This window comes from Pseudomonas sp. HK3 (assembly GCF_052920985.1).
Genome location: NZ_JBREXD010000003.1, coordinates 574,285 through 804,970, shown reverse-complemented (window position 1 = coordinate 804,970; position 230,686 = coordinate 574,285). Strand labels below are relative to the sequence as shown.

General features: G+C 41.5%; 199 protein-coding genes, 6 tRNA genes and 6 pseudogenes (2 of these 211 running past the window's edge). 128 read left to right on the top strand and 83 right to left on the bottom strand.

Annotation, left to right across the window (positions count from 1 at the left end; genetic code table 11):
* The 5 genes in view from ACU6U9_RS19205 to ACU6U9_RS19185 are tightly spaced (at most 10 nt apart) and all read right to left on the bottom strand, a layout consistent with a single transcriptional unit that may run on beyond the window.
* Positions 1-80: the beginning of a VWA domain-containing protein gene (locus ACU6U9_RS19205; RefSeq protein WP_446736595.1), read on the bottom strand. Its footprint begins 1,819 nt before the window's first position; the window shows 80 of its 1,899 coding nt (coding positions 1-80); it begins with the start codon at positions 78-80; the stop codon falls past the left edge of the window.
* Positions 73-1,098, bottom strand: a complete 1,026-nt coding sequence (locus tag ACU6U9_RS19200) for a vWA domain-containing protein (protein ID WP_446736594.1) — start codon at positions 1,096-1,098, stop codon at positions 73-75. The genes ACU6U9_RS19205 and ACU6U9_RS19200 overlap by 8 nt, the downstream gene beginning before the upstream one ends.
* The gene (locus ACU6U9_RS19195; protein ID WP_446736593.1) at positions 1,092-1,526 is read right to left on the bottom strand and encodes a DUF4381 domain-containing protein; all 435 of its coding nucleotides are present in this window, start codon (positions 1,524-1,526) and stop codon (positions 1,092-1,094) included. Before ACU6U9_RS19195 ends, ACU6U9_RS19200 begins: the two co-directional genes overlap by 7 nt.
* The gene (locus tag ACU6U9_RS19190) at positions 1,523-2,482 is read right to left on the bottom strand and encodes a DUF58 domain-containing protein (RefSeq protein WP_446736592.1); all 960 of its coding nucleotides are present in this window, start codon (positions 2,480-2,482) and stop codon (positions 1,523-1,525) included. The genes ACU6U9_RS19195 and ACU6U9_RS19190 overlap by 4 nt, the downstream gene beginning before the upstream one ends.
* A 10-nt stretch (positions 2,483-2,492) precedes the next feature.
* Positions 2,493-3,455 carry an AAA family ATPase gene (locus ACU6U9_RS19185; RefSeq protein ID WP_446736591.1) on the bottom strand — a complete coding sequence of 321 codons (963 nt, stop codon included), beginning with the start codon at positions 3,453-3,455 and terminating at the stop codon, positions 2,493-2,495.
* 184 nt (positions 3,456-3,639) lie between these two features.
* Between ACU6U9_RS19185 and ACU6U9_RS19180 the strand changes: the two genes are divergently transcribed.
* From ACU6U9_RS19180 to ACU6U9_RS19165, 4 genes are all read left to right on the top strand, one after another.
* Positions 3,640-6,483, top strand: coding sequence for an NAD-glutamate dehydrogenase domain-containing protein (locus ACU6U9_RS19180; protein WP_446736590.1), 2,844 nt, complete (start codon positions 3,640-3,642; stop codon positions 6,481-6,483).
* Positions 6,455-8,497, top strand: a complete 2,043-nt coding sequence (locus ACU6U9_RS19175) for an NAD-glutamate dehydrogenase domain-containing protein (RefSeq protein WP_446737201.1) — start codon at positions 6,455-6,457, stop codon at positions 8,495-8,497. The genes ACU6U9_RS19180 and ACU6U9_RS19175 overlap by 29 nt, the downstream gene beginning before the upstream one ends.
* Positions 8,498-8,591: 94 nt before the next feature.
* A complete protein-coding gene (locus ACU6U9_RS19170; RefSeq protein ID WP_446736589.1) occupies positions 8,592-8,810 on the top strand; it encodes a DUF2835 family protein in 219 nt (72 codons plus the stop codon).
* 88 nt (positions 8,811-8,898) lie between these two features.
* Positions 8,899-9,924: a quinone-dependent dihydroorotate dehydrogenase gene (locus ACU6U9_RS19165; RefSeq protein ID WP_446737200.1), complete on the top strand. Its 1,026-nt coding sequence runs from the start codon at positions 8,899-8,901 to the stop codon at positions 9,922-9,924.
* Positions 9,925-10,012: 88 nt separating this feature from the next.
* Here the strand turns inward: ACU6U9_RS19165 and rmf are convergent, their stop codons facing one another.
* Positions 10,013-10,207 (bottom strand): ribosome modulation factor, encoded by a 195-nt coding sequence (rmf, locus tag ACU6U9_RS19160; RefSeq protein WP_446736588.1) that lies wholly within the window; start codon positions 10,205-10,207, stop codon positions 10,013-10,015.
* A gap of 260 nt (positions 10,208-10,467) precedes the next feature.
* On the opposite strand from rmf, the gene rlmKL reads away from it, so the two are divergent.
* Together rlmKL and ACU6U9_RS19150 are read left to right on the top strand one after the other, a co-directional pair.
* A complete protein-coding gene (gene rlmKL / locus ACU6U9_RS19155; RefSeq protein WP_446736587.1) occupies positions 10,468-12,675 on the top strand; it encodes a bifunctional 23S rRNA (guanine(2069)-N(7))-methyltransferase RlmK/23S rRNA (guanine(2445)-N(2))-methyltransferase RlmL in 2,208 nt (735 codons plus the stop codon).
* Positions 12,676-12,897: 222 nt separating this feature from the next.
* Positions 12,898-14,109, top strand: coding sequence for an ammonium transporter (locus ACU6U9_RS19150; protein WP_446736586.1), 1,212 nt, complete (start codon positions 12,898-12,900; stop codon positions 14,107-14,109).
* A gap of 221 nt (positions 14,110-14,330) precedes the next feature.
* On the opposite strand, the gene ACU6U9_RS19145 is transcribed toward ACU6U9_RS19150, so the two are convergent.
* The 6 genes from ACU6U9_RS19145 to ACU6U9_RS19120 all read right to left on the bottom strand — a co-directional run bounded on the left by ACU6U9_RS19145 (position 14,331) and on the right by ACU6U9_RS19120 (position 18,221).
* Positions 14,331-14,957, bottom strand: coding sequence for an outer membrane protein (locus ACU6U9_RS19145; RefSeq protein ID WP_446736585.1), 627 nt, complete (start codon positions 14,955-14,957; stop codon positions 14,331-14,333).
* A 190-nt stretch (positions 14,958-15,147) separates the two neighbouring features.
* The gene (locus tag ACU6U9_RS19140; RefSeq protein WP_446736584.1) at positions 15,148-15,684 is read right to left on the bottom strand and encodes a porin family protein; all 537 of its coding nucleotides are present in this window, start codon (positions 15,682-15,684) and stop codon (positions 15,148-15,150) included.
* A gap of 125 nt (positions 15,685-15,809) precedes the next feature.
* On the bottom strand, positions 15,810-16,499 hold the full coding sequence (locus ACU6U9_RS19135; protein ID WP_446736583.1) for an ATP-binding protein: 690 nt from the start codon (positions 16,497-16,499) through the stop codon (positions 15,810-15,812).
* Complete coding sequence (locus ACU6U9_RS19130; RefSeq protein ID WP_446736582.1) at positions 16,468-17,229, bottom strand: hypothetical protein; 762 nt, start codon at positions 17,227-17,229, stop codon at positions 16,468-16,470. The genes ACU6U9_RS19135 and ACU6U9_RS19130 overlap by 32 nt, the downstream gene beginning before the upstream one ends.
* 18 nt (positions 17,230-17,247) lie before the next feature.
* Positions 17,248-17,922 (bottom strand): response regulator transcription factor, encoded by a 675-nt coding sequence (locus tag ACU6U9_RS19125; protein ID WP_446736581.1) that lies wholly within the window; start codon positions 17,920-17,922, stop codon positions 17,248-17,250.
* A 2-nt stretch (positions 17,923-17,924) separates the two neighbouring features.
* Positions 17,925-18,221: a PepSY domain-containing protein gene (locus tag ACU6U9_RS19120; protein ID WP_446736580.1), complete on the bottom strand. Its 297-nt coding sequence runs from the start codon at positions 18,219-18,221 to the stop codon at positions 17,925-17,927.
* A gap of 933 nt (positions 18,222-19,154) precedes the next feature.
* Between ACU6U9_RS19120 and ACU6U9_RS19115 the strand changes: the two genes are divergently transcribed.
* Positions 19,155-19,430, top strand: coding sequence for a hypothetical protein (locus ACU6U9_RS19115; RefSeq protein ID WP_446736579.1), 276 nt, complete (start codon positions 19,155-19,157; stop codon positions 19,428-19,430).
* Between the two features lie 15 nt (positions 19,431-19,445).
* Here the strand turns inward: ACU6U9_RS19115 and ACU6U9_RS19110 are convergent.
* A protein-coding gene (locus tag ACU6U9_RS19110; RefSeq protein ID WP_446736578.1) for an IS3 family transposase occupies positions 19,446-20,596 on the bottom strand; the annotation gives its coding sequence in 2 pieces (ribosomal slippage) (positions 19,446-20,362 and positions 20,362-20,596; 1,152 coding nt in all).
* Between the two features lie 1,086 nt (positions 20,597-21,682).
* On the opposite strand from ACU6U9_RS19110, the gene ACU6U9_RS19105 reads away from it, so the two are divergent.
* The 7 genes from ACU6U9_RS19105 to ACU6U9_RS19075 all read left to right on the top strand — a co-directional run bounded on the left by ACU6U9_RS19105 (position 21,683) and on the right by ACU6U9_RS19075 (position 26,473).
* On the top strand, positions 21,683-21,805 hold the full coding sequence (locus tag ACU6U9_RS19105; protein WP_446736577.1) for a hypothetical protein: 123 nt from the start codon (positions 21,683-21,685) through the stop codon (positions 21,803-21,805).
* A gap of 308 nt (positions 21,806-22,113) precedes the next feature.
* Entirely contained in the window at positions 22,114-22,932 is an 819-nt protein-coding gene (gene lepB, locus ACU6U9_RS19100; RefSeq protein ID WP_446736576.1) for a signal peptidase I, read from the top strand.
* Between the two features lie 726 nt (positions 22,933-23,658).
* Positions 23,659-24,036 (top strand): hypothetical protein, encoded by a 378-nt coding sequence (locus ACU6U9_RS19095; RefSeq protein WP_446736575.1) that lies wholly within the window; start codon positions 23,659-23,661, stop codon positions 24,034-24,036.
* Positions 24,037-24,153: 117 nt separating this feature from the next.
* Positions 24,154-24,486 (top strand): DUF4336 domain-containing protein, encoded by a 333-nt coding sequence (locus ACU6U9_RS19090; protein WP_446736574.1) that lies wholly within the window; start codon positions 24,154-24,156, stop codon positions 24,484-24,486.
* 56 nt (positions 24,487-24,542) lie between these two features.
* Positions 24,543-25,699, top strand: a protein-coding gene (locus tag ACU6U9_RS19085) for an IS3 family transposase (RefSeq protein ID WP_446736237.1) whose coding sequence is annotated in 2 segments (ribosomal slippage) — positions 24,543-24,801 and positions 24,801-25,699 — 1,158 coding nt in all. Because the reading frame shifts where the segments join, the coding sequence is not laid out codon by codon here.
* A 93-nt stretch (positions 25,700-25,792) separates the two neighbouring features.
* Entirely contained in the window at positions 25,793-26,104 is a 312-nt protein-coding gene (locus ACU6U9_RS19080; RefSeq protein ID WP_446736573.1) for a hypothetical protein, read from the top strand.
* 81 nt (positions 26,105-26,185) lie between these two features.
* Entirely contained in the window at positions 26,186-26,473 is a 288-nt protein-coding gene (locus tag ACU6U9_RS19075) for a YciI family protein (RefSeq protein WP_446736572.1), read from the top strand.
* Positions 26,474-26,698: 225 nt separating this feature from the next.
* Here ACU6U9_RS19075 and ACU6U9_RS19070 read toward each other — a convergent pair whose 3' ends face one another.
* Genes ACU6U9_RS19070 through ACU6U9_RS19060 form a run of 3 tightly spaced genes read right to left on the bottom strand, consistent with a single transcriptional unit; the run spans position 26,699 to position 30,241 of the window.
* A complete protein-coding gene (locus tag ACU6U9_RS19070) occupies positions 26,699-28,045 on the bottom strand; it encodes a tetratricopeptide repeat protein (protein ID WP_446736571.1) in 1,347 nt (448 codons plus the stop codon).
* Entirely contained in the window at positions 28,042-28,914 is an 873-nt protein-coding gene (locus ACU6U9_RS19065) for a tetratricopeptide repeat protein (RefSeq protein ID WP_446736570.1), read from the bottom strand. The genes ACU6U9_RS19070 and ACU6U9_RS19065 overlap by 4 nt, the downstream gene beginning before the upstream one ends.
* A gap of 55 nt (positions 28,915-28,969) precedes the next feature.
* On the bottom strand, positions 28,970-30,241 hold the full coding sequence (locus tag ACU6U9_RS19060; RefSeq protein WP_446736569.1) for a DUF3857 domain-containing transglutaminase family protein: 1,272 nt from the start codon (positions 30,239-30,241) through the stop codon (positions 28,970-28,972).
* Positions 30,242-30,623: 382 nt separating this feature from the next.
* On the opposite strand from ACU6U9_RS19060, the gene ACU6U9_RS19055 reads away from it, so the two are divergent.
* Positions 30,624-31,412 carry a hypothetical protein gene (locus tag ACU6U9_RS19055; protein WP_446736568.1) on the top strand — a complete coding sequence of 263 codons (789 nt, stop codon included), beginning with the start codon at positions 30,624-30,626 and terminating at the stop codon, positions 31,410-31,412.
* 52 nt (positions 31,413-31,464) lie between these two features.
* Here the strand turns inward: ACU6U9_RS19055 and ACU6U9_RS19050 are convergent, their stop codons facing one another.
* Entirely contained in the window at positions 31,465-32,418 is a 954-nt protein-coding gene (locus ACU6U9_RS19050; protein WP_446736567.1) for a DMT family transporter, read from the bottom strand.
* 135 nt (positions 32,419-32,553) lie between these two features.
* Here ACU6U9_RS19050 and ACU6U9_RS19045 point away from each other — a divergent pair, with 135 nt between their 5' ends.
* Both ACU6U9_RS19045 and miaE read left to right on the top strand, forming a co-directional pair.
* Entirely contained in the window at positions 32,554-32,955 is a 402-nt protein-coding gene (locus ACU6U9_RS19045; protein ID WP_446736566.1) for an acyl-CoA thioesterase, read from the top strand.
* A gap of 47 nt (positions 32,956-33,002) precedes the next feature.
* Positions 33,003-33,641: a tRNA isopentenyl-2-thiomethyl-A-37 hydroxylase MiaE gene (gene miaE / locus ACU6U9_RS19040; protein WP_446736565.1), complete on the top strand. Its 639-nt coding sequence runs from the start codon at positions 33,003-33,005 to the stop codon at positions 33,639-33,641.
* Between the two features lie 17 nt (positions 33,642-33,658).
* Here miaE and ACU6U9_RS19035 read toward each other — a convergent pair whose 3' ends face one another.
* Positions 33,659-34,360, bottom strand: a complete 702-nt coding sequence (locus ACU6U9_RS19035; protein WP_446736564.1) for a cell envelope integrity protein TolA — start codon at positions 34,358-34,360, stop codon at positions 33,659-33,661.
* Positions 34,361-34,540: 180 nt separating this feature from the next.
* Here ACU6U9_RS19035 and ACU6U9_RS19030 point away from each other — a divergent pair, with 180 nt between their 5' ends.
* Complete coding sequence (locus ACU6U9_RS19030) at positions 34,541-35,143, top strand: redoxin domain-containing protein (RefSeq protein WP_446736563.1); 603 nt, start codon at positions 34,541-34,543, stop codon at positions 35,141-35,143.
* Between the two features lie 251 nt (positions 35,144-35,394).
* Entirely contained in the window at positions 35,395-35,895 is a 501-nt protein-coding gene (locus ACU6U9_RS19025; RefSeq protein WP_446736562.1) for a hypothetical protein, read from the top strand.
* Positions 35,896-36,142: 247 nt separating this feature from the next.
* Here the strand turns inward: ACU6U9_RS19025 and ACU6U9_RS19020 are convergent, their stop codons facing one another.
* Entirely contained in the window at positions 36,143-36,295 is a 153-nt protein-coding gene (locus ACU6U9_RS19020; protein WP_446736561.1) for a hypothetical protein, read from the bottom strand.
* A gap of 266 nt (positions 36,296-36,561) precedes the next feature.
* Between ACU6U9_RS19020 and ACU6U9_RS19015 the strand changes: the two genes are divergently transcribed.
* The 9 genes from ACU6U9_RS19015 (at position 36,562) to ACU6U9_RS18975 (ending at position 45,243) form a co-directional block, all read left to right on the top strand.
* Positions 36,562-38,046 carry an Lcl domain-containing protein gene (locus ACU6U9_RS19015; protein WP_446736560.1) on the top strand — a complete coding sequence of 495 codons (1,485 nt, stop codon included), beginning with the start codon at positions 36,562-36,564 and terminating at the stop codon, positions 38,044-38,046.
* A gap of 15 nt (positions 38,047-38,061) precedes the next feature.
* Positions 38,062-40,725, top strand: a complete 2,664-nt coding sequence (locus ACU6U9_RS19010; RefSeq protein ID WP_446736559.1) for a cytochrome c peroxidase — start codon at positions 38,062-38,064, stop codon at positions 40,723-40,725.
* Positions 40,726-41,251: 526 nt separating this feature from the next.
* Positions 41,252-41,473: a DUF4177 domain-containing protein gene (locus tag ACU6U9_RS19005; protein WP_446736558.1), complete on the top strand. Its 222-nt coding sequence runs from the start codon at positions 41,252-41,254 to the stop codon at positions 41,471-41,473.
* 1 nt (position 41,474) lies between these two features.
* Positions 41,475-41,708, top strand: coding sequence for a membrane protein insertion efficiency factor YidD (yidD, locus tag ACU6U9_RS19000; protein WP_446736557.1), 234 nt, complete (start codon positions 41,475-41,477; stop codon positions 41,706-41,708).
* Complete coding sequence (locus ACU6U9_RS18995; protein WP_446736556.1) at positions 41,709-42,113, top strand: TM2 domain-containing protein; 405 nt, start codon at positions 41,709-41,711, stop codon at positions 42,111-42,113.
* A 108-nt stretch (positions 42,114-42,221) separates the two neighbouring features.
* Entirely contained in the window at positions 42,222-43,010 is a 789-nt protein-coding gene (locus ACU6U9_RS18990; RefSeq protein ID WP_446736555.1) for a M90 family metallopeptidase, read from the top strand.
* 87 nt (positions 43,011-43,097) lie between these two features.
* The gene (locus tag ACU6U9_RS18985) at positions 43,098-43,388 is read left to right on the top strand and encodes a hypothetical protein (RefSeq protein ID WP_446736554.1); all 291 of its coding nucleotides are present in this window, start codon (positions 43,098-43,100) and stop codon (positions 43,386-43,388) included.
* The gene (locus ACU6U9_RS18980; RefSeq protein ID WP_446736553.1) at positions 43,385-43,807 is read left to right on the top strand and encodes a hypothetical protein; all 423 of its coding nucleotides are present in this window, start codon (positions 43,385-43,387) and stop codon (positions 43,805-43,807) included. Before ACU6U9_RS18985 ends, ACU6U9_RS18980 begins: the two co-directional genes overlap by 4 nt.
* Positions 43,808-44,055: 248 nt before the next feature.
* Positions 44,056-45,243 (top strand): AI-2E family transporter, encoded by a 1,188-nt coding sequence (locus ACU6U9_RS18975; protein ID WP_446736552.1) that lies wholly within the window; start codon positions 44,056-44,058, stop codon positions 45,241-45,243.
* 24 nt (positions 45,244-45,267) lie between these two features.
* On the opposite strand, the gene ACU6U9_RS18970 is transcribed toward ACU6U9_RS18975, so the two are convergent.
* Both ACU6U9_RS18970 and ACU6U9_RS18965 read right to left on the bottom strand, forming a co-directional pair.
* Positions 45,268-45,915, bottom strand: coding sequence for a tRNA (adenine(22)-N(1))-methyltransferase TrmK (locus ACU6U9_RS18970; protein WP_446736551.1), 648 nt, complete (start codon positions 45,913-45,915; stop codon positions 45,268-45,270).
* 19 nt (positions 45,916-45,934) lie between these two features.
* Positions 45,935-46,309: a helix-turn-helix domain-containing protein gene (locus ACU6U9_RS18965; RefSeq protein ID WP_446736550.1), complete on the bottom strand. Its 375-nt coding sequence runs from the start codon at positions 46,307-46,309 to the stop codon at positions 45,935-45,937.
* 246 nt (positions 46,310-46,555) lie between these two features.
* Between ACU6U9_RS18965 and ACU6U9_RS18960 the strand changes: the two genes are divergently transcribed.
* A complete protein-coding gene (locus tag ACU6U9_RS18960) occupies positions 46,556-47,344 on the top strand; it encodes a PhzF family phenazine biosynthesis protein (RefSeq protein ID WP_446736549.1) in 789 nt (262 codons plus the stop codon).
* 163 nt (positions 47,345-47,507) lie between these two features.
* Here ACU6U9_RS18960 and ACU6U9_RS18955 read toward each other — a convergent pair whose 3' ends face one another.
* The 5 genes from ACU6U9_RS18955 to rnt form a co-directional block, all read right to left on the bottom strand.
* On the bottom strand, positions 47,508-48,302 hold the full coding sequence (locus ACU6U9_RS18955) for a hypothetical protein (RefSeq protein ID WP_446736548.1): 795 nt from the start codon (positions 48,300-48,302) through the stop codon (positions 47,508-47,510).
* A gap of 169 nt (positions 48,303-48,471) precedes the next feature.
* On the bottom strand, positions 48,472-50,115 hold the full coding sequence (locus ACU6U9_RS18950; protein ID WP_446736547.1) for a type VI secretion system Vgr family protein: 1,644 nt from the start codon (positions 50,113-50,115) through the stop codon (positions 48,472-48,474).
* Between the two features lie 205 nt (positions 50,116-50,320).
* The gene (locus ACU6U9_RS18945; RefSeq protein ID WP_446736546.1) at positions 50,321-50,728 is read right to left on the bottom strand and encodes a DUF6691 family protein; all 408 of its coding nucleotides are present in this window, start codon (positions 50,726-50,728) and stop codon (positions 50,321-50,323) included.
* Between the two features lies 1 nt (position 50,729).
* The gene (locus ACU6U9_RS18940) at positions 50,730-51,164 is read right to left on the bottom strand and encodes a YeeE/YedE family protein (protein ID WP_446736545.1); all 435 of its coding nucleotides are present in this window, start codon (positions 51,162-51,164) and stop codon (positions 50,730-50,732) included.
* A gap of 117 nt (positions 51,165-51,281) precedes the next feature.
* Positions 51,282-51,920: a ribonuclease T gene (gene rnt / locus ACU6U9_RS18935; RefSeq protein ID WP_446737199.1), complete on the bottom strand. Its 639-nt coding sequence runs from the start codon at positions 51,918-51,920 to the stop codon at positions 51,282-51,284.
* A gap of 227 nt (positions 51,921-52,147) precedes the next feature.
* Between rnt and ACU6U9_RS18930 the strand changes: the two genes are divergently transcribed.
* The 9 genes from ACU6U9_RS18930 (at position 52,148) to ACU6U9_RS18890 (ending at position 60,693) form a co-directional block, all read left to right on the top strand.
* Positions 52,148-53,023: a flagellar protein MotY gene (locus ACU6U9_RS18930; RefSeq protein ID WP_446736544.1), complete on the top strand. Its 876-nt coding sequence runs from the start codon at positions 52,148-52,150 to the stop codon at positions 53,021-53,023.
* A 301-nt stretch (positions 53,024-53,324) separates the two neighbouring features.
* Positions 53,325-54,320, top strand: coding sequence for a type I glyceraldehyde-3-phosphate dehydrogenase (gene gap, locus ACU6U9_RS18925; protein ID WP_446736543.1), 996 nt, complete (start codon positions 53,325-53,327; stop codon positions 54,318-54,320).
* 1 nt (position 54,321) lies between these two features.
* Positions 54,322-55,779 carry a pyruvate kinase gene (pyk, locus tag ACU6U9_RS18920; protein WP_446736542.1) on the top strand — a complete coding sequence of 486 codons (1,458 nt, stop codon included), beginning with the start codon at positions 54,322-54,324 and terminating at the stop codon, positions 55,777-55,779.
* Between the two features lie 11 nt (positions 55,780-55,790).
* Positions 55,791-57,278 (top strand): glucose-6-phosphate dehydrogenase, encoded by a 1,488-nt coding sequence (gene zwf, locus ACU6U9_RS18915; RefSeq protein ID WP_446736541.1) that lies wholly within the window; start codon positions 55,791-55,793, stop codon positions 57,276-57,278.
* Positions 57,271-57,966: a 6-phosphogluconolactonase gene (pgl, locus tag ACU6U9_RS18910; protein WP_446736540.1), complete on the top strand. Its 696-nt coding sequence runs from the start codon at positions 57,271-57,273 to the stop codon at positions 57,964-57,966. Before zwf ends, pgl begins: the two co-directional genes overlap by 8 nt.
* A complete protein-coding gene (locus ACU6U9_RS18905) occupies positions 57,953-58,501 on the top strand; it encodes a glucokinase (protein WP_446736539.1) in 549 nt (182 codons plus the stop codon). The genes pgl and ACU6U9_RS18905 overlap by 14 nt, the downstream gene beginning before the upstream one ends.
* 16 nt (positions 58,502-58,517) lie before the next feature.
* Positions 58,518-58,994, top strand: a complete 477-nt coding sequence (locus ACU6U9_RS18900) for a glucokinase (protein WP_446736538.1) — start codon at positions 58,518-58,520, stop codon at positions 58,992-58,994.
* Positions 58,991-59,626 carry a bifunctional 4-hydroxy-2-oxoglutarate aldolase/2-dehydro-3-deoxy-phosphogluconate aldolase gene (gene eda, locus ACU6U9_RS18895; RefSeq protein ID WP_446736537.1) on the top strand — a complete coding sequence of 212 codons (636 nt, stop codon included), beginning with the start codon at positions 58,991-58,993 and terminating at the stop codon, positions 59,624-59,626. Before ACU6U9_RS18900 ends, eda begins: the two co-directional genes overlap by 4 nt.
* A 74-nt stretch (positions 59,627-59,700) precedes the next feature.
* On the top strand, positions 59,701-60,693 hold the full coding sequence (locus tag ACU6U9_RS18890; RefSeq protein ID WP_446736536.1) for a LacI family DNA-binding transcriptional regulator: 993 nt from the start codon (positions 59,701-59,703) through the stop codon (positions 60,691-60,693).
* Between the two features lie 13 nt (positions 60,694-60,706).
* On the opposite strand, the pseudogene ACU6U9_RS18885 reads toward ACU6U9_RS18890, so the two are convergent.
* A pseudogene (locus ACU6U9_RS18885) lies at positions 60,707-61,420 on the bottom strand (SDR family NAD(P)-dependent oxidoreductase).
* Between the two features lie 185 nt (positions 61,421-61,605).
* Between ACU6U9_RS18885 and edd the strand changes: the two are divergent.
* From edd to ACU6U9_RS18780, 21 genes and pseudogenes are all read left to right on the top strand, one after another.
* Positions 61,606-63,414, top strand: coding sequence for a phosphogluconate dehydratase (gene edd / locus ACU6U9_RS18880; RefSeq protein ID WP_446736535.1), 1,809 nt, complete (start codon positions 61,606-61,608; stop codon positions 63,412-63,414).
* A gap of 54 nt (positions 63,415-63,468) precedes the next feature.
* Entirely contained in the window at positions 63,469-65,991 is a 2,523-nt protein-coding gene (locus ACU6U9_RS18875) for a glycoside hydrolase family 15 protein (protein WP_446736534.1), read from the top strand.
* Complete coding sequence (locus ACU6U9_RS18870) at positions 65,966-66,649, top strand: hypothetical protein (protein WP_446736533.1); 684 nt, start codon at positions 65,966-65,968, stop codon at positions 66,647-66,649. The genes ACU6U9_RS18875 and ACU6U9_RS18870 overlap by 26 nt, the downstream gene beginning before the upstream one ends.
* A 198-nt stretch (positions 66,650-66,847) precedes the next feature.
* Positions 66,848-68,443 carry an alpha-amylase family glycosyl hydrolase gene (locus ACU6U9_RS18865; protein WP_446736532.1) on the top strand — a complete coding sequence of 532 codons (1,596 nt, stop codon included), beginning with the start codon at positions 66,848-66,850 and terminating at the stop codon, positions 68,441-68,443.
* Positions 68,444-68,450: 7 nt separating this feature from the next.
* Positions 68,451-69,542: an ABC transporter ATP-binding protein gene (locus ACU6U9_RS18860; protein ID WP_446736531.1), complete on the top strand. Its 1,092-nt coding sequence runs from the start codon at positions 68,451-68,453 to the stop codon at positions 69,540-69,542.
* 54 nt (positions 69,543-69,596) lie between these two features.
* The gene (locus tag ACU6U9_RS18855; protein ID WP_446736530.1) at positions 69,597-70,838 is read left to right on the top strand and encodes a sugar ABC transporter substrate-binding protein; all 1,242 of its coding nucleotides are present in this window, start codon (positions 69,597-69,599) and stop codon (positions 70,836-70,838) included.
* Positions 70,839-70,852: 14 nt separating this feature from the next.
* Positions 70,853-72,775: a carbohydrate ABC transporter permease gene (locus ACU6U9_RS18850; RefSeq protein WP_446736529.1), complete on the top strand. Its 1,923-nt coding sequence runs from the start codon at positions 70,853-70,855 to the stop codon at positions 72,773-72,775.
* Between the two features lie 12 nt (positions 72,776-72,787).
* Positions 72,788-73,672 carry a sugar ABC transporter permease gene (locus tag ACU6U9_RS18845; protein WP_446736528.1) on the top strand — a complete coding sequence of 295 codons (885 nt, stop codon included), beginning with the start codon at positions 72,788-72,790 and terminating at the stop codon, positions 73,670-73,672.
* Between the two features lie 66 nt (positions 73,673-73,738).
* A complete protein-coding gene (locus ACU6U9_RS18840; RefSeq protein WP_446736527.1) occupies positions 73,739-74,551 on the top strand; it encodes a glucodextranase DOMON-like domain-containing protein in 813 nt (270 codons plus the stop codon).
* 147 nt (positions 74,552-74,698) lie between these two features.
* The gene (locus tag ACU6U9_RS18835; protein ID WP_446736526.1) at positions 74,699-76,750 is read left to right on the top strand and encodes a hypothetical protein; all 2,052 of its coding nucleotides are present in this window, start codon (positions 74,699-74,701) and stop codon (positions 76,748-76,750) included.
* A 111-nt stretch (positions 76,751-76,861) separates the two neighbouring features.
* On the top strand, positions 76,862-77,971 hold the full coding sequence (locus ACU6U9_RS18830) for a glucodextranase DOMON-like domain-containing protein (RefSeq protein WP_446736525.1): 1,110 nt from the start codon (positions 76,862-76,864) through the stop codon (positions 77,969-77,971).
* Between the two features lie 9 nt (positions 77,972-77,980).
* The gene (gene malQ, locus ACU6U9_RS18825) at positions 77,981-80,038 is read left to right on the top strand and encodes a 4-alpha-glucanotransferase (protein ID WP_446736524.1); all 2,058 of its coding nucleotides are present in this window, start codon (positions 77,981-77,983) and stop codon (positions 80,036-80,038) included.
* Between the two features lie 71 nt (positions 80,039-80,109).
* On the top strand, positions 80,110-80,811 hold the full coding sequence (locus tag ACU6U9_RS18820) for a phytanoyl-CoA dioxygenase family protein (protein WP_446736523.1): 702 nt from the start codon (positions 80,110-80,112) through the stop codon (positions 80,809-80,811).
* Positions 80,804-82,129 carry a class-III pyridoxal-phosphate-dependent aminotransferase gene (locus ACU6U9_RS18815; protein ID WP_446736522.1) on the top strand — a complete coding sequence of 442 codons (1,326 nt, stop codon included), beginning with the start codon at positions 80,804-80,806 and terminating at the stop codon, positions 82,127-82,129. Before ACU6U9_RS18820 ends, ACU6U9_RS18815 begins: the two co-directional genes overlap by 8 nt.
* A 15-nt stretch (positions 82,130-82,144) precedes the next feature.
* Positions 82,145-84,157 (top strand): alpha-amylase family glycosyl hydrolase, encoded by a 2,013-nt coding sequence (locus ACU6U9_RS18810; protein ID WP_446736521.1) that lies wholly within the window; start codon positions 82,145-82,147, stop codon positions 84,155-84,157.
* A gap of 31 nt (positions 84,158-84,188) precedes the next feature.
* Entirely contained in the window at positions 84,189-85,601 is a 1,413-nt protein-coding gene (locus tag ACU6U9_RS18805; RefSeq protein ID WP_446736520.1) for an MATE family efflux transporter, read from the top strand.
* Between the two features lie 55 nt (positions 85,602-85,656).
* Positions 85,657-85,992, top strand: coding sequence for a hypothetical protein (locus ACU6U9_RS18800; protein ID WP_446736519.1), 336 nt, complete (start codon positions 85,657-85,659; stop codon positions 85,990-85,992).
* A 118-nt stretch (positions 85,993-86,110) separates the two neighbouring features.
* A pseudogene (gene aceE, locus ACU6U9_RS18795) lies at positions 86,111-88,793 on the top strand (pyruvate dehydrogenase (acetyl-transferring), homodimeric type).
* Between the two features lie 9 nt (positions 88,794-88,802).
* Positions 88,803-90,488 (top strand): 2-oxo acid dehydrogenase subunit E2, encoded by a 1,686-nt coding sequence (locus ACU6U9_RS18790; RefSeq protein WP_446736518.1) that lies wholly within the window; start codon positions 88,803-88,805, stop codon positions 90,486-90,488.
* Between the two features lie 210 nt (positions 90,489-90,698).
* Complete coding sequence (locus ACU6U9_RS18785) at positions 90,699-91,478, top strand: hypothetical protein (protein WP_446736517.1); 780 nt, start codon at positions 90,699-90,701, stop codon at positions 91,476-91,478.
* Between the two features lie 606 nt (positions 91,479-92,084).
* Positions 92,085-95,720 (top strand): alpha-amylase family glycosyl hydrolase, encoded by a 3,636-nt coding sequence (locus ACU6U9_RS18780; protein ID WP_446736516.1) that lies wholly within the window; start codon positions 92,085-92,087, stop codon positions 95,718-95,720.
* A gap of 511 nt (positions 95,721-96,231) precedes the next feature.
* Here the strand turns inward: ACU6U9_RS18780 and pulA are convergent.
* Complete coding sequence (gene pulA / locus ACU6U9_RS18775) at positions 96,232-100,197, bottom strand: pullulanase-type alpha-1,6-glucosidase (protein WP_446736515.1); 3,966 nt, start codon at positions 100,195-100,197, stop codon at positions 96,232-96,234.
* Between the two features lie 538 nt (positions 100,198-100,735).
* Here pulA and ACU6U9_RS18770 point away from each other — a divergent pair.
* The 3 genes from ACU6U9_RS18770 (at position 100,736) to dinB (ending at position 102,712) form a co-directional block, all read left to right on the top strand.
* Complete coding sequence (locus ACU6U9_RS18770; RefSeq protein ID WP_446736514.1) at positions 100,736-101,170, top strand: hypothetical protein; 435 nt, start codon at positions 100,736-100,738, stop codon at positions 101,168-101,170.
* Positions 101,146-101,526 carry a sialate O-acetylesterase gene (locus ACU6U9_RS18765; protein WP_446736513.1) on the top strand — a complete coding sequence of 127 codons (381 nt, stop codon included), beginning with the start codon at positions 101,146-101,148 and terminating at the stop codon, positions 101,524-101,526. The genes ACU6U9_RS18770 and ACU6U9_RS18765 overlap by 25 nt, the downstream gene beginning before the upstream one ends.
* 154 nt (positions 101,527-101,680) lie before the next feature.
* Positions 101,681-102,712 carry a DNA polymerase IV gene (dinB, locus tag ACU6U9_RS18760; RefSeq protein WP_446736512.1) on the top strand — a complete coding sequence of 344 codons (1,032 nt, stop codon included), beginning with the start codon at positions 101,681-101,683 and terminating at the stop codon, positions 102,710-102,712.
* A 9-nt stretch (positions 102,713-102,721) separates the two neighbouring features.
* Here the strand turns inward: dinB and ACU6U9_RS18755 are convergent, their stop codons facing one another.
* Positions 102,722-103,555: an HDOD domain-containing protein gene (locus tag ACU6U9_RS18755; RefSeq protein WP_446736511.1), complete on the bottom strand. Its 834-nt coding sequence runs from the start codon at positions 103,553-103,555 to the stop codon at positions 102,722-102,724.
* Positions 103,556-103,718: 163 nt separating this feature from the next.
* Here ACU6U9_RS18755 and ACU6U9_RS18750 point away from each other — a divergent pair, with 163 nt between their 5' ends.
* From ACU6U9_RS18750 to ACU6U9_RS18690, 13 genes are all read left to right on the top strand, one after another.
* Complete coding sequence (locus ACU6U9_RS18750) at positions 103,719-104,483, top strand: ABC transporter transmembrane domain-containing protein (protein ID WP_446736510.1); 765 nt, start codon at positions 103,719-103,721, stop codon at positions 104,481-104,483.
* Between the two features lie 13 nt (positions 104,484-104,496).
* Complete coding sequence (locus tag ACU6U9_RS18745) at positions 104,497-105,510, top strand: ATP-binding cassette domain-containing protein (protein ID WP_446736509.1); 1,014 nt, start codon at positions 104,497-104,499, stop codon at positions 105,508-105,510.
* Positions 105,477-106,277 carry a flap endonuclease Xni gene (xni, locus tag ACU6U9_RS18740; protein WP_446736508.1) on the top strand — a complete coding sequence of 267 codons (801 nt, stop codon included), beginning with the start codon at positions 105,477-105,479 and terminating at the stop codon, positions 106,275-106,277. The genes ACU6U9_RS18745 and xni overlap by 34 nt, the downstream gene beginning before the upstream one ends.
* 63 nt (positions 106,278-106,340) lie before the next feature.
* Entirely contained in the window at positions 106,341-106,622 is a 282-nt protein-coding gene (locus ACU6U9_RS18735) for a LapA family protein (RefSeq protein WP_446736507.1), read from the top strand.
* A gap of 5 nt (positions 106,623-106,627) precedes the next feature.
* On the top strand, positions 106,628-107,809 hold the full coding sequence (locus ACU6U9_RS18730) for a tetratricopeptide repeat protein (protein WP_446736506.1): 1,182 nt from the start codon (positions 106,628-106,630) through the stop codon (positions 107,807-107,809).
* A complete protein-coding gene (pyrF, locus tag ACU6U9_RS18725; RefSeq protein WP_446736505.1) occupies positions 107,799-108,494 on the top strand; it encodes an orotidine-5'-phosphate decarboxylase in 696 nt (231 codons plus the stop codon). The genes ACU6U9_RS18730 and pyrF overlap by 11 nt, the downstream gene beginning before the upstream one ends.
* A 119-nt stretch (positions 108,495-108,613) precedes the next feature.
* Positions 108,614-108,940, top strand: a complete 327-nt coding sequence (locus ACU6U9_RS18720; protein WP_446736504.1) for a ComEA family DNA-binding protein — start codon at positions 108,614-108,616, stop codon at positions 108,938-108,940.
* A 235-nt stretch (positions 108,941-109,175) separates the two neighbouring features.
* Positions 109,176-109,251, top strand: a tRNA-Val gene (locus ACU6U9_RS18715).
* 59 nt (positions 109,252-109,310) lie between these two features.
* Positions 109,311-109,387: transfer RNA gene (locus ACU6U9_RS18710), tRNA-Asp, on the top strand.
* A 61-nt stretch (positions 109,388-109,448) separates the two neighbouring features.
* Positions 109,449-109,524: transfer RNA gene (locus ACU6U9_RS18705), tRNA-Val, on the top strand.
* A 46-nt stretch (positions 109,525-109,570) separates the two neighbouring features.
* A tRNA-Asp gene (locus tag ACU6U9_RS18700) sits at positions 109,571-109,647 on the top strand.
* A gap of 38 nt (positions 109,648-109,685) precedes the next feature.
* Positions 109,686-109,761 (top strand) — tRNA-Val (locus tag ACU6U9_RS18695).
* A gap of 29 nt (positions 109,762-109,790) precedes the next feature.
* A tRNA-Asp gene (locus ACU6U9_RS18690) sits at positions 109,791-109,867 on the top strand.
* Positions 109,868-110,037: 170 nt separating this feature from the next.
* On the opposite strand, the gene ACU6U9_RS18685 is transcribed toward ACU6U9_RS18690, so the two are convergent.
* Positions 110,038-111,141 carry an integron integrase gene (locus ACU6U9_RS18685; protein ID WP_446736503.1) on the bottom strand — a complete coding sequence of 368 codons (1,104 nt, stop codon included), beginning with the start codon at positions 111,139-111,141 and terminating at the stop codon, positions 110,038-110,040.
* A gap of 967 nt (positions 111,142-112,108) precedes the next feature.
* Here ACU6U9_RS18685 and ACU6U9_RS18680 point away from each other — a divergent pair.
* A pseudogene (locus ACU6U9_RS18680) lies at positions 112,109-113,140 on the top strand (ISL3 family transposase); the annotation flags it as partial.
* Positions 113,141-113,677: 537 nt separating this feature from the next.
* On the opposite strand, the gene ACU6U9_RS18675 reads toward ACU6U9_RS18680, so the two are convergent.
* A protein-coding gene (locus ACU6U9_RS18675; protein ID WP_446736237.1) for an IS3 family transposase occupies positions 113,678-114,834 on the bottom strand; the annotation gives its coding sequence in 2 pieces (ribosomal slippage) (positions 113,678-114,576 and positions 114,576-114,834; 1,158 coding nt in all).
* 162 nt (positions 114,835-114,996) lie between these two features.
* Between ACU6U9_RS18675 and ACU6U9_RS18670 the strand changes: the two genes are divergently transcribed.
* The 5 genes from ACU6U9_RS18670 to ACU6U9_RS18650 all read left to right on the top strand — a co-directional run bounded on the left by ACU6U9_RS18670 (position 114,997) and on the right by ACU6U9_RS18650 (position 119,383).
* Positions 114,997-115,278, top strand: a complete 282-nt coding sequence (locus ACU6U9_RS18670) for a hypothetical protein (protein ID WP_446736502.1) — start codon at positions 114,997-114,999, stop codon at positions 115,276-115,278.
* Between the two features lie 286 nt (positions 115,279-115,564).
* Entirely contained in the window at positions 115,565-116,329 is a 765-nt protein-coding gene (locus tag ACU6U9_RS18665) for a DUF4344 domain-containing metallopeptidase (RefSeq protein ID WP_446736501.1), read from the top strand.
* 645 nt (positions 116,330-116,974) lie between these two features.
* Positions 116,975-117,433 carry a CesT family type III secretion system chaperone gene (locus ACU6U9_RS18660; RefSeq protein WP_446736500.1) on the top strand — a complete coding sequence of 153 codons (459 nt, stop codon included), beginning with the start codon at positions 116,975-116,977 and terminating at the stop codon, positions 117,431-117,433.
* 30 nt (positions 117,434-117,463) lie between these two features.
* Complete coding sequence (locus ACU6U9_RS18655; protein WP_446736499.1) at positions 117,464-118,879, top strand: hypothetical protein; 1,416 nt, start codon at positions 117,464-117,466, stop codon at positions 118,877-118,879.
* 270 nt (positions 118,880-119,149) lie between these two features.
* Positions 119,150-119,383, top strand: coding sequence for a GNAT family N-acetyltransferase (locus tag ACU6U9_RS18650; RefSeq protein ID WP_446736498.1), 234 nt, complete (start codon positions 119,150-119,152; stop codon positions 119,381-119,383).
* Positions 119,384-119,767: 384 nt separating this feature from the next.
* On the opposite strand, the gene ACU6U9_RS18645 is transcribed toward ACU6U9_RS18650, so the two are convergent.
* A complete protein-coding gene (locus ACU6U9_RS18645) occupies positions 119,768-120,886 on the bottom strand; it encodes an AraC family transcriptional regulator (protein ID WP_446736497.1) in 1,119 nt (372 codons plus the stop codon).
* A 28-nt stretch (positions 120,887-120,914) separates the two neighbouring features.
* On the opposite strand from ACU6U9_RS18645, the gene ACU6U9_RS18640 reads away from it, so the two are divergent.
* The 3 genes from ACU6U9_RS18640 (at position 120,915) to ACU6U9_RS18630 (ending at position 125,116) form a co-directional block, all read left to right on the top strand.
* Positions 120,915-122,948, top strand: a complete 2,034-nt coding sequence (locus ACU6U9_RS18640) for an oxidoreductase (protein WP_446736496.1) — start codon at positions 120,915-120,917, stop codon at positions 122,946-122,948.
* A gap of 178 nt (positions 122,949-123,126) precedes the next feature.
* Positions 123,127-124,173, top strand: a complete 1,047-nt coding sequence (locus ACU6U9_RS18635) for a hypothetical protein (RefSeq protein WP_446736495.1) — start codon at positions 123,127-123,129, stop codon at positions 124,171-124,173.
* 46 nt (positions 124,174-124,219) lie between these two features.
* Entirely contained in the window at positions 124,220-125,116 is an 897-nt protein-coding gene (locus ACU6U9_RS18630) for a 1-aminocyclopropane-1-carboxylate deaminase/D-cysteine desulfhydrase (RefSeq protein ID WP_446736494.1), read from the top strand.
* Between the two features lie 54 nt (positions 125,117-125,170).
* Here ACU6U9_RS18630 and ACU6U9_RS18625 read toward each other — a convergent pair whose 3' ends face one another.
* From ACU6U9_RS18625 to ACU6U9_RS18585, 9 genes are all read right to left on the bottom strand, one after another.
* Positions 125,171-126,214, bottom strand: a complete 1,044-nt coding sequence (locus tag ACU6U9_RS18625; RefSeq protein WP_446736493.1) for an AraC family transcriptional regulator — start codon at positions 126,212-126,214, stop codon at positions 125,171-125,173.
* Positions 126,215-126,436: 222 nt separating this feature from the next.
* Positions 126,437-127,192: a hypothetical protein gene (locus ACU6U9_RS18620; protein WP_446736492.1), complete on the bottom strand. Its 756-nt coding sequence runs from the start codon at positions 127,190-127,192 to the stop codon at positions 126,437-126,439.
* Positions 127,193-127,376: 184 nt separating this feature from the next.
* The gene (locus tag ACU6U9_RS18615; RefSeq protein WP_446736491.1) at positions 127,377-128,285 is read right to left on the bottom strand and encodes a DMT family transporter; all 909 of its coding nucleotides are present in this window, start codon (positions 128,283-128,285) and stop codon (positions 127,377-127,379) included.
* Positions 128,286-128,484: 199 nt separating this feature from the next.
* Positions 128,485-129,075 (bottom strand): DUF924 family protein, encoded by a 591-nt coding sequence (locus ACU6U9_RS18610; protein ID WP_446736490.1) that lies wholly within the window; start codon positions 129,073-129,075, stop codon positions 128,485-128,487.
* 42 nt (positions 129,076-129,117) lie between these two features.
* Complete coding sequence (gene murI, locus ACU6U9_RS18605) at positions 129,118-129,906, bottom strand: glutamate racemase (RefSeq protein WP_446736489.1); 789 nt, start codon at positions 129,904-129,906, stop codon at positions 129,118-129,120.
* A gap of 111 nt (positions 129,907-130,017) precedes the next feature.
* A complete protein-coding gene (locus ACU6U9_RS18600; RefSeq protein WP_446736488.1) occupies positions 130,018-131,442 on the bottom strand; it encodes a hypothetical protein in 1,425 nt (474 codons plus the stop codon).
* Between the two features lie 62 nt (positions 131,443-131,504).
* Entirely contained in the window at positions 131,505-131,975 is a 471-nt protein-coding gene (locus ACU6U9_RS18595) for a DUF2489 domain-containing protein (RefSeq protein WP_446736487.1), read from the bottom strand.
* 22 nt (positions 131,976-131,997) lie between these two features.
* Positions 131,998-133,617, bottom strand: coding sequence for a SulP family inorganic anion transporter (locus ACU6U9_RS18590; RefSeq protein WP_446736486.1), 1,620 nt, complete (start codon positions 133,615-133,617; stop codon positions 131,998-132,000).
* A gap of 2 nt (positions 133,618-133,619) precedes the next feature.
* On the bottom strand, positions 133,620-133,937 hold the full coding sequence (locus ACU6U9_RS18585; RefSeq protein ID WP_446736485.1) for an ArsR/SmtB family transcription factor: 318 nt from the start codon (positions 133,935-133,937) through the stop codon (positions 133,620-133,622).
* A 50-nt stretch (positions 133,938-133,987) separates the two neighbouring features.
* Between ACU6U9_RS18585 and ACU6U9_RS18580 the strand changes: the two genes are divergently transcribed.
* Together ACU6U9_RS18580 and ACU6U9_RS18575 are read left to right on the top strand one after the other, a co-directional pair.
* On the top strand, positions 133,988-134,902 hold the full coding sequence (locus tag ACU6U9_RS18580) for an MBL fold metallo-hydrolase (protein WP_446736484.1): 915 nt from the start codon (positions 133,988-133,990) through the stop codon (positions 134,900-134,902).
* A 101-nt stretch (positions 134,903-135,003) separates the two neighbouring features.
* Positions 135,004-135,438, top strand: a complete 435-nt coding sequence (locus tag ACU6U9_RS18575) for a DUF695 domain-containing protein (RefSeq protein ID WP_446736483.1) — start codon at positions 135,004-135,006, stop codon at positions 135,436-135,438.
* A gap of 82 nt (positions 135,439-135,520) precedes the next feature.
* Here ACU6U9_RS18575 and ylqF read toward each other — a convergent pair whose 3' ends face one another.
* The gene (ylqF, locus tag ACU6U9_RS18570) at positions 135,521-136,471 is read right to left on the bottom strand and encodes a ribosome biogenesis GTPase YlqF (protein WP_446736482.1); all 951 of its coding nucleotides are present in this window, start codon (positions 136,469-136,471) and stop codon (positions 135,521-135,523) included.
* Positions 136,472-136,597: 126 nt separating this feature from the next.
* Entirely contained in the window at positions 136,598-137,197 is a 600-nt protein-coding gene (locus ACU6U9_RS18565) for a hypothetical protein (protein ID WP_446736481.1), read from the bottom strand.
* A 136-nt stretch (positions 137,198-137,333) separates the two neighbouring features.
* Here ACU6U9_RS18565 and ACU6U9_RS18560 point away from each other — a divergent pair, with 136 nt between their 5' ends.
* From ACU6U9_RS18560 to ACU6U9_RS18550, 3 genes are all read left to right on the top strand, one after another.
* Positions 137,334-137,645 (top strand): BolA/IbaG family iron-sulfur metabolism protein, encoded by a 312-nt coding sequence (locus ACU6U9_RS18560; RefSeq protein WP_446736480.1) that lies wholly within the window; start codon positions 137,334-137,336, stop codon positions 137,643-137,645.
* Positions 137,646-137,757: 112 nt separating this feature from the next.
* The gene (locus ACU6U9_RS18555) at positions 137,758-138,441 is read left to right on the top strand and encodes an START domain-containing protein (protein ID WP_446736479.1); all 684 of its coding nucleotides are present in this window, start codon (positions 137,758-137,760) and stop codon (positions 138,439-138,441) included.
* Positions 138,442-138,830: 389 nt separating this feature from the next.
* Positions 138,831-140,501: a hypothetical protein gene (locus ACU6U9_RS18550; RefSeq protein ID WP_446736478.1), complete on the top strand. Its 1,671-nt coding sequence runs from the start codon at positions 138,831-138,833 to the stop codon at positions 140,499-140,501.
* Positions 140,502-140,588: 87 nt separating this feature from the next.
* Here ACU6U9_RS18550 and ACU6U9_RS18545 read toward each other — a convergent pair whose 3' ends face one another.
* The 6 genes from ACU6U9_RS18545 to ACU6U9_RS18520 all read right to left on the bottom strand — a co-directional run bounded on the left by ACU6U9_RS18545 (position 140,589) and on the right by ACU6U9_RS18520 (position 147,722).
* The gene (locus tag ACU6U9_RS18545) at positions 140,589-141,941 is read right to left on the bottom strand and encodes an L-glutamate gamma-semialdehyde dehydrogenase (protein WP_446737198.1); all 1,353 of its coding nucleotides are present in this window, start codon (positions 141,939-141,941) and stop codon (positions 140,589-140,591) included.
* Between the two features lie 10 nt (positions 141,942-141,951).
* Entirely contained in the window at positions 141,952-143,703 is a 1,752-nt protein-coding gene (locus ACU6U9_RS18540) for a proline dehydrogenase family protein (protein ID WP_446736477.1), read from the bottom strand.
* A 103-nt stretch (positions 143,704-143,806) separates the two neighbouring features.
* A complete protein-coding gene (locus tag ACU6U9_RS18535; RefSeq protein WP_446736476.1) occupies positions 143,807-144,814 on the bottom strand; it encodes a hypothetical protein in 1,008 nt (335 codons plus the stop codon).
* Entirely contained in the window at positions 144,807-146,123 is a 1,317-nt protein-coding gene (locus ACU6U9_RS18530; RefSeq protein ID WP_446736475.1) for an adenylate/guanylate cyclase domain-containing protein, read from the bottom strand. Before ACU6U9_RS18530 ends, ACU6U9_RS18535 begins: the two co-directional genes overlap by 8 nt.
* A 263-nt stretch (positions 146,124-146,386) precedes the next feature.
* Positions 146,387-146,701, bottom strand: a complete 315-nt coding sequence (locus tag ACU6U9_RS18525; protein WP_446736474.1) for an SET domain-containing protein — start codon at positions 146,699-146,701, stop codon at positions 146,387-146,389.
* Between the two features lie 4 nt (positions 146,702-146,705).
* Positions 146,706-147,722, bottom strand: coding sequence for an AraC family transcriptional regulator (locus ACU6U9_RS18520; protein ID WP_446737197.1), 1,017 nt, complete (start codon positions 147,720-147,722; stop codon positions 146,706-146,708).
* A gap of 167 nt (positions 147,723-147,889) precedes the next feature.
* Between ACU6U9_RS18520 and ACU6U9_RS18515 the strand changes: the two genes are divergently transcribed.
* Positions 147,890-149,557 (top strand): AMP-binding protein, encoded by a 1,668-nt coding sequence (locus tag ACU6U9_RS18515; RefSeq protein ID WP_446736473.1) that lies wholly within the window; start codon positions 147,890-147,892, stop codon positions 149,555-149,557.
* A gap of 152 nt (positions 149,558-149,709) precedes the next feature.
* Here ACU6U9_RS18515 and ACU6U9_RS18510 read toward each other — a convergent pair whose 3' ends face one another.
* Positions 149,710-149,994 carry a hypothetical protein gene (locus ACU6U9_RS18510; protein WP_446736472.1) on the bottom strand — a complete coding sequence of 95 codons (285 nt, stop codon included), beginning with the start codon at positions 149,992-149,994 and terminating at the stop codon, positions 149,710-149,712.
* 147 nt (positions 149,995-150,141) lie between these two features.
* Between ACU6U9_RS18510 and ACU6U9_RS18505 the strand changes: the two genes are divergently transcribed.
* Positions 150,142-150,951 (top strand): MBL fold metallo-hydrolase, encoded by an 810-nt coding sequence (locus ACU6U9_RS18505; protein ID WP_446736471.1) that lies wholly within the window; start codon positions 150,142-150,144, stop codon positions 150,949-150,951.
* Here ACU6U9_RS18505 and ACU6U9_RS18500 read toward each other — a convergent pair whose 3' ends face one another.
* From ACU6U9_RS18500 to ACU6U9_RS18490, 3 genes are read right to left on the bottom strand one after another with little or no spacing between them, the layout of a single operon-like run.
* Positions 150,952-151,707 carry a class I SAM-dependent methyltransferase gene (locus tag ACU6U9_RS18500; protein WP_446736470.1) on the bottom strand — a complete coding sequence of 252 codons (756 nt, stop codon included), beginning with the start codon at positions 151,705-151,707 and terminating at the stop codon, positions 150,952-150,954.
* A 22-nt stretch (positions 151,708-151,729) separates the two neighbouring features.
* Positions 151,730-151,957: a hypothetical protein gene (locus ACU6U9_RS18495; protein WP_446736469.1), complete on the bottom strand. Its 228-nt coding sequence runs from the start codon at positions 151,955-151,957 to the stop codon at positions 151,730-151,732.
* A complete protein-coding gene (locus ACU6U9_RS18490) occupies positions 151,923-152,621 on the bottom strand; it encodes an FAS1-like dehydratase domain-containing protein (protein ID WP_446736468.1) in 699 nt (232 codons plus the stop codon). Before ACU6U9_RS18490 ends, ACU6U9_RS18495 begins: the two co-directional genes overlap by 35 nt.
* Before the next feature lie 196 nt (positions 152,622-152,817).
* Between ACU6U9_RS18490 and ACU6U9_RS18485 the strand changes: the two genes are divergently transcribed.
* The 4 genes from ACU6U9_RS18485 (at position 152,818) to ACU6U9_RS18470 (ending at position 161,481) form a co-directional block, all read left to right on the top strand.
* Positions 152,818-153,825, top strand: coding sequence for an AraC family transcriptional regulator (locus ACU6U9_RS18485; RefSeq protein WP_446736467.1), 1,008 nt, complete (start codon positions 152,818-152,820; stop codon positions 153,823-153,825).
* A gap of 174 nt (positions 153,826-153,999) precedes the next feature.
* Positions 154,000-155,349 (top strand): OmpP1/FadL family transporter, encoded by a 1,350-nt coding sequence (locus ACU6U9_RS18480; protein WP_446736466.1) that lies wholly within the window; start codon positions 154,000-154,002, stop codon positions 155,347-155,349.
* A gap of 12 nt (positions 155,350-155,361) precedes the next feature.
* Positions 155,362-158,337 (top strand): Ig-like domain-containing protein, encoded by a 2,976-nt coding sequence (locus tag ACU6U9_RS18475; protein ID WP_446736465.1) that lies wholly within the window; start codon positions 155,362-155,364, stop codon positions 158,335-158,337.
* 39 nt (positions 158,338-158,376) lie between these two features.
* Positions 158,377-161,481, top strand: a complete 3,105-nt coding sequence (locus ACU6U9_RS18470) for an Ig-like domain-containing protein (protein ID WP_446736464.1) — start codon at positions 158,377-158,379, stop codon at positions 161,479-161,481.
* 76 nt (positions 161,482-161,557) lie between these two features.
* Here ACU6U9_RS18470 and cysZ read toward each other — a convergent pair whose 3' ends face one another.
* Positions 161,558-162,298, bottom strand: a complete 741-nt coding sequence (gene cysZ / locus ACU6U9_RS18465) for a sulfate transporter CysZ (protein ID WP_446736463.1) — start codon at positions 162,296-162,298, stop codon at positions 161,558-161,560.
* Positions 162,299-162,408: 110 nt separating this feature from the next.
* Here cysZ and ACU6U9_RS18460 point away from each other — a divergent pair, with 110 nt between their 5' ends.
* Entirely contained in the window at positions 162,409-163,464 is a 1,056-nt protein-coding gene (locus tag ACU6U9_RS18460) for a nucleoid-associated protein (RefSeq protein WP_446736462.1), read from the top strand.
* A gap of 27 nt (positions 163,465-163,491) precedes the next feature.
* Here the strand turns inward: ACU6U9_RS18460 and ACU6U9_RS18455 are convergent, their stop codons facing one another.
* A complete protein-coding gene (locus ACU6U9_RS18455) occupies positions 163,492-164,436 on the bottom strand; it encodes an MBL fold metallo-hydrolase (RefSeq protein ID WP_446736461.1) in 945 nt (314 codons plus the stop codon).
* A gap of 94 nt (positions 164,437-164,530) precedes the next feature.
* On the bottom strand, positions 164,531-165,679 hold the full coding sequence (chrA, locus tag ACU6U9_RS18450; protein WP_446736460.1) for a chromate efflux transporter: 1,149 nt from the start codon (positions 165,677-165,679) through the stop codon (positions 164,531-164,533).
* A 232-nt stretch (positions 165,680-165,911) separates the two neighbouring features.
* On the opposite strand from chrA, the gene ACU6U9_RS18445 reads away from it, so the two are divergent.
* Positions 165,912-166,529 (top strand): 3'-5' exonuclease, encoded by a 618-nt coding sequence (locus tag ACU6U9_RS18445; protein WP_446736459.1) that lies wholly within the window; start codon positions 165,912-165,914, stop codon positions 166,527-166,529.
* A gap of 103 nt (positions 166,530-166,632) precedes the next feature.
* On the opposite strand, the gene ACU6U9_RS18440 is transcribed toward ACU6U9_RS18445, so the two are convergent.
* Positions 166,633-167,298, bottom strand: a complete 666-nt coding sequence (locus ACU6U9_RS18440) for an OmpW/AlkL family protein (protein WP_446736458.1) — start codon at positions 167,296-167,298, stop codon at positions 166,633-166,635.
* Between the two features lie 236 nt (positions 167,299-167,534).
* Positions 167,535-168,137 (bottom strand): TetR/AcrR family transcriptional regulator, encoded by a 603-nt coding sequence (locus ACU6U9_RS18435; RefSeq protein ID WP_446736457.1) that lies wholly within the window; start codon positions 168,135-168,137, stop codon positions 167,535-167,537.
* 155 nt (positions 168,138-168,292) lie between these two features.
* On the opposite strand from ACU6U9_RS18435, the gene ACU6U9_RS18430 reads away from it, so the two are divergent.
* From ACU6U9_RS18430 to ACU6U9_RS18405, 6 genes are all read left to right on the top strand, one after another.
* Positions 168,293-169,180, top strand: a complete 888-nt coding sequence (locus ACU6U9_RS18430; protein WP_446736456.1) for an SDR family oxidoreductase — start codon at positions 168,293-168,295, stop codon at positions 169,178-169,180.
* Positions 169,181-169,182: 2 nt separating this feature from the next.
* Positions 169,183-170,805: an acyl-CoA carboxylase subunit beta gene (locus tag ACU6U9_RS18425; RefSeq protein ID WP_446736455.1), complete on the top strand. Its 1,623-nt coding sequence runs from the start codon at positions 169,183-169,185 to the stop codon at positions 170,803-170,805.
* Between the two features lie 36 nt (positions 170,806-170,841).
* Positions 170,842-171,999 carry an acyl-CoA dehydrogenase family protein gene (locus tag ACU6U9_RS18420; protein WP_446736454.1) on the top strand — a complete coding sequence of 386 codons (1,158 nt, stop codon included), beginning with the start codon at positions 170,842-170,844 and terminating at the stop codon, positions 171,997-171,999.
* A 120-nt stretch (positions 172,000-172,119) separates the two neighbouring features.
* Positions 172,120-172,935 carry an enoyl-CoA hydratase/isomerase family protein gene (locus ACU6U9_RS18415; protein ID WP_446736453.1) on the top strand — a complete coding sequence of 272 codons (816 nt, stop codon included), beginning with the start codon at positions 172,120-172,122 and terminating at the stop codon, positions 172,933-172,935.
* Between the two features lie 177 nt (positions 172,936-173,112).
* Positions 173,113-175,119, top strand: a complete 2,007-nt coding sequence (locus ACU6U9_RS18410) for an acetyl/propionyl/methylcrotonyl-CoA carboxylase subunit alpha (protein ID WP_446736452.1) — start codon at positions 173,113-173,115, stop codon at positions 175,117-175,119.
* A gap of 117 nt (positions 175,120-175,236) precedes the next feature.
* On the top strand, positions 175,237-176,403 hold the full coding sequence (locus ACU6U9_RS18405) for an acyl-CoA dehydrogenase family protein (protein ID WP_446736451.1): 1,167 nt from the start codon (positions 175,237-175,239) through the stop codon (positions 176,401-176,403).
* A gap of 18 nt (positions 176,404-176,421) precedes the next feature.
* On the opposite strand, the gene ACU6U9_RS18400 is transcribed toward ACU6U9_RS18405, so the two are convergent.
* The 4 genes from ACU6U9_RS18400 to ACU6U9_RS18385 form a co-directional block, all read right to left on the bottom strand.
* The gene (locus ACU6U9_RS18400) at positions 176,422-176,664 is read right to left on the bottom strand and encodes a DUF6868 family protein (protein WP_446736450.1); all 243 of its coding nucleotides are present in this window, start codon (positions 176,662-176,664) and stop codon (positions 176,422-176,424) included.
* 99 nt (positions 176,665-176,763) lie between these two features.
* A complete protein-coding gene (locus ACU6U9_RS18395; protein ID WP_446736449.1) occupies positions 176,764-176,952 on the bottom strand; it encodes a hypothetical protein in 189 nt (62 codons plus the stop codon).
* Between the two features lie 33 nt (positions 176,953-176,985).
* On the bottom strand, positions 176,986-177,714 hold the full coding sequence (locus tag ACU6U9_RS18390) for a UDP-2,3-diacylglucosamine diphosphatase (RefSeq protein ID WP_446736448.1): 729 nt from the start codon (positions 177,712-177,714) through the stop codon (positions 176,986-176,988).
* Positions 177,715-177,722: 8 nt separating this feature from the next.
* The gene (locus tag ACU6U9_RS18385) at positions 177,723-178,226 is read right to left on the bottom strand and encodes a peptidylprolyl isomerase (protein ID WP_446736447.1); all 504 of its coding nucleotides are present in this window, start codon (positions 178,224-178,226) and stop codon (positions 177,723-177,725) included.
* A gap of 139 nt (positions 178,227-178,365) precedes the next feature.
* Between ACU6U9_RS18385 and ACU6U9_RS18380 the strand changes: the two genes are divergently transcribed.
* The 3 genes from ACU6U9_RS18380 (at position 178,366) to ACU6U9_RS18370 (ending at position 182,350) form a co-directional block, all read left to right on the top strand.
* The gene (locus ACU6U9_RS18380; RefSeq protein WP_446736446.1) at positions 178,366-180,036 is read left to right on the top strand and encodes a glutamine--tRNA ligase/YqeY domain fusion protein; all 1,671 of its coding nucleotides are present in this window, start codon (positions 178,366-178,368) and stop codon (positions 180,034-180,036) included.
* A 266-nt stretch (positions 180,037-180,302) separates the two neighbouring features.
* Complete coding sequence (gene cysS, locus ACU6U9_RS18375) at positions 180,303-181,685, top strand: cysteine--tRNA ligase (RefSeq protein ID WP_446736445.1); 1,383 nt, start codon at positions 180,303-180,305, stop codon at positions 181,683-181,685.
* An 83-nt stretch (positions 181,686-181,768) separates the two neighbouring features.
* Positions 181,769-182,350, top strand: a complete 582-nt coding sequence (locus tag ACU6U9_RS18370) for a hypothetical protein (protein ID WP_446736444.1) — start codon at positions 181,769-181,771, stop codon at positions 182,348-182,350.
* A gap of 76 nt (positions 182,351-182,426) precedes the next feature.
* Here the strand turns inward: ACU6U9_RS18370 and ACU6U9_RS18365 are convergent, their stop codons facing one another.
* From ACU6U9_RS18365 to ACU6U9_RS18350, 4 genes are all read right to left on the bottom strand, one after another.
* Positions 182,427-183,266, bottom strand: coding sequence for a substrate-binding periplasmic protein (locus ACU6U9_RS18365; protein WP_446736443.1), 840 nt, complete (start codon positions 183,264-183,266; stop codon positions 182,427-182,429).
* Positions 183,253-184,437, bottom strand: coding sequence for a GGDEF domain-containing protein (locus ACU6U9_RS18360; protein WP_446736442.1), 1,185 nt, complete (start codon positions 184,435-184,437; stop codon positions 183,253-183,255). Before ACU6U9_RS18360 ends, ACU6U9_RS18365 begins: the two co-directional genes overlap by 14 nt.
* Positions 184,438-185,125: 688 nt before the next feature.
* The gene (locus ACU6U9_RS18355; RefSeq protein WP_446736441.1) at positions 185,126-186,055 is read right to left on the bottom strand and encodes a hypothetical protein; all 930 of its coding nucleotides are present in this window, start codon (positions 186,053-186,055) and stop codon (positions 185,126-185,128) included.
* A gap of 273 nt (positions 186,056-186,328) precedes the next feature.
* Positions 186,329-187,291, bottom strand: coding sequence for a helix-turn-helix domain-containing protein (locus ACU6U9_RS18350; protein ID WP_446736440.1), 963 nt, complete (start codon positions 187,289-187,291; stop codon positions 186,329-186,331).
* 253 nt (positions 187,292-187,544) lie between these two features.
* On the opposite strand from ACU6U9_RS18350, the gene ACU6U9_RS18345 reads away from it, so the two are divergent.
* From ACU6U9_RS18345 to ACU6U9_RS18330, 4 genes are all read left to right on the top strand, one after another.
* A complete protein-coding gene (locus ACU6U9_RS18345) occupies positions 187,545-188,939 on the top strand; it encodes an ethanolamine ammonia-lyase subunit EutB (protein ID WP_446736439.1) in 1,395 nt (464 codons plus the stop codon).
* 1 nt (position 188,940) lies between these two features.
* Positions 188,941-189,780, top strand: coding sequence for an ethanolamine ammonia-lyase subunit EutC (gene eutC / locus ACU6U9_RS18340; RefSeq protein WP_446736438.1), 840 nt, complete (start codon positions 188,941-188,943; stop codon positions 189,778-189,780).
* Positions 189,781-189,897: 117 nt separating this feature from the next.
* Positions 189,898-191,268 (top strand): ammonium transporter, encoded by a 1,371-nt coding sequence (locus ACU6U9_RS18335; protein WP_446736437.1) that lies wholly within the window; start codon positions 189,898-189,900, stop codon positions 191,266-191,268.
* Positions 191,269-191,270: 2 nt separating this feature from the next.
* Positions 191,271-191,435 (top strand): hypothetical protein, encoded by a 165-nt coding sequence (locus ACU6U9_RS18330; protein WP_446736436.1) that lies wholly within the window; start codon positions 191,271-191,273, stop codon positions 191,433-191,435.
* Positions 191,436-191,568: 133 nt separating this feature from the next.
* On the opposite strand, the gene ACU6U9_RS18325 is transcribed toward ACU6U9_RS18330, so the two are convergent.
* From ACU6U9_RS18325 to ACU6U9_RS18315, 3 genes are all read right to left on the bottom strand, one after another.
* Positions 191,569-191,988: a glycosyl hydrolase family 18 protein gene (locus tag ACU6U9_RS18325; RefSeq protein ID WP_446736435.1), complete on the bottom strand. Its 420-nt coding sequence runs from the start codon at positions 191,986-191,988 to the stop codon at positions 191,569-191,571.
* On the bottom strand, positions 191,945-194,332 hold the full coding sequence (locus ACU6U9_RS18320) for a PKD domain-containing protein (RefSeq protein ID WP_446736434.1): 2,388 nt from the start codon (positions 194,330-194,332) through the stop codon (positions 191,945-191,947). The genes ACU6U9_RS18325 and ACU6U9_RS18320 overlap by 44 nt, the downstream gene beginning before the upstream one ends.
* A gap of 990 nt (positions 194,333-195,322) precedes the next feature.
* A complete protein-coding gene (locus ACU6U9_RS18315) occupies positions 195,323-195,802 on the bottom strand; it encodes a hypothetical protein (RefSeq protein ID WP_446736433.1) in 480 nt (159 codons plus the stop codon).
* 517 nt (positions 195,803-196,319) lie between these two features.
* Between ACU6U9_RS18315 and ACU6U9_RS18310 the strand changes: the two genes are divergently transcribed.
* On the top strand, positions 196,320-197,423 hold the full coding sequence (locus tag ACU6U9_RS18310) for a phosphoribosylaminoimidazolesuccinocarboxamide synthase (protein ID WP_446736432.1): 1,104 nt from the start codon (positions 196,320-196,322) through the stop codon (positions 197,421-197,423).
* A 200-nt stretch (positions 197,424-197,623) separates the two neighbouring features.
* Here ACU6U9_RS18310 and ACU6U9_RS18305 read toward each other — a convergent pair whose 3' ends face one another.
* The 6 genes from ACU6U9_RS18305 to ACU6U9_RS18280 all read right to left on the bottom strand — a co-directional run bounded on the left by ACU6U9_RS18305 (position 197,624) and on the right by ACU6U9_RS18280 (position 203,366).
* Positions 197,624-198,190, bottom strand: a complete 567-nt coding sequence (locus ACU6U9_RS18305) for an orotate phosphoribosyltransferase (RefSeq protein ID WP_446736431.1) — start codon at positions 198,188-198,190, stop codon at positions 197,624-197,626.
* Complete coding sequence (locus ACU6U9_RS18300) at positions 198,187-198,867, bottom strand: HAD family hydrolase (RefSeq protein ID WP_446736430.1); 681 nt, start codon at positions 198,865-198,867, stop codon at positions 198,187-198,189. The genes ACU6U9_RS18305 and ACU6U9_RS18300 overlap by 4 nt, the downstream gene beginning before the upstream one ends.
* The gene (gene purB, locus ACU6U9_RS18295) at positions 198,861-200,210 is read right to left on the bottom strand and encodes an adenylosuccinate lyase (RefSeq protein WP_446736429.1); all 1,350 of its coding nucleotides are present in this window, start codon (positions 200,208-200,210) and stop codon (positions 198,861-198,863) included. The genes ACU6U9_RS18300 and purB overlap by 7 nt, the downstream gene beginning before the upstream one ends.
* Entirely contained in the window at positions 200,207-201,295 is a 1,089-nt protein-coding gene (locus ACU6U9_RS18290; protein WP_446736428.1) for a pyridoxal phosphate-dependent aminotransferase, read from the bottom strand. Before ACU6U9_RS18290 ends, purB begins: the two co-directional genes overlap by 4 nt.
* 29 nt (positions 201,296-201,324) lie before the next feature.
* On the bottom strand, positions 201,325-202,011 hold the full coding sequence (locus ACU6U9_RS18285; protein WP_446736427.1) for a class II aldolase/adducin family protein: 687 nt from the start codon (positions 202,009-202,011) through the stop codon (positions 201,325-201,327).
* Between the two features lie 107 nt (positions 202,012-202,118).
* Positions 202,119-203,366 (bottom strand): multidrug effflux MFS transporter, encoded by a 1,248-nt coding sequence (locus ACU6U9_RS18280; RefSeq protein ID WP_446736426.1) that lies wholly within the window; start codon positions 203,364-203,366, stop codon positions 202,119-202,121.
* Between the two features lie 574 nt (positions 203,367-203,940).
* On the opposite strand from ACU6U9_RS18280, the pseudogene ACU6U9_RS18275 reads away from it, so the two are divergent.
* Positions 203,941-204,400, top strand: a pseudogene (locus ACU6U9_RS18275) (transposase); the annotation flags it as partial.
* A gap of 178 nt (positions 204,401-204,578) precedes the next feature.
* On the opposite strand, the gene ACU6U9_RS18270 reads toward ACU6U9_RS18275, so the two are convergent.
* Positions 204,579-205,628 (bottom strand): CNNM domain-containing protein, encoded by a 1,050-nt coding sequence (locus tag ACU6U9_RS18270; RefSeq protein ID WP_446736425.1) that lies wholly within the window; start codon positions 205,626-205,628, stop codon positions 204,579-204,581.
* A gap of 412 nt (positions 205,629-206,040) precedes the next feature.
* Here ACU6U9_RS18270 and ACU6U9_RS18265 point away from each other — a divergent pair, with 412 nt between their 5' ends.
* The 7 genes and pseudogenes from ACU6U9_RS18265 to ACU6U9_RS18235 all read left to right on the top strand — a co-directional run.
* Complete coding sequence (locus ACU6U9_RS18265; protein WP_446736424.1) at positions 206,041-206,688, top strand: glutathione S-transferase family protein; 648 nt, start codon at positions 206,041-206,043, stop codon at positions 206,686-206,688.
* Positions 206,689-207,033: 345 nt separating this feature from the next.
* Positions 207,034-208,190, top strand: a protein-coding gene (locus ACU6U9_RS18260) for an IS3 family transposase (protein ID WP_446736237.1) whose coding sequence is annotated in 2 segments (ribosomal slippage) — positions 207,034-207,292 and positions 207,292-208,190 — 1,158 coding nt in all. Because the reading frame shifts where the segments join, the coding sequence is not laid out codon by codon here.
* Between the two features lie 173 nt (positions 208,191-208,363).
* Positions 208,364-208,843 carry a GNAT family N-acetyltransferase gene (locus ACU6U9_RS18255; RefSeq protein WP_446736423.1) on the top strand — a complete coding sequence of 160 codons (480 nt, stop codon included), beginning with the start codon at positions 208,364-208,366 and terminating at the stop codon, positions 208,841-208,843.
* A gap of 619 nt (positions 208,844-209,462) precedes the next feature.
* The gene (locus ACU6U9_RS18250) at positions 209,463-210,224 is read left to right on the top strand and encodes a hypothetical protein (protein WP_446736422.1); all 762 of its coding nucleotides are present in this window, start codon (positions 209,463-209,465) and stop codon (positions 210,222-210,224) included.
* 295 nt (positions 210,225-210,519) lie between these two features.
* On the top strand, positions 210,520-211,110 hold the full coding sequence (locus ACU6U9_RS18245; RefSeq protein ID WP_446736421.1) for a hypothetical protein: 591 nt from the start codon (positions 210,520-210,522) through the stop codon (positions 211,108-211,110).
* An 88-nt stretch (positions 211,111-211,198) separates the two neighbouring features.
* Positions 211,199-211,468, top strand: coding sequence for a hypothetical protein (locus ACU6U9_RS18240; protein WP_446736420.1), 270 nt, complete (start codon positions 211,199-211,201; stop codon positions 211,466-211,468).
* Between the two features lie 160 nt (positions 211,469-211,628).
* Positions 211,629-211,775: pseudogene (locus tag ACU6U9_RS18235) on the top strand (antibiotic biosynthesis monooxygenase family protein); the annotation flags it as partial.
* A 28-nt stretch (positions 211,776-211,803) separates the two neighbouring features.
* Here ACU6U9_RS18235 and ACU6U9_RS18230 read toward each other — a convergent pair.
* Positions 211,804-212,960, bottom strand: a protein-coding gene (locus ACU6U9_RS18230; RefSeq protein ID WP_446736419.1) for an IS3 family transposase whose coding sequence is annotated in 2 segments (ribosomal slippage) — positions 211,804-212,702 and positions 212,702-212,960 — 1,158 coding nt in all. Because the reading frame shifts where the segments join, the coding sequence is not laid out codon by codon here.
* A gap of 728 nt (positions 212,961-213,688) precedes the next feature.
* Between ACU6U9_RS18230 and ACU6U9_RS18225 the strand changes: the two genes are divergently transcribed.
* The 3 genes from ACU6U9_RS18225 (at position 213,689) to ACU6U9_RS18215 (ending at position 215,603) form a co-directional block, all read left to right on the top strand.
* Entirely contained in the window at positions 213,689-214,294 is a 606-nt protein-coding gene (locus ACU6U9_RS18225) for a hypothetical protein (protein ID WP_446736418.1), read from the top strand.
* A gap of 100 nt (positions 214,295-214,394) precedes the next feature.
* A complete protein-coding gene (locus ACU6U9_RS18220) occupies positions 214,395-215,090 on the top strand; it encodes a hypothetical protein (RefSeq protein ID WP_446736417.1) in 696 nt (231 codons plus the stop codon).
* 111 nt (positions 215,091-215,201) lie between these two features.
* A complete protein-coding gene (locus ACU6U9_RS18215) occupies positions 215,202-215,603 on the top strand; it encodes a hypothetical protein (protein ID WP_446736416.1) in 402 nt (133 codons plus the stop codon).
* A gap of 43 nt (positions 215,604-215,646) precedes the next feature.
* On the opposite strand, the gene ACU6U9_RS18210 is transcribed toward ACU6U9_RS18215, so the two are convergent.
* The gene (locus tag ACU6U9_RS18210; protein ID WP_446733082.1) at positions 215,647-216,855 is read right to left on the bottom strand and encodes an IS256 family transposase; all 1,209 of its coding nucleotides are present in this window, start codon (positions 216,853-216,855) and stop codon (positions 215,647-215,649) included.
* A 211-nt stretch (positions 216,856-217,066) separates the two neighbouring features.
* Here ACU6U9_RS18210 and ACU6U9_RS18205 point away from each other — a divergent pair, with 211 nt between their 5' ends.
* Positions 217,067-217,399 carry a zinc ribbon domain-containing protein YjdM gene (locus ACU6U9_RS18205; protein WP_446736415.1) on the top strand — a complete coding sequence of 111 codons (333 nt, stop codon included), beginning with the start codon at positions 217,067-217,069 and terminating at the stop codon, positions 217,397-217,399.
* 32 nt (positions 217,400-217,431) lie between these two features.
* Positions 217,432-217,977: a hypothetical protein gene (locus tag ACU6U9_RS18200; RefSeq protein WP_446736414.1), complete on the top strand. Its 546-nt coding sequence runs from the start codon at positions 217,432-217,434 to the stop codon at positions 217,975-217,977.
* A 119-nt stretch (positions 217,978-218,096) separates the two neighbouring features.
* On the opposite strand, the gene ACU6U9_RS18195 is transcribed toward ACU6U9_RS18200, so the two are convergent.
* The 3 genes and pseudogenes from ACU6U9_RS18195 to ACU6U9_RS18185 form a co-directional block, all read right to left on the bottom strand.
* The gene (locus tag ACU6U9_RS18195; RefSeq protein ID WP_446736413.1) at positions 218,097-218,615 is read right to left on the bottom strand and encodes a CAP domain-containing protein; all 519 of its coding nucleotides are present in this window, start codon (positions 218,613-218,615) and stop codon (positions 218,097-218,099) included.
* 355 nt (positions 218,616-218,970) lie between these two features.
* Positions 218,971-219,909, bottom strand: a complete 939-nt coding sequence (gene choX / locus ACU6U9_RS18190) for a choline ABC transporter substrate-binding protein (RefSeq protein WP_446736412.1) — start codon at positions 219,907-219,909, stop codon at positions 218,971-218,973.
* Between the two features lie 162 nt (positions 219,910-220,071).
* Positions 220,072-220,958, bottom strand: a pseudogene (locus ACU6U9_RS18185) (LysR family transcriptional regulator).
* Positions 220,959-221,136: 178 nt separating this feature from the next.
* On the opposite strand from ACU6U9_RS18185, the gene metE reads away from it, so the two are divergent.
* The 3 genes from metE to ACU6U9_RS18170 all read left to right on the top strand — a co-directional run bounded on the left by metE (position 221,137) and on the right by ACU6U9_RS18170 (position 226,074).
* A complete protein-coding gene (gene metE / locus ACU6U9_RS18180; RefSeq protein ID WP_446736411.1) occupies positions 221,137-223,452 on the top strand; it encodes a 5-methyltetrahydropteroyltriglutamate--homocysteine S-methyltransferase in 2,316 nt (771 codons plus the stop codon).
* A gap of 169 nt (positions 223,453-223,621) precedes the next feature.
* Positions 223,622-225,469, top strand: coding sequence for an ABC transporter ATP-binding protein (locus ACU6U9_RS18175; RefSeq protein ID WP_446736410.1), 1,848 nt, complete (start codon positions 223,622-223,624; stop codon positions 225,467-225,469).
* A 5-nt stretch (positions 225,470-225,474) separates the two neighbouring features.
* On the top strand, positions 225,475-226,074 hold the full coding sequence (locus tag ACU6U9_RS18170; RefSeq protein WP_446736409.1) for a Crp/Fnr family transcriptional regulator: 600 nt from the start codon (positions 225,475-225,477) through the stop codon (positions 226,072-226,074).
* A gap of 87 nt (positions 226,075-226,161) precedes the next feature.
* On the opposite strand, the gene ACU6U9_RS18165 is transcribed toward ACU6U9_RS18170, so the two are convergent.
* On the bottom strand, positions 226,162-228,195 hold the full coding sequence (locus ACU6U9_RS18165) for an oxidoreductase (RefSeq protein WP_446736408.1): 2,034 nt from the start codon (positions 228,193-228,195) through the stop codon (positions 226,162-226,164).
* A gap of 131 nt (positions 228,196-228,326) precedes the next feature.
* On the opposite strand from ACU6U9_RS18165, the gene ACU6U9_RS18160 reads away from it, so the two are divergent.
* Positions 228,327-230,102: an acyl-CoA dehydrogenase C-terminal domain-containing protein gene (locus tag ACU6U9_RS18160; RefSeq protein WP_446736407.1), complete on the top strand. Its 1,776-nt coding sequence runs from the start codon at positions 228,327-228,329 to the stop codon at positions 230,100-230,102.
* A gap of 153 nt (positions 230,103-230,255) precedes the next feature.
* On the opposite strand, the gene ACU6U9_RS18155 is transcribed toward ACU6U9_RS18160, so the two are convergent.
* Positions 230,256-230,686, bottom strand: partial view of a methyl-accepting chemotaxis protein gene (locus ACU6U9_RS18155; RefSeq protein WP_446737196.1) — the 3' portion only. The gene runs 415 nt beyond the window's last position; the window shows 431 of its 846 coding nt (coding positions 416-846); its start codon lies off the right edge, out of view; its stop codon occupies positions 230,256-230,258.

Here is a 230,686-nt window from a genome sequence, read left to right as displayed (position 1 = left end):
ATTTGCTTAAAGAAAAACAATAGCGCCAAGGGTAAGATTAATAGAACCCACTCGGGGCGTAATAAATGAAAATCAGACATGAGTGCTCGCCTTATTATCAGAGAGACGTGCGGCTAATGTATGAAACCATGCTTGTTGCTGCGCATAAATTAACAATGTCAAAAGCAGTGCCAAGGCAAGAGGGTAATGAAAGAGGGATTTCTCCGGCCGAATCATTTGTTGCTGCACTTCAATTTCTTCGAGGTCATCAAGTAAGGCGTAGATTTTATCAAGCTCTTCTAGGTTACGTGCGCGAAAGTATTGCCCACCAGTGCTTTTTGCGATTTCAATTAAGGTGGGTTCATCTAAATCACGACTTGGATTAACCCGTCGTGGGCCAAAAAAACCTTGTTTGATTAACTCGTCAGCGCCGATGCCGACGGTATAAATTTTCACGCCTGCCTGTGCGGCAAGCTTGGCGGCTTGCAGGGGCTCGATCTCACCGGCGGTATTTTGCCCGTCGGTTAATAAGATTAATACGCGATTTGATTCAGGTAACGATTGTAAACGCTTTACCCCTAAACCAATAGCATCGCCGATGGCGGTTTGTTTGCCTGCTAACCCTAATTGAGCTTCATTTAAAAGTTGCTCAAGGGTGGTTAGATCAAACGTCAGAGGTGTTTGAATATAGGCTTTAGAGCCAAACAAAATAAGCCCTAAGCGATCGCCTTTGCGTTGTTCGATAAAATCAGTGAGCACGACTTTTACGGCTTGTAAGCGGTTAATGAGTCGACCGTTTACCGCCATATCTTCTTCGGCCATGCTGCCTGAAATATCAACAGCCAGCATCATATTACGGTCGGTTTCGGTAATGGCTTGTGGCTCGCCTACAAAAATAGGGCGGGCGCTGGCCAATACTAAACAGATCCATGCGGCGGCTACTAATAAGTAGGTTAGTAAGGGCGTTTTTTGTGTGCCCAGTTTTTTTTGCTCGGCGAGCATCATTAAGCTTGGTGCAAAGACTTGGCTATGGCTTTGCTGATGTGGCGGTACACAATAATAAACCAAAAGAGGCAGTGGCAGGGCGAGTAGCAACCAAGGCCAGTGTAGACTCAGCATTTTACTTTCCTTATCCAACGTTTAATGGCGTCGCGTAACGTGTTGGGGTCCATTTGAATGTTGGGTTCATCGAGTATGTAAGCAAAAGGGCGAAGATCCGGTAAAAAAATGGGTTGCTTGACGTGTGAGTCTAAAAAGCTCAGCCATGATTCGCCACTTAAATTAGCGCACTTGTTATCGACCTTTTGTATGCAAATTTGCTTAAGCAGTTTATTGCTGTCGCGGTAGGCTTGTTGTGGTGTTTGCCAATCGAATGTCTGCAATTGTTGTAATGCTTGTTTACGCCATGCTTGGCGTTTCTTATACCAAAGCCCTAAAACAATCAGTGCAACGATACAAACTAATAACAGCCACCAAGGCCATGCCGGTGGCCAATAAGACACCGCCTGCGGTAAGTGAATATCGTTTAGTTGATCTAATGGGTTCATCTTGCACCTCGTTGCTCGAGTGCAATTTTTAGTGCCATGTAAGGAATCTCTGAAGCATCCACTTGATGATGATTAATGGCCAGCTGTTTAAATGTTTGTTCAATACCCTGCTGGAAGACATCAACCGCTTCTTTGTAGGCACTTTGTGACTGCTTGCTTTGCGTATCTAGAAACCCTTCGTTTAGGCCATCCGTGACGCCATACATTCCTGGCGGCGGCATTTTTCGCTCTAATGCATCGTACACTTGCAATGCCACCACATGATTGTGGCGCTTTAAGTTAAACAGGGCGGCTTTGTCGTCTGGGCTTAAGTCAAAAAAATCACTAATAAGATAAATAGAGGTGCCGGGTTTTACCCCTTTGTGTAATTTTTTCAAACACTCACTTAAACTATTCTGCACTTGTTTATGCTGCTTTAAGCGATGATTAAAATCATTTATTGAGCGTAAAATTTGCAGTACGTGCTGAGCTCTTTGTTTAGGGCGAAAGTCTTTTTCGTCATCGTCACCTAAAATGAATGCGCCCACGCGATCACCGTGATCAAGTGCAGCCCACGCAATAATAGAGGCACATTGTGCGGCTACTACTGACTTAAAGCTGCGCTGCGAGCCAAACGCCATTGGTGTACGTTGATCGCACATGATCACAACAGGGCGTTCACGTTCTTCTTTGTAAACTCGAGTGTGGGGTGTTTGGGTGCGGGCAGTCACACGCCAGTCAATGGTGCGAATATCATCGCCGGGTAAATATTGGCGCAGTTGATCAAGATCTAACCCTCGACCTTTTTGTTTACTGGCGTGACCGCCTGCTAACATGCCATGAATTTGTGGCAGGCTCGCTAGGCGTAAACGTTTTGCCAGCATACGCAATTGGGTTAATTGATGCTCATCGGTAAACGCACTGCCCGGGAAAAACCCTTCGAGGTAGTCTAAGTCGCTATTAGCTAGGTTTGTCATGGCGATTCCGTTATGGCACTGCCACGCGCATGATTAATTCGTTGATCACTTTATCTGTGTTCATGCCAGTGGCTTCAGCATCGAAACTAATGATCAAACGGTGGCGCAATACGTTATGCAATACGGCTTGAACATCATCAGGGCTAACGAAGTCTTTACCGGCTAGCCAAGCATGGGCGCGAGCGCAGCGATCAAGTGCAATGGTGGCACGAGGGCTGGCGCCAAACTCAATCCAACTGGCCATGTCATCACCGTAAGCTAGTGGTTGACGAGTGGCCATTATTAATTGCACGATGTACTCCTCAACACGTTCACTTAAGTGCATAGAGAGCACTTCTTGGCGAGCTGAAAAAATATTTGCCGAGCTTAATTTTTCAGAAGGTAAAGGGGTCGCATTTTCTTGTGCTTCGCCTCTGGCCAGACGCAAAATTTTGGTTTCAGATTCAGCGCTTGGATAATTAATACGCACCAGCATTAAGAAGCGATCAAGCTGTGCTTCGGGTAGAGGATAGGTGCCTTCTTGTTCGATTGGGTTTTGCGTGGCCATAACCAGAAACAGTTTATCTAAGTCATAGGTTGTACCGGCCACACTTACTTGTCGCTCAGCCATGGCTTCTAATAACGCTGATTGTACTTTGGCAGGTGCCCGGTTTATTTCGTCAGCTAATACTAAATTATTAAATAGTGGGCCTTTTTGAAAGGTAAATTCGCCAGTTTGAGCACGATAGATTTCACTACCTGTAATGTCGGCTGGCAGTAAGTCCGGCGTGAACTGAATACGCTGATAGTTACCTTCGATGCAGTCAGCGAGGGTTTTGATGGCTTTGGTCTTAGCTAGACCTGGTGCGCCTTCAACCAGTAAGTGACCATCGGCTAAAAGGGCGATTAAGAGGGCATTTACTAAGTCCGGTTGCCCAATTATGTGTTCTTGTAAGCTGGTTTGTAACGCTGTGATGTGCTCACGATTTGTCATATGACCATTTCCAAGTTTTTGTTTTTGCAAGCATTTTAGAAAATTTTCCTTGCGGGTCAAGGATAAGATGACATCTTATTAAAAGAGTTCCAATGTGTTCAAAAAATTGCTTTGCATCATGTGTGCGCGTTTTTGGATGATTAAACTATCATTTATTTATAGATAAATCCCCATAGGATCTAAGATGAACAACTTGTTGAATAAGGACGTCCACCCTCAAGTCGGTCTTTTAATCGAAAGACTCATGGCTGAGGTGCCAAAAAGCCATGCTGAGGCCATCAAGCAGTTTACCAAAACCTACTATGCTGCGACCCCAGCGCAAGAGCTGGAAAATCGCAAAATTGATGATTTATATGGGGCCACTTTAGCGTGTTGGAACTTCATGCAGAAGTGCGCAGGTGACAGCAAAATTCGAGTGTTTAATCCTGATTTCGAAGAACATGGTTGGCAGTCAACACATACGATTGTCGAGGTGCTGCATAAAGATGTTCCATTCTTAGTTGACTCTATTCGCATGGAATTGAATCGCCGTGAGATGTCGATTCACTTTATTAACCATGCCGTCATGCACGTAGACCGGAGTGAAAAAGGCGAGCTAGACCTAAAATCCCCTCTTGATCATACCGAAAATCCAAGAGAGGCCATTGTTTATGTGGAGGTTGACCGCCATACCGACGAGAAAGTACTGAAAGACCTTGGGGCGTCTTTAAGAGAAATTTTGGACGAAACTCGTTTGGTGGTCGATGATTTTGCAGAAACCAAAGGTAAGTGCCAAGAGGCGCTAGAATGGATAAAAAATAGCAAAGGCCCATTTAATAAAAAGGACATAAGCGAATCAGTGGCGTTTATGGAGTGGTTGGCAAACGACCATTTTACCTTTTTAGGTTGTGAAGATATCTCGATAGAGAAGCAAGGCGACAAAACAGTGGCCATTCGCGATAAAAGTAGCGTGACAGGGTTGTTCAAAAAAGAGGTGCATGGCCCTAATAAAGTCATTGTTGATGACTTATCAGAAAGCATGAAGGCATTAATATTGGCACCGCAATTAATTGCGTTAACTAAGTCGGGTCGCCGTTCTCGTATTCATCGTCCAGCCTATCCTGATTACATCACAATTAAACAAGTCGATGAGCAAGGTCAAGTGACAGGTGGTCGTCGATTCTTGGGCATGTTCACCTCGAATGTGTATACCGAAAGCTCATTTAATATTCCCATTGTGCGCAATAAAACCAAACAAGTTATTAAACGCTCTGGTTTGAATTCGGGTAGTCATCACAGTAAAGAATTACAGCATATTTTAGAGGTGTACCCGCGTGATGAGTTGTTTCATACAGATATTGATCACCTAGCGCGATCAGCCATTGGCATTTTAAATATCCAAGAGCGCCGTCGGACCCATATTTTTGTTCGACAAGATCAGCTGAATAAATTTTTATCGTGTTTAATTTATGTACCACGTGATTTATACAACACTGAACTGCGTCATAAAATGCAGAATATTTTGATCGAAGCGTTTAACCCAGTTGATATTGAATTCACAACGTATTTTTCTGAGTCTATTTTAGCGCGTACGCTATTTACACTTAAATTGAACCCGTCAGAAAAAATTGAATTTGATGAGAGGCGCATTGAAAAAGATATTCAAGCGGTTGCACGCTCTTGGCAGGACGACTTAATGTCCTCTTTAATTGAAGGTGTGGGTGAAGAAAAGGGGAATCAATACTTCCAACAGTATCGTCATAGTTTTGGTTCAAGCTATCGCGAAGAATTTTTACCACGTACCGCGGTCGTTGATATACAGCACATAATGACCATGGCATCCAGTGACGATATTTCTATGAGTCTCTATCGTAATGTAGCGGATACTGGCGGCAATTTTAAATTTAAATTATTTAATGCAGACAAATTATTACCACTTTCTGATGTGATTCCTATCTTAGAAAATTTAGGGTTGCGAGTCATCGGCGAGCACCCATATGGTATACACAGGAGTGATGGTAAACAATTTTGGATGCATGATTTTAGTCTTGTATATACCTTCAGCGATAATATTGACTTGCATGAAAGCAAAGAAAATTTTCAAGATGCGTACCGAGCTATTTGGTTTGGTAAAGCCGAAAACGACAGTTTTAATCGCTTGTTGCTTGGTGCCAAGTTAGGTTGGCGAGAAGTGGCGTTATTACGTGCCTATGCGCGTTACATGAAACAAATACGCTTTGGTATTTCTGAGTCGTTTATTGCAGATACACTATGTAAGTATCCGGAAATAACTTCATTTGTTGTTAATTATTTTTTCACTCGATTCAAATTAACCAACGCAAATATCGAGGCTCGCAATAAACAGTTAGAAGCATTAGATGCCAAATTTACTGAAATGCTGGATCAAGTTGAAAGCCTCAATGAAGATCGTATTTTTAGACGCTATATTGAATTGTTAAGTGCCACTTTACGTACTAACTTTTTCCAACAAGACAAAGATGGTGAGTTAAAACGCTACTTATCATTTAAGTTTAGCCCACGTGAAATTAGTGATATACCGCTACCAAAACCCTTGTATGAGATTTTTGTCTACAGCCCTCGCGTTGAAGGTGTGCACTTACGTGGCGGTAAAGTGGCCCGTGGTGGTTTACGTTGGTCAGATCGTTTTGAAGATTTTCGCACCGAAGTGCTGGGTCTTGTAAAAGCACAGCAAGTTAAAAACTCTGTGATTGTGCCTGTGGGTGCTAAAGGTGGTTTTATTGCTAAACAACCGCCAGAAGGGGATCGTGATGCGTTTTTAGCTGAAGGCATTGAATGCTATAAAACCTTTATTTCAGGTCTGCTGGATGTAACGGATAACCTACTTGAAGGTAAAGTGATTCCACCTGAACAAGTCTTTCGATTTGATGATGACGATCCATACTTGGTTGTGGCTGCTGATAAAGGGACCGCAACTTTTAGTGATATTTCTAACGGTATCGCGCAAGAGCGTGGCTTTTGGTTAGGGGATGCATTTGCCAGTGGCGGCAGTGTTGGCTATGACCCATAAAAAAATGGGCATTACCGCCAAAGGCGCTTGGGTTTCTGTACAGCGCCATTTTCGTGAATTGGGCTTAAATGTTCAAAAGGAATCTATTTCTGTTATTGGTATTGGCGATATGGCCGGTGATGTATTTGGTAACGGTATGTTGCGCAGTGAATACCTTAAATTGGTAGCGGCTTTTAATCACTTGCATATTTTTATTGATCCCAATCCAGAGGATGTAAAAGCGACATTTAAAGAGCGTGAGCGCCTATTTAATTTACCACGCAGTTCGTGGAGTGATTACGAAAGAAAACTGATTTCAAAAGGGGGCGGTATTTTTAATCGTTCTGCAAAATCTATTGAAATCTCAGCTGAGATGAAAAGTTGTTTCGGTATTAAAGTTGACAGGTTGTCGCCTAACGATTTAATTCATGCGTTGTTACAAGCGCCCGTGGATTTAATTTGGAATGGCGGCATTGGTACTTACGTGAAATCAAGTGCCGAATCCCATGCTGCTGCTGGTGACAAGGCCAACGATAGCTTGCGTATCAATGGTAAACAATTACAGGCAAAAGTGATTGGTGAAGGGGGCAACTTAGGTATTACACAGCGTGCCCGTATCGAATACGCTTTAAAAGGCAAAGGCGCCTCATTTACAGATTTTATTGATAATGCCGCTGGGGTTGATTGCTCAGACCATGAGGTAAATATCAAAATTCTGTTGAATGCATTGGTACTGGCTGGGGATTTAACCACAAAACAGCGCAATGAATTCTTAGAAAGCATGACTGAGCAAGTATCTGATTTGGTATTGATTAATAATTATCGTCAAACCCAAGCCATTGCACTTGCTTATCGTGAAGCTAAAACGCGTATGGATGAATATAAGCGCTTAATGAACGATTTAGAACGCCAAAAGAAACTGAATCGTGATTTAGAATTCTTACCAAGTGATGACGATCTTGAAGAGCGTAAAAATCAGAAGAAAGGTTTAACGCGCCCAGAGCTGTCTGTATTGATCAGTTATACAAAAGGGGATTTAAAAGAACTGCTCAATACACAAGAAATTTCACAAGATGAGTATTTAGCAAAAGCCCTTGAAGACGCCTTCCCGGAAATGCTAACAAAGCGTTTTCCTGAAGCGGTATATGATCACCAGTTGCGCAGTGGAATTGTCGCCACACAATTGGCCAATGAAATGGTTAATCGCATGGGGATTACTTATGTGAACCGCATGCGTGATAGTACCGGAGCCGACATAAATGCCATTGTGAAAGCGTATGTTGCTGCACGAGATGTGTTTCGCATGAATGAACTGTGGCAGCGAATAGAAGCATTGGATTATACCGTCAGCTCTGATATTCAAGAATTTATGATGGCGGCCTTGATGCGATTAATTCGAAGAGCGTCTCGTTGGTTTTTACGAAATCGTCGTCGCGAATTATGCATTGCGGATGAAGTAACTCGCTTTAGGGATCGGGCCGCCAATATTAGTTCGCGTCTGTCAGATCTTTTAGCCGGTGAAGGCAAGCAAGCTTGGCAGAATTTCTATGATAAATTAATTGAAGGTGGCGTGCCTGAAGAGCTAGCGGCAACGGTTGCCGGTGCGAATAATATGTTCTCAGCCTTGAGTATTATTGAAGGCGCTGAACAAACCAATCGTAATATCGAAGACGTGGCAGCAACGTATTACCAAGTCGGTTGTAACTTAGATCTTGAATGGTTCTTAGAGCAACTTAATAAAGTATCGGTTCAAAGCCACTGGCAGGCACTTGCTCGTGAAACGTACCGCGATGATCTTGATTGGCAGCAGCGAACCTTAACGGCCAGTATCATTAATACCTTGCCAGAAGGGGACATTGAAACCCGTATGTCCACTTGGCTTGAGCAAAGTGAGCCAATGATTGGGCGGTGGCGTAAGACAGTGGCAGAGCTTAGGGAGAGTGATATTAATGACTTTGCCGTGTTCTCGGTTGCATTGCGTGAACTGCTTGATCTTGCTCAGGCCAGCCGCTTAGCCTCTGAGGGTAATGCCTGATCTCCGTTGTTAACACACACCTAACCAAGTCTAGAGACTTGGTTAGGTGTGTGTTAAAACAAGCTATTACAAAATAACAAAGCGTAATTTTTAGATGGACATCATTGATGTTGATATTCATTTGACGCCGGATGAAGTGCAGCGCGCTTATGAAGGGGTTGATCAGGTATTTGCCAAGGCGCTTGATGGTCGCAGTATTCGTTTTCCAGTGAAAATTCTTTGGCAATTCATTGGTCACAGCGGAATTCATGGTCGATTTCGCATTCAGTACACCAAGGATAAGCAGTTTGAGTCAGTTACTCGGTTGCTTTAGTTAATAAATAGCCCCTTTTTTGTGAATCCATAAGCAAATAGGCATGGCTTTCTATATAATATGCCGCAAATTTCTTGAGGGTTTGCCTGTGTACAAACTGCTGCGTAATTGTCTGTTCAAATTCAATGCTGAAACGTCCCATGAGTTAACATTGGATTTGCTAGGTGCTGCGAAGCGCTTAGGATTATTGGGCCTATTTGCACCTAAAGTGCCGAATCAGCCAGTAGAAGTATTGGGTTTGACCTTTGCAAACCCGGTTGGCCTTGCAGCAGGTCTTGATAAAAATGGCGATTACATTGATGCACTCGGTGGTTTGGGCTTTGGTTTTATCGAAATTGGCACCATTACACCCCGCCCTCAACCGGGTAATCCGCAACCTAGATTGTTTCGTTTACCTGAACACCAAGCGATCATTAACCGCATGGGCTTTAATAATAAAGGGGTTGACCACCTTGTTGAACAAGTCAAAAAGGCAAAATACAACGGTATTTTGGGCATTAACATCGGTAAAAACTTTGATACCTCAGTTGAAGACGCCAATAGCGACTACCTTATCTGCTTAGAAAAAACTTACGAATACGCGGATTACATCACCGTTAATATCTCAAGCCCCAATACCCCAGGGCTGCGCTCTTTACAGTTTGGCGAGTCACTCACCTCACTGCTGTCAGTACTTAAAGAAGCTCAACTGAAACTTGAGAAACAGCATGAAAAATACACGCCAATCTTGGTGAAAATCGCACCAGATATGAGCGAAGAAGAAACACAGCTGGTGGCTAAGACTCTAATCGAGACTCAAATGGATGGCGTTATTGCCACCAATACCACGCTTGAGCGCAATGCAGTGCAAGGCCATAAGTTTGCCAGCGAAGCGGGTGGTCTAAGTGGCTTACCCGTACAAGAAGGCTCATTACAGGTACTTAAATGGTTAAGTGCTGCCTTAGATGGCAAAATGCCGATTATTGGTGTGGGCGGTATTGTTGATGGTGCGTCTGCGGCCGATAAGATGAAAGCGGGTGCCGATTTAGTGCAAATTTATTCGGGCTTTATTTACGAAGGGCCAAAGCTTATTGCCCAAGCCAACGATGCAATTGCAGCCATAAAGAGCCGCTAGTTTAATAAATAAATTGATGTGCTTTAGAATTGAAAAGGGCCCCTTTAGGGCCCTGATGATTTAAGCGAGAATTTGTTGTAAGTGTGAGTTAAACCGGAAGTCGATGTACACCAGCTACGCCTGAGTAGCCGTCCCAGTGATCAGCTCGACCTTCACGCCAGCCACTCATCCAATTAAAGTGGGCAGTGCCATCTGGGCATAGGTCTTTAGATCGACCTTGAACGCCTGCCATGTAACCTTTTTGGAATGCTCGGCGATCCATATCACGCTTCTGTCTTCTCATACGTCGTTGCCTCTGTTTGAAAATGTTGAACATGTATTAGGCATTAAAAATTGCCTAACACAGATTTCAGTATGGATAGGTTACAGCCCCATGTTAATGATTTATTTGTTCTTTAACGGATTTTTATTAGATCCAAAAGTTATTAAATTCTAAGTGATTGATCTGTAAACGGATTTAAATTACACAAACATCGCCAGTGTAGAGCGCATGCTCTTAACTTAAATGGCAAAGCCAAAATTAGATAAAAAGTTGATGCGTGCATGAATGAAATAGAACAACAATCAATGGTCGTCACTTGCCCTAAAGGTTTGGAGTCTTTGCTGGCCAAAGAAGTAACCGATTTGGGCGCGCAAGCCGTAAAAATAGGGGTGGCATTTGTCAGTTGCGAGCCTGACCACATCATAGGCTATAAAATTTGCTTGTGGTCGCGCTTGGCCAGCCGAGTACTGTATCCATTGGCGCATTTTCCGGTGGCCAATGCCGATGATATGTACAAGCAATTACTTGAGATCCCATGGACTGAGCATTTAAGCGATGGCCAAACGTTTCGTGTGTATTTTTCGGGCACCAATGACGATATTCGCAATACCCATTTTGGTGCATTAAAAGTTAAAGATGCGGTATGTGATTACTTTCGTGATAAAACCGGCACGCGCCCAGATATTTCGGATCAGCCTGATATTAGTATTCACGTGCGCTTAAGTCGCGATGCAGTTTCTGTGTCGTTAGATATGGCAGGTGAATCACTGCACCGTCGTGGCTATCGTCAAAGCCAAGGTTTAGCGCCACTGCGTGAAAATTTAGCGGCTGCATTATTGTTGCGTGCAGGCTGGCCTGATGTGATGAAGCAAGAAGATGGCGCACTGCTTGACCCTATGTGTGGTTCGGGCACGTTGCTGATTGAGGCGGCGTTAATGGCGGCTGATATTGCACCGGGTTTATTGCGTGCAGGTTTTGCGTTTGAGAAATGGCAAAATTTTCAGCCGCAACCATGGCAAGCCATTAAAGACGATGCACAAGCACGTAAATTAGCGGCGCAAGAATCAGAAGCTGAATTAACCTTGATCGGTTACGACATGGATGAATCGGTTTTAAATAAAGCGCGTGATAACGCACGCCGTGCTGGTGTGATGCATTTTATTCATTTTAAAACGCAAACACTAAATGAACTGCACAAAGAAAAAGGGCTACCTGAAGCTGGCCTAGTATTGTGTAACCCGCCTTACGGTGAACGCTTAAGTGACGAAGTGGCCATTGGCTCTTTGTATTCGGCATTTGGTCGCTTAGTTAAGCAGCATTTTGCCAATTGGACGCTGGGTATTTTTACCGGTAACCCAGGTCAAGCCTACCAATTTAAAATGCGCGCTCATAAACAATATCAGTTTTATAATGGTGCGATTTCATCAAAATTATTTTTGTATACCATCTCGCAGGGTTCAAGTGAAAAGGCTCAAGCCCAAGCTCAACTAGAAGAAAGCGAGCCTGCGAACACAGCAGTATATGAAGCTGCGACGCTTGGCGAGGGCGCGCAAATGGTGTGTAACCGTTTGCAAAAAAATCTGAAAAAAATAAAACCTTGGGTGAAAAAACAAAACACCAATTGCTACCGTTTGTATGACGCCGATATGCCTGAGTACTCGGTTGCTATCGATGTGTACGATAAGTGGGTACATGTTCAAGAATACGCACCACCTAAATCGGTTGACCCAGAAAAAGCAGAAAACCGTTTGCGTGACGTGTTGGATGCTGTACCCGTTGCGTTAAAAATCGACCGTGGGCAAGTTGTGTTAAAGCAGCGCATGATGCAAAAGGGCAAGCGCCAGTATGAAAAACAAGACAAGCAAGAGCAGTTCTTTGAAGTGCAAGAGGGCGATTGCCGTTTTTATATTAACCTTAAAGACTATTTAGACAGCGGTTTGTTTTTAGATCACAGACCTATTCGTGCTGATATTGGTGCGTGGTCAAAAAACAAAGACTTCTTAAATCTATTTAGCTACACCTGTGCGGGCAGTGTGCATGCTGCGGTGGGTGGTGCGCGTTCAACTACCAGCGTTGATATGTCTCACACATACCTTAACTGGGGGCGCAAAAACCTTGCATTGAATGGCTTGGCCGATACCAACCATGAATTTGTACAGGCTGATTGTGTAACGTGGCTAGAACTGGCGCAGCAAAATAAAGAGCGCTATGACTTAATCTTTATGGACCCGCCAAGCTTTTCTAACTCCAAGCGTATGTCGGACATTTTTGATGTTCAGCGCGACCACGTGAAGTTGATTACTTTGGCCATGGGGATTTTGCGCCCTGGTGGGACATTAATTTTCTCGAATAACTTTAGGCGCTTCAAAATGGAGCATGACGCACTAAATCAGTTCGTAATTGAGGATATAAGTGCGCAAAGTATTCCCCAAGACTTTGCTCGTAATCAAAAAATTCATCAGTGCTTTTTAATCAAAGCCTCTTCTTAGTGCCTATAAAAACTGGGTGAATGCTATTTTCGCCCAGTTTTTGTCACCCCTTCTTTTAATGTGGTGCTTTAAAATGACGCACTTGGCATGCTGCATGCATTAAGTTGAGTCATTATTAAGCGGTGAACTAAGCAGAGACGCTTTAATCACTATTAACTATAAGACGACACCTTAGCAGCAATGGCTCTTGCTGATTTAAGGTGCATATAAGAGGGGATTGTTGTGGAAAACATCAACAGTGCTGTAGAAACCCTAGTTAGCAGCTCAAACACATTCTTTATTTTATTGGGCGCCATCATGGTGTTCTTTATGCACGCAGGCTTTGCTTTTTTAGAAGTGGGTACTGTACGTCATAAAAACCAAGTTAATGCCTTGGTTAAAATTATTACCGATTTTGCAGTATCCACCATTGCTTACTTCTTTGTGGGTTACACCGTGGCGTATGGTGCTGACTTCTTTGCGAATGCAAATGAGCTTTCACAAACAAACGGTTATGAATTAGTTAAGTTCTTTTTCTTATTAACCTTTGCTGCTGCCATCCCTGCGATTGTGTCGGGCGGCATTGCTGAGCGTGCGAAATTTTACCCGTTCTTAATTGCGTCAGCATTGATTGTTGGTTTGGTTTACCCGTTTTTCGAGGGTTTAATTTGGAACGGTAACTTTGGCTATCAAGCATGGTTAGAAGCCACGTTTGGTGCGCAATTTCATGACTTTGCTGGCTCTATTGTTGTGCACGGCATGGGTGGTTGGATTGCACTGGCCGCGATTATCTTATTAGGTGCGCGTACGGGTCGTTACCGTGAAGGTCGTCCGGTTGCGTTTGCGCCATCAAGTATTCCTTTCTTGGCGTTAGGTGCTTGGATTCTAACGGTTGGTTGGTTTGGCTTTAATGTCATGTCAGCGCAAACAATGGACGGCATCAGCGGCCTTGTGGCAGTAAACTCATTAATGGCCATGGTTGGCGGTACATTGGTGGCGATGTTAATGGGCAAAAATGACCCTGGTTTCATTCACAATGGCCCACTTGCTGGTTTAGTGGCTGTGTGTGCCGGTTCTGATTTATTTCACCCAATGGGCGCGTTAGTTGTGGGCGGTGTAGCAGGTGCGCTATTCGTTTACACTTTTACGTTGTTTCAAAATAAATTCCCACGCATTGACGATGTGTTAGGTGTTTGGCCTTTACACGGCTTGTGTGGTCTTTGGGGTGGGATTGCAGCGGGCATCTTTGGCTTGGAATCTTTAGGTGGTATGGGTGGCGTAACCTTTATGTCACAGCTTGTGGGTTCATTAAGTGGTGTGGCGGTTGCTCTAATCGGTGGCTTTGCGGTTTACGGTTTGGTTGGCGCCATTGCTGGCTTACGCTTAACTCAAGAAGAAGAATACAACGGTGCGGATTTATCGATCCATAAAATTGCATCCACTTCAGAAGATTAATGGCTAATTATTAGTTCATAATCTTTTTGAGTTAAAACAAAAAGCGCTTACTTAGGTAAGCGCTTTTTTTATGGGTTTGAACTGCCGCTGTCTTAAAATTATAATGTTTTTAATATTGTGTCAGTCAGTAGTCTGAGGCAGAATTTGATATTTTGCAGTATGTGGTGCTTATTTGGATGTGATAAAAAGGGCTGCATCAATACAACCATTAGTAATAATAATTAAAATTTAAAACCAAGGCCAATGCTAAGTGAATTTTGAGCGTAAGCTGTATCAATAGACTCTGAGTAATAGCTGTAGCTATAACCATAGTTATCAATATTTAATATGTGGATTGACTGCCATGCATACGCTTTTCTTTGAATAGAAATATCTAATTCAACTTGTTCGTTAATTGCGGCTTTAATGCCAGCTGACATTTGAAAGGATGCACCATTCAAAGAATCACCATCTTTGTTGCTACCAGAAAGAATTGCAGCATCTTTAATTGAGTGGAAGCCAAATCCGATTCCCCAATAAGGCTGAATTTGATCTTGGCCATAAACAAACTGCCAATCTAAATCAAAACCAGTGATATCTTCTGAGGCAGGGGAGCGATCAAAATCAACATCTGCTTTTGAATAAGATACTAAAAACCGATTATTTTTTTCATTGACGTAGCCTAAATATACGCCGAATGCTTTAGTGCTAATATCTTCTGTGTATTCACGGTCAGGTCTATCATAGGTTTTTTTTGCTTCTGCAGAAAGGCTTTTTGTGTAGTTGAAGCCTGTAATCATAGCGTTGCCTTCTTGTGCGAACGCGCTTGAAGAGGCAAGTAAGCACGCTGCGGCTAGTGTATATTTCATTATGTTATATGTATCCGATATATGTGCATTATAAAAATCGCGGCAAAGATATCACAAAAATACATTTAATCAATGCGTTACTAGTGATCAGTATTTATTGATATAACGGAGTGGTTAAATAGGGTGTAAAAAAGGGATTTAAAATTAATTAAATCCCTTTTTATTTGTTCAAAAATGTGATCTTAAGGTATTAAAATTGATAGCCCACAGAAACACTTACATTGCTTAGGTCTATGTCGTTGTCTAATTGAGCGAATTTATATTGGGTGCCAACGGTTAGCTGCTCCGCCACTTCATAAGATGCACCGACACCATATGTAAATTCATCTGATGTTAGACTTGCAGTCGCACCTTGCAATTTAACTTCTTGCTCTATTGCTTCATAAGCAAGGCGCCCAAATACTTGTAGTTTAGGGGCTACTTCGTACCCCACTTTACCTCCAAGTGACAAGCTGCTGATTGTGTTACTTGCTTTACCAAATGGTGTGTCAGAGTCTATCGATAGATAACGATTATAACCCACTTCAGTACTGACTGATAACGGCCCGTTAGCAAAGACTTTGTAGCCACCTAATAGGCTCATACTGGTATCGGTTTCGCTGTTATAGCCATTGTCTATTTTGGCTTTACCTGCAGCGCCTTCAACGTAGAAATTATTTAAATCAGCGTGCGCAGATAAAGTAAAAAGAGACGCGGTAAGTGTTGAGATCAGCGTTAGGTTTTTCATAATATTGTTATCCTGTGTCATTCCATTTAAGTGAAACAAATCGTTGTTTGCTTCGACTGGAATAAGATTAACAACAGGCAATGTACTGAAAATGAACGTAAAATGAACTGAAAATGAATGGCTAATTAAATTAAAATTTCGACCTTTAAGCCGCCTAAGCTTGACTGGCTTAGGTGCAGCTTGCCTTGATATTGGTCAACGATATCCACCACCATGGCTAAGCCAATCCCTTGCCCTTGTTGTTTTTGATCCGCCCGTACGCCACGGCGTAAAATATCGGCTATGTCATGCTCGGCAATACCGTTGCCATTATCTTCAACTAAAATACGACAGCGCAGGCGATCTGTTTCGTTATTCTGCTGGCTTTCTAGTTCGTTAGTTAAAGCTACAAGAATTAAACCCCCACCGTATTTGGCGGCGTTATCTAATAAGTTACCGATGATCTCCATTAAATCGCCTTTTGCACCTTTGAATATCACATCGGCTTCAGTGTCGATATCAATGCATTGCAGGGTCTCTTGGTAGACTTTCTCAACCACATTGGCAAGGCTCTCTAATAAAGGTAAAACCTCAATCGTATGTTGTACCGATTGTGGCCCAACATGAGAGGCGCGGTGTAATTGATGCTGCACAATTTCATCCATGCGTGTGACTTGCTGTGCCAAGGTGTTGATGTGTGATGTTTCGATTTGTGCTGGCGTTTTTACAAAATTTTGCCGATCAACCAACCCGCGTAAAACGGCCAATGGTGTTTTTAAACTATGAGCAAGATTCGAAAGAGTATTACGGTAGCAGGGTATGTTGACGCTTTTCATGCAGTAATAATTGATTCAGGTTTTGTGCAACAGCCGTTAGTTCTTTTGGATAGTGGCCACTTAATTGTGTCGATTTTCCGGTTTCAATCAAATTTAAATCAAGTGCCAATTGCTTTAAGGGTGATAGCCCCCAGTTTAAGGTGATGGTAAAAACAACCAGCAGCACAATGGCCAATACACTTAAGCCTAACCATAAAATCATTCGGTACTGACGAATACTTTGCTCAAAGCGGGTAGAGTGTTCGGCAATGGCAAGCGTATAATTTTTTAGCTGCCCAGATGGTAACTCCCACGCGACACCTAAGCTTGTGTAGAAAAAAGGCTGACCATCAATCGCCATGCGCCCGTGTTCTTGTTGCCCAGGGGCTTGCAGTGTTGCATGAGACATTAAACTGTTCGTTACCAACCCTTTTACATAACCTTGGGTCGAGCCTGAGCGCCAAACAAATTCACCGTGATCATCCAGAATCAGCGCAATACTGCCCGAATCCCACTGATTTAATTTTGGGAAGTTTAATGATTTAGGTAAAAAGAGTTGCGCTTCTTCAAATTCAGCGGCACCTAGTACTAAGTACAACTGTGTTTGCAGCCGATCTTGTAAATCTAATTGCAAGCCACGCTTAAATGCCTGGTCAAGAATCAATGCGGTTAACGAAATAAATAACACTAAGATAAAGCTGGCACTGAATAACATGCGCCGACGTAACGAATAGGAATGTTTAGTGACCATGAGCTAAGTCACCTTAGGCTAAACTGCGAGATCAAAGCGATAACCCTGACCACGAATATTGGTGATGGGTTTGATGGTGGATTCTGGGTCGAGTTTTTTACGTAGCCTGCGCACAAAAACCTCAATCACATTACTGTCGTGTTCGGTGTCGTCATCGTAAATGTGATCGGTTAATTCGCTTTTGGATAATATTTTACCTGGGTTGAGCATCAGATACTCAACTAAGCGGTATTCATAAGCGGTTAAATCAATGGCTTTGTCGTGTAAAAAAACACGCTTTAGTGTGGTGTCTAATGATAGCGGCCCAAAAATCACTTTAGGGTGTGACATTCCGGATACTCGGCGCTGCAAGGCATTAAGTCGCGCCAGCAGTTCAGCGAGATGATAGGGTTTTACCAAATAGTCATCGGCTCCGGCTTCTAAGCCTTCGACCTTATCTTCCCAGTTATCACGGGCCGTTAAGATTAAAATAGGGAAGTTTTTATTCTGTAAGCGCAACTGGCTGACGAGCTCAATACCGTTAAGCTTGGGCAAGCCCACATCAACAATGGCCATATCAACGGGGAACTGAGTGCCCATATACAGGCCTTCTTCGCCATCGGGCGCCCAATCGACGGCATAGCCTGAGTGTTCAAGTGCTTGGATTAACTGCTCGGCGATATTGCGGTCATCTTCAACTACCAATACCCGCATGGCTACTCAACAACCTTACCGGTTTGGCGGTGCACAAACAGTGTTTTCATCACACCTTGTTTGCTGAGAATCTTCACACGGTAGACAGGCTCAATGGTTTTAGCGCCGTTTTGACCTACTTGTTCGTCGGCTTTCTCATGCGCCACAACCTTGCCCGGTGTGTGGGCTTGAGCGGTTGCTAAGGCTACATTAACCGCGATTTCTGCGTCGGCGGCACTGGCCGTCAACACGGCACCTAATGACATCACACAAAACAACAAAAATGGCTTAATAGCTAAAGTAGGCATCAGCTTGATCATGCAGCGCTCTCAAAACAAATAAAACGAATAGGTGCAATGATACCCGTGAATAAGGGTCGAGTTAAAGCTTTACATCAATGAAACCAGTAAATAAACACATATTTGAGCATGGGATATAGGCCGCTAATACAAGTAGAGTCGCCCTCTATTTTGCTGCTTTAAACGGGTACTAGGGCATTTGTTGCTTGCAGTAAAACGACTGTTTATACAGTGTAAATGGCAGGCTGAATTTTTGAAGTTAAATAAAACAAAATTATACTTTTGTACTGGGTATTGGCCACAAAAAGCGTCACGTGATCGCATATTATATTATGCAGTCACGTGACGCTTTTTGTGGAAATGGGAGCTTTGTCTTGGTAAAACGACGAAACGCATCGAAAAAGAAACCTGAAGAAAAAGAAGGGCTTACATAGGCACAAATATTTCGTGAAGACGTAAAAAAAGGGGAGGCATATTTGCCAAAACAGGCTGCATACCCCATGATGACTCGGCTTCATTGAAATGAAGGGCGAAGGTGCCCCATAAAACACGTCACGTGACGGCATATTATATTATTTGATCACGTGCCATAGAATAAACTGTTAAGAGTACTACATGAACCTGTTATGGATTGCTTACATAATATGTATCTCAGTATTTTCACTGGATGTTGTGATATATAAGAAGATACATTCCAACAAAATATTGGTCGTTGTTCTTACAATAGTGGAGCTTGGCCTTCTTGGTATGGCCGGAGCTGCCACGCAAATTGAGCTGGGCAGAGTTTGTTTTCTATCTTCCAATATATATGGCCATAGTTTTATATGTGTTTTTTTGGCCACAATTTATTCGAGTTCGGCTTTTACCTAAAGGGCCGTACTCTTAACAAGTTTAGGCATGTGACGCAAAAAGCCGCGCACATGCTAAAAGCGTTAGAAGTAAAAAGGAGTAGTAATGAAAAAGGTGTTCGTATTTAGTTTATTAGCTTTTTGTGTGGGTTGTTCTTCCGGAGATGGAGAACCACTACAAAGCGAAATATCTACTAACAATATTAAAATTATTTCTATATCACCAGATACTGCGGAGGATGGCGTAAATACAAAATTCACAGTATCCATAGATTATGAATTAGTAGATTTTGACCAAGGTGAGGTCAATATTGGTTTTAATGTAGATGAGCAGGATGCGAATATCATTCTTTATGACCAAGTTGTTTCTAAAGGTATGTGAATCGCCCCGACTTTTCTAGACACCCAATTTCTTCACAAAATAGTTCCTTTCAAACTCCATCGGTGACACATCATTATTATTACCATGACGTCGAGTTGAATTATAGAACAACTCAATATAATTAAATATATCAGCTTTACCTTCTTCTCGAGTGAGATAAATTTTACGACGAATACGTTCACGTTTTAACAACGCAAAAAAGCTTTCAGCGCAGGCATTGTCGTGACAATTCCCTTGTCGACTCATGCTTACTGTTAAGTTATTGCTTTCCAACATACTTTTCCAATCGTAACTGGTGTACTGGCAGCCTTGATCAGAATGCACGATTACATTGCCTTTTGGCTTTCGTCGCCAGATGGCCATCGTAATGGCATTGAGTACTAAATCGGTATTAATGCGATCACTCATCGACCAGCCAACTACCTGCCTTGAGAATAAATCAATGACAACACCAAGATACAGCCAGCCTTCATAAGTACGAATATAAGTTATATCGGTTACCCAAGCAGTATTTGGTTCGGCTACATAGAATTCACGATTTAAAAGATTTGGAGCAACTGTCGATAGTTCGCCTCCACTGTAATTAGCTTTACGCTTATAGCCTCGTTGAGACTGTATGCCTGCGGATTTCATCAGTCGATATACGCGATTTTTACCGCACGCTTCGCCAAATGAAAGCATGTCTTTATAGATCTTTCGATAACCATAAACACAGCCGCTTTCTAACCAAAATTGCTTAATAAACCCTAATAAATATTCATCGTCTTTTTCACGCTGACTTTTAGAGTTTTCATGCCAGGCGTAAAATCCACTTGGGTGAACATTTAGTACACGGCACATGGATCGCACTGAGAAACGGTGGGTTCGAGAGCTTATGAACGTGTATTTTTCTTTGACTCCCCGGCAAAGAACACGGCGGCCTCCTTTAAGATGTCTCGCTCTTCGGTCACACGCTTTAGTTCGGCTTTAAGCTTGCGAAGCTCTTCGTTTATGGATTGTTTTTCTTGGTAGCCTTGGGCGTTCTCACCGTATTTATCTCGCCAGTGATAGAGGCTTTTAGTTGTAATGCCTAATCGATTGGCCACATCGGCAATGGAATGACCATTTTCAGTCACTTGCTTGACCGCTGCTATCTTGAATTCTTCGTTGTATCGTTCACCAGCCATAATGGCCTCCTCTTTAAGTACATTATATAGTTAAAGGATGTCTAGTGAACTCGGGGCGATTCAACTGGCTCTTTCACTGCAACTATTTCAGCTGTCCCCGTTGACTATGCCCCAAACGGAAGTTTTGGGGTTTATGCAAATATAAGTGAATATCCTCACCCTAATACATGGACGCCACTTGCTTCAGATTTCAAAAATGTTGTAGTTACCCAAAACGTCGGGACCAAATTTTTTCAATCCATGTCTATAGATGAGTATAATTTAATTTGTTATACAAACTATGAAGAACAGTGCATCAATTTCTAACAAAGCAATCTTGCGGAACTCTGTGGGCTGTCACCTTGTTTGCAAAAAAAAACACGCAAACAAGTCGCCATCCCACTCCGCCCGTAAATTACGGCGTTATAAGGTGAATGAGTAATAAATTATTTTCTTATCATATTCGGTGGGTCAATCATTCTTTATACCTTAGTTGCGTATTATTTTGGTTCCCCTCAGCTTTACGACTTTCTTCCCCTTGGATTTTTCGATGAGAAGTCAGATGAAGAATTTTATAAAGTTGTGCCTTCGGATAAACCAGATAAGGGGCCATGGATTGCAATTGGCTTAGGAACAGCTCTTATATTATTAGGGCTGTATATCAAATATGTACTGCGTCGATAGTGAAACGCCTATAACAAGTAGCAATAGTTCGGCCAATAAATTGGCCCTGAGAGCTCTCCTCCCTGACTCGCTCCGCTCACGGTTGTGCTAGGTGATATATTTAAAGTATATGAGTGAATCAAAAAAGAAAAATAGTAGAAGACCTAAGGGATTCATTGGAAACTATAGAGGCAAGAGTATCTTTGATAGGATTTCATATTTTTTATTAACTCTATCAGGTCTAGTGCTAATGAAAGGACTTATTCGAACTGAGTTTGACCAGCTGTTCATAGTCGCAACTCTATCCTTTCTATTGTTGTTGTCTGGTTTGTTTTTAAAAAAATCAGTCATAAGAAAAATATAATAAGTGGCTGAAAAGCGACGAAAAAATATACGTGCTTTAGCGAGGCGTTATAACCGAATGAAATGAGGAGATACAACAGTATGGAAGCGATAGGAGTTATCGGTATGATATTTGGCTTGACTGCATTTTATCGAGTTTATAAGCTTGAAAAAGTATTAAAATATTCAGGGTTACTTGATAAAAGTTTTGATATAGATAAATAACACTCAAGTGATTCTGCCACTACAAGATATCGAAGCTGTAAAAAAAACAGGTTTTCTTATTGCAGAATAGTAGAATTTTAAGACGTTATTTGTGGCGCTTATAAGTCGAATGTTTATGTGCGGTTGTCAATGTTAAAATTATCAGCCAATATTTTCTTTCTACGTTAGTAAGTTTAAAAACTAAAGCTGGTAAGGTGTATATGACCTTAATAATGTCGTTTCATAAGTTGATTGCGTATGCAGCATGAAACAAGTGCGATATTTAGCCTGTTATTTATGGCGTCAAATACATCAAGTAAGGAGTACTAATGTCTAATAAATGGTTTGCTGCAATGTTAGGTTTTTTAATGCCACCTTTAGCATTACTCTATTTGGCTAAATTGCGGATAGCTGCATTATACCTTGTGTTGTTCGTGTTCTCTTGGGTTGCAGATTATTATCTTATCTCTGTGATTGGGTTTTCTTTTGTTGGGTTGTTATTGGGAGTGCTAGCAGCAATTCATGGGTTTATTTTAGCGAAAACAGTCGATTTTAAAGAAAAGAGAAAGTGGTACAGTCACTGGTGGGGTGCATTATCGATTCCCATTTCTATATTTGTATTAATATTTTTAACAAGGTCTTTTGTCGTAGAGCCGTATTTAATCCCTTCAGATGCTATGTCGCCGTCGCTTGAAGCTGGCGATTATGTATTGGTTAAAAAGTGGGGTTATGGTTTGTATGGCTCATATGGAATTAGGCTGTTTAGTCAAGATATAGAAAATCGAATACCTATAAATAGAGGTGAAATGGTCGTTTTTATTCCACCTCACGATTCTCGTCCTTTTGTAAAAAGGGTTGTTGGTGTTTCTGGTGATGTGGTTGAGTTTCGTGATAAGCAGTTAATCATTAACGGTAATCTCATTGATACAACAAAATCGAATAATGTTGTGGTGAGTGAGATCTTTGGTGACAATGTAGCTAATGTAAAATATATAAATGATAATAACCCGTTTAGGTCAGGCGTGTGGGCAGTGCCGGATAATCACTATTTTGTGATGGGTGATAATCGTGATAACTCAGCAGATAGTAGAGTGTGGGGTATGGTCCCAGCTGAAAATATTATTGGCCGCATTCTAATAAAGTGGTGAAAGTATTTAAAACCCCTTCCTGTATGACACCGAATATTTCACTGGTCCTTGCTTTCCCGTCACTTAATTGCAACTAATCATTTTGCATCTGAATAAGGTGCAAATTTTTCTAAGTGCAGTGAATGATTACAACACTTCAGTTGTGTATGCTGGCCCGCGCAGAAGCTGTACGCCTTTTTAGGGTGATTACTATGAAAACTAGAATAGTTAATTCTGGTATTAGGGTGTTCTATAACGTCGATACAATTACTATATTGACAGCTATGTTGTTATCTTCGCTATTGTTTTTGTAGATTCTTTCGAATGACAACGGTTTTGTCATTGAGTTTATTATGATTATTCCGCTACCTATAATAGTCAGTTGTAATGATTGTATTAATGTCGTGACGAAACAGACAGGTTCTCTAGTGCTTGCCACGGTTAATATGTTAGATGTTTAAGGAAAACTATGAGATGCCTAAAAATAATCGCATTCGCAATCATCGTTAGGTGTTTGGTTGGCGCTGTAAATGCAGAGCAAATTTATGATGTATCGAGAGATCGAGCCATGCTGATTTTGGGCCTCTATGGCTAAAAGAAAATATTAGATCACTCATTAAGGATTATTTAAATCAACGGCCTTGCTCTGAGTTGATGAATGTTAGTCAAAAAATTAAGCGTGATTAAACATCTCGATAGTGATATTTCGATACTTTATTGGGATTTTATGTTTATAAGGAGAATAAAGTGAATATTTGGATTTTTTCCGCAGGCATAATAGGCGTGTTTACAGCCTGCGTTCATCTTTTTGCAGGGCAGGTCGATCCTGTTAGGCCTTTTCTTAAATCTGATTTACCGGATATACCTAAGGCAACCCTGTTAGGATGTTGGCACATTGTTACTGTCATACTATTTATGTCAGGGTGTGTTTTAACGTATGTTGGTTGGTTTGAATTGAATTCCTTTCAAAATATTGTTACAGGCATTTCAATGAGTTTTATCGTTTTCTCTTTGGTCTTTATTGCTGTTGGCTGGTATTTCTTTAAATTTCAAGCATTGATAAAGCTACCGCAATGGATTTTATTGTTACCTATAGGTGTATTAGGGCTTATTGGTGTGATGTAAATATATTCAGAACATTAAATGAAAAGTACTGGTGTGCTATTTTACTCTGTTTAGTATTCAGTTAACTGTATTTTTTGATGGTAAGCATATTATGTGGTTTTAAGGGAGGCACTTGAAATGAAGGCAATGTCTGAGAATATATGGATATTTGATGGTGAGGCAGTCAACTTTTATTCTTTTTCATTTACGACCCGTATGACAATTGTTCTATTAAAAAATGGTGATCTCTGGGTGCATAGCCCAATAAGGCTTGAATCTGATCTTAAGGCTCAAGTGGAGTCTCTAGGGCGAGTGAAGTATCTTATTGCGCCTAATCATCTTCATCATATATTTATTGAAGATTGGCAAAAAGCGTATCCAGATGCCTTATCTTACGGGACAGAAGAGGTCATTAAAAAACGAAATGATATTTCTTTTAATGGAAGCTTAGAGGCTGTAGTGGTACAGTGATTTTGGCCACCTAAATAGAGGTGATATCATCACCTCATAAGTATCTTAGGTGACATATGAGTAAGCAAGGTAGAAAGCATTTTACACCCGAATTTCGTTTAGAAGTTGCACAACTAATCGTTGATAAAAATTATTCTGTACGCGAAGCTGCTGAGTTAATGAATGTCGGTAAATCCACCGTCGATAAGTGGGCAAGACAGCTCAAACTTGAACGTGATGGTGGCATACCAGCAGCATCCCCAATGACCCCTGATCAAATCAAAATTCGTGAGCTGGAAAAGAGAATTAAAGACATTGAAGAAGAGAAAGAAATCCTAAAAAAGGCTACCGCTCTCTTGATGTCGGACTCGATGAGAGGTTCTCGTTAGTCCAGAAGCTGAAAGAGAGCTACGCCGTTACGAAGCTATGCAATGTATTTGAAGTGTATCGCAGTAGTTTTAAATATTGGTTAAGTCACCCAGAAAAACTTACCTCTAAAACGATTGAGTTGCATAGTAGAATTCGGGAAATGTTCAGGCTAAGTAACGGCTCTGCGGGCGCTAGAACAATCAGTACGATGGTGACTCAATCAGGTATTAAATTAAGCCGCTACAGGGCAAGAAAAGCCATGCAGTACTTGGATTTAATTAGCAAACAACCTTTTGCGCCGAAGTACAAGAAAGCAAATAACGAGCACCTTGCAGTGCCCAATTTACTTAATCGCCAGTTTAATGTGGCCGCACCTAATCAAGTTTGGTGTGGTGATGTCACTTATGTTTGGATCGGGAAAAGATGGGCTTATTTAGCTGTGGTAATGGATTTATACGCCCGCAAGCTAATTGGCTGGGCGCTCTCATTATCGCCAGATAGTCAGTTAACCAGTAAAGCTTTACAACATGCCTATGAAAGCCGAGGGCAACCTAAAGGAGTGATGTTCCATTCCGATCAAGGTATGCATTACACCAGTAGAAAGTTTAGGCAAACACTATGGCGCTGCCAGATAAAACAAAGCATGAGTCGTCGAGGTAATTGCTGGGATAATGCACCAATGGAGCGATTTTTTAGAAGCTTAAAAACAGAATGGATGCCGAAATATGGGTATAGCAATTTTGCTGAGGCTGAATATTCGATAACAAATTATATCGCAGGTTATTATTCTCAGTTGAGACCACACCAGCATAATAATGGGAAGACTCCAAATGAGGCAGAAGGATTATTCTTTCAAGCCTCTTAAACTGTGGCCAGATTTACTTGACCACTACAGGCGGTCGCTAATCCTGCCTGGAGTGATGAACTTGACCAGTTGCTTTTTACAGGCTCACCAGCCATGCAGGAGGCCGTTTTTTTTCATAAGGCGTCCAGAGTATTAATACTAACAGACCTTATCGAAAACTTTTCACCTGATGCATTTCCATTTTTTACTAGGTTGATTGCTAAAGTCGCTGGTGTTTTAGCACCTAATGGAAAAACGCCTATAGATTGGCGTTACAGTTTCTACCCTAAAAAAGCTGAAGCTAGGCGCCACATTAAGCACATACTAAACTGGAAGCCTAACGCAATTATTTTAGCCCATGGGCTTGTTATTGAGGATAACGCAGAGGACTTTATTAAAAAATCATTTAAGTGGGTAAAATTGTAGAGTCTGTTTGATAAAATTATGGCAGTATTTAGCCCTTGCTTTAATTTGTCAAAAATATGTTATTAGAAATGGAGGGTTTAGGTGTTTATTATTGCACTTACATATAAAGTCGATTTATCAGAAGTTGATAAACATATTGAAAACCATGTCGCTTTTTTAGAAAAATACTATGCTAAAGGAAGTTTTATAGCGTCAGGGCGTAAAGTGCCGAGAACAGGCGGTGTGATTTTAGCTAAAGCCTCAAGTTTGAATGAGGTAGAAAAGATAATTAAAGAAGATCCATTTTATGTTGAAGACTTAGCTGATTATGAAATTACGGAGTTCATCCCAACGATGACGTCACAAGCATTTGATGCACTTAAAAGCTAAGTATAGATAATATATTTAAATGCACATTGTAGGTGTACGGTTGATTATGTAATCCTGTTTGAGTGTCTACTTGTATAGGTGTCTTAGTGTCAATAAAAATTTATTAATTTCTATCAATCTTAGATACACTGAATTAATAAGATTTTTGAGTTGTTGATTAAGTTTTTATATGTGAGTTAAACTCGAAAGTGGGCGATTGCTTCCCACTTTAATCGAGTGAAGTGCTCATTTCATTTTGTTTAATATGCCTTTAGCCATTAGGTATTCAGAATACGAATAAACTTTTTGTTCTGCTACCTTTTCTAGATACATTTTAAATTCTTCTTGGTTTTTTTGTTGCTTAGCAATAATAGCTTGAAGGAAGTAGGCTTCAGTCAGTTCGCATGCATCTTTGGCATAGCCTATGAGTTCTTCATTTTTCAGCTTTCTATTATAATAATCGTATAGAGTTTTCTCCCAATCTGTCATATTTTTTATATAAGTAAGGGGTGTGCTCGATTTATTTTGAGATAAGTCTGCTGAGATTTGATGTTTTAAATTAATGTAAACATCGTTGGTGAATGCTAACTTGGCCTTTTTATAAACTTGTTTGGCCTTTATGTAGTCGCCATTAATAAACTCCAAGTCTCCAATGTCTTGATTGGTGGTGTTATCTAATTTTAATGCTTCTGTAAACATTTTCCCTGCTTTCTCTAGATTTCCCAGTAGAATGTATGTGTATCCTGCTCCCCATAGTGCGTCTTCATTCGGTACAAGTTTTATAGATGCCTTGTAGTGAACAAGAGCAAGACGATTTTTCCCTATTGCGCTATATGCATCGGCTAAATTAAGTCTATATATTCCATTTTTTGGGGCGTTTTTAACTAGTTCGTTGTAAATGTCTATGGACTTTTGAATCGGACTTGCTTGTTTGCCAGTACATATTTTAGTTTCCCCTAATCTTAAATATCTATAGGCCAACATAGATTTTAGATAAGTATTTAAAGGGTTTAAGTCGACACCTTGTTTTAATACAGAAAGTGCTAGTGTGTCGTGGCCCTTACTCGCATACATGCCATATAAATAAACGTAAGGATGAGTCGCATTGGGTTGTTCTTGTATGGCTCGTTTTAGGAGTGATGTTTTTGTGTTGAAGTCCTTATTGGCAGTAGAGCGTGACAGGAACTCAGCTAAAGCAGGTGGATTGGTTCGCTGTTTAGTGAGAGGTGTCATCCCGTTAAATAGCTTGCTTAGTTTTGAATGATCTTCTTTTTTTCCCGATTCCAGTGTTTGGCTATAAAGCGAATAGTACAAGCTTAGTTGTACTTCTGGATTGTGAGTGTCGGTTATCATATAGCGCTTTAAGTAGTCGATACTATGCTTTCTATAGTGAGATTTATGCGTGATTTCAAATAGCTGTCTATAACGTTGGCCTATTTCAATTAAAAGGCTAGGGTTGTTTGGCTGTTCCTTTAGTTGTGCTTCGTACCCATTAATCTGCAGTAGTAATGTAGATTCTTGACTTGTATTAGGAATACAACCTACGAGAAATGCTGTGCATACCATAGCAGCTATAATAATTATTTTTTTCATAGCTCGTACCCTAAATCAACTGCCTTTTCAAATGCTTTGTCTGATTCGTCATATTTATTTTGATGCCCCAGTATTAAGCCTTTTAAATAATAACCTTCGGGCAATTCATTTTCTTCTAATAAGACGAGTAGCGTTGTTAGTGCTTCATCGTAGCGTCCATTATCAATGAAGGCTTTTACACTAGGGATAGATTGACCTTCTTGATCTGAAATTATTGGGCTTTCATCTGAAGACGACTTAACATGTGTTAGCCAGAATCCTTTTTCATTGGCTGTTTTTATCGTTCTTATAAACTCATCTCTTTTTTCAGGCAGTAGTGAAAACGGTGTAATTCTTATGTTAATTGATGCACCAATTTCTTCGTTTTCGAATGCCTTATATGTGGCTTGAATATATGGCGTATTAATTATCGAAGGTGAAGAAATAGTACTGGCTGATTTTACTCGTTCGTCACTGACGATCGTTTTAATATTGAGTGTTATGTCTGTGTGATTGAATAACCTATGTTGACGTTGAGTGTTACCTAATGGGCTTAAAAAAGAAGTGAACCCTTGCAATAGCTGCTGGTAAGATGCCCCTAGTGTAATACCTTCTGAAAGATCGGTTTCTGTTTCGTATCGGATATCAAAGGTTAGTGTTACCGGAGAGAATAGGTCGTCAATATTTAGTACTTTTATATTATCTATTTGTGCGGTATTAAAAATTGGGCTAAATATTTTACGTAATTCTTTATCTTTTTCTTGAGCTTGACTCCAGATATGTCTAATTAATTCATCGTAGTAGCCAATAGCCTTCACTGTTATTGAGCCTAGTACAGCATCAGAGTTGATAGTGTGGTAATTCGTTTCAATATTTAGTTCAATGGCCACGTCATTTGCTTTAACATTTACAAATTTTCCGCTATTAGGGCCAAGCACTAAGGCTTTAGTTGAGGTTGTTTATTGGGAATAGCCCAGGGTATTGGTGGCGATTATTACTTGTATCTATAAATTGTGCATTAATACCAGGCTGAGCGGGTACATAGGTGATCATATGGTCAAAAATAAGGCGGGGTACATGCTCAGCAACGCTGATACCATTTGAGTCATAGAGAGCAGGAAATGCTTTAACGTTTATGGCTCGAAGTAATGCAATTGTTAGGGCTGTTTGATCTTTACAGTCTCCAAAACCATTTTTTAGAGTCCAACTAGGTGCGTGAGGTGTAAACCCCCCTCTGCCTAAGTGAGCATAAACGTATCGGGTTTGGTTTTGAATATAAGCGTAAATGGCTTTTATTTTATCCGCTTTAGTCAGTGCTTTTTCAGTTATCGAGTCTGCAAGTTCAGATATTGAATCTAATTCACTTTTAGTCAGTGCTGTTTGAAACATTTTGTAAGACCAATCACCGAGTTCATCCCAGCTGTCTAATGTCGTAAAAGTGAGTCTAGGTGCATGTAACCAACTAGGAGGCATTAATTCTTCAATTGATAGTTTCGAAATATTTGAAAAAGAAAATGTATGTGTGGTCGTATTATCCTTTGAAGATGTTGAATGTTTAATTTTATCTAGTTTTGGGGCGTCAATTTTTATCGGAAGATTATTTGGGTATGCCACAACGACGGTGCTTAGGTTTACAAAGTCTTGGATGTATTCACCAGTTGATGCGTTACGTTGATAGACAGCGAATAATTCATTGTGAAACCAATGGTTGTCAATATATGGCTTAGCTGTCTTTCTTGTGTATTGATATTCAATAACAGAGCCTTTTAAAAGCTTTGGAACAGAAAATGTAAGCGATTTTCTGTTGTTGTAGAATAATGCATTATTTGCTGTTCTAACTTGAACTGTAGAAGGGTGTACCTCATGGGTTTCGCCCGATTCAGTTTTCACTCTTGCGAAATCTAAAGAGAGAGTTTCGTAGTAGTCATCAAACTCCAGTTCAAATTGGCTATAAAAAGGAGCGGCTTGGCTATCATTAATGCGAATCGCAGTATAAGTTGTAGTGGTGTCTAAATAATTAGCATCTACATTTACTGTACGATATCTATATAAAACCTCTGCTGAATGAGGTGATAGTTTCCCCCCGTATTCCGAAATTACATCATCTAAACTTTGCTCAATAATTCTAGGAGTTTTAGATTCAGTGGTTGAATGGGCTTGACTGGCCGATAGAAGTGAGAGGAATAACAATAGATGTACAGTGAAGAGCCCTTTCATGGATATGTCCGCTAAAAAATGAGGCCGCATTGTACTTAAAAAGGCGTTTGATGTCCAAATATTAACCAGCGAAGTTGGAAGGGTGATGGGGTTGCTGTAATGACTAAAAATACTAGTATAAACAATAAGTTATATTCGGGTCTTCCAAGTTTGGTCGTAGGTTGGGTGGGCCTAAGGTGGAAATTATTCGATAAATATGGCGGTTTTCCGTATTTACTGGAGTTCCATATCTAGTCCTCTAAAACGAAAAAGGATAGGAGACTTATATTGCTCGATATTTCTATAGTCACTTGTGTAGTGATACAGTTATTTTGACCACTATATTTATGCTATAAGCTTTTAATAAGTGATGGCTAATTCAAATATGGACGAGGAGATACCGATGGAACGTAATCGCATTACTCAAAAAATGTATTTATTACTTACCACCCTTTGCTTTTTACCAATAATCACACAAGCTGAATCGATTTGTGATTATAAAAAGTGGGATAGTTTTAGTGATGTTAATCTTTTTAAAGGTGAAGACAGTTATTTTTTTATGACTTCGCATAAGGCTGTAGATGCCGACGGCGCACCTAACGCTTACCATCCTGATAATATTGGTCTCGATTACTTAGAAAATGCAGGCTACCCCAAAAAAAGTTGGTGGCGCTCAGTATTAGTACCTGACCCAGTTAACCCTAATGTGGCATATCGTCAAAAAGAGGGTGAATACAAAGGTTTTTTTATATCAAAAACATCCTTATATGATTCGGCTAAAGATATATATGATACGACGCGGTATGTAGACGCTACCCGTTATCCGTATTTAGTCTTCCCTCGAACGTTTTTCCATAAAAAAGGTACTGGGCTTCTGGGTGATTTGGGGTACGCTTTGAATCTTGAAAGTGGGAAAGTGAGCCCATTTGTTGTGGCCGATATAGGGCCGTCCCGTGCAGCTTTAGGCGAAATTTCCATGAACTTAGCACAGAGGTTAGGTGGTAAGGATGTGAATCCTAGAAACGGTGCAGGCATTCCAAGCGGCGATGTTTTGTATGTGATTTACCCTTATTCATCAAAGCAGTATAAATGGCCAATTGAGATAGAAAGCCTTGAAGGTATAGCAAATGCGAAAATAGCGGCCCAAGGTGGGGTTGAAGCAATTACAAAATGCGCTAAAAAACGAGAATAAAGTTATTACTGGTGCGCAGAAAGCGTGATAACTGTCCGCTTAAAAATAGGCTTTATACACTGCTATTTTGATCCAGCACATTTACTTTTGGTGTGTGCTGTTTATCTCCTAGCTCCGATACTACCATGCCTAAAATGATACAGGTGGCGCCGACAAAGCCCAGCAAGCCTAACTTTTCATCTAAAAAGAGGGCGGCTGATATATGGGCAAAGATGGGTTCGCTGGCAAAAATCAATGCAACTTTATGCGGCGCTAATAACGTTTGTGACACCGATTGTGCCCAGTACGCATAGGCTGTCCCAAGTATGCCTGCGATTAAAATACCGGCATACACGATGGGAGTGGTGAGTTGTTCATGCCAAGTAATGGCTGGTTCGCCGGTAATGTGAAAACTTGGGTCAGGGTCTAGATAGCCTGCGATAGCGCTATAGAGTGCGACGGCACTTAATTGAATAATACTCAATAAAATCACAGGCATGGTGCTGACAAATTTACCTGTGAGTAAAATATGAAACGCAAAACTGAATGCACAAACTAATACCAGTGCATCCCCTTTATTAAATACAAATTTGTCACCAACGGTTAAGCAATACAAACCAATTGTCGCCAGGGTAATACCAACCCATACCGCGATCGCTGCTTTTTGCGTAAAGAAAATAAAACCTAAAAACGAAACCAGCGATACGGCTAAGCCTGTAATGAAGCCAGCGTTCGATACCGATGTATAGCGCATGCCTTCGGTTTGAGTAAAAAACCCAATAAACAATAATAGGCCTAAGAATAAACCGGCTAATACGATGGATTTGATATGGGCTTTGTTGATGATCTCTTTACTAAAATAGAACAAAGGCATTAATGAGAGTGCCGCGACACCAAAGCGTAATGCGTTAAAGGTATGAGTGGGCAGTACCTCAATGGCAAGGTCTACAAGTACAAATTCGGCGCCCCAAATAAAGCTGGTGAGTAGCAGTAAAAAAAATGCAATGCGGGGTGAAAGTAGAGTCATGGTCTGGTCATTATAATCGTTAGCCATTCACCATAGATTTCAAACGATGTTATGGCTATACCCAGTAGGGTATAGGGGCATACAGGTCAGGCTGAAAAGCTGTATAATGGCGCGATTTTTCTAGTTGGTCAGATTATGCATATTAATCACATTAAAGTTCGTGGCTATCATTTGGATGTTTATCAGCATGTCAATAACGCCCGCTACCTTGAGTTTTTAGAAGAGTCTCGCTGGTCGTTCTTTGAGCAGTACCCGCTAGTTGAGAAAATTCATGGGCATAATTTAGCGTTTGTATTGGTGAATATTAATATCAATTACCGCCGCCCAGCGTTTGTTCAAGAAGTGTTGGAGATTCGTACCAAGGTGGCCAAAATTGGCACTAAAAGCTGCACAATTGAACAAACAATGTATTTAGAAGGGACCGAGACAGTAGTGGCCGATGCGTTAGTGACCTTTTGTGTGCTGGATCAAGTTAAGCACCAGTCTGTGGTGATCGACGGTGAAGTACGCGAGCTATTAGAGCAAATGTCGTTATAATAGCGCCCGCAAATGGCTAGGTTAAAATGAGTTAGTGGTAATAAAGAATGGCTAAAACGGATATAGACGAGATGATTGCCCCTGTTGTGGCGTACTTGCCCAATCGCACACCGGATGAATGGGTGGCTGCGGCACTAGAGCATCAAGAAACCATCTTGATTGATCACGCCACTAACGAGCTGAAAGCGGCTCAGCAAGCCATGACGTTAATGGCGCGTAACCCATTAAATATGGACATTCAAAATAAGATGTCTCGCCTTGCCCGTGAAGAGTTGGTGCATTACGAGCAAGTGCTTAAAATCATAAAAAAGCGCGGTATTAAGTTTCGTACCATGAAGGCAAGTGGTTATGCCTTTAATATGGCCAAGCACATTCGCTCTGATAACAAGGGTAAGCTCACTGACAGTTTAATCATTGGCAGTATTATTGAAGCGCGCTCGTGCGAACGTTTCCATAAAATTGCTCCAAGCTTAGACGATGAGTTGCAGAAATTTTACATTTCATTGCTTAAGTCTGAGTCTCGTCACTTTCAAGATTACCTTACCCTTGCACAAAAATACTCAGAAGATGATATTCAGCCCCGCGTTGATTTCTTTTTGCAGTGCGAAGACGACAGTATTATGCAGCCCGATCGTTTAATGCGTTTGCATTCGGGTATGCCGACAGATGACTTAATCGTTACCTGATACTCAGTGGTTTATATTTATCGCGTTTGTAGTTTCGTTTGTCGTCGTGACGAAGGCTCGTTTGAATGCTCAATAGGAATGGTGGTTTTAAATTCTGACACGCCTAATTCTTTTGGTATAGCCGGGAAGGGGTTAGCATTGAGTACCTTGCTTTGCAGCCATTGTTGATAGTGTGGCGAGCCCTCTAATACGTCGATTTTTACTTGAATTGCAACCCCAGCAGGCATCAAGGTTATTCCTATATTCGCTTTACCAGTCACAGGGGCGCTGCCCATTTTATTGAGCAAGTGTTTAAGCAATTGTTGCTGATACTGCTCTTGTGGGGTTTGGGCCTTGCCAGATTGATCCACCAGATCCCCTTGATTACTTGAGCTGGCTTTTGATTGTAATTGTTTAGCTTGTTGCGGCTTACTGGCACTGGATTGTGGTTTTACAGCTTGCTGTTGACCGCTCAATGCTATTTTTTTAGAGGGCGTATTTGTTTGTGCAGATTGCGCGCTGGTTTGGCGGGCCTGAGTGTTAGGTTGTTCTTGAGTTTGCTCGTGTACCGCTTCGAGCAGCATCACTTGGCCTTGCCCTTTAGATGATGCACTTGGCCAAACCCAAATTGCTCCTATCATCACCAACCCATGCACAGCAATAGACAGCAACAAGGCTGTCGGCCAGCTGTGTTTGTTTATTGTACGATTTGAAGGGCTCGAAGCGTTATTGTGATTCACAATCCTGTCACTTTTAATGGTCTATGATTTAAAACGGCGATAACCATCGGATTAACCTACTCAAGAGGTAGGATTTAACGAACGGGCATTGTATTATATTCCACCTTTCAGCGCCGCCTGAAGATTTCTTAATATCTGTTGTGCTCAGCATAACAGCTACAACAACAAATGGAGTAAGTGATGAGCGTACTTGTAGGTAAAAAAGCACCTGATTTTACAGTAGCAGCAGTACTAGGTGACGGCAGCATCGTTGACGAATTCACACTGTCAGAAGCCATCAAAGGCAAATACGGTTTAGTATTCTTCTACCCGTTGGATTTCACATTTGTATGTCCTTCAGAGTTGATCGCACTTGATCACCGTATGGATAAATTCAAAGACCTAGGCGTTGAAGTAATCGGTGTTTCTATCGATTCTCACTTCACTCACAACGCATGGCGCAACACCCCAATTAACGACGGCGGCATTGGCCAAGTTAAATACACCCTTGCTGCTGATATCTCTCATGATATCTGTAAAGCATACGACGTTGAATCTGACGGTGGCGTTGCTTTCCGTGGTGCATTCATCATCGACACTAACGGTGTTGTACGTTCTCAAATCGTTAACGATCTACCACTTGGTCGTAACATGGAAGAACTAATCCGTTTGTTCGAAGCACTTCAGTTCACTGAAGAGCACGGCGAAGTTTGCCCTGCTGGTTGGAATAAAGGCGATAAAGGTATGGACGCGTCGCCTGAAGGTGTAGCGAAATACCTAGCTACAGAATCTGATAAGCTTTAATTTTTTAAAGTTTTAAGATTTCAAAAAACCGCTGCAATTTTCATTGCAGCGGTTTTTTTATGGCCAGTATTTTGTGTAGTCCAATAAATATCCAGTAGTGAATGTGCTGTCTGTGTCGAGTAGTATTTGTATTGGACGTAGTTCAGGATTTTAATTGTTATTTAAGGTGGGCGTTAAAGTGACGTTCAATTTTTAAGGGCTTCTCATTGGGTTAAGCTTTAATACTAATAATAAGATTTAAGGAATGAATAGTGAAAAATATTTTTATAATTGTGCTGCTAGTGGGTGGTTTGATTTTTTATGTATCAAATAAAGATTCAACCCCAGATACGCTCTATTTTTCTGGGGAGCAGTATAAATTAGGCGATGCTTCCGGTAAGCAGGGCATGGCAAAAACATACCAGTATACAAAGTCTGGGCGAATTAATGGTATAAATGACTTTGTGCATGTTTTTGTTGTGGATAAGACCACTGATTATATTGATCCTATCAGAGGATTTTTAGAAGAATCTTATAGTTTAAACCTGCTGGATGAATTAGATGGGAAATTTGGTGTTTTTAATACGTCAGGTGAACAGAGGGATTATTATGCATATTCTGTTGAGCAGGAAACAGCCACGTCATATTGGATACTTACCTTTGTGAACCAGTCTAACTTTGATAATAATAAGGTGTCTTTAGGCGAAGCTCGAAATAAGGCACCTGATTACTTTCGTTCTTTAGTGGCTACATTTAATGAAATCTCTCATTGATATTTTTGTTACTGAATCCTCAGTATAAACGTATAGATTAAATGGTCGTGGCCAATTAGATTTGGTCATAACTTAGAAAGGCAATTCCCCCTTGTTCTGTTTACAGTGTGTTAATTCGCCGTTACAAATGTGCCGCCTTAACGACTGTCATAACCCATCATGCAACGTGACACTTTAAATCTTGCATTAAAAATACCGATACCCATCGATTGCATTAACTCAAATATCAATATTTTTTACACCTGAGTTAATGATTAAAACTACGCTTATGAATACCGAACGCTAGGCGCAGTTCTGCGGCCTTGCGAGTTGTCCCTTTATTGAATTCATTTGATTGAGCGCTAATTGATCCGCGGCTAGTTTGAGTTTGTGGCCAAAAGATGCCCAGTTTTTTGGTCATATTGTCACCGTAAATATATGAGGGTTTTTATCGGCACTCATTACCGGTGGCTATATGTCTCATTTTGCGGGTTTTACCTGTTGTGCTGGCGTATAAAATGATGGGCAGTGATAAACCTGAAACGAGCATTTAACCATATACGTTGATGGGATCAGGGCCCGATAAAGACCTTAATGCAAATGATAATAATTATTATTGATGATAATGATTTATACTGATATTCTCGCCGCCCAAATTTTTAGGTTTACTCAATTTAGAGGGCGAAGATGTTTAATTCCGTGTCAAAATCACTAGCTGTACTGATGTGCTGCTCATTATTATTAACCGCGTGTAAGTTGCCCGGAGAAAAAGACAGCTCTAATTCGGATGTAAAAAGTGATGATCAGCAGCCTGTCGCGCCAATAGATGTAACGCCTCCAGTTGAGCCTATAGTGCCAGTTGAACCTATAGCACCAGTTGAGCCTGTTACTCCGACAGAGCCTGAGATTAATCCGTTAGTGGATACTGAGCGTTTCAATAAAATAAATGAAAAAGGTGCATCATTAAGCCTTGAACAGCAGTTGTTCGATATGAACATTGAGCCTTGGGCCTGCGTGCAGGATAAAAACGCTGACTTGACGTGGCAAGTCCCCCAGGCTAATGGTGATTTCGCCTTTAATCATACTTATTATTGGGCAGAGCGTACGATTAATCATCGAGACTATGGTCGTGCACAATGTGGCTTACTCACTCACGATGGCGAGCCTATCGATTGTAATACTGATGCATTCATTCAACGTGCAAACGACCTAAAACTCTGTGGTAAAACCGATTGGCGTCTAGCCAGCCGTAAAGAATTCAATTCACTATTAAACAAAGAATATGCTAACGAAGCAGAAAATCTGGCGCCGATTAATGCGTTTTATTTCCCTTTTGTTAGTGCGAATGGGGGTGAACTTTATTGGGGAGATGAAGCTGCTAATTATCCTAATGGTCATGACTCTGTCGTAGTCAAAGATGACTGGCAAGGCTCTAATGCACAAGTAGGCTCGGCTTACGGTGTATGGATGGATAGTGATTTTGCTAATGTTAAGGTGCCGCCACGTTCTGCGAATGAGCCGCATTTTGCCATGCTTGTGAGTGGCGAAAAAGTATTGCCCGTGACTCCTGAACCGACAGACGAACGTGTTGACGCAATCACCCAGCTGATGCCGCTAGAAAAGATAGATGACGGTGAAGATGAAAATAATAATTGGAAAAATCGGTTTTCTAAACTGGATGACTTAGCCGTTGAATTAGTCGATCAAGATGCCGATAGTTGGAGCTGCACAGAAGATAAACTGTATAAGACGGCAACGAATGGTTTACAAGACATAAAAATTGTTTGGCAACGTATTACTGATACTGAAAAACAGATGAATTATGCTGCGATTGACACTTACATTGATAACGTCAATACAAATAAGCTATGCGGTAAAACCAATTGGCGTTTGCCTACAGAGAAAGAGTTAAAATCTTTATTAGTTGAATACAACTTCGCTCCTAATTTTCTTGATAAGCGTGCAGGTTATGAAACCAGTGTATTTAATGATCTGGTTGTCGGTAAAAACCATGAAGAGAGCTACTATTGGACCAGTACGGATGATGAATATAGTGATGCCAAAAAATCAGCCGTATCTTTTCAGGATGCGTTTGCCGAGAGTAGTAGTAAAGATAAGCTTACATCATATTATCGTGTACGTTTGATTTCGACATTTTCTTTAAGCAAGTAACAAGTAAATTAATTTATGAAACCATTATTCAAACTCATATCTAATCGCTTGTACGTAATCCTGTTAATATTATGTGTGAGTTTGGTGGGGTGCAGCGAATCCTCAAGTCCCTCCAATGTTGATAAACCACCTTCAGTTATTGATGACGACATAGCGGATAAGACACCTTCGACTATTGATGACGACATAACTGATAAGGAATTAGTCGACGTGATTGATCAGGAGCTGCTTAGTAAGGCCGTGCTTAAAAAAAGTGATGTATTTACTTATCAATTTAAACTGGGTGCACTGCAACAATTACGTTTTATCAACGAAGATCATTTAGGCAAGGTTGTTTTTGTCGATAATAAATTACACTATACAGCGGGCACCTCATTAGGTACTGATATCATACGTTTTGAATTACAATCGTTGGGTGAGGCTGATTTAAATAGTCAGCCTAAAATCATACGTTGGATGTTTTCTATTACCGATGATGAGCCTCGATTTGAGGTTTTATCACATAATACTCTTGATGATGCGGCTTCTGCTTGGTCATGTGTTCAGGATAATGATACTAATGAGGGTGTTACTTGGTTAGTTGCTAATGAAACCAATGCCGCTAACTATGCATGGGGCGGATGGCGCGCTATCCTACCGGGTTTTGATGCACAGTGCGCAGCGACCTTAGGGGGGAGAGAAAATAGTGAGTGCAATACAGAGCATTTAATCTCTACGCTCAATAATAGCAATGTATGTGGTAAAAATGATTGGCGCTTGCCAGAAGCGTATGAAGTAAATAACATTTTTGATGTTAATTACTTATCTGTCGCGGATAACCAGCCGGGTGTTGACCCATTCTATTTTCCGGGTATTGATTTTTCAATGTATTGGCTATCTAAAGATAACGCTGCATTAGGCTTTGATAATCAAGCGTATGGTATGCGCTTTTCTCGTGATTATGCCATTGCAAAAATTGTAAATAAGCGTTTGCCGCAAAAAGTTATATTGGTTTCTGGTGAGGTTAGAGACACCTCTATCCCCACAGAGACGACCGAACCATTAGCGGAAAAAGACAGTTTTATTCGATTGCATGATAATGGTCATCCACTACCTCGATCCCAACAGCAAGACGATTATGCTCAAACGCCATGGCAGTGCTTAGAAGATTTAAGGCCTTTAGTGCGCGATAATATATTTCTTCGTGATGGTAAGTTTGCCAGTAGTTATTGGTTTATTGAAAAAGATAATACCCAGCAGTTTTTAATGTCTGAGCTGGCAGAAATAATAAAAAAGACTAATCAAGATGGCCGCTGCCAACGAAAAGATTGGCGCTTGCCAACGCAAGAAGAGCTAACGTGGTTACTGCATAAAGATATCCATGGCGAGTATGACACGCCTTATGCTGTTTCTCTTAAACACCCCGCTCAAGGGCGCTACTGGGTGAGTAATGGAGATGAGCATTGGTTGCAATCATTTCCACAAACCTCTGATATCGCGCCGACGGCTATTGATGAAAATCATGCTGAGATCACAAAAGGGCATATCTTTTTAGTGGCGCTTGAGCATGAGTATCGTCCAAAAGAAGATGCTCGTTCGGTCAATAATCACCAACAGCCTAGTGCTAACTGGTTGAGGGCGTCTTATGAAGTGCGACCAGAACTATGGCCAGTGCCTTTTATTGATGACGATGTAAAAGATCGTTATCTTGAATTAGGGCCCTTGCCGACAGCGGATTTGTTTGAGGGGATTCCTTACAATGCGGCTAAAATTAGTCTAGGAAAAAAACTATTTTTTGATCCCATGCTCTCACAAAATAATGATGTGTCTTGTGCCTCTTGCCACTCAGCAGAGAAAGGTTGGGCAGATGGTTTAGAAACGTCTATCGGTCATAATCAGTTGCGCGGAAAACGCAATGCGCCGAGTATCGTCAACAGTGCCTTTTTGCCAACGGCATTTTGGGACGGTCGAGCCGATACATTAGAGCAACAAGCGTTAATGCCGATACAAGACCCTGTAGAAATGGCGCAAGATTTGGATGCGCTATTAGTCGAGCTTAATAATACGCCCAGTTACCGTGAACAATTTAAGCAAGTGTTCGCGAGTTCGCCTATCGATCGTCAGCAGTTATCGAGCGCACTTGCTAGCTTTCAGCGCACCATTGTGTCTAATGAGAATAAGTTAGATAAATTCATTCTCCAAGTTGATAAAGAGGGCAGCAGTAACGCTTTAAATGATCAAGAGCTATGGGGCTTGGATGTTTTTCGTCGTAATGGTCGTTGCGTCAATTGCCACATGGGGCCAGAAATGACGGATCATAAATTTGAAAATGTTGGTTTAACATATTACAAGCGATTCTACCAAGATCTAGGTCGATACAATGTGACTAAAAACAGCGCAGATGTCGGTAAGTTTAAAACCCCAAGTTTGCGTGATGTGATGAATACAGGCCCTTGGTTCCACAATGGGCTCGTTGATACTATAGAAGGTCTCATTTCAATGTACTCAGAAGGTATGGCCACGAACGATGCATTTGGCTGGGAAAACTATGATGAAACATTTCCACAATTATCGCCAAAAATCAGACCTTTGAATTTATCATTCAAAGAGGGGCAAGCGTTGCAAGCCTTCTTACAAGCCATTACGGCGGAGACAAGAACCGAACCTGCAACGAAAAAAGACCTGGCAGGCAGTCATTAATATAATAACCATGTAAGAGGGTAGTGATCGTAAGTGCTAACATGCCTGCATGGCTCTTTTTATATACGGTCAGCCCCTGAATAATGGTTCTCAGGGGTATTATTTTAGCGCTAGCAATTTAGGCTGTTAAAATAAATAGGGATATTAAATTTTTACAGCACATTTTCGACCGTTATCTTGCGTAATACGACTGTAGCCACACGTTCACTGGTGTGGTTCTTTTGCCCCGCGTGCTAGCTCAAAAACACCACCCAATAATAGCGCTTTAAATATAGCCAGCATATCTATTCACTGCCTATCGTGTTTAAACGCCATTGTAATCTCTCATTATGAGTTGTGTGGCTCGTTTTGTACTGCATTGTAAATGCAAAACTTAATCGTTACAGATAATCTATGTGTTGAGAGGCAGCGTGGCGGGTATTTAAAATATAATTATCTTGTTTTTTGTTTATAATCAAACGCTCAGGTTTTTAATGCAGTAAGCTTGGGCATTTTATAATGACGTTTAAGAATCTAGGGGAATACCATGAATAACGCTAAATACACGGAATACAAAGTCGTACACATAGTTGAAGGCGGTTGCGGCACAATTTTATTAGGTGCATCAGGCTTGCCATTAAAAAAGATTGAAGCCGAGTTGAATTTATTGGCCGCTGAAGGCTGGCAAATGGTGTTTCAGGTTATTGAAAGAAAAAGGTTCTTGTTGTTCTGGAGCAGAGAAGCCACCATTATTACTTTGGGGCGCTAATGTGTTGAAGCGATTTGTATTGTTTCTAATACAAGGCTATCGAAATTCGGGTGGCAGTAAGCGGTGGTTCGGAATAGAGTGCAATTTCGAGCCAACTTGTTCAGCGTATACTTATAAAGCGATTAACTCGTTGGGAATTGTTGAAGGGATTCGGTTGGGATTTAATCGAATTCGGCGCTGTAATAGGCGGGATTGCATTTGTAAGTGTATCGACCCATTTATGGAGGAGCGTTAATTGTTGAATCAAGATGCGGTAAACGAACACGAAGAGCAGTTGCGCGTACAAATTTCAAGTTTAACGGCAGAGAATCGAAAGACGTTTTACGCTCAAGCTAAACGCCAAATTAAAGACCCTGATACCTATGCTGCGTTGAATTGGTTTTTTATAACGGGTATTCATCACTTTTATTTAGGAAAGTGGGTGCATGGAATCATCGATCTTTTTCTATTTATAGTCGGCCTGGTTTTTATTTTTACTGGTTATATTGAATTAGGTTTTGCGGTGATTATTATCACCTCTATTGTTGAGTCATGGGCACTGTTTAGATCGCAGATAATTATTCAAGATTGGAATAACCAGGTATATAGCGATATTTTGAATTCTATTGGCGCTCGAAGGTCAGATAATACTAAAGATTAATTATTTTAGGTGGAGTATGTAAGAAAATCACCACATGAGTAAATTTAAAAGCTTAGGTGTTAGAATTTAGCACTGTAAAACATTCACCTGTGACAAAACGAGCTAATCATGTTTAAACGATTTCGTAATTGGCGTGAAAATAAACGCATCAAAAAAATGGGATTAACCGCACAGGAATGGGAGTCAGCGGTAGCAGACTGGCCTGTGATGGAACATTATCAAGGTGCTGAGCGTGATGCGCTACGAGACATGACGTTTCGTTTTCTTGTGCGTAAAAGTTTTGTGTCTGGTGCGCAGTTCCAATTTACCACTGAGATGTGTCTAACAATCGCGACAATGGCATGTGTGCCTGTCTTGAAGCTTGGATTGGATTGGTATGATCACTTTCAGACTGTTATTATTTATGAAGGCGATTTTGTGCCGAATCGTCCATACCGTAGTGATGACGGGGTTGTTCACAGTAAAAGTCCGGGTTTAAGTGGCGAAGCATGGCATCGGGGGCCGTTGATCTTATCTTGGAAATCGGTTTGTGAAAGTGGGGCCACTGCTCGCGGTGGTAAAGCGAGTAATGTGGTGATTCATGAGTTTGCACATAAGCTTGATATGCTCCGTGACGGCGCCAATGGCGCACCACCGATGCACCCTGATATGCGCGCCGGTGAGTGGCATGATATCTTTACCGCTGCATGGGACCGGTTGCAGCATGATTTTAAAACGCGTCGTCCTTTGCCACTTGATGATTATGCGTTAACCAATCCTGCTGAATTTTTTGCTGTGTGCAGCGAGACGTTTTTTGAAGACCCAGAAAATATGAAAGAGCACATGCCTGAGGTATACCGGTTATTGTGTCAGTTTTATCGCCAACAGCCTGTTCTTATTGCAATTTCAGCGATGTAATCCCAGTATTTTTATTTAGGCGTGAGTCCTGCTATTGTTTCTAAGGCGAATGGTAGCAAAATAAACTAATTGCACTGGAGAGTAAAAATGGCAGCAAGCAAAAATACAACCAAAAGCGATGAATTAGCGGCCAGCAAAGAAGCGGTGTTGAGCGCTTATGAAAAATTAACCGAAGCCAAAGAGCATTTTAAATCCGCTGCTGAAGCGGCAGGTGTCGATGTTAAAGATGAGGCAATTGAGCAATTACTCAAAGGGCGCGCTAAGGCAGAAGAGCTTGGTAAGCAAACCAGTGAATTTGTTCGCGAAAAGCCACTAGCAAGTTTAGGCATTGCTTTTGTGACGGGCCTTGTTCTTTCTCACTTCTTTTCACGCAAATGATTGAAGCTAAAGATACAAATAATTCAAGTGAGAGTCTTAAAAAACCTGAAATAACGGAAGAGGTGACGCTGCTTATAAACTGGCTACAACAGGCAGTGTCAACAGGTTCTGATATTTTAGAGCTGTTTCAGCTTGAAATGAAACTGGCCATTACAGATGCTAAGCGCTTAATGGTATTAGCAAGGTTATTTGTTCCTATATTGATGCTCACTTGGGTTAGTTTTAGTGCGGCGCTTTCATGGCATATTTATTTACTAGACGAATCTGTATCGCAAGGGTTGATATCTTTTTGTGCCTTTCAGATGCTTGGTCTATTTGGTATTGCTGTGGGGTGGAAGCACTACAGTAAAAGCCTGAAGTTACCATTAACTCGACAGCATATTCGTCAGTTTATTAAAGGTCAAAGCAGTGAGTCGTAACACTTTGTGCCGTAAAATTCGATCGCAGAATAATCGTTTACATGTACGTCAGGTGCAATTCTCTTTGATTAACGAGCAGTCAATGCAAGCATTAAAAAAATACAGTCCCTACTTAGTGGTTGGTGCTGGCCTGCTAGCTGGGGTTGTTGCAAGAGGCGTTGGTTTACGCAGGGTTTACAGTCTTTTACGTACCGGGGGCCGTCTTTATTCTTTCATGATTAGCAGACATGGGTCGCATAATGAGAGTAATGAAAATGGATAAAGAGTCAGAATCACTTGCTTTAAGTGAATCAGCAGCGCCTGCTGTTGCGCCTAAACGTATCGTTTTTAGTTTACCTGTTTATGGTTTGCTGACGCTGTCACTTCTTTATACTTTGTATTTTGCCAAATCATTATTGATGCCGATTATTGTGGCACTTTTGTTTTCGTTGTTGCTGAGCCCTTTAGTGTCGTTGCTTAAACGGCTTTATATTCCTCGCTCTTTATCGGCTATCTTTTTACTTACCTTGATTGGTGGGCCTTTGACGATGCTGAGTATTGAATTGGCAGGTCCTGCACAAAAATGGGTAGAGCAATTACCTAAGCTTTCAGCTCAGCTCACTGAGGAGCTTGATAATATAAGCAAAATTATCAGTATTGACCCCGTGGCTGAAACCAATGAAGTTGTATTGCCTGTAAAGGAAAAAAGCGCTGGTTTTTTTGGATGGTTTAGCAGTGACGAAGATGAAGAGCCAATCATTGTAGAAGAAACAAGTAATAATAGTGTGCTCTTAACACGAGTGACGCAGGGCGGAATGGACATCATTATTTCTATTTTGGTTGCAACACCGTTAGTCCTTGCACAGTTCATGACCTTTCTTATTTTAGTGATATTTTTATTGATCTTTGGCCCTGGTCTGTATGAAAGTTATCTGAAAATGTTACCTCGAGAATCAAGTAACCGTCGTTCGATTGCGCTAATAGGTAAACTGCAAAAAGAATTATCCCGTTACATTATTACGGTAACAATTATTAATGCTGGGCTGGGAATGATTATCGCAGGTGTATTTTGGATGATGGGCGTCAATGATGCGTTACTCTGGGGGGCGCTGGTTGGCTTACTTAATTTTGCGCCCTATCTTGGCTCCATAATGGCTTTAGTGATACTGAGCCTTGCCGGTGTTACTCAGTATGGCATGGAGGCGGTTGCCTTGGTGCCTGCTGCCGTTTACTTTGGAATTAATATGCTAGAGGCTCAGTTTATTACGCCTGCCGTATTAGGTCGGCACATGCAGCTAAATCCATTAATATTAATTTTATGGTTATTGATTTGGGGTTGGCTTTGGGGCGCTGTGGGTGTTTTGGTGGCGGTGCCGTTACTGGTGTGTATCAAACTTGCTGCTGAGCAGTTAAATGTATTTAGCAGGTGGGTGGCCTTAGTAGAAACAAGCTCTTAATGTTTTATAAGGTAAGCTAAGTAGTTAACAAATGTCTTGATACAGTCTTAGTAATTTTTTTGCGTGATGACTGGGCTGTTTTTGATAGTGAGTAATCATGGCATTGCGATACGCTTGATGTTCTTCATTCGCGGTATTCCACATTATGTCACCCACTAAGCTTAGTGGTATTCTAGATTGGTTGCTTACCTGTATTACCTCATAGAACTGGTTGTTGTCTTTTACTATTTGTTCACTGACTAAGCCCAGTTGCAATCTATTTAAGCCTTCACGGACCTTATGTAATTGGCGGACAGGGCATAATATAAAATCTAAGCGCCTGTCTTCAATTAACGTTGAATGGTTACTTATAATGGCGTCCACCATATCGATTAATAAGTCACCCCCGACACCTGCAATAATGACCAAGTGACTGCTTGAGTGCTCTAATTTAATGGCTGCCGCATCTAAGCAGTGGGTGGTCCAATTCTTTTGAAGTTGTGTGATTAAGCGTTTTTCTACTTCGTTAATTAAATGAGGCAATACATCGACAAAATGAATATGGCTATCGGGGTGCTCAGCCATTATGTGCTGTCCTAGGTAGCCATGATCACAGCAGCAATCCCATATATGATCGAAATCATGTGTATGAATCGTGCTGCAAAGAATTGAGAGTCGAGTGCTGAGCTTCATCGTGCTTTATAAATAACGGTTAGATATATTCAATCGAAACAGGTATGCCTGCATCAATGAATTTTTGTCTTAAGCGAAAAAGTGATACACCGTAAGTGTTAATCGGCAGGCCTTCGAATTCAGGGTGTGCGGTTAAATAATCTTCTTCTTCGATATAGCGTTGCAGTACAACAGGTGTTTGTGGTGTTTTTTGTAATTCATCAAAGGCTTTATTTGCCGTGTCTGTCAGTAATTGGTCAATAGCGACTACAGCGTTAATAACGTCGACGGGCAGTTTCTTTTTACCCGATTCCCATTTCCTGATAGAGCGTTCATCCACATCAATCACTTTAACGAGGGTCGAAATAGAAAGGCCAACCGCTTCGCGCAAGGTTTTAAATTCAGCAGGGTGCATGGTGGTAAGCTCTTAATTGATGATAAAGTGAATCGTAATTGTATCAAATACTTATGGTTAGGTATGTTTTTACTGGATGCATGTTGTTTTTTTATGCAAAATTAGCCCACCTAGTCGCGCATTTTTATCGATACGATATTGGTAATTAAGGGGGCTCAGGTATAGTGGTTGTGTCTGGTGTTAATTAAAGTCATAGATGTTCTTGCTCACTAAGTGATCGGGTTGTAATAAAAAGGTTATGAATATATGAATTTACCTATTTATCAGGTAGACGCATTTACTGATAGGGTGTTTGGTGGGAACCCTGCGGTGGTTTGTCCTTTGGCGCATTGGCTGTCAGATGATCTCATGCAAAAAATTGCTGAAGAGAATGCCGTGGCCGAAACGGCGTTTATAGTTTCGTGTTTAGACGGCTCATATGGTATTCGTTGGTTTACGCCTGATATCGAAATGGACTTATGTGGGCATGCAACATTAGCGTCAGCACATGTTGTATTTAGTTACCTAAATAAAGACACAAACGTGGTTAAATTTAGCTCTAAGAGTGGTGAGTTGATCGTTACCAAAGAAAGGGGTTTGTTAACACTGAATTTCCCTTCAAGAAAGCCAATTCATGCCGTGGCGCCGAAGATTATTTTAGACGCTTTTCCAATAGAGCCTGTTGAAGTGTTGAAATCGAGGGATTATATATTGGTCTTTGATTCAGAAGAGGTGATCAAAGATATGCAGCCAAATCAAAAAATACTTGATCAAATTAACTTAGATCCTGGTGGTGTCATTATCACGGCGCCGGGTGATCAGGTTGACTTCGTATCACGATTTTTTACGCCTCAATCCACTATTTTTGAAGACCCAGTGACCGGTTCTGCGCATTGTTCCTTGATCCCCTATTGGTCTGATAAACTAAGTAAAAATAAAATGTCAGCATTACAATTGTCAAAAAGAGTCGGAAAGTTGGAGTGTCTGAATAAACAAGATCGAGTCCTCATATCAGGCCGTGCCGTTACATATATGAAAGGTGAGATTACGCTTTAAATTCTGGTTTATAGGTGGTCGCTATGCGGTTTGATTTAGGTTGTTTTGCCCTAAGCTATGACGCGTCTGAATATGCTATTTGGTTTGTAAACCTAATCTATATTCAACGTGTTTTTTAGTCTTAATTTTTCTGCTTAGCTCTATGCTCACTCCAAGCAAGACTTTAACCAAGCATCAATACAGCGCCACACGTAATTGTGACCAGTGTTGTTTTGATTATTTTGGCTTTTGCTTTCTCTACCATGGCATCACCATCTTTAAAGTTATAAGCTTTCTTCGAAAATTTTAATGGAGATACATCTATTTCGGGCAATAATGCACATTTTATTGTCAGGCCCGCCACCATTTCTGTTTTGAGGCCACCAATAAATTTATTTGAACTGCCTAATTCAGCGGCCGCTTTCCCACCCATCACGACAGATGTTTTGTTGCCAAAAATTGCAGAGTGTTTGTTGCCATTCACAGTGGATGTGTCTGATCCAGTGGTTGTGCTTTTTTTCTCACCATTTACGGTTTTAGATATTGTGGATGCGTTTAACGTAGACTTAATTTTTGAAGCCGTAATTTCCTTTATAGATTCGCCGCTAATGTTAATGTCTTTACTGCGTGTGCTGCCTGTAATCGTGACCTTGCTGCTACCACCTGTTTGAACTCGTTCAGTGTTGCCCTCACGTTCAACGTAAGAATCGCCTTTTTGAATGGTAATAGTATCATTGTGGTTTATTTTAAATTGCTTGTGGTGATTTCTAATGATGTAGTCTATTTCTTTAGGCTGCCAATTTGGGGGAAAGCCATCGGTTAGTGAATTAGTTGGGTTATCGCTATCGTTAATAATGTGTTCCACATAACGAGCGCCGTAATTAAAGGTTTTATGAGGTTCATTATTATCACCTTTTCTAACGGATACTATATTGCCGTCGTGATAGTTGTAACGATTGCCAAATAACTTTCTTACCATGCCTATCTGCTTGTCTATAGTTGGGCTGCTGTTAACTATATTATTCTCATCCATTTCTAATATGTGGTTCAGATCAAAGGAGAATTTGTCACTAGGTTGAACACTTTTTTGATTGGGGAATTTGGCGTGAACTTCTCTATATTGCTGACCAAAAAAATAGGTTGGGTTATCACCCTAAAACAAAGCTAACAGTATCTTGCACCTTATATGTTTGGCCTTGAAGGGCGTCAACATTGTATTCGATGTTGTCGCCATTAAGGCGTTCATCATTTGGAAATTTAATGCCGTTGTTATTCAGTCGATTGTATTTACCCACTGTTGCTGTAGATGAAAATTGCGTCACAATATTACTAGGGGTTGCAGGATTAACAGTGCTTTGTTTATCCATAGGGGCCACAATGCTGAGGTTGAATGATCTTCCTGCTTCAAGACTGAGTTTTCCGCTTGTATGTAAACATGTTGCATAGGGTCGTTCGTTGTTGCTAGGAATAATGGTAGATTGTGAGTTTTCTAGAGCACAGCTAATGTAGGGTAAGTCAGGGTTACCCCCTAAATAGGCTATTTGCACCTCTGTATTAGGAAGTAATGGTATATCTAAGTGATTGTCTTTACCTGCGGTTTGACTTTTTCGCATCCAATGAGAGGCTTGCTGATTATCCATGTAATCAAAGATAACTTTGTAACGACCAAGGTTGTCTCTATGTGCTATTGATGCATTCTCGAAGCTAGAAAAGATTCTGGCCGTTGAAGAAATTGCAGTGGGTATTGGTTTTAAAAGCGCAGGTCTAAAAACGATATTCGCTGGGATGGCAGAAAAGGTTAAATTGAACTCTATCGCATCTTCATTGCGGATTAAGTTCAAGTTAGAGGCTGTGTAATCCACAGAGATAATAAGCAGTTCTAGCGGCTCTTGATTATTACCCATGTCTATTTTTATTGTAAAACCAGCCCTAATATCTTGCGCTGTAGATGATCCGGTATAGATGATATTTTGACATTGCTGCAACTCATATCGTCTTTGGGCAATCAGTAGCCCTTCATCCTCGTTATCAATACCTATTCCGTTAAATTTTATTGATGAATGATCATCATTTGGTTTACCAAATTCTGTCGTAATAATGATGCTATCTTGTTCAGGGTTACGACCTTCTACAGTGACATGGTTGATAGCAGGGGTTTGCTGCATGTTTAACGCCGTGATGGCGTGTTCGACTTGTGAGGTATTTGGGTTCTCGATAAAGTGAAATATTTTTTCAGATGCCTGATAATTACGGTCATCTGCAAAAGTGAGGGTATTCTCTTCGTCGTTATCGAAATAATAATGGATGCCCCAGTGTTCACATAAGCGCCCAATGAAATTGCAATCGCTTTCTTTATATTGATGTATAAAGGATTTTTTAGGTAAGGCGTTCGCGCAACTTATAAAATAGTTTATATGATTGTATTTATTTAAAACCTCCGAAATGACTTCGATCGGCGTTTTCTCAGTATATATATTGGATCGAGTGATGGATTTTAGCTCCCCTAGGGAAGACTGGCACGCTAGCCTGAACTGTAAATTGTGTGGGTCGCTTGAGAAAACCAATTGAAGTGATGTGATAATGCCGAATTTTTTATATGTACTATTGGCTTCATTGTAAAAAATGGTTAGGGGTTGTTTTAAGCAATCTTCTGGTTTGAGTGGCTCATTAATCGGTGTGCTTAACAGTAAGTTAAACGAGAATTCATCAGATATAGATTCATGTCCTGTCACGCTAACTATACTTATACTAGCGTTAATTCCTTCGATTTTAATATCAATGAAATTTTTCATGACCCACTCCAATTTATCTTTTGTTGAAGTAAGGCATTTATTAATGACAGTTTAATTTTGACGGGTATTTACTGCTAAAAATACCAATAAAGCATGAGATATAAAGGAGTGGTAGCGTAACGTGCGGTCCACTCTATTCTCTGTTGGTCTCTACTGACGTGTATTAAAACAATGTTTTTAGGTGAATTAGGTGTCTAGGCGTTATTCATTTGATGAACACTTGTTGTGCCTTAGCCCCTGCAAACATCGCTATCACAAAAATAAAGACTTCATGATACCCATAGCCAATGGCCGCAATAGCGGGCCCAGGGCAGTAACCAACAATGGCCCAGCCAATACCAAATAGAGCAGAACCGATGAGTAAATTTTTATCAATGCTGAGTTTGCTTGGTAAAGAAAATTTAGCAGCGAATACGGGTTTGTTCTGTTTTTCCATTAACCATTGAAAACATGGTGCCGCCACTATCAATGCGCCAACCATGACGAACATTAAACTTGGGTCCCAGTTCATTAGGTCTAAAAAGCGTTGTACTCGTTCTGGATTGTTCATATCAGATGCGGCTAGTCCTGCACCAAATAAAATACCGGCCAGTAGTGCGATAATTTTTTGCATGTTAAATACTCCAACCCAGTATATGACGAAACACATACATGCTCATGATGGCGCTGGCCATAAAGATTAGCGTGGCTACGATGGATCGAATTGAAAAGCGGGATATACCACAAATGCCATGTCCGCTGGTGCAGCCATTACCCATGGCGGTACCAAAGCCCACTAGCAGGCCACCAATAATTAATAATGGTAATGAGTTGTTAGGGGCAGGCGGATAGGCTTGACCTGATAATGCGTGAAACAGCAGTGAGCCAATCACAAGCCCGCCTAAAAATAACAAACGCCAAATATGTGTGGAGGTAGGGGTGGTTAATAACGAAAACGCAATGCCGCAAATTCCAGCAATACGGCCGATGCCTGCAAATAAAATAACAGCGGCTAAGCCAATTAATGCACCGCCACATAACGTATGAATAAATGAAACAGATTCAAACATGATGATCTTTCAAGAGAGAGTGTGCAGGTAGTTTAGCGAAAGGTAATATAAAGACCAAATATCATAACGCCTAATATTAGACGTTAATGATATAAGTGTAGCAATGACTGGGCAGGTTTAGTCCTGGTCTTGTTCTTTTTGATGTTTACGTACAGCCCAATCCCAGCCACCCATGTGGTGCCATTGGTTTACAATCAGAGCAAATAACTCGGCTGTTTTTTGCGTATCATAAAGTGCGCTATGTGCTGCTTTGTTATCAAAGTCGATACCTGCAAGCATACAAGAGCGCGCTAATACCGTGTGGCCTAATGCAAGGCCAGCTAGCGTAGCCGTATCGAATCCCGAAAACGGGTGGAAAGGGTTGCGTTTTAAGTCATTACGTTCAACGGCCGCATTAATAAAGCCCAAATCAAAGTGAGCGTTGTGGCCGACTAATATGGCGCGTTTACAACCTTTGATTTTGATGGCTTTGCGAATCGTTTTGAACATAGCGTCTAGCGCATCGGCTTCGTGTTCATCATCGCGATCTGGGTCAAATGGGTCGATACCCGTAAAATCAAGCGCACTCTGTTCGATGTTTGCACCATCGAATGGCTTAATTTTAGCGGACATCTCTGGGCCAGGCGTCATGAGGCCTTTTTCGTCCATGTCCATGATGACCATGCCCACTTCTAAAAGGGCGTCAGTTTTGGCGTTGAATCCTGAGGTTTCCACATCTACCACTACAGGTAGATAACCACGAAAGCGGTTTGCCATTGGGTTGCTATGAAAATCTGACACGAATTCCCTTAATGTTGCCGTTAAAAAAAGGGAATTGTACCCCAAGGCGCAGTGTAAACCTACTTTATCGCTTTTACATGTGCTGACGGTTTGTAACGTATCCTATATGGTGTTTCAAATTCGAGCTGTTACGGTGATTAGTGGTCAAGAAAGGTCGGGTTTGGCCGATAACTTATGCAGATAACTTAGATTGGGTTTGATTTGTGCGTATCTTTTGTTGTGTTGGCTTGCTGTTGTGGGGCATTTATACCCAAGCGTTAACATTTCAGGCCTCGGTTGAGGAAACTGAATGGCGTTTATCGCCCTCTATTTTTGAGTGTGAATTTGTCCAGCCCATTCCGGATTATGGTGAGGCCGTGTTTTATCATGAGGCGGGTGAAGACTTGATGTTTCACATTAAAACCAAAAAAAATCTAATGGGCCAAGGTGATGCGGCGTTACATATTGAGCCGCCAATTTGGGGCCCTAGCCGATTTGCTAAAGACCTTGGTTTGGTGGCTATTAATCAAACGAATGTCCCATTGAGGGTTGATCCTGGCCGCGCTAATCACATGATGCAGGCGTTAATCAAAGGCATGCAGCCAACGTTTACCCGTAAGGCCCGCTATGATGAAAGCGAGCCCATTAGGGTGTCGGTTTCGGCGGCTAATTTTAATAGCTTTTATAAAGACTACTTAGGGTGTGTTGCGGGCTTGCTGCCGGTTAATTTTCGGCAAGTGGCTAAGAGTAAAGTGCTGTTTAGAGGCGGCGGTGATCGCATAGATGCTGAGTCTAAAAAGAAGCTGGATTTGATTATCCTATATGTCAAAGCGGACCCAAAAGTAAAAGCATTATATATAGATGGCCATAGTGACTCTTCAGGTCGCCGCTATAATAACCGCCGATTGTCTGAATCGCGCGCAATAAAGGTCACAGAATACATGGTTAAAAAAGGTCTAGACGATGAAATGTTTACGACGCGTTATCATGGTGAGCGTTACCCTGTGGCGAGTAATAAAACCGCCTCAGGCCGTGAATTGAATCGCCGCGTGACGATTCGCCTTGAAAAACAAGACGAAGAAGTGGATGTCGAGTTTTAGTTATCCTCTGTTTTTTATGGGGTATCGAGGTTCTATTTCTTAGTGACCTTAGTCCTAATCAGTACGCTGTGAATATCAATATTATCTCCGTTGGCTTTTTTACGACTGTTTAAATTCTGCAACCTTTCCCCCCTAACGCTACAACCTTGATTATCACGGTTATTTAATACGCAAATGGCATTGACCCCATTTGAAATTGAGAATAAGCTTATTCATGTAATCGATTACATTCGATTCTGAACATTAAAAATAACAACTAACGATAGTTCTCCATAAGTCTCAATTCAGAGCAGGTATTTAAATGATTAAAGTGGCAATCAATGGTTTTGGCCGAATTGGCCGTAATGTAGTTAGAGCGCTCTATGAAAAGGGTTATCGTGAACATATCCAAATAGTGGCTGTTAATGATTTAGGGGATGCCGACAAGCTGGCGCACTTATTAAAATATGACAGTGTTCATGGCACTTTCAATTATCCCGTAAGCCATAGCGCTGATAGCATCACGATTAATCATGATGAAATACCATGCTTTAAAGAGCGTGACCCAAAGGCGTTGCCATGGGCCTCTCTAGATATAGATGTTGTATTTGAATGCACTGGATTTTTTACAGAAAAAGAAACAGCCCAATACCATATTAAAGCGGGCGCGAAGAACGTCATGATTTCTGCGCCAGCGAACGGGGCAGATAAAACCATTGTTTACGGCATTAATCATCATACTTTGACTCGTCATGATCGCATTATTTCAAATGCTTCTTGTACCACCAATTGCCTTGCGCCGGTTGCCAAAGCATTGCATGACAGTGTCGGCATTGAATCCGGTTTAATGACAACGGTACATGCTTTTACTAATGATCAACAATTAACAGATGGTTACCACAGTGATTTACGTCGTGCTCGCAGTGCAACGTCATCAGTGATTCCCACGAAAACAGGTGCGGCGTCTGCAATTGGTTTAGTGATGCCTGAGCTTATGGGTAAATTAGATGGTTTGGCGGTCAGGGTGCCGACTAATAATGTGTCACTGGTTGATTTAACGTTTATGGCCTCGCGTGACACGACGGTAGATGAAATTAATCAAGCATTGGTCAACGCAGCGAAAGACTCTGCTGTTATGAGTATTAATGAGCTGCCGCTAGTGTCGATCGACTTTTTACATAATGACTCATCGTCTATAGCGGACATAACACAAACAAAAGTGAATGGTAAATTAGTAAAAGTATTGGCTTGGTACGATAACGAATGGGCATTCTCAATGCGTATGCTAGACAATACCTTAGCATGGTTGGAGCAATAAAATGACTAAACTAGATTCTGTAAAGCCACGCACAAAAATAGTTGCCACCATTGGTCCTGCAACCGATACATTAGAAAGCATCGAGTCATTATTATTAAGCGGCGTTAATGTTGCGCGCATTAATTTCTCCCATGGCAGCCATGGTGATCATCGTCGTCGTGTGGGTTATATTCGTGAAGTAGCGAAAAAGCATCAACTGGCTGTTGCGATACTAGGTGACTTACAAGGCCCAAAAATTCGCATTGCGCGCTTTAAAGATGACAAGGTGAAACTGTCATTAGGTCAAACATTTATTTTGGATATGAATCTGCCAACTCATGAGGGCGATGTATACCGTGTGGGTGTGGACTTTCCTTCGCTGATTGACTCCATAAAGCGTGACGATATTTTACTGCTAGATGACGGGCGTATTCGTTTAAACGTTACGTCAATTAAAGGATCCGAAATACACACGACTGTCATCATGCATGGTACGTTACAAAACAATAAAGGCATCAACAAGATGGGTGGCGGATTGTCGGCACCTGCGTTAACGGACAAAGATAAAAAAGATATTCCGGTAATTAGTGAATTGAAAATGGAATACGCAGCGGTGTCTTTTCCGTGTTCAGCGCAAGATATGATCGAAGCCAAAGCGTTACTAAAAGAAGCTGGTAGCTCAGCACTGGTCATGGCAAAAATTGAGCGTGCAGAAGTGGTTGAAGATGAATCATTAATGGATGAAATCATTGAAGCATCCGATGCCATCATGGTTGCTCGTGGCGATTTAGGCGTTGAAATTGGTGAGGCGGGCCTAATTGGTGTGCAGAAAAAACTGATTAAACGCAGCCTGCAATTGAATCGCCCTGTGATTACAGCGACTCAAATGATGGAATCCATGATTGAAAAGTCGATGCCGACACGCGCTGAAGTATTTGACGTGGCCAATGCTGTTTTAGATGGCACAGATGCCGTCATGTTGTCTGCAGAAACCGCGAGTGGCCTTTATCCGGATGAAGTGGTTTCTACCGTTAGAGAAATTTGTTTAGGCGCAGAAAAGCACGATTCGAAAAGCCATGTTATCCCTTTAGACGAAATGGCCGATCATGCCTCCAGTTTGGATAATGCAATTGCAAAAGCGGCTGTAAAAACCGCTCGAATTATGCCGGATATTAAAGCCATTATTTGCTTAACCGAGTCAGGTAATACGCCATTATGGGCGTCACGTTTAAATACACATATTCGAATTTTTGCACTTACACCACATGTGGCCACGTTTAATAGCGTGAGCTTGTTTAAGGGTGTGCAGCCAATTATGTTTGATCCCGTTGATTTTAAAGTAGGCAGTGTGAGTCGTCATGCACTTGAATTATTGAAAGAGTTAAAGTTAATCTCTAAAGGTGAAAGAGTGATTTTAACCATGGGAGATAATATGTCGATTCAAGGCAGTACCAATACACTTAAAATTCTACAGGCTTAGGAGTAGGATCTGTGTCTGATATTAGCCCGCATTTAGATGAAAAATCGAAGCATGTTTTTCTTATTTTTGGAGGTAATGGTGATCTTGCCATGCGCAAGTTATTACCGGCGCTTTATTATCTAGAAAAAGAAAATTTGCTTAATCATGTTGACCGCATAATTGGATTATCCAAAACGTTTATTAGCGACGACGAATACCGTGAAAAAGTATTAGAAAATTTACAAATTTTTATTAAAGAAAATGAAGTGGATGCAAACGTATGGGAGCGCTTTAAAGTTAAGTTGAGCTATATTCCTATTGATTTAAGTTCAGATGATGCGTTTCATAGTTTGGTTGAAAAAAAGCCCGTATTTGAAAGACGTCATGTTTTATCCTATTTGGCATTGGATCCTATTTTTTTTGGGGCAGCTTGCCAATCATTGCATCTGGCTAGTTTGATTAATGCACACGCACGGGTTGTATTAGAAAAACCCATTGGCACTGATTTAGCATCATCTATCGCAGTGAATGAAAAAGTGGCTCATTATTTTAGTGAATCACAAGTGTTCCGCATTGATCATTATTTAGGTAAAGAAAGCGTACAAAATTTATTGGCGTTACGTTTTGGTAATTTCATCTTAGAACCGCTATGGAAAAACAGCGGTATTGATAATGTTCAAATAACCGCATCCGAAACAGTCGGTGTTGGTAATCGTTGGGATTTTTATCATAATGCCGGCGCCATGCGAGATATGGTACAAAATCATTTGCTGCAACTTTTGTGTTTGGTTGCCATGGAAGTCCCTCTTAACTTTCACCCAAAAGATGTACGTGATGAAAAACTCAAGGTGCTCAAGTCATTACGAAAGATTACTTCGAATGATGTGTCAGAGCATACTGTACGCGGCCAATATGAAAGTGGCTCTGTTAATGGCGAGGCGGTGAGTGGTTATGACGAAGAGGGCTCATATACTAGTCAAACAGAAACATTTGTTGCAATACGCGCCCATATTGATAATTGGCGTTGGCGTGGTGTGCCGTTTTATTTACGCACCGGTAAACGGTTAGCTAAACGTTACAGTGAAATTGTGATTCAATTTAAATCGGTACCTCATTCTATTTTTTATCAAGAAAATGAACAGCAAAACTTGCAGCCCAATAAATTAGTGATTCGTTTGCAACCGGATGATGGTATCGAATTGACACTGATGAATAAAGTGCCTAGCTTGAGTGGCGGGCCTATGGTACTAGGGCAGAAGTCATTAAAGCTAGACTTTTCAAATGTAGAAAAAAGTCAACCTATTGATGCATACGAACGATTGTTGTTGGATTTCATTAATGATAATCAAACGTTATTTGTAAGGCGTGATGAAGTAGAAGCGGCCTGGAATTGGGTGGATCCAATTATAAATGCTTGGAAGCAGTCTGCTGCTCCAGCGAAAAAATACGCGGCAGGCAGTTTTGGCCCAGCCAGTTCGTTGGCTCTGCCCTTAAAAGATGGATTTGAATGGCATGAATGAGTTTTCTGGTTTTGATTCGCTAATATCAAGTCTTAGTGAGAAAATTGCAGTGCAGTTGAATGCTGCAATTAAAACAAATGGTCATGCTTTGTTGGTAGTATCAGGTGGTAATTCACCAAAACCATTATTTGAGGCATTATCAAATATTGATATTCAGTGGCACAATGTCATAGTGACATTAGTGGATGAGCGCTGGTTAGACAGTACGCATATAGACAGCAACGAGTTATTGATACGACGATCGTTGTTAACGAATAAGGCGAAGAGAGCTCGGTTTGTTCCACTTAAAAGCGCAGTTGTTAGTGCTAAGCAAGCTCAAGAAAGTTGTAATCTGGTATTGCAGTGTTTGCCGGATACAATTGATGTTTTGTTATTAGGCATGGGGGATGATGGTCATATGGCATCCATTTTCCCGTGTGCGGATCAGCAATCTTTAATGACAATATTAGATGAGCGCAATCCATTAAGAGTCATGGCTATTCAGCCAAGAGAAGCACCTTATGAACGAATGTCATTAACGGCGTCTTATTTACGTAAAAGCCGCAGTACCTATTTGCTTCTTAAAGGCGAAAGTAAATTGCAGACTTATCACAAGGCTTTGAGCGGTGCCAATGTTATGGAAATGCCGATACGCATATTTATGAATCATGTTGGCGGCAAAATGGAGGTGTTTTATGCCGCTAACTAATACGGGTAATACATTAATGACGCTTAAGCACTATTATTTAGTGGCCGATATTGGGGGAACCAACGCGCGCTTTGCATTATCAGATGCACAGACTCACCAAGTGGTTGTTCAAGAAAATTTTAACTGCGAAGACTATGACAACATAGACGCCGCAGTTGGCTCTTTTTTGTCAAAATATGTAAACGATTACGTCATTAAATGTGCTTGTTTTGCTGTGGCGGCACCTATTATGGGTAATCGGGTGACGTTTACTAATAACCATTGGTATTTTGATGTTGATAAATTAGAAAAAAAATTAAAGTTAAACAAACTTCTTGTTATCAATGATTTTAAAGCACAAGCATGCTCAATCCCTTTTTTGCAAGACACAGACACACAGGTTTTAATAAAGCCCACTAAAACATTATCAAAAGACTTACCGATTGCCATTATTGGTGCGGGCACCGGGTTGGGTGTGGCCAGTTTGCATTATATTGATGCATCATACATAGCGATGACAAGTGAGGGAGGGCCATGCAGGGTTTACACCGAGTAACGATATAGAAAAAGAAGTGCTTTCATACTTAATGTCTCGTTTTGGCTACGTGACCCGTGAGCACATATTATCAGGTCCTGGTCTCGTCAATTTGTACCAAGCATTGGCTTATATTTATAAAGAAGATGCACCATTAAGCGAGCCTAATTTAATTACGCAAGCGGCACTTGAGCATAATGATCCTTTGTCTTTAAAAGTATTAACCATGTTTTGTCAGATAATGGGTGCGGTTTGTGCGGATGTTATTTTGACACAAGGCAGTAATGGCGGGTTATATATTGCAGGAGGCATTGCGCCAAAAATTCAGAAAATTTTTGAGCAAGGTGCGTTCGCAGAACGATTTTTACGAAAGGGCAGTGCGTATGAGTTTTTGCGTTATACGCCTGTTTATCTTATCACCCAGCCATCAACGGGTTTAATCGGCGCGTCCGCTGCGTTACAACAATATAATCAGGGTTTGCCCGTCAGTGATCTTGTAGGTAATTTAATATGAAAGCAAATAGTGTTGATCAAATACTCACAGCAACGCCTGTCATGCCTGTTATTGTCATTGATGATTTGGCCGATGCCGTGCCACTTGCGAGAGCGTTAGTAGCTGGTGGTATCAAGGTGTTAGAAATTACGTTGCGCAGTTCCGTCGCGCTTGAAGCCATTGCAGATATTATTGCCAATGTACCGGATGCGATTGTGGGAGCTGGGACTATCACCTCGGTTGAGCAACTTGAACAGGTCGAGGCGTTAGGTGTTCAGTTTGCTTTAAGTCCTGGTATAACAGAAAGCTTATTGATCGCGGCAAAAAAAATGCAATTGCAGTATGTTCCAGCCGTCGCAACCCCCAGTGAATTAATGCTGGGGTTAGAGCATGGGTTTGACCGCTTTAAGTTATTCCCTGCCTCGGTAGTGGGAGGGCGCGAAATGTTGAAGGCATTAAATGGTCCTTTTCCTGAGATTGGGTTTTGCCCAACAGGCGGTTTAACACTTGATAACTTTGCTCAAGTATTAGCCCTTCCCAATGTGAAATGTGTTGGTGGCTCTTGGCTTGCACCTAAAGACCTTGTTAAGAAAAAAGACTGGAAGGCGATTACTGAGCTGGCATTAACCACTGTTGCGAAAAGCAACGGTTGAATTAATGCCAAATGTGTATTGAATAGATTACAATCTAACAAAATGAAATCTGTGAACAGCAGTGGAAGGATTGTATGGCAACAATGAAGGATATTGCTAGGGTTGCGGGCGTTTCAACGGCGACAGTGTCGCGTGCGTTGATGAATCCTGAAGTCGTCAAAGGGCCGACCCGAACAAAAATACAAGCCGCCATAGACAAACTGGGTTATAGCCCTAATTTTATGGCGCGGCATTTACGAACGCAAAAATCGCAAGCCATTGTGGTGCTTGTGCCCGACATAAGTAACCCTTTTTTTGCAACCGTTATACGGGGTATTGAGCAAGTCGCCCATAGTACTGGCTACAGCGTGCTGTTGGGTGATACTCAAAATGACCTTAAACGTGAAGCCAGTTATGCCAACATGGTGCAAACCAAGCAAGCAGACGGCATGATTTTATTGGGTGACAGAGTGCCCGCTGATATAGACCCTCGTAATGAATTGCGCTCGATTCATTCGCCTCTTGTTATGACGTGTGCTTATACACCGGAAGATTCAATTTATAATGTGTTTATTGATAACACCGCTGCTGCAAATAAAGTGGTGAGTCACTTGCTGTCTAAAGGCCATAAAAAAATTGGCTGTATCGTCGGTTATAAAAATACCATTACACAGCAACGCTACGAAGGGTTTTGTCAGGCTATGAAAGCACATGGTCTTGATGTGAATGCTTCGTGGGTCGTAGAAGGTGAGTTTTCTTCTGAGTCTGGTTTTACAGCGGCCCAAAAAATATTGGAGCAAGATGATCGGCCAACGGCTATTTTTTCGATTAATGATGAAATGGCGATGGGTGCTTTACAGGCGATTAAAGCGCAAGGTTTAAAAGTGCCAGAAGACATTGCACTTGTTGGGTTTGATGATATTCGCTTTTCTGAATACACCGATCCACCATTAACCACTGTTTCGCAAAATGGCATTGATATGGGTTGCCATGCCATGAGAATGCTCATTGAATTAATGAGCGGCAAGCAACCTAGAAAAGTGAAGCAAGAATTGGATTATGAATTGGTAATTCGACAGTCTTGCTAATGGTTAGTTGTGTTTAGAAGTCTTGCTCTAAGGCGTGAATATTCAGTTCATCAATCAGCTGGTAATGCGGCTGATTGATCATCCACATAATAGTTTCACTGATATGCTTGGCATTCAGTGCCCAGTTTATCTCTTTGCTGCCTTCTTCTCCTTGATTAAAGTGGGTATCAATAATCCCTGGGTTTATCTGCATAATTTTAATGCCTCTGTTTTTATATTCACGTAATAAGCTTTGCGTAAATCCTCGCACGCCATATTTACTGGCAACATAGGGAGCCATATTCGCTAATGGTTTTTGGCTGACATCAGAGCCTACGTTAATGATCACACCTTTTTTGTTTTTCACCATGTTAGGCAGCAGTCAATAGCTTAACAATATGGTCGCCGTTACGTTTATTTGGTGAATATTAATCAGCTCCTCAATGCTGTGTTCCAAGAAAGGCTTATAATGACCAATTCCTGCATTGTTGATTAAAATATCAACCGGCCCCAGAGCTTGTTCACTTTGCTTTAAAAACGTTTTAATAGAATCGTGTTCGGATAAATCACAATGAGCAAAAAAACAATTTTGCCCTAAAGCCCTTATTTCAGCCGCGGTGCTGGCCAACTGTGCATCATCTCGGGCTAATATTGCGATATCGCATCCTGCTTTTGCAAGGGTCAATGCACACTGCTTACCTAAGCCACGACTGGCGCCTGTGATGAGGGCTACTTGTCCTTTTAGCATGTGATTTTCTCCTGTTTGTAATACAAGGTTCATTGTTTATATGCTTTGTAATGACAATATAAACTATAAAATGTAATCGTTTGCATTTTTTTTAAAGGAAGCCTAATATTGGGCTAATAAAAATAATATAAAGACGCTTTCTTTCCAAAAAGACCAGAGCAGCGTTCACCGCAGGTAATGAAAATATGAACCACATTGTGTCACAGGTTACTCAGGCGATTATTGAGCGCAGCCAGCAAAGTCGCGCAGATTATCTACTGCAAATTCAAACTATGAAAAACTTTGGCGTGGCGCGTAAATCACTTAGTTGCGGCAATTTAGCCCATGGGTTTGCGGCTAACACACAAGAAGAAAAAAAATCGTTAAGCCAATATGAAAAACCTAATATTGGCATTCTTTCCTCGTATAACGATATGCTTTCAGCGCATCAACCTTATCAAGACTATCCGGCACAAATAAAAGCGGCGGCCATGAAAAAAGGCATCACAGTGCAATTTGCAGGTGGTGTACCGGCTATGTGTGATGGCGTCACGCAGGGCCAACCAGGAATGGAATTAAGTTTGTTTAGTCGCGATAGTATTGCTATGAGCAGTGCCATTGCCTTGTCTCATAATATGTTTGATGCGGTGGTGTGTTTAGGTATTTGCGACAAAATTGTACCGGGCATGTTGATAGGGGCATTGCGCTTTGGGCACTTACCTACGGTATTTATTCCTGCAGGCCCTATGGCGTCGGGTATGAGTAATGGTGAAAAGTCACGGATTCGTAAAGCGTTTCAATTAGGCGAAGTCGATCGCGATGAGCTGTTACGCGCCGAATCAGAATCCTATCATTCTGCAGGTACTTGTACATTTTATGGCACTGCAAATTCAAATCAAATGTTAATGGAAATGATGGGCTTACAGTTACCAAGTTCATCGTTTGTTAACCCTGGTACGCCGTTGCGATCCGCACTAACGGAAGGGGCGACTAATATTTTGTGCGATACATTAAATGGCATTGAGTCTATGGGCATAGGCGAGATGATTAATGAAAAATCAATTGTAAATGCCATGATTGGCTTAATGGCAACTGGCGGTTCTACCAATCACACCATTCACTTAATCGCCATTGCGAGAGCAGCTGGGATTATTATTAACTGGGATGATTTTTCATTGTTGTCCAGTACGATTCCTTTACTGGCTAGGGTGTATCCAAACGGTGACGCAGACGTGAATCACTTTCATGCCGCGGGGGGTATGAATTTAATTATATGGCGTTTATTGAATGATGGTTTATTACATGATGATGTTAATACGATTGTTGGCCCAGGTATGCGTCGCTATTGTAAAGAAGCCTACCTAAATGAAGAGCAGTTAGATTGGCGTGATGGTATTCAGGTAAGTTTAGACAGCAATGTAATTGCCGCACCGGACTGTGTGTTTTCTAAAGAAGGGGGCATTCGTGTCTTAAAAGGTAACTTGGGCAGCAGTGTTATAAAAACATCGGCCGTTGATGTGAGTCGTCAAGTGATCATGGCACCTGCCAAAGTATTTGAAGAGCAATCGCAATTACAAGCAGCATTCGATGCGGGTGAGCTGACGGATAACTTTATAGCGGTGGTGCGTTATCAAGGCCCTAAATCGAACGGCATGCCTGAGTTGCATAAGTTAACGCCGATATTATCGGTGCTGCAAGATAAAGGACTGAGCGTAGCATTGGTTACCGATGGTCGTATGTCAGGTGCATCAGGCAGTGTGCCTGCGGCAATACACTTAACACCAGAAGCGCTAGATGGTGGTTTAATTGCAAAAGTGAAAGACGGCGACATATTGAGTTTAGATTGCCATAAGGGAGAATTAAGTTTGTTGGTTTCAGATGATGAGCTATTACAGCGAAACATAATGCCACCGGATTTATCACCTCATCACGTGGGAATGGGCCGTGAATTGTTCAGCATGATGCGAGAGAAGGTTGGCTCTGCTGAAATAGGTGCGTCTGTTTTTGATTTCTAAATGATAAACTTTTGGTTTTGCTGTTGATTGGTAAATTTAAATAATGGAATAAATATGTCAGAAAATAAAAAAAGCACATTGTCTGCCACGCTGGATGCGTTTTATAGCAATATTTCAGCGACGATATTAGCCAAGCAAGATCCTATTACGGGTTTGTTTCCAGCCAGTACTGCCATTAATGAACACGGCAATTATCAAGATGCGTGGGTGCGAGATAATGTTTACTCGATTCAGGCGGTGTGGGGTTTGGCATTAGCTTACGAAAGCGCTGACATCGACAGTCAGCGTACGTATTTATTAAATCATTCTGTCGTACGACTCATGCGAGGGCTGTTGGTTTCCATGATGCGCCAAGCAGAAAAAGTTGAGACGTTTAAGCATAATCAAGATCCTCTTTTTGCATTACATGCTAAGTACGATACGCCAACAGGCGCCACCGTAGTTGATGATGACAAATGGGGGCATTTACAGTTTGATGCCACCGCTATTTATTTGATTATGTTGGTTCGCATGATCAGCGCAGGCTTGGATATTATTTTGTCAGTGGATGAAGTGAACTTTATTCAAAACCTGATTCATTATATTGGTCCTGCGTATCGTACAGGTGATTATGGTATCTGGGAGCGTGGTAATAAAATCAACAATGGTCGTCGTGAAATCAATGCCAGCTCTGTTGGCATGGTTAAATCGGCACTTGAGCTGCTAAATGGCTTTAATTTGTTTGGCAAAGATGGTGCTGAGCTTGGTGTTGTGCATGTGATTGATGACGAAATTGCCCGCGCCCGTACTACCTTACAAAATTTATTGCCTAGGGAATCTGTCTCTAAAGAAGTAGATGCGGCACTGCTTAGTATTATTGGCTACCCCGCGTTTTCAGTGGAAGAACCAGAAATCGCTGCGCTGACGAATCAAAAGGTATTGGATAAGCTAGCCGGTGAGTACGGGTGTAAGCGCTTTCTGTTAGATGGCCATCAATCTGTACTAGAAGATCACTCTCGCTTTTACTATAAAGATGATGAGCTTAAAAACTTTAAAGACATTGAGTCGGAATGGCCATTATTTTACACATATTTGTATTTGAACAGTTTGTTTAACCAAAACCTTATTTTAGCCGATGAGTACTATAAAAAGTTAGAATCTCTAGCGGTAGAGCAAAACGGCCAAATGCTGTTGCCAGAGCTGTATTATGTGCCACTTGAAAACGTAGAGGCGGAAAAACAAACTCCGCACAGCCAAAAACGCACAGCCAATAACAATTTACCACTTGTCTGGGCGCAATCATTATTTTATTTAGCGCGTTTACTGCATGAAAAATTAATATCACCTGAACAATTAGACCCTCAAAACTTATCAAAACGAACTCGTTCAGTGCAAGCTCGATCGGTTCATGTTTGCTTGATTGCCAGTGATGCCTCGGTGCAAAATATATTAAATAAACAAGGCATCACCAGTAATCTTGAAAGCGAATTAACCGATATAACGCTATGCGCGACTGAGCAGCTCTTAAATGTGTACTCAAGATTAGGCAGTAATAAACGTTTAGGTTTAACAGGTCGCCCAATGCGAGTACTCCGCAGTATGGCAACATCAAGACTGTATGAAATTAATGATCAGAAATATTTATTCTTACCTAATTTCCAATATCAAAAATCTCGGTTTTATATGTCGCTGGATAATAATTTATTCGCACAGCGCATTCTGTCAGAGGCCAATTATTTAAGCCGCCATTGGCAAAGTGAAAAAGACCCTGTAATGACCATGTATGTGGATCAGTCAATGCTTAACGCCAACACTAAAGAAAATGTATTGACGTTGTTTAAAGATTTATCTACATCACAGGGGCATGTTCGGTTAGGTAATCTAGTTGAGTTTTTACCAAAAATAAATACAGAAGTCATAAACGGTTTAGAGTCATTTGATTTGATTCAATATCATCCTGGTTATGACGCTCTTGATAATGGTTTATTAACCTTCAAACATGAAAAAACAGTAAGCATAGATGTAAGTGCGCTCACAATATGGTCACAAGATGTTTCATTAGCACAGATGATGGTGAAATTATCACAAAGTGAAAATTTATATGAACAAGTATTATTGTTGTCATTGCTCGAAAGGCGGTTCACATCGCAACAAGTCATGACGATCAATAATCAAGATGTGTCGTTAAAAGACTTAATAAAAGAAGTGTATGCAAAATCTTGCCAGTTGCGCTTATGGTCATTGGTGCGTCAGTGCGCGGGCTTGCTTGATATTTATCATCAAGAATTAAGCAGTGCGCTCAGTGAAATTCTGGCTCGTCAAAAGCATTTAGTGCTCGGACGTGGTTACAGTGGCTACAAAGTCATTGCCGACTCAATGGAAAGCGATGCGTTGTACCACGAAATTGCAGCATGTTGTGGTCAAGACCCTAAAGAGAAATCGCTTATCCAGGAGATTTTAATCCATCTGGCTACGATTATTAGAAGCGAGCCCTTATTGTTTAAAAATGTTGCTGCGCTTCGTACCACAGATTTACTGTTGATGCTCACCAGTGAGATGAGTGATGAGCAGCATGAAACACAGGACCTTAGCCTTTGATGAATTGAGTGATATGGCACCCAGCGATATCGCTACTAAACTAAAAAACATGCTAAAAAATTATGACCAAAGTGTTCATCATATTGTTGAGGTGGAGAGTATTCATCTCATTGGTGAGGCATCTGAAAAGACGGTTCATTTTATTGACTCGAATTTGCCGCAAGGTTTTAGTAATTGGCAACATTGGCGTAAGCAGTTAGGGACATTAACGCACATGCCTGAGACGTTTTATTTAGATATTTGGATTTTATTACAGCGCAGTAAAGGGGTCGTGATTGGCGATAAATTTGAGCGTCGTAATCGTATTGACTCGCAATGGGTTATGGGGCAAATGACCGCAGGCGAAAAAACCTTTGAATTGTATGTTGATGGCTTAATTAGTGAAATTAAAATACCTGAGTATCGACATTTGTGCATTGAGTCGTTGCTGGCGTTAGCGGCGTACTTCAAACAAAACCCAGAAATAAATGTGGATGATTATTTGGTGGTGGATGTACTGCTTAGCCACTGTGTAAAAGGTCATTGGTTGGTTGAGCATCCTGCTCATGCATCGGTATATCATCGCCATAGTATTGATGCACAAAAAGCGATATTTCAGGCGCCGCCCCATATTGTGGCGCAAAAGGTTGTAGAGGCATTCCTAAGTCTGACGGTATAAAGCAATTAAGGCATAAAGTAGAACTTTTTATGCCTTAATTGATTAAAAAGAGAGACTTAGTACTCGCAATTTTGATTCATAGCACGTAATATTTATTTTATGTAATCGATTGCATTTATTGAGTAAGGTAAACTAGCCATCAAAAGAATGGTGAGTCATCAAGCGTTTTAAAATAAAAATAATAATGGACACAATCATATGTGCAGAAGTAAAGGACACCTTGGCCAGAATTTTAATTTTAAACTGAATTCAATGGTTTGTTCGGTATTAATAACGATAGCGGTTACTGCATTGGTCAGTGGTTGTGTCAATTTTGAGCCAGCTGAAAACGTTAGTTCCCCAATTGTGCTTAAGCCAATGGAAAGTTGGAATGATGCGATTATTTATTTTGTGATGCTAGATCGCTTTGCTGATGGTGATGCAACTAATAATGCAAGGGTAGAGCGTTCAAATCCTGGTGGTTATCATGGCGGTGATTTAAAAGGACTCACCGCACAAATAGATGAGATTGCCAGCTTAGGTGCTAATGTCATTTGGTTAACACCGATTAATAAACAAATTGATTTTGGTTTGTATGCCGCTGACCCAAGTGGTAAGACCAAAGATGGTTTTCAACACTGGGGTTTTCATGGCTATTGGATTGACGACTTCTATCAAATAGAACCGCAATTTGGTACAGAGGCCGATTTAAAAGCACTGGTTAATGCCGCACATCAACGTAATATGAAAGTGCTGTTAGATGTGGTCTATAACCATACTGGTTATTCTGCGCAGCATTTCTATGGCGACAGTGAACGCAAAAAATGGCTCCGCACTCGAAACACGTCATGTGACGTTGATGTCATCACCTGTCAAGTGGGTGGACTGCCTGATCTGAAAACCGAGCTTCCGCCTGTACAAGACTATTTGATTGAACATTCCATCGCGCTGGCGAAACGATCTGGCATAGATGGTTTTCGCCTAGACACGTTCAAACACATAGACCACCTATTTTGGAAAGAACATCGTGCACGTACTCGTAAAGAGTTGGGTGATGATTTTTTCTTGTTGTCTGAAGTTTGGGGTGCAACACACACGCAAATGGATGAATGGTTCAAAGAAGATGAAACGGACTCAGGGTTTGATTTTTCGTTCACAGGTTCATGCCAAGCCTTTGTTAACGGCCGCGGTCGTGCGATTGCATTTTCTAAGTATTTACAGAATCGTCATGACGTTCGTGATGGTTATTTTATGGCTCACTATTTATCGACACATGATGTCAATATGGCTCTGGCAGATCTTGGTAGTGATAAAGATAAATTTAAAATTTGCGTTGCCATGCAAATGAGCAGTTTAGGAATGCCCGTGATTTATTATGGCGAAGAAGTGGGGCGTGAAGGCAAAGCATGGCCTCATAATCGAATGGATATGCCTTGGGGAGAGCACGATGTTAAGCCTGGTTCTGGCATAACCCGTGACGAAGCTCTTAGATCATATTACCAAGCCCTTATAAAATTAAGACGCCAGCACCCTGCGATGCACGAAGGTGCGTATACGCTACTGTACGCCAAAGGTGATCAGATGGCATTCATGCGTAATCATAAAGAAAAAGATGATCACATTATTGTGGTTGTTAATCGAAGCGAAAAAGAGGCCGTATTGTCGCTTGATCTTCCAGATTCTGTGAAAAATAAATCATGGTATAAGTTTAATCTAGACACACTTAACGCAGGTCAAAACGCTGATTTTGAATCTGATCTAAAAATAAAAAATATGTCTGTGCAATTTTATATTGCAAAGCCTAAAAATAGTTGAGAACCCAATGGCCAATATTATTTTTGAAAATATAGCAAAGAAGTATGGCGATACATCGATTATAAAAGAACTAAACTTCGAGATCAAAGCGCATGAGTTAATGGTTCTCGTGGGGCCTTCTGGTTGCGGTAAATCAACAACGCTACGCATGATTGCAGGTCTAGAAGAAATAACCCATGGCGAGCTTCGAATTAAAGATAAGGTGGTTAATAAGGTCGAACCTAAAGATCGTGATGTGGCTATGGTGTTCCAAAGCTATGCGTTATATCCACATATGACCGTACGTGAAAACATTTCATTTGGTTTGAGAATCCGAAAATTAGACGCCGCCAAAATTGATGAATTAGTGAGTGAAGCGGCAGAGGTGCTAGGTTTAACCGATCTCTTAGATCGCAAACCCAAAGCGTTGTCAGGTGGCCAGCGCCAACGAGTGGCATTAGGTCGAGCATTGGTTAGAAAACCATCGGTGTTTTTATTTGATGAACCACTATCAAATTTAGATGCTGAGCTACGTGTGCAAATGAGAGCAGAGATTGCTCATTTACAAAAGCGCTTAAATACCACCGCGGTATACGTTACCCATGACCAAGTAGAAGCAATGACCTTGGGTGATCGAATCGCAGTGATGAATAAAGGTGAAATTATGCAGGTAGGAGCGCCATTAGACCTGTATGAAAAACCAAAAAATGTCTTTGTTGCTGGTTTTTTAGGCACACCGCCTATGAATTTATTAAATGTTAGGGTGGAAGGCAATCAGATTAAAAATGGTGTTTTCTCAATGGATATTCCGGCTGTTTGGCAGGATTCTTTACGAGGTTTTGAAGACAAGAAATTAATACTGGGTATCCGACCTGAGCATATTACGGGTGCAAATCATGGTGATAGTAGTGGTATTTACTGCAAAGGTGTCATAGAAATCGTAGAGACACTGGGTCATGAAGTATTGATTCATGTCTTAATGAATGAGGGGAAAGAAAAACTTGTTGCCAAACTTCCTGCCCATGATATTCCAAAAATGGGCGATAACATTAAATTAGAACTAGATATAAACGCCATTCATCTTTTTGATGCGCAGACTGAAGAGCGCATCATTAACTAACAATACATAATTGGTCATTGACAAAAAATAAAAATAATAGAGGCGATTATTAAAATGAAAAAACAGTTTGGAATTCTCGTAACAGGCTTATTAACGTTGGTTAGCTTATTGCCAATAAACCTTGTGCACGCTCAGTCAGAAATGAAGCGTATGCTGGTATGGCACGCGTATCGTGGTGAAGAAAAAAGTGCGTTTGAAAATGTGGTGAAGCGTTACAATAAAAAAATCGAAGATAAAAAAATATACTTTAAGCCTCTAGCCGTTCCTTATGATGCATATGCAGATAAAATCAGCGCAGCTATTCCTCGTGGGAAAGGGCCGGATGTCTTTATTTTTGCCCAAGATCGTTTAGGGGGATGGATTGAAGCTGGCAATACACTAGAATCGATAGATTTTTATGCGGAAGATGAAGAGCTTGAACGCTTCCCTGATTCATTGATCAGTACCATGACGTATAACGATACGCTTTATGGGTTACCGTTTAATTTTAAAATGCCAGCTATGATCTACAATAAAAAATTAGTTAAGAATGCCCCTAAAACAACAGATGAATTAACGGCGCTTGCGGAAAAAATTACAGATAAAAAAATAGGCCGATTTGGTTTGGCTTATGAGTATTCAAATTTCTTTTTTCATTCGGCCATATTGAATGCATTTGGCGGCAAGGTGTTTCAAGAAGGTGGCCTTGTTTCTACGATGGTTTCCAAAGAAAACATTGCATCGGTTGAGTTTATGCTTAAGTGGTTTGAGCAGCATGAAATCTTACCAGCTGAGCCATCATCGTCTTTAATTACATCGTTGTTTAATGATGGTAAAGCCGCCATCGTATTTTCAGGCCCATGGATGTTGGGTGAGATTTCACCTGATATTGATTATGCCATTGCGCCCATGCCGATCATCAATCAATTGGGCAAAGCCATGGCGCCTTGGATGTCTGTTGAAGGGCTATACATATCTAAAAGCTCAAAAGACAAAGAGCAGTCCTATGATTTTATTAAATATTTAACATCGTATGAAACCGCACTGGTTATGGGCGAGAAAGGTCAGCAGCTACCTTCTAATATTAAGGTGTGGGAACATGAAGTAATGCAACAAAATGCAGTGGCAATGGCCTTTAAAGAACAAATGAAAACAGCTGTGCCTATGCCTAATTATGCTCAAATGACCCTGATGTGGTCACCAGCTACGACGGCAATGAACAAAATAGTTAAAGGTACTGCTTCTCCTAAGGCGGCATTGTTAGAGGCCCAAAATAGTATCAGTAAAGATATTATGGCCTTGTCTAAAAGCCACTAGGGGATGTGATAGATATGAATACTCAAGTGGTTAATAACCGTATTTTTAGTTTTATTGTGATATTCACAATCGCTTACTTTGCTTTCTTGCATGGTTTGAACGACAGCTTCTCTCGTTTATATCATCAAAGTGAAGTGGATAAAGCCGTAATATTATCTGGTTTTACGGCGCATAAAATGGCGGCCAGTGATTCAGCTTCACTGCAAGGTGCCGCATTAGATTTGAAAGCATCAAACGAGCGTATTGCAAATATTAAGGTATTAAAATTACGCGGCGCTAAGGTGATAGCCTCAACGCAAGATGAAGATAAGCACCAGAGTTTTCCGTTTTCATTACCTAAAGATCAAAAGTCATTTTTTGATGAAGCTAAAAAAATAAAATCGGCATATGGAAAAACTAAAGGCGGTCAATTTTTAAATCCACTTGTTAGCTATGAATGGCTTGATACAGCATCAAACAGTATTTTGAGAGTCGTTTATCCATATGTGGTTAATGATCGATTTAAGGGAGTGTTGCAGGTTGATGTTCTGGCAGAATCTGAAGCGATGTCACCTTACTATGTGATTTATTGGTTTATATTGCTGGTTCTCGCATTAGCCTGCTTAGTTTTTTTTAATAAAAAGACATTGAGTAATGTGAATTTTAAATACATATCTGTTAGTAAAAACACACTAAATACGAGTGTTTACCTGTTTCTATTCTTATGTATGGCTGTGCTTTTGTGCGTTAGGTTAGTTCACAATTTTCAAATTGAACAATCTGACGCTATCAATAATATTACCGAATTATTAAAGAGTATTGAGCTGGTATTGGCTAATACGGATATGTTATGGATTAATCGCTACGGTCTTGATATGCAGCGATTAGATGAGGTCTCGCAGCCGTTTTATTTACAATGGATGGCATCGAACACGCAGGCGCTCATGGCTAAGCTCTTTGTTTATATTTTACTTTCTTCATTATTATTAATCTTTTTTGTATCCGGTTCCGCAGCCAAAACCCGTGATGCATTTAGAGAGAGTCGTCAGGCGTATATGTACGTATTGCCAGCCATGTTGGGTATGTTGGTATTGGTGTTTTTTCCGTTTAGCTATGGTTTTATACTGTCTTTTACAGATACCACGATGTTTAACGAAAGCCTTTCGTTCTCTGAGCGCTTTGTGGGTTTTGATAATTATTTGGCTATTTTAGGCGATTTTAATTTATTTAAAGAATTAGATGGTCAAACAATTATTAACTATGAAAACTTTTATTGGACGCTATTCATAACCATTTGTTGGACCGTATCAAACGTGGTGTTTGCAGTGGGTTTGGGCTTGTTATTAGCTCTGGCATTGAATGATTCGCGTATAAAGTTCCGTTGGTTTTTCAGGGTTGCGCTTATTTTACCTTGGGCCATTCCTAATTATATTACCGCGCTTGTCTGGAAGGGCATGTTTCATCAACAATTTGGTGTGATTAATCAGGTAATTCAAATTTTTGGATTTGAACCTATTGATTGGTTTGGCAGTGTTTTTACATCATTTTTAACCGGTTTAACCACCAATGTGTGGTTAGGTTTTCCTTTTATGATGGTGGTTATTTTGGGCGGATTGCAGTCAATCTCTACTGATATGTACGAAGCGGCTAAAATTGATGGCGCTAATCGTTGGCAGCAATTTAAATACATAACCTTGCCGTCGTTAAAGCCGACACTTATTCCAGCCGTCATCCTATCGGTAGTGTGGACATTTAATATGTTTAACGTGATCTATTTGGTTTCAGCAGGTGAGCCTGCCGGTGCAAATGAAATATTGATTACACAGGCTTATAAAATTGGTTTTGAAAAAATGCAATATGCTTACGCAGCGGCTTATTCAGTGGTGATTTTCATGATCTTACTGGTTTACGGTGTGTTTCAAAATAAGGTGAGCAAAGTGACGGATGCGAATTCGTAACGGAGAGTGATTATGAATAAATTATTTGAAACAGAAAACATACTGCTCATCATGAGATACGTGTTTGTTATTAGCATGACTATATTGTCGTTGTATCCTATTTTTTGGGTGCTCTCTTTGGCATTTTCTGGTAGTCAGTCTTTATCTATTACAGAACTGCCGGCTGATCCGAGTAGCTGGGATCGAATTCGCGCTATTATCCCATGGCCTGAAAACTTCTCTATTCAAAATTTTGTAGATGTACTAACCGAACAGCAATTTGGCCGTTGGTTGTTTAATAGTGCGGTTGTCGCGGGAGCAACAACGGTGTTTGGTGTGTTTTTGGCCAGTACATCTGCTTATGCGTTCTCGCGCTTTCGCTTTCCTGGTCGTGGTGTTGGGATGATGACATTTTTAGTGTCACAGATGTTTCCAGGCACACTAATGCTGATTCCATTGTATGTGATTATTGTAGGGTGGTTGAATTTAGAGAACTCTTATATTGGTTTGGTATTGGTTTACTCTGTTACGGCTATTCCTTTTTGTGTTTGGATGCTAAAAGGCTATTTCGATACGATCCCAAAAGAAATTGAAGAGTCCGCTATTATGGATGGTGCATCACAAGCGGTTATCTTTTGGAAGATTATTGTGCCTTTAGCCAAGCCTGCTATTGCAGTAACTGCATTGTTTTCATTTATGGCTGGTTGGAATGAATTTATCTTAGCCTCAATTTTCATGAGTGAAGAGCAACTGTACACTGCGCCAGTAGGGTTGAAATTTTTTGTCGGGGAGCATTCTTCCATGTGGGGTTATTTTGCTGCGGGCTCTGTTATCGTATCGGCCCCCGTTGTTTTTCTATTTTTGTACTTACAAAAATACTTAATATCAGGACTGACTTCAGGAGGTGTAAAAGGGTAAATCTAATTTAACTTATTACACCATTTGAATAACATGTAACTATAAACGCACGATGGGAATTGCAATATGAAAATTAAAATAAAAACAATGCTTAAAGCCTTAACCGCTGTGAGTACGCTTGCTTTAAGTGTAACAGCTGCTGCTGGCTCCATTGAATTTAATGATCCTAAGGGAGATGACATTGGTGCAGGCCATGTGGTATATCCAACGGATGGCATTTATAAACCCGGGTCCTTTGATTTAAAAAAATTGAAAATAAAAAGTGATTCAAAAAAAGCCACATTCACAACTGAATTTAATACCACATTGGAAGATGGATGGGGAATGGGGAGCGGTTTTTCTATCCAGATGATTTTTGTCTATATTGATACGAAAGCAGGCGGACATACCGCAGGTGTGCCCGGCACAAATGTGACATTTGCCCCAGGCCACGAATGGGACAAAGTTGTGATTCTGTCACCACAAAAACAATCACGTGTTATCTCTGAAGCGCAAGTGAAGGCCGCGGATATATTAAACGACATTGTTGTACCTAGCCGTACTAAAGGCAAAGGCAATAAAATTACGGGTAAGGTGAATCTTGTAGACCTAGGTGAAGGGGATCCAGCGAAATGGGGCTATCAAGTGGTTGTTCAATCAAACGAAGGTTTCCCGGCTAAAACTGATTTATTAACTCGTAAGGTTAATGAATACGAAGGTCAGCATCGCTTTGGTGGTCAAGCGGATACAGACTGCGATCCCCATGTTTTAGATGTACTTGCGGGTAGTGGTAAAGGCGATAAGTCTGAAATCGCAGCGCAAATCGAAATGTTGAAATTTGAATGCTCAGAAGATGGTGACGTTGTAAAACTATCTGAATTAAGCATGTTAAGGAATTAATATTAAATTCATAGGGGACAAAAGCTGCCAATGTTGCAGCCTTTTGTTGCTTAAAAATGTAAACGATTGCATTGTGTATTTAATCTAGCTTTAAGCAGAATAATTAGACATAAAAATAAGAAAATTAAATTGCAAAAGGTCTTTATTATGGAATTTAAAAAAAAGGTACTGGCGTCCGCTGTGCTGTTGGGACTTGCTTCCCAAATGGCAGTGGCAGGTGATATACGTTGGTATGGTTCTGTCTATAACAAATTTTTAGATGGTAACCAAAATTCTCAAACTGGTTTATATAATAATTCAGAATTCGGTAGCGGTGACATTGGTCAGGGCACTGAATTCGAATTGATGTTTGAAGCAAAGGTATCTGAAAAAGTGGAGGTTGGTGGGCGCTTAAAATCTCGCTTTGACTCAAATTACTGGTCTAACTTTGGTGGCTTTGGCGGTGATTGCCAAGCACCTGCTGGCGGTGGTCAAGTTACGTGTACTGGTGAAAGTAATCCCAAAGAAGCGCAATACGTGAAACTGCGAGGTATTTATACTCGTATAACCCCTGGGTACGAGTGGATTGATTCTGTCACGATTGGTTCAAATGATTGGGGTGTGTTCGACGCCATGACCATCGGTAAAATGCGTTACATTGACCGCGACAATGGGTCCGGTATTTTAGCGCAAGGTGCATTATTTAATAGTGCGTTGCGCTATGATTTTGCGCGTATTTCTTTGCCTAGTTTGTGGGCAGGCCCTCAATTTAATACTGGCGACTTACAAGCCCAAGATGCAGCTTATGGTTTGCAGTTAAAAAGCCATATATCAGACGACTTAAATGTAACCTTGATTCATGAATATGTTCAAGACCAAGAGCTTGATACCAATGATACAGATGCAACCAATGGTCGAAGATTAGAAACGCGTTTTGCTAATTCAGTGACAGGATTAAAACTGGCTTGGGATGGACTGGATTATCTAAGTACAAACATTGCAGTATACAACTCAACATTTGATATTGATGAAAATGTAACAGAGCCACGTTGGACACCTACACCAAGTAAAAGCGTGAACGATACCGCCTTACTATTAAATGTTGAACTAAGCGACTTTGGTGTTGATGAGTTAGCCATCTCGGCTCAGTACTTTGATATCGGTAAAGACTATTTCTCAATGATGGCATCTCGTCGTGAAGCCGATGTATTGCTGACAGAAGGTTATGACGGTGCATGGGGCTGGTCGAGGCCGAACTATAATAGCAAGGCAGCGGGTACGGCGAATGTTGGTTATGGCGGTTGGCGTGGAACACAACAACAAGTTGTTGCGGTTAATGCGGATAACGAATTCACTGACTTCGATGAATCGCAAGCTTACAGTGTTATCGGTTGGAAAGGTTTAACGGTTATTCCTCGCTATACCATAGCAGATGTGGACTTATCATTAGAGCTAACCTTGCTTGATTATAATGATAATGAACAGGCCTGTGGCGGTGATGTGAAAGCGGATTGTGCAATGCCTGGGCTTGATGGTGTTTCTGGTTGGGGTGTAGGTGGTGATTATCGCTCTGTGTTATCGCCTTACCAAGATAAGTCAACAACGATTGTGGCCTTGCGTGCTGAGCATCAATTGGATGTATTGGGCGGCATAGACCTTTCTGGTTTTGTGAAATTTGTGGGCGATGAAGATAAGCGAGTAAAGTCGAACAGTTCGTTGGCGGATGCTTATAGCAATGCCTCAACCATTATTAGCCACCACAAACATGACGATCGTGAAGCGGATTATACTTCTTTTGGTATGACCATTGGCGCTCAGTTACATCAAGACTTGTACGTGAAAGCCTATTACGATGTTTATCAAGTTGACTTAATGGATGGCACCATCGACAACGTTCCCACTGTGTTTGACGGTTGGGAGCAAGGCGGTGGTTGGGTTGAATACCAAACGGGTCAACACAGTAAAAATATCTTTGGCTTGCAAGCTGACTATATTATCTCCGGTGTAGAAATGGGGGCAAAAGTTGAGTTTATACACGGTACTTTTGATCCTGAGTTTTACCAAGGTAATGCAGACGGTAGTGTAACAGAGGTCACCAATGCAGCCGCAATTGATGCACTGGTTGCAGGCAGTGGTTGGAATGGCAATATCGATAGCCCTAATGAAGACTTTGATTATTCACAATATCGAATGAAAGTATTTGTTAAAACACAATTCTAAATACTGAGCGATTTTGCGAAAAAATTAGAGTGCTCATGGTATGTTGGGCACTCTAATTGATTTAAATGTGAGAAGATAACCGCAGTAACTCTCAATTTATGGCAAATAAATATGTTAAAACCCAAAAAAATAACGCTCATATCCCTTCTTTTTCTGTCTGTAAGTAGTTATGCCGATTTTTCGGTACTTGATGAGTCGAACGATGATAATGGCGCGGGAGATATCTTATACCCTGCCAATAATAGTATTGTTGAGGGCGAATTAGACTTAATAAAATTTGAAGTAAAAAAACAAGCGGATAATCATCAGCTTATATTTGAATTTCGTAAACCTTTATCATCCCCCAAAGATAAATTATCTCGATTTGGTGGTACGGCATTAAATGAAATTGTAAAAAACGATTTTTATACTCTTAATATTGATGTTTACATAGATACAGACCGTAAGCCAAATAGTGGTTTTGTACAAACATTGCCAGGCCGCCAAGCATTGTTAGCAAATGAATTTGCTTGGGAAAAGGCCATTATAGTGACGCCGCGCCCTTATGCTGCGCAATCAATGCACCATGACTATCTTGTTAAAACGAAGATAGAAACATTATCTAATTCCGATCAAACCCTCGATAGTGACGTCAGTGCCAAGATAGAAAAAGATGTGGCAACGTCTATAAAAGAGCATTATTTATTCGCAACAAAGATTAAAATTAAGAAAAATAAGGTCATCGTAACCATTCCAAATGCCTTTATAAGCACACTATCAACAGACTGGGCTTATAGTGTACTCATTAGTGCTGCCGATATTGAAACGCGTTTTCAAATGAATATTGCAGCGCCTAATTTTATTTTATTAACACAACCGGGTAAAAACACAGACAGCCTAGGACTAAAATTGGGTGCAAGAGTTGATGCGTCACCTATTGTTGATGTCTTAGATAGCCATGGTTATCAAAGGAAATGGCTTAATAACTTATTATTAGATAGCGATACTAATCGCTATTTTTCTGTGCTGGGTGCTGTTGTGCCATCAAAAATAAATGAGGTTTACACAGGTGAATTAACCAAACCAAATGTGTTTGATGTGTCAGGTCATGATCAACCTAAAGAAGAAAATAACTTGAGCATAAAAGATCGACTTAAAAGATTACAGGTCTTACGAGAAGAAAATCTAGTGAGTGATGATGAATATAATCAGATTAGAAAAAAAATAATAGAATCATTGTAGTGGTAAGTTATGAATATAGACGAAAAAATAAAAAAAATGGGTCTAGCTAGAAGCTATCTAAATAAGAACGATGAAATAGAAGAGATTCAAATAAACAAGCTACACGCATTGGTTGACTTGCTTGATCCTACGGATAATAACGAGCCACAAACCTTATTTGAAGACTGTTATGTGATAATTGAAGGCGATATATTATTAGTGACGCCGAATATAGAGCATCCGGATTTAAGTCAGGTTGTATTAACGTTAGAAAATGAAAAAAAGATACCATTGACCTTTACTAGCGGCGGCATCCATTTGCCCAGTGAATTGCCATTTGGTTATCATCAAATTAATGTGCAATGGCATAACCAAGCTTACGCTTGTCGAGTTATTTACGCGCCTAAAAAGTGCTACACGCCAGATGATTTTTACACAAATAAAATATGGGGCTTTGCGGTGCAGCTTTATACTGTGCGCTCGGAGTCAAACTGGGGCTTGGGTAATTTAACAGACTTGCAAATGTTTGCCGAGAAAGGCGCAGCGTTAGGTGCGAATGTACTTGGGCTGAACCCGTTACATCTTTTATATAATGATGATGGGCGAATCTGTAGCCCGTACAGCCCAAGTAGCCGCCTTTTATTAGACCCTAAGTACATTGATTGGCAAAAACTGCCTGAAGCCGAAAAGGCTATGACCACGTTTTATGCTGAGAATGAAACGCTCATTCACGAATTACGGGCAGTCGATTTAGTCGATTACCAACAATACAGTCAATTGATTTTCTTGGCCGCTAAAGTCGCCTATAAAGAATTTGTTACGCATGCAGACCAGAAACGAATAGCTCAGTTTAATGCTTATGTTAAAAATAGTAGCGAGTCGCATCATTTAATTTGTTTATTCCAAGCGTTATATCATTATTTTTATCAAAAAAATAATGCCATCAATAGCTGGCAGCAATGGCCAGCTGAATATCAAAATTATCAAAGCCAAGCGGTCCAGAAATTTTTGATTGAGTATCATGAAGAGGTACGCTTTTATCAATTTATGCAATGGGTAGCGGACGAACAATTAGCGGCGACACAAGCGGCGGCCACAGGCGGTGGTATGTCGTTAGGTTTGTATCGTGATTTGGCTGTGGGTGTTGATAATCATGGTGCGGAAACGTGGATGTACGGTGATGTTTACAACTGTGATGTGAGCGTGGGGGCGCCACCGGATGAATTAGCGCTGCATGGTCAGAATTGGCAGTTACCTGTGATGAATCCTCGTGCACTGAAAGCGAGAGGTTATGAGCCATTCACGCAAATGATACGAGCCAATATGGCCCATGCCGGTGCCTTACGTATTGACCATATTATGGGCTTGTTTCGCATTTGGTGTATGCCCGCAGGTCAAGATGCAAGTAATGGTACTTATATTCATTATCCACTTCGAGAATTAATGGGGATACTCGCGCTGGAGAGTCAAAGGCAACAATGCATGGTGATCGGTGAAGATTTGGGCATGGTGCCACAAGAGATATCTAAGGCCATGAACGATGCGGATATTTATTCGTATAAAGTTTTCTTATTTGAGCGTGAAAATAATGAACAAGATTTGAAGTCCCCTCAAAACTATGAAAAGCGAGCATTAGCGACGCTTTCAACTCATGATTTGCCTACAATGGCGGGTTATTGGCAATCCGTTGACTTAGATATTCTTAAGCGTTTAAAGCTGTTCCCAAGTGAATCGGACTATCAACGCTTGAGTAAAAATAGAGCGTCTTTTCAGCAGGCGTTTGTTCGGGCGATCAATAATAAAACGACGCGATTAAATGAAAAAGAAACAAGTATATCTGATTTAAATAGTAAGAGTGTGGTGGCGTTAGCGCATGAATATTTAGCGTCCTCGCAGGCGAATATTACGGTTTTTCAACCGGACGATTTTTTAGCCATATTAAATCCTATTAACTTACCAGGTACGACAGATCAGTACCCAAACTGGCGGCGCAAGCTGAGTCATACAGTTGAAGATTTTTTTGATTGTGATGAGCGTGTATCACAAATGAAACGCATAAATAATAAACGAAAAAACGTAATACGCTAAATCATACGTTCAAGCGTCAAAGAAGAATTAAGGTGTGAATTACTTACGATAAATAAGATAAGGATATCATAATGGACTTTACGGATGATAAGTTGAAATTTCTTCGCAATGAAGGGTATTTAGTGATCCACAATTATAAAAATCAAGCAACGACACTCGCGTTATTTGATGCAATTAAATACGTGGTATTACAAGAGTCACAAGCTTACAACACACCTGAGTTTTATGCGTCTCATGGTGCTGTTAATCATACATTTGATAATCCGCATCTTGTTAACGCTACTTTAGATAAGTTTTCAGTAGACCTTAATTATATTGCTCAGCGTATGATGCCGGACGCGTACTTTCACATGAGTTTAATTCAGCATAATAAATGTGCATTAAGCCATAGTATACCGTGGCATCAAGATATTTCTTATAAAGTGGGGGCGGGTAAATTTTATAATTTTTTATTTTACCCGCAAACCTCGAACGAAGCGATGGGAGGGCTAAGGCTTGTACCTAAAAGCCACTTGTCAGGTAAGTTGGGTTTAGGTGGTAGCCATGATGCACTTAACGGTGAGATTGTACTTTATCCTAAAGCAGGTGATTTAGTTGTAGTTGATGGGTTAACGTTTCACGCCGTGCCAGTTAATCAATCACAGCAAGATCGCTACTCGTATTGCACTCGCTATATTGATAAGAATCTTGTGGGTTCTAAAGCGCTTGATATTGGCCACTATAGAACAGGCAGTTACGACTACGCCAAAAAGGAGTCAATCACTCATGTCTAATCAGCAGCGAACCCTGACAAGTGACGCAGAGCTTAATCTAATGGCAAGTGGTATTACGCCTGGGTATGCCAGTGCGCCTTATCAGTTTAGTTACGGAAATGGGGTGTATTTATATGATAAAAATGACAATGATTATATTGATTTTTGTGCAGGTACCTTTACTAATTCAATTGGTCATGCGCATCCAGTGGCCGTGAAATTCATGCAAGCCCGTTTAGCTGAATTATGGAATGTACATGATTATTCAACACCGCTACGTTTGACACTACTGCGTCAACTTGATGCACTTACGCCGGTGGATATCAATACTTTTCAATTTTACACTGGTGGCAGTGAAACAATCGAGGCGGGATTGCGTGCTTTAAAATCGTTTTTGCCGGAATCAAAAAAAAGCATCGTCTCATTTTCACAAGCTTATCATGGTAAAACATTAGCAGCTCGACAACTATGGCACTGTCAGTTTCCCGGTGAGACGCCTGCGGATATTAAGCAATTACCTTTCCCAGATAAATTTGGGTTGAGTGATGAGCAAAAACCGGCATATGAACAACGGTGTCTTGATGAAATTGAAGTGTGTTTTGCAAATGATTCATCCATTGGTGCGGTCATATTTGAGCCAATATTAGGTGCGGGAGGTAACCTTCAAGGCTCCCAATGGTTTTGGCAGGCATTTAGTGGGCTGTGTGACACATATTCAATTTTAAAATTCATTGATGAAATTTGTGTGGGTTTTGGTCGTACAGGATATGACTTTGCATTTCAACGATATGCAATTGAACCTGATTTGATAGCCTTTGCTAAAGGACTGGGCGGCGGTTTTCCGGCCATGTGCTTAGCGGGAAAAAAAGAAATTATGAATGCAACTCCATTTGGTGAAAGAGGCGGTGCATCAACAACCTTTGGAGGAAACCCATTATCGATTGCGGCAATGCACATCACGATTAAAATTTACAATGATGAAAAACTGGCTGCGAATGCTTTGGGGATGGAGCCGTTATTACGGCAAAAAATATCAGAATTAGCGTCTCGCTTTAATACGATAGCTGATTTTAGAGTGTCTGGTTTAATGGCGACATTGCAACTTAACAAAGGCACACCAGAAGATACGAAAGCATTTTCTATGAAGTTACATCAATGTTGCTTGGCTCAAGGGGTTAAAGTGATGACCTTTGATCATCTCTTTAGAATTGCACCCCCGTTAAATATCACTGCTCATCAGTTAGAGCAAGGTATCGAGCGAATGTCAAAAGCCTTTGACCAAGCAATACATGAATCAGCCACAGAAAATCCCCATCAACTTTCGAGCCTAGATGCTTAATAAAAAGGAGATAAAATGAATACAGCGGATGTGACTCAAGAGCGATTGAGTGTAAAGCCAGATAACCAAGTATTTTCATTTATCGATCGTGCTTTATCAAAGTTAGATGTCGATATTAGTTGTGAAAACATACAGACCACGCAAAGAGATTTAAATAAATTTAAGCAAACAGTAACGGATAATATTGAGCAAATAGCGTTTGATTATCTAGCGCTATACTCAGACCGAGATGAAGCCTTTAATGTATTTTATGAAACCATCATGATGGCATCACAATACTGGTTATCACGGCCTAAAAATTTGATAGAAAGAGACGCAGAAAAACACGCTATTCATGATTTTTACAATAGCCATAAGATGATCGGTGCAAGTTGTTATATCGATCTGTTTGCGGGCAATATTAGTGGGATGATGTCAAAAATTGATTATCTGAGTTCGCTGGGCATTACGTATCTTTATATATTACCGCCCTTTAAAGTACCAATGGGTAATAGTGATGGTGGCTTTGCCATTTCAGATTATAAATCGATTCGTGAAGACTTAGGCACCATGGAGGAAATGGGCTATTTCATTGATGCATGCCACGAGAAAGGAATAAATGTAGTACTTGATTTTGTACTCAATCACACAGCAGATGATCATGACTGGGCAAGAAAGGCTCAACTTGGCATCAAAGAGTTCGAAGACTTTTATTTATTTTTTGATGATGAAAGCGAAGTAAATGACATTATCCAGCATGTCGAAGCGACGTTTCCTGATAAAGGGGAAAACATTATTTACAATTCAAAAGTTAATCGCTGGGTTTGGACGACATTTAACGTTAATCAATGGGATTTAAATTACCATAATCCGAATGTACTTAAAGGTATGTTAGATAACGTGTTGTATTTGGCAAATGTAGGTGTGGATGTTTTACGTTTAGATGCTGTGTCGCTAGTTTGGAAAGAAAAAGGCACCAATTGTAAAAGTTTACCGCAAATACAAACCTTGGTTCGTTTGTTTAAAATTTTAACCAAACTGGTCACATCAGGGCTAGAATTCAAATCAGAAGCCATCGTCAAACCTCAAGAGGTCATTGATTATGTCAGTGTGGATTCAGCAACGTTGTCTTATCGACCGTTATTATCTTCAACGCTGTGGCATGCGTTAGCGTGCGGCAATGTCGACTTATTAGCGACTAGTTTACAGCGCTGGCATGCCTTGCCAGAAGGATGTACTTGGATCAATTATATTCGTAGTCACGATGATATACCTTGGGTTTTTTGTGACTTAGATATTCAATTCACTGGCGCAGATGCGTTGACCACTCGTCGATTTTTAGATCAGTTTTACAGTGGTGAGCACGAAGAAAGCTTTGCAAAAGGTTTACCTTTCATGCGTGATAATGATACTCAGCTTGCTCGTATCTCTGGCACCACTGCATCATTATCCGGTCTTGAGCAAGGTATCAATAACAATAAATCACTCGATATTGATTTGTCGATTCAGCGAATTTTGCTGCTGCACAGTTTGGCTTTGTCAGTAGGGGGTTTACCACTCATTTATCTAGGTGATGAAGTGGGCGCATTAAATGATTATACCTTTATTAATGACATCGCTAAGTGCAAAGACAGCCGTTGGGTAAACCGAACAAAAAAAGATTGGGTAAAAGACGCACATAGTATTAGTCAGCTCGACACGCCAACATCGCGTATTTTTTATGGCCTTAAAGCGATGATCGAAGCGAGAAAAAGCGAAGTGCTTTTTTCTGGATCTCAATTAACCACCATCAATCTCAATGATCGTTCAATATTGGCGTTTCAACGGGGCAGCGGTACAGACACTGTTTTGATACTGGCTAATTTTAGCGCCTATCAAGTACAGATTAATGAGTCTGTTTTGGCACTTAATAATTTGTGTGGTGCTTTTACGCACGTATTGAGTAAGTCCCGTGAACACGCGGTGATTAATTTTAATGATGGTATCGAATTTGCGCCTTATGAATGCTTATGGCTTAAGCCTTTGCATGTTTCAAGCATTAAAAAATAACAATTAGTGTAATCGATTACAGGGAATAACGATGTATCTAAGTCTCCGCCACGCTGTATCAAATACGCCCCGTAGCTTTTACAAAAACCTACTGGCACTCGCGATTCCTATTTCGCTCCAATTAATTTTAGCGTCTTCGTTATCATTAATTGATGTGCTTATGGTGAGCTCATTAGGCAGCGCTGAAGTGGCGGCAGTGGGCTTGGCTAATAAATTATTTTTTGTGGTGATTTTGATGATCTCTGGTCTTGCCACAGGCTCTAGTATTTTAGCGGCGCAATATATTGGAAAAGGAGATATGGAAGGGGTTAAGCGCACGTTGTCACTGGGTTTAGCGTTCTCGCTCGTATTAGTCATTCCTATCTCTATTGGCGCTGTTTTTTTTCCTGACAATATTATGTCGTTATTTAGCAATGACGAAAATGTGATTCGTATCGGCGCTCAATTTTTGAGTATTACCGCGCCGTTTCATTTACTTATGGCGATTGTGTCAATTTTTTCTGCGGTATTGCGAGCAAATAGCCAAACATTATTACCCATGATGGTGGGGTTTGTTGCTGTGATTGTTAACACCTTTATGAACTATGTGCTTATCTTTGGTCATTTTTCAGCCCCTGCACTAGGTGTCGAAGGCGCAGCCTATGCCACATCAATAGCGAAGTGCATTGAATGTGGTTTATTGATTACATGCGTGTATGTAGGGCGTTCGGCTATTCGAATTAATTTCAAAGAATTTATTAATAGCTTTCAAATAGAAGAAATTCAGCGCTTTGTTAAGCAAAGCTTGCCGCTATTGTTAAATGAATTTATCTGGGGATTAGGAGTGTTTTCTTTCACGGTGGTTTACGCATTAATGGGAACAGAAGCATTAGCCGCGATTACATTATTAGGACCAATTGAAGGGATCAGTATTGATATTTTTATCGGCTTTACCAGTGCCGCTTCCATTATTATTTCTGGTCGTCTTGGGGCAAATGAATTTTCCGATGCAAAGCGAGAAGCCTTCATGTTAACAAGCTTAATAACGTTTAGTTGCATTGTTTATGGGTTGGTTTTGTTAAGTTTAAGTGACTTAGTATTTTACATATACAGAGGTGTGGATGGGGATGTGTTGAACATAGCCGTTGATATGTTTTTTGTAATCTCTGTGACCCTTTGGTTGCGCCTATTTAATGTTGTTACGTGTGTGTCTATTTTGCGAAGCGGCGGAGACGTTAAATTTACGTTATATGTGGATATGGTCGTGATTTGGTTAATTGTTTTACCACTAACGGCGATATCAGGATTGATCTATCAAATACCGGTGCAGTGGGTATTTGCTATTGCTCTTGGTGGTGAAGCATTGATTAAAGCGCCTATTTATTCGCTTAGAATTAACACATTGGTGTGGTTGAAAAACCTAGTTGAAAAAAGTACATCACCTAATTTTAAGGAAGCCCAGTAAAGTTAAATTTTTAACATCTCAGTATTAAAATAAAAATAGTAGGGTTATAAATATAATGTCAAAAATAATTAATATTAGCGCGCGAGAAATACTCGACAGTCGAGGAAACCCCACTGTTCAGGCGGATGTGTATTTAACGAGAGGTTTTTTTGGTTCGGCATGTTCGCCTTCTGATGCGTCTACTGGTTCTCGTGAAACATTAGAGCTTAGAGATAACGACATGGATCGTTATTTTGGCAAAGGTGTATTGACGGCAGTTAGTGATTTAGCGGTCGCGACCTGTGAAGATCACATTAAAATGGACTCATTATGCCCATCAGGTCGGGTGTCTAAATACAATCGTTTACTGCGAATAAAGGAGCAGTTAAAACAACGTGGTGAACTTGGCTAATACAGCGTACTAGCGTCATCAATATAAGTTAAGCACCGTTCATATTAGCCCGTGGCTAATTCTTTATCGGCACGATTTTCATGTGTTGTGTTATGCCGTTATTATTTAGGATTTCATTATGAGTACATCAGTTGTAGCAGAAGACCAAGAATTTTTAGAAGATCAAGAGTGGCTAGAGGCCATAAGCAATATTATTCAATATCAAGGTCCAGAGCGTGCGCGCAGTATTATTGAGCAGCTAGCCGCACGTGCAAGTAACAATGCTTCGCCTCTGCCTTATGCGTATGTCACTGCATTTCGTAATACTATTCCAGTTAATGAAGAAAAATCCATGCCGGGTAACTTATTTATGGAGCGTCGCATTCGCTCACTGATTCGTTGGAATGCACTGGTTATGGTGATGCGAGCGAATGCTAAAGAGGGCGACTTAGGTGGTCATATTTCAAGTTTTTCATCCAGTGCCACATTGTATGACGTGGGTTTTAATTATTTTTTCAGGGCTCCAAATGAGACGAAACTAGATAACCCATTGGGAGACCTTATTTATTACCAAGGTCATATCTCCCCTGGTATTTATGCGCGCTCATATTTAGAAGGTCGTTTAGATGAAACCCAGTTAGAAAATTTTCGTCAAGAAGTCGATGGCAAGGGTTTATCGTCTTATCCGCACCCATGGCTGATGCCTAATTATTGGCAATTCCCTACTGTATCTATGGGGCTAGGGCCGATTCAAGCTATTTATCAAGCGCACATCATGAACTATCTTGATAAGCGTGAGTTAGTTGAAAGAAAAAATAGAAAAGTTTGGGCGTTTATTGGCGATGGTGAAACCGATGAACCAGAAACATTAGGCGCTATATCACTTGCGGGCAGAGAGCAGTTGGATAATTTGTTGTTTGTCGTCAATTGTAATTTACAACGATTAGATGGCCCTGTGCGTGGTAATGGTAAAATCATTCAAGATTTAGAAGGGCAGTTTCGAGGTGCAGGTTGGAATGTAATTAAAGTTGTGTGGGGTCGACATTGGGACCCTATTTTGGCAAGAGACACAAAAGGCTTGCTACAAAAACGCATGAACGAAGTGGTCGATGGTGAGGTACAAAACTATAAAGTAAAAGGTGGTGCTTACACCCGTGAACACTTTTTTGGTACAAGCCCTGAGCTATTAAGCTTGGTTGAAGATTTATCAGATGATGATATTTATCGATTAAACCGAGGTGGCCATGATCCGTATAAAGTATACGCAGCATACGCGGCGGCGGCTGCACATAAAGGACAACCAACAGTTATCCTTGCACATACCGTTAAAGGTTATGGAATTGGCAGCGCAGGGGAAGCACAAAACGCGACTCACAGTGTTAAAAAATTAGATGTCGAGGCATTAAGATCCTTTAGAGACCGTTTTGACATCCCACTCAATGACGAGCAAATAGAAAAAGTATCTTTTTATCGGCCATCACCCGATAGCCCTGAAATTAAATACATGACAGAGCGACGTGAAGAGCTAGGAGGCTTTTTACCTCAGCGGCGTGCCGTCGGTGAAACGCTGAAGGTACCGCCATTGTCGCTGTTTGATCCCATTTTAAAAGGTTCTGATAATCGTGAAATCTCAACTACTATGGTGTTTGTTCGCTTATTAGGCTTGATGACGAAGAACAAAGATATTGGTGAGCGAGTCGTGCCGATTGTACCCGATGAGGCCCGTACATTTGGTATGGAAGGCATGTTTCGTCAATTGGGTATTTATTCTTCGCAAGGTCAAAAATACAATCCGGTTGATTCAGCCCAAGTGATGTATTACCGCGAAGATAAAAAAGGAAAAATGTTAGAAGAAGGCATTAACGAAGCGGGTGCTTTTTCAGCATGGTTGGCCGCGGCGACTTCCTATAGCACGAATAACTGCACACTTATTCCGTTTTATACGTTTTATTCTATGTTTGGCTTTCAACGTGTGGGTGATTTGTCATGGGCGGCAGGAGATGCGCAAGCTCGCGGGTTTTTAATTGGTGCAACATCTGGGCGTACCACATTAAATGGTGAAGGCTTACAACACCAAGATGGCCATAGTCATATTTTAGCCAGCACGATTCCCAACTGCATTTGTTACGATCCTACATTTGGGTATGAGATGGCGGTCATTATTCAAGATGGGCTCAAACGTATGTTAGAGCAACAACATAATGTCTTTTATTATATTACCGCAATGAACGAAAACTACGCACAACCAGCCATGCCTGCGAATGTCGAAGAAGACATTATTCGTGGTCTGTATCAATTTAAAACAGCTGAAAAAAAATCAGATCTGCATGTTCAATTATTAGGCTCGGGTGCAATTTTACGCGAAGTGATTGAAGCTGAAAAAATATTACTAAATGATTTTAATATAAGCGCTGATATTTGGAGTGTTACCAGTTTTAACGAACTCAGAAAAGAAGGCCTGAGTACTCAACGTTGGAATATGCTGCACCCTAGCGAGACTAAAAAAAATAAGTTTTGTTGAACAACGTTTTAGCCAAACCGAAGGGCCAATTGTCGCTGCCACCGATTACATGAAAATTTACGCAGATCAAATACGTGAATTTGTTGGTGCTAAAACATATCGAGTATTAGGAACAGATGGCTACGGCCGCAGTGATACGCGCAGTAAATTACGCCGCTTCTTTGAAGTCGATAGGCACTATATTTGTGTAGCTGCGCTAACGTCTTTAGCGGATGAAGGTAAGATCAAGCAGGCTATGGTTGCACAAGCTATAAAACGCTTTGGTATTAATCCTGATCAAATTGATCCAACACTACGCTAGGAGTTAACCATGAGTTCTGAAACGATTTATATTCCAGATATTGGTGCCTCTGAAGAGGTTGAAGTAATTGAGGTGAGTGTAGAAGTAGGTGAAGAGGTCACACAAGATCAAACGATGATTGTTCTTGAGTCGGATAAAACCACCATGGATATCCCTTCACCTAGAGCAGGGCAGATCAAAGAACTGCTTTTAAATGTAGGCGATAAAGTAGCGACGGGCTCACCAATGATGAAACTGTTACAAGACAGTTTAAGCACAGACCAATCACATAGTATGCTTGAGGTAAGCCAAGATAGCGGTGCGGCGAATCGTGTAGAGGGCGAAAACTTTGCACAGCAAGCGTTATTAGTCGCTGAAAAAGCATGTGCCCAGTTATCAGAACAACAAGATCAAACTGTTTTGATGCCTGACTTAGGGACAGATGGCAGTGTATTGGTTATTGAAGTGAGTGTGAAGGTAGGTGATGCACTCACCAAAGATGAAACCATGCTCGTGCTAGAGTCCGACAAAAGCACGATGGAAATACCAGCGCAGTATTCAGGTACATTAAAGCGTCTCGATATTAACGAAGGGGATGAGGTTAAAACAGGTGCTGTCATCGGGGTCATTGAACCTACTTTTGATCAAGCCATAGACGCGCACGTATCCTCACATGATACAAAGCCTGTACACGATCAGAGCACGGCGGCAGAATCCTCGTTAACGCCATTGAGCATGAAAAACCCAGAGCCTAGTGAGCTAGCAGTCGCGCGTCAAAACCCGGCGACGCCATCAGTAAATGATACCAATCAAAATACCGAAACAACGGTGTACGCAGGGCCTGCTGTACGCCGCTTAGCGCGAGAAATAGGGATATCGTTACAAGCGATTAAAGGGACATCATCCAAAGGGCGTATCTCTAAAGACGATATCAAAGCGTATGTTAAAGAAATACTAAATACACCTGCAACGGCGATGGTTGAAGCAGACAAAATGCCTGTCATCGACTTTAGCCAGTTCGGTCCAATTGAAAAGCAACCACTAAACCGTATCAAGCAGGCCACCGCGCGCAACATGAGTCGAAGTTGGCGCCATATTCCGATGGTGACGCAATTTGATGAAACCGACATCACGGATCTTGAACACTACAGGCGTGAAGTGTTACCTAAACAAATTGATTTCAAGGTGACAATGCTGGCTTTTGTGGTGAAAGCGGTGGCGAAGGCATTAGAAAAATTCCCACAATTTAATTCATCGATTGATCCTGATGGAAAAATATTGATTATTAAAAAATTCATTAACATTGGTATCGCAGTTGAAACTCCGCAAGGGTTAATGGTGCCTGTGATTAAAAATGTGAATCATAAAACCGTAGTTGATATCGCCCAAGAAGCGGCTCATCTTGCAAAAGCAGCCAGAGAGAAAAAACTGCCACTAGATGCCATGCAAGGGGGCTGTTTTAGTATTTCGAGTTTAGGGGGGATTGGCGGGACACAATTTACACCGATTGTGAATGCGCCTGAAGTGGCCATTCTTGGATTATCTCGCTCAAGTATGAAGCCGGTTTACGATTATAATAGTCAAACCTTTTTACCAAGGTTAATGCTGCCATTATCGTTAACGTATGATCATCGAGTGGTTGATGGTGCAGAAGCTGCAAGATTTACGGTTTATATTTCAAATCTCTTAAACGATATAAGGCATTTGTTACTTTAATTAATGCATAAGCAGAAAGCCATTTAATGATGAAAGACCCGTTTTTTTACGAATGTGTATGAATAATAAAAAATTTTATTGTTAAGTGGTACGGATATATATGATTAAAAATAGATAGAATCCTTTAGAAAATTATAAAAATAAAATGAGGAAGCCAAAGTGCAGTGTTTTTCAATAATAATACGATCATATATTCGTTTAAGTGTGTTAATGACGGCAAAAACTATTCTTATTTTTGGCTTTTTTTTGGCTGCTAATAGTAGTCTTTCATACGAAAAAAACTCATTAGAGGTTGTCTATCAATTACAAAAATTAAAGATTAAAGTACGTAATACGTATGCATATTCATTAATTGTCGATCACGACTTACGCGCTCATGATCAAATGGTGTTGAATCTTGATCATGTTTTAACGTTAACTCAGCAGTTAATTAAATCTAAACAAATAGAAAGTATGCTGGGTGTTGAGTTAATGGCAAGCGTGAACGCGTTTTCTCAGTCATCAAGCATGCCAACCATTCAGTATTTCCAAAGCTCCGGCACAGGTACCACCTCTAAAGGATATGAGATCTATTTTGATCTAGTGCAAAAGATCGATAGGGCAATTTCGACATCAACATCAATACAAAAAATGGATGCAAGCACCTCAAACGCTTTTGAAGTTATTGATATTGTTATGGCATCTATAGAGATGCATGCAGAGCGAGCACTCGCCTCGTCTCGGTCTGAATTATTTTCAGAAGCGTTTATTGCGCGAGCATGTGATGAAGTACGTCATAAGTTATTAGATATGGCCCAAGTTAAGCACGATTCGGCATCTTATGCGAAAATAAAGCGACATTGGACGTTTATTGAAAAAAAGATCTGTAACCCCTTAAATGCAAAAGCACCATTTTCGATTGTATATTTTGGCGGTTTAATGGTGCTAGAGTTAGAAGATTTATCGAATTTAAACACCTTAAAGTCGCCTAAAATAACCGTTAATGAGTAGCAAATTTAAACACTTTATTTAATAAATAGCCTGTTGAATTTCATTTGATGGGCTGACGGATGTTGTTTTTTATTGATCCCCCGTTCTTTCCTAAATCAGCAGTATTCCCTTTTCGATAAAACCAGCCAAACATAATTATTACCGATATTGACCGTAAATACCCTATTTTTACCCTTGCTGTAACGCTGTTACATGACTATTGTGAAATCGATTACATTTTTTATGAAGGCAATAAATAAAATGGCGTTTTTTTTTGGTCATAAAAAATATGATGGCAAAAATAATAAAAGATATTTGTTTTATTATTCAATGTGCTGGCTTAAGCCTGTTAACAAAAATCTAATATAAGGAAGTCCGATGACGAAAAAATAATTTCATATTGTTAAATTTTTGCGACGCGTTCACTTTGATGAAGTGTGTATGTTGTTATTCAATTAGGTAGAAATAGACCCGTTTAAAAGGTAAGTAACGCTCTTGTTTGGCTCGACTTTTAGGATACCTGAGAGAATATCTTAATGCGCTATTAGTAAGTGTTTATATTGAATGAACGACGTCCCTTGTTTTTTTGTGAAAAGTTAAAATAAAAATAATTAGGAGAAAACAACTATGTTTTTTATGAATAAATCCAGCCAATCTCTGGCATTTTTGATGATATTGTTAACGATATCGTCAAGCGCTTGCGCAGAATGGTTTTATCGGGGTTCCAGCAATGGTTGGCAAATGCTACCGCTGTCTACTACAACCGATTCAAATGTGCTCAGTGTTTGCCAAACCTTTTCTGGTGAAGGCAGTGTTGCATCTTTTAAAATAGATCGCACAGGGGATTGGAGCGAAAGTTACCCTAGTAGTAATAGGGTGGTGGTTGATCATGCCAGCTATCAAATCAACTTTAATGTAAGCACTCATGATATTAACGTGCAAAACGTGGCTGATTGCGATGAACAGAGTATTGCGAAATGGTATTTCAGAGGCACGCCTAATAATTGGGCCGCCAGCGAAATGACATGGGACGAGGTTAATGGTGTTTACGTCAGCACCCAGACGTTTTCTGGTGAAGACAGCAGTGCTCGTTATCGAATTGATAATGGTGATTGGAGCGAATCATACCCAAGTGATGATCGCATCATTGATGATAACCTCACGTATATTATTCGATTTGACCCAGTAACAAAAATGGTCACACAGGTTGTAGATGACACGGATAAAATTCTAAGCAGCATCACAGTCATGCCATCCAATGTGTCGTTAACGGTGGGCAGTAGCCAAAATATCAGCGTTGAAGCACATTACACTAATGGCCGTAAATTCGATGTAACAAGCGATGCAATACTGACCACAAGTAATCAGCAGGTGGCATCTATAACGGGCAGTGCCATATTAGGGGTTGCGCAGGGCAGCACCGTTATCAACGCAAGTTTTGAGACTAAATCCAGTAGTGCGGCTGTGGTGGTGACGCAAGCGGATGTATTAACGCTGAAGTTTAAAAAGCCAGCCAACTGGCCTAATGTGTTTGTTCATGTTTGGGATGTATTACCTGCGGGTACCATGAACGATACGCAATGGTGCACCGAACAATTAAACGAAATAAACGGTTTTTATTCTATTGATGTGGTGGGCGCGACGTCTGCTAATGTTATTTTTATGGATTGCAATGGCAATAAAACAGTAGACCTAAACCGTAATAGCAGTGGTTGTTACGATATTAATTTAGGTTGGACTAACAACTGTATGCTTGATCCGGTTGTGCCTGAAATAATGGTTATGCCATCTAGCACTACTTTTAATTCAAACAGTTTATCGATAGCCCTTAATGTCGATGGCAATGCATTAACAACGCTTAAGTACTTGATTGGCAGTGGCGATGTTATGACGCAAGGCATTGATTTTAATAATGGGGATGTGATCACCTTAGGTGATGCATTAGCTAATGGCGCAAGCCAAGACTTGCAAGTGTACGCCGCCAATGACGCAGGCAGTGATACACAAATATATACCTACACAAAAATGATCAATGACAATGATGGCTTTTCGGTTTATTTGAAAGCATGGTCCGATTGGGATGCCAGAATTCATCATTGGAATGCATTACCAGAAAATTCTGAAGCGGATTCCCCGTGGCCTGGCGATGTGATGACTCATTTAGGTGAGGGTTGGTTTAAATATACGTTTAAGACGGCAGACTCTTCAAATATTATTTTTAATAATGCAGGCAGTGATAAAACGATTGATCTTAATCGTTCGCAAGATGGTTGTTTTTTCATGGAGAGCGCGGCGTGGACCGATAACTGTGATGTACCGTTACAAGCGCTTGAAGTTATCGCGTTACCTGGCAGTAGTAACTTTAGTACAGATGGGATCAGTGTGACTTTACAAGCTTCAGGCGAGTCGGTCACTACAGGCAAGTACAGCTTTGGTAGTGATGACCCATCATTAGGCCAAGACTTTAATGCTGGTACGGTGATAACCATTGGTGAGAACTTATCTGTCGGTGACAGTGTGACGTTAAATGTGTGGGCAACTGATGGCACGACATCCGTCGTCATGAGTTATTCGTATACTAAAATCGAACCAACGCCAGTAGCACAGTTCTCTTGGGACAACGCGACGGTTTATTTTACATTAACGGATCGCTTCTTAAATGGCGATACCAGTAACGATAACCAATATGGTCGCAATAAAGATCAAAATGGTAATGTTTATAATGGTTCACAATCCGATGAAGGTACGTTTCATGGTGGAGACTTAACTGGCCTTACTCAAAAAATCAACGAAGGTTATTTTACTAATTTGGGTGTCAATGCCATTTGGATTTCTGCTCCTATTGAGCAAATCCATGGTTATGTGGCGGGCGAGCAATTCAAACATTATGGCTATCACGGTTACTATTTTCTGGACCCTACCAATGTGGATGCCAACTATGGTACGTCAGATGAACTAAAAACGTTTATTGATACTGCTCATAGTAAAGGCATACGTATTGTGTTTGATGTGGTTTTGAATCATTCCGGTTATGAAACCTTGTACGACATGAACGAACAAGGCTTTGGCTCGCCAGCATCAGGTTGGCAAAACGAGTATTTCACTAATAACCCTGCGGGGCTAAATGTTTCATCGTTTAATAATTATTTAAACAAAGGTGATACTGGTGCATGGCGTAATTGGTGGGGCAGTGAATGGATGCGTTTAAGCGGCGTGGCAGGTTATGAAAACTGCGATGGCGGTAATGACATTACCATGTGTTTAGCTGGCTTGCCTGATTTTAAAAACGACGCTAATAATACCGTGGGTTTACCACCGCTATTGCAACGTAAGTGGACAAACGAAGGGCGCCTTAATCAAGAGAGTGCTGAATTAAATGTGTTTTTTAACAACACAGGGTTAGCGCGTACACCAGCGAATTATCTTATAAAATGGATGACAGACTGGGTGCGAGAGTATGGCGTAGATGGTTTTCGTGTTGACACCGCTAAGCATGTGCCACTAAATGTGTGGAAGGAGTTAAAAATTCAGGCAAACGCTGCGCTAAAAGAATGGCAGGCTGTTAACCCAGCGGCGCAAGCGGATGGTCAGACGTTAGACTTTTGGATGACGGGTGAAGTCTGGGCTCATTGTGTTGGCAGAAGTGAATACTTTGATAATGGTTTTGATTCTATTATTAATTTTTGCTTTCAAAATGATGCAACAAACACGGCCAGTTTAGAGAAAATTTATGCTAGCTATGCAGGTGCCATTAATAACGATGCAAGTTTTAATGCCCTAAGTTACATATCAAGCCATGATACTGCGTTGTACAATCGCGTAAACCTAATGTTTGCGGGTAATGCATTGTTAATGTCACCAGGTGGTGTACAAATCTTTTATGGCGATGAAACTGGACGCCAAGAAGGCAATAACTGGCACTGGGATGAGCCGACTCGTTCAGATATGAACTGGGATTCGGTGTCTGAAGGTCTCCTTGCCCATTGGCAAAAACTGGGTACGTTCCGTGCTAATCATGTGGCAATTGGTGCAGGCTCTCATCAGCAAATCCAATCGTCTCCTTATACATTTAGCCGTGTTAAAGATAATGATAAAGTGATGGTGGTGATGGGCGCTAATGGAGCAACCACGATTAATACTGCGGGCTTGTTCAGTAGTGGTACCGTACTAACGGATGCGTATACGGGCAATACGGCTGTGGTTAACGGTGGGACAGTCACGTTTAATGCGCATAGTAATGGTGTAATATTAATATCGGAATGATTAGTTGATCATTTTCTTTAAATAAATGTAACAATAAAAAAGAGGAGCTTGCTTCTCTTTTTTATTTTCCCTTTTTTATTCCCTTTTTTTGACGGCGTAATACAGATGGTGGTTGTATTTTATAAAAAATCATTAGCTCTTCTTCTAAATACCCCATATAACGCAATACGTTATTCCATATGTTTAATATCTATTTGATCTTACACTACAAAAATAGTTGATTGACTATTTTCATATAAGGTGTCGATTTAAAATACATGAATTTATGCGCCTATTTTTTCTATTTTAAATGGGAGTATTGGCTGTTGATTTTTTTGTTTATAAAGCATGGGAGATATATCATACAACTGGTATTAATAAGAACAGTGGTTGATTGGTTTTTAGTGAGAGTGCGGGAAATAGCAGGGTGAGGCGTATTTACTTGTGGGGCATGATTTATTGCTGCAATAAAAAGAGCCACTATCAAAATACAATATTTTAATAGCGGCTAAACACTCACAATAATTAAAATTTATTGGGTACAGTCTTGAATAATTAAATGACCTGCGTTTTCGCCTTCTTGCAGTGGGTTGTTAATCGTTAGCATAAAGCTCCAGCGTCCTGCGGCAACATTAAGTTGGTTGTTGTCAGTGCCCGCATTGCCTTTAAAAACAGGGTACTCTACATCGGGTATTAAGCTGATGAGTGCGCCATCTTCGCTAATGAAATATTGTGTATCCCAGCTAACCGAGGCATCCGCGAATTTGAACTGCATGGCACCCTCATGTTCGAATACGGCTTGGTAAACGTTGTTGCCTTTATGCTTGAATTGATATGTTTCGGCCGCCTCCCAGTTAGAGTGATCACCACGTACAAATAATGGTATGGCACCTAAGACACCAGTACTTGCGTCATCGGGTAATTCAACACAACCACCGTTTAGTTTTGATAAAGTCAGTTTAGGTTGGGCAAAATTATTAATATCCAGTGTGAATTTATAATCACCGGCTTCGCTGATACTTAATTGAATATCATTGTTGGAATTAGCGACAAGCGCAATGTTTTCGCCCTTAGAGATACTGCCAGAAAAGCCCCAGTTATGAGTTGACCAATCGCTTGTGGCCACTTTAAATACAAAGTCACCAACCTCTAGGGGCAGTGTCACGCTGTATAAGCCGGTGGAAATAAGCGACAATTTATTACCCTCATCGGCAGGCCAGCCAGTACCATATAATGAACCTCGAATGAACGTATCAGCGGCTAACTCTGTTGGCGTGATAACTTTGGGTGTTACGGCTAAGCCAACTCCCTGTATGCCGTTTTGTGGTTTAACAAATACGGCGGCTGTACGCGCTGGTACACTAAAACCAGAGGCAGAGAAAGAAGCAGTCGCCGTCATAGCATCGTCTTCAATACCATCATTTAATAAAGGATGCAGCTTAAAATCACTGGCATTATTAATGGCAAAATCAACTAATGGTTGCGGGCTAGCGTTTATAATAACGACCAGAGCTTGGTAGTTGTTGTCTAGGTCACTGCCGGCATTCACGCCATCGTCAATGCTCATTGCAACGACGCCGGGTATTTGGTGTGATCCAGTATTGTGAAAGTCGATACGATTCATGACTTCAGATTTATCACTTAATTGGAACAGAGGGCTACGGCTGCGTACTCGCAACATTTCACGAGTATTTTCACTGGCACGTTGAATCTCATTAGTAGTAACGTTGATCAAATCGTTAGTAATAATGTCACTGATGACGATCCAGTTTTTGCCGTCTTTATCTTCGCGAGGCAAGCCGACATTCCAATTGTTGGTTTGCATACTGAAATCAACAATGTTGAACCAATCTCCCGAATCATAGCTATCACGTTCAAACGACTTTGAGCGTAAAAGATCAACCCCCATATGTAGAAAAGGAATTCCTTGAGCGTAGAGTACAGTGGATAAACCTAGCATATGCATGCGCACGCGTTCGGCTAATGTTGTCTGGGTCGGTAATTTGTATTGGTTGTTATCCCACAGGGTTTGGTTGTCGTGTTTGGAAATATAGTTTATGACTTCTTGGGGGTCGTCTGTGTAGCCTGCCACTTGCCCCACGTAATCCACTTGATTGCCTTTGACAACGCGGTCATCACTGATCTCTAAGGTGTAATCAATTAAATTACCCGTCATGCCTAGACGAATTAAATCACTTAAGTGGTTTAAATTATTTTTATGATTATTAGATGCCGTGTTCAATTCATTGGGGTCGGTAAATAAACCATTGGCAAATCCTTGTTGTGAGCGCAGTGCTTCGACTTCGTCAAAAGGACCGCCGCCACGAACAGCATCACGCATTCTGTCAGAAAACGACCCTATGCCTGTGCCATTTAAATTATGTTGTCGTGCTTGCACAAATAATGCGTCATTTGCAACTTCACCAAAGTTCCAGCCTTCACCATAAAAATAAATAAACTGGTCGGTGTTGTTTTGCACTGCCTCTAATGCTTTTACGAGGTTGGCTTTTGTGTGGTGTGCCATTAAATCAAAACGGAACGAGTCAATTTTATAATCTTTTGCCCAAACCAGTAGAGAGTCAATCATGAGCTTTTCCATCATGCTGTGTTCACTTGCGGTGTTATCGCAGCATGATGATGATTCTACTGCCCCACTTAGGGGGTTTAAACGATGGTAATAACCCGGCACTACTTTATCTAAAACAGAGTTCTGATTAAGACCAGAGGCATTAGTATGGTTATATACTACATCCATCACCACGCTTAGCCCCATATCGTGTAATGCAGAAACCATTTGGCGAAACTCTAAAATGCGCGCATCACCATTGGCATTTGTCGCATAACTGCCTTCAGGTACGGTGTAATGTAAAGGGTCATAACCCCAGTTAAAGCTATCGACAGGGCGAATGTCGGCCATTAATGCTTGTGCACATTCGGTTGCCTTATCGCAAGCGGCTAGTAAGTCTGCAATCACGGTATCATTATCAATGCTGCTATCTGTACAGGCTTTTGCTGCGTTATTTACCGTACACAGTTGTGCTTTAGTGCTGTGCAAGTCAATACGCTGGTTGGCATCTTCGTTTACAGTGGCGATATCAAATGCGGGCAAAAGATGCACGTGTGTTAATCCTGCATCACGTAAGGTTTGTAAATGTTTGACGCTGTCGCGATTGTCTTCGGTGTAGGCTAAAAACTTACCATTGTGATCGTTATTGCCTTTAGTATCCGATTGGGAGAAATCACGAATATGAGTTTCATAAATGACAATTTCTTCGGCTTTATTTACTGAATAATTGTTTGGTGTATCCCAGCCATTGGGTTTGAGCGACTCTGCGTTTAAATCAACCACTTGTGAAAAAGTCGATGAAGCTGACAAGCTGAGAGAGTAAGGATCGGTGACCCGTAAATTTTCAATCTGGTCTGTTGCATGATGATAAACAGATAACTTATATCGATAATAACTGCCGACATTCGCGGTAGGGATGTCACCAGACCAAGCGCCTGTGTTGCCATCGAATACTAAGGCGGTGAGCGTAGCGTTATTGCCTTGTGCATCTGTGTATAGCTCAACTTCTAGGGTTTGCGCTGTCGGGGCCCATACGCTGAAACTTATGGTTCCTGAATTTGGGGTAGCGCCAAATTGCATGTCTTGCGCGTTTTCAGCATACAGCGCGTCGAGCACACCTGCTTTTTGTAATAGGGTTGCCTTAATGACTTCTTGGTTATCATTAAAGCCCGCGATCCACAGTTGGTTTTTCATCAGCTGCTTAGTGTCAATGCCAACAGGAATTTGCCACGCTTGCCATGTGCTTAAATGTGGGAATTTTATTTTAAGATTGTCGGGTAGGTCTGTTTTACTTAAGGGCGTCGCATTGCCACCTGTTATTTTTTTGGTGCCTTCATTGAGGTTAAGACTCGCACTTGGTGATGAAAATAACTGCGCGCTTTGGGGCGTATCAAAAACGATAATATCAGGCGATAACCAATGAGCACTCATCCCTTCAACCGAAACGGGTACCTGTGTAATGGGGTCTGCAAATACACGGCTGACGCCTGAGAACGTGTAGGCATCTTGTTTGTAAATCGTGCGATCGAAATAAAACTCGCCACCACCGAGTTCTTTTTCATCCCCTTTATGAATAATAAAGTTAAAACCGGCCCAGTCGGGTGAATCAAAATTGATAATATAATAAGCGCCGTATTGATCATCGACACCGGTATGCAATAGCGGTGAATCCCAGCGAGTGCCGTTATTCGAGCTGGGTAGGGTGCTGGTGTCAAATTCGGCGCCTTGATTATTCCAAATGTATAAGCCCCAGTCGGTGTAATTGCCGTCGGCTTTATTGAAATAAATCACGGCTTGCTTGTCGGTGAGTTCCAACCCTTTTGGGTTGTTTATTTCTGGGCTACCACCCGAATGACCATTGTCGCAGGCTGATACGAGTATCAACGCAAACCACACAAAAGCATGTGCTAAGTAACGGTTTAGATTACACATTTGTTTACCTTGTTATTATTTTTCGGTTGCAGGGAATCACATAATGCACAAATGTAATCGTTTTCATTTTTAGAGTATAAAAATGTAACCGCGTTACATCAAGGGCCAAAACAGGCTAATTTTGCGGTTATGAGCCGTATTTTTAGCCAAAAAAAGCCATGTTTAAGATTATGAGAGCACAGTGCGGGTTAAAAGGTCTGTGGCAGGGTTCGGCAGTAGCTTGGCTGAATACCACTGTGCTGTCTTAAGCGTTTAAGCGACGGTGTGCCATAAAAAACCCACCATTAGATCTGGGCTTTGAATAACGCGCTTACTTTGATTACTCAAAAGCGAAAAATATGAGCGGAGTGCAAAAAATTAAAGATCAATGCGGGTATGTAGCATTTGTAAATACCGACAGAAGCCTCATAACAAAATTATTATGTAAGTTGTGTGTCCCATTGGTTTATATGGCAGGGCAGTCCAACATGGGAGGGCACATAGAAACGGATTTTTTAATAATCTTTATAGCGATTTATTTACAGCCCCCAATGACACATTGCAAAGCCGTTTAGAGTTCCGCATAAATGATTGGTATGAAAACTATGACGAAAGGTATGCCAATTACGCGGCCTCAGCTGAAGTGGCTGCGCTTGAAGCGTCTGAGTTAATCCGACTCAAAGAGAATGGCTTAATTACAGAGCAACTTCTTAGTCCGCTTAATGATGTGTGGTGCTCAATAAATAATACAGACTTGTCATTGTTGAGTGACAACTGTGGTTATGAATTTGGCCCAGAGTTAGCCTTTGGGCATTATCTTTCAATTAACTCGGCACAACCTACATCATTGATTAAGGTAGCGAAAGGCGGCTCTACTTTGCATACTGATTGGCTTAATCCCACCGCGGCGGCCAAGCAGGCTAAAGCAGTTGGTCCGCAATACACGCAGTTAATTGAACGCATGAATACGTGCAAACGGACCCAGAGACGGTGAATCCAAACTGTGAACAGACCCAGTGTGATTGGTCGGCTTTTGTGTGGTTTCAAGGTGAGAACGATTCAATGTCTGAAGATGGGGCCGCTAATTATAAGCAAAACCTAAAAGACTTAATCCAATATGTAAGAACCCAAGCCAGTAATCCTAACTTACCCGTTGTGATTGTTGAAATAGGCTACTGGGCGCAGACATTAAATCAGGTTATGCAGGCGCAGCAAGATGTGGTGAACGCAGATAGCCATGCGATATTGGTAACAACAGATGATTTAAGTCGGTACTACCATTATGACCCAGCAGCTCACTTGATAATGGGTGAGCGTATTGGTTTGGCGTTAGATGCACTGCTGCCGTAGAAAATAGCACGGTAAAAGCCTGATAGAGGTCTAAACGAAGGCCTTTACCGTGATGAGGAGTGCTATGTGAAAACATTATCAACGAAGATATCTTGATATTTTAATAGATGACGTCATAATCTACTGTATATATTAACAGTGTCACGGGTAGTGGATGATTAGGCAAGTTCTCCATGTTGATTGCGACTGCTTTTTTGCGGCGGTTGAAATGCGTGACCAACCTCATTTACGCCATGTACCACTTGCCATCGGCGGTGCCAGTGATCGTCGTGGCGTCATCTCTACTTGCAACTACATTGCACGCAAATACGGTGTGCGTTCAGCCATGGCCAGTGCGCAGGCAAAAAAACTCTGCCCCGACTTGGTCTTAGTGCCGGGTAATATGCAAAAGTATCGTGATGTCTCACGCCAAGTGATGGAAATTCTTCAGCCTTATGCTTTGCAATTTGAAGTTGTATCGGTTGATGAAGCGTACTTAGAGCTCGCCCCAACCAGTAACGGTCAACTAGTGGCCGAGCAGATTCGCCAACAAATTGAGAGTGAGCTTGGTATTACGGTTTCGGTGGGCATTGCACCGAATAAGTTTTTAGCTAAGGTCGCCAGTGACTGGCGTAAGCCCAATGGCCAGTTTACGGTTTTACCCAGTGAAGTCGATGCGTTTGTCAGTCGCCTAGAAGTGAAAAAAATTCCAGGGGTTGGGCCAAAAAGCACCGCTAAATTACATGAAATGGGTATTTATAATTGTGGCCATGTAAGGGAAGTGGCCGATGATGTGTTATTAAAGCGCTTTGGTCGTTTTGGGCAATTACTCATTGAGCGTGCAAAGGGCCATGATAATCGCGGTTTGAGTTTAGGGCGTGAAAGAAAGTCGATCAGTATTGAGCGAACCTTTGCCGAAGACTTGCGTCTTGAGTCCCATATTATTGAGGCTTTAACTGATATGTGGCCCAAGTTTTTAGAGCGAGTCGAAGGGGCTGGCTTAAAACTTGAGCAGCTAGCGCCTTTTGTAAAAGTAAAATTTGCTGACTTTCATGTGACGACATTAGCTAAGCAAAGCTCACAAGCGAGCTTTGATGAATATTTGACGTTAATATTGCAAGCCAGTCAGCGTGACGAACAGTCGATTCGGTTATTAGGCTTAGGCGCTAAATTGTTACAACCCAGTGCCCAGTTGTCGTTGTTTTAATGGCAGGTGCTAAGCCACTTGGTTGTTCATTAGGTCATTAATCGCATCATCTTTTAATTCAATGTATTCGGCGTGATCAATATGCAGATATTCAAGCGCACTCTCGACACATTGAGTATTGAATTGATTGTCTTCGAGTTTCCAATAATGCTGGTATTCACTGCTGATATCTTTTGCCAATGTTAGTACTGCGAGCAGTTGGCAAATATCGGCTGGTAATTCTTTCGAACCGCTTAATACACTCTGCGCAATAGGCTGATAGCGTACCGTCAGTGAAATATTATTCCCCATGTACCAAGCTTTTGCTAAGAGCGCACCTTGCAAATAGTGGTCAGTATTAAAGCGTTGACGCTCATAAACACATAATTCGTTGGCGGGTTTACGCCGATGGGTATTGATGAAATCTTGATAGTCGTCAAAGTTTGTTAGCATAACCGGTACACCCGCGTTGTGCAGCATGCCTATACTGTATGCATCATCGGGTTTTGCGTTGGTGTATTTTGTCGCGAGCATTTGGCAGATGCCGGCCACTTCCGATGCTGTATCCCAAAAACTATTTAATAAAGGAGCACCTTTAAAGCAAGAGCGTATGATGACGGCTTGTAATAAACTTAATACACGCTCAAGGCCCATGAGGGAAATAGCGGTTTCAACGGATTTCACCTCTTGGCGTAAACCTAACCATGGGCTGTTAACGCTGGATAATAAAACCGCATAAAGGGCAACATCTTGTTTGATCAATTGCGTTATTTTGATCAAATCAACCTCTTGCTGCTGCATTAACGCTTGTATCTCAAGTAAGATGCCGGGCTTGGGCGGAATAATCAGTTGATTGAGTTTCATGTTTTCACCGTTCGTTTTCTGTTGCGCACTATACGGTTTTTAAAATGAGACATAAGTCTCATTTTGTTGGGTGTTTGTTACGATTGGTAAAGATCAATTGCGCAATGTGTTTGTAAGGCTCGATGATTTATTGAGCAACTTTGATTGGATGTAAGGAATTATCATGCGCGGAATGGGCTCAGATTTTGACCCGGATCAAAAAATAGATTGGTCTATTGTTAAGCAAATTGTGCCGTACCTAATTGAATACAAGCGCCGTGTTTTTTTAGCGGTTATGTGTTTGGTGTTGGCGAAAGTGGCCAGTGTGGGCATGCCATTTATACTCAAAAAAGTAGTCGATGATTTAGACGCGCAAATGAACGGCGCATCGGCGCTTATCATTGCACCAATTGCGTTGATTTTAGCCTACGGGCTCATTCGCTTAAGTAATGTACTGCTTGGCGAAATACGTGACACGTTGTTTGGTCGAGTGACTGAGCGCGCCATGCGCCGTGTAGGTTTGGCGGTTTTTCAGCATATTCATGCATTGGATTTATCCTTTCATTTGTCACGTCAAACGGGCGGCTTGTCTCGTGATATAGAGCGCGGCGTTAGTGGTATTAGCTTTTTGATGCGCTTTTTGGTGTTTAATATTGTGCCCACGTTTTTAGAGTTATTTTTAGTCATGGGGATTTTATGGCAGCAATACCGGTTTGAATTCGCGCTGATTGTATTTCTATCTGTGGTGTCTTATGTGTGGTTCTCTAAAAAAACCACAGACTGGCGCACCCAGTTTATCCGTGAGGCCAATAATGCCGATAGTCGCTCTAGCTCAAGAGCCGTAGACAGCCTATTAAATTTTGAAACGGTAAAATACTTCACTAACGAGAAATACGAGTCAGGCTTATACGATGAAGAATTAGCTTACTGGGAAAAAGCCAAAGCGTAAAAATCGCTTAACCTTGTTTTTATTGAACGGTGGCCAAGCGTTGATTATTTCGGCGTCCATGACGGCGATGTTGCTGCTGGCAGCCAGTGAAGTAAGCAAGGGCCGCATGACCATTGGTGATTTTGTTTTGGTGAACGCCTTTATGATGCAAATTTTCATGCCGCTGAATTTTTTAGGGTTTGTATACCGTGAAATTAAAAGTTCTATGACCAATATCGAAAAAATGTTTTCGCTATTAAGGGTCAAACCAAAAGTGGCAGATAAAGAAAATGCGACATGTTTAAATGTTGATAAGGGTTTAATTGAATTCAAGCATGTGAGTTTTTCCTATGGAGAGCGCAACATCATTAACGATGTAAGCTTTACGATTTTACCGGGTGAAAAAGTCGCATTAGTGGGCAGCAGTGGTGCGGGTAAGTCAACGTTAGGTAAGTTGTTGTTCCGGTTTTATGATGTCAGTGGTGGTGAAATTTTAATTGATGGGCAAAATGTTCAAGAGGTCAGTCAATATAGCTTGCGCAAAGCCATTGGTGTGGTGCCACAAGATACCGTACTGTTTAATTCTACGCTGCTTGAAAATGTCCGCTATGGCCGCCCAGACGCCACGGATGACGATGTGAAGCATGCGATTAAATTAGCCCACCTTGAAGCATTTGTGCAGCGACTTCCCAATGGTTATGACACAGAAGTAGGTGAGCGTGGGCTGAAACTATCTGGCGGCGAAAAACAGCGGGTGGCCATTGCCCGTACAATTTTAAAGCAGCCGCGTATTTTATTATTTGATGAGGCCACCAGTTCGTTAGACAGCGCCTCTGAAAAAGCGGTATTAGATGCCATTGACGAAGTATCACAAGGCAAGAGCAGTTTGGTGGTGGCTCATAGGTTGTCAACCATTGTGAATGCGGATCGCATTTTGGTGCTCGATAATGGCAAAATTGTTGAGCAGGGTGATCATAACGTGCTCATGGCACAAAACGGCCGATATGCGGCTTTATGGCAAATGCAGCAACACAAGGGCGACGCATGAACTTATTGCTGATTGACGCAATGAACCTTATTCGCCGAATTTATGCGGCTCAGTCTTATGGTGGCTCAGAAGCCATTGAGCAAACATTGTTATTAAGCCAAAACGCGATATTAAAAGACGTCGAAAAAGTAGGGGCGACCCATGTTGCGTGCGTATTTGATGGCAAAGGCCCCACTTGGCGGCATGAACTATTCCCAGCATACAAAGCGGATCGCAAACCCATGCCTGAAGAGCTAGCCGCAGCGCTTGAGTCTTATATGGCACGTTTTCGTAAGTTAAGTATTGCCAGCATGGTGTTTGATGAGCTCGAGGCGGATGATGTTATTGCCACTTTGGCGGTTAAAACCAGTTTAAAAGGCGGGCAAGTGACCATTGTCTCTACCGATAAAGGTTTTATGCAAATTGCCAATGAACACATTCGTTTGTACCACCACTTTGATAAACGTTTTTTAAATCCTGATGACGTGCGTCAGCAGCTAGGGCTTGAGCCTCATCAGCTGGTGGATTTTTTGAGTTTAGTAGGCGATACCACCAATCATGTGCCGGGCGTGTCCGGTATTGGGCCTAAAACGGCAGGCCAGTTATTAGACGAATACGGCGATCTTGATTCCGTATTGATCAATAGCGAGCACGTAAAAGGCAAAGTTGGGCTGACACTGCAATCCGATTATCGCGTCGCGCTATTGGCCAGAAAGTTAGTGCGTTTGAAGACCGATTGTCAGTTAGAGCTAAACTTAAAAGACTTCAGGTACCGTAAGCCTGCATAGGGTCATTGCAACCCAATCAGGCAACAGCGATAATCACCCCATCACTGATCTAGGATTTTTACCATGGCTTGGTTTAGAGCGTTTATTAGTTTCGCATTTGCACTGATTATAATTGGATGTGGCATTGTTTTAACGTTGCGCAATGGGCAGTTGGTAGAACTTGACCTGATCTTTTGGCAAAGCCCGCCATTATCACTGGGCATCGTACTGGTGGTTGGTCTTTTGATTGGCAGTATTTTAGGTATGCTAATTAATAGTTTATGGCTATTGCGTGTGACGCGTAAAAGCCAGAAACTACAAAAACAGCTTGATCAATCTATTAAGCGCCTTGAGCAAATACAGTAGCCATTATGGATTTACAACTACTTCTTGTATTGGTGTTGGCAGTGGCCCTTGGCTGGCTGCTTGGGCGCAATGAAGGGCGCAAAAAATACAAACAAACACCTTTTCCAAGTTTAGATATGCTGGCTGGTGATCGTCAGTCAGAAACCATGCAAGTTATTTTAAACATGGCCGAGCGTGAAGAAGCCCTCGATTTACAGCTAAACCTGGGTACGTTCTATCGTCGCCGTGGCGAAATTGATAAAGCCATATCCATTCACCAAAGCTTATTTGCTCGCCCCGATTTAGATAAAAAATTATCAGCCGATATTCAGTTGGCTTTGGCATCCGATTATTTAAATGCAGGTTGGCTTGATCGCGCTGAGCGTTTATTACTTGAACTGTTAAAAGGGAATAATCACCTTAAGCCCAAGGTACTGTCTAAGCTTGTGACCCTTTATGAAGAAGAGCAAGATTGGCAAAGTATTTTATCGCTGGCCAGTGAAGCCAAATACTTAAAAAACAACAAAGCCATCGCCTATGCCTGTTGTGAATTAGCCGATACAGCAATTAAACAAAAAAACTGGCGTGATGCTCAGCGCCATATTCAGCAAGCATTAAAGTTAAATAGCCATTGCGTACGTGCTTTATTGTTAGCCGCCGACATGGCGGAGGTAGAAGGTTTTCCTAATAAAATGCTGGCTAGCATTAAAGAAGCCTTAAGCTATGATCCCAGTATTTTGTATGTGGTGTTACCTAAACTACAGGCATTGTTTGAGTCGCGTCACCGCCCAGACGAATTAGAGCGACTGCTCGAGCAACTATGGCAAGACCACCCAATGCCATTGACTCTGCACAGTTATGCCGAGCACATCGCACAACACCAAGATTTAGACACCTCAATTGAAAAGCTAACGCATTTTATTGCTCAGGTGCCAACCTATGAAGGGTTTAGCCTGTTGCTGGACCACTTAATTGAAAAGGGTGACGCATTATCGCTCGATTATATGCGAAGCCTAAGACACATCATGCTGCAATTGCAGAAAACATCTGATGAGTTTGCTTGCCGCCAGTGTGGCTTTGAAGCCGATAAACACCATTGGCGTTGCCCAAGCTGTAAGGAATGGGAAACCTTTGTTCCTAAATTAGCATACACCCAGCGCAGCAAAGCAAACTCACAATCAAAAGTAAGGATTCCTCATGCCAAATAAACCGATTGTTGTCGCGCTTGATTTTGATAATCGCACGCAAACCCTCGAACTAGTCGAGCGTCTTGACCCAGCTCGTTGCCGCTTAAAAATTGGTAAGGAGTTATTTACAAGTGAAGGTCCGCAGCTTGTTGAGGCTGTACAGAATAAAGGCTTTGACGTTTTTTTAGATTTAAAATTTCACGATATTCCAAATACCTGCGCGAAAGCGGTGGCCGCAGCCGCCAATCTGGGTGTTTGGATGGTTAACGTACACGCAAGTGGTGGCGAGCGCATGATGGTTGCTGCCCGTGAAGCATTAGATAAATTTCAGCAAAAGCCGCTTTTAATTGGCGTAACGGTTTTAACCAGCATGGAGCAGTCAGACCTAGCCGGTATTGGTTTAGACATTGAGCCGCAAGAACAGGTAAAACGATTGGCTCAGCTTACAAAAGCGAGCGGTTTAGACGGTGTAGTCTGCTCGGCCCAAGAAGCGGTCATATTAAAAGCATTATGCGGCCAAGACTTTAAGTTGGTGACGCCAGGTATTCGCCCAAGTTTCGCCGCGCAAGGCGATCAGCGTCGCGTAATGACACCCAGTGAGGCCATGAGCGCCGGTGTTGATTACATGGTGATAGGGCGCCCTATCACGCAGGCACAAGACCCAATTGAAGCGCTAACCTTAATTGAGCAAGAATTGTCGGCTTAATCATGCTTATGGCGTAATCGATTGTTGGCTGGGCAAAATACTTACGATGATGTGAGATAAATCTTACGACGCCTTTGTTTGCTCCTTGTTAGGGTTTGATTCCCCAAAAGGAGAAAGCCATGAAATCCATTCAAACGATTAAATGTTTTTTAGTGAGTGTTATTGCCGCCGCTCTGTTTTCTTTGCCTGCTCTGGCGGAGTCAAAACAAAGCACGGAGTATGAAGGGCAGGGTATACAAGCGGTTGCCGCTCAAATCGATATAAACAGTGCCAGTGAAGAAGAGTTGTCTCAGTTAACACAAGTAGGGCCTAAAAAGGCTCAAGAAATCATTCGGCACCGCGAGGCCAATGGCCCATTTAAGACAGTAGATGATCTTGCCCAAGTAAAAGGCATAGGGATCAAAACGGTTGAAAAGAACCGTTCTCGGTTGCTAGCGGGCCAATAATAGAATGTTTCCCTTTAGTATTTTGTTTTAGCCAAATAAACCCAGCCTTTGCTGGGTTTATTTTTGTCTGCAAGTTACATAGAGCCCTAAGGCTTTAAACAGCATTAAAATAGAAAGGGTCGTAACTGTCTGAAAACTACACAGAAGTCGCTAAGTACTTGCAAAATATGAAAAAAATAACCAAAAGGTGATTGACACATGGGCAAATTTATATAAAATGCGCTCCACGCTTTCGGGGTGATTAGCTCAGCTGGGAGAGCACCTCCCTTACAAGGAGGGGGTCGGCAGTTCGATCCTGTCATCACCCACCAAATTCTCTTTGAGAAAATGGTTGAAGCGTAAATAGTTAATATCTTCGGATGTTAATACTGGACTGGTAGTTCAGTTGGTTAGAATACCGGCCTGTCACGCCGGGGGTCGCGAGTTCGAGTCTCGTCCAGTCCGCCAACTTTAGCTTGAGTCAAAGCTCATCCACTCGGGATGTTAACTTGAGAGTGTTATCTGTTTTGGGTGATTAGCTCAGCTGGGAGAGCACCTCCCTTACAAGGAGGGGGTCGGCGGTTCGATCCCGTCATCACCCACCAATCTTCCCAAAGATTGGCGATGTCTGTTTGACATCAATTTTAAAGTGGACTGGTAGTTCAGTTGGTTAGAATACCGGCCTGTCACGCCGGGGGTCGCGAGTTCGAGTCTCGTCCAGTCCGCCACTTTATACAGATAAGTTAAAAGCACTTAGGTGTTATTTGGGTGATTAGCTCAGCTGGGAGAGCACCTCCCTTACAAGGAGGGGGTCGGCAGTTCGATCCTGTCATCACCCACCAATTTTACTTGTTAAAAGTAATTCTAATGCGGACTGGTAGTTCAGTTGGTTAGAATACCGGCCTGTCACGCCGGGGGTCGCGAGTTCGAGTCTCGTCCAGTCCGCCATTTTTTATCTTGCTTATATCTATCGTCGCATCTCGGCGAATTTCCCGTTTTACATCCCCAAAATCTTGTTTTACAAAATCATTTTAAATGTATGTTCTCTAATTGGCTTTGCGTACCTGCAGAATGTTGCCCGATGATATTTGTGTCTATTCGGATAGTAAAAGTATCTCTTAAATATCCATGGGGCTTATGATTCCTCGTTCATTAATTCCAATAACGTGAGTATAAATTTGTGTGGTTTCAATGGATGAATGCCCCAGTAGTTCTTGAATGGTCCTTAAATCCGTCCCTTGTCGCAGTAATTCAGTCGCGAATGAATGGCGGAACGTATGGCAAGTGACGCGTTTGTTTATACATGCTTTTGATGTGGCAAATTTAATTGCCCTTTGAACTTGTTGTTGCCCAAAGTGATGGCGTCTCTCAACGCCGCTCCTTGGGTCAACAGAGTAATGATCGGCAGGAAGCAAGAACTGCCATGCTAATTCATACTGGGCCTTTGGCATTTTCTTAGATAAGGCATCAGGCATAAAAACACCAGCCATACCCATGATTTTATCCGCATCAAATTGGTTCTTAACAAATTTTATTTGTTGTTTTAACGGTTCAATCAAACTATTTGGAAGCAAGGTGCGGCGGCTTTTGTAGCCTTTCCCCTCCATTACAAATAAACCACCGTTGGCTAAATCAATATCTTTAACTCTTAAATTAACTGCTTCAGATATGCGTAAGCCAGAACCGTATAGCACCTTTACAATGAGTTGTTTTCGACCCGATAGATTTTTAATGATGCTTATGGCTTCATTGCTAGAAAGTACAATTGGGGTTTTTCTAGGTTTATTCGCATCCTGAAAATCTAACTGACCAATATCTTGTTTTAAAAATTCTCTAAATAAAAATACCAGCGCATTAAGGGCTGTTCTTTGAGTGTTGGTTGAGCATTGATTTTGGTTGCTTAATTGAGATAAGAAAAAATTAATATCTTGAACATTAAAATCATTTGCAGAGCGATAGTTCATAAGCCTTGTGAATCGAGAAGCCCATTGCATGTAGGTTTTTTCAGTTGTATATGCAAGCCCCTTTGCTCGAATGAATAATCGATATTGATCTGAAAAACGAGATGTAGAGGGCGGTATGTATTTTCGAGTATCAATTCTCGGTCGAGAGTCATTCATGATGCTTTCACCTGTACTGTTTTTATATACAGTGTAAATGGAAGGCTGAATTTTTGAAGTTAAATAAAACAAAATCATACTTTTGTACTGGGTATTGGCCACAAAAAGCGTCACGTGATCGCATATTATATTATGCGGTCACGTGACGCTTTTTGTGGAAATGGGACCTTTGTCTTGGTAAAACGACGAAACGCGTCGAAAAAGAAACCTGAAGAAAAAGAAGGGCTTACATAGGCACAAATGTTTCGTGAAGACGTAAAAAAAGGGAAGGCATATTTGCCAAAACAGGCTGCATGCCCCATGATGACTCGGCTTTATTGAAATGAAGGGCGAAGGTGCCCCATAAAACACGTCACGTGACGGCATATTATATTATTTGATCACGTGCCATAGAATAAACTGTTAAACAAGTTTTGGATTTATAAAACTGTAAATTTCGTATAGTACTACTGTATGAAAATACAGTAAAAAGATAGCCAAATTTGAATTATTAGTTTACGCTTCTAGCGCTCGTCGCTGCAGTAAAACGAGTTTTGCGTGACAGCAAAGAGCGCTAGAAGAGAAGAATCAAAAACGGCTTCGATCAATTACAGTAATCAACAGATTTGGAAGTCGACCTAATAGATTTCTACTCAAAACTTTTTTTAACAAGTCGATAATAAGGACTTGAATTAAATGTTGTCACTTAATTTGCTACGCAAATGCATGCCAAATTCACTTCAATCCTTATATCTAATTCGTTAAACAAGTTTTGGATTTATAAAACTGTAAATTTCGTATAGTACTACTGTATGAAAATGGCTCTTCCCCTGATCTGGTGGAAATTTAGCAAAATACCATTTTAATCTGATAAATTAGGCCTCTAGATTTTGGAGGTCAGCATGGATCAGCGCACCTTATAGAATAAAATTCTGCAGCTTAAGGCACCATGGGAAGTATCCGGTGTTCGTCTTGAGGAAAGCTCAGGTCAAATAACGGTTGTGGTGAGTTGTAATGCGTCTTCAATGTCATGCCCTAATGCGATATTGATTCAAAGCGATACGACTCTAAAATAAGGTAATGGCGTCACCTTGATACCTGTCAGTTTCAAACAATAATTGAGGCTGATGTCCCTAGGGTAAACTGTAAAGAACATGGCTGCTTGACGATTTCTGTACCATGGGCAGAAGATAGCGCCCGCTATACACTGATGTTCGAAAATCAAGTTCTGAAGTGGGCAGCCGAAACGTCTATTCTTGCGCTAACACGCCAACTTAAACTCAGTTGGAATGCAATTGACGGGATTATTAAGCGAGGTGTTAATCGAGGCCTGAAAAGGCGAAGGAAGTTCTCATGTAAACATCTATTTGTAGATGAGACATGTGTAGGAAAGCCTAGAGTTTTCATTACAGTACTTTCAAACCAGCTAGGCCAGGTACTTACCATCAAGGACGGCCGATCTAGCGAGAGCCTATTGCAGTGCTTTGCCAGCATACCGGTGCACGACATTAATAAAATGAAATCCATATCAATGGATTTAAGTGCGGCCTATAAAAAAGCTGTTTTTACTCGCTTTGGACGCAGAGCTAAAAAACTAATTGCTTATGATCACTTTCATATTGCCAAAATGCTGAATGAGGCATTACTTCATGTGCAAAGATCAGAAGTAAGATCTATGCCTAATCTAAATAAACTTAAGCACCATAAGTCACGGTTTTTATGGTTTAAAAACGAAAAAAATAGAACCGAAGAAATTGAAGATATCCTTGACGGACAAAAACAATATTTAATAAAAACAGCCGTAGCCTGGTACTTCAAAGAGCAATTTAGAATCATCTGGGAAACGGTGAGCTACATCCAAGCTAAATCAGCGTGGAAAACATGGATTAAGCTAGCGAAAGAAGCAGGGATTAAAGCTTTAACATCTGTTGTAGGAACGATAGAAAATTATCTGGAGGGTATTATCAATGCAATGCATTACGGTGTTTCAAATGGTCGAGCTGAAGCACTAAACAACAACATTAAGGCACTAGGCAGACAATCGAGGGGCTATAGAAATATTGAGCGATATAAGTCTTCTATCTTTTTTCATTTTGGAGGGCTGGATATGGTGTTCCACTGAATAAGGGGAAGAGCCATGAAAATACAGTAAAAAGATAGCCAAATTTGAATTATTAGTTTACGCTTCTAGCGCTCGTCGCTGCAGTAAAACGAGTTTTGCGTGACAGCAAAGAGCGCTAGAAGAGACGAATCAAAAACGGCTTCGATCAATTACAGTAATCAACAGATTTGGAAGTCGACCTAATAGATTTCTACTCAAAACTTTTTTTAACAAGTCGATAATAAGGACTTGAATTAAATGTTGTCACTTAATTTGCTACGCAAATGCATGCCAAATTCACTTCAATCCTTATATCTAATTCGTTCAGGCTGTAGAAAAATAGAAAACAGCCTGAACGTATCAGTATAAATCAGTTAAAATACTACTTTCCCGTTTATCTGACCTTTCCATGTCCAATTTCCTTGATGACAACCTCAATCAAAGTGTTTTCTTTGACCTTAATTACCTAGAAGTTCTAGGGAATAATACATTCGAATACTGCCTTTATCATCTACTTGAAAGCGATGACTGTAGTGGTCAAGTAAATCTGGCCACAGTTTAAGAGGCTTGAAAGAATAATCCTTCTGCCTCATTTGGAGTCTTCCCATTATTATGCTGGTGTGGTCTCAACTGAGAATAATAACCTGCGATATAATTTGTTATCGAATATTCAGCCTCAGCAAAATTGCTATACCCATATTTCGGCATCCATTCTGTTTTTAAGCTTCTAAAAAATCGCTCCATTGGTGCATTATCCCAGCAATTACCTCGACGACTCATGCTTTGTTTTATCTGGCAGCGCCATAGTGTTTGCCTAAACTTTCTACTGGTGTAATGCATACCTTGATCGGAATGGAACATCACTCCTTTAGGTTGCCCTCGGCTTTCATAGGCATGTTGTAAAGCTTTACTGGTTAACTGACTATCTGGCGATAATGAGAGCGCCCAGCCAATTAGCTTGCGGGCGTATAAATCCATTACCACAGCTAAATAAGCCCATCTTTTCCCGATCCAAACATAAGTGACATCACCACACCAAACTTGATTAGGTGCGGCCACATTAAACTGGCGATTAAGTAAATTGGGCACTGCAAGGTGCTCGTTATTTGCTTTCTTGTACTTCGGCGCAAAAGGTTGTTTGCTAATTAAATCCAAGTACTGCATGGCTTTTCTTGCCCTGTAGCGGCTTAATTTAATACCTGATTGAGTCACCATCGTACTGATTGTTCTAGCGCCCGCAGAGCCGTTACTTAGCCTGAACATTTCCCGAATTCTACTATGCAACTCAATCGTTTTAGAGGTAAGTTTTTCTGGGTGACTTAACCAATATTTAAAACTACTGCGATACACTTCAAATACATTGCATAGCTTCGTAACGGCGTAGCTCTCTTTCAGCTTCTGGACTAACGAGAACCTCTCATCGAGTCCGACATCAAGAGAGCGGTAGCCTTTTTTAGGATTTCTTTCTCTTCTTCAATGTCTTTAATTCTCTTTTCCAGCTCACGAATTTTGATTTGATCAGGGGTCATTGGGGATGCTGCTGGTATTCCACCATCACGTTCAAGTTTGAGCTGTCTTGCCCACTTATCGACGGTGGATTTACCGACATTCATTAACTCAGCAGCTTCGCGTACAGAATAATTTTTATCAACGATTAGTTGTGCAACTTCTAAACGAAATTCGGGTGTAAAATGCTTTCTACCTTGCTTACTCATATGTCACCTAAGATACTTATGAGGTGATGATATCACCTCTATTTAGGTGGCCAAAATCACTGTACCACTACAGAAATTAAACGAAAATTTTTAGGGGTAGAGAAACATGTCTGAATATTGTATTTTTCTACACCCTCGTTATAAGGCAAAGGAATTGTATATTTGGCAAACTTCACCGATTTTGTAGAGCTAATTGATAAACACTGTGAAGAGATCGCTAATTCTAATTGTGCGAAAGGTTCTATTGAAGATTATTGTCTAAACCATCTTCGTAAGCTTTCGGCTAATGCGCACTCGTCTGAGCATGCATCTGATGTTAGCAATAGCGTAAAGTCCATCACAAGGTTTACTTCTGATAGCGTAGAGTGGAACTCTGATCTAATGATTAGAATCACAGAAATAGTTGAATACCATTCTGCATTACTTAAGAGCGATACAAAGTAAATGCCTTATAACAATGCGCTGAAATGCGTTACGGCCAAAAAGACGGCCTTCACTGGACGTGCTAGACGCACGCCCTTTAGCTAAGCGTTGAGGCTGTAGAAAAACCTTAATATGAAAAATAAACGCGATCTACGTTAAATTTATAGAAGGTTTAGTGGCGAAATCTATACAGGTTTTAAACTGAGACTCATGTTTAGGGTGATTTTCACCTTATTCTTATTAGTACATTTAGGCTGTGGGTTTTTCTACAGCCTCATTATGCGTTTAATATAAAAGGTAAATATTTTTGAAGAAAATATCATATTCAATTATTTGTTTATATTTTTTTACCATTTCAGCGTTTGCTGAGAGTGAGGTTCGCATTGTATATGAGAAGCCTTTTAATAAATATGAGGTCATTATAGAAAAAGAAATTAGGGTATCAAATGTGGTAGAAAATGTAGCTGTATTTATAAACGAGAAAATTTTATTGTCAAAAACGCTATACTTTAAGATTGGCGGGGAAGATGGCCCTTTATATGACCCAACCTCAAATGAAGTTATTATTCCCTACACGTTTATACAAGAAGTAAAAGATCGCTTCAAGGATGCAAAATATTCTGAAACGGGAGTGAGTATAGCTGATGCAACTATGGATGCAGTTATGCATACATTATTTCATGAACTTGCTCATGCTCTTATATTTACATATAAGCTTCCAGTACTCGGAAAAGAAGAGGACGCAGCAGATAGTCTAGCAAATGTGTTACTGATCGAATATTTTGAAAGTGGCGCTGAAATAGCGATCAGTGCAGCCGATTTGTTTGACCTTGAGAGTGAAGATGTAGAAGAGTTTGAAGAGGAGGACTTCTGGGGTGAACATAGTCTCGATGCCCAGCGGTTCTACAGCACGCTGTGCCATGTGTATGGAAGCGAACCCAAAGAATATAGGGATCTGAAAAAAGAGCTGGGTTTTTCGGATGAAAGAGCGGAAATATGTATTGATGAGTATGACAATATATTAAGAAGTTGGTTGAGCTTACTGGAGCCGTATTTCAAGCATAATAAGTAGTTACACAAAAAATACCCCCTCCTAGTAATATTGGCATCTTTAAATAACTTAGATTAGTAAGCCACTATACTCACATTTGGCAATGTGAGTGATTTACTTAAATATCACTGCCAATATTGCAAGGCTCTATAAAATAGAGCGAAATTAAATGGAAATTTTGCAGAGTGGGAGATATGTCTGATTATCGTATTTTTCTACACATTCGTTAAAAGTCATGAATAGAACTCACGTATATATAATCCCTGAAGAAGAAATCATCACTAAGCCAAGTATTTATTCTGGTCATATTAGCAAATATGGGAAAGTGATATTCGTCGTGGAGGTAGAGACATTCAATAGGGTTAACTGTACCACTACAATCAAGGGTCTGGCTGTGTGTTAGAGAGCTTAGATATCGTCTTAAAATGTATTTTATCGCTAGCGATTTAAAATAATTGTTTCTAGTTTAAATTACTTTTATTTTGTATGCAGTTCAGCCAAATTTCTGGGTTTTTTTTCCTGAGTTTTATGTTTTATGTTTTATTTTTTGCAACGAAATCACCGTTTTGGTTACTTAATTAGAACCTAGTGATAGGCGATTATGAAGCTGTGGCTTTATTTGTCTGTTTTTCTAAATTCAGTACTTATTAAATACGGTAAATTCTCATGATTGTTGCAAGTGATCAAGTAAACCAATGGCTCAAAGAAGTTGACCCAAGTTTAACGTTAAATGAAACGGGTAAGTTGTTTCTAACCAGTGAAAGTGGTGTAGAGATTGTCGTTGCAGCGGTAGATGCTAGTGGCCATATCATTATTAATAGCGATATTTTTAAAATACCGGCTGAAAATAAAGAGGCCCTATTTGAAAAGGCATTAGCGTTTAACTTGTATCAAGATAAAACCATGGGGGGATCTATATCCATTGATCCAATTAGCAATGCTCTATGTTTAAGTTTGTCTTTACACGTTGAGCAACTAGACAGTGTGCTGTTTCAAAATAGTCTCCAAAACGTCATATCTGTCACAAATAAGTTGAAAGAGTCGCTAGAAAATTTAGGTGGGGCAGTTGAATACGTTTCTGAACCTCACTCTTCGTCTAATGCTGTAAATGCAATGTTTGTGTAATTAAAAAGAAACAAGAGTGAGGAGAAACTTATGATTGCACAAGCTTATGTAAAGCCTACAACGACAGATGCTGCCGGCACTCTTTTAGGGGCAAACCTTGCAGATGTTAGGGGGAAAGTATTACACCATTTAGAAGATATTTCAAAGGCCCCTGAGCGTCGTTTGACAGCCGTACCTGGTGCATTGCAAGCAGTGACACAAGCGACAAGCGGGTATGAAGAGCTGCATGAACAAACGGGTAAAGGTATATCACAATCAGTGGATGAAGTGTTGGCGTTTTTACGAGGTAGAGTTGATGAAAAATACGGTCTTGAATCATTTAATAAAATAGATAATGGCATGACGGAAGGTGAGAAACTGAAATTCGATGCTACTGTAGACCAAATAGTTACTGATCCCAAAAACGATGTAAAAACGAAAGATCAAGCCATAGCACTTCTGCTTTCAAAAGTTGTTAACGCAAGTTTAGAGTCTAGGTCATTTCAATACTATCAATTAGCGACGTTTACACGGTTGTTGGATTTCGTACAGCAACAAATAGGTGGTGAAAATGGCGAGTCTGTATTAAATACACTCATGACTTGGGCCGATAACGGTAAGTACTCGCACTATGTTTCGGCTTCACCGGAAGGACAAAAGCGAGCCGCTACCGATAGTCCGCTACATGCGATTCAACTTGTTATGGAGCGAGTAGAGGCTGATCTACAAAGGGGTGATCAAATTTCTCCTGCAACTGCTAGAGATATGGCAGGGCTAACCACTATTATTGCATCCATATTTAGCTCAGACATGAAGGCCAATGCAACAGAAAGGGGGTTGAATGCAAAAGCCCCCGCTGAATTGGCTGAAGGCCGACCGGGGCTGAACCTAAAAACCGCGATGAGCTTTATGACGGGTACAAATTACGGTAGCACTTACTCCGAAGTGGCTGGGGGAGAAGATCATGGTGCCTATCCTTCTTCACCATTTGGCCCATCTATGACGGCGTTTAGGGCGGTTCGCTTTATTGAAGTGGTATTAGGTGGTAGTCGACAGGAGCAGGCGGTTTATGCTGCGACGCAAGGGAACGATTGGGATGTCAATTCTCAAAGTGGTGGCAAATATGCCACAGATTTATTTAGTGCTCACATGGGTGGCGCGCATTCCGTGTTTGAAGCATTAATGACAAAAGAAAACGCAGTGGGTTTTGAAGTTAACTTAGATACAACAAGGCAAACCTTAATGCGTTTATTTAGTGATGTAAATGTTGATGTCGTCAATGGCGAGGTTAATGTAGATCGTAACAATAAAGCTGGAATTGATATTGAATCAACCACTCAAGAAGGCGGTGTTTTGGAAGAAGATATTCAAACCGAAGCGCTTCAGGAAGACGCCACAGTCGACGCCAATAATGACGTCACGACAGAGCGTCAGGGAGTGGTTGCTGAGGAAGGTACAACAGTTTAGTCAATTTTTCATTGCATTAAATTATCACCTGGCCAAAGGGCAAGGTGATAATTTAATTGATTCGTTACCGATCATCTTAGTGGTAACTTTTTAAACGTGTAATTGACGTTTAATATAGATCCATCGTATTAACACCTCTTACAACCGTTGCAATGTCATGACGTCGTTTAATATTTAAATCAGTATTTAAAGTAATATATCCAGAGTTAAGCCCTTGGGTCATTTTTCAATGCTGTTTATTGACCTTAATCACTAGAAAAAGGCATAGGTATGAGGCTCATGTTTTTGACTTTAACTTACGCTAGAGTTGATGCGGTAACAGTAAATGCTGTTTTGACCTCTGTTTCTGCCTATGAAAAATATGGTTTTGAGTGCAGCGGTGATGCAGGAGAGTCGTCAGGCTTGACCTATCAGCCGATGAAAGTTGGACTTGGTAAGTTAATGCAGCCAGCAGAGGTTGATGAATGTGTTTGTTTTGTTGTGGGAAAAAGTGTGAAAGATTAATACAGCGCTCGCATGTTTAATAAATACAAGGTAAGTGCACTTGCTCATTACGGTTATTAAGCAGGCCTATTCTTTGTAATAAATCTGTCATGTTATTGTTATATTGTTTATCGCGAACACAACAGATGCATATTGCATTGGGTAATAGCCTGTCAGTGTTGGTGAATAAATATGAGTGATTATGAAGAAGAACTTTTATTAGATGTGATGGACTTTGAAGATGATGATTTCATTGACGATGGCTTTGAACTTTAATTTAGCATTTTTGATTTAATAACTGATTCAATAACAAAGCAAACAGTGTTACTTTTCTAAAACGGCGTTCGCCGTGTGCTGGCCACTTTTTATGTCTTGGCCAGATTAACCCCCAAAAAACTCGTTTATCTAAACAATACTTTCTCTATGGTTTCTTCTATACGCCCCTGGTGATTCCTCTGTCCAGCGTTTGAATGCACGCTGAAATGCAGTCGGTGAACTAAATCCCAGTAAATAGGCAATTTCACCAATGGCAAGGTCAGTGTCTTTCATATAGCTTTCCGCTAGGCTTTTACGTGTGTCATTGAGCAGATTTTGAAAAGATGTATTGTGGTCTTGCAGTTTGCGCCTAAGTGTCCACGGTGGCATACCAAGGCTGTCGGCCACTTGTTCAATACTTGGCGTTTGGCCTTCAAGCAAAGGGCTTATTTCATCCATGACCTTTTCGCTTAATGAGCGGTCTTTGGTGGCTTTAGCTAGGCGCTCTTCACATATCCCTTGTAGATTTAAAAACGCATTTTTATCGTGTTGCAGTAGCGGCCAACTTAGCGCATCACTTTTTATAATCAGCGCGTTGCGCTCTTGCCCAAATACAACCGGGCAGTTGAAGTACGCTTCATAGGCCTCGGCGTGTTCCGGGCGCTCAAATTCAACTTCAACTCGCTCAACCGCACCTTGTTGGCCACATAGCCACTCGATGACTTTGTGTTGAGATGATAAAACAGAGTCCACTACAAATAAGTTGTATTCGTTGTAGGGACTAATGGAATAAAAGCTGGCGACGCCTTTGCCGTTCTCTAAGTAAAAACTCGATTGGCCACGGCAGTTGGTGCTGGATAATCGCTCATAATGAGCCATGACTTTACAGCCAGCTTCAATGTCTTTGGCGGTCATGGCTAAAAAGCCAGTCAGGCCTAAAAAAGGAATTTTGACACGTCTGCCCATTTCAAGGCCAAGGTCGCCGCGACCGGTTTGTTGAATGGCGGTATAACCTAGGCGCATAAATCGAGGAATGCTAATGCGGCCCTCGGGTTGCGAAAGTTTTGCATCAGACAAGCTAAACTGGCTCGCAAGTATTTTTGACTCACCACCAAGGGCGTCAACCGTGCTAAGCAGAGCTCGAACATAACTAACAGAGATGTCGCCTAATTTCATTTGTTCTACTTGGTCAGAAAATTGTTCATCTAGGATATTGGCGAATACTAGCAAGAAAACTAAGGTATTAGCCACAAACCAAATAAAAAACATAAAAATAAAATTGATGTTGGAGAAAGATATGACGCAGTACGCTCATTTGTTAGAACCATTAGATTTAGGCTTCACCAAAGCGCGTAGTCGAGTATTGATGGGTTCAATGCACACAGGCCTTGAAGAACGTAAAGGGGGTTGGGAACGCCAAGCTGAGTATTTCCGTCAGCGTGCTGAGGGCGGCGTGGGCATTATTGTGACGGGTGGTATTGGGCCAAACACCCAAGGTGTTGGTGTGCAGGGTGGCGCTATCTTGTGTAAAGACAATGAAGATGACGTGATTAAACACAAATTAGTGACCGATGCAGTACACACAGTGCCAGGCTCATTAATATGCATGCAAATTTTGCATACTGGCCGCTATGCATACAATAACGAAGCGGTTGCCCCGTCTGCTGTTAAGTCACCTATTCATCCGTTTCCGCCTAAAGAGTTAGATATTGATGGTATCGAGCAACAAATCCAAGACTTTGTGACATGTGCTCTGCTTGCACAAAAAGCCGGTTACGATGGCGTTGAGATCATGGGTTCGGAAGGTTATTTTATAAACCAATTTATTGTGACGCGTACCAATAAGCGTACCGATGAGTGGGGTGGTAGCTATGAAAATCGCATTCGTTTGGCCAAAGAAGTGGTGCGCCGCACCCGTGAAGCGGTTGGCGAAAAATTCATTATTATCTTCCGCTTGTCGATGTTGGATTTAGTTGAAGATGGCAGTACATGGGATGAAATCGTTTACCTAGGTAAAGAAATCGAAAAATGCGGTGCCACATTAATCAATACCGGTATTGGTTGGCATGAGGCTCGTGTGCCGACGATTGCGACCAGTGTGCCCCGTGCGGCGTTTGTTGAAATTACGGCTCGTATGAAAAAAGAACTAAGCGTGCCGCTGATCACGACCAATCGAATCAACGATCCGGGTGTGGCCAATGCCATAATTGCTGAAGGTCAGGCTGATATGGTCTCTATGGCGCGCCCTATGTTGGCAGACCCGTATTTTGTAACGAAGGCCGCTGCTGGTAAGGCCGATGAAATTAACACCTGTATCGGCTGTAACCAAGCGTGCTTGGATCATGTGTTTAGTGGTGGCGAAGTGTCGTGTTTGGTGAACCCATATGCGTGTAATGAAACCAAGCTGATTCAGCAGCCCGTTGATAAAGTGAAAAAGATTGCCGTAGTGGGTGCAGGCCCTGCCGGTTTGTCGGCCGCTACAACCGCTGCTGAACGTGGTCACGATGTGACGTTGTTTGATGGCGCGAGCGAAATTGGTGGGCAATTTAATATTGCTAAGCAAGTGCCAGGCAAAGAAGAGTTCGACGAAACCATTCGTTATTTCGGTAAAATGATCGAAAAAACAGGGGTCAAATTACAATTGAATACCCGTGTTGATGCACAGCAGTTAATTGATGCAGGCTTCGACGATGTCTTTTTGGCAACCGGTATTGTGCCACGTACGCCTGAGCTTGAAGGTGTCGATCACCCAATGGTGTTGAATTACCTAGATGTGCTGCGTGACAAGAAGACAGTCGGTAAGCGTGTTGCCGTAATGGGGGCAGGTGGTATTGGCTTTGATGTGTCTGAATATTTAACCCATGGCAAAACGAGCCCTAGCTTAAATAAGAATGAGTTTATGGCAGAGTGGGGCGTTGATTTAACCGTCACAAACGCAGGAGGTTTAGCGGCTGAGGCCCAAGTTGAGGCGTCTCCTCGCGAGGTATTCTTGTTACAGCGTAAAAAATCAAAAGTTGGGGCTGGCTTGGGTAAAACCACAGGTTGGATTCACCGCACAACGTTAAAACACAAAGGTGTGCAAATGATCAATAAGGTGGATTACCTTAAAATTGATGATCAAGGGCTGCATATTGAGGTGGATGGCAAGCCAATGCTATTGGCGGTAGACAATGTCATTGTTTGTGCAGGGCAAGAGCCGTTGCGCGAATTGCAGGCACCGTTAGAGACGGCTGGTATTGGGGTGCATTTAATTGGTGGTGCCGATAAGGCGACAGAGCTAGATGCTAAGCGAGCCATTAAGCAAGGAACAGAGTTAGCGGCTGCTATTTAATTCACTAATTGATGTACTTTAAACACCTCTAGGCGAAAGCCTAGGGGTGTTTTTGTTTGTGACGGGGTGCTTAAGTTGACGACTTATGGCTAGGTTGCTATGAGAAAGTGTAAGCTTTATCACATCTTGAATGCTTGAACTGACCTACACTGAAACGAAGCTAATGAAGGTACATACTATGGCAAATACGGCCTTAGATTGGGTTCACCCCATTTCAAGTCATATTGAAACCCTGCTTGTGTTTGATGAAGGCAAGGTTGTTCATGTTTTAGGTAAGGACGAGATGGATGCCTTGCTGGATGGTGAGATGGGGCTGCCTAATATCAGCGGCAATCACAAAGCAGTTTACGTACAGGCAAATCATGATTGGCTGATTCAGGCGTTGGTATGCTGCGTGATTGCATTTGATGACGAAGGGTATTGCGAACCAGACTTGCCATTACCTTTACAGCGGTTATGTGATTCAGCAGGGCCAGGCCCTGACTTTGGTGCAGGTCGTATTCGTTTAGCCTGTCGCAGCCAGTGCCCGATCTCTGGGTATAAAGAAAATTTGTGGGACCCATCTACCGTTGTGTTTTCTGCTATTACCGAAGCGCTAGATGACGCACAGGGTGAATTACTGCATGGCGTAACGCAGGAAGACTCGGTTGATGATGTCGTTGATATTAAGCGAACATTGCGCAATGAAGAGGCGGCTTATCGCAACCAAATGCAGCAGGTGCAGCAAGAGCTTGAACAGCAAACGTTATTAACAGAGCGTGCCTCTAAGCAACTTTCTGAGCTTTCACAAAAACGATCAACACTTGATGAGCATGAGCTGCGCCGTGAGAACGAGCGATTGAATATGAAGGTGCGTGAGCAACAAGTGCTGCTTGATCAATTGCGTCGCTCGCAGGCGAATGATCAGCCTAATGAGAGCACGGCGGAAATGAATGTTCAATTTATTCAAAAGATGCAAGAGCATGAGGTGATGAGTGTTGTGTTTCACCCAGGTGCTGGCCATATCAATTTGCACGCCCACCAGCTTGCTGATTATTTAGATGACCCTATTGCCTATGCGGCTCATCAAATATCGTTTGCAAAAGCTGAATACGCCATATGGCTGAAACATCATGATTCGCCGCAGTGTGTCGTGTGTGATGAAGATATTGCGTTAATTGGTAACCCTAAAATATTTGATGTAGCTAAAGACATCTACTGCGATCAGCATAAACCGCTTGAGTAAGCGTTGTAATTATGGAAACTGACACATTTATTATTGCAGTATTTAAATGAACTCCCTTTCTGTAAAACTTCAAAATCCTATCATTAACCCTCTTGCGCTGCTTTCGGACATTGATGCGTTTAATGTTTGCTTGCACATAAAGCGTGATGACTTAATTGATGATGTGGTCAGTGGTAATAAATTTTTTAAGCTTTATCACCACTTAAATGCCTTCCATAAAAACAATCATAAAACCTTACTGACGTTTGGTGGGGCCTACAGTAATCATTTGCACGCTACGGCTTATGTTGGTCATAAATTAGGTATTAATACGGTTGGTTTTATTCGTGCTGAGGCACATGAGTTAAAGGTGTTAACGCCAACGTTGCAAGACTGTCAGCATTGGGGGATGCACTTGGAGCCGCTCTCAAGAAGTGAATATAAATTAAAACAAGATTCTACTTTAGTGAAACAACAGGCTGATCAATACCCAGCGCCATATTGGATTCCAGAAGGGGGGGCGGGTGAGTTAGGCGTTAAAGGTGCTGAATTAATTCTCAAAAATGTCGACCAGTCTCAATACGACACTATTGTGCTGGCTTGCGGTACTGGCACTACGTTAGCGGGGGTTATACGTGCCAGTGAGCCTCATGTTCAGATAATAGGCATACCCGTATTAAAAGGTGCTAAATGGATGGCGGAAGAGGTGCAGCCGTATTTAAAACCACATATGACCAACTGGCGCTTAGAATTGGATTATCATTTTTCAGGTTATGCTAAACGTAATCAAGTATTAATGGATTTTATACAGAAGGTACAAGGCGAAACACAATTACCATTAGACCCTGTTTATACCGCAAAAGCGTTTTATGGATTGGTGGATTTAATCAAGCAAGAAAAGATACGCAGGGGCAGTCGTGTATTGTTCATACATACGGGGGGGCTTCAAGGCACGCGGTCTTAACGCGAGTGTTCTCTGTGTGGAATGCAATGCATTCCACACAGTATCTCCAGAAAATTAAGCGACTTCGCTGCTGCTTTCGTGGGCTTCATGGGTGCGGTTGCTGCGGTACTGAGCGGGGCTCATACCCACGTATTTAATAAAAATACGATCTAGCGTGCGACGACCTGAAAAGCCAATCTTCATGGCGATTTGCTCGATGCTTTGTTTGTTGTCCATTAACAAACTTTTTGCTTCTTCGATGCGTGAGTGCGTCAAAATCGATTTGAGTGATGTCCCTTCTTGTTGAAGGTGACGATTCAAAGTGCGCGAGCTGATGTGAAATAGCTCGGCTACTTCCTTTTGTGTGGCACTGAATTCAATACGATTCTGCACAATTGCTTGACGAATTCGGTCGCTCAGCAATGCACGATTATTGATTTTTTCTGCCAGGTTTTTCACTTCTGTTTTTATCATATTCATAATGTGGGTATTTGCTTGATGAAGTTGCTTGTCAAGCCAGAAAGCAGGGAATACTGCTGATACTTCCTGACAGTTAAACCGGACCGGAGTGTGGAGCCATCTTTCATAAGACGTTTCGTAGCTAGGTGCTGAAAACGGCAACAAAAGTTGGGTTAGCTTGAATTCACGCCCGCAAATTTGTCGTAGCCAGTGACATGTAACAGATAACATCAAATCCATGCGGACTCGTTGTTGTTCGTCAATATCTTGGCAAATAGGGAACGTTATTTTGACGCTCCCATCTCCTTTACGACTGAAAGTTGGCGGTGCTTCATCACTGAACAGGATGTAGTAACGATTAAGGGATACGAGTGCTTCACCTAAGGTAGAACAACATAAAAGCAAGTGCTGCAATAAATTGTAGGAACGTGCTTCTAGGCTGGCGCCAGCGCTTAACCCCAAGTCACTCTTGCCGCTGACCTTTACCAATGCTTGGAAAAGGGCATCAACTTTAGCGACGGTAATGCGGTTATCAGGGTCTAACAGCAAGTCGGGATTGATATCCGCTTGTGTTACAGCAGAGACCGTGTCGAATCCTAGGGATTTAACATGGCTGATAACAGGGTTAATCAGTGATACAGATATGCAGTCGGATGTCACCGTACTGATCCTTTCTTTTGTTATTGTTATTTTAAATGGGATCTCTGTCCTGTTAATAAAAATGCACATAATGTGCCATTATCATTCAATGTCTAAAGATGGCAGGTACGGGCTAGGTTTTTTTTAGTAGTCGGGTTAAGAGAAGCATAACTATGTTGCGAACTTGTTACGCATAGTAACTATGTCAGTAACAAGTCTGGGTACATTTGACTCTAGGTGGGATTAAAAATGGATTTCGAAGCCAGTTGAAAAGCCTTCTAACTTGCCTTTAGGGAACTCAACAGCATTCAGTGTCACGATGGAATATTCGGCGCGTATGGCTAACCAGTTGTAAGGTTTAAAGATTGCGCCATAGCCATACCAGAAATCCACCGCCCATTTATCTTTAGGGCTCTTGCTGTCTTCAATACGGCAATAAGTAATTGTGCCGCAGTCGTTCAAGTTGTTTGGGGTATCGGTTGAGCCATCTGGCAATTCATTGCCATCGCTATCAAAGCCGGGGCGTGGCGCAAAAATGGTAACGTTGGTGTTTTTTGAGTGCCAGGCTAAAAAACTGGCACGAGCGTATATCTGCATCCAATTATTAACGGATTTTTTGAATTTTAAACCGGCAGAAACCCCTTGTGTGCGGATGCTCGATAGCCCTTTGAATCGTGCTGTCTGTTCATTAACGGAATCTTCGCCGTAACCAATGTTTTCAAAGCGATCTTTGTCATCTTCATCGTCATCATCACCTAATACAAAATTAGGGTCATCAAATCGTGACGTACCGTAGTCTATGTAGCTCCACTCTAAGTCGAGCCAAGGAGTAACATTGCTGCCAGAGTCCACGCGAAAACCATCATCTTGGTCGTTAAACGTGGCAGAACTATTAAAGTTTTGCGCGACGCCAAAGTAACCCGCTTGGGATGCCAAAGAGATAAAGAATAAACCGATAAATAGTAATAATTTGGTTTTAAGTGAGGTGTGTGCTTTCATAAATTGCTCTGTCATTATTCTTATTTGGCAGGCATTTTAACCAGCATTGCCTTTGCTGTCATGGCTTGTGTGCAATTCTTAACTGAAACGCACTGACACCTTATGTAATCTCAGTCGGTAATCTTTTGCCTAGCATGAATGTTAATCAGATATTGGCCATGAATAAAATGACTTATAATGCTAGCTATGTATTAATTTCGGGAATGGTAGCTGTATCCTTATGGCGATGCTGCTGAACCCAAAGCCCTGCCATAATCAGCACTAGCCCAACATAGGTAGACGACAAAATATGTTCGCCAAGAATAAAATAAATAAAGACCAGCGATAAAAACGGTGAGATAAAAATCAGGTTACTCACCTTCGACGTATTATCAGCCTTTTTCATCGCATAAGACCAAAGCACAAACGCAATCCCCATTTCGAATACACCTACATACACCGCAGCGCCCAAACTCACGCCTACAGTGAAATCAAAACCGTCGGTGAGCCCACAAAAAATAATGAGGAAAGGTAACCCACAAAGAAAATTCAAAAACAAACCCACCACAGGGTCGCGGGTATCGCGCGTTGCAATAATCCAATAAGACGCCCAAACAAACGTACTGGCAATCGCCAGAGCAACCCCCAATGGGTCAGAAAAACTCATTGAGAATACATCACCTCGGGTAGCAATCACGACCACACCGCTGTAACAAATCAGCCCCGCAATAATATCCGCTGGTCGCAAACGCTGGCCCAAAAATGGCACCGACAAATAAGCCAATACCAGCGCCCAGGTATAATTCAGCGGTTGCGCTTCTTGGGCTGGCAAGCGATCAAACGCACCAAAAAGTAAAAAATAATAAAGGCACGGATTAATTAACCCCATACCGATAGATTGCAAGTACTGGCCACGGCTTAGTGAAAAAACCAAATGCCAGCGATCTTGAACCTTTAAAATAATAGCGATGACGACAACCGAAGCAGAGCACGCAACGACCAATAACTGAATCGGAGAAAACTCTCGCAGCGACAATTTAAAAGCGGTAGCAACCGTCGACCACAGCAATACCGCAGCCAATCCGAATAACATTGCTTGTTTTTGGCTAGCCATCGGTCTATTTCCTATTCTTTAGTGTCTCTAATTACTGAGCAGTATACCCTCCATCAATCACCCGCTCACTGTTCGTAACAAACTTAGATTCATCAGGCGCCCAATACAAAACACCATAAGAAGATCATTCGGCTCACCGACTATTGGCTTGTTATGTCTTATATGGTGTTGCAAACAAAGACGATGGTATTAACTTTGGCTATTGGCCAAAACGTAAACCGTCACTGTCGAGGTATTTTTGTTCTTCGGGCGTTGATTCACGGCCCATTGCTTGGTTGCGATGCGGGTAGCGAGAAAATTGGTCAATGATGGTTTTGTGTTTATGAGCAAAATCAAGGAAGCCTTTGGCTGGCTCGCCATGATGGTTCACCAGCTCACCAAAGATGGCAATGGATTGTTCATGCATCTTGATGTCTTCGCTGTGTTGTAATGGCATACAAGCAAATACAGCGACATGCAGTGGCAATTTTAGATGCTGCTGGTCGGCTATTAAACGTTGGCATTTTTCCAGTGACAGGGCATCGCCGCTAAATGCTTCGCTTTGACCGCGATAAATATTTCGAGTGAATTGGTCGAGTAAAATAATATAGGCAATCTCGTCATCAATTGTATGGCACTCATATTGATTCATAAGGGCCGATTTAACTAAGGGCTCAAATTGCTGCTTTATTTGTAGGTCCAGTTCATCACTTGATTGAAACCAGATAGGTGTTTGTTTTTGTGCTTTTTGTTGGTCATATGGCCATGCACCAAACCAAAATGTCAGAATGCTTTTAGTTGCTTGATTCATGGTGGCCTCAAATAGTAATCCGTTATTGCAGTTTAGTGCATATTACACGAATTGTGTTGCGGAATTTATCTCGGTAAAACCCAACTCTTTTAATGTTTTATGTAGCCCTTGTTTAATTTGAGCGCTTGAATAAAAAATAGCGTCACAATCAATAGCGCAATCCATAGGGGGTTGTACTTTGGGTAAAACATCGATGCAACGCTTAGCGATAGCGTGAGTCGAGTCAATCCAATGAATTTGAGGGACGAGGGCATTTAATTCTTTTTTAAGGTGTGGGAAGTGTGTGCAACCCAATACAACATAATCACATTCAGCGTGTACGAAAGGCTCAATAATATTGGCCAGTCTCTTTTGGTCAATGGTTTGTTTGTTTAATTTATGCTCGGCCATGGTGACTAATTCGGTTGAGCTGACTTTTGTCACGTGACAATTATGGGCAAAGCGTGTGATTAAACTTTGTAAATAATCACTGTTTACGGTTGTAGGGGTAGCTAGCACGCCGATGGCACGTTTTTTAGTGAAGCTGGCAGCGGGTTTAACCGCAGGTACAACGCCAATAATAGGGGTGTTAATGCATGCGCGTAACTGATCCAAGCAAAGTGTGCTGGCGGTATTACACGCGATGATAATGGCATCAAGTGAATGATGGTGATCAAGTGCGCTGACAAGATTGATGATATGTGCATTTAACCAAGTAGGGTCTTTATCCCCGTAAGGTGAAAACTGGTGGTCAGCAAAGTAAACAATATCGGCATGAGCTATATGCTGCTTAATGCCTTGTAAAACACTTAAGCCACCGATACCAGAATCAAAAAGTGCAATACGAGGCAATGTTTCATTCCATAAAATACAAGCGAATATTAAAAGAACGCGTAAAGTAAAGGCCCGCGATTATACGGGCCTTTACTATTTTTGTTGTGTCGTGCTATTAATGTTTAAAGATTAAGGTGCTTCTGGTACTGCTTTCTCGATAATGTTTTGTGTGCTGTCTTTATCGGTTATAACGGTATCGGTTACAACTGTGTTCTCTTCTAATGTGCTAATTTTATCGGCTGTCTCTATCGCGACAATGTTTTCAGGTGGACTTTGTGCGTCTTTTGCAGTCACTTCGGTTATTGGTTGAATAGGCGCGGCTTGATCTTCGATGGCAATGTTTTGGTTTTTAATAGCCGAATCTTGAGCCGCTTCTACGTTGTTATCGGTGGGCTTAGGGTTGGCGATTAATTTAGAATCGTCGGCTGCAGTTGGCGCCGTCATTTTTGCCGAGACGTTTTTAAGTGCATTTTCTTTTGATGCAGCAGTAGACGCTGCGGTGTCATTGGGAACTGTTTTCGCAGTAGATGATGCTTGCACGGCTTGCTTAAGTTCTGCAATGGTGTTTTCGAGTTCTTTCTTTTCGTTGGACCATTGTGAATTATTCATATTGGTCTGGGCTTGTTTGTTTAAGCGTTCGACTGCTTGAGCCAGTGCAATGGATTGATGATTAAGCGGCATATGGTTGACAGCCTCATGATCGAGGGCCTTTGTTACTCGATCCAGTAAAGATTCAACATACAAAATGTGCTCTTCGGCTTGTTCTGTATCCATTTTGAGCAAAGGCTTTGCGGCTTTTGCAACTTGCTCAGCGTGTTGAGCTAAACGAATGGTGGCTCTTGAGTTGTCAGCAATGAGTTCGCGTTCTTTATATTTGTTTTCAATGAGCAGCTCTAATTGCTCAACGGCTTTTTCTGCGGTTTCAAATGTTTTTGCGGCGAATTTTTCAGCATCAGCATCTTCAGCTTGCTCTAGTGCATTTTCAGCCGGTAGAAAGTGTGCGACCTTGAGCGTTTTGACTTCTAGTTCAGTGATATCTGCTAATACGTCATTTTGATCTTTTAATGCTTTATTTGTTCTCGCGCCTTCAATAAGTAAAATGAGATCATTGATGTCATCTTTCAGATCGTCAAAGTCGTCTTTGAGCAGTGTGTGGCTATCGATTTTTTTCAGCATTTCTAAACCATCAAAACTAGGCTTTAGCTGATCAATAACGATCTCTTTGGTGGCAAGGCCGCGTTTGAATAATGCTTGTGCGGTTAAGCTATGAGCAATCGTAACGCTAGCAGGTTTGTTTTGTTTGAGAGCGTTTTCTGCGTTGGTGATTTCTTTTTCAGCTTGCGCCATGTAAGTGGGGCTATAAATATAAAGATCTTGTTGTTGGGCATTAACTTGGATGGCCCTAGCACTTTCGATGGCTTGTTGAGGGCTTTGTTGGCTGTTTTGCGCTTCGCTTAATGCGGTTTCTTGAATCAGTACGGTGTCTTTAATCGCAGGAGTCGAGCAGGCGGCCAATAGACTCAATGTACATAAACTTAATATAGACTTCTTCATGATACGGCCTTGGTAAATGTGATCTCATCAGTATTTTACCAAAGCCTCGTTATATGAACAGGTTAATTAGGCTGCAGTATGTCGAATTTGTATTCGCTTAAGGTTTTAACTTCTATTAATACTTGCTCTTTATGCTTTTGCTCTAAAGCAAACCTCTGCTTATCTTGTTTGAATTGCTCTTTTTTGCTGAGTGCTTTATAGGCTTCATGGGTATGCATGGTGATGGTTTGAGCAAAATGCGCCTGAATCGTTTTGAATTCAGGCTTATGCTGAAGCTCATCATCAAGACGGTCCATTAATACCTTAATACGCAGGCAACCCTCAGTGATCTCACACTGGCCTTGCAGCATAGAGTTAGCGATAAAACGTAAATCACCTGCCAGTTCGTTGCGGTGTTTTTGCCATACGCCTTTGTTATGTTGAATTTGTTGGGCTTGCTGGCGTTTAACATTACGTAATTTGATTAAGTAATAGGCGGCTGTTGCAGAAAGTGCGGTGACAATGATGACGCCGGCGATAATGAGATACAGCATGGTATTACCTTTGAGTAAAAAGCTAGATTATATAGCTTTCATCGGTCGGTTGCGAAAGGGTATCGAACGCTTCGCTGGTGGTGAGGAAAATATGGCCAGGTTTAATGCTTTCAACAAAGCCTCGCTTGGTTAACTCATCCATTACTGGGCCTTTAATCTCGGCAAGGTGAAGTTGTTTATTTTGTGCTTGGAGTTTTTCATTCCACGAATGCAATAAATCTAAACCATCACTGTCAATTATGTTGACGGCAGAGCACACCACGAGCAGGTTTTGGGTATTGGGGTAGTTCTCAAGTGCACCTTCTATAAACTGATTGATGGCATCTTGATTAGCAAAATGGATGCCCTCATCAATCCGTATGGCCAATAAGCCTGTTTGTGTAATGACGTTATGGCGCTTCACATTTCTGAAGTGAGTAGTGTGAGGGATGCGACCAATAATGGCGATATGAGGCTTGGCTGCGCTGCGGATAAGAAAAATAACAGAAAGGGCGACGCCAGATAAAATGCCGATCTCAACACCTTGCCATAAAACCACTGCAAACGTGATGAGCCAAGTGCTGTTTTCTTTTGGTTGGATGCGCCAATGTTTGATTACGGGCGTGAAGTCTAATAATGGCCATACGGCTAAAATGACGATAGCCCCTAATGCGGCTAGAGGAATGTAATTAATAACGTCTGATGTGAACAGCAATAGCAGGCTGACAAATAGTGCAGTAAATACACCCGCCAACGGACTGCTGGCGCCTGCTTGATGGTTCACCATTGAGCGCCCAAAACCACCGGCAACGGGGTAGGCTTGAAATACGCTGGCGGCAAAGTTAGCAAATGAGATGCCGATTAATTCTTGATTGGCGTGAATGCTTTCTTTGTTGTGTTTGGCGAGGTTTTTAGCCACAGAGGTGCTTTCTAGAAAGCCAATTAGTGCAATGAGTGCGGCATTTGGCAATAGCTGCTCAAATAATTCCCAAGGCATTGAAAGAGAAAAATTAAATATGCCATGAGCGCCGGCGACACTCACAGTGTTAAAGGTGTTAGGTAAATACACTACCCAAACGCAACCGACGACCACCACTACGAGCGGGCCCAGTTTGCTTAAAAAATGGTGGGGTATTTTGCGAAAGGCTATTAATAACGCAATGAAACCAACTGCAAGAGACGTGGTTTGCATGTGCGGTGATGTGTCAGTCCATATATCGGTGCCAAGGATAAGCGGCAGCTGTTTGCTGATGATTAATACGGCCGCAGCTGTAGTAAAGCCTTGGATGACGGGGTGGCCAATAAAATGCACCATATTTCCAAGGTTAAGTACGCGCATACCAGTCAAAATCATGGCCACTTGCAGTGCCAGCAATTGTGCCGCAGGTAGGGCTTGCTCCGCAGAAAGTGGCTGCAGTGCTTCGCCTACCATTAGACTGATAATGGCAACTGGGCCGATTGCCAAGGCGTGGCTTCGGCCAAAAACGGCATAGGCGATTAACGGGAAGATGCAGCTGGCCAAAGCGGTAGCTGGCGGTAAATGTGCTAAAAAACCATAACCAATGGCTTGGGGGATGATTAAAATGGCGACAATTAGCCCTGCAATGGCATCGTTGCGCAATTGCCAATTGCTGTGTCTCCATGGGAAAAGCCAGTTAGGCATGGTTATTTCAGTAAGTCAGGGCAATAAATGCTTTGTAATACCATAATGACTTCTTTTGCCTTAGAGCCTTGAAGCGAATAGTAGATGGTTTGTGCGTCGCGACGTGTACTAACGAGCGCTTCCCGTCTTAGCCACGCAAGGTGCTGACTCAGTGCCGACTGGCTTAGGTCCAAGCGATCATTGAGTTCGGTTACGTTCATTTCGCCTTGGGCGAGAGAGCATAAAATCATTAGGCGATTTTCATTTGCCAAGGCTTTTAATAATTTTGAAGCTTCACTGGCGTGAGCCTTCATTTCTTGAGCAATGGGAAAGGTTTCCATAGCGTCCTCTAAGAACTGTTTTAGCTGTGTTAAATTTAACACAATATTTAATGAAAGCTAAATTAGATTTTGCTAATGTAGTCTCAATTGCACTTAATTTGGGGTTTGTCATGCAAATAGAGAGCTTCTACCACGAAACAACACAGACATTTAGCCATCTTGTTTTTGATGAGGCGACAGATGATGCGGCATTAATCGATCCTGTTGCAGATTATCAAGCCAGTACTGGCAGTGTGAGTCATGTGTTTTCTGATGAGATTATGGGTCGTATTAAACAGCGAGGCCTTAATCTCATTTATGTTTTAGAAACCCATGTCCATGCTGATCACTTGAGCGATGCACAGTACATTAAATCCCAGGTGGGTGGGCGTGTATTAATTGGTGAAAACGTGGTGAGCGTGCAGCGTCACTTTGATGAGGTTTTTGCATTGACCAGTTATAAAGAAGCATTATTTGATGGCTTATTGTCCAATAGTGATGTGCTAACCCTTGGTAATATTTCGATACAAGTACTGGCAACACCAGGCCATACCCCAGCATGTTTAAGCTATGTTGTAAGATCAGCCAATGATGTGGCCCATGTTTTTGTTGGTGATACGTTATTTATGCCTGATGTCGGCACGGCGCGTTGTGATTTCCCCGGTGGTGACGCGCAAGCACTTTATCAGTCGATTCAATCTATCTATGCATTAGGCGATGATGCGCAACTTCACATGTGTCATGACTATCCACCTAATGAGCGTGATGTACGCTCTGTTGTCAGTGTAAAAGAGCAAAAGAGCCACAATATCCATTGTGCACAAAATATTAGTGAATCCGCTTTTATTGAGAAACGCCAAGCACGAGATAAGACTTTGGATGCGCCTAAGCTGATACTGCCCAGTTTACAAGTGAATGTGCGAGCAGGTCATTTACCCGCAGTGGATGCAAATGGGCGGTGCTTTTTGAAAATCTCCCTGCGTTAAGGGTTTTGGGTCTAAATAGCCATAAGAACCGGCGCTCTTGTGCACTTGGCTTATACTCTGCTAGTTTTAAACATATCCAAAAATAAAAGCAGGGACAGCATATGGCGTTTTCAACCCGCTGGGTGCTAGCAGATGGCACGCTTAACGATGAGCCGATAACGATCCGCTATCGTGATGAACTTGAAAACGAGCAGGCGTCAGGTGAGTTTAACCAATGTGTGCAAATCTCTTGGAGCGCGGCTGATGTGGATGCTGTGACGGGTTACCCAAGCGATAAAGAATTGCTACTAATTGACGACTTTAATCAAAAATTAATGAGTGCAATTGAAGACGATGGCCATGCACTGGTTGTTATGGTGATTATGTGTCAGGGAATTAATCAGTGGATTTTATACGCAAAAGACACCACACAACTGCAATCAGATTTAAATACGATTCCAACTGACACTGGGTTATACCCCATTGAAATTGTGGCTGAAGAAGATGCCAGCTGGGACATATTCACTCAATTACGTGATGCAATTAAAACGCAATGATGAAATAAGAGCCGTTTTGTCTGAGTTTAAAGAACATAAGAAAAAGCCGCTAAGCGGCTTTTTTTATGTCAGATTAACGCGTTTACTCTTGCTCTTCTTCTGGTTTATTTTGGCGTGTGCCTTTTTTAGAGTCGAGTCTTTTCGCTTCAGCCTCTGCGGCCTTACGCTCAGCTTCTACTTTTAACGCCTCTTCTTCTGCTAGCATCATTTTAGGTGTTTCATAGGTGAGTTTGCCTAATTTACCTGAGCGTAATTCGTGAATCAGAATTTCAGCAGCCTTGTGCATATCAACGATACCACCCGAACGTAAGCAGCCTCGCTTGCGGCCAATGCCTTCAATCAGTTGCTCGCCTGTTTCAGGTAATTCGGTGAATTTATAGCGTGAGCGAATGGTGTCAGGGTACAGCTTTAGCAACATGTTGCCGGTGAACTCAGCCACCTCGAAATAATCAATGGCCGTATCGCGTACAGCGCCGCTGGCGGCTAAACGAAAACCGCTGCTGGTGTTGTGTATTTTAGGCCATAAAATTCCAGGGGTATCAGAAAGAACAATGCCGTCATTAATTTTGATTTGCTGTGGGTGGCGAGTAAGCGCAGGCAAGTTACCTGCTTTTGCTACGGTGCGACCTGCAAGTGTATTAATCAGCGTGGATTTCCCCACATTGGGAATGCCCATGATCATGGTACGAATGGACTGCTTTTTCTCTTCACGTTCAGGCAGCATGCTCAAGCAATATTGAGTGATGGCTTTCACTTGTTTTTTATCTAAACCCGTGAGCGCCATGGCCTTGGTGTTGGGCTGGCTATTAAAATAATCCAGCCATTGCTTGGTGAAAGTTGGGTCCGCTAGGTCAGATTTATTCAATAACTTTAAGCAGGCTTTGCCTGAGCGCAGTTCGGGCACTAATGGGTTTTCGCTGGAATAGGGTAGGCGTGCGTCAAGTACTTCAATGACCAAGTCGATCTGCGGCATCATCTCAGTAATTTGTTTGCGTGCTCGGTGCATGTGACCGGGAAACCACTGGATAGCCATGATGAATCCTATAAAAAATATGTAAAAGCAGATCGGCTGGCTATTTTACGGGGTTATGGCGGGAGGGGAAAGGAAATAAGCACAATGCCTTACTCAGTAAGGCATTGTGCTTGATATTGCTTAGTATTAGGCAAAAATAGAGTTGTTACGAGGCTCTTCTTCGTGACTACTTTCGTCTGTTTCAGCAAATGGGGCATCTTCACTGACTTCTTCGCTTGATTCACCTTCGAATTCTTCATTTGAATTTTCAAGCTGAGGTGCTTCAACCGGTGTTTCTTTAGGCTGATTAACGTTTTCTTGTTGTTCCGCTAAAATCTGTTGAGCCAGCATATCTTGTTGCTTTTGCTGTTCTTTTTCAGCTTTGCGTTCATCTTTGATGCACTGCTTATCTTGTTGAACCCAGTTGGTGCCTGTTACTTCTAAGCTATCAAGGCCTTGTTCTTCAGCGATTTCGGCCGCGATGCTGTTTGATAATTCGTCAGCGTCTTTGGCTAGCATCTTTCGTTCAACAGGGTCCAGCGCGCTGAACATGTCCAGAATTGCTTGGCTTAGAGCTTCGCGCACTAGTTGGTTTTTGCCTTTGTTAAAGCGCTTTGAAATGGTGTTGATCATGGCCATATCGGCGCTACTGACACTGACATCAATAGGGGTGAATGTGGATTCTTGCGCAATGCGCGCTTGTTCTTCTAGGTAAAACTGTTCGATTAATGATTGCGCCTTGCTCATGCTGTCACCTCTTGCTTGATTTGGGCTAATTTATACAGGCCTAAAATGGCTTCGTCAATGTGAATCTGTATATCCATACATGGTTTTTATTGAGGGAATGGGTATAATTTTGATGTTTTATTTGAAGGTAATCGCTATGAAGGTTCAACAGCAAATTCAGCTGAAGTTAGATCACGCATTTAAGCCTATGCATTTGCATGTAGAAAATGAAAGCCACATGCATAACGTGCCTGAAGGCTCTGAAAGTCATTTTAAGGTTATTTTAGTCACCCATGAGTTCGATGGCTTGAATAAAGTAAAACAGCATCAAGCGGTGTATAAGGTACTGGCAGAAGAATTAGCCGGTGCGGTTCATGCATTGGCATTGCATACGTTTACGCCGCAGGCTTGGTCTGAATCCAATAGTGCGCCTGACTCACCCAACTGTATGGGCGGTAATGGTCTATAGTCGCTTATTATATTGGCGCATTTGACAGGCTAATATGAATTTTTGGACATTGTGATGAGTGAGCTGGCAGGTATACTCAGGGTTCTTACACCGTTAATAATGAGGATAATAAATGAAACGGTTAACAATCCTGGCCAGTGCTGCGCTACTGTCTTTGAGTCAATTGAGTATTGCTGATGTTAGTCCATGGCAATTAGAGGCTCACGACGAAGATAAAGACATCAAAGTATTTACCCGAGAAGTAGAAGGCTCTGAATTAAAAGAGTTTAAGGGCGTTACTCATATCAAAGCTGATGTAAATGCATTTGTTGCCTTACTCAAAGATGATCCGCAAGCCACAAGTTGGATGCATAACGTGATTGTGTTTGATGTAAAAGATCGCATCAATGATGAAGAGACTGTTATTTACACGGTTAACGAAGCCCCTTGGCCTGTGACCAATCGCGATGTTTACATTCGCTCAGTTATGACAGCCGATGCTCATGGTGTGGTTACATCATCGATTAAAGCAGAATCCGATTATGGTGACATAAACGAAGACTACGTGCGTATGCCAAACGTTAACGGTCAGTGGGTATTTACCCCGCAAGCCGAAGGTATAGTCGAAGTTGTGTATCAAGCCCATGCCAACCCAGGTGGCTCGTTACCAGACTGGTTAGTGAACTCGATTGTGGTCGAAACCCCGATGGAAACATTAACCAACTTGCATGAAAAAATACAAGAAGAGCAGTATCAAAATAAAACCTATGCATTTATTGAAAATGCACAAAAAACAACTGAATTAGTTGGCGAATAATAAGTTGTCAATTTAACTCGCGAGTGCGCAGCGTGTGCAGTAACCACGTTCGCATCGCGATTTAAAATCATTCTGCTGTCACTGCTTTTTAGAATCTAATTTCCTAAATAATCCCCGTTATCTTTGCACCGCCTTTAAGACCGTATTCATACGTATTGAGTATCATTTGTTTGTACACACTTTTTTGTTGGCCGTTATGTGTGAGTAACTTTGTTAAGTCACACACACGCAAAAGAATTATTTGCATTAAAACGTTAAAGCAAACTTATCTTTTTATGCTGGGTTTTACATTTATCACTTAAACCCTAAATTGCACTATATGACCCAAATAGTCGCTGACATACAATTATTGTTAACAATAATTCGTGCAATTTTGGAATCTACTCATAGTGAAAAAAATATTTTTAAGTGCCTTTATGGCTTGTGGTTTAGTCGCGTGTGGCGGTGGCAGTAGTTCAGGTGTCGGTGACAGTAGTTCCGGTGATGATGGCATTAACCAAGGTGAGAAATTGCCAGTTCAAGAGGTTAATAATTCGCCTGTTGCAAGTAATGTGGGTATTACTGATGTAAATGGTGGCGCTACGTGGGCGGGTGATGAGCTGGTTGGCAGCTATACCTACTCTGATGCAGAAGGGGATGTCGAAGGTACGACTGTTACTCGTTGGTTGGTTGATGGTGTTGAAGTAGCAACAGGAGACCGTTATGTCAGTACCAAAGCTGAAGCTGGTAAGTCTCTTATATTTGAAGTGACGCCTATTGCTGTTGCCGGTTCAATAACAGGTAAAGCAAGCGTGTCTCAATCGTTTGAAATCAAACGTGACTTAGCATTTTTCACAGCGGGTACGCTTGAGAAAAGAAATAATCTTTTTGTCACAGATGGAACGGAAGCCGGCACAATAAACCTCGATGTGATTACAAATGGCCCAATCGGAAGTAAACCAGTACAAGTGGGTGATAAATGGTTTTTTGCCATTTATGACAATGATTCATTTAAAATGCGCTTAGCTGAAACAGATGGTACGCCAGCAGGTACGAAAATATTCAGCGAAGGGCCTGAGCTTAATGCTCCTTATGAGATGGCGGAGTTTAAAGGAAAGCTGTACTTTGCAGGCCGTGATGCTGCACATGGTTCAGAATTATGGGTGGTTGATGGTACAGAAGCAGGTGCTAGATTATTTAAAGATATTGATGTGAGCCCAAATGGTGGCATACCGCGCAATTTTACGGTTGTCGGTGATCAGATGTTTTTTACGGCTTATTTATCCTATACCGGTGACGAGTTATGGGTGACCAATGGTGATAATTCAAATGATGGCACTCATTTAGTAAAAGATTTTACGCAAAATAATGCCTCCGCAAACTTTGGTGACCTTTATAGTTTCAACGATAAGCTGTACGTGGTAGTAGCAGAGCGTCTTTGGGTAAGTGATGGTACAGACGCAGGCACAAAACAATTGAATTCTGAGCTTCGACCATGGCGTGCTGATAATTTCATCACCCTGAATGATCATTTTTACTTTACTGACTCATCGATTAGTCGTAATAGAAGCGTTTGGGTGAGTGATGGCTTAACGGCTAGGCCTCTGCATCATTCTCAGAAAAAAAATAACCATTCAATTAATGACTTAGCGATATTTAATGAAAAGGTGTATTTTATTAGTAATAATCAGCTATACGAAGCAACAGCTGATGTTGCTAAAAAAGTTGAACTGGGCGAGTTGAGTGTAAAAGTTAACGGATATACTTATCTAGTAGCGTTGAAAGATAAATTATTATTTGACGCAAGTCTTGCTGATGAAAGTAATTTTGAATTATTTCAATATGATGGTGCTCAGGTTTCACTTGTAAAAGATATTACGGGCGATAGTTCAAGTAGCTATCCACAACAGCTGATCTTGTTGAATAATGAAGTGCTGTTTCGAGCGGATGATAGAATGTCTGGAAGGGAGTTGTGGAAAACCGATGGTAGTGAAGCTGGTACTGTACTATTAAAAGATATTTATAGAGGCCTTAAAGGAAGTTGGTTGAATTTAAGGTTGGGAGAGAAATTAGATTTTTAAAGATGATGATCATTTGATACTTATTTTGTTTATACTAAAAACGCCAAGATATTTCTTGGCGTTTTTTTGTGGGGAGGTAAAAACTATTTAGCTAAGTAACTCTTGGTTGCCACCAAAGGCTGATGTATTCGTGGTTACTGTGTATTCCTTAACAAAAGCCTGCACGTAATTTGGCCCGCCTGCTTTTGGACCTGTGCCAGAGAGCCCATGACCGCCAAAAGGTTGTGAGCCCACTTTTGCTCCTATCATATTTCTATTGATGTAAATATTTCCAACAATGGCGTTGCGGCTTATGTAGTCGATCCATTGTTGATTACGGCTATGAATGCCAAGCGTTAAACCATAGCCGCTATTATTGACCTGCTGAAGCTTGGCATCTAGATCGTTGTGATCAAAGGGGATGATGTGCAGTATTGGCCCAAAAAATTCTTGTGTTAACTGGTTTATGTCATTTATTTCATACGCTCTTGGGGCTAAATATAATTCACTCGGCAGGCTCTCTGGTAGGGGCACTTGGCCAATGAGGGTCGCATTTTCATTCAACCAGTCAATATGACCATTTAACGTTTGTTTGGCGGTGCTGTCTATGATTGGGCCAAAGTCGGTATCGCGTAAGAAGGGTGACTCAATATTGAGAACGGCTAGGCGACCACGTAACGCATAGTAAAAGGCATCTTTGATATCTTTTTGGATGAATAAAATGCGTAACGCTGAACAGCGCTGTCCTGCGCTATCAAATGCGGAATCAATGACATCAGGAATCAGTTGATCAATCAGAGCGGTACTGTCGGCAAACATAACATTCTGTCCGCCGGTTTCAGCCAATAACGGTACAAATTTATCGCAATACGTCAGTAGCCACTGTTGTATTTTTTTAGCGCTTGCGGTTGAGCCTGTAAAGCACACCATGTCAATGAGCTGTTGTTCTATGAGTGACTTACAAATCAATTCACCACTACCAGGCATGAAAATTATTTGCTCTTCACTTACGCCGGCTTGAAACATGATTTCAATTGCACGTTGGGCGATAATGCTGGTTTGTTGTGCGGGCTTTGCCACAACACGATTGCCGCACGCTAATGCAGCGCACACTTGGCCGACAAAAATAGCCAATGGAAAGTTCCATGGGCTAATACATAGTACGGTCCCTCGCGGGCGGTATCGCAGTAAGTTTTCTTCACCCGTCACGGAGTCTAAGATTACAGGGTCGGCAAAGTTTTTTTGCGCTTGCCTTGCATAATATCGACAAAAATCGATGGCTTCTCGTACTTCATCTAATGCGTTTTGTAGTGTTTTTCCTGCTTCTTGCATGCATAAAAACATTAGCTCGTAACGGTTTTTATGTAGTTCATCTGCGATTCTCTCAACGGAGGCGGTGATATGTTCTAAATCATCAAACTGAAATTTATGTGTTTTCAGTTGATCGCAACAGCTGGCAATAGCCGCTTCATCACTTGCGTATAAAGTACCGATTTTTCTTGGTATCGACAGGGCTAAACAAATCCACAGGTTGGCTGTGCTTCAATTCTTGCCCATTGATAATAGGGCAGGCTTCATAATGCTCCTCAAAAAATGGCACCACAGAATCCATTGTACGGTGATAAAATTTATCGTGTTCAAGTTCCACCCCATGGCTATTGCGGTAATCTACAAAAATTTCACCAGGCAAGGGCACGTTAGGGTTCATAATTGAAGATTGAATTAAATTGTCAGCTGGGTGCTCAGTTAGGTTGTGTATTGGTACTTGTGGATCATGAACTTGAAATACAAACGAGCTATTTGCGCCGTTTTCAATTAGTCGGCGAACTAAATAAGGGAGCAACTCATGGTGTAGGCCGATGGGAGAGTAAATTCGGCATGCAATATTATGACGTTCATTCACTAAGTCATACAGTGCCTCGCCCATGCCTTGTAGTCTTTGGAATTCAAACGCAACATTTGAGTTTAAGCTTAATATATATTCTACTGTCCAGGCATTGTGGGTTGCGAATTTAGGCTTTAACCATTTTTGGCGATTACTTAGTAAAAACCGAACGCACGCTAGGTAGTTTAAATCGGTACTGGCTTTTTGAGTGAATACTGGGTATTCAGTTAAACCAGATTGTTGTGCCCATTTTATTTCAGTGTCCCAATACGCGCCTTTAACTAATCGTATTGGAATGGCAATTTGCAGTTTATTTCCGAGTGCATATAACCAGTGCAGAATACTCAATGCACGCTTGCCATAGGCTTGCACCACGATGCCAAAATCCCCCCAGCTTGATAAATCTTGATGACTCAACACCGTTTCAAAAATCTGTAATGAAATATCTAGTCGATATTGTTCTTCTGCATCAATGGTAATGGGGACATTCTTTTCTCGGGCTTTGCAGGCAAGCTTTAACAAACGATCAATAATAATAGGCATCGCTTTATGTTGCTGGCTTGGCTCATACCTAGGGTGCAAGGCGGATAGTTTTATCGAAATATTGTCGGTGAGTTTTTCTTTGCGATTATTACCTTCTGCTACGATATCAATGGCGTGGCTATAGGATTGAAAATAACGCTGAGCATCTTCTTCGCTTAGGGCTTGCTCACCCAACATATCAAATGAACAGCATTGATTTTTAGGCTCTAAGTGTTTGCTTTTATCAATGGATTCTTCAATGCTTTGGGCATAGATAAACTGCTCACCCATAATACGAATGGCGCGTCCAACCGCTTCGCGAGTGATGTTGATGGTTAGTTTGTTGACCAGCCCCTTAATTGCGTCATTAGGATGTGCCTTGTTGGATTTGAGTACTCGCCCGCTTAGCGCTAGCCCCCAACTTGCGGCGTTAACCCAAAATGATTCACTTTTATTGAGGTGATGCTGCCAGCCACGTTCTGATAATTTATCGATGAGTAAGTCATTGGCCGTGGCGGTATCCGGTACGCGTATTAACGCTTCCGCTAGGCACATTAATGTAATGCCCTCATCTGTGCTTAAGTCGTACTCTTGGAGCAACTGGTGCAAGATAGAATGGCTGTTGTGTTGACGGATGACGTCAACTAAGTCACTTACCGATTGAGTGAAGGTTTCATCTTGGGTTTCAGGGAAGGTATCGAGTAATTCTTGTACGTAGTCCTGTTCATCGCATAAATAATGTTTTTGAATTTGGGCTCTTAAGGTCGGTGTTTTATCCGCATGAATATTGGCTGGGTCGAGCGTGAAGTCCATCATGGTGTCATCCTTAAATTCCCCATACCTTAATATAGCTGATTTTAGAAAGGCTATTGCCCATTTCAGCTTAGTAAGTTAGAAGAAAAACGCCAGTTTCAAATCGCTATTGGTTTTGTGATTGGCGTAAGGTGTCTAGCTTGTATTTGATCTTTTGTGCGCGGGTGATCTTGTCTTTTAGCTCAGGCAGAGATGGCATGAGTGTTTGAGCTTGTTGCCACAGGATCATAGCGCCGCTAATGTCCCCTTGGCGATATACGCTGTCACCTAGTTGGTTGAGCTCTTTTGCGTTGAGCTGCAATAATGCCTTGGCAGCTTTAATGGCCTGTTTAGTTGATTTATTTTTAAATGATGGCTTTGAAAGTGTGGCGACTAATTTTAATATTTGTTCGAAATTCTCCTCCGCCATGGCTTCATTTAATTGACTGACGAACCTAGTTTGCTTTTGATGGATAGTGTCAGCATTCTTTTTGGCTAGCCCTTGTAGAATGGCTGTTTGTATTGATGCGTTTTTAAGCTGACTGTTTAATAACAAAGCTTGTTCATATGTCTGTTTTGCTAGTTGTAAGTTGTTTTGCTTAATGGATTCATTCGCCAGCGCTAAGAGTTTTTCAGCAAGCAGGTTTTTTTCAGTGAGCATGGGGGTGCTAGACTGCCACCAAAACAATTTTGTTTGTTCGTTTCTGTGTTTGAATAGTGTGTAGTTGGATTGCTCAATGAGCAAGTGTGCTTGTGCTATGGCTTGTTGGCTTACTAGTGATAAACGTTCTTTGTTGCGTAATTGTGCAAGCTTTTTTTCGGCTCGCGCAAACTGGTTATGCCATGGTTGTGTGGACTTTAACGTGAGCAGCAAGCGGTCTGCTTTGCGCCATTGCTTTTGCGAAAAAAGAGTATGTAATTGTTTTAATTGTATTCGACGGTAAACGTTGGCTCGCTGTTGAATGTGTTGTAACAGCTCGGTGTTCAGGGGCTTGGAGCGATTAACTTGATTGAGCGCTTGCTGATACTCGTGTTTTTTAATAAGCGATTCGGTGCTCTCAAGCCACACTCGTGGCTGATTCGTGCTGCATGCACATAGGCAAAGGTACAAGAAAATGATGGCAGCTTTATACATTTTGCATGGCTTCCATTTCAGCTTCTTGTTGCATTAATAATCGATTAAATTTAGGGGCAAGGTGCAATACGTGACGTGCATTAACCGGTTTTGTTTTGCCTTTAATTGTCAGTTCAACGGGCTGTTCTGCAACTACTAATTCGTGTGTGGAAGGATGCATGAACACGCTGTCACTGATCATGAGTTTGTTCATGTCGGCGTGTTCACACATGCGGGCTGCTAAGTTAACGGTGTCACCTGTAATGGTCAGTTGCATGCGTTCACTTGAGCCAATTGTACCGGCTAGCATTTCACCGCAATGTAAGCCTAATCTAAAGTTTAAATCAGGTAGGCCTTGTTCCTTTCTTTGGGCATTCATTAAGTCGGTTAAGCGTAAGAATATTTGCGCCGAGCAAACCGCGTTAATACTGTGTTTGTGATCTTCTTTGTGAACGCCAAACGTTAGCATAGCACCGTCGCCAATATAATTATCGACAGTACCACGGTACATTTTTGCGGCTTGGTGTAATAAGAAATAATAATGATTGAGAATATCCGTAATATCACTTGGCTTGGCGTATTCGCAGAGTTGTGTGAAGCCCACAATATCGACAAACAATACAGAGCCATGGACGCTTCGCAGTGGGGCTTTATTGGTGTGCAGGTTCTCTAGTATGCCTTTGGCAATGTCTTTTGAAATGTAACTGCTGAACTTGTGCTCGATTGATTCTTTATCACGCAGTCCTTGCAACATATTGTTGAAGCTTAAAACGAGATCGCCGACTTCATCATTTTTGATACTGGGCAGTGATGGATTCAGGTTGCCGTTAGTGACCTCTGACGCCACTTTTTGCAAACGCTTTAGTGGTGCGCTCAAATTCGTGGCCAGCCATGCGGATATCATCAACGCCAATATGCCGATGCTAAACACAATCACACCTAATATCTTACGAGTATGTATCAATGAGTCACGTATCGGGCTGTTATCGAGCACAAGTGCAATACTGCCAGCTTGTACGTCATGAAATAGAATAGGGGTGTTGTAGTGGGTCAGCTTAATGTGATTGTAGGTTGTATCGTTGGCCGGGCTTTGTGCCAGTAACTGTTGCTTGTCATCAAATACTCGCATCTGATGAATATTAATATTTTTACTGACGAGATTATCCAGCATAGAGGTTAAGGCGAGTTTGTCTGAGGCCATTACCATTTCTGCCGCGCTATCGGCCGCTTGATGGGTGATAGTTTGTGCAAATGTGTCAGTTTGCTGTTGCAGAAGATGGTTTAAATTGTAGCCAAGATAAGCCCAAATAATCCCGACAGTCAGGCTCAAGGTGACAGCCATGGCCAGTAGTATTTGCCAAAATAAAGGGAAACGAAAATGGTTAATAAAATGAGTGCCTTGCATAACCCTGTTGTCGCCGAGTTAGGCGTTGTATGGTTGAAAAATAGCCAATTGTCTCATGAAATCCATTTCAATGAAATCTAAAGTCTTGAACTTACACCTTAGCTCCCTTGTTCCCGAATAACAAAGGTAAACGCTCAGGCTGTGATGGGTGTCTTGCTTTCAGCGAACAGCTGAATACTGGACTCTTATTACTCCCAGCCATCGCCATAATCGTGAAGTAATTCATCACCGAGTTTGATGTTTTTAATTGCCATTACGGTGAAGTCGTCATAATAGGCAACATTGGCTTTTTTATTGTGATTGATGTACTTGAGATCGTTTGTTACTTTGAATTTGTCTTGCCCGTCGTTCATCCATAGGACATGAATGCCATCTTTTTGGCAGGGCTTGCCTTCTAAGGTGCCCACGAGAGCCCCTTTTTTGATGGCACATTTGGCAAATAACCCTTTGCCATGGACGGCGCTGTCTTTTACTTCAGCTAGGTCTGATAGTGGTGTGTTCATTTGATTAGTCATTGTGTATGTATTCTTCACCATGGCGATATGCGCCAGGAGTCATATTTGTCCATTTTTTGAAAGCACGATGAAACGTACTGGGCTCAGAAAACCCGAGTTTTTCTGCCACCTCTTGAATGCTCAAATCGCCACGCTCTAAATAAAACAATGCGCTATCACGGCGCAGTTGATCTTTGAGTTCTTGATACGTTAAGCCTTCTTCTTTTAAACGTCGACGTAGCGTTTGCGCGCTAGTATGCAACGCTTGTGCAACGAATTCAAAATTAGGTAGCTCAGTTGATAAATCAGAGCCAATAATGGCACGAATTTGCGCCACCAAACTATTGCCTTCATCTGGTCTGGCGAGTAAGTCGGCTGGGCTTTGCTTTAAAAATTGTTTAAGTGTGGTTTCGTTTTGAACAAGTTTAGCCTGCAAGAATTTAATGGGAAACCGAATACCAGTGAACGTACTATTGAACTGTATATCGCAATAAAAAATGCGTTGGTATTCACTGTGATTAACAGGGGCATCAAATTTAAAATGAGCATCCATTAAACGAATGCGCCTACCAATTAACCAGCTGCCAAAGCGATGCCAAATAACTAAAATGGATTCTATTAAAAAGTGGTCAGGGTCATTGAGTTTACTTTCGTCAACTTTAATAGTTGCGTACTCATTGTCCACTTCAAGTGTGATGTCGGGTAGGTGAAGAAAAAGCCCATAAAAACGGTATGCTCGGCGAAATGCTTTTTCTAACGTCGGGCAGTGAATAACGGCATGACACATCATGGCAAATGACCCTAATGGGCTCACTTGTTGGCCAAGCCCCATGTATTCATCTTGCATCTCTAGCCAAATATTTTGAATTAAATTGGCGTATTGTTTTGCGGTTACTCGTGCCTTGGGCTCATGTAAAACATCTTCTAAAATACCAGAGAGTTGGAGTAATGACGTAATATCCACATTCTGTGATTGCGGGCCACGTAGCGCCGCTTTCACATAATGATAGGGTATCGAAAATTCTAATATGCTCATAACACCCCTCTAAATAACTGAAACGATTGACAGAATGCGTCAAGCATACACAAAGCGTCTTGTCGTTGCAGCAGATAACCTAGACATAAGTTCAGCTATATGATCTATTGCTAATGGTGAAAATAATAAAAACAATGCAATCAAAAACTGCCGAGGTGCCTATGCTAAGTCCGCTAGCCGCTTTTTATAAAGCTGTTGAAGAGCAACCTAATCGTGTCTACCTGCGTCAGCCTATTGATGGTGTATACCAAGAACTCACTTGGTGTGACGTTGAGGCTATTGCACGCAACATGGCCTTTCAGTTGACTGAGCTTGGTATTAATAAAGGTGACAAAGTCGCCATTTGGTCAAAAAACTGTGCACAATGGATTACGGCCGATTTAGCCATCATGATGGCGGGTGCCGTTTCTGTTCCCTTGTATCCTGGTCAATCTAAAAAGAGCGTTCAATACGTACTTGAGCACAGTGAAGCCAAAATTTTATTTGTTGGCAAGCATGATAATGATCAAGATGTTATTGATAGTATTCCTCAAGGGTTTTCCACCATAGGGTTTCCTTTTTACAGTGGTCAAGTAACTCACAGTTGGGATGATCTCGTTAGTAAGCCTGCAAGCTCAGAGTTTAAACCTCATCTAGCGGATTTAGACGAGATCATGACGTTAGTGTATACCTCTGGTACAACCGGTATGCCAAAAGGCGCGGTGCACACACACAAAGCATTTGCATTTGCGGCTAATAATTTTGTTGAGCATGTTGGTATTAAGAGTACGGATCGTGCGATTTCGTTTTTACCGTTAGCTCATGTGGCCGAACGTATGATTGTTGAAGGTCAAAGTTATTATGGCTGGTTTAGTATTTCATTTGTCGAGTCATTGGATAGTTTTGCCGATAATATTGTGAGTGTGAAACCGACATTGTTTTTTGCTGTACCAAGACTTTGGTCAAAATTTCAAGAGGGTATTCTTGGTAAATTAGGTGGTGAGAAAAAACTGGATCTTTTATTAAAAATTCCAATTGTTTCAAGTTTTATTAAAAGCAAAATTAAAAAAGGGTTAGGCTTAGATAAAGCACGCTTATGTGGTTGTGGTGCATCACCTATGCCTCGAGCACTACTTGAATGGTTTGACCGCATTGGTTTGCCAGTTATGGAAGGTTACGGCATGACTGAAAATCTTTGCTACGGCACCCTTAGCTTGCCAGAGCAAAGAAGTATTGGTGCAGTTGGTAAGCCATTTCATCAAAACAAAGTAAAAATAAGTGCAGAAGGTGAAATTTTATTTAAAAGCCCAGCGTTGATGCAAGGTTATTATAAAGACGAGCAGAAGACCCAAGAGGCATTTTTAGATGGGTATTATCGCACGGGCGATAAAGGTGAAGTGGATGCGCAAGGATTTTTAAGAATCACAGGGCGTGTAAAAGAATTATTTAAAACCACGAAAGGTAAGTACATTGCGCCATCACCTATAGAGGGTTTGTTAGTTTCCCATGTGGCTATTGAGCAAGCTTGTGTAATGGGTTCTGGGCGTAATCAACCGTTAGTTGTTATTGAATTGTCTGAAACGGCTCGCGCAATGGATAAAGCCGATGTGTCTTTATTGATTAAAGAGCATTTGGAGCAAACCAATGCACAACTTGAACATCATGAGCGTTTAGACTGCGCAGTTTTAACGCAATTGGCGTGGACTGTTGAGTCGGGTTTAATTACACCCACATTGAAAGTGCGTCGCGATACCGTTGAAGCGCGTTATCTTTCGTTGGTAGAAGATGGCAGTAAGGGTGTGATATGGGGCCCAGAGGAGCCTCAGCACGCGTCTAATCAAGCGGCATAGCGTTAGAAAAACAGCATTAATTGCGATTAAAGGCTCTGCTGAAAAGCTTGAGCCTTTTTTTGTGTCTGAGGATTTTGTGTCATATATTGTTTTATACCGTTATCTTTTATCTGATTCAAATTTTCATTCTAAAAGCGCCATCAATGTTTGGGTTATTGGCGAATATTAAATGTAAGCCAGTCTGCAATTAAGGCGCTGGCTAAGATTTGACGACCTTTATCAGCTTTTGCGCCCATGCGGGCTTGGTTCTCAATGAACATCAGGTGGTTCACGATTGTGAAGACCTCCTCTTCGCAAAATATCATAGAGGTATTGGTCTCATCTTGGGTCAATGAGGGGATGAGTGCCATATTACGTACTTTAAGAGCAAGGCTGGGCTGCACATGACGAAGCAGGTTAAAGGTAAGCTCTAAGCTGGGTTTGGGTAGGGATAGCATAGGAGACCTTATTAAATGGCTTTTATTTACTATAGTAGAAAAAAGCCATTTTGCTGTGAGCGCTTTTACCACTCAATTGGGTTTATTGTGCGATTGTAATCTAGGTCATATTTGGCATGATTTATCCATAATTATAAGGAATACGTCATGCCTATCCGTAAAACATATGAGTTTGAAAAAGTGACAGGCGCGAAGGTAGGGCGGTTTAATCAAGGGATTAATACTCAGTTTATTGTGTATCGTCTTGGTGATACCGTGATTGATACAGGCCCAAGCAACCAGTGGCGGTATGTAAAGCAGTTCTTGTCAAAGCAGCCGGTCGAACAATTATTGCTGACACATCATCATGAAGACCATAGTGGTAATGCCCATCGTATCTCAATGACTCATGGGGTTTTGCCTCGCGCACCAGAACTTGCGCAAGAGAAATTAGCAAGCGGTTATAAAACGCCGTATTTACAAAAGCTAATCTGGGGTTCTTTATTACCGGTTAAAACGCAAACACTCAAGGCAGAAGAAGCATTGGCCGACGGCAGTAAAATTATCCCAGTTCATACGCCAGGACACGCAAAGGATTTAACGTGCTTTTTTTTACCCGAGCAGGGCTATTTTTTTAGTGGGGATTTATTTATTGCTAAACGCTTAAAATTATTGCGTAGCGATGAAAACTTACAGCAATTGTTAGACAGCATTCAAGCAGTATTGAAGTTAGATTTTGGTACGTTATTTTGCCCTCACGGGGGTATTATCGAAAATGGCAAAGCGGCGTTAGAAGAAAAGCTAAAAAATATACTGGGGCTGTGCGATCAGGCCCAAACCTTAAGCAAGAAAGGTTTGAGCCTTGATGAAATTACTCATCAATTACTTGGCCCAGAAGATATAGTGGCCAAGTTAACGGGAGGAAATTTTTGTAAGGCGAATCTTATTCGCCAAGGATTAACGATTTCATTAGCTTAACTATTTGACGAACTTCAAGGTCATGCGGTCACTTTCACCAATGTTTAAGTATTTTTGTTTGTTTTGTTCGCCAAGACGCAAGCTTGGTGGCAGTGTCCATACACCTTTAGGGTGCTCTTTAGTATCCTTTTTATTAGCGTTAACTTCTGATTTAGCTTGTAATTTAAACCCAGCTTTTTCTGCCAGTGCAATGACATAAGCTTCTGTTACATAGCCTGACGCAATCATTTTCTCTATGGAGAAATCTTTGGGTGCACGGTGTTCGACAACGCCTAGAATACCACCAGGCTTAAGCGCTTTGTAAAAACTATTAAAGGCGGCTTGCTCACCTTTATTTCTCATCCAATTGTGTACATTTCTAAAGGTTAACACGCGGTCGACAGAGCCTTTTTCTGCAAAGTTAGTGATGTTAGGCGGCGCAAAGGTAGCCATTTTGATATTAGTAAACTCAGGCTGTTCGTTTTTACGCGCTTCAAACTTTTTTCGGCTATTGCTGAAAAATGCAACGGGTGAATCAATCGGAAAATGAGCGGCGATGAGTGTGCCTTCTGAAGACAGTATCGGAGCCAGTATTTCGCTATACCAGCCACCGCCAGGCCAAATTTCGACGATTTTGTGGTGAGGCTTTACCTCAAAAAAATCAAGAGTTTGCATTGGGTGGCGGTATTGATCTCTGGCAATATTATCAGAGCTGCGTAATGATTCTGCGAATACGCTGGTGCTGCATAGGATGAGTACTAAGTATATGAGTTTCATTGGGTTCTCTGGTCAGTGAAATTTATACGACGTTAGAGTCTTGGGCCCCCATATTAGTTTCAAATTTCCCACTTAACATAGGGCTATCGATAATATCTTGATTCAATACTGGGTAAATATTGAAATCTTGGTCTGTTTGAGTAAAAGCGATTTGATCGGGTAAGTAAACGGGTTTGTTAAATTGAATATAAATACGACTTGGAAATGAGAGTGGCTCAGGTTGCGCTTGAGCTGTTGCTTTCGCAGCCATACACATGCCATGGATAATGGTCTTTTTTAAAACCAAACAATTTTGCGGTCAGTGAATACAAATGAATGGGATTTAAATCCCCTGTGATTTTGGCGTATTGGCGACCTAAGTTGGCAGGTAATGACCATATTGATAAATTATTTGGTTGCTCAATTATTTTAAGATTTTTACTCCGCAGGCGCTGCATCGGTGCATTTTTTATTTGTCGATAAACATACGTGCTGGTGGCTTGCCATTTAAGTATGCCACTCACATAAACCTGTGTGAGCAGTGTGCAATTAATACCCTTGTTGTTTTTTTTGTAATCACTTAAACCCACTTTGATGGTGAGTTGGTCGCTTGGGTAAATCGGGCTGAAATATTCCACTTCATTGTCACGGTGAACCAATCCCATCACAGGAAAAGGCAGTTGCTTGTTTAGTAATAGTTCTAAGTGGAGCTTAAACGCCAGTACTTGCGGATATAAGGGCGATACGATCTCAGAGGCAGAGGTATCGCCACATAATGCTTTGTATTGTAAAAGCTGCTTTTGGTGAATTGCAGTATTAAGAACCAGTGTTGCGATATTAGGTTGTTGGGGTTGCGCAGAGTGCCTTTTGAATAAAGCGCGAGCATAAAGTGACAGTAATGATGGTGGGCTTACAAGTAGGGTTTCATGCATCATGAAGTATCCTGAGCGAGTATGTAATTAATCTACCTGTATTGTGAGAATAAAACATGACAAATTTGCGACAATGTTTAAGTGCCTAGTCAAATATAGTCAAACAAGTTTTGTGAAATGGATAAATGCAACTTGGTATTTGCTGAAAAATTCTGTTATTTTCAAGAACTTAAGGACCCATTGTTAATACGGAATGATAATGCGCGATGCGAGTATTTTGTTACGTCTAGTACATGAAGCCATGGTGGATATGAAGCTCGATGTGGCTAAAATTTACCAACAATGTGGCGTAACACGTGATCATATCGAAGATAAAAAGGCGCGTCTTAAGCACCGTGCCAATACGCGTTTTTGGCAGGTGGCTGAATCGGTTACGGGTGATCAATCGATTGGTTTACATGTGGCTGAGCATATCCCGTTATACAAGGGACAGGTCCTTGAGTATTTGTTTTTAAGCAGTCAAACATTCGGTGATGGCTTGAATAGAGCGCTTAATTATCAGCGTTTATTATCTGATGTGGCGCAATCTTACCTAGAAATAGAAAATGGTCAGGCCAGTCTTGTTTTTGATACCGCACTAGGTGATGAAGTTGATCATCATTTTATCGAATGCATTATGTTTGGGGTGATTCGATTTTTTAAAAGCTGTACTCAAAATTCATTCACCCCATTATCGATACAGCTCATATTTGATGAGCCCAGCAATAAACATGAATACGAGCGAGTATTTGCTAGACCAGTAGAATTTAATCAAGCCAAAAATGCCATCGTCTTTTCTGAATCTATCCTGAGTTTTCAATCGCAACATGCCGAACCAGAACTAATTGATTTACACCAAGAAGTGGCCGAAGCGCATGTTGCAAAAATTGAAAAACTAGATTTGGTGTACCAAATACGACAAGTATTGAGTAAACATTTGGATAAAAAAGAAGTTAACCTTGAGTTGGTGGCTCAATCATTGGGTATGAGCCCGCGCTCATTACGCACACAATTATCTACACTCAATACTAATTTTAACCAAGTGTTATCAGAATACAGAACGTTTCTGGCTAAGCGTTTGTTAGAACGTACGCAAGAGTCAGTAGAAGAAATATGCTATCTGCTGGGCTTTTCTGAAATCAGTGCATTTTATCGGGCCTTTAAGCGTTGGACCGGTATGACGCCAATTGAATACCGTAAAAAAATTCTAGAATCCAAAATTGTATGAGAATGTGACATCCGTTGTCTCATTTTACGCCATTGACCGAAAAGCACCCCTCAGCTGTCAGTAGTGCCAATGTAATCTCCCTATAAAGCATTATCATTTCAGTTATATGAATCAAGCTGTTTATTTGCTTGATCAAAAATAACAATAAAAATTATAAGTTGAAGTGGGCTCATCATGATTACATCTCGTTTTTTACGTCCTCAATTATTAGGCAGTGTTTTTACCACGGTTCTTTTATCTTCAAATTATGCGGTTGCCAGTATGGGAAACATCGCAACCACTTACGGCTTATTGCCTCAGGATATGGCGACATCGCAATCCTTTTCATTATTTAGCGAGCAAGTCAGTGCGTCTTATTATAATCCGGCCAGTTTGGCGCTAAGTGAACGAGGGGAATTAACCGTTGGTTTCCTACAAGCAACGCCAAGCTTAGAAGTGAGTTCAAATGGAGGTGCAAATCCGCCACAACGCAGCGGCACCGTACTGGAGTCAAACCAAACAGAAACGGTTCTATTAGGCATGAAAACCAACTTGACCAGCCTTACCAAATTTAAAACACCAGTTTACTTAGCAATGATGGCAGGAGTCGAGAAATACGGCCTTGAAATGTTAGCGTTTGAATCTAATAGCTCGCAAGAAGGGCAGTTTATGCAGTATGGGCAAAAACCGTTGTTCTTGTCGATTTCGGCTGCTGCTACGGTTATGCCGGGTTTTCATTTGGGCGCGGGTGTACGCGTTACCTTGCATGCGAAAGCCAATATGGTACTTGAGTCAGATTTAGCCGGAAATACGAACAGCGAAGAGCTTGAGGTAAGTGCAGAGCCTGTCTTTATTCCCTTGTTAGGCGCTTACTTTGATTTAGGTGATCTGCTGTGTGATGAGGGCGCGGCGTGTCTGTGGCAAGGCTTAGACTTTGCTTTCTCTTATCGTGGTGAAAGTGATACGCAAACTAAAGTGAATGCCAATGCAACCATTCCAGGTACGATTCCTGACCCAGGTTTGCCCCTTGTGGTGAGCACGCTAGATGCTTATCAGCCAATGATTGTGTCATTTGGAGTGCGTTATCATTTAACACCAAACTGGCAGTTGGCAACCACACTTGAATATCAAAACTGGGCAGAGCTTGAGAACAAACTGAAAGATGACACCATTAAAGATCAAGCCAATTTAGCATTTAAAGATGCCATTGTGCCAAGACTGGGGGCCCGTTATGAATATTCAAAAAATACCCATTTTTTAATGGGGTTAAGCTATGAAGAATCTGTGCTAGAAGATGGCCTGTCCCCTGATGTTAATTTATTTGATAACGATCGTTTAATTTTAGGCGGCGGTATTACCCATGAATACGGCGATACAAAATTCTTAGCGTTTCCTTTACGCATTGATGCGGCCTACCAATATCATCACTTAGTTGAACGGGATTTTGTATTGACGTCAAACGAAGTCGCTACAAGCCCTTATGAATCAGTAACGACATCGGGCGATGCCCATGTGATTAGCTTATCTTTCTCTATGATGTTTTAAGGGGGGGGGAATATGAAAACTATCTTATTAAAAGTACTGCTAGGCATTTATTTGGTTGGGCTGATAAGCGCTTGTAGCGAAGTCGATAACGACCAGAAAACAGATTTTTCAGGTTGGGAAAAATCCTATCTTGTTTATAGCTATCCGTTTGATGGGCAAAAAAATGTATCGGTTAAAACCAATGTGGCGTTAATGTTTAGCCATGAGATCGATGATATTTATTTGCAAAGTCACGTGTCATTACGCGATAAAAATGGCCAAGAAGTCAGTGGTCAAGTGAGTATTCAAGAAAACAGTGATAAGAGTTTGATGTTTACGCCAGATGCACAATTATTAGCTGGTGAAACGTATACATTAAATTATCAAGGGGTGACCAGTAAACTGGGTGAAGTTGAGTTTGGTAAAACCATTCAGTTTAATACCATCGGCGTGTCAAAAGATGCTCAAGTTGGCAGTGGTCGTGATGGCATAAACCCAGACCCACTTTGGTTTCATGTGACGCAAGCGTTTCCATCTGATGATTTACCGTTTATGGATTTTTCAGTGATCCATTTGACACTTAGTCATGCTGTGAATATCGCAACGGTTAAATTAGATAACGGTTTTAAGTTTGTAGAAGAAGGGCAGGCTCAGAGTGTGCCAGGTAAATTAATGGTCAAAGACCGCTATATTATTTTTGACCCAAAAAATGACTTAACACCAGGAAAAAAATATACCTTAAGTTTGGCCAATACCATAAAAAGTCAATCAGGGTTATCTATAGACGCACCTGCTTATCAAGCTAAAATCTATATTCCCCTTGATTCAAAGCCGCGTACAACCATGGTGCAAAGAATCAAAGGTGAAGCAGATAGTAATATTTCCCCTTTATCAGCATTGCCACGTAATTCAGTGCCAGTTAATTCTACCTTAATGGGAAATGTGATCAGTTATGCCAATAGTAATTATTATACAGAGTTGGCTTTTATTCCTAACTTTCCAGATTCATCGCCTTTTGTGATTCGAAAGGGCGCCGTGATTAAAGGCAGTAATATGCCAGTAGAAATAGGCGGTAAAGTCAGTGCGGGTTACACCACAGAAGAAATCTACTTAACGTTAATTACCGATGCGACAGGTTATTTAATTAATAACAAAAACAGTGATGATAAAAATGCACCGAAACAAGTTCAGATAGTGATGGATGTCGCCATGACGGCGCAGCACCCAAAAGCAAATGGTGGTTTAAGCCAAGATGTATTACACATTAATTTATTTGGTATCGCCCGCACAGAAAATGATGTGTTAGTCGTTGATACCGTGGGTGAAATCAACCCAACCTTGCTTGGTGTTGAAAAAGCCAATGGCTTGGTCTCATTCTTTTTAGAAGCCTATGCTGATCAAAAAAACGCACCAGTAAAAATACAGGATAAAACCTCTCCGCAATTACAGAGCTGGTTACCCGGTGATATTATTAGTCGAGTGGACCCTGCCGATGGAATCTTATTGATATTTACTGAGCCGCTCAGTCCTGAAAACTTACAGAAAGAAGTGTCCCTTATTCGCAACGGCAATGAATCTGTGCCGGTTACCGTGACTCACGATGGCAGTGCCGTCATCGTGAAGCCTCACGAGCCGCTAAAATACAATAGTGATTATATTGTACGTGTAGGAGGCGCTGTTGTGGATATGGCAAACAATCCAATAACAGCCCCTATGGAGCTGGCTTTTACTACACTTAACTATGATACCGCTGATTTAGCTGCGCCGTTAGTTGGCTCAATATACCCCGGCTATAACTGTCGATTAGTGGATGCTGATTTTATTAATAATATTGCTGGGCGCTGTGAAAGCGGAAAAGCGAGCGATGATACGTTTTCAGTTTTTAAAATCCCACAAAACCGTGAAGTACAAATAACATTTAATCAATTGATGAATACTAATACCTTTCTCTTGGGGCAAGCTTGTGATGACGGTGCCATTCGAGTAGAAGAAATTAATACAAACGGCGAATGCATCAAACCCGTTAGCGGCAGTATTCAATTTGACGCATCCCGAATTCGTTTTATGCCAAGCGTGCCTTGGCAAGATAATACGCTTTACCGAGTAGTATTAAACTCTGCGCAAACGTCATTATGTGATGGCATTGATCAAGTATTATGCAGTGCAAAAGGGTTGCCCCTAAGAACAAACCCATTAACACTCACGCTTGAAAATCGTGATCAGGGTAGTGCAGAAATGGCTATTCCATTTGTCGCCAGCGCCCCAGAGCAAACCAAGGTATTTAACCCGTTAAGTAAATTACCCGCAGGGGATGTGAATCGTAATTTCTCCCACGATGCTAGCGAAGGCATCGTACTTGAAAATGCATCACGCTTAGCGGTTGCTGGAACAAGTGGTTTAGTCAGCCAAGCACGAATGGGCTGTAAAACGGGCAGTTGCCCTAACCAAGATTATATTTATGTGAGCGGCTATTTACCAACAGACGTGGGAACGTTTAACGAAGCCATGGGTAAAATTCCGGTAGAACTTTACAGTCAAGCACTGATGACAACATCGGTCACTATGTATGCGAAGGCCCTTGGTTTTTGGTTGGAAAACCCAACGGGTCCACAAATTATGCGCATGCGCTCACGCTTTGATGAACAAGGCAATAGCCTGCCTGGAATTGGTTACATTTACTGGGACCCAGAACGCGACAACGAATACGGCACAAAAGGACAGGCTATGTTCGAAAGCACGATGGAAGTTTATTTAGATGCCCCAGGTTTAAAACCAAACATGTTGGGTATTGAACTTGATACAAATATGCATAGCTTGCCGCTTACTATTCAATTAAGAGGCCCGATTGTGTTTCTAGCGGACGGGCGTATGGAAATTCAATTAAAAAATGCACAAGCCGTTGATATAGGTGTGGTGATTGACTCACCACTGGGAAGCTCTGATGTTGATTTGGTGATACCTGAAGGTGAGTTGGCTATTACGTTAGTTTCAAAAATGGTAAAGAGCTAATAATCATAAATCAGTATTGGTTTCATATTAAGGAATAACATGATGACAATAATAAAAATATTCAGTGTGTTAATGCTTGTTATATTGTTGCAAGCCTGTGGCGGGCAAGAACAATCGGTGGATTTTTCACCTAAACGTAATGTTCAGCTATTAGAGAGTTCACCGGTAAATAAACAAGGTGGTGTTGCAATAGGCGAAGCCATTACGCTGATATTTTCAGGGGCAATAGATGATGAAGCTTTGCTCAATAGTATTCAGTTATTTAATGAATCAGCTGAACCTGTATCGATCAATGTTGAAGTTGATCCAACAAATGACAGTAAAGTGCTGATAACGCCTATGCAAATATTGTCATATGGTGAGCGTTATTATTTAGACTTTTCGGTGATGCTTTCAATTGTGGGTGTTCAAAGCGAATTAACTGGGGTTGAATTCACCACGCGCTCTGAGAAAAGTTTAGTGGATATTGATCCGAATAACCCAATACCAACAGATCCTGACCCTGTCGATCCAGATCCAGTTGATCCCGACCCAGTGGACCCCGACCCAGTGGACCCTGATCCGGTTGACCCCGATCCAACGGATCCTGTGGCTAATGAGCAAGACATCAACGGTGACGGTGTCGTCACACCAGAAGACACGGTTTATGTGCCAGTTGAATACGACGCAACCCAGTTTTATATTACAGAGAGCTTTCCTCAAGGTGATTTACCCTATCTCGACATATCTGTATTTCACTTTACGTTAAGCCAAGTAGTGGATGCAAAAACAGTGGTGCTTGGTCAAAGCTTTAGTTTAATGAAAGAAGGTGAAGTTGATACGGTCTCAGGAACACTTTTAGTCAAAGGCCGATACATAAGTTTTGACCCAGATGCTGATTTAGACAGCAGTGCTCAGTACACACTTAGTATGACAAACAATATTAAAAGCGTATCGGGTTTAGTGTTGAATAGCGGTGATTATGCAGCAAAAATATTTACGCCACGCTCCACAATGCCAAGGCTTGATATTGTACAAAAAATATTTGGTGAAGACGGCGGTCCGGCTTCCCCTGTAAATGCTAAAACTCGAAACTCAGTAGAAGTGCACTCTCAATTGATTGGCGAAAATGTCAGTTATGCTCAAGGCGATTATCATGCCGAACTTTCACATGTGGGTAATTTTCCTGATGTATTGCCGTTTGTGATTCGTAAAGGTTCAGTGATTACATTGTCGTCGATGGATGTGAATATTGGTGGTGAGTTTTCAGCGGGTTTTATGACGGAAAACATTTACTTAACACTGATCAGTGATGCGGTGGGTTATTTAACACCACATGACAGTGGCACTGGATTTAATCGTAAACTGAGTATGGTGATGGATACCGCCATGACCGCTACAAACCCACTTGCCAATGGCACATTGAGCCAAGACGTTTTGAATGTGAATTTAGGCGGGCTTGCCGTCATTGATAATGGCGTAATGGTTGTCGATGCCATTGGTGATATTTCCATGTCGCTTTTAGGGTTAGAAAATGTTCCCGCGACGGCTAGTTTTTTCTTAGAAGGTTACGCCTCTCCAGAAAGTGCACCAGCCAAAGAAATTGATACGACTAAGCCGTCATTACACAGCTGGGTGCCCGGTGAATTAGTCAATCGCTCTAAATTGAGTGATCCTATTTTATTGACCTTTAATGAGCCGTTATCGACTAAAATGATAGCGCAAAATGTGAAATTACTGGACGGCTCTGGTTTGCAAGTGCCTGTGTCAATCACACAAGATGGCAGTGCATTGGTCATAAAACCAGATACTTCTTTAAGCCCAGGTACTAACTACACCGTGCAGGTGAATGGCGATACTCAAGACTTATCCGGTAATACATTGGATGACCCCATTCTTTTATCGTTCGCAACAGAAAGCTTTAATACCTCTGCATTGACGGCCCCTCTTGTTAGCAGTGTGTATCCTGGTTTTAACTGTCGCTTAACCGCAGCTGACTTAGCGAATGATGTTGCAGGGCGTTGCAGTGGCGGTTTAGAAAGTGATGATTTATATAATATTTTTACTTTGCCAAGTAATCGCCCCATTGAAATTAATTTTAGCCAGCTCATGAAAAAACAAACACTCACGCTGGGCAATGAATGTGGTCAAGGTGCATTTAGAGTCGAGCGCATTGATTCATCAGGTAATTGCCTAGGCGTGGTTGCGGGCGATATTCAGTTTGATCAAAGTCGTTTAGTCTTTATGCCCAACGAGCCGTGGCAAGAAGGCACCTTGTACCAATATACATTGTATTCGAACAAATCCACTTCATGTGATGGCAGCGATGGTGTTCCTTGTAGTATTTACAATGTGCCGTTAAACGCTAAACCATTGAAACTGAAATTAAGTAATCGCACAGAAGGCAGTAATGCTATGCGCATGCCATTTTATGGCGCGCCGTCTAAAACATCCCATGTATTTGGCACCATGAGTCAAATGCCTACAACAGATGTGAATCGTAATTATACCTTCGACAGTAACGAAACACCGGTCGCAAAAAACGCATCTAAATTGTGGGTGCAATCAGTTGAAGGGCTTGTGAGCGAAGCACGTTTGGGCTGTAAAGCGGGCAGTTGTGAGAATAACCAAAACATCTATGTATCGGGCAACTTGCCCACGGACATTGGTGAATACGATGCAGCGAATGATCGCATTCCTGTCACCATTTATCCGCAAGCATTAATGACCACATCCATTACCATGTTTGCAAAGGCCATTGGTATTTGGTTAGAGAATCCAACTGGCCCTCAAGTTATGCGAGTAAGGCATGACTATGCTGACGGTAAGTCAGTGCCTAATACGGGTTATATCGTGTGGGATGAAGAGCACCAGCAAGCGTATTTTGAAAGCACAATGAATGTGTATTTAGATGCGCCGGGTTTGGCACCTAAAGTTATCGGTATTGAAATGGACACCAATATGCACAGCTTACCATTGACCTTGAATTTACGTGGGCCAGTATTATTTTTACCCGATGGCCGAATGGAGATAGAGCTGACGAACTTACAAATGGTCGATATCGATGTGTTTATTGATACACCGTTCAGTGACTCAACGGTGTATTTGAAAATACCAAAAGAAGCGTTAATTATTAATTTAGTATCAAGCCCTGTGAAACATTAATCGCAGGCCTTAAAGTGTAATAATAAAACGGTTTTAAAAAGCATGAGGCGTTTGCCCACCCATTGGGTGGGCTTTTTTATGACGGCTTAATTTGTTTTTCTTGAATCATTAATGGGTAAATATCTTTAATCCAAAATTGTGTGCCGGCAGCGACAGCAAGTGGCATGACAAAAATATTCACAACTGGAATCATAGACAATAACGTTACGGTACCACCAAAGCTGAAGGTGTGAAAAGTAGGGCGCTTGGCGAGCTTTCTTAAATCATTAAAATCTTGTTGGCAGTTATCCGCGCCATAATCTAAATATTGAATCGCAATGCACCAACTGCCCCACATAAAGGCTAAGACAGGCACAACTAAATTCACAAACGGGATAAAGCTTATCAGCATTAATATAAGGGCAACGGCAAAGCCATAACTTATAAAATAACTGAGCTTAACCACTTCACGCCAAAGGGTACGCATAATAACATGGGTGATGGTTTCCCCTTCTGGCATTGGGATACCGTTGTCGCGTTGAATCTTTTCGGCTAACAGCCCATTAAAAGGGGCTGCGATTAAGTTGGTAATGAGCGTAAAGCTTAAACCGTAAAGAATCAGAAAAGCCAAGCCGAATACCAACCAAAGCATCCACGCCATAAAATGCAACCAGCTAGGAATGTAATTTAAGGCAATATCAATAACGTCTGAAAATAATGTGATGACAACACTAGTGAGTATGACAAATAAAACCATGTTTGCGACTAACGGAATTAAGATGAATTTACGGTAGCCAGGGTGCATTAATGTTCGAAATGCGCTGTATAAATGATGCATATTGATTTTCACGGGCTAGATTACAAAGATGGCCAACTTTAGCCATATCTGAGCTACGCCACAAGGGGTGTGGTAGAATATGCGCACCTATTTAATGCGTGTTGTGATTTATGCCTGTTACCCATTTTATTACTCATCAAATCGATAAAGACCCTAAAGCCGCAGGGGCCTTGGTGAAGTGTTCAGAAAATGATAATTTTCAAGAAGATCACGCGGCGAAAGTCATGGCCCAGTTACGTAATATCTTCATTGGCCGTGCCAGCAAGCGCTATGGTGAATTTGGCCCAGAAGCCCCGCAATTTAAAGGCTTGATGTTAGATTGGTTGAATAATAAACAGTCTTTTGTTTCGTTAACGCAACGATTAACCAAATTATTCTGTGAAAAATTCGATAATACCCAGCTTGAAGTGGATGGTTATTTGGCGTTTATGGCTGAGCAATTAGCCGATGGTGATCGCTTTTATGTGTATCACTTGCGTGAGAAATCCAACGTGGCATTGAATGAAAACCGTGAATTAACAGAGACCCGTTATATCGATTTTTCTAATACAGGTTTTGCTCTGTGCCTAGATACTACTGCGTTACAGCAGGGTGATGCGACAAAATATTTGAGTTTTAGCTATGGCCGTGGTGAAAAAGCCGTACAAAATTTGTTCTGTGAGTTTTGTGGTTTTAACGACACAGTGAATGTAGAACAAGAAACCCAAGAGTTTTTAAAAATCGTAGAAGCTTACACCAAGGAACTGCCAGAAGAGCAAGCCAACGAGACTCGCACAAAGGTGGTTGAGTTTTGCATGGAGCAAGATAAATACGGTTCAGCGGTTGAGTTTAAAGCGCTATCTAATGAACTTGATGAACAAGCGCCGCAAAAATTTGAACAGTTTGTACAGCAAAAACGTCAAGAAATTCGTCAGGCAAACCCTGAGCAATCAGAAGCTGAGGTTGCTGAAAAAACAGAATTTATCCCTGACCGTAAAAGCTTAAAAAACTACATTCGTTACAGCGGTAAAAACAAAGATGTAACCTTAAGCTTTTCGGCCATGGCACTGGGCGGTGATGTGCAGTTTAATCAAAATAATAATAGTTTGATGATTACTAACTTGCCTGCGCGTTTGTTAAAACAATTGAAGCATGAAGCGGGTCTGACATCCGATACTGAGTCTTAAACTTGAGTCTTAAGCCTGAAAAATAAATTAATAACAAAACCCTGGTTGGCCGATTAATGCATCGTTTGCACGGCCTGCTAGGGTTTTATTGCTCATCAGCGTATCAAAATCAATGAGCGATAGTGCCTGTGGTTGTTCAAACCAAGGCTTAAAGAAGTTTTCCCAATGAATAAAAATGATTTCACTAGGTTCAAGCTGTTTAATTAAACCTGTAGGGTAATTATCGACGTGGTCAAAGGATGCGGCCGCCAGAAATACTTTGTCAACTTTAATGCCATCTTTAAGATCCGGCACACCAATCGGAAATGCAGAAGCAGACGTTTGCACAAAAATGCGTTGTGTGACTTTTTTGCCATTTTTAGCGGTTAAAAAATCCACAATCCAATTAATGTTCGTGCCCTGTGACCATTGCCAAACATATTTTGGGGCGTCTTCTACTTCATGCTCATGATTGTGTGGAAATAAGTTAATGCCCAGTGCTTGGGGCGCATGTTCTGATGGTGTTGCCATGACTCTTATCCAGCCTTCGGCAACTGATCGCCATTGCCCAAAATCATTTTTGGTTAGCCCTGTAATGTGAGAGGCATCCATTTTACTGGCAAGTAAAAACTGAGTGCTTTGGCTGCTTAATATTTGTGCATCGTTTGCTAAGTAGCCTGTAATAGCGGGCACGTCTGCGGCATGATCATAATGGCCATGGCCAATTAACACGGTATTTACGGTGTTATTTGCATCGCCAAGCGCTGTTGTAATGTGGATTTTGTTTGATGTGTAAGGGGTAAAACTTGCGATATCCCAAAACGATTGAGGACTGTAAAAAGGGTCTGTGAGTAGTCGTTTTCCTTGATAATGAATGTCCAATGCGCCTACACCTAAATAACGAATGGCAGGGATTTTTTTGTCAGTTGTGCAGTTATAGGCAAACACGGGCAGTGACAAAAAGAGGCTAATAAACAAGATTAGGTGTTTCATGGACGGCCTCTTTGTATTTACAAAATAAACGCGCAGTTTCAACTGCGCTTCATTGCAATTTAATGAATGCTTTTATGCCGGTAATTAGTGTGTGTTAAGCAAGCCATGTTTTAGCCGCGCTTACTAAAACAGCCAACAATAAGATCCAAAGAATAGGCAGCTTAATAAAGCGTAATAACACAAAGCCAATCGTGGCTAGTGCTAAGTCTTCTTTGCTATGAATAGCGGAGGTAAAAATAGGGTCATAAAGAGTGGCAAATAAAAGCCCCACAACGGCGGCATTAACGCCATTCACAAGCCCGGCTACTTTTGGTTTTTGTGCAATGACTTGCCAGTGCTTATGTAAAGCGAGAATCAAAATAAAGCCCGGCAAAAATATCCCTGCCGTGGCGATTAATGCACCTAGCCAAGCTTGTGTGTGCGACAGTGCCCCTAAGTATGTGGCAAAGGTAAACATGGGGCCAGGTATCGCTTGTGCGGCGGCATAACCCGTTATAAAGGCATTTTCACCAATGCTGGCTGCAAAATAATCTTGCAGTAAGGGTAATACCACATGGCCGCCACCAAAGACTAAGCTGCCTGCAATAAAGGTTTGCTCAAATAATTCAGGCAGCGGGAGTACGCCACTTAAAATTAAAATAAATAGACCCGTAAATAACGCCAGTGGCCACCAAGTGACTTTGACGGTATTGCTCATAACATTAGAACGGTCTTTTTGCAATGCGACACTGCCATAAATGGCGGCAACGATAAGGCATGTAATTTGAACAAACGGGTTGGGTATTAACCATATCGCACATGCGGTTAAAGTGGCTAATACAACGGTGCTGGTGTTATGGCAAAAGTTTTTGGCCATACCTAAAACAGCATCAAGCACGACAAATACGGCAAATATTTTTAATACGTTGATGAGTTCAATTGCAAAAGGTGCTTGAGTAAATTGGCTTAACCCAAGGGCAATGGCCAACATGATCATAAAAGAGGGCAGGGTGAATCCGATAAACGCCAGGATACCGCCTAATAACCCCATCTTTTTTAAGCCAATTGCAAACCCTACTTGGCTAGAACCTGGCCCGGGTAAAAATTGGCTTAGAGCGATTAACTGACTGTATTCGTTATCGCTTAGCCATTTACGCTGCTCAACAAATACCGTTCTAAAATAACCAAGATGTGCAGCCGGGCCGCCAAAGCTGGTGCAACCTAACATGAAAAACTGAATGAAAAGTGAGAGTGCCGCTTTCATACTTTTGCTCTTTGAATTCTAAACGAAGCAATCTTAGCAAGTTGAAAAGCAGAATGTTACTACTGTTGGGCACAAACCTACCCTTAGCTGAATAGTCATTCCCATATGCTGGCTATGCAGGTTACAAGCGTTTAGGTGGTGAAAGCACTGCCTGCTGTATTTTTTGATAATGTCGATCTCTAAGCTTATTTGTTACACTTGAAATTACTATCATCATGCCAAGATATTCACCATGCGCGCCGACTCCTTAATTATTCTCGATTTTGAAACCACTGGTTTATCACCTGATATGGGCGACCGCGCCATAGAAATTGGTGCTGTGCGTTTAGAAAATGGTCAAGTGGTGGATAAATTTCAGGCGCTGATGAACCCGGGCTTTCGCGTATCGGGTTTTATTGCCGATTACACGGGCATTACCAATACCATGCTGGCTGATGCGTTAAGTTGCGAGGAGGTTATGCATGACTTTGCGGACTTTATACAAGGCTCAAACTTAATAGCGCATAATGCATCGTTTGATAAACGCTTTTTAGATGCTGAATTAGCCCGTATAGGTCGTTGCTATGATGGGGAGTTTTCGTGTTCGCTATTGGTGTCGCGACGTGTGTTTCAAGATGCGCAAAGCCATAAATTAGGTGAGCTTGTGGGTTATACCAACGTCGAAAGCGGCGGAGAGTTTCACCGAGCTTTATATGATGCTGAAATGACTGCCAAGGTGTGGCTTGCCATGTTGGAATACATCGGTGAGCGTTACGGAGCATTTGATCTAAGTTTCGAGAAAATTAAAACGTTGGCCAAAACCCCAAAAAAATCAGTGAATAAATTACTGGCTGATTGGGCGAGTATTTAAGGTTCAGTTATGAGCATGACCTACATACCACTCATAATTGTATTGTACAAAACTCAGGCACAAAAAAGCCCGCAAAGGGCGGGCTTAATATGAGAGGGTTATTTTAGAATTTATAACCAAAGTTAACGCGGTAAACCATTGGGTCTAAGTCATAGTCAACGTTCAACTCACCTGCAGTGCCTTTAAGCGTGGCAGTGGTGCCAATTTTTGCATACATAGCGGAAGCGTTCACAAACATATTTTCGTTAATGTTATAATCGATCCCCGCTTGTACGGCTAGGCCGAAAGATTCATCTAGGTCTAGTTTGTCATAGCCTAGTGCTTTTGCATCTTTACCCGCTTTTTCGTCAAAGAAAACGGTAATGTTTAAGCCGCCACCAACGTAAGGCTGAATAGCCGATGTTTTATCCATGAAATAATATTGTGCGCTGATGGTTGGTGGTAAATGTTTTACTTCACCAAGGTCTGCCCCTGGTGCACCAAGCGTACCGTCTTTTGCTGTGATGTCGTGTGTGAATGGGCTTGCACCTAATACTTCGACGCCAATGTTATCGGTGATCATGTACGTTGCAGAGATACCCAGTTGAGTGTTGTCGTTTGCTTTTACTGCTTGGCCTGGTACTTCATCAATATCGTCTGATTTCTTTTCTGGATTAACCGAAGCCGTACCCACACGCATTAAAATATCACCTGCTTCATAAGCCATAACAGGTGCACTTAACATCATTGCAGAAGAGATTAAAAGAATAGGGGCGTTTAGTTTTTTCATCAGGGGTTTCCTTAGATTTCCCGTGGGTTTTTCTGCATATTAGGGGGATTTGAAATGGTACGAGTGATCTAAATCAATTGTTTGACGCAAAATAACTTATTATTTTTTAAGCGAAATAAAGCTGATTTAAAACAATATGTAATGTTTCAGATTGGTATAGAAAGGGTTAATGGGGAAAGACTCCCCATTAAAAAAATGATCAGATAAAAGCAGTTTTGGTTGCTGAATGTACAAAACTATTTAATGGCCAGTTTCAGAGTTTGCTCAGCAAGTGCGTCTAACGTTAAGTCGCCATCTGGGCGGTACCACGTGGTTGTCCAGCCTATGGCTCCGGTTAACAGTCGTCTTAAAATAAAGGCATCATGTTCAACGTGTCCTTCTTTTTTACCTTGTTCAATGCTGCTTAACCACAGGCTTTCATATTCATCGCGTAATTGCAGAATGTATTTTTGTTTGTCTTGGCTAAGGCTGCGCCATTCGTAAACCAAAACCCCCATGGCTTCACCTGTGTCGGTATGAATTGACGCAAGCTCGCAAGTAATTAAGGCTAATAATTGATCGGTGGCGCTATGAGCATGTTTAAGCGCCTCATGCATACGCGCAATATTAATGATGATAGTTTCTTCCATCACACATAACAAGATTGCCTCTTTGCTTTTAAAATGATGAAACAGACTGCCAGATTGAATGCCCACCGCTGCACCTAATTCACGAACTGTGGTGCGCTCATAGCCCTTGGTTTTAAATAAATGTGCCGCGGCACGCATTAAGCGGCCCTTGGCACTTTGTGGATCTGTGATCTTACCTGACGCCACTAGCTCGTTTAGCACTTCATCCACGGTTTATTCCTTAAAAGTTGTCATATTTGGCCATTATTTATGAAACATTTGGTATTGTAAACCAAGCGCTTGCTTGGTAGTGTGGTTTTATTGAATAATTACTGAATGTATTTGGGGTGAAACTCAGTCCCCAGCAAGGTCGTAAAGGAAGCTAAATGTCATATAACAGTGTGTTTAAACCGGATTTATTTGCCAGTACCGTTATGGTGGTAACCGGTGGCGGTAGCGGCATAGGTCGCTGCTGTGCCCATGAATTAAGCCACTTAGGGGCTCATGTAGTCTTAATTGGACGCAAAGAAGATAAGCTGAAAAAAGTTCAAGCTGAAATCATTGAAGACGGTGGCAGTGCCGATTATTGGGCTTGTGATATTCGCGAAGAAGAATCCGTAAAAGCCACTGTAAAAGCCATTAAAGAAAAACATGGTGTCATTCATGGCTTGCTTAACAATGCAGGTGGTCAGTATCCAGCACCTTTGGCGGCCATTAATCAAAAAGGCTTTGAAACCGTCATGCGCACTAATTTAGTGGGTGGCTTTTTGTTTGCCCGTGAAGTGTACAACCAGTCAATGGTGAAAACCGGTGGCAGCATTGTAAATGTCATTGCAGATATGTGGGGTGGCATGCCTGGCATGGGTCACTCAGGTGCAGCACGTGCAGGTATGGAGAACTTTACTAAAACGGCGGCATTCGAATGGGGTCAATCGGGTGTGCGCGTCAACGCAATCGCACCGGGTTGGATTATTTCAAGTGGCATGGATACCTATGAGGGCGCCTTCAAAGCCATTATTCCACAACTAGAACAAGCCGTGCCGCTATCACGCATGGGCACAGAATCGGAAGTGAGCGGTGCAGTTAGCTTTTTATTAAGTGAAGCATCTGCGTTTGTGAGCGGTTCAACCCTGCGGATTGATGGCGCAGCGTCTTTGGGTAACCGTATGTGGCCATTGCCTAAAGCCAAAAATAACGCGCCTTATAATGGTTTTCACCGTGCGGTGATGCCAGACGTCTTGCAAGACAAAAATAACGATAAGCAGGAGGCCTAATTATGCCCGTATTGCAGTCCGAGATTGATGTTCATGGTGTTGGTTTTAAAACCAATGGTGAAGCCATGCAAAAATGCATTGATGAATTTCGTGCCATTGAACAAAAAGTGATTGAAAAAGAATTAGCCAGTACCGAAAAATTCATTCAGCGTAAAAAACTATTACCCCGTGAACGTTTAAATCGTTTGTTAGATGCAGGCTCGCCATTTTTAGAAGTGATGGCATTGGCGGGTTATAAAATGCATGACGACAAAGACGGCAGTGGTGCAGGGGGCGGTATTATTGCAGGCATTGGTTATGTGGCGAACATCCGTTGCATGATTGTAGTCAATAACTGCGCAATAAAAGGCGGCACTATTTCACCAGCGGGTTTAGATAAATCCCTGCGTCTACAAGAAATCGCTCAAGAAAATAATTTACCTGTCATCAGTCTCTCTGAAAGCGGTGGTGCAAACTTAAATTATGCCACGGATATTTTTGTGAAAGGCGCTAAAGCCTTTGCAAACCAAGCACGCATGTCTGCTCAAGGTTTACCGCAAGTGACAGTGGTGCATGGTAATGCAACAGCGGGTGGTGCGTATCAACCGGGTTTATCTGACTGGGTTGTATTAGTACGCGGCAAAGCAAAAATGTTTTTAGCCGGCCCACCACTTTTAAAAGCGGCAACCGGTGAAGTCGCCACAGACGAAGAACTTGGCGGTTCAGAAATGCATGCGCAAATTGCCGGTACGGCGGAGTATTTAGCAGAAAACGATGCAGACGGTATTCGCATTGCTCGCGAGATCATGCAAAGCCTACCATGGAATGATCAAGTTGATGCCAGCGCATTAAAACCCAATTTATACGAGCAACCGCTTTATGCGCCAGATGAACTTTTAGGTGTGGTGCCAGCGGATGCAAAACAGCCCTATGACGTACGTGAAATTTTAGCGCGTATTGCAGATGGTTCTGAATTTTTAGATTTTAAAAACGAATACGACAACCAAACTGTGTGTGGGCGTATCAAAATCGAAGGTCATGCGGTTGGCATTATCGGTAATAACGGCCCCATTACACCAAAAGGCGCGGCGAAAGCGGCACAGTTTATTCAACTATGTGAGCAGAGTAATACACCGCTGCTGTTTATTCATAACACCACAGGTTTTATGGTGGGCACGCAAAGTGAACAAAATGGTGTGATTAAACACGGCTCTAAAATGATTCAAGCAGTAGCCAATGCTACCGTGCCTAAAATTAGTATTAATGTGGGCGGTTCATACGGCGCGGGTAACTATGCCATGTGTGGTCGCGGCTTAGACCCTCGTTTTATCTTCGCATGGCCAAACAGTAAAACCGCCGTAATGGGTGGGGCGCAAGCGGGTAAGGTGTTACGTATTGTGACCGAAGATAAGCAACGCAAAATGGGAATGGAACCAGACCCTAAAATGCTCGACACCATTGAGTTAGCAACGGCTCAAAAGTTAGATGCAGGTTCGACCAGTTTATTTGGAACCGCCCGTTTATGGGATGACGGCATTATTGATCCACGTGATACTCGTCGCGTATTAGGCTATTGCTTAAGTATTTGTAAAGAAGCACAGGCCCGCACACTGCAACCAAATTCATTCGGCGTGGCCCGTTTGTAAGTATTTATATTTTTAACTCTTTTTAAGGATAGCGACATGATCATTACACACGAACACAAAGAAATTTTCCGTACGATGAAAAATTTCGTTGAAAACGAAATTAACCCAAATGTAGCCGAATGGGAAAAAGCAGGCGCGTTTCCTGCCCATGAAGTCTTTAAGAAAATGGGTGACCTTGGTTTACTGGGTATTAATAAGTCTGAAAAATACGGCGGCATGGGATTAGACCATTCTTATAATATTTATGCAGCTGAAGCATTAGGTTATGCCACCTGTGGTGGTGTGCCGTTAGCCATCGGTGTGCAAACCGATATGGCAACGCCAGCCATTGAAAAGTTCGGTAGCGATGAATTAAAACAAGAATTTTTAGCCCCCGCTATTGCTGGCGATTTTGTTGCGGCTATTGCCGTATCTGAAACGGGTGCCGGTTCTGATGTGGCCGGACTTAAAACCACCGCTAAAAAAGACGGTGATGATTATATTATTAACGGCTCAAAAATGTGGATTACTAACTCCACGCAAGCGGACTTCTTTTGTGTGTTAGCCAATACCAGTGATGATAAGCCACACAAAAACAAATCATTAATTATTGTGCCTGCCAATACCAAAGGTGTAAGCGTTGGTGAAAAGATCGATAAAATTGGTATGCGCTCAAGCGATACCGCTCCTGTTTATTTTGATGATGTGCGTGTGCCTCAGCGTAATCGCATTGGTGCAGAAGGCACGGGTTTTATGCTGCAAATGCTGCAGTTTCAAGAAGAACGGTTATGGGGTGCGGCCAGTGGTTTGATTACGCTTGAACAATGCGTTGAAAAAACCATCGAGTACACCCGTGAGCGTAAAACGTTTGGTCAGCCATTGATTAACAATCAATCCATCCATTTTCGTTTGGCGGAATTGCAAACCGAGATCGAACTGCTGCGTTCATTAACGTATCGCGCGACTGAATTAATGATTCAAAAGCAAGATGTTACCAAGCTTGCATCTATGTGTAAGTTGAAAGGCGGCCGCTTAATTCGTGAAGTGGCAGATAGCTGCTTGCAGTATTGGGGCGGCATGGGCTTTACCATGGATAACCCAGTTTCTCAGGTTTATCGCGATGGCCGTTTGGCGTCTATCGGCGGCGGGGCGGATGAAATCATGCTCGGTATTATTTGTAAGTATATGGATATTTTACCTAAAAAAATGAAATAGACGTTACATTCATTGCTTTGGCTAGTTTAAAAACTAGCTAGTCAAAGTTATACGGTTAATACCTTTGGTATTATAAAAATGATTATTGGTAAGAAAAGTAAAGTGTAAACAGGATTCAACATGTTAGAACAAGCTTACACCTGTATTAAATTAGAACGTGATGCACAAAACCCTTGGGTCTTGCATTTGACATTGGATCGCCCGCAAGCGCGTAACGCCATGAGTTTGACCATGGTGGGTGAGTTGTCACAAGTGTTAACCGCACTCGAAAGTGATTTGTCGGTGCGTGCCGTGATTGTACGCGGTGAAGGTGGGCATTTTTGTGCCGGTGGCGACATTAAAGATATGGCCAGTGCCCGTGCTGAGGCGGCGAAAAGTGAGAGTGACCCATATTTTAAATTGAATAAACAATTCGGTGAATTGATTTTGAAAATGAATCACATTCCTCAAGTGGTCATCACTGTATTAGAAGGTGCGGTACTCGGTGGTGGTTTTGGTTTAGCGTGTGTCAGTGATGTGGCCATTGCAACCGACACTGCAAAATTTGGTTTGCCTGAAACCAGTTTGGGTATTCCGCCTGCGCAAATTGCACCGTTTGTGGTAAAGCGTATTGGTTTAACACAAGCCCGTCGCTTAGCATTATTAGGTGAACGTTTTGGTGGTGAAGAATCGGTGACGCTTGGTATAAGCCACTTTTTTGCAAAAGACGATGCCGAACTGGATGTGTTGTTAGGGCGAACGCTTGATCAAATTAAATCGTGTGCACCGCATGCAAATGCAGTAACCAAGCAACTTATTTTAAAAGCCGCCGAACATGAGGCGTCAGAGTTAATTGACGAAGCGGCAAAAGCATTTAGTGCTGCCGTACAAGGCGAAGAAGGGGTGGCGGGAACCATGGCCTTTATTCAAAAGAAACCGGCGCCTTGGAATGCTTAGTTGAAAATTACATTGGGTTACCGGGCTTATAGGACGCAGGGTGGTATGCCACATATTTGGGTGCGCCCTCATGCAAAATAAGCAGACAATATTATAAGTAGGTCGGGCATTGCCCGACAAAAAATAACAATAATTTTATGCAGTACGTAATACAAGTGGTTTGAGGTAGGAGACAACATGGCTGAATTTACAAAAGTATTAGTAGCAAACCGCGGTGAAATTGCGCTGCGGGTTTTAAAAACTGCAAAGGCCATGGGTTATGAAACCGTTGCGGTCTACAGCGAAGCCGATGCTGACGCGCCTCATGTGGCATTTGCAGACGAGGCCGTATGCATTGGGCCAGCCCAAGTGAATCAAAGTTACTTGGTAATTGAAAAAATCATTGATGCTTGTAAGAAAACCGGCGCACAAGCGGTTCACCCAGGTTACGGGTTCTTATCTGAAAATACTGATTTTTGCGCAGCGTGTCAGGCCGAAGGCATCACCTTTATTGGGCCAGATCCAAAAGCCATTGAGCTAATGGGCAATAAGCGTTTAGCTAAAATCGAAATGATTAAGGCGAATGTTCCTTGTATCCCAGGTTACGAAGGCGCAGAACAAGATGAAAGCATCTTGTTTACTCATGCGAACAAAATCGGTTATCCAATCATGGTGAAAGCGGCTGCCGGTGGTGGTGGTCGTGGTATGCGTTTGGTGCATAAAGAATCTGACTTTTTAGAGCAATTAAAAACGGCAAAATCAGAGGCATTAAATGCGTTTGGTAGTGATGAAATTATTTTAGAAAAAGCGGTTATTAGTCCGCGACATATTGAAATTCAAATCTTTGCTGATCGACATGGCAATTGCATTTATTTAGGTGAACGTGACTGCTCTGTGCAGCGCCGCCACCAAAAGGTAGTAGAAGAAGCCCCGTCACCATTTGTCAGCCCAGAGCTACGCCAAAAAATGGGTGAAGCAGCTGTGAATGCGGCGTTAGCGTGTGAGTATGTGGGCGCAGGCACGGTTGAGTTTCTAACCGATGATGACGGCAAATTTTACTTCCTTGAAATGAACACCCGCTTGCAAGTAGAGCACCCAGTGACTGAATTAGTCACTGGCGTTGATCTGGTGGCCTGGCAGCTAACAATTGCAGCGGGTGGCCTTTTACCTAAAACACAGGAAGAGGTCACAATTAAAGGACACGCCATGGAGGTGCGTCTATATGCAGAAGACCCAGCATTAGGGTTTATGCCACAAACTGGTGAAGTGTTGCGTTGGAACTACCCCCAAGGTGATGGTTTAAGAATGGATGCCGGTATTCAAACAGGCCAAACCATAACGCCGTTTTATGATCCTATGCTGGCAAAAGTCATTGCATATGGCGAGAACCGTGATCATGCGCGTCGTCGATTAATGGCATCATTAAAAAAAATCGAATTACTGGGTGTGCGTAGTAATCGCGGTTTCCTGTTTAATATTTTACAGCATGATGTTTTTGCAACTGGTGGCGCGACAACTGCGTTTATTGAAGCATCGTTTAACGAAGATAAATCCCTTACACCGCATCCGCTTACATCAAAGCAACAAGCGATGGCCGCGTGGTTATTTTATCTTAAATCGGCGCAGAGTAACTCAGATGCATTGGAACGTGGCTTTTGGCGTAACTCTAATCCTGCGCCTACTTGGTTTGATTTATTATGTGTGAGCGATAAGCATAAAGTGGCCGTGAATGTGGTTAATAGCCAAGAAAAAACCTTCATGTTAAGCGCAGGTGATGACGAAATTAACGTGACACTGCAAGCTTTTAGTGAACAAAGTGTTCGCTACAGTGAAAACGGTGTTGCGACTACATTAAGTTTTGCATTTCATGAAAATGGTGTTTACCTCAATACACATGAAGGGTGTGTGTTTGTTGAAGACATGACCCATGCGCCAGCGGTAAGCGCTGATGCCGCAGGCAGTGGTTTAATTAAAGCCAGTATGGATGGTGGCATTATTGATGTGTTAGTTGAAGGTGGGCAAGCGGTTAAAAAAGGCCAAACCTTAGTGGTGTTAGAGGCTATGAAAATGGAACACAGCATGAAAGCCGATAGTGATGGCGTGATTAAAGCTATCTTGGTTACAAAAGGTGATCAAGTGAAAGGTCGACAATTACTGGTTGAAATTGAGTCTGAAAATAAAGAACCAGCAGCCGAATCAGCATAAGTAATCAAATGGTTGATTAGGCCAAGCTTTCGAGTGTTTTTGCCATTGTTTGCATCTTGTTGAATGTTATTTTAACAAGATGTAAACCATTATTATAATTATCAATAGGCTGCTCTCATGTCAAAAGTTTCCGCTACACCGCCTTACTTTGATGAAACCCATCACGCATTGCGCGACAGTATTAAACGCTTTGTCGATAAAGAAATTCTGCCTCATATAGATGATTGGGAAGAGCAAAATACCTTTCCCCGTGAAATTTATAAAATGGCAGGTGATGCTGGTTTTTTGGGTATTGGCTTTGATGAAAAATACGGCGGCACAAAAGCCGATGTGTTTCACAAATTAGTATTTGCCGAAGAGATTATGCGATGCACCAGTGCTGGTTTGGTTTCAAGCTTAGGTTCACTTGATATTGGTTTACCACCCATTGCTAAGTGGGGCAGCGACGCACTCAAACAAAAAGTCATCCCCAGTGTATTAGCAGGCGATAAAATTTGCGCACTGGCCATTACAGAACCTAGCGGCGGTTCAGATGTGGCGAACATTAAAACCCGTGCTGAAAAAGTGACAACAGATCAAGGCACGTTTTATAAAGTGAATGGTAGTAAAACCTTTATTACGTCAGGTGTGCGTGCTGATTATTATACCGTTGCGGTTCGTACAGGTGGTGATGGCTTTGGTGGTATTAGCTTATTAATGATCGAAAAAGGCACCCCAGGTTTTAATGTGGGTAAAAGCCTTAAAAAAATGTGCTGGTGGGCATCGGACACGGCCGAATTGTTTTTTGAAGATTGTATGGTGCCCGCTGAAAACTTAATTGGTGCTGAGAACACCGGATTTTTCGCCATTATGACCAATTTTCAAAGTGAGCGATTAATGCTCACCTCAATGGCGAATATGACGGCCGAACTTGCATTAAATGAATGCTATAAATACGTAAAAGAACGTGAAGCCTTTGGCCGAGCCATCGGAAAGTATCAAGTGATCAAACACAAACTGGTCGAGATGGCGACAAAATTAGAAGTCAGCAAAACCATGATGTACAACGTGGCGGCAAACATGAATGTTGGTGTCGATCAAGTTAAGCAAGTCAGTATGGCGAAAAACTTCGCAACCGATGTCAGTGACTTTGTTACTTATGAAGCGGTACAGATTTTTGGTGGCATGGGGTTAATGCGAGAAAGCGTAGTAGAGCGCTTGTATCGCGATAATCGTATACTTTCAATTGGTGGTGGTACGCGAGAAATTATGAACGAGATTATCGCAAAGCAGTTAAAGCTATAACGTTAGCTTTTATTGACCCTATTTTAATAGGGTCAAAACCAACCACGGCACCAAGAAAAACATAAAGTTAAGTAATTTATACATGCCCATCAACTGATATTGCACCAGCATGATTTTTTCACTACTTGAACCAAATAAACGGGTATGCCAATTGATAACGGCTTCGCCACCTAGCAAGTTAGATGCAAACCAAAAAGCAAGTATGCCAATGTTAATTAAACCGCAGTAACCAAGTACACTGATTAACTCATTGCTGATCATGTTGCTCTTCCTTGTTTTATCTAAATTATAGAGTATCCGGTGAGTATAGAGACTTACTGTTCTTTTAGAGTTGTTTTGACGCAAGCTTTATATTAAAAATTATTGGCTAAGCATGTCGAGTTGTTTTTGTCTTTGCTCCGCTTGTTTGCGTTGGATTTCATCCAGTTGATTTTGAATGTCTTCAATTTGTGCAGCAGGTTTTACTTGTTCGGCTTGTTTTGTATCGTGTAAATAAAATTTTGCGACAGCCAGTAGCATCATAGCGGTAATAAGTAAGCGTAAAATCATACTGGCCTCTGTTTGTTTTTGTTAGCGGCTGTTTTATGCGGCAGGTAAATCAAATTCAACCAAATTATATTGGCCAGCTTCGACTTTTAAGTACCAGCCCTTTGTATACCAATCCCCAAGAACAATGCGCTCACGGGCTTGATCGTTGTATTGCCAATTATGAACCGCAGGGCGATGGGTGTGGCCATGAATCATACGTGTTGAATGGTGCTTGGTTAGCTCAACATCTACCTCAGATGGGGTGACATCCATGATGTCTTCATCTTTCATGCTGGTACTAGACTCACTTTCACTGCGTGCTTTTTGTGCAAACGCGATGCGCTCTTCAATGCTCTGGCTTAAAAATTGTTGCTGCCATTGAGGATTACGGGCCATTTTACGAAACGCCATATACGCTTCGTCACGGGTGCATAAGCTGTCACCATGCATAAGCACGACGGGCTCGCCGTCTAAATCAATTACGGTCGGATCATTTAATAATGTCATGCCTGCCGCTTTACAAAATTCTTCACCCACTAAAAAATCACGATTACCATGCATAAAGTACAGCGTAACACCGCGCTCTTGGGTGGCTTTTAGTACGCTTTGTATTTGATCGCAATAAGGGTGTTTGACGTCATCGCCAATCCAGTAATTAAAGAAATCACCCAAGATGTAAAGGGTGTCACCGGCTTGGGGTTCTAACATAAAGTCAAGAAAACCCGCAGTGATGCGGGTTTCCTCTGGCGCTAGGTGTAAATCACTAATAAACCAAGTGCTCATACGCAGACTTATTCTACGATTTCAGTGCTATCGATTGTGATTGGCTCAACCGGCACATCCTGATGACCTGCGGTCATGCCCGTTTTAACGCCTTTCATACGATTAATCACATCCATACCTTCAATTACTTCACCAAATACACAGTAGCCCCAACCTTCAGGGTTTTTGCCAGAGTGATCTAGGAATCCATTGTCTTTCACGTTGATGAAAAACTGGTTAGAAGCACTGTGCGGGTCCATGGTGCGAGCCATAGCAACGGTGCCTTCTTTGTTAGATAAACCGTTGTCTGCTTCGTTTTGGATGGTGCCTTGAGTCGCAGGGCGCTGACTCATGTCTGTTTCCATGCCGCCGCCTTGAACCATGAAACCATCGATTACACGGTGAAAGATCAAACCATCGTAAAAACCTTCTTTTACGTAGTTGATGAAATTTTCAACAGTTTTAGGCGCTTTTTCTGCATTTAGAGACAACTTAACGTCGCCAAAACTGGTTTTTAATACAACCTGAGTCACGTGACCACCTTTTCTATGTGCTTGTGTTTAAAGGGTGCGTATAATACGGCTTTTATATTTTTCTAGCCAGCGGGCAGTGGGAATCTCCCTCACTCTTTTCAAAAAGATGCCTAAGGCCATATTCAATTGAGCTTAAGAAATGACAGAAGAAAAGGCAAAACCCGTTAATTTTATCGAGAAAATCATTAACGAAGACCTTGCCAGTGGTCAACACACTACAATCGTTACGCGTTTTCCGCCCGAGCCAAATGGCTACCTTCACATAGGCCATGCAAAATCGATTTGCCTAAACTTTGGCCTAGCCCAGCAGTTTGGTGGTCAGTGTAATTTACGTTTTGATGACACCAATCCAGAGAAAGAAGAAGACGAGTACGTACAATCGATTCAAGACGATGTACGCTGGCTGGGCTTTCAGTGGGCGGGTGATATCCATTACACCTCTGATTATTTCGATCAATTACACGCTTGGGCCATTGACCTAATTAAAGCGGGTAAAGCATACGTGTGTGATTTATCACCAGAGCAGGCCAAAGAATACCGTGGTAACTTTGAAACGCCAGGTAAAAACAGCCCGTTTCGTGATCGCAGCATTGAAGAAAATCTTGAACTGTTTGAAAGGATGCGTGCCGGTGATTTCGACGAAGGCGCTTGCGGTTTGCGTGTGAAAATCGATATGGCTTCACCGAACATGAGCATGCGTGACCCATACATTTATCGCATTAAAAAAGCCACGCATCACCAAACGGGTGACAAATGGTGTATCTATCCAAGCTATGACTTTGCCCACGGCCAGTCGGATGCCATCGAAGGCATTACCCATTCTGTGTGTACGTTAGAATTTGCCGATCACCGCCCATTATATGAGTGGTTTATCGCCAATTTAGAAACACCAGTCGAGCCGCACCAGTATGAGTTTGGCCGTTTGAACATTAACTACACGGTAACCAGTAAGCGTAAATTGCGTGCCTTGGTTGAAGGTAATGTAGTAAATGGTTGGGATGACCCGCGTATGCCAACCATTAGCGGTATGCGTCGTCGTGGTTATACGGCATCGGCTATTCGCAATTTCTGTGATTCTTTAGCGGTCGCCAAAACAGACGGTACCGTTGATGTGGCACAGCTTGAGTTTTTTATTCGTGACGACCTAAACCAGAATGCACCGCGTGCCATGTGTGTGATTAATCCGCTTAAAGTGGTGATTACTAATATGAAAGCAGATCATGACGAAACCTTAACGGTGCCTTACTTGCAAGACCGTGAAGAATTGGGTGCTCGTGAAATGCCATTCACTAATGAAATCTTCATTGATCAAGATGATTTCAAAGAAGAATACAGTAAGAAATTTAAAAAGAAATTCTGCGTAGGCAAACGTATTCGTCTGCGTCATGGTTATGTGATACAAGCTGACGGTTTTGAAAAAGACGCCGAAGGCAATATTACTCAAGTAAATGCCTCGCTTATTGAGAATACACTAGGTTGTGACCCTGAAGACGGTGATAAACCAAAAGGTGTTGTGCATTGGGTAAGCTGTAAGCATGCAGTAGAAGCAGAGCTACGCATGTATGACCGCTTGTTTACAGATGCTAACCCAGATGGCGGTAAAAAAGATTTTATGGACTGTTTAAGCCCAGAATCTTTAATTGTGAAAACTGGTTTAATTGAGCCTGCGCTTGCCAGAATTAGTCCTGAAACGGTCTTCCAGTTTGAGCGCGAAGGTTATTACGTGGCGGATCGTTTTGATCATTTAAGCGATAAACCCGTGTTTAACTTAACCATCGGTTTGCGTGAAGATAAGTCGTTGGCTAGCTAACAAAAGCCGATAAATAGCTCTCGCTGTAAGAGGGTGCTAGGGTACCCCGCGAGCGTAGAGAATATTTTGGGTATTGCACGCGACATGCACAAATGAAAAAAAATCGGGCGCAGGGCACCCTCGTACAAAATCGAAATGCTCTGCGACCGACTAGCAGAATGTAGTCGAGTAGGGTGGGCACTGCCCACCAATTTAATTTAAAGCCATAAATTAAATATCATTCAAAATGTAGGGTGTTGTGAAGCACCATTCAAAGTAGAAATATTATGACCCTAAATATATACAACACGTTAACGCGTCAAAAAGAAGAATTTAAACCACTGCAAGCAGGCAAAGTTGGCATGTATGTGTGTGGCATGACGGTTTATGACTTTTGTCACATGGGTCATGCGCGTGTAATGGTTTCGTTTGACGTGATAGTGCGTTACCTGCGTCACTGTGGTTACGATGTAAATTATATTCGTAATATCACCGATATCGACGACAAGATCATTAACCGCGCCGTTGAAAATAACGAGCCGTTTAATGTATTGGTTGATCGCATGGTGGGCGCGATGAATGAAGATTTCGCTAAGTTAAACGTGCTAACCCCTAATAGTGAGCCAAAAGCCACTGACCACATCGAAGGCATTATTGCCATGGTCAATACTTTAATCGAAAAAGGTTTCGCTTATGGGGCTTCTAATGGCGATGTGTATTTCCGTGTGCGTAAGTTTGACGGCTACGGCAAACTCTCTGGCAAAATTCTAGAAGAACTAGAGAGCGGCGCACGTATTGAAGTCACCGAAGAAAAAGAAGATCCATTGGACTTTGTACTTTGGAAGTCGGCCAAACCAGGTGAGCCATCTTGGTCAAGTCCTTGGGGTGAAGGTCGCCCAGGTTGGCATATTGAATGTTCAGCGATGTCCACTTGCTGTTTGGGTAATAATTTCGATATTCATGGTGGCGGCCCAGATTTGAAATTCCCACATCATGAAAACGAAATTGCCCAAAGTGAAGCGGCAACAGGTGAGCACTACGCAAATACCTGGATGCACGCTGGTGCCTTACGTATCGACGGCGAAAAAATGTCTAAGTCACTAGGTAACTTTTTTACCATTCGTGATGTATTAAAAGAATACGATGCCGAAGTGATTCGTTTCTTCTTGGCCTCTGTTCAATACCGTAGTGAAATCAACTACAGTCAAGCAGGCTTACAAGATGCACAAACGAAATTAGATCGTTTGTATAATGCACTTAAAGGTTGTTATTTAACCGTTACGCTAGATTTAGCCGACGCTGACTTGGCTGGTTTTGTCGCGCAATTTAAAGCCGCCATGGATGATGACTTTAATACCCCTAAAGCCATTGCGGTTATGTTTGATTTGGTATCCCACATCAATAAAGCACAAGGGGCGGTTAAAGACAAACTGGCAAGTCTACTTAAAACCTTTGCGGATGTTTTAGGTTGCCTACAAACCAACCCTGAAGATTACTTTAAGCAGGGTGTCGATGTGGATGAAACTTATATTCAGGATATGATCGAACAGCGCGTACAAGCCAAGAAAAATAAAGACTTTGCGCTTGCTGATAAAATTCGCCAAGACTTGGATGCACAAGGCATTGAGCTTCAAGATAGTCGTGAAGGGACAACGTGGGTTAAAAAGTGATTATAATCCTTTGTTAAAGATGAAAGCGCCGTAAGGCGCTTTTTTTTCGTCTATAGTTTGATAGAGGCGTATAGGATGTTGAAATGAAAGAAATAATTAGTAATACCCCATTTGGATCTGTTTGGGGTTATAGGTTTAGGCAAACTGTGCCTGCATTAATATTGCTGTCACCCGTAGTCCATTATAAATGGGCTGATATAGACGTCACTTCCCAAGATATATTTCAACCGTTTCTCATTCTAACCCTTATAGCGTTCATTTTTTCTTTTATTACCGAAATGTTAGGTGATTTCATCGAAGGGATGATATTTAGTTATTTGAATAATAATGATAAATTTAGAAATGAGGATAATTACGGTGATAAGAGTATTGTCGATATATGGTTCGAGTATTTAAATCGAGGTGTAGAAGATAAGAGAATTGCTGATTTATATATATCGGGGCAAGTAGATAAATTAAGATTGCAGAGCGCACTTGTAATTCCAGTTTTTTTAGCCGTTACTGGATTTTCATGCATGGTTGATTTTACTGTATGTATGCGTTTTTTTATTTTTTTAACTGGATTTTTGTTTTCAGTTGGATTTATATTTTTGGCAGTTACAACAAGTAAAGAATTGATAAGGCTCAGAGATTTTATGATGTCTGATTCTTCGCTGTCAAATTAGTTGGCTTTATTTTTTAAAAAAATATTGAAAGATAGCCTAGGTATTTTCACTTGTCATGGTATGCTAATATTTAAACTTAATCCTTAAATGTTATGTTGTATTTTTTTAGGAGTTTTGTTTCGAAATCACCTTTAATCGACTTGCGACCATTATTCCAAATCTTTATTAGTTTATCTCTTTTTTTGGCTGGAATGTTTTTTGAAAAAATAGGTCTTTCGATAAGTTTGTTTTCTAACCCTGGGTAGATGATCTTAAGATCATTATTGAATTTTAGTTTATTTAAAATATGCTGAAGGACGAGTTCGTTGTCTGCGTATAAATCGATTCTGTTATCTTTTATCATGCGAAATATACGGTCGATTATGTCATCATAACCTGCGATTACTTCAACCAAGTTGGCGTTTTTAGGGTTGTCGAGATACTTTTGGTAGTCGGTACTCATTGAGCTGTAATCCCAGCCAGGCCCAGTTGCAATGCGTTTCCCTTTTATAGAGTCAACACCGCTGTAGTGCCATGTGTCATTTTTTCTTACCACAAATGCCGCTGTGTATTTATACGTTACAGCTTCTGCATATACGAAGTGCTTTTCTGTGTTAGGCGAAAATAAGTACTCTGGTAACATATCGCAGAGTCCTTCAGTCACCATGTCCAGTCCTCTTGCTAGCGGGACTTCATAATATGTAATTTGATAGCCTTTTGATGTGTATATATGGTCCAGCATGTCAATGATAATGCCGCGCTCGGGTGACTCTTTGGACGGGAAAATTGTCATAGGTGCCCAGTGGTCGTAGCAAACATTTAATGTGTCAGCATGAGTGACATTGGCTGCGTTGATTACTATTGATAAAAACATTAACGATACTAAAGACATTGTTTTAATCGATTTTTTCTTTTGACCTTTTTTATATTTCGACACGATCGCGGCCCTTGTCTTTTGCACCGTACAATTTTAAATCGGCGCGTTTAAAAAGTTCGTCAATTGAATGATCTTTTGGCGTAGATGACTCGACACCAATACTGACGGTATAGGCAACTTTTTTTCCATCCAATTCTAAAACCGAATGACTAATGGCTTGTCTAATTTTATCGGCAAGTCGAAAGGCATTATTTGTATCTGTATTAGGGAGGAATATTGCAAACTCTTCTCCGCCCACTCGTCCAACCGGGTCCGACTTGCGTACGAGGTTTTGGATTGTATGGGTGAAGTGAACAAGTATTTGATCGCCAATGAAGTGACCGTAGGTGTCGTTGATTACTTTAAAATAATCTAGATCCATCAGAACAAAAGATGCGGGTGATTTGTGGCGTTGAGATAGATCGAGTAAATGTTGTGCGGTCTCAAAAAAACTGCCTCTATTTAATGCATCGGTTAAAGAGTCTCTTGTGGCCAGTTTTTTTAGTTTTTTATTTGATATCTGCAATGCTTCTGTACGTTTTTTGACGGCGTCTTCTAACCAGATTCGTTTAGCTTGCTCGTCTTCTAGTAATCGTATTTGATCCCTTTCTATTGCTGAAAGCATTTCATTCATATGCTCTTGCAGTTGGCTGAGTTCGTAATTTTTAATCTTGGACAGTTTAATGCGCTTGCTTATATTTTTACTTAATTGAACTTCACTTACTTGAGACATAAGCTCTTGCAAAGGCGTGGCTAAATAACGATCTAAAGCCCAAGTAAATAACCAAAATAAAATAGACAGTTTAATGATTGCGGTAAGTGCAATTAAGGAAAAACCAAACCAGATTCGATCTAGAATGACTTCTGAAGAGGAGTAAAGTGTGAGTGAGCCAAGAAATATCTTTTTATCGTTAAGCGCCCAGTATAAGTCTGATTTTGTATCAAAGATCGATAACGGGGCTGAAATAGAATTATAGGATCGTTTGGAAATCATATTCTTGGCATGTTTATCTAAAACATCAACGCCTTCAATAATTGGCATTTTAAGCAGTCCTGCGATAAGGGCATCTAGCTGGTTCTGGTTGTACTGCCATAAACTAGTTGAAATAGGACCTCGTACTGTTTCCTCTAATTGCTCTAATTCATTTAAGATTGATTCTTGGGTTTTTAGGTATTCTGTTAAAAATTGCATGCCGGTAATTAGGCTTGTTACGACCAAATATATGGAGAAAATAACACACATCATTTTTTGGGATAGATTGCTTGGACGAAGAAAGCTTGCAAACATCAAAAACGACCCTTCCGGATAGACTTTAAACCTGAGTTAAGCTTAGTTTACTCCCCCCGTTAATGGAAAAAATCAGTGTAATGGGGGTGAGATTGCGAGTTAATGGGTTGTAGAATTGATAGGGTGATCAAATTTAATGCTATTAAAATCAATAGCTTAGAGTGACGTATGTATTTAGGGGAGGTGGACGTCGTAGATGTATCAACGATCGATCTTTGTATATGCAACTGGGCCAAAATTCAATCTCATTGGTAAAAGGATATTGAATGGCAAATTCATAAATACTGTATTAGTGATACCGAGTGTTGTTTCAATACTGTTTTGAGATGTGCCCTGTTTGTTTTTTTAGCACGGTTTTTATTGGATTTCATTATTAAGAGTTAGTAACTCTAACGGTTGCATGACTATAGATAGATCCTATTAAGATTGTAGGTCAAATTGAATGATTATCACTACTTTGAAATGCCACGCATCTTTGTTTGTGTTTGCAGCATCTAATGGGAATGTTTATGTTAAAAATCCCCTCTATTATTTTTGTTGTTGTTAGAATGTGAGGCGCTTTTTTCAATGCCGCTATAAAACATGCAGACTATTAATTACTCAAAGAACGATTTAGTTTAGATGCTGGCAACCACCACTTCATATCTTCATCTTTTATTTTTGGTACGCTGGGGTTGTTGAGTAATATTAGATGCCGGTCTATTAAGTTTGATTTGTCTAAGATCGACTGATATTCCGCTATGAATATTTTTTTGTAAGAGCCATCTTTAATAGCTTCCAGTAGCCCAGCGTGAATATGCTCTGCTAATTGAGGTCGTTGTTTTGATACAAAAAAATAGACAGGCAAATGATAAAATAACATAACGTTGGATACGACGGTTATATCTTGTGCGTAACGTTCTTGTTCGGGCCATATTTCATTAATGCCTCGGTGAAAGTAATCCACGCGCCCACTAATGAGCCATTTGAATAACAGTTTATAATCGACATGGGACCGAACGGGTAGATTATTGGCCTTGTACACGGGCAAGTCTCCCCAGTGAGCGCCGTGTGCTCCCATATAGTGGCTCAATTCTTTTTTTGTGCGGATTTCTGAAAGTGCATGTGCTTGATCTTTTCTGCTCAATATTAAACGTAAACCTAGAATTCCCCTGTAAATAGGCGTGTAGATGGGAATCATTCTTGATTCTCGCTCTTTTGATGTGGACTGCCATTGCACATCTAGCGAGCCGTTAATCACCATGCTTTCACCGCGGCGTTCATTTACAAGCTGTGTTTTAGGCGCTTGCAGGTTATAAACTCGACCTGATTTTGAAAGTGCCAAGGCCAATAGCTTTGCGCCAAATGTATAGCGCTCTTGAGCTTGGTAATGACGTACCACTAAAGACTCATCAGCTACAGGCTCAGCGGTAGCCAATACGGAGCGTACTATGATGAGAGTCGATACGACGATATAGGTTATCGCTTTAGCCTTTGAGGGCGCATTGCATGTGTGCTTAGAGCAAGTCAGATCGTTAACCATAAAAACCTAGCGAATGGGGATCAGCACTACTGAGTATAGACGAATAGTCCGGTGCCATAGGCTTCGATATTGATGGATGCAGGGGGCGTGAGTCGCTGGCTCTAATTTAAAAATCCATTATTGCTATTGGCCATTAACTCAAATATTACCGAATGAATTAAATGATTTATTGGGGTAAATATGAGAGGGAGCATCAAAATATAATTCCCTCTCATAATATTGAAGCAAAGATAGATCGCCTGTACCTAGTTAATACTCAGGTATAAGCCCATACTATTTTAACGTCTCACTGGGTAGTTGCCCAAATACCCCCTTATAATCCTTTGCAAATTGGCCTAAGTGCCAAAAGCCCCAGCGGGCAGCGATGTCGCCGATGGTTTCGCCAGTACGTGCCTGTTTTAAATCTCGTCTCACACCATTTAAGCGGGTGTAGCGTAAATATTGTATGGGTGACAAACCCAATATACTTTCAAAACTATTTTGTAATGTGCGCCTACTGGTATGGCACGCTTCGCAAAGCTCACTCAGAGTAATGGCGCGCTCATGATGGTTTTGTAAAAACGCACGGGCATCGTTCACAATGGTTTTACGGTGCTGGTAGCTGGTATGTATGGTTTGGTTTGGTGACTCTTTACTAAACACCTCAAGCAAGCCCATAAGAATTAAATCTTGAGTAAGGTGGTCAGGTGTGGCGTTTTCATTTGCCGCTTCGTTGTTTAAGAGCCGTGCCAATAAATAGTTGATGGCATTTAATGTATTCTCCGGAATACTTAAGCGCTCATTATGTAAAATGTCTTGCCAGTTTAATTCAACGCCTTGTTTATTGGCTTGGCCCATGAGTTTATCGTAGCTAATAACGACACCATAAATATCAAATGCATCTGGCGTCGTCAGTTCAAATTCGATATTGCCAGGGCGACACATAATGTCGTTTTTATTAAGTGCCAAACCATTAATTTTACTGTGCTCTTTGTTGGTTTGTTCTTTAGGTGAAATACCTAGCCAAATACTATCTGGCCATACCAAACAGGTTTGGCTAAGAGCTTGGCTGGTGTGTTCTTTGAATACTTGTAGGTCTTCGAAGGGGCGTTCGATAATTTGCCCATAAAACTCACCTGCACTAATTTGATCATAATGCTGCTGCCAATCGGTTAAATTATGCGCATGATCATGGGCATCGTAACTGATACTGGTGATAAGCGGCTTCTGTTGTTGTGGAACGATTGACTCAATCATGAAAAATACGCCTTACATTTTTTCACTATATTGCTTTATCTTGGTGCTTTATGCCCAATCTCGGTGCTACCTGCTGAATTTAACGAGTCTGAGATTTGCCATAATTTGATAATGCATTTGGGTTAGTCTTGTTAAAGTAGCCTCACTGGGTAGCAGCAGTGATTCATTCAAGCTTTATTTGGTGCTTTTAGACTTTGCTTACTTGTTAATAGAGCAAAGCCCATGCCGAATACTAAGGTTTAAGACGACAATTATGTCCAAGTTTAAATATGTGTTAGGCCATCAAACGTTTCAGTTTAAAAGTTTGGCCGAGTTAATGGCCAAAGCAACGCCACTCAGAAGTGGGGATGTACTGGCAGGCGTTGCGGCAACAACAGAAAAAGAGCGCGCAGTGGCGCAGTTATGTTTAGCCGATGTATCGCTTAAACATTTTTTAAGTGATGCGCTCATTGCTTACGAAGACGACGAAATCACGCGTTTAATTATGGATGAACACGATGCACATGCGTTTAAAGCCATTGGTCATTTTACAGTAGGGGACTTTCGTAATTTTTTATTAAGTGATGAGTGCAACGGACAAATGCTTAGCGCGTTACGATTGGGTATTACACCAGAAATGGCCGCTGCCGTGAGTAAAATTATGCGTAATCAAGATTTAATCTTAGTGGCTAAAAAATGCGAAGTTGTCACCCAGTTTAGAAACACCTTAGGTTTGAAAGGGCATTTTTCGACACGCTTACAACCTAATCACCCAACGGATGACATGACGGGTATCGCCGCCAGTATTTTAGATGGCTTAATGTACGCCAATGGCGATGCGGTTATTGGTATTAACCCCGCAACCGACAACGTACAGCAATGCACTGTATTACTTAAAATGATTGATGACGTGATTCAGCATTATGAAATCCCCACGCAATCATGTGTGTTAACCCACGTAACCAATACCATTGAATGTATTGAGAACGGCGCACCGGTTGATTTAGTATTTCAAAGTATCGGTGGCACTCAAGCCACAAATGACAGCTTTGGGTTTAATTTAAATACTTTAAAAGAAGCGCAGCAAGCGGCGCTAGAATTAAAGCGCGGCACCGTTGGGCAAAACGTCATGTACTTTGAAACGGGCCAAGGCAGTAGCCTAAGTGCCAATGCACATCACGGCTTAGATCAGCAAACCTGCGAAGTACGCGCCTATGCCGTGGCCAGAAAATTTGACCCATTTTTAGTCAACACAGTTGTTGGGTTTATTGGCCCTGAATATTTATATGACGGCAAGCAAATCACCCGTGCCGGATTAGAAGATCATTTTTGCGGGAAATTACTGGGTTTACCCATGGGCTGTGACGTGTGCTACACCAACCACGCAGAAGCCGATCAAAATGATATGGATGGCCTGTTAACATTACTGGCCGCAGCGGGTTGCACTTTTGTAATGGGCATTCCAGGTTCCGATGACATTATGTTGAATTATCAAACCACGTCATTTCATGATGCCTTATATGTACGCAAATTATTAGGCTTACGCCCAGCGCCAGAGTTCGAATCTTGGTTAACTAAAATGCAAATAATGGATAACCAATTTCATTTAAATGCCAATATTCCAAGCCCGTTTTCAAAAAACTTACTGGATGTTAAGGGCGGCTTTTAATATGACAAACAAAGCCAATACATTAAGTGTTGTATTAAACCCTTGGCAAAAATTAAAAGACTTTACCGATGCCCGCATTGCACTTGGCCGAGCGGGCAGCTCAATCCCGACCAATGAAATGCTCAAATTTCAATTAGAGCATGCACAAGCAAGGGACGCTGTACACTTACCATTAAATGCAAAAGCATTGTATGAAAACCTTGAACACAATTTAAATGCTTGCCCCCAAGCCCCCGATTTATTTGTGAGCGATGCACCGTTATTGGTGAGTAGCTGTGCGAATGATCGGGGCACCTATTTACAACGACCCGATTTGGGTCGCAAGTTAAATCAGCAAAGTTGTGACACGTTAAGCCAAGCAAAAGGGCAGTTTGATTTGGCCATTTGTGTAGTGGATGGGTTGTCGTCTATGGCCATCGAAAAAAACACCCAGCCGTTTTTACAACAATTATTAACCATACTCGCGCCTAATCAATTATCTCTGGCCCCTTTGGTGATTTGTACGCAGGGCCGTGTGGCCATTGGTGATCATGTGGCGCAATTATTAGGAGCTAAAACTGTAATTGTATTAATTGGTGAGCGCCCTGGTTTATTAAGCCCAGACAGCATGGGTTTGTATTTAACCTTTGGCGCCCATGTTGGTTGCAATGATGCGCAGCGCAACTGTATATCAAACATTCGCCCAGCGGGTTTACGTTACGAAAGTGCCGTAGTAAAAGCCAAGTATTTACTCGAAGAATCACAGCGCCTTGGTTTAAGCGGTGTAAATTTAAAAGAGCGCAGTGAAGAAGTAGGGGGGATATTAACCAGCCATCAAAGCTTTTTAACCCAAGCTAAATAACAATTAAAAAATCCCGCGAAGTTGGGATCAAAAACGACGTGCAAACAATAATAAAAAACGAAACAAAAATGGCCCTCACGAATTTAGAGAAAACACTAAAACAACGAGGAGAGTCCAATGGACGAAGCAACCCTAACGCTTGAGAGTTTGCAGGCCCAGCTTGCCGCTCAACAAAGCACCTTTGAAATGCACCAGGCTATGAATGTCGAGGTGTTCTACTGGTGGTGTACTGCCATCATGATGATGATACACGCAGGTTTTTTAGCCTACGAAATGGGCGCGTCACGCAGTAAAAACGCACTGGCTGCCGGTATTAAAAATATTCTAGCTTTGGCTTTGATTATTCCTACTTTCTATTTATTTGGTTGGTGGATTTACAACGCCTTCCCAGGTGGTTTGATTCCAGCGGATGCGTCTGCTGCATTACCTTGGTCGCCCAGCATGGGGCCAGATGTGTCTGACATGGGCACGGGTATTTTTTGGGCGGCGTTTGCTTTATTTGGTGCTACTACGGGTTCTATTTTATCCGGTGCGGTCATCGAGCGAATTCGCGTGAGTGCGTTTTTAATCCTAACGGTATTCTTAGGCAGTGCCATTTGGATTTTGGCGGGCGCATGGGGCTGGCACCCAGAAGGTTGGTTGCTAACTGACTTAGGTTATCACGACGTAGGTGCATCCGGTGTGGTTCACGCAGTGGCGGGCTTCTTTACGCTAGGCGTGCTGATTAACCTTGGTGCCCGTAAAGGCAAGTTTATAAATGGCGTGGCACAAACCATTGCGCCGCACAGCTTACCGATGACATTAATTGGTTTGATGATGATCATCTTCGGTTTCTTTGGCTTCTTAGGCGGCTGCATTATCTTTAACGGTGGTGAAACAGGCTGGACGACGATCTACAACACACCAACAAACTTATCGGCGTTTGCGTTTAATACCTTGATGGGCTTTTCTGGCGGCATTATTGGTTGTTACATTGCAACGCGTGATCCGTTCTGGACGATGTCTGGCGGTCTAGTCGGTATTATCTCAGTGGCGGCAGGTCTTGATTTATATAGCCCAACATTGGCGTTCATTATTGCCGTTTGTATGGGCTTTGCGGCAGTTTGGTTTGCTAAGTTCTTAGAAAAACGCGGCATTGATGATGCAGTAGGTGCAGTTGCCGTTCACGGCTTTACGGGTTTTGTGGCGGTGATTTTAGTGGGCGTATTTGCGGGTGGCACTCCTAACGTGGGCGGCAATCCAGAGATCAGCTTTTTAGGTCAAACCCTATCAGCAGTGATCATGGCATTGTTAGGCTTTATCCCTGGTTACGGTTTATCACTATTGCTTAAAAAGCTAAACGCATTACGTGTACCAGAATCAGCAGAAGACTTAGGTATTGATGAGGTAGAGCTGCTTGCTAAGCCATACCCAGAATCAAATACACCCGCATCAACTGACAGCGAAGTGCCAAATAAACTGGCTAACGTTGAACCACAGGGGATTTAATTATGGGAACATCAATTACAACATGGGAAAACGTAACAGCGTATTTTACCTTTGCGGATTCACCCATCATGCTCATGCTATTTGCATTGGGTGTCAGCGGCATCATTATCGGTTTGATTGGCAGTATCATCAAACACGAAAACGAAGCCTTTGATAAATTAAAGTAACACTTAAGTTAAGATAGCAATTAAGTGTTAAAAATAAGAAATCGGCTTAAGTGATTAAGCCGATTTTTTTGTATGTATTTAAAAGTAAAACAATATGCCAGCAATTGATTACTGGAATATTGTTATGTTGGTCTTATAGGTTATCTCCCATAGCTTTAATCAGTTCACCACTGTTGGTGTCACCGCTGAGCTCCCAGAAAAAAGAACCGCCGAGATTATTGTTTTTAATGTAATTCATCTTTCCTGCAATGTCGGACGGCGTATCATAGCTCCACCAGTTGTTACCACACTTAGCGTAAGACGTTCCTGCAATCGAACCGGTTACTGGGCAGGTATCTTTTAATACTTTATAGTCTTGAATGCCCGCTTCATATTTACCCGTAGCTGGGCCTGTTGCATTACCGCCGGGTGCGTCTTGCGTTACGCCCGTCCAACCTCTGCCATAAAAACCAATGCCAAGTAATAATTTTTGGGCTGGTACGCCTTGGTCCATATAAACTTTAAGCGCGTTATCGGTATTGTTGCCATAAATGGGGGATGTCGGCATAATCATAAAGTGGCGAATGTGGAGCAGTTGGGCCTGTTTTCGCCCATGCGCCAAATAAATCGTACGTCATGACGTTATACCAGTCCATATATTGAGCGGCTAAGCCATAATCTGTGGCATCAATTTTCGATTTACCAGCGGGCACGGCTGCAGTTACTAATTCTGAGCCAAATCGATTTCTTAATGCCGACATTAATGTGCTGAATGCCATTGGGCCGCTGGTATCACAATTTAAACCGCACGCATTAGGGTATTCCCAATCAATATCGATGCCATCAAATAACCCATCCCAGCGAGGATCGTGTATCAGATCAAAACATGAGTTCGCAAACATTTGCGGGTTTTGTGCCGCTTCTTTAAAGCCACCAGACCATGTCCAGCCGCCAAATGACCAAAGAATTTTAATGTGCGGATACATTTGTTTTAATTTTTTTAGCTGATTAAAGCTGCCTCTTAATGGGTCGTTCCATTTGTCTGCGACACCATCAATACTTTGTGCCGCGGTATACGATTTTTCAAAATCGGCATAGTTATCACCGCCCACACATTTACCACCAATGACATTACCAAACGCGTAATTAATGTGCGTTAGTTTATCGGCTGAGCCACTGGTTTTAATATTATTGACATGATAATTACGCTGGTAAACACCCCATTGAACAAAGTAGCCCAAAACAATTTTGTCACTACTGATTGGCTCTTGAATAATGTTAGCCGTCACCTGACTTGTGGTAGTTGCACCTTGATTGTCGGTTACTGTCAATGTCACATTATAAAGTCCAAGGGCAGCGTAGGTATGGCGGGCTTGAGTTTCTGTGCTCGTGTTGCCGTCACCAAAATCCCATAGGTACTGAGTGATAAAACCATCCGGATCATTTGAACCGTTACTGTTAAATTGAATCACTCCGCCTAAAACCATTTGATAGGGACCGTTGGCTTTGGCGATTGGTTTTTGGTTGATAGTGCTGTCAGTGACTGTGGTGGTGGTTACGCTCATATGGTTCGCCGCGTTGTTATCGGTAACCGTTAGAGTTACCGAGTACGCGCCAGCGGCTGCATAAGTGTGAGAAGGGTTGGCTTGTGCAGAGCGTTGGCCATCCCCAAAGTCCCAAAGGTAAGCCGTAATTGTACCGTCTGGGTCATTCGAGCCGACACTGCTAAAGTTAATCGCATTGTTGACTGAGCCAGTATAGGGACCATTTGCAGAGGCAGTTGGAGCAAGGTTAGTATTGCCAGGGCTACAAGTGCCTACTTGTGTCCATGCTAATTCCCAATGCATGCCCACACCTGGCTCGTACGCCCAAGCGGCGGCGGAAGAGCACCAGCCTCCCACTTTACAACTAAATTTGGTGTTAACATTTTGAACTAAATCGCCATTATTATATTGCGTGCCAGCAACATAGTTTGGTTCGGTGCAACTGCCCGGATTATTGGAGTCACTAATTTTTGCAGTTGTATTTGAAAAACTCGATTTATTTTCGTTGTCGGTTACCGTTAATTTAACCGCATAGGTTCCCGTTGCTGAGTATGTATGCAATGGGTTTTCTTGTGTGCTGCTATTACCATCACCAAACTGCCATTGATAACCAACAATGTTGCCATCTGGGTCGGACGATCCATTACTGCTAAATGTAATCGAGTCGCCTAGGTTTGCAAGGTAAGCCCCGTTTGCATTGGCAACAGGCGGTTTGTTGCCATCCGGAGGTGTAGTGTTGGCATCATAATTTACATCAACACAGGCATAAAACGCTTCAGGGCTATCGGAGCGTTGCCAAATACTATAGACAATGTGTTTGCCGGTTCTTTCGGGCAAGGTACAGGTATGAGACGAACTTGACTCTGGACCAGTTGCTTCATTGCGACAAAGAAACTCTAAGTCATTCCAATATAAAGGGTTTGTAACGTCATAACTTTCTTGAGTGATGTAGTAATCAGTATAGGCCGTTGCGTGAGGGGCCGTATTACTCCATTTAAACGTGTAATCGCCACTTGTAACATCGGCGGCTACCCAATCATTGCGTGCTAAATCAAGGCCGCCAAAATCGTTAGGGTTACCACCACTGCATAACTCACCATCATTGATGACCTCGCGGTGGTTGTCGTTAGCATTGCCTTGTCTTACGCCGTTCCAATCATAAAAGCCTTGTGATCCGCTTTCTGCTACGGCCGCTTTACATGCGTCTGATACTGGGCTTTCTGGGTTTTCTTGGTAGCAATTATATATTCGACTGGGGGGCTCCGTTATTGTGCCGTGGGCCATTGCAGTTTGATTGACCCCCGCAAGTGATGTGGCCGCAACCAGTAGTAATGCTTTTTGGTAGGAAAAATTTAACGGATGATTATCTTTCATTTGTAATATTATCCTAAGTAAATTTAACGACTAATGCATAAGTGACAGTGTTGACAGTGTTGACAGTGTCTTTGTCATAATCCCACATTTAAAAATGTGAAATAAACCACGTTGTCACGGTTAATCAAACAATTGAACGATCGTTTTTAATGCAAGGTAAAATAAATTTGGATATCTAATTATTGAAAAATAAGCTGGACCTAAGCTTTAATTGTATATCCTCGGGAGGGTTGATTTAGAGTTATTGTTTAGGGGGTGATTGCTGTTCATTTTTTCATTAATACTCCGGTTGATGATAAAAATAAGTAAATAATACTAATTTTTTACAGTTTGTTGGTTCGTAATTTTTATCAATACGATAAAAAATAATATAACGTGAAGTTATTAAGTCGGCTGAAGCAGTTAGTCATAAATACCTCGTAAGCCATCTTTGTTTTTAATATAGGGCAGATTTCATAATTAGCCTTCAAATATTTGTTTCTATTTGTTAATGCCAATGTTAGTTGTCTAACGTTATTCCAGATGTAGATGTCGGTATTGCGTCATTAAATTTGTGCCATAAAAAATATTTTATTCTTTATATTCGAATAAAGAGTGTTGAACAGTTTTTACCTATGATTATCTATCTTTACCTTTTACGTGTGTGAATGTGATACTGGCCCTCACATTTCATTCTTTCAAACGTCATATTGGTAAAAGTCTTTTCTATTTTAATGGCTCGAGGTCGGTTTATAACTTGCAATAGGGTATTGCTTTGTGATTTTTTGTTTTTTGGGCGATTAAACCCCCTCTAAGCTTAAATAAAGCAATCATGTTTAACATGACCAAATATTGAAATAGGGCGCGTAACACATGGTTTGTGAATTCAGCTGATCTAAGTAGTTGATTGACTAGGAAAGTAAATCTTGGGATATGTTATTTTTTTGATGCAGATAGAGTGTTATGGCACAAAAAAGCCGACTTAAGTAATTAAGCCGGTTCTCTCTGAGGTTAGTTGTGTTTACGTAACCAATTCATTTGATAAGTTAAAAATCCTAGAAAGAGAATAAAAATGGTCAAAAACGTTTTATGTAAAAGCGGGTCTTCTAGAGAGGTTACAACAGGCCCATCCATCGGGAAACGCGTTAAAATCTCTGTTGCGGTAGGAATTAAGTGAAACAAAATCGTGCCCGAAAAACATAAGTTAACAAAGTACGTATTCCAAGACTTAAACAGTGTAATCCTTTCAAGCACCATCCCCGTCACCACGGCTAAAATAGTTAAAATTGCCAAGGCATGGGCCGGATTAAAGCTACCATGTTTAAAAATGGTTAAAGCCGATATAGCCGTAAACAAGGTGGCCAGCAGATAAAACTTACCTTCAAAGGTGTTAAACGTAATTTGCTTGTCTTTAAACAGCATTTTAAGACCAACAAAAACAGCAAGACTGCCAATGATGGTATGAGCAATTCCAATAGGGCTAAGTGGCATATGGCCTCCAATTGATCTGGGTTTATTAATGTTTGGGCAGTTTATTTTAAATTTGAATTGCGTGCAATCTAATTGCTGTAAATCTATTTATCATTAAAAGGAGATTTGCCCATATAGAGGGGAATTTATATGGGAATATCGAGCGCAGCCCAGTAACGCTGGGGCCTAGCGCAGTCTGTATAAAAATGAGAAACAGAAATTTGGTATTGGTAAAGACTGTTCTGCCAGCAAGAACAACTGGTTAAAGTACAAAAAGGGAAAAGGGAAAAGGGAAAAGGGAAAAGAGGCGGGCTTAAATAAAATCATACTTAAACGGAGGGGTTGCCCTATCGCTAATTAAAATCAGTTCTTGTATTCGTGTTTTCAGAAATACGCTTTTAAATAAAATAGAAAAACCTGCGCATAAAAACAATGTAAATAAAAATCTAAGAAGAATGCCTTAAAAGGAAATGGTTTGAATATGCTAGAGTGCGCGTTACCTTAAAGTTGCCCACAACCAAACTCAAGAGGCCATATCATGAGCCTGGCTGACTCCGTACTGACCCTTAATAATCATTTGCCAATTCGCACTGACAAACCCGTTCACAGCGGTAAAGTACGCTCTGTCTATTGGTTAACCGAGGCTGACAGCAAGCGTTTGATCGTAGAAAAAGGCTACAATGTGGCCAGTGATGCACCTCTTGCCATCATGGTAATCTCGGACCGTCTCAGCGCCTTCGAGTGCATCTGGCATGCGGAGGGAGGTCTTAACGGCATTCCTGGTAAAGGTGCTGCGCTAAATGCCATATCCAATCACTGGTTTAAGCTGTTCAAGAAAGAGGGGTTGGCTGAGAGCCATATTCTGGATACACCCCATCCATTTTTGTGGGTAGTGCAGAAAGCCAAACCAGTGATGATAGAAGCCATCTGCCGCAATTACATCACAGGCTCTATGTGGCGTGCCTACGAAAAAGGCGAGCGCGAATTCTGCGGCATTACCTTGTCGGAAGGCCTTAAGAAAGACCAAAAGCTATCCAAGCTGCTAATGACGCCATCTACCAAGGGCATACTCACCGGCATTCCCGGCGTGCCCGAGCAAGACGATGTGAACGTAAGTCGTGACGATATCTTCAATAACTTTCAAGCATTCGCTTTGCGTCAGGAGCAAGACATAGATTTATATGAAAAGCTGTCAATAGAAGGCTTTAATCTGATCAGTGGCGCTCTAGCTGATATTGGCCAGGTCTTCGTGGATACCAAGTTTGAGTTTGGTTACGTGAGTGACGCCCAGGGCCAAGATAAACTTATCTATATGGATGAAGTAGGCACACCAGATTCCTCCCGTATCTGGGATGCCACTGCCTATTGTGATGGAAAAGTGGTGGAAAACTCTAAAGAAGCCTTTCGCCAGTTATTGCTTAACCGCTTCTTTGAACCAGATATTCTGCTGAATAAAGACCGCATGGCGGAGCGTAAAGTCTTGGCCCGTGATCATGTCTTGCCGGTCGAAGTATTCCAACAAGTAAGTGATACCTACATTAGTATTGCGGAAAAAATCACGGGCCAAAAGCTTAACTTGAGCGCTAATCCCAAGGCTGAGATCATTCAAGTATTGAAAGAGGAATATCAGCTGATTGATTAATTAAAATCACGGCAGGGAGGCATTAAACTGTGAAAGGCACTTGGCAATTGTTCTATGTGTACTCTACCTTTATAACCAGAATTAGAATTAATTAAGCTGCCGTCCAGTTTTGCATTTTCGTGGCGTCATAACTCTATTGGTGGGGATTACCCATCCTGCAGGTTTTCCAATTTAAGACTATTTTTTCTGGGGGCAAGAACTTAACCCATAATCAGCTTCTGAGATACACCCGAATGAATCTCCTCCATTGAGAGTAATGTAATGGGTGAGATTCCATGCGCCAATAATTGATTAATTCCGCTTTCACCCCGATGAACCACTGCACCAAACCCAACGGGTACCAAACCATGAAGTGTTAACGCTTCAATTGCCTTTATAGCCGATGCACCCGTACTCAATATATCATCCACCAAAAAAACCTTGGCGCCTTTTGGTATTTCATAAGTTAGCGTGCCTGAGAACCCGTATCGTTTTGAATCTCGACGAATATAAAAATAAGGCAATGGCGATTTTCTATCGACACTTAATGTGCTGATACTCGCCACAAGACCACATGCCCCCAAAGCCAGGCCTGCAATATACGTCGCAGGAGTTCTTTCAATATGACTCAGTAATTGTTGACTCGCTATATTAAGAATTCTAGGCGATGACAAAAACTGATGCCCGTTTAAATAGTTTGAACGAGTGACGCCATTTGAGTCCACTGCTGGTGTAGAGCAGGTACTGATCAAAGCCGCTTCAATCAATTCTGACTTAATACTTTTCATATATTCATGACTTTATGGTGATTTAAAACGATATCAGTCATTGCCATTAAACTAGTAACTACGTTAGCGCCTGCCGCCCTCATTTTTGAAGTTTCAGCATGATTACGATCCAATCCAATAAAGTGAAACCCCACTTCATCAGCTGCTTGCATATCTTTTTGGCTGTCGCCAACATACATAATATTAGAAGGAGAGATATCGGGATACTGAGCTCTTAATTCGTTAAATACCTTACCAGAGGGTTTATGAAACTGGGTTTCATCTGCACCAAAAATTGCATCAAATTGAACGTCCGCTAACGTGCCTTGAGAAAGTTGACTTTGAATTAAACTCTTCGTACAAGAAGATACAATAACCAGAGAAAAATCAGAGGCTAATTCCGTTAATGCTTCCGCCGCATCAGCATAGGGTGATATTGGAAACTCAACATCCAGCTTCTCATACAATGTTAATGCATTGGTTAATTCATCCCCATGCACGCCTAATAAATTTTCAAACAGAGCATGATGAGCAATTCCCCAATGTTTTTCAATATCCTCAACGCTCAGAGTTAAGTCGTAGTGTCGCTCAGCTAAGGCTTTGACTGCTGCGACTTTACACTCTCGTGTTCTCATTAAGGTATCATCATAATCAAATACACACAGTTGAATAGTATTATCGTTAGTCATATTTACCATGTTGAACTTCCTGCATACTGTTCTGGAGTTAAGTTTCTCATTTCAGTTTTTATAGCTTCTGGCACATCAATTGTTTTCAGCCAATCATCTAGATCTTTTGCCGAGATGCCCGTACCCCTGACTATTTCCTTAACCCTATCATAGGCTCTATCAACGCCTTCTCGCCTTAATAGGGTTTGAATTCCTTCAGCTACGACCACATGGTTAGCCCTTAAATCCTTTTGTATATTGTCATAATGAGGCTTGATCTTACCTAATCCTGTGTTTAACTTTTTCAAGGACAGTAATAGGTGTCCCATCGGAACGCCAATATTTCGTTTTAAGGTATAATCCGTTAAATCTCTTTGTAACCGTGAAACTAATAGTTTTCGACTTAAAAAAGTGAAGATTGAACTCGCGTATTGTAAATTGCCCTCGGCATTTTCAAAATCGATTGGATTTACTTTGTGAGGCATGGCAGACGAACCGACCTCAGAAGATTTAGTCTCCAGGGTTAAAAATCCCATCATCAGGTAAAGCCACATATCTTGAGATAGATCCTGCAATATTCCGCATATTCGAGATAATGAATCAAATACTCGCGATTTACTTTCGAAGTTATTGATTTGGGTTGTGTGTTCACTACGCTTTAATGAAAACGCTTCAGATAATAATGTTTTTGAGAACTGAACCCAATCGGTATCAGGGTAAGCCAATATATGTGCGTTAAGATTGCCTGTAGCCCCTCCGAACTTTCCTGTTAGTTCATACTGCTTTAGCTGTTCTAATTCTGTGGTTAACCGTGATAGGAATACTCTAAACTCTTTTCCCAGTCCCGTGGGTGATGCCGGTTGCCCGTGGGTGCGGGCAATCATGACTACTGATCTGAACTTTTCAGACATTTCAGTTAGAGTCTCTGCAACGGATGTAATCTCGGGGATAATCACTTGCTCAAGGGCCGTTTTTAATAAATAAGGGATCGCCACATCATTCACATCTTGGGAGGTCATACCGAAATGCACCAACTCGGATGCCTTTGGGTTAAAGCGAGCTTCTACCCGTTGCCTTAAAAATACTTCAACGGATTTCACATCATGATTCAGGGTTTTCTCTGTGTTTTGAATCTCCATAAAATCGTCAGTAGAAAATTGGTCGACGAGTTCTTTAAAATAATGAATATCTTCATTCTGTAACTCAGGTGTAAACTGAATCTCTTTCCAAAACCGGATAAGGTATTCGACCTCTACTTTAAGCCGTGCTTTTACCAATGCAAATTCCGAGAAATAATCACTTAATACTTCGACCTTGGAATAATAGCGACTATCAATAGGGCTGAGCATTAAGGACTGGTGTATTGTTTTCAAATGGATAATCCCTTTAGCGTATCGAGAATATAATCAAGTTGTGTTTTATTAGGCACAGCCATACGTAACGCATTATGCAAAAGGCCTCCAGAATCGGGGTAATCTTTTAAGGAGGCTAACACTATATTTTTTTGTCTTAATTGCGTACGAATGCTGAGAGCTTGCGGATGAAAAAATAGAATGAAACTGACATTTGATGGGGCTACTGTCGCACCAATAGATTCTAAGCCATCGATCAACACCTGCCTATTAGCGACTAGGGATGGAAGGTAATCTAACCAGCTCGTGCTAAACACCGCTGCAGACACTAACTGAGCTGAAAGTTCAGACACATCCCATGGTCCTCTTACTTTGGACATCTGACTGATGACCTCAGGATCAGCAACGATATAACCCATACGCAACGAGGCCAAACCGTGAAATTTAGAAAAGCTCCTAATTAATACCAAATTTTTGAATCGTGAGACTAGGTGCCCAAAATCAGTTTGAGTAAATCGAGCATACACCTCATCTATCACCACAAGCACATCATGTGCTTCAGCCATTTGAAGAATATAGACCACCTCATTTTCCGTTAACGATGTGGTTAAGGGGTTAGACGGAGACGTTAATAAAATGCTCCCCGTATTCTCTGTAATTGAATCAATAATTTTTTCTACATCTAAACTTAAATCTGCTGAATAAAAGACCTTGTCGACTTGTAAGCCTTCTAATGACAATACATGCTGGTAATAAGAGAATGTAGGTACAGCCAATACCACCTTAAGTGCCGGATTTAAGGAGCGAATGATAATTTCAATGGCTTGATCAGCACCATTGGTAGAGAGTAGATACTTGGAATCTAAACCAGAGTCAGCTGCTAGGGATTCGTAAAGTGTATTATACGTGGGATATTGATGCAGGTTAGACCAATTAATTCCCTTAATCAGTTCAGAGATTGAGTCGTCTTGAATAAACTGATTTTCATTTAAGTCTAATCGTATCGCCTCTTTAGACTCATTGGGGGGTGCCCACTTCGCTATTTGTTTAACGTTTATCTTTAGCCAAGACGGTTTTTGACTTCGGGTAGCCAGGTAGGGTGTCATATCACAAGGACGTATCTCCGATAAATCCATTATAAAATCGTCCGTTCTAGTTGATAGAGATACTGCTCTTCACTGTCATTGATATACCTTATCTCGCGTTGAGTACTCGATGAGAGTTTATGGGCAAACAGCAGTCTTCGAATTTCAGCCACCATAGTATTAAGACGGTGATAAGCTTGAGATAGGGTTTTACCGAAAGTAGTAATGCCATGATTCGCCAACACCAGTACATTGGTGTCGGTTATATATTGACTGGCCATTCCTGCATCCGCTTCCACATTTAATTCTGGCGGAAGAACCACGATGGGAGCCGCTAAAATGATCGCAGCATCTGCAGAAATAAACTTAAATGGCTGATCATAAAAAAAAGAAAAATAGGCAATCAACTCATCCACATGCACATGAATAACTGCATTAACGTCTTCTCTGTGTAAAAATATTTCTCGGTTTAATGCATGTCCAATACTGGGAGGTATATCACCATCATGTAATAAATTGCTATTTAGACCAATACCAACGATATTCTCCATGCCCATTTCTTCAATAGAGATGCCGCGATGTTTCGTAAAAATAAGGGATTCACCTTGGGCTTTATTTATTGAACGCAATGCGATATTGCCCAATTGATTACTAATGTAGCCTCGCCTTGAAATCATCTGGGCATATTTCAATAAGTGTTCTTTCTCTATCCTAGATTTTTCGTCATCTATATCCATAATGCCATCCATATAACGCTTACTCATTTTATGTTGGTAAGATGCACCCTCAAAAAGAGGTTGCTAAAGAAACACTGTTTGTAATCACCCGCTAGGAGGTCGCAAGGCTAACGATTACCCTTCATCAACACTTCATTGCTCTCGTTAACTTGGTTTATATCGCCAGAGTCAGTCACTGCATTTAATAGTAAAAATAATATGAGCATGGTCGAACTCATTAACACGGCGGTGTAACCGATAGGCAAGCTAGACGTCACGCCTAGACTAACGACAATAGCGCCTACACTTGCGGCTGTTAAAGACTGAATAAGCCCGAACATAGCGGTGGCAGATGCGGCAGATTTTGGAAACGGCTCTAGGGCGCCACTTGTGCTAGCCCCAAGACAGAGTGTTCCGCCAATGCCTATGGGCAACATGGGTATCACAAAACCCAGCGCACTTAGGCCGTAGTAGTGATGCCAGATTAGGGAAAATACGCCTCCTAATACGGCAATACTATGACCAAGAATCAGCATGGATCGAACACTCAGCGACTGACTTAACTTACCACCGATAAAACTACCAATCATGTAAGACACACCCATAAAGGAAAAATATAAACCAAAGGTTTCTTTGGGGAGGTGTAATATCTCAAGCAGTACTATTGGTGAAATGGATGCAAAGACAAAAAGGTACGATATTCCTGAGCCACTACTTAACGCATAAAGAATAAACGATGGTTTTTTTAAAAAGGAAATATAGCGTTTAAATACCTTGATGTTAACCGGTAGTCGATCGCTTTTGTTAAGCGTTTCTTTGTAGTAGTACTTAACGGATATGATAGATAAGACGCCAAGTGCAGTTAGAAATAAAAATCCTGAGTGCCAGCCAAAATGTATATCTAATGCAGTGCCCAATGCAGGTGCTAAAATCGGCGAAAAGGCAATTATGCCATTAATATAGCTGTACATTGGCGCGCTACTGTCACCTGGGTAGCAGTCTCGAATAATAGCAAACGTCACCACGTACCCTGCACAAGCTCCAGCCGCCTGGATAATACGACCCAGAAAAAACATCTCAAATGATGTGCTGAACATGGCTAGGACAGAGCCAAATATAAATAATCCACCGCCCACAAATGCTATTTTCACGCGACCATAGGCATCTGATATAGGCCCGAAAAAAAGCTGAGAAAATGCAAAACAGGCTAAAAAACCGCTCAATGTCATTTGCATTTCTTGCGTGCTAGCCCCTAAATCATTACCTATTAAGGGTATAGAAGGTACATATAAATCCAAGCCAAATGGCATTAACAGGACCAAAGGTGTTAACACTAATATAAACTTTGTCATACTGCCGTGTGTAAGACCGATCATTACGTTCTCATTGTTTATACTGCGGATTATTAATTCGTAATTCGTTCAGCAGTATGCGGTATCAAATTGGAGAAATAAATCACCTAATAGTACGACATTATGAGTTATTTTAGGGGTCAACTTTTCAGTAACATTTATGACTTATAAAGAGATTAAACTTAAACGTAGTGATTGATTATTATGCTAGTAATGATCGTAGACATATAACACCGCGCTAGGATGTTAACTGGAATATCTAGAAAATTATCAAACATACCCAGCGGCTAATATGCAAGCGCATAAAAATAACCGCTTCCCTGAGTCTGCGACTAAATTTAAACTTTGTAATTAAGAAAATAACCAATTATGCATATTTAAAAACGAATCTTTTTGCTATTGAATGAATACAATAATTAGACGATTTACTTACCATGCTTTTAGTCTAAGCGCCTACGTTTTTGAAATTCTAAGCCAGTAATGTATCTACAGCTCCCAAAGACTCTGCATCTAATTAACAACGCCCAAAGTAGAATTTTCTCGTACACTAAATGCAGCAAATCTACATGAAACATCACGTTATTCTGATAGCCAAATTATGGCTGTTCTTAAGCAAGCTGAGGCAGGCGTTCCCGTCCCAGAGCTTTGCCGCGAGCACGGCATAAGTTCAGCCAACGTCTATTAATGACACGCTAAGCATGGCGCCATGGATACATCTATGGTGGCTCGACTCAAAGAGCTTGAAGATGAAAATAGCTGCTTAAAAAATGTACGCGGAGGAACGTTTTAAGTCTGAGATCATTCAAGAGCCATGTCAAAAACACCCAAAGAGCGGTGCACGCTGAGTGGTAAAGCTGTTGCAGCGTAAATAATTAGCACAACCAGCTGTTTCTAATCACGCTGTCAGTATTCGGCTGGCATGCCAAGCATTTTCTATCAGCGAAATCGGTTATCGGCATCAGTCTCTTTTGAGTTCATAGAATGAACAAATAGCGAAATGGCTTATTAACTTAAGAATCAAGCCCAGAAGGCGATTAAAGCGCAATAAGCCTGAACCATTTAAGATGTTATTGACAGAAACCCACAGGCGAAAAAGCTTTATGAGTCAAAAGGCTTTGTTGCACTAGAAGACTGAGAGGTTCTCGTATTTAAAAGGGTTGCTGGGGTTTTCTGGTGCGACAGTCATGACATTAGACGTAAAGAAGCGTGCCATATAAGGCATTCAAACGCGATTCTCTATTCGTTAATTTTAATGCCTTTTTCTTTCATTCGTTTATTCCACAGTTTTCGCGCTTCTTTTTGCATGTCGACAGCTTGATCTTTTTCATCAACAATTTCTAAGCCTAGTGCTGTCTCAATGACATCTTCTAGGGTAATAATACCTTGGACACTGCCGTACTCATCTACGGCCAACATGATGTGTGTGCGTTCTTCAATAAGGCAATTAAAAACATCTTTAAGGGGCATAGTGACGGCAATGGCAGGAATAGGTCGAATATAATTGCTTAGTTTTTGTTGGCAGTTACCTCGAGCTTTCGCTAACAGTAGGTCACTTCTGAAAACATAGCCGATAATATTGTCATCAGTCTTATTGTAAATTGGCACTCGAGAGAAAAAGACTTGATCATATTTATGGAAGTACTCATCAACTAACAAGGTGTCTTGTAAGCGGAAAATCACCGTCCTCGGTGTCATGGCATCTTTAACTTTCATGGTACGCAACAAAAGTAAGCTTTTAATAAAGTGAGATTCTTGTACTTCTAACAAGCCATCTTCTGAGCTTAAATCAGCCATTGCTAAAAACTCTTCACGACTAAACCCGTTTAATGTTGGTTCGCCATGTAATCTTTTAGTGAGTGCCTCAGACAGTTTTACAAAAGGGTAAAGTAACCAGATCATGTATTTTAGTGTATGGGCAGAAACCGGTGCTAATTCTCGCCAATATCGAGCGCCTATCGTTTTAGGAATGATTTCAGAAAAGATTAAAATTAACAGCGTCAATACGCCTGAAAACACACCTAAGTAGGCATTACCAAATACAACTGCGGCTTGCGCGCCAGCGACAGCGGCGCCGATAGTATGCGAGATAGTATTTAACGTTAAAATCGCGGCCAGAGGCTGACCTATGTCACGCTTAAAAGCTTTTAATATCTTGCCTGATTTGCTGCCTTCGCGTTCCATCATTTCAATATGTGCGGAGTTAACGCTTAGCAATACGGCCTCAAGAATCGAACAGATAAATGAAACACCAATAGCGATAGAAACGAATATTAAAAGTATCGTCATATATTATCTGATATCACCTAGGTTCAATTTAGACCAATATTACATCAATTAGTCTATCTCACAATTTTGAAAGATACGATTAAGAATAAATCAAAAAATTGCATATAACCAATTTGCAATATTCAACCTATAGCGCGACAAAATTGCTCTAAATGCTCATTAGAGGTTATTTGTTAAGATCAAAACCATTTGAACGACCAATAAAGCCTTAAAGAGGTGCTCAAAATTGTAAAAAGTCGATGATATAGCGGCTAGTGGCGCTCAATAACGGCTTTAAGTGACACGCTATGAATGTATTTTGAGTAATCGCAAAACCATATGGCAGTGATTTGCCATAATGGCATAAGCAGTTACCCAATGATAAAGTCAGAGCTTGATGTTATACCGCCTAAAGCAAGACAAGGAGTTAAGATTGTTTAAACTTTACTACTACCCAAATAATGCGAGTTTAGCGCCACATTTCATATTGCATCATGTCAATGCAGACTATGAGTTGCTGTTGGTCGACACAAAGTCGAACTCACACAAATCAGCGGATTATCTTAAATTAAACCCAGCAGGGCGTATTCCAACATTAGTGATTGATGAGCAACCCATATTTGAAAGCGCCGCTATATGCATGCATATTTGTGAGTTATACCCTGAATCAGGCTTAATGCCAGCTATCGGTGACCCAAAGCGGCCGATGTTTTATCAATGGTTAACGTTTTTGAATAACACCCTTCAAGCCGAATTGATGGTTCGTTATTATCCGTATCGTCACACAAATGATGAAACAACTATACCGAATGTAATTGCAGCACAAGATGACAGAATTGCGGATGCGCTGTCTATTATTAATGATCAGCTTGAAAATAATGAATATTTGCTTGGTGACGAGCTAACAGCGTGTGATTATTTTCTATTTATGCTGGCGGAATGGTCGTTGCCAATACAAAAATCGCCGCTGACGTTTAATAATTTAGCTTTATACTTAAAGCGCCTGTGTGAAAACCCAACCATAAAAGCGGTTTGTGATATTGAAGATATTGATCTTAAGCCTTTTCAATTATATTCATAAAAAGGCATTAAAGGTTTTTGTATTAAAACAAAGACGTTAGATGTTTAAAAAAGTCATTGATGATGAAATATGCCTTACGCGTGTTTGTAAGTGTCTAATAGATTATGCATCCACAGACTTAAAGTTAGAGAAAATCCAAATATCGGTGGCAGAGTGTAATACATCAAGTAGGGCAGTATGTGAGCGGCTGGGATTAAAGCTTGAAGGCGTAATTACCAACAAAGAAATAATCGCAGGTAACATATTAAATCATGCCGTTTATGGTATACACAGTGTAGTGGTACAGTGATTTTGGCCACCTAAATAGAGGTGATATCATCACCTCATAAGTATCTTAGGTGACATATGAGTAAGCAAGGTAGAAAGCATTTTACACCCGAATTTCGTTTAGAAGTTGCACAACTAATCGTTGATAAAAATTATTCTGTACGCGAAGCTGCTGAGTTAATGAATGTCGGTAAATCCACCGTCGATAAGTGGGCAAGACAGCTCAAACTTGAACGTGATGGTGGCATACCAGCAGCATCCCCAATGACCCCTGATCAAATCAAAATTCGTGAGCTGGAAAAGAGAATTAAAGACATTGAAGAAGAGAAAGAAATCCTAAAAAAGGCTACCGCTCTCTTGATGTCGGACTCGATGAGAGGTTCTCGTTAGTCCAGAAGCTGAAAGAGAGCTACGCCGTTACGAAGCTATGCAATGTATTTGAAGTGTATCGCAGTAGTTTTAAATATTGGTTAAGTCACCCAGAAAAACTTACCTCTAAAACGATTGAGTTGCATAGTAGAATTCGGGAAATGTTCAGGCTAAGTAACGGCTCTGCGGGCGCTAGAACAATCAGTACGATGGTGACTCAATCAGGTATTAAATTAAGCCGCTACAGGGCAAGAAAAGCCATGCAGTACTTGGATTTAATTAGCAAACAACCTTTTGCGCCGAAGTACAAGAAAGCAAATAACGAGCACCTTGCAGTGCCCAATTTACTTAATCGCCAGTTTAATGTGGCCGCACCTAATCAAGTTTGGTGTGGTGATGTCACTTATGTTTGGATCGGGAAAAGATGGGCTTATTTAGCTGTGGTAATGGATTTATACGCCCGCAAGCTAATTGGCTGGGCGCTCTCATTATCGCCAGATAGTCAGTTAACCAGTAAAGCTTTACAACATGCCTATGAAAGCCGAGGGCAACCTAAAGGAGTGATGTTCCATTCCGATCAAGGTATGCATTACACCAGTAGAAAGTTTAGGCAAACACTATGGCGCTGCCAGATAAAACAAAGCATGAGTCGTCGAGGTAATTGCTGGGATAATGCACCAATGGAGCGATTTTTTAGAAGCTTAAAAACAGAATGGATGCCGAAATATGGGTATAGCAATTTTGCTGAGGCTGAATATTCGATAACAAATTATATCGCAGGTTATTATTCTCAGTTGAGACCACACCAGCATAATAATGGGAAGACTCCAAATGAGGCAGAAGGATTATTCTTTCAAGCCTCTTAAACTGTGGCCAGATTTACTTGACCACTACACAGCCAACCATAAGACTAGCGTCATAATGACGCTGATATTTTTATTTGTCGATTTATTACCATACACTCAAGGCTTAAAAAAGTTAAACCTATGTAATTATCGTTGGATATAAATATAAATGAATACCTTTACTCTAGAATAATATGAAAATAATTCCATATGAAACATCTCATTTCGACACTTTAGTCCAATTATTGGCGATTTTACAAGACTACGAAAAGACACTCAGTGATGACCGAGCTTGTGGTGTTGACGTGGCAATAAACTATGTTAATTATATCTTGAAAGAATGCAAAGAAAATGACGGTGAAATATATGTTGCAGTTGATGGCCTGACTGTTTTTGGTTTTGTCTGTGTTTATATTGAAAAAGAAGATGACGGTGACAGCCATTTACTTGAGCAATATAAAACCTATGGTGTTATTTCTGATTTAGCTGTGTTTGATGAATTTAGGAATCAAGGTGTTGCCGTCGCACTGCTTGAAAAAGCAGAGCAGCATTGTAAATTACGTAATCTTAATCGAATAAAAATTTCATTTCTTGCAGATAATCGTGCAGCTAAATCGTTATACCGTAAATTTGGATTCGAATCATATGAAGTGACATATGATAAACATATTTAAAAATGACTTGAATAATATTTCATCAGTATGGATGCCTTGTATATTTGCATTTTAATGTATATCACCCGTTGTATTTTAAGCTAGATATTCTTGCCACAAGCATAAGTAGTATGACTATTAATGCTATTCCTAAAAATTTATGGGTTGTTTGATAAATATTCAAACTAAGCATATTTACCTATCTTTAAGTGCCTGTCATTTCTCTGCTGGTTTAAAAATATTTAGAATCGCACTAGTGACCACCCCTTGCAGTAAATATGCTGTATTGATCAACAGCGTATTTTTGAATATATGAGTAATCAGCAGAGCGTGGCTCGAAAAGTCTGAGAAAAATGCTCACTTTTACCTAGTTAACATCAGTAAAATAGATTAAATTCAAATACTTACGAAAACCAATGCCGAAATAACGAGACCCCGTTATTTCGATGAAAAGCGGCATGCTCGTTTTTACAGGTTAGATATAAACTTGAAAGGTCATAACTTCTTATTTTAAAAGGGTTTATTTCCGTTTTAAGAGGTTTATGTGAAATGCAAAAACGAGCGTGCGCATGATTAAATTGTTAAGTAATCTAATATTTTCTATAGCACGTATTAATTCAATAAACCGAGGATTTTTAAAATGAAATTTAAACTAATAACCATATTCCTTTTAACACTTCTTCTTACAGGTTGCCCCCTAGAAGGTGATAATGGATCGACAGGACCGCAAGGGGCGGCTGGAGTTGCAGGCATTAATTGCTGGGATCTAAATGGTAATGGAACTAATGATAGAGATGAAGACACCAATCATGATGGATTATGGGATGCATATGATTGTGGTTTCAATTCTGATCTGTCACAAAACCAGACAGTAGAACTGAATCATCAGCATATGTGCGAGGCCTTAGCGGCAAACGCTATATATCCAGTAGGCTGCCCATCCAATACTCATACAGTCCCCACCGGCACATTGACAAGAATGATATCTACAAGCTTTTTTGATGATGGTACAGGCAATAGACTTCTAAGCTGTGGCGATAGCCCAAGCAATGGATTACTCAGCATAAGCCTACGAGACTACGTAAACTCAGATGGCGTTACCGTTAAGGAAGGGTGGTTTGAGCTAGAGGGAGGATATATCGCTAAATCAGGAACTATGTCTATATTTGAATCAGTTAATGGCGGGTGCCAGGACCTCTGTGCAGCTGATGCAGATTGCATCGCTTCGGTCGCTGTTAGACAATCGTCTGAATCTTCATCTTGCCGTTTATATTACCATTCAGATACTGCCATAAAATATGAGCGATTTTGTGGTAGGGAAATCCCTGGTGTCTTTAAAGCAGAAGATCAATGCAAACTAACTCTAGCCGCCAATGCTATTTGGTCGTCTAAGTGTCCATAACTTTGAATACTTAACAAGTCAAAGCAAGCGTACTTGGTAAAGCTGTTAGCTTTTTTGCATAGGCAAAAAAGGCCGCCAACTTTACCAAGCCGTTGTTTGAGGCGTTGAGGCTGTAGAAAAACCTCAATGTGAAAAAATAAACTAAATCTACGTTAAATTTAAAGAATATTTCGTGGTAAAACCTATTCAGAATTGAAACTGAGGCACATTTTTACAGTGATTTTTACCTTATTTTTATTCGTAAATTTAAGCTGTGGGTTTTCCTACAGTCTCGTTATAGGCCATTGAGGTTGAAATGACTGGTACATATGATTGGAACCCGATGCCGCACAAGGTAGATATTAGATGCCCATCTTGTGCTGAATATGCAGTTTTTGAATTTGCAGAGATTGTCAAAATTTCACTTAAGACAGATGTGCCTTTCTTCGAGAAAAGTGTTCTTTTTGAATATAAAATGTTTAAAGATTCATGCGGGCATAAATGGCATGGAGCGATATACTATGCAAATCTTCATGGTGGTTCTACTGACGCTATTCAAAATCTGCCTGAAGGCTATAAACCTGAGAACTGGAGCCATTCAAAGTACCTATATAGAAGTCATGGTACCGACTTAGGCGCTGTTTCATGTATCAAATGCCATTTGAGAAAGCCTTATAACTTACAATGGCCTAGTGATGCTTACTTTTCACTTCCTATTAAAGGTGAGGTTTTGTGGGCCTTTAATCGTGAGTCTGCTGCTGATTTAAGAGATTATATTGCTTCTAACGAGAGGAAAACAACGGATCATAAGTGGTCTAGTTTTCTTTTGCATATCCCCACTACATTTAAGAAACAAAATGTGCGTGGCAGTGTCGTGAAACAAATAGACCGGTTACTAGCACGCTGAAAGCTACAATAATCATCTGCATCGGACAAATTTCCGGCGTCATCTTTTGTAAAAATAGACGTATTTTCAAAACCTTTAGGCACTTGGTATGTTTGAAAAAATTAAAAGAATAATTGAAATGGTTAAGAATCCCCCTGATAAAAATTGGCATATTGAAAAGCAGGGGAAGCCAAGTAAGACACATCCACTTGGTGGATTTTGGAAAAGAGATCTAAAAAATGATCACGGCCTTGCTATTGGAAAAGCTCCAAGAGGGTTATATTTTATATCCTTTTGCGGGCCAAGTGGGTGCTTCGAAAAAAAGGAACTTATCGTCCTAATAGCGCAATTGTTGGGGACTCTGATTATCGGATTCTAGATAAGAACACTATAGAGGTTAAAGGTAGAAATGGCTTTAATACATATACAAGAGTAAATGCGCGAAAAAACGTCTAACAAAAAGTTGGAGTACGCACCCGTGGTACTTGAATGTTTACACTTCGCTCAACAATAAAGCGTTAGGTTTCTGGAGAGAATAAATGAGTCGAATTGCTAAAACGCCGAAACCACCATATTACGCAGTTATCTTTACATCTTTACTTTCAGAGGATATTGATGGTTATGGGGAAACTGCAGATAAAATGGTAAAGCTTGCTGCTACACAACCGGGATTTTTAGGTGTAGATGTAGTGGTCAAGTAAATCTGGCCACAGTTTAAGAGGCTTGAAAGAATAATCCTTCTGCCTCATTTGGAGTCTTCCCATTATTATGCTGGTGTGGTCTCAACTGAGAATAATAACCTGCGATATAATTTGTTATCGAATATTCAGCCTCAGCAAAATTGCTATACCCATATTTCGGCATCCATTCTGTTTTTAAGCTTCTAAAAAATCGCTCCATTGGTGCATTATCCCAGCAATTACCTCGACGACTCATGCTTTGTTTTATCTGGCAGCGCCATAGTGTTTGCCTAAACTTTCTACTGGTGTAATGCATACCTTGATCGGAATGGAACATCACTCCTTTAGGTTGCCCTCGGCTTTCATAGGCATGTTGTAAAGCTTTACTGGTTAACTGACTATCTGGCGATAATGAGAGCGCCCAGCCAATTAGCTTGCGGGCGTATAAATCCATTACCACAGCTAAATAAGCCCATCTTTTCCCGATCCAAACATAAGTGACATCACCACACCAAACTTGATTAGGTGCGGCCACATTAAACTGGCGATTAAGTAAATTGGGCACTGCAAGGTGCTCGTTATTTGCTTTCTTGTACTTCGGCGCAAAAGGTTGTTTGCTAATTAAATCCAAGTACTGCATGGCTTTTCTTGCCCTGTAGCGGCTTAATTTAATACCTGATTGAGTCACCATCGTACTGATTGTTCTAGCGCCCGCAGAGCCGTTACTTAGCCTGAACATTTCCCGAATTCTACTATGCAACTCAATCGTTTTAGAGGTAAGTTTTTCTGGGTGACTTAACCAATATTTAAAACTACTGCGATACACTTCAAATACATTGCATAGCTTCGTAACGGCGTAGCTCTCTTTCAGCTTCTGGACTAACGAGAACCTCTCATCGAGTCCGACATCAAGAGAGCGGTAGCCTTTTTTAGGATTTCTTTCTCTTCTTCAATGTCTTTAATTCTCTTTTCCAGCTCACGAATTTTGATTTGATCAGGGGTCATTGGGGATGCTGCTGGTATGCCACCATCACGTTCAAGTTTGAGCTGTCTTGCCCACTTATCGACGGTGGATTTACCGACATTCATTAACTCAGCAGCTTCGCGTACAGAATAATTTTTATCAACGATTAGTTGTGCAACTCCTAAACGAAATTCGGGTGTAAAATGCTTTCTACCTTGCTTACTCATATGTCACCTAAGATACTTATGAGGTGATGATATCACCTCTATTTAGGTGGCCAAAATCACTGTACCACTACAAGAGTCAGCTAGAGAGGATTTGGGCATTACAGTATCCTATTGGTCAGATATTGAGTCTATAAAAAATTGGAAGTTACATGCAGAGCATCAAGAAGCTCGGCGTTTGGGCCGCGAAAAATGGTATGTTAGCTTTAAACTTAGGGTTTCAAAAGTTGAGCGTGATTATGGGATTTAACAAAAGAAGGTAATCGTATTTGTTAGCGCTCGGCTCTTGTGAGGGTGTTATGTGATGGATTCCATCAACGCATATTTTATACGTTTTTTGAAAATCCATAGCTTCTTATTTGAAATAATTATTTTGTATTTTTAATGGTTTCGTGGGGGTGAAAATGAGTTTTCACTTGGCTTTGGTCGTGTTGCTGATAATATCATGATGCATGGTTTTTCTTCTTCTGATGTGCTGGGAGAGTGGTGTGCTTAAAGCATAGATAAGCTCGAAAAGTGCTTATTCACCTAGTTAACATCAATAAAATAGATTAAATTTATATGCTTACGAAAACCAATGCCGAAATAACGAGACCCCGTTATTTGGATGAAAAGCGGCATGCTCGTTTTTTACAGGCTAGATAGATACCTGAAAGCTCATAGCTTCTTATTTTAAAAGGGTTTATTTTCGTTTTAAGAGGCTTATGTGAAATGCAAAAACGAGTGTGCGCATGATTAAAATGTTACGTTGCAATAATATGAAGATGTGTGATCTGCAAATAAAAATTAAGAAAGAGATAGGGGCGCTTCTTTGTTCTACTTCGAACTTAGACGTAGTTATATATGAGTTGGGAGTAATTTACTCTCAAGTTAATTCTTTATTTTCTTTAGCTAAATCTGTAGAAATTGAAACAATTAATTCGAATAAATTAATTAGTTTAGGCTTTTACCAACTTGACCCGAATATTTCAGATAAAGTCTTACATATAAAGCAAAATGGGTTTGGTGCTTATCTATGGTATGAAACGGGTGGCTGGTGCATAGATGATGAATCTAATGATATTGAATTTATTTCTGAGAAGTTGGTAAGCACACCTTTCTTAGAAAATGAGCCCAAATCAGTCAAAGAGTTATATGACCTAATAAAAGGTGAAATCTGGTCCTTTAATAAGGGCTTGCTCCCAAATTTTGGTGGTAACAGACCAAAAGATCATGATGAGGTTTTATCGTGGGATTTAAAGTATCTACTAGTCGGAACACATAGTGATAATATTGCTGTCGTTAGTAGAAATGAATGGGATAGACTTTGTGAAAGAGAAAAGGGATGGCTGGAATAGCTTTGGCTTCACAACGTAACAAGAATATTAAATTCGCGCCCTGCGGCCACCCGACGCTTCGCGCGGTTTATATAGGGCGTTATACGAATAGGTGTTCCAAATGGATTTAGTCGCAATAATTAGCACTTCAGCTCTTGTTACTGCTGTAATCAATGTTATTGGCGTTTTTTGGATCAAAGAACGATTGAAGCAATCAATCAAGCATGAATACGATCAAGATTTAGCAAAGCTAAAAAGTGAACTTGAATTCGATTTAGATAAACAAAAGAAGCTATACGAAGGTAAATTATCTATTTATAAGAAATATTATACTTTGATGGATTCTTATACTGCTAATTCACGTAAAGCACTCTTTGATGGCTTTCAAACGGGAATCATTGATGTTCTAAATGATCCATCGGATGGTAATACCGCCGATTACATTCGGAATATGCTTGCACTTCAAGGTGATGTATCAGAGATATTTCTCACTTTTAAAAATGAAATTAATGGGTTAAGACTTGAGGCTGGAGAAAAGCTCCTAAAGCTCCTAAAGCTCCTAAAGCTCCTAAAGCTCCTAAAGCTCCTAAAGCTACTAAATGAATATGTTGTTTCTTTAGAGATAACCCAAGAAAAAACGGTTGAATTCCTGCAATGGATGAACGCCAATGCAACAAAGTTCATTACCGACCCTGAAGAGACTAATAGAATTTCCCAAGAGTATATGGCCACAGAGTTAAATGGGGAAGGAAAGAAACTTATTGATTTACAAAATAAAATATTCTTAGAAATGCGTAACGAATTAGGTATCGTATAACAAGTTGCTTAAGTTCGTTCGTAAACTCACTGGGACAATTAACAGTTGGCTTGGCGCTTCGCGCAAGTTTAGCCAATAGTCAATTGGCCCTTAGCAAAGCGTTATAAGTCAATGAGAATAGAAAATATGAAAGTTTTGCTAATATTTATTTTAATGCTATCTCTTCCTGTCTTTGCATCTAAGGAAGGAATTCTGCCTTTAACAAATTTTGTAGTTGAATCTAAGGGGTTAGATGGATCTGGTCCAATTGTTATCACAGGGAGAAGTGATGGAGATCATATATCGTTTTTGGAAGTTGAAGCATTTGGTAAAACATATACTGTTCCAGCTGGAATTATAGGTGATTTGGGTAATATCTATGTGAATGGTTTGTCAATTTCTTATGAGGCTGGTTACAAGGTAATAGGCGGTAGGTCTTTGTATATTACTTTTATAAGGTCATTTCTAAAAAAAGAAACAACAAGAATTTCTCTAGTCCTCAAAGAGAATGGCGATATTAGGATAAAAAAATAGCTAAATTTGAGAGGATGTAAGCCATTCTGTGTAACCGCCAGTTTTAAATGTAATCTTTCAAACGGTCTTCGAACATGATCATAAATCGGTTCAAGGCCGTTTTCCAGTTTCTTATCGGCATAGTCCACTTTTCCGAAGCTTGTCGTACCGCAAGGTAAACCACTTTTTTAGCCGACTCTTCTGTTGGAAATACTTTTCGTTTTTTCGTCGCTTTTCGAATAACGCTGTTCAGAGATTCAATGGCATTGGTTGTGTAAATGGCTTTTCTGATATCAGCAGGATAGTTAAAAAGCGTATTTAAATTCTCCCAGTGATTACGCCAAGATCGGCTGATTTGTGGATATTGACCATCCCACTTCTCACTAAAATCAGACAGTGATTGCAAGGCACTTTCCTCAGTCGCGGCCTGGTAAATTTTCTTTAAATCAGCGGTGACGGCTTTGTAATCTTTCCAAGGAACGTACTTCACTGAGTTACGCACCATGTGCACGATGCACAGCTGAATTTGCGTTTCTGGATAGACGGCATTGATAGCATCTGGAAAGCCCTTCAGGCCATCCACGCAAGCAATGAGAATGTCTTTCACACCACGATTCTGCAGCTCAGTCAGAACATTTAGCCAGAACTTAGCCCCTTCGTTTTCAGATAGCCACATGCCCAATAACTCCTTGTGGCCTTCCATGTTGACGCCTAAGGCAAGGTAAACTGATTTATTGATCACCTGTTTGTCCTGACGAATTTTAAGCACGATGCAATCAAGATAAACAATGGGATACACCGCATCTAATTCACGAGATTGCCATTCAATCACTTCTTCAATGACCGCATCAGTGACTTTTGAAATTAGGCTTGGAGAGGCATCTGCGTTATACAGTTCTTTAAACGTTTTAACGATTTCTCGTGTGGTCATGCCTTGGGCGTATAAAAATAAAATTTTATCGTCCATCGAGGTAAACCGAGTCTGATTTTTCTTTACTAATTTAGGATTAAAAGAGCCTTCGCGATCCCTAGGGGTATCTAGTTGAAACTGGCCATCTTCGGTGCGTAAAGTTTTACTGGTGGTGCCATTGCGGCTATTGGAGTTAGAGGATTCTTCATTCCGTTCATAACCAAGGTGCTCATCAAGCTCAGTATTTAAAGCCCGCTCAACTGTCACTTTAGTGAGCATCTGACGAAATTCATTAAGGTCTTGTTCTGTTTTAATACCCTTTGCCGCTTCGCGGGCAAAGGCTTCTAGTGCTTCTTTGTTCATTGCTGCCTATCCTTAGCCATTTCTGGCTTTGATGATAAGCAGTTACACAGATTTATCTACAGCCTCAAATTTGAGGCCTAGCGCTGAACTTCCCCCAATAATATTGTCACCTTAAAATAATAAAGGTGACAGGCTAACACCAAAATCAAACTCGCCAATCTCCCATCGATTCATTACCATGCACTTAATACTCATTTGAAACGTTAAACCTATGTCACTACCAGCTTGCCCTAAATGCCAATCGGAATTTGTCTATCAAGATCAAAACCATTTGATTTGCCCAGAATGTGCCCATGAATGGAATCCAGACGAGCCCGATGCGAATGTTATTGAAATGAAAGATGCCAACGGCACGTTGTTAAAAGAGGGTGATAAGGTTACGTTTATAAAAGACCTCAAAGTGAAAGGCAGTTCGCAAGTGCTTAAAATCGGCACCAAAGCGGTGATAAAGCGCACTGTAGAGGGCAAAGATCACCAACTTGATTGTAAAGTGGACGGTACGGGTGACATGATGGTCACCGCTAAGTTTGTGAAAAAAGCCTGAGTCATGTTGCTTATTATATAAACGGAGAGCCTTTGTCTATTTTTGAAATGGCATTAGTAGCCATCACCATTTTTGTATTGTTGTCGATTGTTTGGAGCACGCTGCGCTTGGGTATTTCCCCTATGCCCAGTTCGCGCAAGGCACGGCTCGTTATGATGCAATTGTGTGATGAAGCGGTTGATCAAGCGGGCGACGGCCCCATTGTTGAATTGGGCAGCGGTTGGGGCAATTTACTGATTGCCCTTGGTAAACAATACCCACAACGCAAAATCGTCGGCTATGAGTTATCGATTTTACCGTGGCTAGTGAGTTTTGTGCTCATTAAAGGGCTAGGGTTACGTAATGTGCAAGTACACCGAAAAAACTTTTTACATGCAGAGCTGAACAATGCTTCGGTGATGATGTGTTATTTGTTTCCTGCGGGAATGAATAGAGTCGAGGGTAAGTTAAGCGCGGAGTGCGGGGCGCTTGAGTACTTGATTAGTAATAATTTTGCATTGCCATCGCACAAACCCGTTAATACCATTTTATTAGATGACGTATATCAGTCGCCTGTCTATTTATATCAATTCAAATGAATTTTTAACGTTTGTGTGATGCTAAGTATCTCATAAAAGCCGTGATTAAATTGATTCATCACGGCTTATTTAGTTTAGCCATACTAAATAATTGTTTTTAAACACGTTGGCAAAAACCATTAACGGGGGCGGGCAAAAACCTGAGTCCAATAGCGGGTGTAATCAGATTGAGAGCTGCTGATTAAAGCCGAGCCAAATTCAGTTGAGCTTGCGGACATTATGTTTCGGCAATGCCCCGCACTGTTTAGCCAACCTGTCATAACTTGAGTAATGCTTGTTTGCCCTGCGGCAATGTTCTCACCGACGCTGCGCCACGTATAACCGCTAGCGGTTACACGATTGCCGACGCTTAAGCCGTCTGAGCCTGTGTGGTCGAAAAAATTATTATTGGCCATATCGGTAGAGTGATTTCTAGCGGCATTTCGTAACTGGCAGCTCCAGGTGAGTTGCGCAACTGCTGGCATGGCATCACTACCGCATGTGCGGCTGCTGGCTCGTGCTTGGTTTACTTGATTCAACATTTCTTGCTCATCTTGAGTGATGTCACAATCGGCGGTTGAATGGTCGGTGTTGTTATCTATTTCTGGGGTTGTATCTGTAGAGCTACTGCCACTGCCACAAGCACTAAGGAGTAACATAAAACTAAGGGCCGTAAGGCAGCAAAGATAATTGGACTGTTTCATATAAATGATTACACCGAATGAATTTGCGCCAGTTTAATAGCTCACTGAATAAATTGGTGTGATTTGGCCCACAGCTAAAAGGGCGCTATTAGGCAACATGTGAACTGTCGCTCAGGATTAATAATGATATTTAATAAAACGGTGCTGTTTGGGTTTTAAACGGAGCGTTTCGTAAGCATAAGGTGTGTGCAGGGGGTAATAATCAAACGTGAGACTGCTTACGAACTAAGCAACCTCGATTGAATGATAATAGCGTTGCTTGGTAACAAGAAGGGTATGCACAGATTGTTATGCATACCCATTAAGACGGTTACTTGCCGAAGGTGAGTTCGAGGTTGCTGATGATTTTTTCAACGTTTGCCGGTTTGCCTTCGCGAGTATTAACGCCATTGAGCCATTTTGTCACTTGCTTAGGATTTTTATGCATCCAGTAGCGAGCGGCACGGTCAGCGGGTGCAAATTCGTTGAGTACTTTGTCCATCATGGTGGCTTCCATCTCAACGTCAAAGACAAGATTTTTCAGCAGCTTGTTGATGTTAGGGCAGTCTTGTGTGAAGCCTGCGCGTACATTGGTGTGAACCGTTGAGCCACCATAGTTTGGGCCAAAGTATTTGTCGCCGCCGTCTAAATAGCGGATATCAAATTTGTTATTCATTGGGTGGGGTGTCCAGGCTAAAAACACAATCCATTGGTTTTCACGTACGCGTTTTTTTAGCTGGGCCAGCATGATGCGCTCAGAGGTAGCAAGCAGGTTGAATGCGCCTAGGCCTGATTCGTTTTTATCAATCATTTGTTGAATGATTAAGTTGCCATCATTGCCTTTTTCTAGGCCGTAAATTCTGTTGGCAAACTCTTTTTTGAATTTCACTAAGTCAGAAAATGATTTCACCCCAGCGTCATACACGTAGGCGGGCACCGCGAGGGTATATTTGGCATCGCTTAAATTCATACCAATTGTTTCGACTGTTTTGTTAGCAACAAAAGGTTCAATGATAGGCGCCATTGTGGGCATCCAGTTACCCAAAAAGGCATCGAGGTTGCCCTTAGATAATTTAGTGTAGATCTCATCTACTGAATGCGTGCTGATATCCACCTTGTAATCTAACTCTTTCAGCAGTACCTCTGCTACGGCTGTTGTAACGCGAACATCGCTCCAGTCGACAATGCCGAGTTTGACGTTGTTGCATTGCTCATTAGCGTGTGTCTGAAATGACAGTGCTATGGTTAAAAGAAATATTCTGGTCAACATATTAATCGTTAGCGCTCTTTTGTTAAATTCAGGCTGTTTATCGTATTGATGTAAAATCAGGCGCGATAGTACGCACTCTTAATATATAAGTTAAATAGAAATTGTAAGTTTTTGTAAGCCATGCACGTTTTAATTAAAGTAGGCGTTTTCTGTCTTATTTCACTACGCGTGTTTGATGCCTTCCAAGTGTTGATGGCACACACGTTGTGCGATGTTTTTAAAGTCTTGTATGAATGCATTCTCTGATTGCTCCGCACGTACTGCCGCATACAGTGTGCGCCACACGCCGTGACGCCCAAGTGGTTTGTCGACAACAAAACCTTGTTTCACGTAATCATGAATCGCCCAATTAGGCAGACAGCTAATCCCCCGACCGCTTGCCACGAGTTGCACCATCATCATGGTGAGCTCTACTTGGCGAACACTACCTGGCTCAATTCCCGCTGGTGTTAAGAAGCATTGAAAAATATCCAAGCTTGAGCAATCAACAGGGTAGGTAATGAGGTGTTTCTTTGCTTAGGTCATGCGGCTCAATTACGGGCTTTTGAGTTAAGGCATGATCCGGTGCTAATACAAGCATAGCTTGGTATTTAAACAAGGGTAGGTATTGTACGTTTTCATCGTTTTTAGGGTCGGATGTCACCACTAAGTCCAGCTCGCCATTTTTAAGCTTGGCGATGGAGTCAAAATGAAAACCACCAAGCATGTCTAACTCTACTTCTGGCCAATGGCCACGGAACTCATTCAATGTTGGCATCAACCAGTCATAACAGCTGTGGCATTCGATGGTGATATTTAGACGACCTTTGCGCCCTTGACGAATACGTGAAAGATCCCGTTCGCTGGCTTCAATTTGTGGCAACACAGACTGCGCTAATTCTAATAAACGTTGGCCAGCAGGGGTAAAGCGCACAGGCTTGGTTTTACGATAAAACAGCGGCTGATCCAAGCGCCCTTCAAGCTCTTTAAGCTGATGGGACAGGGCAGACTGGGTCAGGTGTATTTGGCGCAGCTGCCTCAACCAAACTGCCAGTTTGATCAAGTGCCATTAGGGTGCGTAAGTGTCGAAGCTCAATATTCACGTTAGACCTTCAGCTAATTATATGAGGTGCTAATTAAAGTATCATTATTAAAAATATTCAACATTTATTTGAAAATAATGAGTTTGATTCAATTTGAATTTGTGTGCATTGTGTATTAGTAGATTTCACCCAAAGGATAATTAACGTGAATTTAACTAATAAAGAGTCAGGACCTAATCTTACATCTCATGTGCTGGGTTATCCGCGCATGGGTGCTCAGCGCCAGCTAAAATGGGCGCTTGAGGATTATTGGAAAGGCCAGCTCACGCAAGAACAGCTTTTAAATGAAGCAGCTGATATTCGTCAATCCCATTGGCAAATTCAGCTGGATGCCGGCTTAGATTTCATCACAGCGGGGGATTTTGCCCTGTATGACCATGTGCTGAATCATTCATACTTGTTTGGTGTTGTGCCTGAGCGTTTTGCTGCGAACGAGTCCGGCTGGCAGTGGGATACTTACTTTCGTATGGCCCGTGGCCGCAGTACTCAAGGGGATGATTGCGCCGCGTGCGAAATGACCAAATGGTTTGATACCAATTATCACTATTTAGTCCCAGAGTTTACTGAACAACAAGCATTTAACTTAAACGCAGATGTTTGGTTAGACGAAATCAAACAAGCACAAGCGTTAAGCCCTAATGTGAAAGCTGTATTAATTGGCCCGCTCACGTACCTTTGGTTGGGTAAACCCCAGCAAGACTTTGATGCCATTGAACTGCTGCCGCAATTATTGAATGCATACGCTGAACTATTACATAAATTAAGCGAGCTGGGCATTGAGTGGTTGCAGTTAGATGAACCCATTTTAGGTTTAGATTTGCCACAAAACTGGAAGCAAGGGTTCGAGATTGCCTACAACCAATTAAAAAGCACATCACTTAAGTTGTTGGTTGCCACTTATTTTTCTGAATTAGATGATAACTTAACCTTGGCTTGCCAACTGCCTGTGGCGGGTTTGCATATTGATGGCATAAAGGGCAAGCAAGATTTGCCAAAGGTACTTGATCGTTTGCCACCGTATAAAGTTTTATCGTTAGGTTTAATTAATGGCCGCAATATATGGAAAGCCAATGTTGAATCGATTTTGCCGGTTATTAAAGATTTTTATTCGGTATTAGGTGATCGCTTGTGGCTTGCAAGCAGTTGCTCGTTATTACATGTGCCAGAAGACTTAGACCAAGAAACCAATTTAGTAGCCCCCATAAAAGCGCAGTTCGCGTTTGCTAAGCAAAAATGCAGTGAAGTTTCTCGGTTGACAGAGCAGTTAGCGGCACAACTGAGAAATAACAAACACCGTATTAATGAAACACAAACCGAGCGTGTTAATACAACACTAGACGTGATTGGCACGGAGTTAAAACAACACATTGCTGAATTAACGCCGCAGTCATTTAAGCGTCATAGCGAATTTCTTGCGCGTAAAGTGGAGCAGAAAAAACACTTTAACTTACCATTGTTTTCGACCACGACCATTGGGTCTTTCCCTCAAACCAAAGAGATTCGCCAAGCCCGTTTAGGCTTTAAGCAAGGCAGTCTCTCGCAGGCGAATTATGAGTCGGTCATGTCTGAAGAGATTCGGCGGGCGGTGACAGAGCAAGAGAGCATTGGTTTAGATGTATTGGTACACGGTGAAGCCGAGCGTAACGACATGGTGGAATACTTTGGTCAGCAACTTGAAGGCTATGTGTTTACCGATTTTGGCTGGGTGCAAAGTTATGGTTCGCGCTGTGTTAAGCCGCCGATTATCGCAGCAGATGTGTATCGCCCAGAGCCCATGACCGTGCGTTGGAGCCAGTACGCGCAGTCTCTGACAACCAAACCCATGAAAGGCATGCTCACAGGGCCCATCACCATGTTGTGTTGGTCGTTTACCCGTGAAGATATTTCACTTAAAGAGCAAGCATTTCAATTGGCATTGGCGTTATCTGAAGAGGTATTGGATTTAGAAAAAGCCGGCATTAATATGATTCAAGTGGATGAGCCAGCCCTGCGTGAAGGTTTACCGCTGCGTCAACGTGACTGGCAGGCGTATTTGCGCTGGGCAGTGGACGCATTCCGTTTGTCGGTAGCAAAGGTACAAGACAGTACTCAAATTCATACGCACATGTGTTATGCCGAATTTAACGACATCATTCAGGCCATTGCGGAACTCGATGCTGATGTGATTACCATTGAAACCAGCCGCTCTAACATGGAGTTGCTGCAAGCGTTTGAAGACTTCAATTACCCCAATGACATTGGCCCTGGTGTGTATGACATTCACAGCCCCATTGTGCCGACCCAGCAATGGATGGAGCAGCTTTTACAAAAAGCCGCGCAAGCGATTCCGGCTGAGCAGTTATGGGTGAACCCAGATTGCGGCTTAAAAACCCGTGCATGGCCAGAAACCCGCGAAGCGCTCACGCTTATGGTGAGCGCGGCTAAGCAATTACGTGAGCAGTATTCAGACATTAAAGCGTAACGTGCGTGTGTCTGTTTAGGTCTAAATTTAATCGCTCAAGCTCATACTTGGCTTGAGCGATTGGCCATATGTTGCAACAGACACTTGCATCAAACTCAGTTAACTAAACACGATTTTCCATGATAGTTAGCGTACAATACTGGCCTTTATACATTTGTAAGTTGCCATTATGTTTTCATTTTTCGAAAAGCTTATTAATCCCTTTCCTCCGGAAGATCCGCAGCAACCCCCCAATACATTATGGGCGTTTTGCCGACATTATACGCAAGGCATGGCGTTGCCCTTAATTGCCATGGCAGTGCTGACGGCTGTCTTAGCCATGTTTGAAGTTTATCTATTTGGCTTTATGGGGCAATTGGTTGATTGGCTCATCGACAAAGACCCACAAACCCTATGGCAAGAAGAAAGCACCACGCTGTATTTTTTAGCGTTTATGTTGCTGGTGGGTATGCCCTTATTAGTCGCATTGCACTCGCTGGTGATTCATCAAGCGTTAATGGGTAACTTTCCCATGTCGATCCGTTGGATGGCGCACCGTTATCTTTTAAAACAAAGTATGAGTTTTTACCAAGACGAATTTGCCGGACGTATTGCCACTAAAGTGATGCAAACCTCGTTAGCGGTACGTGAAAGTGTGATGAAAATGCTCAACGTTATGGTGTACATATTAGTGTACTTTATTTCGATGCTTGCCGTGATTGCGCAAGCAGATTGGCGTTTAATTTTACCTGTATTGGTCTGGTTGGTTTTATATATTATTGCGCAATTAGTCTTTATTCCTAAATTAAAAAACGTTGCTACCGATCAAGCGAACGCTCGTAGTGATATGACGGGGCGTATTGTTGATAGTTATACCAATATCAGCACGGTTAAATTATTTAGCCATTCAAAGCGTGAAAGTGATTACGCAAGAGAAGGCATGGATGGTTTTTTACAAACGGTTTACAGCCAAATGCGTTTAGCGGTTGGTTTAAACGTGAGCGTGCACGCCATTAACTATTTATTAGTGTTTGGTATTGGTGCACTGGGCTTGTATTTGTGGGGCCAAGGGCAAATTACCGTGGGTGCTATTGCGGTTGGCATCAGCTTAGCGTTACGTTTGAATGGCATGGCGCAATGGATTATGTGGGAAGTGAGTAGCTTGTTTGAAAACATCGGTACCGTGGTTGATGGCATGCAAACATTGTCAAAACCACAAGATGTGCAAGATGTTAAAAAAGCCGAAGCATTGGATGTTAAAAAAGGCGCCATTGATTTTAATAACGTGGCGTTTTTCTATGATGAAAAACATGAGAAAGGCGTCAGCCAGCGTAAAGTGTTTGAACAATTGCAGCTGAATGTTAAACCCGGCGAAAAAGTGGGTTTAGTGGGGCGCAGTGGTGCAGGTAAATCGACCTTAGTTAACTTGCTGCTGCGTTTTTATGATGTGCAAGGTGGTGAAATTTGCGTTGACGGGCAAAATATCTCAACTGTTCAACAAGAAACCTTACGCGCTAAAATTGGTATGGTAACGCAAGACACCTCATTGCTGCACCGCAGTGTGCGCGACAATATTTTATATGGCCACCCATCGGCTACCCATGAAGATGTGATCGCCGCAGCTAAAAAAGCCGAAGCATATGGTTTTATTCAGCAGCTAACAGACCCATTTGGTAATAAAGGCTTTGATGCACAAGTGGGTGAGCGTGGTGTGAAATTAAGCGGTGGTCAACGTCAACGTATCGCCATTGCCCGTGTGTTGTTAAAAAATGCACCGATTTTAATTTTAGATGAAGCAACCTCTGCTTTAGACAGTGAAGTAGAAGCCGCGATTCAACACAGCTTGAATATATTAATGGAAGATAAAACCGTTATTGCCATTGCCCACCGGTTATCGACCATTGCTGCAATGGATCGTTTAGTGATCCTAGATGAAGGCCGAATTGTCGAGCAGGGCACCCACCAAGAACTGGTGAATAGCGGCGGCATTTACAGCCAGCTTTGGGCGCACCAAACCGGCGGCTTTATTGGTGAGTAATAACCATGACAGCCTTAGATGAAGCCGCGGCTCGTGAGCAGCTTGAAAGGGTTTTTAATCGGCATTATCAAGCTAGCTTAACCAATTGGCATGCATTTTCAGACTGCTTTCACTTGCGTGAACTTGCGCAAGATGAGCACTGGATTCGCGCAGGCGATGTCACCAAGCAAATGTGCTTTATTGTGTCGGGCCTTTTGCGTATTTATTACATTGATCAAGCCGGTAACGAAGTGAACCAGCATTTTTATCAAGCCGAAGAAGTGCTGGCGCCCATTAGTGTGATGATGAGTAACGAGCCATGCCAATACTATGTGCAAGCATTAGAGGGCAGTGTGGTGTTATTAGCCGATAGTGATGAACTGTTTAAATTGGGCAACCAAGACATAGAATGGTTGCGCTTAGAAAACAAAATAGTGAAAACGGTATTTTTAAAAACGGTGAAGCGTGAAGCCAAATTATTGCTAGGTAATGGTGAGCAGCGTTATAAATGGTTTTTAAAAGAATACGCTGAGCTGGCCACCCGTTTACCGCAATATCACATTGCGTCGTTTTTAGGGATTACCCCAGTGTCACTGTCGCGATTGCGTAAGAAGATATCAAGTTAACTTATTGAGTTAGTGGGTATGGTTAAATAATAAATCAAATCTAATACACGTAAAAAAGCCCAGCTAATATTAGCTGGGCTTTTTGCTTTATAGTGAAAGTGCTAAACGCAAACCTTGGTCAATGGCGCGCTTAGCGTCGAGTTCTGCGGCTACATCAGCGCCACCAATTAGATGGTATGGCTTGGTTAGGCCTTCTGTTAACTCGCGCAGTGGGTCTTGTCCGGCGCATACAATGACGTTATCGACGTTTAATACTTGTACACTATCTTGAGCATTGTCTTTAACTTTAATGTGCAGGCCTTCGTCGTCGATTTTTAAATACTCACAACCCGGAATCATATTCACGCCTTTATTTTTCAAGCCGCTGCGATGAATCCAACCGGTTGTTTTGCCTAGCTTGCCGCCCACTTTTGACGCTTTACGTTGCAGCAAATACACTTCGCGTGCCGCTGGCGTAACGTCTGCTTCAACGCCTTCAATGCCGCCGCGTGCGTTAAGTGTCATATCTACCCCCCATTCTTTCATGAAGGCTTCGATGTTTTGGCTGGTGGCGGTGCCCTGATGCACAAGGTATTCGCTTACATCAAAACCAATACCACCTGCACCAATGACGGCCACTTTTTTACCAACAGGCTTTTTGTATTTAAGCACATCAAGGTAACTTAATACTTTGCTGTGTTCGATGCCTTCGATCTCAGGTAAGCGAGGGGCGATACCGGTTGCAATAATAACGTCATCAAAATCAGACTCGTTTAATTGTTGAGCATCAACACGGGTGTTGAGTTTGATGTTTACATTATTTAATTCAAGTTGCTTGTTAAAGTAACGAATGGTTTCATAAAATTCTTCTTTACCGGGTACTTGTTTGGCCGTGTTAAATTGGCCGCCAGTTTCGCTTTCACTGTCAAACAAGGTCACCTCATGGCCACATTGCGCGGCGGTGGTTGCAAACGATAAACCCGCTGGGCCTGCACCAATGACGGCGTATTTTTTCTTTGTAGTGCTTTCTTTAATGACTAATTCGGTTTCGTGACAAGCACGTGGATTCACCAAGCAACTGGTCATTTTACCGCTGAATACATGATCTAAGCAGGCTTGGTTACAACCGATGCAGGTGTTGATCTCATCGCTTTTACCTTCGGCAGCTTTGCTCATGAAAAAACCGTCGGCTAAAAATGGGCGAGCCATTGAAATCATATCGGCATCGCCGCGCTCTAATACTGCTTCAGCCACTTCTGGGGTGTTAATACGGTTTGAAGTGATTAACGGGATATTGAGTTCTTTTTTGAATTTAGCCGTCACCCAAGTGAACGCTGCGCGGGGGACTTTGGTGGCAATGGTGGGTACGCGAGCCTCATGCCAGCCGATGCCGGTGTTTATAATCGTTGCGCCTGCTTTTTCGATGGCCTTACCCAGTTTTAATACTTCATCATAAGTGCTGCCGCCTTCGACTAAATCGAGCATCGATAGGCGATAAATAATGATGAACTTTTCACCAACCGCTTCACGAGTACGACGAACTACTTCAACTGCCACACGCATGCGGTTTTCATAAGTACCGCCCCATTTGTCATCACGTTGGTTGGTGCGTTGTGATAAAAACTGGTTAATGAAGTAGCCTTCAGAGCCCATGATTTCGACACCGTCATAGCCGCCTACTTGTGCGTACCTAGCCATTTGCACAATGTCGTTAATTTCACTTTCAATGCCGTCGTCATCAAGCTCTTTTGGTTTAAACGGATTAATCGGCGCTTGAATCGCTGAGGGTGCAACCGATTCTGGGTTAAAGGCATAACGGCCGGTGTGTAAAATTTGCATGCAAATTTTACCGTCTTCTGCGTGTACCGCATCGGTAATGACTTTATGGGTTAAAGCATCTTCATTACTTGTAATTAGGTTGGTGTGTGGGTGCGTGGCCGCATGGGCATTTGGCCCAAAGCCACCAGTCACGATTAAGCCAACACCGCCTTTGGCGCGTTCGGCAAAAAACGCCGCCATGCGGTCTAACCCATTTTTGTCTTCTTCAAGACCGGTGTGCATTGAACCCATTAATACGCGGTTTTTTAATGTTGTGAAGCCCAGATCAAGGGGCTGAAATAAATTAGGAAAATGTGTGTTCATGTTTGACTCCAGATAGTGATTGGATAATACCCTTAGTATCTATGTTGTTTAAATACCCGTCCTTATCATTTGTTAAGGAGGGAGGGGTATATTTGCTCAATAATGCAAAAAAATAATAAAGAGCCATAAATATGTCATCGTCAACATTGGAATACACAGCACCGCTCGCCGATATGGCCTTTTTAAGGCTGGGTTTACAGCCAAGTGCATTAAACGATTCTCAATTACAAAATGACTACTTTGTACTGCAACAAGCGGCTAAGTTTGCTGAAGACGTGCTTGCGCCGATTAATCGAGAATGTGACGAACAAGGCTGCCAATTTGTTGATGGCCAAGTGCAATTACCGGTTGCGATGAAAGCCGCTTTTAAAACGTATGCAAGTGCGGGTTGGATGGGTGTGGCCATGCCTGATCAGTGGGGCGGTCAAGCACAAACGGAAACATTAGCCGCCAGTATTGGTGAAATGCTGACCTCATCAAATCATGCATTTAGCATGAAACCCGCGCTGACGATCTCAGCCTGTCGTGCATTGATTAGCCATGGCTCAAAAACCTTACAAGATATTTATTTGCCCAACATGATCGCAGGCAAATGGACAGGCACTATGTGCATGACAGAAGCCCATTGCGGTAGCGATTTAGGTTTGATTCGCACCAAAGCGGTTGAACATGACGGTGGATATTTAATCAGCGGCAATAAAATATTTATATCATCGGGTGAGCATGACGCGAGCGAAAATATTATTCATTTAGTATTGGCACGCTTGCCGCAATCCCCGGCGGGAATTAAAGGTTTGTCTTTATTTTTGGTGCCTAAAAAATTAGAAGACAGTCAGGCGCAGTGGGTGGTGAACAATCACGTTACGTGTATCGGCATTGAAGATAAAATGGGCATACACGCCAGCCCAACGTGTTCGTTAAATTTTGAGCAATCAACAGGTTGCTTAGTGGGTGAAATTAATGGCGGTATTCAAGCCATGTTCACGATGATGAATGAAATGCGATTGGGTACGTGTTTACAAGGTGTGGGTTTAAGTGAGCGGGCTTATCAAAAAAGTTTGGCCTATGCCCGTGAGCGCACTCAAATGCGCAGTTTATCGGGTAAAAAACAACCGGATCAAGACGCTGATTATATTATCGAACACCCAGATGTACGCCGCATGTTATTAACACAAAAAGCGTTTGCTGATGGTGGGCGAGCGTTGGCTTATTTTTGTGCGCAATTATTAGATACAACCCATGGGCAAGACGATAAAGACGCTCAAGATTTGTTAGACTTGTTAACGCCCATCGCAAAAGGCTTTTGTACCGAAACCGGTTTAGAAAGCGCAAGTTTAGGCATACAGGTATTTGGTGGTCATGGTTTTGTGCGCGAACACGGGGCCGAGCAACTCTATCGTGACGGTCGTATTGGTACCTTGTATGAAGGCACAACGGGCATTCAAGCGCTGGATTTATTGGGCCGAAAAGTATTGGCGAATCAAGGCAAAAGTTTAAAAGCCATGACAAAGTTAATTCATGTTGTGAGTGCTAAACACAAAGACAACCCTGAATTATCTCATTTAGCCCAGCAGCTTAGTCCGTATGCAAAGCAGTGGGGTGAGCTCAGTATGAAAATCGGTATGAAGGCGATGAAAAACCATGACGAAGTGGGTGGTGCCAGTGTCGATTTTTTAATGTACTCAGGTTATGTGGTGTTGGCGTATTTCCATTTAATCATGGCCATAGAGGCGAAACAGTTATTGAATGACAATGTTGAGTATCCTGAGTTGGGTATTCATACGCAGTTTTTACAGTCTAAAGTGCAAATAGCGGAATTTTACTTTGCGCGTATTCTACCAAGAACAAAAAGCTTAGAGATTACCATGCAACAAGAACTGGCCAGTTTGGCACCTATTTGGGCGTGAGCAGGGTGTTGTCATTCATACGGTTAACATTATTGATCATATTTTTCTCAATAATGTTAACCGTAATAGCGAATCTAATTGATGATGTATATTACAAAAAAAAGCGCAAAAAATGCGCTTTAATGTTTTAGTTTTTAATGTGACTGATTCGTATCATTTGCTAATGATGAATCGACCAACTTGCTTGCCCATGCTGTTTGCTAGTTCAGACAGTTGATTGCTTGCTTTTGAAACGTGTTGCGCTGAGTCCGCTGACTCTACGGCAATGTCACTGATACTGGTTACACTGCGATTGATATCATTTGCAACCGCACTTTGTTCTTCTAGTGCGGTTGCAATGTGGATATTCATATCAAAAATACTTTGAACTGACTGCTCAATAAGCTCCAATGAAGACTGGCCTTCTTCTACGACCTTACGGCATTCATCCGCTTTGGTTTGTCCATTTTTCATGGCAACAACGGAATTCTGAGTGCCTTTTTGTAAACGCTCAACTAGGTCGCGAATTTCTTGTGTCGATGTCTGTGTACGTTGTGCAAGTGTGCGCACTTCATCGGCCACTACCGCAAAGCCTCTGCCTTGTT

Coding starts and splice junctions, on each gene's coding strand:
- ACU6U9_RS19200 (WP_446736594.1), bottom strand. CDS start 1,098: ATGCTGAGTCTACACTGGCCTTGGTTGCTACTCGCCCTGCCACTGCCT.
- ACU6U9_RS19195 (WP_446736593.1), bottom strand. CDS start 1,526: ATGAACCCATTAGATCAACTAAACGATATTCACTTACCGCAGGCGGTG.
- ACU6U9_RS19190 (WP_446736592.1), bottom strand. CDS start 2,482: ATGACAAACCTAGCTAATAGCGACTTAGACTACCTCGAAGGGTTTTTC.
- ACU6U9_RS19185 (WP_446736591.1), bottom strand. CDS start 3,455: ATGACAAATCGTGAGCACATCACAGCGTTACAAACCAGCTTACAAGAA.
- ACU6U9_RS19180 (WP_446736590.1), top strand. CDS start 3,640: ATGAACAACTTGTTGAATAAGGACGTCCACCCTCAAGTCGGTCTTTTA.
- ACU6U9_RS19170 (WP_446736589.1), top strand. CDS start 8,592: ATGGACATCATTGATGTTGATATTCATTTGACGCCGGATGAAGTGCAG.
- rmf (WP_446736588.1), bottom strand. CDS start 10,207: ATGAGAAGACAGAAGCGTGATATGGATCGCCGAGCATTCCAAAAAGGT.
- rlmKL (WP_446736587.1), top strand. CDS start 10,468: ATGAATGAAATAGAACAACAATCAATGGTCGTCACTTGCCCTAAAGGT.
- ACU6U9_RS19145 (WP_446736585.1), bottom strand. CDS start 14,957: ATGAAATATACACTAGCCGCAGCGTGCTTACTTGCCTCTTCAAGCGCG.
- ACU6U9_RS19140 (WP_446736584.1), bottom strand. CDS start 15,684: ATGAAAAACCTAACGCTGATCTCAACACTTACCGCGTCTCTTTTTACT.
- ACU6U9_RS19135 (WP_446736583.1), bottom strand. CDS start 16,499: ATGAAAAGCGTCAACATACCCTGCTACCGTAATACTCTTTCGAATCTT.
- ACU6U9_RS19130 (WP_446736582.1), bottom strand. CDS start 17,229: ATGGTCACTAAACATTCCTATTCGTTACGTCGGCGCATGTTATTCAGT.
- ACU6U9_RS19125 (WP_446736581.1), bottom strand. CDS start 17,922: ATGCGGGTATTGGTAGTTGAAGATGACCGCAATATCGCCGAGCAGTTA.
- ACU6U9_RS19120 (WP_446736580.1), bottom strand. CDS start 18,221: ATGATCAAGCTGATGCCTACTTTAGCTATTAAGCCATTTTTGTTGTTT.
- ACU6U9_RS19115 (WP_446736579.1), top strand. CDS start 19,155: ATGAAAAAGGTGTTCGTATTTAGTTTATTAGCTTTTTGTGTGGGTTGT.
- ACU6U9_RS19105 (WP_446736577.1), top strand. CDS start 21,683: ATGGAAGCGATAGGAGTTATCGGTATGATATTTGGCTTGACTGCATTT.
- lepB (WP_446736576.1), top strand. CDS start 22,114: ATGTCTAATAAATGGTTTGCTGCAATGTTAGGTTTTTTAATGCCACCT.
- ACU6U9_RS19090 (WP_446736574.1), top strand. CDS start 24,154: ATGAAGGCAATGTCTGAGAATATATGGATATTTGATGGTGAGGCAGTC.
- ACU6U9_RS19080 (WP_446736573.1), top strand. CDS start 25,793: ATGCAGGAGGCCGTTTTTTTTCATAAGGCGTCCAGAGTATTAATACTA.
- ACU6U9_RS19070 (WP_446736571.1), bottom strand. CDS start 28,045: ATGAAAAAAATAATTATTATAGCTGCTATGGTATGCACAGCATTTCTC.
- ACU6U9_RS19060 (WP_446736569.1), bottom strand. CDS start 30,241: ATGAAAGGGCTCTTCACTGTACATCTATTGTTATTCCTCTCACTTCTA.
- ACU6U9_RS19055 (WP_446736568.1), top strand. CDS start 30,624: ATGGAACGTAATCGCATTACTCAAAAAATGTATTTATTACTTACCACC.
- ACU6U9_RS19050 (WP_446736567.1), bottom strand. CDS start 32,418: ATGACTCTACTTTCACCCCGCATTGCATTTTTTTTACTGCTACTCACC.
- ACU6U9_RS19045 (WP_446736566.1), top strand. CDS start 32,554: ATGCATATTAATCACATTAAAGTTCGTGGCTATCATTTGGATGTTTAT.
- miaE (WP_446736565.1), top strand. CDS start 33,003: ATGGCTAAAACGGATATAGACGAGATGATTGCCCCTGTTGTGGCGTAC.
- ACU6U9_RS19030 (WP_446736563.1), top strand. CDS start 34,541: ATGAGCGTACTTGTAGGTAAAAAAGCACCTGATTTTACAGTAGCAGCA.
- ACU6U9_RS19020 (WP_446736561.1), bottom strand. CDS start 36,295: ATGACCAAAAAACTGGGCATCTTTTGGCCACAAACTCAAACTAGCCGC.
- ACU6U9_RS19015 (WP_446736560.1), top strand. CDS start 36,562: ATGTTTAATTCCGTGTCAAAATCACTAGCTGTACTGATGTGCTGCTCA.
- ACU6U9_RS19010 (WP_446736559.1), top strand. CDS start 38,062: ATGAAACCATTATTCAAACTCATATCTAATCGCTTGTACGTAATCCTG.
- ACU6U9_RS19005 (WP_446736558.1), top strand. CDS start 41,252: ATGAATAACGCTAAATACACGGAATACAAAGTCGTACACATAGTTGAA.
- ACU6U9_RS18990 (WP_446736555.1), top strand. CDS start 42,222: ATGTTTAAACGATTTCGTAATTGGCGTGAAAATAAACGCATCAAAAAA.
- ACU6U9_RS18985 (WP_446736554.1), top strand. CDS start 43,098: ATGGCAGCAAGCAAAAATACAACCAAAAGCGATGAATTAGCGGCCAGC.
- ACU6U9_RS18980 (WP_446736553.1), top strand. CDS start 43,385: ATGATTGAAGCTAAAGATACAAATAATTCAAGTGAGAGTCTTAAAAAA.
- ACU6U9_RS18975 (WP_446736552.1), top strand. CDS start 44,056: ATGAAAATGGATAAAGAGTCAGAATCACTTGCTTTAAGTGAATCAGCA.
- ACU6U9_RS18970 (WP_446736551.1), bottom strand. CDS start 45,915: ATGAAGCTCAGCACTCGACTCTCAATTCTTTGCAGCACGATTCATACA.
- ACU6U9_RS18965 (WP_446736550.1), bottom strand. CDS start 46,309: ATGCACCCTGCTGAATTTAAAACCTTGCGCGAAGCGGTTGGCCTTTCT.
- ACU6U9_RS18960 (WP_446736549.1), top strand. CDS start 46,556: ATGAATTTACCTATTTATCAGGTAGACGCATTTACTGATAGGGTGTTT.
- ACU6U9_RS18955 (WP_446736548.1), bottom strand. CDS start 48,302: ATGGTAAGAAAGTTATTTGGCAATCGTTACAACTATCACGACGGCAAT.
- ACU6U9_RS18950 (WP_446736547.1), bottom strand. CDS start 50,115: ATGAAAAATTTCATTGATATTAAAATCGAAGGAATTAACGCTAGTATA.
- ACU6U9_RS18945 (WP_446736546.1), bottom strand. CDS start 50,728: ATGCAAAAAATTATCGCACTACTGGCCGGTATTTTATTTGGTGCAGGA.
- ACU6U9_RS18940 (WP_446736545.1), bottom strand. CDS start 51,164: ATGTTTGAATCTGTTTCATTTATTCATACGTTATGTGGCGGTGCATTA.
- rnt (WP_446737199.1), bottom strand. CDS start 51,920: ATGGCAAACCGCTTTCGTGGTTATCTACCTGTAGTGGTAGATGTGGAA.
- gap (WP_446736543.1), top strand. CDS start 53,325: ATGATTAAAGTGGCAATCAATGGTTTTGGCCGAATTGGCCGTAATGTA.
- pyk (WP_446736542.1), top strand. CDS start 54,322: ATGACTAAACTAGATTCTGTAAAGCCACGCACAAAAATAGTTGCCACC.
- pgl (WP_446736540.1), top strand. CDS start 57,271: ATGAATGAGTTTTCTGGTTTTGATTCGCTAATATCAAGTCTTAGTGAG.
- ACU6U9_RS18905 (WP_446736539.1), top strand. CDS start 57,953: ATGCCGCTAACTAATACGGGTAATACATTAATGACGCTTAAGCACTAT.
- eda (WP_446736537.1), top strand. CDS start 58,991: ATGAAAGCAAATAGTGTTGATCAAATACTCACAGCAACGCCTGTCATG.
- ACU6U9_RS18890 (WP_446736536.1), top strand. CDS start 59,701: ATGGCAACAATGAAGGATATTGCTAGGGTTGCGGGCGTTTCAACGGCG.
- edd (WP_446736535.1), top strand. CDS start 61,606: ATGAACCACATTGTGTCACAGGTTACTCAGGCGATTATTGAGCGCAGC.
- ACU6U9_RS18875 (WP_446736534.1), top strand. CDS start 63,469: ATGTCAGAAAATAAAAAAAGCACATTGTCTGCCACGCTGGATGCGTTT.
- ACU6U9_RS18870 (WP_446736533.1), top strand. CDS start 65,966: ATGAAACACAGGACCTTAGCCTTTGATGAATTGAGTGATATGGCACCC.
- ACU6U9_RS18865 (WP_446736532.1), top strand. CDS start 66,848: ATGTGCAGAAGTAAAGGACACCTTGGCCAGAATTTTAATTTTAAACTG.
- ACU6U9_RS18860 (WP_446736531.1), top strand. CDS start 68,451: ATGGCCAATATTATTTTTGAAAATATAGCAAAGAAGTATGGCGATACA.
- ACU6U9_RS18855 (WP_446736530.1), top strand. CDS start 69,597: ATGAAAAAACAGTTTGGAATTCTCGTAACAGGCTTATTAACGTTGGTT.
- ACU6U9_RS18850 (WP_446736529.1), top strand. CDS start 70,853: ATGAATACTCAAGTGGTTAATAACCGTATTTTTAGTTTTATTGTGATA.
- ACU6U9_RS18845 (WP_446736528.1), top strand. CDS start 72,788: ATGAATAAATTATTTGAAACAGAAAACATACTGCTCATCATGAGATAC.
- ACU6U9_RS18840 (WP_446736527.1), top strand. CDS start 73,739: ATGAAAATTAAAATAAAAACAATGCTTAAAGCCTTAACCGCTGTGAGT.
- ACU6U9_RS18835 (WP_446736526.1), top strand. CDS start 74,699: ATGGAATTTAAAAAAAAGGTACTGGCGTCCGCTGTGCTGTTGGGACTT.
- ACU6U9_RS18830 (WP_446736525.1), top strand. CDS start 76,862: ATGTTAAAACCCAAAAAAATAACGCTCATATCCCTTCTTTTTCTGTCT.
- malQ (WP_446736524.1), top strand. CDS start 77,981: ATGAATATAGACGAAAAAATAAAAAAAATGGGTCTAGCTAGAAGCTAT.
- ACU6U9_RS18820 (WP_446736523.1), top strand. CDS start 80,110: ATGGACTTTACGGATGATAAGTTGAAATTTCTTCGCAATGAAGGGTAT.
- ACU6U9_RS18815 (WP_446736522.1), top strand. CDS start 80,804: ATGTCTAATCAGCAGCGAACCCTGACAAGTGACGCAGAGCTTAATCTA.
- ACU6U9_RS18810 (WP_446736521.1), top strand. CDS start 82,145: ATGAATACAGCGGATGTGACTCAAGAGCGATTGAGTGTAAAGCCAGAT.
- ACU6U9_RS18805 (WP_446736520.1), top strand. CDS start 84,189: ATGTATCTAAGTCTCCGCCACGCTGTATCAAATACGCCCCGTAGCTTT.
- ACU6U9_RS18800 (WP_446736519.1), top strand. CDS start 85,657: ATGTCAAAAATAATTAATATTAGCGCGCGAGAAATACTCGACAGTCGA.
- ACU6U9_RS18790 (WP_446736518.1), top strand. CDS start 88,803: ATGAGTTCTGAAACGATTTATATTCCAGATATTGGTGCCTCTGAAGAG.
- ACU6U9_RS18785 (WP_446736517.1), top strand. CDS start 90,699: ATGACGGCAAAAACTATTCTTATTTTTGGCTTTTTTTTGGCTGCTAAT.
- ACU6U9_RS18780 (WP_446736516.1), top strand. CDS start 92,085: ATGTTTTTTATGAATAAATCCAGCCAATCTCTGGCATTTTTGATGATA.
- pulA (WP_446736515.1), bottom strand. CDS start 100,197: ATGTGTAATCTAAACCGTTACTTAGCACATGCTTTTGTGTGGTTTGCG.
- dinB (WP_446736512.1), top strand. CDS start 101,681: ATGATTAGGCAAGTTCTCCATGTTGATTGCGACTGCTTTTTTGCGGCG.
- ACU6U9_RS18755 (WP_446736511.1), bottom strand. CDS start 103,555: ATGAAACTCAATCAACTGATTATTCCGCCCAAGCCCGGCATCTTACTT.
- ACU6U9_RS18750 (WP_446736510.1), top strand. CDS start 103,719: ATGCGCGGAATGGGCTCAGATTTTGACCCGGATCAAAAAATAGATTGG.
- xni (WP_446736508.1), top strand. CDS start 105,477: ATGGCAAATGCAGCAACACAAGGGCGACGCATGAACTTATTGCTGATT.
- ACU6U9_RS18735 (WP_446736507.1), top strand. CDS start 106,341: ATGGCTTGGTTTAGAGCGTTTATTAGTTTCGCATTTGCACTGATTATA.
- ACU6U9_RS18730 (WP_446736506.1), top strand. CDS start 106,628: ATGGATTTACAACTACTTCTTGTATTGGTGTTGGCAGTGGCCCTTGGC.
- pyrF (WP_446736505.1), top strand. CDS start 107,799: ATGCCAAATAAACCGATTGTTGTCGCGCTTGATTTTGATAATCGCACG.
- ACU6U9_RS18720 (WP_446736504.1), top strand. CDS start 108,614: ATGAAATCCATTCAAACGATTAAATGTTTTTTAGTGAGTGTTATTGCC.
- ACU6U9_RS18660 (WP_446736500.1), top strand. CDS start 116,975: ATGATTGTTGCAAGTGATCAAGTAAACCAATGGCTCAAAGAAGTTGAC.
- ACU6U9_RS18655 (WP_446736499.1), top strand. CDS start 117,464: ATGATTGCACAAGCTTATGTAAAGCCTACAACGACAGATGCTGCCGGC.
- ACU6U9_RS18650 (WP_446736498.1), top strand. CDS start 119,150: ATGAGGCTCATGTTTTTGACTTTAACTTACGCTAGAGTTGATGCGGTA.
- ACU6U9_RS18645 (WP_446736497.1), bottom strand. CDS start 120,886: ATGTTTTTTATTTGGTTTGTGGCTAATACCTTAGTTTTCTTGCTAGTA.
- ACU6U9_RS18640 (WP_446736496.1), top strand. CDS start 120,915: ATGACGCAGTACGCTCATTTGTTAGAACCATTAGATTTAGGCTTCACC.
- ACU6U9_RS18635 (WP_446736495.1), top strand. CDS start 123,127: ATGGCAAATACGGCCTTAGATTGGGTTCACCCCATTTCAAGTCATATT.
- ACU6U9_RS18630 (WP_446736494.1), top strand. CDS start 124,220: ATGAACTCCCTTTCTGTAAAACTTCAAAATCCTATCATTAACCCTCTT.
- ACU6U9_RS18620 (WP_446736492.1), bottom strand. CDS start 127,192: ATGAAAGCACACACCTCACTTAAAACCAAATTATTACTATTTATCGGT.
- ACU6U9_RS18615 (WP_446736491.1), bottom strand. CDS start 128,285: ATGGCTAGCCAAAAACAAGCAATGTTATTCGGATTGGCTGCGGTATTG.
- ACU6U9_RS18610 (WP_446736490.1), bottom strand. CDS start 129,075: ATGAATCAAGCAACTAAAAGCATTCTGACATTTTGGTTTGGTGCATGG.
- ACU6U9_RS18600 (WP_446736488.1), bottom strand. CDS start 131,442: ATGAAGAAGTCTATATTAAGTTTATGTACATTGAGTCTATTGGCCGCC.
- ACU6U9_RS18595 (WP_446736487.1), bottom strand. CDS start 131,975: ATGCTGTATCTCATTATCGCCGGCGTCATCATTGTCACCGCACTTTCT.
- ACU6U9_RS18590 (WP_446736486.1), bottom strand. CDS start 133,617: ATGCCTAACTGGCTTTTCCCATGGAGACACAGCAATTGGCAATTGCGC.
- ACU6U9_RS18585 (WP_446736485.1), bottom strand. CDS start 133,937: ATGGAAACCTTTCCCATTGCTCAAGAAATGAAGGCTCACGCCAGTGAA.
- ACU6U9_RS18580 (WP_446736484.1), top strand. CDS start 133,988: ATGAAAGCTAAATTAGATTTTGCTAATGTAGTCTCAATTGCACTTAAT.
- ACU6U9_RS18575 (WP_446736483.1), top strand. CDS start 135,004: ATGGCGTTTTCAACCCGCTGGGTGCTAGCAGATGGCACGCTTAACGAT.
- ylqF (WP_446736482.1), bottom strand. CDS start 136,471: ATGGCTATCCAGTGGTTTCCCGGTCACATGCACCGAGCACGCAAACAA.
- ACU6U9_RS18565 (WP_446736481.1), bottom strand. CDS start 137,197: ATGAGCAAGGCGCAATCATTAATCGAACAGTTTTACCTAGAAGAACAA.
- ACU6U9_RS18560 (WP_446736480.1), top strand. CDS start 137,334: ATGAAGGTTCAACAGCAAATTCAGCTGAAGTTAGATCACGCATTTAAG.
- ACU6U9_RS18555 (WP_446736479.1), top strand. CDS start 137,758: ATGAAACGGTTAACAATCCTGGCCAGTGCTGCGCTACTGTCTTTGAGT.
- ACU6U9_RS18540 (WP_446736477.1), bottom strand. CDS start 143,703: ATGATGGACTTCACGCTCGACCCAGCCAATATTCATGCGGATAAAACA.
- ACU6U9_RS18535 (WP_446736476.1), bottom strand. CDS start 144,814: ATGTATAAAGCTGCCATCATTTTCTTGTACCTTTGCCTATGTGCATGC.
- ACU6U9_RS18525 (WP_446736474.1), bottom strand. CDS start 146,701: ATGAACACACCACTATCAGACCTAGCTGAAGTAAAAGACAGCGCCGTC.
- ACU6U9_RS18515 (WP_446736473.1), top strand. CDS start 147,890: ATGCTAAGTCCGCTAGCCGCTTTTTATAAAGCTGTTGAAGAGCAACCT.
- ACU6U9_RS18510 (WP_446736472.1), bottom strand. CDS start 149,994: ATGCTATCCCTACCCAAACCCAGCTTAGAGCTTACCTTTAACCTGCTT.
- ACU6U9_RS18505 (WP_446736471.1), top strand. CDS start 150,142: ATGCCTATCCGTAAAACATATGAGTTTGAAAAAGTGACAGGCGCGAAG.
- ACU6U9_RS18500 (WP_446736470.1), bottom strand. CDS start 151,707: ATGAAACTCATATACTTAGTACTCATCCTATGCAGCACCAGCGTATTC.
- ACU6U9_RS18495 (WP_446736469.1), bottom strand. CDS start 151,957: ATGGCTGCGAAAGCAACAGCTCAAGCGCAACCTGAGCCACTCTCATTT.
- ACU6U9_RS18490 (WP_446736468.1), bottom strand. CDS start 152,621: ATGATGCATGAAACCCTACTTGTAAGCCCACCATCATTACTGTCACTT.
- ACU6U9_RS18485 (WP_446736467.1), top strand. CDS start 152,818: ATGCGCGATGCGAGTATTTTGTTACGTCTAGTACATGAAGCCATGGTG.
- ACU6U9_RS18480 (WP_446736466.1), top strand. CDS start 154,000: ATGATTACATCTCGTTTTTTACGTCCTCAATTATTAGGCAGTGTTTTT.
- ACU6U9_RS18475 (WP_446736465.1), top strand. CDS start 155,362: ATGAAAACTATCTTATTAAAAGTACTGCTAGGCATTTATTTGGTTGGG.
- ACU6U9_RS18470 (WP_446736464.1), top strand. CDS start 158,377: ATGATGACAATAATAAAAATATTCAGTGTGTTAATGCTTGTTATATTG.
- cysZ (WP_446736463.1), bottom strand. CDS start 162,298: ATGCATCATTTATACAGCGCATTTCGAACATTAATGCACCCTGGCTAC.
- ACU6U9_RS18460 (WP_446736462.1), top strand. CDS start 162,409: ATGCCTGTTACCCATTTTATTACTCATCAAATCGATAAAGACCCTAAA.
- ACU6U9_RS18455 (WP_446736461.1), bottom strand. CDS start 164,436: ATGAAACACCTAATCTTGTTTATTAGCCTCTTTTTGTCACTGCCCGTG.
- chrA (WP_446736460.1), bottom strand. CDS start 165,679: ATGAAAGCGGCACTCTCACTTTTCATTCAGTTTTTCATGTTAGGTTGC.
- ACU6U9_RS18445 (WP_446736459.1), top strand. CDS start 165,912: ATGCGCGCCGACTCCTTAATTATTCTCGATTTTGAAACCACTGGTTTA.
- ACU6U9_RS18440 (WP_446736458.1), bottom strand. CDS start 167,298: ATGAAAAAACTAAACGCCCCTATTCTTTTAATCTCTTCTGCAATGATG.
- ACU6U9_RS18430 (WP_446736456.1), top strand. CDS start 168,293: ATGTCATATAACAGTGTGTTTAAACCGGATTTATTTGCCAGTACCGTT.
- ACU6U9_RS18425 (WP_446736455.1), top strand. CDS start 169,183: ATGCCCGTATTGCAGTCCGAGATTGATGTTCATGGTGTTGGTTTTAAA.
- ACU6U9_RS18420 (WP_446736454.1), top strand. CDS start 170,842: ATGATCATTACACACGAACACAAAGAAATTTTCCGTACGATGAAAAAT.
- ACU6U9_RS18415 (WP_446736453.1), top strand. CDS start 172,120: ATGTTAGAACAAGCTTACACCTGTATTAAATTAGAACGTGATGCACAA.
- ACU6U9_RS18410 (WP_446736452.1), top strand. CDS start 173,113: ATGGCTGAATTTACAAAAGTATTAGTAGCAAACCGCGGTGAAATTGCG.
- ACU6U9_RS18405 (WP_446736451.1), top strand. CDS start 175,237: ATGTCAAAAGTTTCCGCTACACCGCCTTACTTTGATGAAACCCATCAC.
- ACU6U9_RS18400 (WP_446736450.1), bottom strand. CDS start 176,664: ATGATCAGCAATGAGTTAATCAGTGTACTTGGTTACTGCGGTTTAATT.
- ACU6U9_RS18395 (WP_446736449.1), bottom strand. CDS start 176,952: ATGATTTTACGCTTACTTATTACCGCTATGATGCTACTGGCTGTCGCA.
- ACU6U9_RS18390 (WP_446736448.1), bottom strand. CDS start 177,714: ATGAGCACTTGGTTTATTAGTGATTTACACCTAGCGCCAGAGGAAACC.
- ACU6U9_RS18380 (WP_446736446.1), top strand. CDS start 178,366: ATGACAGAAGAAAAGGCAAAACCCGTTAATTTTATCGAGAAAATCATT.
- cysS (WP_446736445.1), top strand. CDS start 180,303: ATGACCCTAAATATATACAACACGTTAACGCGTCAAAAAGAAGAATTT.
- ACU6U9_RS18370 (WP_446736444.1), top strand. CDS start 181,769: ATGAAAGAAATAATTAGTAATACCCCATTTGGATCTGTTTGGGGTTAT.
- ACU6U9_RS18360 (WP_446736442.1), bottom strand. CDS start 184,437: ATGCAATTTTTAACAGAATACCTAAAAACCCAAGAATCAATCTTAAAT.
- ACU6U9_RS18355 (WP_446736441.1), bottom strand. CDS start 186,055: ATGGTTAACGATCTGACTTGCTCTAAGCACACATGCAATGCGCCCTCA.
- ACU6U9_RS18350 (WP_446736440.1), bottom strand. CDS start 187,291: ATGATTGAGTCAATCGTTCCACAACAACAGAAGCCGCTTATCACCAGT.
- ACU6U9_RS18345 (WP_446736439.1), top strand. CDS start 187,545: ATGTCCAAGTTTAAATATGTGTTAGGCCATCAAACGTTTCAGTTTAAA.
- eutC (WP_446736438.1), top strand. CDS start 188,941: ATGACAAACAAAGCCAATACATTAAGTGTTGTATTAAACCCTTGGCAA.
- ACU6U9_RS18335 (WP_446736437.1), top strand. CDS start 189,898: ATGGACGAAGCAACCCTAACGCTTGAGAGTTTGCAGGCCCAGCTTGCC.
- ACU6U9_RS18330 (WP_446736436.1), top strand. CDS start 191,271: ATGGGAACATCAATTACAACATGGGAAAACGTAACAGCGTATTTTACC.
- ACU6U9_RS18325 (WP_446736435.1), bottom strand. CDS start 191,988: ATGATTATGCCGACATCCCCCATTTATGGCAACAATACCGATAACGCG.
- ACU6U9_RS18320 (WP_446736434.1), bottom strand. CDS start 194,332: ATGAAAGATAATCATCCGTTAAATTTTTCCTACCAAAAAGCATTACTA.
- ACU6U9_RS18315 (WP_446736433.1), bottom strand. CDS start 195,802: ATGCCACTTAGCCCTATTGGAATTGCTCATACCATCATTGGCAGTCTT.
- ACU6U9_RS18310 (WP_446736432.1), top strand. CDS start 196,320: ATGAGCCTGGCTGACTCCGTACTGACCCTTAATAATCATTTGCCAATT.
- ACU6U9_RS18305 (WP_446736431.1), bottom strand. CDS start 198,190: ATGAAAAGTATTAAGTCAGAATTGATTGAAGCGGCTTTGATCAGTACC.
- ACU6U9_RS18300 (WP_446736430.1), bottom strand. CDS start 198,867: ATGGTAAATATGACTAACGATAATACTATTCAACTGTGTGTATTTGAT.
- ACU6U9_RS18290 (WP_446736428.1), bottom strand. CDS start 201,295: ATGACACCCTACCTGGCTACCCGAAGTCAAAAACCGTCTTGGCTAAAG.
- ACU6U9_RS18285 (WP_446736427.1), bottom strand. CDS start 202,011: ATGGATATAGATGACGAAAAATCTAGGATAGAGAAAGAACACTTATTG.
- ACU6U9_RS18280 (WP_446736426.1), bottom strand. CDS start 203,366: ATGATCGGTCTTACACACGGCAGTATGACAAAGTTTATATTAGTGTTA.
- ACU6U9_RS18270 (WP_446736425.1), bottom strand. CDS start 205,628: ATGACGATACTTTTAATATTCGTTTCTATCGCTATTGGTGTTTCATTT.
- ACU6U9_RS18255 (WP_446736423.1), top strand. CDS start 208,364: ATGAAAATAATTCCATATGAAACATCTCATTTCGACACTTTAGTCCAA.
- ACU6U9_RS18250 (WP_446736422.1), top strand. CDS start 209,463: ATGAAATTTAAACTAATAACCATATTCCTTTTAACACTTCTTCTTACA.
- ACU6U9_RS18245 (WP_446736421.1), top strand. CDS start 210,520: ATGACTGGTACATATGATTGGAACCCGATGCCGCACAAGGTAGATATT.
- ACU6U9_RS18240 (WP_446736420.1), top strand. CDS start 211,199: ATGTTTGAAAAAATTAAAAGAATAATTGAAATGGTTAAGAATCCCCCT.
- ACU6U9_RS18225 (WP_446736418.1), top strand. CDS start 213,689: ATGATTAAAATGTTACGTTGCAATAATATGAAGATGTGTGATCTGCAA.
- ACU6U9_RS18220 (WP_446736417.1), top strand. CDS start 214,395: ATGGATTTAGTCGCAATAATTAGCACTTCAGCTCTTGTTACTGCTGTA.
- ACU6U9_RS18215 (WP_446736416.1), top strand. CDS start 215,202: ATGAGAATAGAAAATATGAAAGTTTTGCTAATATTTATTTTAATGCTA.
- ACU6U9_RS18210 (WP_446733082.1), bottom strand. CDS start 216,855: ATGAACAAAGAAGCACTAGAAGCCTTTGCCCGCGAAGCGGCAAAGGGT.
- ACU6U9_RS18205 (WP_446736415.1), top strand. CDS start 217,067: ATGTCACTACCAGCTTGCCCTAAATGCCAATCGGAATTTGTCTATCAA.
- ACU6U9_RS18195 (WP_446736413.1), bottom strand. CDS start 218,615: ATGTTACTCCTTAGTGCTTGTGGCAGTGGCAGTAGCTCTACAGATACA.
- choX (WP_446736412.1), bottom strand. CDS start 219,909: ATGTTGACCAGAATATTTCTTTTAACCATAGCACTGTCATTTCAGACA.
- ACU6U9_RS18175 (WP_446736410.1), top strand. CDS start 223,622: ATGTTTTCATTTTTCGAAAAGCTTATTAATCCCTTTCCTCCGGAAGAT.
- ACU6U9_RS18170 (WP_446736409.1), top strand. CDS start 225,475: ATGACAGCCTTAGATGAAGCCGCGGCTCGTGAGCAGCTTGAAAGGGTT.
- ACU6U9_RS18165 (WP_446736408.1), bottom strand. CDS start 228,195: ATGAACACACATTTTCCTAATTTATTTCAGCCCCTTGATCTGGGCTTC.
- ACU6U9_RS18160 (WP_446736407.1), top strand. CDS start 228,327: ATGTCATCGTCAACATTGGAATACACAGCACCGCTCGCCGATATGGCC.